At 58.8% G+C, this 225,798-nt stretch carries 221 protein-coding genes (2 of these 221 cut by a window edge); 132 read left to right on the top strand and 89 right to left on the bottom strand.

What is annotated here, in order from left to right; translation table 11 throughout:
- The 4 genes from metK to aroA form a co-directional block, all read left to right on the top strand.
- Positions 1-915, top strand: partial view of a methionine adenosyltransferase gene (gene metK / locus J7400_RS08345; protein WP_209061833.1) — the 3' portion only. The gene continues 267 nt to the left of window position 1, outside the view; the window shows 915 of its 1,182 coding nt (coding positions 268-1,182); its start codon lies off the left edge, out of view; the stop codon is at positions 913-915.
- A gap of 110 nt (positions 916-1,025) precedes the next feature.
- On the top strand, positions 1,026-1,940 hold the full coding sequence (locus J7400_RS08340) for a bile acid:sodium symporter (protein WP_348540143.1): 915 nt from the start codon (positions 1,026-1,028) through the stop codon (positions 1,938-1,940).
- Between the two features lie 55 nt (positions 1,941-1,995).
- The gene (trmB, locus tag J7400_RS08335) at positions 1,996-2,721 is read left to right on the top strand and encodes a tRNA (guanosine(46)-N7)-methyltransferase TrmB (protein WP_209061829.1); all 726 of its coding nucleotides are present in this window, start codon (positions 1,996-1,998) and stop codon (positions 2,719-2,721) included.
- 127 nt (positions 2,722-2,848) lie between these two features.
- Positions 2,849-4,195, top strand: a complete 1,347-nt coding sequence (gene aroA / locus J7400_RS08330; protein ID WP_209061827.1) for a 3-phosphoshikimate 1-carboxyvinyltransferase — start codon at positions 2,849-2,851, stop codon at positions 4,193-4,195.
- A 114-nt stretch (positions 4,196-4,309) separates the two neighbouring features.
- Here aroA and J7400_RS08325 read toward each other — a convergent pair whose 3' ends face one another.
- The 4 genes from J7400_RS08325 to J7400_RS08310 form a co-directional block, all read right to left on the bottom strand.
- Positions 4,310-4,708: a response regulator gene (locus J7400_RS08325; protein WP_209061825.1), complete on the bottom strand. Its 399-nt coding sequence runs from the start codon at positions 4,706-4,708 to the stop codon at positions 4,310-4,312.
- A 1-nt stretch (position 4,709) separates the two neighbouring features.
- A complete protein-coding gene (locus J7400_RS08320) occupies positions 4,710-7,364 on the bottom strand; it encodes a transporter substrate-binding domain-containing protein (protein ID WP_209061823.1) in 2,655 nt (884 codons plus the stop codon).
- A gap of 232 nt (positions 7,365-7,596) precedes the next feature.
- The gene (locus J7400_RS08315; protein ID WP_247738673.1) at positions 7,597-10,029 is read right to left on the bottom strand and encodes a PAS domain-containing hybrid sensor histidine kinase/response regulator; all 2,433 of its coding nucleotides are present in this window, start codon (positions 10,027-10,029) and stop codon (positions 7,597-7,599) included.
- A gap of 78 nt (positions 10,030-10,107) precedes the next feature.
- The gene (locus J7400_RS08310; protein WP_348539427.1) at positions 10,108-10,599 is read right to left on the bottom strand and encodes a molybdopterin-dependent oxidoreductase; all 492 of its coding nucleotides are present in this window, start codon (positions 10,597-10,599) and stop codon (positions 10,108-10,110) included.
- A gap of 337 nt (positions 10,600-10,936) precedes the next feature.
- On the opposite strand from J7400_RS08310, the gene J7400_RS08305 reads away from it, so the two are divergent.
- Positions 10,937-11,551 (top strand): response regulator transcription factor, encoded by a 615-nt coding sequence (locus J7400_RS08305; RefSeq protein ID WP_209061821.1) that lies wholly within the window; start codon positions 10,937-10,939, stop codon positions 11,549-11,551.
- Positions 11,552-11,586: 35 nt separating this feature from the next.
- Here J7400_RS08305 and J7400_RS08300 read toward each other — a convergent pair whose 3' ends face one another.
- The 5 genes from J7400_RS08300 to J7400_RS08280 form a co-directional block, all read right to left on the bottom strand.
- Positions 11,587-14,199, bottom strand: a complete 2,613-nt coding sequence (locus tag J7400_RS08300; RefSeq protein ID WP_209061820.1) for a calcium-binding protein — start codon at positions 14,197-14,199, stop codon at positions 11,587-11,589.
- A gap of 36 nt (positions 14,200-14,235) precedes the next feature.
- On the bottom strand, positions 14,236-15,630 hold the full coding sequence (locus J7400_RS08295; protein ID WP_209061818.1) for a nucleotide sugar dehydrogenase: 1,395 nt from the start codon (positions 15,628-15,630) through the stop codon (positions 14,236-14,238).
- Between the two features lie 269 nt (positions 15,631-15,899).
- Positions 15,900-17,483, bottom strand: a complete 1,584-nt coding sequence (locus J7400_RS08290; RefSeq protein ID WP_209061816.1) for a glycosyltransferase — start codon at positions 17,481-17,483, stop codon at positions 15,900-15,902.
- Positions 17,476-18,900 (bottom strand): HlyD family efflux transporter periplasmic adaptor subunit, encoded by a 1,425-nt coding sequence (locus J7400_RS08285; protein WP_209061814.1) that lies wholly within the window; start codon positions 18,898-18,900, stop codon positions 17,476-17,478. Before J7400_RS08285 ends, J7400_RS08290 begins: the two co-directional genes overlap by 8 nt.
- A gap of 153 nt (positions 18,901-19,053) precedes the next feature.
- Positions 19,054-20,250: an ROK family transcriptional regulator gene (locus tag J7400_RS08280; RefSeq protein ID WP_209062097.1), complete on the bottom strand. Its 1,197-nt coding sequence runs from the start codon at positions 20,248-20,250 to the stop codon at positions 19,054-19,056.
- 192 nt (positions 20,251-20,442) lie between these two features.
- On the opposite strand from J7400_RS08280, the gene J7400_RS08275 reads away from it, so the two are divergent.
- From J7400_RS08275 to J7400_RS08260, 4 genes are all read left to right on the top strand, one after another.
- Entirely contained in the window at positions 20,443-21,453 is a 1,011-nt protein-coding gene (locus J7400_RS08275; protein ID WP_209061812.1) for a sugar ABC transporter substrate-binding protein, read from the top strand.
- A 92-nt stretch (positions 21,454-21,545) separates the two neighbouring features.
- Entirely contained in the window at positions 21,546-22,607 is a 1,062-nt protein-coding gene (locus J7400_RS08270; RefSeq protein WP_209061810.1) for an ABC transporter permease, read from the top strand.
- Positions 22,607-23,377 carry an ATP-binding cassette domain-containing protein gene (locus J7400_RS08265; protein WP_209061808.1) on the top strand — a complete coding sequence of 257 codons (771 nt, stop codon included), beginning with the start codon at positions 22,607-22,609 and terminating at the stop codon, positions 23,375-23,377. Before J7400_RS08270 ends, J7400_RS08265 begins: the two co-directional genes overlap by 1 nt.
- The gene (locus tag J7400_RS08260; RefSeq protein WP_348540142.1) at positions 23,374-24,015 is read left to right on the top strand and encodes a nucleoside/nucleotide kinase family protein; all 642 of its coding nucleotides are present in this window, start codon (positions 23,374-23,376) and stop codon (positions 24,013-24,015) included. The genes J7400_RS08265 and J7400_RS08260 overlap by 4 nt, the downstream gene beginning before the upstream one ends.
- 9 nt (positions 24,016-24,024) lie before the next feature.
- Here J7400_RS08260 and J7400_RS08255 read toward each other — a convergent pair whose 3' ends face one another.
- Both J7400_RS08255 and nirK read right to left on the bottom strand, forming a co-directional pair.
- Entirely contained in the window at positions 24,025-24,792 is a 768-nt protein-coding gene (locus J7400_RS08255) for an SUMF1/EgtB/PvdO family nonheme iron enzyme (RefSeq protein WP_247738672.1), read from the bottom strand.
- A gap of 17 nt (positions 24,793-24,809) precedes the next feature.
- Positions 24,810-26,027 (bottom strand): copper-containing nitrite reductase, encoded by a 1,218-nt coding sequence (nirK, locus tag J7400_RS08250; RefSeq protein ID WP_209061806.1) that lies wholly within the window; start codon positions 26,025-26,027, stop codon positions 24,810-24,812.
- A 240-nt stretch (positions 26,028-26,267) separates the two neighbouring features.
- Here nirK and J7400_RS08245 point away from each other — a divergent pair, with 240 nt between their 5' ends.
- The 8 genes from J7400_RS08245 to J7400_RS08210 all read left to right on the top strand — a co-directional run bounded on the left by J7400_RS08245 (position 26,268) and on the right by J7400_RS08210 (position 33,320).
- Complete coding sequence (locus tag J7400_RS08245) at positions 26,268-26,984, top strand: Crp/Fnr family transcriptional regulator (protein WP_247738671.1); 717 nt, start codon at positions 26,268-26,270, stop codon at positions 26,982-26,984.
- A 200-nt stretch (positions 26,985-27,184) separates the two neighbouring features.
- Entirely contained in the window at positions 27,185-27,637 is a 453-nt protein-coding gene (locus J7400_RS08240) for a cytochrome c (protein WP_209061804.1), read from the top strand.
- A gap of 12 nt (positions 27,638-27,649) precedes the next feature.
- Entirely contained in the window at positions 27,650-28,999 is a 1,350-nt protein-coding gene (locus J7400_RS08235) for a cbb3-type cytochrome c oxidase subunit I (protein ID WP_209061802.1), read from the top strand.
- A gap of 2 nt (positions 29,000-29,001) precedes the next feature.
- Positions 29,002-29,796 (top strand): CbbQ/NirQ/NorQ/GpvN family protein, encoded by a 795-nt coding sequence (locus J7400_RS08230; RefSeq protein ID WP_247738670.1) that lies wholly within the window; start codon positions 29,002-29,004, stop codon positions 29,794-29,796.
- Between the two features lie 5 nt (positions 29,797-29,801).
- The gene (locus J7400_RS08225) at positions 29,802-31,685 is read left to right on the top strand and encodes a VWA domain-containing protein (protein WP_209061793.1); all 1,884 of its coding nucleotides are present in this window, start codon (positions 29,802-29,804) and stop codon (positions 31,683-31,685) included.
- 1 nt (position 31,686) lies between these two features.
- On the top strand, positions 31,687-31,860 hold the full coding sequence (locus J7400_RS08220; RefSeq protein WP_209061791.1) for a protein NnrT: 174 nt from the start codon (positions 31,687-31,689) through the stop codon (positions 31,858-31,860).
- Positions 31,861-31,928: 68 nt separating this feature from the next.
- Entirely contained in the window at positions 31,929-32,096 is a 168-nt protein-coding gene (locus J7400_RS08215) for an NnrT protein (RefSeq protein ID WP_348540140.1), read from the top strand.
- Positions 32,097-32,126: 30 nt separating this feature from the next.
- The gene (locus J7400_RS08210; protein WP_209061789.1) at positions 32,127-33,320 is read left to right on the top strand and encodes an NnrS family protein; all 1,194 of its coding nucleotides are present in this window, start codon (positions 32,127-32,129) and stop codon (positions 33,318-33,320) included.
- A gap of 71 nt (positions 33,321-33,391) precedes the next feature.
- Here J7400_RS08210 and glyA read toward each other — a convergent pair whose 3' ends face one another.
- A complete protein-coding gene (gene glyA / locus J7400_RS08205; RefSeq protein WP_209061787.1) occupies positions 33,392-34,684 on the bottom strand; it encodes a serine hydroxymethyltransferase in 1,293 nt (430 codons plus the stop codon).
- A gap of 194 nt (positions 34,685-34,878) precedes the next feature.
- Between glyA and J7400_RS08200 the strand changes: the two genes are divergently transcribed.
- Positions 34,879-35,640 (top strand): NAD kinase, encoded by a 762-nt coding sequence (locus J7400_RS08200; RefSeq protein WP_209061785.1) that lies wholly within the window; start codon positions 34,879-34,881, stop codon positions 35,638-35,640.
- A 46-nt stretch (positions 35,641-35,686) separates the two neighbouring features.
- Here the strand turns inward: J7400_RS08200 and prpE are convergent, their stop codons facing one another.
- On the bottom strand, positions 35,687-37,579 hold the full coding sequence (prpE, locus tag J7400_RS08195) for a propionate-CoA ligase PrpE (RefSeq protein ID WP_209061783.1): 1,893 nt from the start codon (positions 37,577-37,579) through the stop codon (positions 35,687-35,689).
- Between the two features lie 312 nt (positions 37,580-37,891).
- Here prpE and J7400_RS08190 point away from each other — a divergent pair, with 312 nt between their 5' ends.
- A complete protein-coding gene (locus J7400_RS08190) occupies positions 37,892-38,518 on the top strand; it encodes a YceI family protein (protein ID WP_209061781.1) in 627 nt (208 codons plus the stop codon).
- Between the two features lie 45 nt (positions 38,519-38,563).
- On the opposite strand, the gene J7400_RS08185 is transcribed toward J7400_RS08190, so the two are convergent.
- Entirely contained in the window at positions 38,564-40,843 is a 2,280-nt protein-coding gene (locus J7400_RS08185; protein ID WP_209061779.1) for an NADP-dependent malic enzyme, read from the bottom strand.
- Between the two features lie 166 nt (positions 40,844-41,009).
- Here J7400_RS08185 and J7400_RS08180 point away from each other — a divergent pair, with 166 nt between their 5' ends.
- The 7 genes from J7400_RS08180 to J7400_RS08150 all read left to right on the top strand — a co-directional run bounded on the left by J7400_RS08180 (position 41,010) and on the right by J7400_RS08150 (position 48,095).
- Positions 41,010-42,098, top strand: a complete 1,089-nt coding sequence (locus tag J7400_RS08180; protein ID WP_209061777.1) for a cupin domain-containing protein — start codon at positions 41,010-41,012, stop codon at positions 42,096-42,098.
- A complete protein-coding gene (locus J7400_RS08175; RefSeq protein ID WP_209061775.1) occupies positions 42,095-42,514 on the top strand; it encodes a cytidine deaminase in 420 nt (139 codons plus the stop codon). Before J7400_RS08180 ends, J7400_RS08175 begins: the two co-directional genes overlap by 4 nt.
- The gene (locus J7400_RS08170) at positions 42,515-43,819 is read left to right on the top strand and encodes a thymidine phosphorylase (RefSeq protein ID WP_209061773.1); all 1,305 of its coding nucleotides are present in this window, start codon (positions 42,515-42,517) and stop codon (positions 43,817-43,819) included.
- A 4-nt stretch (positions 43,820-43,823) separates the two neighbouring features.
- Positions 43,824-45,032 (top strand): phosphopentomutase, encoded by a 1,209-nt coding sequence (locus tag J7400_RS08165; protein ID WP_209061771.1) that lies wholly within the window; start codon positions 43,824-43,826, stop codon positions 45,030-45,032.
- Positions 45,029-46,015: an adenosine deaminase gene (locus J7400_RS08160; RefSeq protein WP_209061770.1), complete on the top strand. Its 987-nt coding sequence runs from the start codon at positions 45,029-45,031 to the stop codon at positions 46,013-46,015. The genes J7400_RS08165 and J7400_RS08160 overlap by 4 nt, the downstream gene beginning before the upstream one ends.
- Positions 46,012-46,644, top strand: a complete 633-nt coding sequence (gene upp, locus J7400_RS08155) for a uracil phosphoribosyltransferase (protein WP_209062081.1) — start codon at positions 46,012-46,014, stop codon at positions 46,642-46,644. Before J7400_RS08160 ends, upp begins: the two co-directional genes overlap by 4 nt.
- Before the next feature lie 77 nt (positions 46,645-46,721).
- Positions 46,722-48,095: an SPOR domain-containing protein gene (locus J7400_RS08150; protein ID WP_209061768.1), complete on the top strand. Its 1,374-nt coding sequence runs from the start codon at positions 46,722-46,724 to the stop codon at positions 48,093-48,095.
- A gap of 27 nt (positions 48,096-48,122) precedes the next feature.
- Here J7400_RS08150 and J7400_RS08145 read toward each other — a convergent pair whose 3' ends face one another.
- Together J7400_RS08145 and fsa are read right to left on the bottom strand one after the other, a co-directional pair.
- Complete coding sequence (locus J7400_RS08145; protein ID WP_209061766.1) at positions 48,123-49,133, bottom strand: hypothetical protein; 1,011 nt, start codon at positions 49,131-49,133, stop codon at positions 48,123-48,125.
- Between the two features lie 143 nt (positions 49,134-49,276).
- On the bottom strand, positions 49,277-49,930 hold the full coding sequence (gene fsa, locus J7400_RS08140; RefSeq protein ID WP_209061765.1) for a fructose-6-phosphate aldolase: 654 nt from the start codon (positions 49,928-49,930) through the stop codon (positions 49,277-49,279).
- Positions 49,931-50,109: 179 nt separating this feature from the next.
- On the opposite strand from fsa, the gene J7400_RS08135 reads away from it, so the two are divergent.
- The 4 genes from J7400_RS08135 to J7400_RS08120 all read left to right on the top strand — a co-directional run bounded on the left by J7400_RS08135 (position 50,110) and on the right by J7400_RS08120 (position 55,268).
- Positions 50,110-52,305, top strand: coding sequence for a primosomal protein N' (locus J7400_RS08135; protein ID WP_209061763.1), 2,196 nt, complete (start codon positions 50,110-50,112; stop codon positions 52,303-52,305).
- 137 nt (positions 52,306-52,442) lie between these two features.
- Entirely contained in the window at positions 52,443-53,675 is a 1,233-nt protein-coding gene (locus J7400_RS08130; RefSeq protein WP_209061761.1) for an MFS transporter, read from the top strand.
- A gap of 71 nt (positions 53,676-53,746) precedes the next feature.
- On the top strand, positions 53,747-54,625 hold the full coding sequence (locus J7400_RS08125; protein WP_209061759.1) for a 50S ribosomal protein L11 methyltransferase: 879 nt from the start codon (positions 53,747-53,749) through the stop codon (positions 54,623-54,625).
- A 295-nt stretch (positions 54,626-54,920) separates the two neighbouring features.
- Positions 54,921-55,268 carry a hypothetical protein gene (locus J7400_RS08120; protein ID WP_209061757.1) on the top strand — a complete coding sequence of 116 codons (348 nt, stop codon included), beginning with the start codon at positions 54,921-54,923 and terminating at the stop codon, positions 55,266-55,268.
- A 158-nt stretch (positions 55,269-55,426) separates the two neighbouring features.
- Here the strand turns inward: J7400_RS08120 and J7400_RS08115 are convergent, their stop codons facing one another.
- On the bottom strand, positions 55,427-55,615 hold the full coding sequence (locus J7400_RS08115) for a DUF1127 domain-containing protein (RefSeq protein WP_209061755.1): 189 nt from the start codon (positions 55,613-55,615) through the stop codon (positions 55,427-55,429).
- Between the two features lie 330 nt (positions 55,616-55,945).
- Between J7400_RS08115 and ruvC the strand changes: the two genes are divergently transcribed.
- The 4 genes from ruvC to J7400_RS08095 are packed head-to-tail and all read left to right on the top strand — an operon-like array spanning position 55,946 to position 58,650.
- On the top strand, positions 55,946-56,452 hold the full coding sequence (gene ruvC, locus J7400_RS08110; RefSeq protein ID WP_209061753.1) for a crossover junction endodeoxyribonuclease RuvC: 507 nt from the start codon (positions 55,946-55,948) through the stop codon (positions 56,450-56,452).
- Complete coding sequence (ruvA, locus tag J7400_RS08105; protein ID WP_209061751.1) at positions 56,449-57,174, top strand: Holliday junction branch migration protein RuvA; 726 nt, start codon at positions 56,449-56,451, stop codon at positions 57,172-57,174. Before ruvC ends, ruvA begins: the two co-directional genes overlap by 4 nt.
- Positions 57,175-57,177: 3 nt before the next feature.
- Positions 57,178-58,215, top strand: a complete 1,038-nt coding sequence (gene ruvB, locus J7400_RS08100) for a Holliday junction branch migration DNA helicase RuvB (protein ID WP_209061749.1) — start codon at positions 57,178-57,180, stop codon at positions 58,213-58,215.
- 57 nt (positions 58,216-58,272) lie between these two features.
- Positions 58,273-58,650 (top strand): hypothetical protein, encoded by a 378-nt coding sequence (locus J7400_RS08095; protein WP_209061747.1) that lies wholly within the window; start codon positions 58,273-58,275, stop codon positions 58,648-58,650.
- Here the strand turns inward: J7400_RS08095 and J7400_RS08090 are convergent.
- Positions 58,635-59,498, bottom strand: a complete 864-nt coding sequence (locus J7400_RS08090; protein ID WP_247738710.1) for a DMT family transporter — start codon at positions 59,496-59,498, stop codon at positions 58,635-58,637. The two genes, J7400_RS08095 and J7400_RS08090, sit on opposite strands and share 16 nt — an antisense overlap.
- A gap of 122 nt (positions 59,499-59,620) precedes the next feature.
- Between J7400_RS08090 and dacB the strand changes: the two genes are divergently transcribed.
- Both dacB and J7400_RS08080 read left to right on the top strand, forming a co-directional pair.
- Complete coding sequence (gene dacB, locus J7400_RS08085) at positions 59,621-61,114, top strand: D-alanyl-D-alanine carboxypeptidase/D-alanyl-D-alanine-endopeptidase (protein WP_209061745.1); 1,494 nt, start codon at positions 59,621-59,623, stop codon at positions 61,112-61,114.
- Between the two features lie 244 nt (positions 61,115-61,358).
- The gene (locus J7400_RS08080; protein ID WP_247738669.1) at positions 61,359-62,984 is read left to right on the top strand and encodes a PAS domain-containing hybrid sensor histidine kinase/response regulator; all 1,626 of its coding nucleotides are present in this window, start codon (positions 61,359-61,361) and stop codon (positions 62,982-62,984) included.
- Positions 62,985-63,032: 48 nt separating this feature from the next.
- On the opposite strand, the gene J7400_RS08075 is transcribed toward J7400_RS08080, so the two are convergent.
- On the bottom strand, positions 63,033-63,455 hold the full coding sequence (locus tag J7400_RS08075) for a tellurite resistance TerB family protein (protein WP_209061742.1): 423 nt from the start codon (positions 63,453-63,455) through the stop codon (positions 63,033-63,035).
- A gap of 142 nt (positions 63,456-63,597) precedes the next feature.
- Between J7400_RS08075 and J7400_RS08070 the strand changes: the two genes are divergently transcribed.
- Positions 63,598-65,250: a lysine--tRNA ligase gene (locus J7400_RS08070; RefSeq protein ID WP_209061740.1), complete on the top strand. Its 1,653-nt coding sequence runs from the start codon at positions 63,598-63,600 to the stop codon at positions 65,248-65,250.
- A gap of 157 nt (positions 65,251-65,407) precedes the next feature.
- Positions 65,408-65,824, top strand: a complete 417-nt coding sequence (locus J7400_RS08065; protein WP_209061738.1) for a DUF4864 domain-containing protein — start codon at positions 65,408-65,410, stop codon at positions 65,822-65,824.
- On the opposite strand, the gene J7400_RS08060 is transcribed toward J7400_RS08065, so the two are convergent.
- Positions 65,821-66,714 carry a DMT family transporter gene (locus tag J7400_RS08060; RefSeq protein WP_209061736.1) on the bottom strand — a complete coding sequence of 298 codons (894 nt, stop codon included), beginning with the start codon at positions 66,712-66,714 and terminating at the stop codon, positions 65,821-65,823. The two genes, J7400_RS08065 and J7400_RS08060, sit on opposite strands and share 4 nt — an antisense overlap.
- 338 nt (positions 66,715-67,052) lie before the next feature.
- Here J7400_RS08060 and J7400_RS08055 point away from each other — a divergent pair, with 338 nt between their 5' ends.
- From J7400_RS08055 to J7400_RS08045, 3 genes are all read left to right on the top strand, one after another.
- Positions 67,053-68,234: an aspartate aminotransferase family protein gene (locus J7400_RS08055; RefSeq protein WP_209061734.1), complete on the top strand. Its 1,182-nt coding sequence runs from the start codon at positions 67,053-67,055 to the stop codon at positions 68,232-68,234.
- Positions 68,235-68,246: 12 nt separating this feature from the next.
- Complete coding sequence (argF, locus tag J7400_RS08050; protein ID WP_209061732.1) at positions 68,247-69,170, top strand: ornithine carbamoyltransferase; 924 nt, start codon at positions 68,247-68,249, stop codon at positions 69,168-69,170.
- Between the two features lie 167 nt (positions 69,171-69,337).
- Complete coding sequence (locus J7400_RS08045) at positions 69,338-70,375, top strand: 2-dehydropantoate 2-reductase (RefSeq protein ID WP_209061730.1); 1,038 nt, start codon at positions 69,338-69,340, stop codon at positions 70,373-70,375.
- 19 nt (positions 70,376-70,394) lie between these two features.
- Here the strand turns inward: J7400_RS08045 and J7400_RS08040 are convergent, their stop codons facing one another.
- The 4 genes from J7400_RS08040 to J7400_RS08025 all read right to left on the bottom strand — a co-directional run bounded on the left by J7400_RS08040 (position 70,395) and on the right by J7400_RS08025 (position 75,758).
- A complete protein-coding gene (locus J7400_RS08040; RefSeq protein WP_209061728.1) occupies positions 70,395-71,876 on the bottom strand; it encodes an inorganic phosphate transporter in 1,482 nt (493 codons plus the stop codon).
- A gap of 78 nt (positions 71,877-71,954) precedes the next feature.
- On the bottom strand, positions 71,955-72,413 hold the full coding sequence (locus tag J7400_RS08035) for an NUDIX hydrolase (RefSeq protein ID WP_209061726.1): 459 nt from the start codon (positions 72,411-72,413) through the stop codon (positions 71,955-71,957).
- A gap of 107 nt (positions 72,414-72,520) precedes the next feature.
- Complete coding sequence (gene hrpB, locus J7400_RS08030) at positions 72,521-74,965, bottom strand: ATP-dependent helicase HrpB (protein ID WP_209061724.1); 2,445 nt, start codon at positions 74,963-74,965, stop codon at positions 72,521-72,523.
- Between the two features lie 40 nt (positions 74,966-75,005).
- On the bottom strand, positions 75,006-75,758 hold the full coding sequence (locus tag J7400_RS08025) for a DUF3108 domain-containing protein (RefSeq protein WP_209061722.1): 753 nt from the start codon (positions 75,756-75,758) through the stop codon (positions 75,006-75,008).
- A gap of 34 nt (positions 75,759-75,792) precedes the next feature.
- Here J7400_RS08025 and meaB point away from each other — a divergent pair, with 34 nt between their 5' ends.
- The 6 genes from meaB to J7400_RS07995 all read left to right on the top strand — a co-directional run bounded on the left by meaB (position 75,793) and on the right by J7400_RS07995 (position 79,852).
- Entirely contained in the window at positions 75,793-76,764 is a 972-nt protein-coding gene (meaB, locus tag J7400_RS08020) for a methylmalonyl Co-A mutase-associated GTPase MeaB (RefSeq protein WP_209061720.1), read from the top strand.
- Positions 76,765-76,835: 71 nt separating this feature from the next.
- Positions 76,836-77,537: a hypothetical protein gene (locus J7400_RS08015; protein ID WP_209061719.1), complete on the top strand. Its 702-nt coding sequence runs from the start codon at positions 76,836-76,838 to the stop codon at positions 77,535-77,537.
- A gap of 153 nt (positions 77,538-77,690) precedes the next feature.
- Positions 77,691-78,401: a hypothetical protein gene (locus J7400_RS08010; RefSeq protein ID WP_209061717.1), complete on the top strand. Its 711-nt coding sequence runs from the start codon at positions 77,691-77,693 to the stop codon at positions 78,399-78,401.
- 171 nt (positions 78,402-78,572) lie between these two features.
- On the top strand, positions 78,573-78,863 hold the full coding sequence (gene rpmB, locus J7400_RS08005) for a 50S ribosomal protein L28 (RefSeq protein ID WP_209061714.1): 291 nt from the start codon (positions 78,573-78,575) through the stop codon (positions 78,861-78,863).
- A 170-nt stretch (positions 78,864-79,033) separates the two neighbouring features.
- Complete coding sequence (locus tag J7400_RS08000; RefSeq protein ID WP_209061712.1) at positions 79,034-79,324, top strand: hypothetical protein; 291 nt, start codon at positions 79,034-79,036, stop codon at positions 79,322-79,324.
- Positions 79,325-79,360: 36 nt separating this feature from the next.
- Entirely contained in the window at positions 79,361-79,852 is a 492-nt protein-coding gene (locus tag J7400_RS07995) for a copper chaperone PCu(A)C (protein WP_209061710.1), read from the top strand.
- A gap of 63 nt (positions 79,853-79,915) precedes the next feature.
- Here J7400_RS07995 and J7400_RS07990 read toward each other — a convergent pair whose 3' ends face one another.
- Entirely contained in the window at positions 79,916-80,620 is a 705-nt protein-coding gene (locus J7400_RS07990) for an NAD-dependent deacylase (RefSeq protein WP_209061707.1), read from the bottom strand.
- Between the two features lie 91 nt (positions 80,621-80,711).
- On the opposite strand from J7400_RS07990, the gene J7400_RS07985 reads away from it, so the two are divergent.
- Positions 80,712-81,140 (top strand): low molecular weight protein-tyrosine-phosphatase, encoded by a 429-nt coding sequence (locus J7400_RS07985; protein ID WP_209061704.1) that lies wholly within the window; start codon positions 80,712-80,714, stop codon positions 81,138-81,140.
- Between the two features lie 144 nt (positions 81,141-81,284).
- Here the strand turns inward: J7400_RS07985 and J7400_RS07980 are convergent, their stop codons facing one another.
- On the bottom strand, positions 81,285-82,250 hold the full coding sequence (locus J7400_RS07980) for a LysR family transcriptional regulator (RefSeq protein ID WP_209061702.1): 966 nt from the start codon (positions 82,248-82,250) through the stop codon (positions 81,285-81,287).
- A gap of 89 nt (positions 82,251-82,339) precedes the next feature.
- Between J7400_RS07980 and hisD the strand changes: the two genes are divergently transcribed.
- Positions 82,340-83,650 carry a histidinol dehydrogenase gene (gene hisD / locus J7400_RS07975; protein WP_209061700.1) on the top strand — a complete coding sequence of 437 codons (1,311 nt, stop codon included), beginning with the start codon at positions 82,340-82,342 and terminating at the stop codon, positions 83,648-83,650.
- Positions 83,651-83,657: 7 nt separating this feature from the next.
- Here the strand turns inward: hisD and J7400_RS07970 are convergent, their stop codons facing one another.
- A complete protein-coding gene (locus J7400_RS07970; RefSeq protein WP_247738668.1) occupies positions 83,658-83,978 on the bottom strand; it encodes a hypothetical protein in 321 nt (106 codons plus the stop codon).
- Between the two features lie 47 nt (positions 83,979-84,025).
- A complete protein-coding gene (locus tag J7400_RS21325; protein ID WP_280637989.1) occupies positions 84,026-84,154 on the bottom strand; it encodes a hypothetical protein in 129 nt (42 codons plus the stop codon).
- Between the two features lie 51 nt (positions 84,155-84,205).
- Here J7400_RS21325 and J7400_RS07965 point away from each other — a divergent pair, with 51 nt between their 5' ends.
- Genes J7400_RS07965 through J7400_RS07955 form a run of 3 tightly spaced genes read left to right on the top strand, consistent with a single transcriptional unit; the run spans position 84,206 to position 85,495 of the window.
- The gene (locus J7400_RS07965) at positions 84,206-84,532 is read left to right on the top strand and encodes an antibiotic biosynthesis monooxygenase family protein (protein ID WP_209061698.1); all 327 of its coding nucleotides are present in this window, start codon (positions 84,206-84,208) and stop codon (positions 84,530-84,532) included.
- A 34-nt stretch (positions 84,533-84,566) separates the two neighbouring features.
- Complete coding sequence (locus tag J7400_RS07960; RefSeq protein WP_209061696.1) at positions 84,567-84,974, top strand: universal stress protein; 408 nt, start codon at positions 84,567-84,569, stop codon at positions 84,972-84,974.
- Between the two features lie 17 nt (positions 84,975-84,991).
- Positions 84,992-85,495, top strand: a complete 504-nt coding sequence (locus tag J7400_RS07955; RefSeq protein ID WP_209061694.1) for a hypothetical protein — start codon at positions 84,992-84,994, stop codon at positions 85,493-85,495.
- Between the two features lie 41 nt (positions 85,496-85,536).
- On the opposite strand, the gene J7400_RS07950 is transcribed toward J7400_RS07955, so the two are convergent.
- The gene (locus J7400_RS07950) at positions 85,537-85,935 is read right to left on the bottom strand and encodes a VOC family protein (RefSeq protein WP_209061692.1); all 399 of its coding nucleotides are present in this window, start codon (positions 85,933-85,935) and stop codon (positions 85,537-85,539) included.
- A gap of 31 nt (positions 85,936-85,966) precedes the next feature.
- Positions 85,967-86,470 carry a pyridoxamine 5'-phosphate oxidase family protein gene (locus J7400_RS07945; RefSeq protein ID WP_209061689.1) on the bottom strand — a complete coding sequence of 168 codons (504 nt, stop codon included), beginning with the start codon at positions 86,468-86,470 and terminating at the stop codon, positions 85,967-85,969.
- A gap of 405 nt (positions 86,471-86,875) precedes the next feature.
- On the opposite strand from J7400_RS07945, the gene J7400_RS07940 reads away from it, so the two are divergent.
- Positions 86,876-87,163 carry a zf-TFIIB domain-containing protein gene (locus tag J7400_RS07940; protein WP_209061687.1) on the top strand — a complete coding sequence of 96 codons (288 nt, stop codon included), beginning with the start codon at positions 86,876-86,878 and terminating at the stop codon, positions 87,161-87,163.
- 51 nt (positions 87,164-87,214) lie between these two features.
- On the opposite strand, the gene J7400_RS07935 is transcribed toward J7400_RS07940, so the two are convergent.
- The 3 genes from J7400_RS07935 to uvrB all read right to left on the bottom strand — a co-directional run bounded on the left by J7400_RS07935 (position 87,215) and on the right by uvrB (position 90,555).
- Positions 87,215-87,598, bottom strand: a complete 384-nt coding sequence (locus J7400_RS07935) for a hypothetical protein (protein ID WP_209061685.1) — start codon at positions 87,596-87,598, stop codon at positions 87,215-87,217.
- A gap of 82 nt (positions 87,599-87,680) precedes the next feature.
- Entirely contained in the window at positions 87,681-88,115 is a 435-nt protein-coding gene (locus J7400_RS07930; protein WP_209061683.1) for a hypothetical protein, read from the bottom strand.
- A 247-nt stretch (positions 88,116-88,362) separates the two neighbouring features.
- Positions 88,363-90,555 (bottom strand): excinuclease ABC subunit UvrB, encoded by a 2,193-nt coding sequence (uvrB, locus tag J7400_RS07925; protein WP_209061682.1) that lies wholly within the window; start codon positions 90,553-90,555, stop codon positions 88,363-88,365.
- A 548-nt stretch (positions 90,556-91,103) separates the two neighbouring features.
- Here uvrB and J7400_RS07920 point away from each other — a divergent pair.
- From J7400_RS07920 to J7400_RS07910, 3 genes are all read left to right on the top strand, one after another.
- Complete coding sequence (locus J7400_RS07920; protein ID WP_209061680.1) at positions 91,104-91,415, top strand: ETC complex I subunit; 312 nt, start codon at positions 91,104-91,106, stop codon at positions 91,413-91,415.
- Between the two features lie 101 nt (positions 91,416-91,516).
- On the top strand, positions 91,517-92,164 hold the full coding sequence (locus J7400_RS07915; protein ID WP_209061678.1) for an alpha/beta family hydrolase: 648 nt from the start codon (positions 91,517-91,519) through the stop codon (positions 92,162-92,164).
- Positions 92,165-92,291: 127 nt separating this feature from the next.
- Positions 92,292-92,759, top strand: a complete 468-nt coding sequence (locus J7400_RS07910) for a thioesterase family protein (protein WP_209061676.1) — start codon at positions 92,292-92,294, stop codon at positions 92,757-92,759.
- A gap of 65 nt (positions 92,760-92,824) precedes the next feature.
- Here the strand turns inward: J7400_RS07910 and J7400_RS07905 are convergent, their stop codons facing one another.
- The 3 genes from J7400_RS07905 to J7400_RS07895 all read right to left on the bottom strand — a co-directional run bounded on the left by J7400_RS07905 (position 92,825) and on the right by J7400_RS07895 (position 95,671).
- Positions 92,825-93,601, bottom strand: a complete 777-nt coding sequence (locus tag J7400_RS07905) for an enoyl-CoA hydratase-related protein (protein ID WP_209061674.1) — start codon at positions 93,599-93,601, stop codon at positions 92,825-92,827.
- An 11-nt stretch (positions 93,602-93,612) separates the two neighbouring features.
- Positions 93,613-94,590 carry a nitronate monooxygenase family protein gene (locus tag J7400_RS07900; RefSeq protein ID WP_209061672.1) on the bottom strand — a complete coding sequence of 326 codons (978 nt, stop codon included), beginning with the start codon at positions 94,588-94,590 and terminating at the stop codon, positions 93,613-93,615.
- 166 nt (positions 94,591-94,756) lie between these two features.
- Complete coding sequence (locus tag J7400_RS07895) at positions 94,757-95,671, bottom strand: LysR substrate-binding domain-containing protein (RefSeq protein WP_209061670.1); 915 nt, start codon at positions 95,669-95,671, stop codon at positions 94,757-94,759.
- 158 nt (positions 95,672-95,829) lie between these two features.
- Between J7400_RS07895 and ugpB the strand changes: the two genes are divergently transcribed.
- The 5 genes from ugpB to J7400_RS07870 all read left to right on the top strand — a co-directional run bounded on the left by ugpB (position 95,830) and on the right by J7400_RS07870 (position 100,941).
- Entirely contained in the window at positions 95,830-97,134 is a 1,305-nt protein-coding gene (ugpB, locus tag J7400_RS07890) for a sn-glycerol-3-phosphate ABC transporter substrate-binding protein UgpB (protein ID WP_209061668.1), read from the top strand.
- 88 nt (positions 97,135-97,222) lie between these two features.
- A complete protein-coding gene (gene ugpA / locus J7400_RS07885; RefSeq protein WP_209061666.1) occupies positions 97,223-98,104 on the top strand; it encodes a sn-glycerol-3-phosphate ABC transporter permease UgpA in 882 nt (293 codons plus the stop codon).
- Positions 98,104-98,955 carry a sn-glycerol-3-phosphate ABC transporter permease UgpE gene (gene ugpE / locus J7400_RS07880; protein ID WP_209061664.1) on the top strand — a complete coding sequence of 284 codons (852 nt, stop codon included), beginning with the start codon at positions 98,104-98,106 and terminating at the stop codon, positions 98,953-98,955. The genes ugpA and ugpE overlap by 1 nt, the downstream gene beginning before the upstream one ends.
- A gap of 10 nt (positions 98,956-98,965) precedes the next feature.
- Positions 98,966-100,015, top strand: a complete 1,050-nt coding sequence (locus J7400_RS07875) for a sn-glycerol-3-phosphate import ATP-binding protein UgpC (RefSeq protein ID WP_209061662.1) — start codon at positions 98,966-98,968, stop codon at positions 100,013-100,015.
- Complete coding sequence (locus J7400_RS07870; RefSeq protein WP_209061660.1) at positions 100,015-100,941, top strand: glycerophosphodiester phosphodiesterase family protein; 927 nt, start codon at positions 100,015-100,017, stop codon at positions 100,939-100,941. The genes J7400_RS07875 and J7400_RS07870 overlap by 1 nt, the downstream gene beginning before the upstream one ends.
- Before the next feature lie 67 nt (positions 100,942-101,008).
- Here the strand turns inward: J7400_RS07870 and J7400_RS07865 are convergent, their stop codons facing one another.
- Positions 101,009-104,602: a hydantoinase B/oxoprolinase family protein gene (locus J7400_RS07865; protein ID WP_209061658.1), complete on the bottom strand. Its 3,594-nt coding sequence runs from the start codon at positions 104,600-104,602 to the stop codon at positions 101,009-101,011.
- 122 nt (positions 104,603-104,724) lie between these two features.
- Between J7400_RS07865 and J7400_RS07860 the strand changes: the two genes are divergently transcribed.
- From J7400_RS07860 to J7400_RS07850, 3 genes are all read left to right on the top strand, one after another.
- A complete protein-coding gene (locus tag J7400_RS07860) occupies positions 104,725-105,678 on the top strand; it encodes a TRAP transporter substrate-binding protein (RefSeq protein ID WP_247738706.1) in 954 nt (317 codons plus the stop codon).
- An 82-nt stretch (positions 105,679-105,760) separates the two neighbouring features.
- Entirely contained in the window at positions 105,761-106,285 is a 525-nt protein-coding gene (locus J7400_RS07855; RefSeq protein ID WP_348540138.1) for a TRAP transporter small permease subunit, read from the top strand.
- 1 nt (position 106,286) lies between these two features.
- The gene (locus J7400_RS07850; protein WP_209061651.1) at positions 106,287-107,588 is read left to right on the top strand and encodes a TRAP transporter large permease subunit; all 1,302 of its coding nucleotides are present in this window, start codon (positions 106,287-106,289) and stop codon (positions 107,586-107,588) included.
- Positions 107,589-107,609: 21 nt separating this feature from the next.
- Here J7400_RS07850 and J7400_RS07845 read toward each other — a convergent pair whose 3' ends face one another.
- Positions 107,610-108,116 (bottom strand): winged helix DNA-binding protein, encoded by a 507-nt coding sequence (locus J7400_RS07845; protein ID WP_209061649.1) that lies wholly within the window; start codon positions 108,114-108,116, stop codon positions 107,610-107,612.
- Between the two features lie 179 nt (positions 108,117-108,295).
- Between J7400_RS07845 and J7400_RS07840 the strand changes: the two genes are divergently transcribed.
- The 3 genes from J7400_RS07840 to J7400_RS07830 all read left to right on the top strand — a co-directional run bounded on the left by J7400_RS07840 (position 108,296) and on the right by J7400_RS07830 (position 110,027).
- Positions 108,296-108,682, top strand: a complete 387-nt coding sequence (locus J7400_RS07840; RefSeq protein WP_209061647.1) for a carboxymuconolactone decarboxylase family protein — start codon at positions 108,296-108,298, stop codon at positions 108,680-108,682.
- A gap of 194 nt (positions 108,683-108,876) precedes the next feature.
- Positions 108,877-109,395, top strand: coding sequence for a sigma-70 family RNA polymerase sigma factor (locus J7400_RS07835; protein ID WP_209062073.1), 519 nt, complete (start codon positions 108,877-108,879; stop codon positions 109,393-109,395).
- Complete coding sequence (locus J7400_RS07830) at positions 109,392-110,027, top strand: ChrR family anti-sigma-E factor (protein WP_209061645.1); 636 nt, start codon at positions 109,392-109,394, stop codon at positions 110,025-110,027. The genes J7400_RS07835 and J7400_RS07830 overlap by 4 nt, the downstream gene beginning before the upstream one ends.
- Positions 110,028-110,032: 5 nt before the next feature.
- Here the strand turns inward: J7400_RS07830 and J7400_RS07825 are convergent, their stop codons facing one another.
- The 3 genes from J7400_RS07825 to J7400_RS07815 form a co-directional block, all read right to left on the bottom strand.
- Positions 110,033-111,145 (bottom strand): GTP-binding protein, encoded by a 1,113-nt coding sequence (locus J7400_RS07825; protein WP_209061643.1) that lies wholly within the window; start codon positions 111,143-111,145, stop codon positions 110,033-110,035.
- 64 nt (positions 111,146-111,209) lie between these two features.
- Entirely contained in the window at positions 111,210-111,935 is a 726-nt protein-coding gene (locus J7400_RS07820) for an SDR family NAD(P)-dependent oxidoreductase (protein WP_209061641.1), read from the bottom strand.
- Complete coding sequence (locus J7400_RS07815; protein WP_209061639.1) at positions 111,932-112,708, bottom strand: DUF1365 domain-containing protein; 777 nt, start codon at positions 112,706-112,708, stop codon at positions 111,932-111,934. The genes J7400_RS07820 and J7400_RS07815 overlap by 4 nt, the downstream gene beginning before the upstream one ends.
- A 162-nt stretch (positions 112,709-112,870) precedes the next feature.
- Between J7400_RS07815 and J7400_RS07810 the strand changes: the two genes are divergently transcribed.
- From J7400_RS07810 to J7400_RS07785, 6 genes are all read left to right on the top strand, one after another.
- Positions 112,871-114,241, top strand: coding sequence for an FAD-dependent oxidoreductase (locus J7400_RS07810; protein ID WP_209061637.1), 1,371 nt, complete (start codon positions 112,871-112,873; stop codon positions 114,239-114,241).
- Between the two features lie 5 nt (positions 114,242-114,246).
- Positions 114,247-115,509 (top strand): MFS transporter, encoded by a 1,263-nt coding sequence (locus tag J7400_RS07805; protein ID WP_209061635.1) that lies wholly within the window; start codon positions 114,247-114,249, stop codon positions 115,507-115,509.
- Complete coding sequence (locus J7400_RS07800; protein ID WP_209061633.1) at positions 115,509-116,099, top strand: DUF3833 domain-containing protein; 591 nt, start codon at positions 115,509-115,511, stop codon at positions 116,097-116,099. Before J7400_RS07805 ends, J7400_RS07800 begins: the two co-directional genes overlap by 1 nt.
- Before the next feature lie 207 nt (positions 116,100-116,306).
- Positions 116,307-116,609, top strand: coding sequence for a YjhX family toxin (locus J7400_RS07795; RefSeq protein WP_348540137.1), 303 nt, complete (start codon positions 116,307-116,309; stop codon positions 116,607-116,609).
- A 13-nt stretch (positions 116,610-116,622) separates the two neighbouring features.
- A complete protein-coding gene (locus J7400_RS07790; RefSeq protein WP_247738665.1) occupies positions 116,623-117,087 on the top strand; it encodes a GNAT family N-acetyltransferase in 465 nt (154 codons plus the stop codon).
- A gap of 307 nt (positions 117,088-117,394) precedes the next feature.
- A complete protein-coding gene (locus tag J7400_RS07785) occupies positions 117,395-118,333 on the top strand; it encodes a diguanylate cyclase (protein ID WP_209061629.1) in 939 nt (312 codons plus the stop codon).
- Here J7400_RS07785 and plsY read toward each other — a convergent pair.
- The 5 genes from plsY to J7400_RS07760 all read right to left on the bottom strand — a co-directional run bounded on the left by plsY (position 118,314) and on the right by J7400_RS07760 (position 122,267).
- Complete coding sequence (gene plsY, locus J7400_RS07780; protein ID WP_209061626.1) at positions 118,314-118,919, bottom strand: glycerol-3-phosphate 1-O-acyltransferase PlsY; 606 nt, start codon at positions 118,917-118,919, stop codon at positions 118,314-118,316. The two genes, J7400_RS07785 and plsY, sit on opposite strands and share 20 nt — an antisense overlap.
- Positions 118,919-120,193: a dihydroorotase gene (gene pyrC / locus J7400_RS07775; protein WP_209061624.1), complete on the bottom strand. Its 1,275-nt coding sequence runs from the start codon at positions 120,191-120,193 to the stop codon at positions 118,919-118,921. The genes plsY and pyrC overlap by 1 nt, the downstream gene beginning before the upstream one ends.
- Before the next feature lie 11 nt (positions 120,194-120,204).
- Entirely contained in the window at positions 120,205-120,639 is a 435-nt protein-coding gene (locus J7400_RS07770) for a hypothetical protein (protein ID WP_209061622.1), read from the bottom strand.
- Positions 120,636-121,196 carry a hypothetical protein gene (locus J7400_RS07765; RefSeq protein ID WP_209061620.1) on the bottom strand — a complete coding sequence of 187 codons (561 nt, stop codon included), beginning with the start codon at positions 121,194-121,196 and terminating at the stop codon, positions 120,636-120,638. Before J7400_RS07765 ends, J7400_RS07770 begins: the two co-directional genes overlap by 4 nt.
- Before the next feature lie 117 nt (positions 121,197-121,313).
- Positions 121,314-122,267 (bottom strand): aspartate carbamoyltransferase catalytic subunit, encoded by a 954-nt coding sequence (locus J7400_RS07760; RefSeq protein WP_209061617.1) that lies wholly within the window; start codon positions 122,265-122,267, stop codon positions 121,314-121,316.
- A gap of 113 nt (positions 122,268-122,380) precedes the next feature.
- On the opposite strand from J7400_RS07760, the gene J7400_RS07755 reads away from it, so the two are divergent.
- The 5 genes from J7400_RS07755 to J7400_RS07735 all read left to right on the top strand — a co-directional run bounded on the left by J7400_RS07755 (position 122,381) and on the right by J7400_RS07735 (position 129,349).
- Positions 122,381-123,187, top strand: a complete 807-nt coding sequence (locus tag J7400_RS07755) for a uracil-DNA glycosylase (RefSeq protein ID WP_209061614.1) — start codon at positions 122,381-122,383, stop codon at positions 123,185-123,187.
- The gene (locus tag J7400_RS07750; protein WP_209061607.1) at positions 123,184-123,789 is read left to right on the top strand and encodes a metallophosphoesterase; all 606 of its coding nucleotides are present in this window, start codon (positions 123,184-123,186) and stop codon (positions 123,787-123,789) included. The genes J7400_RS07755 and J7400_RS07750 overlap by 4 nt, the downstream gene beginning before the upstream one ends.
- Before the next feature lie 9 nt (positions 123,790-123,798).
- Positions 123,799-124,341 (top strand): molybdenum cofactor biosynthesis protein B, encoded by a 543-nt coding sequence (gene moaB / locus J7400_RS07745; protein WP_209061598.1) that lies wholly within the window; start codon positions 123,799-123,801, stop codon positions 124,339-124,341.
- Between the two features lie 151 nt (positions 124,342-124,492).
- Entirely contained in the window at positions 124,493-125,947 is a 1,455-nt protein-coding gene (locus tag J7400_RS07740; RefSeq protein WP_209061596.1) for an HlyD family efflux transporter periplasmic adaptor subunit, read from the top strand.
- 3 nt (positions 125,948-125,950) lie between these two features.
- Complete coding sequence (locus J7400_RS07735; protein ID WP_209061594.1) at positions 125,951-129,349, top strand: efflux RND transporter permease subunit; 3,399 nt, start codon at positions 125,951-125,953, stop codon at positions 129,347-129,349.
- 39 nt (positions 129,350-129,388) lie between these two features.
- Here J7400_RS07735 and J7400_RS07730 read toward each other — a convergent pair whose 3' ends face one another.
- Positions 129,389-130,207: a protein-disulfide reductase DsbD domain-containing protein gene (locus J7400_RS07730; protein WP_247738664.1), complete on the bottom strand. Its 819-nt coding sequence runs from the start codon at positions 130,205-130,207 to the stop codon at positions 129,389-129,391.
- A 184-nt stretch (positions 130,208-130,391) separates the two neighbouring features.
- On the opposite strand from J7400_RS07730, the gene J7400_RS07725 reads away from it, so the two are divergent.
- A complete protein-coding gene (locus tag J7400_RS07725) occupies positions 130,392-130,955 on the top strand; it encodes a YqgE/AlgH family protein (RefSeq protein WP_209062069.1) in 564 nt (187 codons plus the stop codon).
- 28 nt (positions 130,956-130,983) lie between these two features.
- Here J7400_RS07725 and J7400_RS07720 read toward each other — a convergent pair whose 3' ends face one another.
- Together J7400_RS07720 and J7400_RS07715 are read right to left on the bottom strand one after the other, a co-directional pair.
- Positions 130,984-132,126 carry a serine hydrolase domain-containing protein gene (locus tag J7400_RS07720; RefSeq protein WP_209061590.1) on the bottom strand — a complete coding sequence of 381 codons (1,143 nt, stop codon included), beginning with the start codon at positions 132,124-132,126 and terminating at the stop codon, positions 130,984-130,986.
- Positions 132,127-132,205: 79 nt separating this feature from the next.
- Positions 132,206-133,150: an L-threonylcarbamoyladenylate synthase gene (locus tag J7400_RS07715; protein WP_209061588.1), complete on the bottom strand. Its 945-nt coding sequence runs from the start codon at positions 133,148-133,150 to the stop codon at positions 132,206-132,208.
- Between the two features lie 118 nt (positions 133,151-133,268).
- Here J7400_RS07715 and J7400_RS07710 point away from each other — a divergent pair, with 118 nt between their 5' ends.
- The 5 genes from J7400_RS07710 to J7400_RS07690 all read left to right on the top strand — a co-directional run bounded on the left by J7400_RS07710 (position 133,269) and on the right by J7400_RS07690 (position 137,408).
- On the top strand, positions 133,269-134,990 hold the full coding sequence (locus tag J7400_RS07710; RefSeq protein ID WP_209061578.1) for an acyl-CoA dehydrogenase: 1,722 nt from the start codon (positions 133,269-133,271) through the stop codon (positions 134,988-134,990).
- Positions 134,990-136,033 (top strand): MBL fold metallo-hydrolase, encoded by a 1,044-nt coding sequence (locus tag J7400_RS07705; RefSeq protein ID WP_209061576.1) that lies wholly within the window; start codon positions 134,990-134,992, stop codon positions 136,031-136,033. The genes J7400_RS07710 and J7400_RS07705 overlap by 1 nt, the downstream gene beginning before the upstream one ends.
- A gap of 10 nt (positions 136,034-136,043) precedes the next feature.
- A complete protein-coding gene (locus J7400_RS07700; protein WP_209061575.1) occupies positions 136,044-136,493 on the top strand; it encodes a DUF6173 family protein in 450 nt (149 codons plus the stop codon).
- 116 nt (positions 136,494-136,609) lie between these two features.
- Positions 136,610-136,744, top strand: coding sequence for an aa3-type cytochrome c oxidase subunit IV (locus J7400_RS07695; RefSeq protein ID WP_209061573.1), 135 nt, complete (start codon positions 136,610-136,612; stop codon positions 136,742-136,744).
- A 28-nt stretch (positions 136,745-136,772) separates the two neighbouring features.
- Entirely contained in the window at positions 136,773-137,408 is a 636-nt protein-coding gene (locus tag J7400_RS07690; protein WP_247738663.1) for a hypothetical protein, read from the top strand.
- 97 nt (positions 137,409-137,505) lie between these two features.
- Here J7400_RS07690 and J7400_RS07685 read toward each other — a convergent pair whose 3' ends face one another.
- Complete coding sequence (locus J7400_RS07685) at positions 137,506-137,826, bottom strand: AzlD domain-containing protein (protein ID WP_209061571.1); 321 nt, start codon at positions 137,824-137,826, stop codon at positions 137,506-137,508.
- On the bottom strand, positions 137,823-138,539 hold the full coding sequence (locus tag J7400_RS07680; RefSeq protein ID WP_209061569.1) for an AzlC family ABC transporter permease: 717 nt from the start codon (positions 138,537-138,539) through the stop codon (positions 137,823-137,825). Before J7400_RS07680 ends, J7400_RS07685 begins: the two co-directional genes overlap by 4 nt.
- 146 nt (positions 138,540-138,685) lie before the next feature.
- Here J7400_RS07680 and fdhD point away from each other — a divergent pair, with 146 nt between their 5' ends.
- From fdhD to glp, 4 genes are read left to right on the top strand one after another with little or no spacing between them, the layout of a single operon-like run.
- On the top strand, positions 138,686-139,573 hold the full coding sequence (fdhD, locus tag J7400_RS07675) for a formate dehydrogenase accessory sulfurtransferase FdhD (protein WP_209061567.1): 888 nt from the start codon (positions 138,686-138,688) through the stop codon (positions 139,571-139,573).
- Positions 139,570-140,193: a molybdenum cofactor guanylyltransferase MobA gene (gene mobA, locus J7400_RS07670; protein WP_209061565.1), complete on the top strand. Its 624-nt coding sequence runs from the start codon at positions 139,570-139,572 to the stop codon at positions 140,191-140,193. Before fdhD ends, mobA begins: the two co-directional genes overlap by 4 nt.
- Positions 140,190-140,684 (top strand): molybdopterin-guanine dinucleotide biosynthesis protein B, encoded by a 495-nt coding sequence (mobB, locus tag J7400_RS07665; protein ID WP_348540136.1) that lies wholly within the window; start codon positions 140,190-140,192, stop codon positions 140,682-140,684. Before mobA ends, mobB begins: the two co-directional genes overlap by 4 nt.
- Before the next feature lie 36 nt (positions 140,685-140,720).
- Positions 140,721-141,992: a gephyrin-like molybdotransferase Glp gene (glp, locus tag J7400_RS07660; RefSeq protein ID WP_209061563.1), complete on the top strand. Its 1,272-nt coding sequence runs from the start codon at positions 140,721-140,723 to the stop codon at positions 141,990-141,992.
- 29 nt (positions 141,993-142,021) lie between these two features.
- Here the strand turns inward: glp and J7400_RS07655 are convergent, their stop codons facing one another.
- Both J7400_RS07655 and greA read right to left on the bottom strand, forming a co-directional pair.
- On the bottom strand, positions 142,022-143,044 hold the full coding sequence (locus tag J7400_RS07655) for a hypothetical protein (protein WP_209062063.1): 1,023 nt from the start codon (positions 143,042-143,044) through the stop codon (positions 142,022-142,024).
- Between the two features lie 25 nt (positions 143,045-143,069).
- Positions 143,070-143,540 (bottom strand): transcription elongation factor GreA, encoded by a 471-nt coding sequence (gene greA / locus J7400_RS07650; protein ID WP_209061561.1) that lies wholly within the window; start codon positions 143,538-143,540, stop codon positions 143,070-143,072.
- Positions 143,541-143,791: 251 nt separating this feature from the next.
- On the opposite strand from greA, the gene J7400_RS07645 reads away from it, so the two are divergent.
- The 3 genes from J7400_RS07645 (at position 143,792) to J7400_RS07635 (ending at position 148,194) form a co-directional block, all read left to right on the top strand.
- Positions 143,792-145,441 carry an electron transfer flavoprotein-ubiquinone oxidoreductase gene (locus J7400_RS07645; RefSeq protein ID WP_209061559.1) on the top strand — a complete coding sequence of 550 codons (1,650 nt, stop codon included), beginning with the start codon at positions 143,792-143,794 and terminating at the stop codon, positions 145,439-145,441.
- A gap of 211 nt (positions 145,442-145,652) precedes the next feature.
- Positions 145,653-147,359 (top strand): tetratricopeptide repeat protein, encoded by a 1,707-nt coding sequence (locus J7400_RS07640; protein WP_348540135.1) that lies wholly within the window; start codon positions 145,653-145,655, stop codon positions 147,357-147,359.
- A complete protein-coding gene (locus tag J7400_RS07635; RefSeq protein ID WP_209061557.1) occupies positions 147,349-148,194 on the top strand; it encodes a 4-(cytidine 5'-diphospho)-2-C-methyl-D-erythritol kinase in 846 nt (281 codons plus the stop codon). The genes J7400_RS07640 and J7400_RS07635 overlap by 11 nt, the downstream gene beginning before the upstream one ends.
- Before the next feature lie 17 nt (positions 148,195-148,211).
- Here J7400_RS07635 and J7400_RS07630 read toward each other — a convergent pair whose 3' ends face one another.
- Positions 148,212-149,213, bottom strand: a complete 1,002-nt coding sequence (locus J7400_RS07630; RefSeq protein ID WP_209061555.1) for a polyprenyl synthetase family protein — start codon at positions 149,211-149,213, stop codon at positions 148,212-148,214.
- A 59-nt stretch (positions 149,214-149,272) separates the two neighbouring features.
- Here J7400_RS07630 and J7400_RS07625 point away from each other — a divergent pair, with 59 nt between their 5' ends.
- The 3 genes from J7400_RS07625 (at position 149,273) to J7400_RS07615 (ending at position 150,595) form a co-directional block, all read left to right on the top strand.
- On the top strand, positions 149,273-149,494 hold the full coding sequence (locus tag J7400_RS07625; protein ID WP_209061553.1) for a DUF2007 domain-containing protein: 222 nt from the start codon (positions 149,273-149,275) through the stop codon (positions 149,492-149,494).
- Entirely contained in the window at positions 149,491-150,249 is a 759-nt protein-coding gene (locus J7400_RS07620) for a methyltransferase (RefSeq protein ID WP_209061551.1), read from the top strand. Before J7400_RS07625 ends, J7400_RS07620 begins: the two co-directional genes overlap by 4 nt.
- 181 nt (positions 150,250-150,430) lie before the next feature.
- Positions 150,431-150,595 (top strand): YdcH family protein, encoded by a 165-nt coding sequence (locus J7400_RS07615; protein WP_209061549.1) that lies wholly within the window; start codon positions 150,431-150,433, stop codon positions 150,593-150,595.
- Positions 150,596-150,598: 3 nt separating this feature from the next.
- Here the strand turns inward: J7400_RS07615 and J7400_RS07610 are convergent, their stop codons facing one another.
- Both J7400_RS07610 and gcvA read right to left on the bottom strand, forming a co-directional pair.
- Complete coding sequence (locus J7400_RS07610; RefSeq protein ID WP_209061535.1) at positions 150,599-151,465, bottom strand: EamA family transporter; 867 nt, start codon at positions 151,463-151,465, stop codon at positions 150,599-150,601.
- Positions 151,462-152,412 (bottom strand): transcriptional regulator GcvA, encoded by a 951-nt coding sequence (gene gcvA / locus J7400_RS07605; protein WP_209061533.1) that lies wholly within the window; start codon positions 152,410-152,412, stop codon positions 151,462-151,464. Before gcvA ends, J7400_RS07610 begins: the two co-directional genes overlap by 4 nt.
- On the opposite strand from gcvA, the gene J7400_RS07600 reads away from it, so the two are divergent.
- Positions 152,391-152,684 carry a hypothetical protein gene (locus J7400_RS07600; RefSeq protein WP_209062109.1) on the top strand — a complete coding sequence of 98 codons (294 nt, stop codon included), beginning with the start codon at positions 152,391-152,393 and terminating at the stop codon, positions 152,682-152,684. The genes gcvA and J7400_RS07600 overlap by 22 nt on opposite strands.
- Before the next feature lie 85 nt (positions 152,685-152,769).
- Here J7400_RS07600 and phbB read toward each other — a convergent pair whose 3' ends face one another.
- From phbB to J7400_RS07575, 5 genes are all read right to left on the bottom strand, one after another.
- Positions 152,770-153,492 carry an acetoacetyl-CoA reductase gene (gene phbB, locus J7400_RS07595; RefSeq protein ID WP_209061531.1) on the bottom strand — a complete coding sequence of 241 codons (723 nt, stop codon included), beginning with the start codon at positions 153,490-153,492 and terminating at the stop codon, positions 152,770-152,772.
- Positions 153,493-153,686: 194 nt separating this feature from the next.
- Entirely contained in the window at positions 153,687-154,862 is a 1,176-nt protein-coding gene (locus J7400_RS07590; protein WP_209061522.1) for an acetyl-CoA C-acetyltransferase, read from the bottom strand.
- A gap of 210 nt (positions 154,863-155,072) precedes the next feature.
- The gene (locus J7400_RS07585) at positions 155,073-155,915 is read right to left on the bottom strand and encodes an EAL domain-containing protein (RefSeq protein WP_209061521.1); all 843 of its coding nucleotides are present in this window, start codon (positions 155,913-155,915) and stop codon (positions 155,073-155,075) included.
- A 285-nt stretch (positions 155,916-156,200) separates the two neighbouring features.
- On the bottom strand, positions 156,201-156,827 hold the full coding sequence (locus J7400_RS07580; protein WP_209061519.1) for a DUF4189 domain-containing protein: 627 nt from the start codon (positions 156,825-156,827) through the stop codon (positions 156,201-156,203).
- A 156-nt stretch (positions 156,828-156,983) separates the two neighbouring features.
- Entirely contained in the window at positions 156,984-157,586 is a 603-nt protein-coding gene (locus J7400_RS07575; RefSeq protein ID WP_209061517.1) for a TlpA disulfide reductase family protein, read from the bottom strand.
- A 22-nt stretch (positions 157,587-157,608) separates the two neighbouring features.
- Here J7400_RS07575 and argH point away from each other — a divergent pair, with 22 nt between their 5' ends.
- The 5 genes from argH to J7400_RS07550 all read left to right on the top strand — a co-directional run bounded on the left by argH (position 157,609) and on the right by J7400_RS07550 (position 163,746).
- Entirely contained in the window at positions 157,609-159,000 is a 1,392-nt protein-coding gene (gene argH / locus J7400_RS07570; RefSeq protein ID WP_209061514.1) for an argininosuccinate lyase, read from the top strand.
- Positions 159,001-159,131: 131 nt separating this feature from the next.
- Positions 159,132-159,329: a hypothetical protein gene (locus J7400_RS07565; RefSeq protein ID WP_209061512.1), complete on the top strand. Its 198-nt coding sequence runs from the start codon at positions 159,132-159,134 to the stop codon at positions 159,327-159,329.
- Positions 159,330-159,467: 138 nt separating this feature from the next.
- A complete protein-coding gene (locus tag J7400_RS07560; RefSeq protein WP_209061510.1) occupies positions 159,468-159,776 on the top strand; it encodes a DUF2834 domain-containing protein in 309 nt (102 codons plus the stop codon).
- Positions 159,777-159,876: 100 nt separating this feature from the next.
- Positions 159,877-161,142 carry a diaminopimelate decarboxylase gene (lysA, locus tag J7400_RS07555; RefSeq protein ID WP_209061508.1) on the top strand — a complete coding sequence of 422 codons (1,266 nt, stop codon included), beginning with the start codon at positions 159,877-159,879 and terminating at the stop codon, positions 161,140-161,142.
- A 36-nt stretch (positions 161,143-161,178) separates the two neighbouring features.
- Positions 161,179-163,746: a TIGR02302 family protein gene (locus J7400_RS07550; protein WP_209061506.1), complete on the top strand. Its 2,568-nt coding sequence runs from the start codon at positions 161,179-161,181 to the stop codon at positions 163,744-163,746.
- A gap of 57 nt (positions 163,747-163,803) precedes the next feature.
- Here the strand turns inward: J7400_RS07550 and J7400_RS07545 are convergent, their stop codons facing one another.
- Complete coding sequence (locus J7400_RS07545) at positions 163,804-164,901, bottom strand: zinc-ribbon domain-containing protein (RefSeq protein ID WP_209061504.1); 1,098 nt, start codon at positions 164,899-164,901, stop codon at positions 163,804-163,806.
- 144 nt (positions 164,902-165,045) lie between these two features.
- Between J7400_RS07545 and J7400_RS07540 the strand changes: the two genes are divergently transcribed.
- The 4 genes from J7400_RS07540 to J7400_RS07525 are packed head-to-tail and all read left to right on the top strand — an operon-like array spanning position 165,046 to position 167,954.
- Positions 165,046-165,723, top strand: a complete 678-nt coding sequence (locus J7400_RS07540) for an ATP-binding cassette domain-containing protein (RefSeq protein WP_209061502.1) — start codon at positions 165,046-165,048, stop codon at positions 165,721-165,723.
- Positions 165,720-166,622 (top strand): FtsX-like permease family protein, encoded by a 903-nt coding sequence (locus J7400_RS07535; RefSeq protein ID WP_209061499.1) that lies wholly within the window; start codon positions 165,720-165,722, stop codon positions 166,620-166,622. Before J7400_RS07540 ends, J7400_RS07535 begins: the two co-directional genes overlap by 4 nt.
- Complete coding sequence (locus tag J7400_RS07530; RefSeq protein ID WP_209061497.1) at positions 166,622-167,365, top strand: lysophospholipid acyltransferase family protein; 744 nt, start codon at positions 166,622-166,624, stop codon at positions 167,363-167,365. The genes J7400_RS07535 and J7400_RS07530 overlap by 1 nt, the downstream gene beginning before the upstream one ends.
- Positions 167,349-167,954, top strand: a complete 606-nt coding sequence (locus J7400_RS07525; protein ID WP_209061495.1) for a pyridoxamine 5'-phosphate oxidase family protein — start codon at positions 167,349-167,351, stop codon at positions 167,952-167,954. Before J7400_RS07530 ends, J7400_RS07525 begins: the two co-directional genes overlap by 17 nt.
- Positions 167,955-168,016: 62 nt before the next feature.
- Here the strand turns inward: J7400_RS07525 and lpdA are convergent, their stop codons facing one another.
- From lpdA to mdh, 9 genes are all read right to left on the bottom strand, one after another.
- Entirely contained in the window at positions 168,017-169,414 is a 1,398-nt protein-coding gene (gene lpdA, locus J7400_RS07520) for a dihydrolipoyl dehydrogenase (protein ID WP_209061493.1), read from the bottom strand.
- Between the two features lie 79 nt (positions 169,415-169,493).
- Positions 169,494-169,883, bottom strand: a complete 390-nt coding sequence (locus tag J7400_RS07515) for an MAPEG family protein (protein WP_209061491.1) — start codon at positions 169,881-169,883, stop codon at positions 169,494-169,496.
- A 356-nt stretch (positions 169,884-170,239) separates the two neighbouring features.
- Entirely contained in the window at positions 170,240-171,745 is a 1,506-nt protein-coding gene (gene odhB, locus J7400_RS07510; protein WP_209061489.1) for a 2-oxoglutarate dehydrogenase complex dihydrolipoyllysine-residue succinyltransferase, read from the bottom strand.
- Between the two features lie 3 nt (positions 171,746-171,748).
- Complete coding sequence (locus J7400_RS07505) at positions 171,749-174,709, bottom strand: 2-oxoglutarate dehydrogenase E1 component (RefSeq protein WP_209061487.1); 2,961 nt, start codon at positions 174,707-174,709, stop codon at positions 171,749-171,751.
- Between the two features lie 228 nt (positions 174,710-174,937).
- On the bottom strand, positions 174,938-175,825 hold the full coding sequence (gene sucD, locus J7400_RS07500; RefSeq protein ID WP_209061484.1) for a succinate--CoA ligase subunit alpha: 888 nt from the start codon (positions 175,823-175,825) through the stop codon (positions 174,938-174,940).
- A gap of 18 nt (positions 175,826-175,843) precedes the next feature.
- Positions 175,844-176,254: a hypothetical protein gene (locus J7400_RS07495; RefSeq protein WP_209061482.1), complete on the bottom strand. Its 411-nt coding sequence runs from the start codon at positions 176,252-176,254 to the stop codon at positions 175,844-175,846.
- A gap of 30 nt (positions 176,255-176,284) precedes the next feature.
- Positions 176,285-177,478: an ADP-forming succinate--CoA ligase subunit beta gene (sucC, locus tag J7400_RS07490; RefSeq protein WP_209061479.1), complete on the bottom strand. Its 1,194-nt coding sequence runs from the start codon at positions 177,476-177,478 to the stop codon at positions 176,285-176,287.
- 293 nt (positions 177,479-177,771) lie between these two features.
- Positions 177,772-177,993 carry a hypothetical protein gene (locus tag J7400_RS07485; protein ID WP_209061477.1) on the bottom strand — a complete coding sequence of 74 codons (222 nt, stop codon included), beginning with the start codon at positions 177,991-177,993 and terminating at the stop codon, positions 177,772-177,774.
- Positions 177,994-178,161: 168 nt separating this feature from the next.
- The gene (gene mdh / locus J7400_RS07480) at positions 178,162-179,124 is read right to left on the bottom strand and encodes a malate dehydrogenase (protein ID WP_058241421.1); all 963 of its coding nucleotides are present in this window, start codon (positions 179,122-179,124) and stop codon (positions 178,162-178,164) included.
- Between the two features lie 234 nt (positions 179,125-179,358).
- Here mdh and J7400_RS07475 point away from each other — a divergent pair, with 234 nt between their 5' ends.
- Both J7400_RS07475 and J7400_RS07470 read left to right on the top strand, forming a co-directional pair.
- The gene (locus tag J7400_RS07475; protein ID WP_209061475.1) at positions 179,359-179,556 is read left to right on the top strand and encodes a hypothetical protein; all 198 of its coding nucleotides are present in this window, start codon (positions 179,359-179,361) and stop codon (positions 179,554-179,556) included.
- A gap of 63 nt (positions 179,557-179,619) precedes the next feature.
- Positions 179,620-180,360, top strand: a complete 741-nt coding sequence (locus J7400_RS07470; protein WP_209061473.1) for a sulfite exporter TauE/SafE family protein — start codon at positions 179,620-179,622, stop codon at positions 180,358-180,360.
- Between the two features lie 9 nt (positions 180,361-180,369).
- On the opposite strand, the gene J7400_RS07465 is transcribed toward J7400_RS07470, so the two are convergent.
- Positions 180,370-180,687, bottom strand: a complete 318-nt coding sequence (locus J7400_RS07465) for a hypothetical protein (protein ID WP_209061470.1) — start codon at positions 180,685-180,687, stop codon at positions 180,370-180,372.
- 324 nt (positions 180,688-181,011) lie between these two features.
- On the opposite strand from J7400_RS07465, the gene J7400_RS07460 reads away from it, so the two are divergent.
- From J7400_RS07460 to J7400_RS07380, 17 genes are all read left to right on the top strand, one after another.
- Positions 181,012-181,866 (top strand): CoA ester lyase, encoded by an 855-nt coding sequence (locus tag J7400_RS07460; protein WP_209061469.1) that lies wholly within the window; start codon positions 181,012-181,014, stop codon positions 181,864-181,866.
- Between the two features lie 38 nt (positions 181,867-181,904).
- Positions 181,905-182,456 (top strand): NnrU family protein, encoded by a 552-nt coding sequence (locus J7400_RS07455; protein ID WP_209061467.1) that lies wholly within the window; start codon positions 181,905-181,907, stop codon positions 182,454-182,456.
- A 4-nt stretch (positions 182,457-182,460) separates the two neighbouring features.
- Positions 182,461-182,664 carry a DUF1737 domain-containing protein gene (locus J7400_RS07450; RefSeq protein WP_209061465.1) on the top strand — a complete coding sequence of 68 codons (204 nt, stop codon included), beginning with the start codon at positions 182,461-182,463 and terminating at the stop codon, positions 182,662-182,664.
- Positions 182,665-183,696 carry a MaoC family dehydratase gene (locus J7400_RS07445; protein ID WP_209061463.1) on the top strand — a complete coding sequence of 344 codons (1,032 nt, stop codon included), beginning with the start codon at positions 182,665-182,667 and terminating at the stop codon, positions 183,694-183,696.
- A gap of 9 nt (positions 183,697-183,705) precedes the next feature.
- Positions 183,706-184,260 carry a histidine phosphatase family protein gene (locus J7400_RS07440; protein ID WP_209061461.1) on the top strand — a complete coding sequence of 185 codons (555 nt, stop codon included), beginning with the start codon at positions 183,706-183,708 and terminating at the stop codon, positions 184,258-184,260.
- 65 nt (positions 184,261-184,325) lie between these two features.
- Positions 184,326-185,078 carry a DUF4344 domain-containing metallopeptidase gene (locus J7400_RS07435; RefSeq protein WP_209061458.1) on the top strand — a complete coding sequence of 251 codons (753 nt, stop codon included), beginning with the start codon at positions 184,326-184,328 and terminating at the stop codon, positions 185,076-185,078.
- A 56-nt stretch (positions 185,079-185,134) separates the two neighbouring features.
- Positions 185,135-185,830: a DUF1194 domain-containing protein gene (locus J7400_RS07430; RefSeq protein ID WP_209061456.1), complete on the top strand. Its 696-nt coding sequence runs from the start codon at positions 185,135-185,137 to the stop codon at positions 185,828-185,830.
- Positions 185,831-186,062: 232 nt separating this feature from the next.
- Positions 186,063-186,446, top strand: coding sequence for a succinate dehydrogenase, cytochrome b556 subunit (gene sdhC / locus J7400_RS07425; protein WP_209061454.1), 384 nt, complete (start codon positions 186,063-186,065; stop codon positions 186,444-186,446).
- Positions 186,447-186,458: 12 nt separating this feature from the next.
- Complete coding sequence (sdhD, locus tag J7400_RS07420) at positions 186,459-186,830, top strand: succinate dehydrogenase, hydrophobic membrane anchor protein (protein ID WP_209061452.1); 372 nt, start codon at positions 186,459-186,461, stop codon at positions 186,828-186,830.
- Between the two features lie 86 nt (positions 186,831-186,916).
- The gene (gene sdhA / locus J7400_RS07415; protein WP_209061450.1) at positions 186,917-188,725 is read left to right on the top strand and encodes a succinate dehydrogenase flavoprotein subunit; all 1,809 of its coding nucleotides are present in this window, start codon (positions 186,917-186,919) and stop codon (positions 188,723-188,725) included.
- Complete coding sequence (locus J7400_RS07410; protein ID WP_209061448.1) at positions 188,725-189,267, top strand: hypothetical protein; 543 nt, start codon at positions 188,725-188,727, stop codon at positions 189,265-189,267. Before sdhA ends, J7400_RS07410 begins: the two co-directional genes overlap by 1 nt.
- A gap of 139 nt (positions 189,268-189,406) precedes the next feature.
- Positions 189,407-190,186 carry a succinate dehydrogenase iron-sulfur subunit gene (locus J7400_RS07405; RefSeq protein WP_209061446.1) on the top strand — a complete coding sequence of 260 codons (780 nt, stop codon included), beginning with the start codon at positions 189,407-189,409 and terminating at the stop codon, positions 190,184-190,186.
- Between the two features lie 179 nt (positions 190,187-190,365).
- Complete coding sequence (locus J7400_RS07400) at positions 190,366-190,524, top strand: hypothetical protein (RefSeq protein ID WP_209061443.1); 159 nt, start codon at positions 190,366-190,368, stop codon at positions 190,522-190,524.
- 150 nt (positions 190,525-190,674) lie between these two features.
- A complete protein-coding gene (locus J7400_RS07395) occupies positions 190,675-192,315 on the top strand; it encodes an FAD-binding dehydrogenase (RefSeq protein WP_209061441.1) in 1,641 nt (546 codons plus the stop codon).
- A 66-nt stretch (positions 192,316-192,381) separates the two neighbouring features.
- Entirely contained in the window at positions 192,382-192,816 is a 435-nt protein-coding gene (locus J7400_RS07390; RefSeq protein ID WP_209061439.1) for a DUF4399 domain-containing protein, read from the top strand.
- A gap of 61 nt (positions 192,817-192,877) precedes the next feature.
- Positions 192,878-193,738 carry a DUF1989 domain-containing protein gene (locus tag J7400_RS07385; RefSeq protein ID WP_209061437.1) on the top strand — a complete coding sequence of 287 codons (861 nt, stop codon included), beginning with the start codon at positions 192,878-192,880 and terminating at the stop codon, positions 193,736-193,738.
- A 163-nt stretch (positions 193,739-193,901) separates the two neighbouring features.
- Positions 193,902-194,972 (top strand): agmatine deiminase family protein, encoded by a 1,071-nt coding sequence (locus J7400_RS07380; protein ID WP_209062059.1) that lies wholly within the window; start codon positions 193,902-193,904, stop codon positions 194,970-194,972.
- Positions 194,973-195,002: 30 nt separating this feature from the next.
- On the opposite strand, the gene J7400_RS07375 is transcribed toward J7400_RS07380, so the two are convergent.
- The 6 genes from J7400_RS07375 to J7400_RS07350 form a co-directional block, all read right to left on the bottom strand.
- Complete coding sequence (locus J7400_RS07375) at positions 195,003-195,587, bottom strand: HNH endonuclease (protein WP_209061434.1); 585 nt, start codon at positions 195,585-195,587, stop codon at positions 195,003-195,005.
- 329 nt (positions 195,588-195,916) lie between these two features.
- A complete protein-coding gene (locus J7400_RS07370; protein ID WP_209061432.1) occupies positions 195,917-197,572 on the bottom strand; it encodes a DUF1302 family protein in 1,656 nt (551 codons plus the stop codon).
- A 292-nt stretch (positions 197,573-197,864) separates the two neighbouring features.
- Positions 197,865-198,530 (bottom strand): alpha/beta fold hydrolase, encoded by a 666-nt coding sequence (locus tag J7400_RS07365; protein ID WP_209061430.1) that lies wholly within the window; start codon positions 198,528-198,530, stop codon positions 197,865-197,867.
- A gap of 119 nt (positions 198,531-198,649) precedes the next feature.
- Positions 198,650-199,354 carry a purine-nucleoside phosphorylase gene (gene deoD / locus J7400_RS07360; RefSeq protein ID WP_209061429.1) on the bottom strand — a complete coding sequence of 235 codons (705 nt, stop codon included), beginning with the start codon at positions 199,352-199,354 and terminating at the stop codon, positions 198,650-198,652.
- 215 nt (positions 199,355-199,569) lie between these two features.
- The gene (locus tag J7400_RS07355) at positions 199,570-199,884 is read right to left on the bottom strand and encodes an H-NS histone family protein (RefSeq protein WP_209061427.1); all 315 of its coding nucleotides are present in this window, start codon (positions 199,882-199,884) and stop codon (positions 199,570-199,572) included.
- Positions 199,885-200,065: 181 nt separating this feature from the next.
- Positions 200,066-202,042 (bottom strand): protein meaA, encoded by a 1,977-nt coding sequence (locus J7400_RS07350; protein ID WP_209061425.1) that lies wholly within the window; start codon positions 202,040-202,042, stop codon positions 200,066-200,068.
- Between the two features lie 141 nt (positions 202,043-202,183).
- On the opposite strand from J7400_RS07350, the gene J7400_RS07345 reads away from it, so the two are divergent.
- The 5 genes from J7400_RS07345 (at position 202,184) to J7400_RS07325 (ending at position 208,325) form a co-directional block, all read left to right on the top strand.
- Complete coding sequence (locus J7400_RS07345; protein WP_348540133.1) at positions 202,184-203,614, top strand: 1-acyl-sn-glycerol-3-phosphate acyltransferase; 1,431 nt, start codon at positions 202,184-202,186, stop codon at positions 203,612-203,614.
- Between the two features lie 151 nt (positions 203,615-203,765).
- Positions 203,766-205,052, top strand: a complete 1,287-nt coding sequence (ccrA, locus tag J7400_RS07340) for a crotonyl-CoA carboxylase/reductase (protein ID WP_209061423.1) — start codon at positions 203,766-203,768, stop codon at positions 205,050-205,052.
- Between the two features lie 178 nt (positions 205,053-205,230).
- On the top strand, positions 205,231-205,983 hold the full coding sequence (locus tag J7400_RS07335; RefSeq protein ID WP_209061421.1) for a VOC family protein: 753 nt from the start codon (positions 205,231-205,233) through the stop codon (positions 205,981-205,983).
- A gap of 84 nt (positions 205,984-206,067) precedes the next feature.
- Positions 206,068-207,600, top strand: a complete 1,533-nt coding sequence (locus J7400_RS07330) for an AAA family ATPase (protein WP_209061419.1) — start codon at positions 206,068-206,070, stop codon at positions 207,598-207,600.
- Complete coding sequence (locus J7400_RS07325; protein ID WP_209061417.1) at positions 207,597-208,325, top strand: SDR family oxidoreductase; 729 nt, start codon at positions 207,597-207,599, stop codon at positions 208,323-208,325. The genes J7400_RS07330 and J7400_RS07325 overlap by 4 nt, the downstream gene beginning before the upstream one ends.
- A gap of 118 nt (positions 208,326-208,443) precedes the next feature.
- Here J7400_RS07325 and J7400_RS07320 read toward each other — a convergent pair whose 3' ends face one another.
- The 10 genes from J7400_RS07320 to J7400_RS07275 form a co-directional block, all read right to left on the bottom strand.
- Positions 208,444-210,342: a PhoX family phosphatase gene (locus J7400_RS07320; RefSeq protein ID WP_209061415.1), complete on the bottom strand. Its 1,899-nt coding sequence runs from the start codon at positions 210,340-210,342 to the stop codon at positions 208,444-208,446.
- Between the two features lie 165 nt (positions 210,343-210,507).
- The gene (locus tag J7400_RS07315) at positions 210,508-211,002 is read right to left on the bottom strand and encodes a VOC family protein (protein WP_209061412.1); all 495 of its coding nucleotides are present in this window, start codon (positions 211,000-211,002) and stop codon (positions 210,508-210,510) included.
- 163 nt (positions 211,003-211,165) lie between these two features.
- A complete protein-coding gene (locus J7400_RS07310; protein WP_209061410.1) occupies positions 211,166-212,008 on the bottom strand; it encodes a fumarylacetoacetate hydrolase family protein in 843 nt (280 codons plus the stop codon).
- An 18-nt stretch (positions 212,009-212,026) separates the two neighbouring features.
- On the bottom strand, positions 212,027-212,776 hold the full coding sequence (locus tag J7400_RS07305; RefSeq protein WP_209061408.1) for an SDR family oxidoreductase: 750 nt from the start codon (positions 212,774-212,776) through the stop codon (positions 212,027-212,029).
- Between the two features lie 11 nt (positions 212,777-212,787).
- Positions 212,788-214,290, bottom strand: coding sequence for an aldehyde dehydrogenase (NADP(+)) (locus tag J7400_RS07300; RefSeq protein ID WP_209061406.1), 1,503 nt, complete (start codon positions 214,288-214,290; stop codon positions 212,788-212,790).
- A gap of 13 nt (positions 214,291-214,303) precedes the next feature.
- Positions 214,304-215,416: a fumarylacetoacetate hydrolase family protein gene (locus J7400_RS07295; RefSeq protein ID WP_209061404.1), complete on the bottom strand. Its 1,113-nt coding sequence runs from the start codon at positions 215,414-215,416 to the stop codon at positions 214,304-214,306.
- A 1-nt stretch (position 215,417) separates the two neighbouring features.
- The gene (locus J7400_RS07290) at positions 215,418-216,248 is read right to left on the bottom strand and encodes an amidohydrolase family protein (RefSeq protein WP_209061401.1); all 831 of its coding nucleotides are present in this window, start codon (positions 216,246-216,248) and stop codon (positions 215,418-215,420) included.
- Positions 216,245-216,673, bottom strand: coding sequence for an RbsD/FucU domain-containing protein (locus J7400_RS07285; protein WP_209061400.1), 429 nt, complete (start codon positions 216,671-216,673; stop codon positions 216,245-216,247). The genes J7400_RS07290 and J7400_RS07285 overlap by 4 nt, the downstream gene beginning before the upstream one ends.
- Positions 216,663-217,715 (bottom strand): aldo/keto reductase, encoded by a 1,053-nt coding sequence (locus tag J7400_RS07280; RefSeq protein ID WP_209061397.1) that lies wholly within the window; start codon positions 217,713-217,715, stop codon positions 216,663-216,665. Before J7400_RS07280 ends, J7400_RS07285 begins: the two co-directional genes overlap by 11 nt.
- 29 nt (positions 217,716-217,744) lie before the next feature.
- Positions 217,745-218,458 (bottom strand): GntR family transcriptional regulator, encoded by a 714-nt coding sequence (locus J7400_RS07275; protein WP_247738660.1) that lies wholly within the window; start codon positions 218,456-218,458, stop codon positions 217,745-217,747.
- Between the two features lie 84 nt (positions 218,459-218,542).
- Here J7400_RS07275 and J7400_RS07270 point away from each other — a divergent pair, with 84 nt between their 5' ends.
- The 4 genes from J7400_RS07270 to J7400_RS07255 all read left to right on the top strand — a co-directional run bounded on the left by J7400_RS07270 (position 218,543) and on the right by J7400_RS07255 (position 223,701).
- Entirely contained in the window at positions 218,543-220,096 is a 1,554-nt protein-coding gene (locus J7400_RS07270) for an altronate dehydratase family protein (RefSeq protein WP_209061389.1), read from the top strand.
- A 43-nt stretch (positions 220,097-220,139) separates the two neighbouring features.
- Positions 220,140-221,666 carry a sugar ABC transporter ATP-binding protein gene (locus tag J7400_RS07265; protein ID WP_209061387.1) on the top strand — a complete coding sequence of 509 codons (1,527 nt, stop codon included), beginning with the start codon at positions 220,140-220,142 and terminating at the stop codon, positions 221,664-221,666.
- The gene (locus J7400_RS07260; protein WP_209061384.1) at positions 221,663-222,670 is read left to right on the top strand and encodes an ABC transporter permease; all 1,008 of its coding nucleotides are present in this window, start codon (positions 221,663-221,665) and stop codon (positions 222,668-222,670) included. Before J7400_RS07265 ends, J7400_RS07260 begins: the two co-directional genes overlap by 4 nt.
- Positions 222,671-222,753: 83 nt before the next feature.
- The gene (locus J7400_RS07255; RefSeq protein WP_209061382.1) at positions 222,754-223,701 is read left to right on the top strand and encodes an ABC transporter substrate-binding protein; all 948 of its coding nucleotides are present in this window, start codon (positions 222,754-222,756) and stop codon (positions 223,699-223,701) included.
- A gap of 177 nt (positions 223,702-223,878) precedes the next feature.
- On the opposite strand, the gene J7400_RS07250 is transcribed toward J7400_RS07255, so the two are convergent.
- Positions 223,879-225,798, bottom strand: the 3' portion of a protein-coding gene (locus J7400_RS07250) for an ATP-binding protein (RefSeq protein ID WP_209061379.1). 231 nt of this gene lie beyond the right edge of the window; the window shows 1,920 of its 2,151 coding nt (coding positions 232-2,151); the start codon falls outside the window, past its right edge; it ends in the stop codon at positions 223,879-223,881.

Genomic DNA, 225,798 nt, shown 5'->3' with positions numbered 1-225,798 from the left:
GAGAAATTCCACCATGAGACGGTGGAAATCACCAACCTGCTGCATGAGCAATCCGCCCATATCGCGCAGGGCGTGGATGCGGCTGCGGACAAAGACGAAGGTGCCGGGGATCAGGGCATCATGTTTGGTTATGCCACCACGGAAACCGAAGCGCTGATGCCCGCCCCCATTCAGTATTCCCACGCGATCCTGCGCCGTCTGGCGGAGGTGCGGAAGTCTGGCCAGGAGCCAACTTTGGGCCCGGATGCGAAGTCTCAGCTTTCTGTTGTCTATGAAGGCGGCAAGCCGGTGGGTGTGAGCTCCATCGTGCTCTCAACCCAGCATCTGGATGAGAGCATGACCAGCGCGGATGTGCGCGCCGTGGTCGAACCTTACATTCGCGAAACCCTGCCTGAGGGCTGGATTACGGATGCCACCGCGTGGCACGTGAATCCGACCGGTAAGTTTGTGATCGGTGGCCCGGATGGCGACGCAGGTCTGACAGGCCGCAAGATCATCGTGGACACCTATGGCGGTGCAGCTCCGCACGGCGGCGGTGCTTTCTCTGGGAAAGACCCAACGAAAGTGGACCGCTCGGCCGCCTATGCGGCGCGCTATCTGGCGAAAAACGTGGTGGCCGCGGGCATGGCGGAGCGCTGCACCATCCAGCTGTCTTATGCGATTGGTGTGTCTGAGCCGCTGTCGGTCTATGCTGACACCTTCGGCACCGGTGAGGTCGCCCCGGCGGAGATCGAAAAAGCGATCCGCAACGTGATGAGCCTGACCCCGCGCGGCATTCGAGAGAAGCTGCAGCTCAACAAGCCGATCTATCAGCGCACCGCAGCCTATGGCCACTTTGGCCGCACACCGGATGCGGATGGTGGCTTCAGCTGGGAGCGCACAGATCTGGTGGACGATCTGAAAAAAGCGATCTGAGCACTGCTTTGATCTGAAATTTGAAAGGCCCGCCGGTGATTTCGGCGGGCTTTTTTTGTTGCGCATAAGGTCAGGCAGGGGCCTGTGCATCAGCTCTGCTAAGGAGCGCATTGGTTTTGCCGCGTTTTTGTGCGAGTTTTGCAGAAACGAGGGAGGACAAAGGGATGCTGTTGGAAGTGGCACTGCCGCTGGCGCTGGCCATTATCATGTTTTCGCTAGGCTTTGGGCTGACTTTTGCGGATTTTGGCCGGGTCTTCAGCCTACCGCGCGCGGTTCTGACGGGCATTCTGATGCAGGTGGTGGCCCTGCCGGTGGTGGCCTTTGTGCTGGTCAGCCTCACCAGCCTGCCGCCCGGTCTGGCGCTGGGGGTGATGATCCTCTCGTTCTGCCCCGGGGGCGTGACCTCCAGTATTCTCACCAAGCTCGCGGGCGGGACGGTGGCCCTGTCGATCACGCTCACAGCGGTGGTTAGCTTGTTGTCAGTGCTGACGGTGCCCGCGCTGGTGGGCTGGTCCACCGACTACTTCCTTGGCAGCGCAGCGCCTGACCTCAATGTCACGGCGATTGGCATGAGCATGTTTGTCATCACGGCGGTGCCGGTGATGATTGGTGTGTTGTTGCGCTTTGTCGCGCCTGCTTTTGCTGACCGTCACGAGGGCAAGGTTTCTTTGGTGGCGCTGGTGCTGTTTGTGATCATGGTGGCGGCGGCGCTGGCGGACAATTGGGCGATGTTTGCCGCCAATCTGGGCACGCTCGCGCCGGTCCTGATCGGGCTGAATGCGGTGCTGTTGCTGTTGGGCGTGGTCGTGGCACGGGTGGTTGGCCTGTCCGGTGCGGACGGCCTCTGTATCTCGGTGGAGATGGCGGTGCAAAACGCGACACTTGGCATCACCGTGGCTGGTATGGTGGGCGCGGTGGCAGGCATCCCGGAATATGCGGTGCCCTCGGCGGTTTACGGCATCACGATGTTTGTGGTGACCATACCCGGGGTGTGCCTTTTGCGCCTGATCTTCGGCAAAACTTGACCTTTGGCGCGGCTTTGGGCAAAGGCTGCGCGCAAAGATCGAGGATCACGCTGCCATGTCTGACGACACCAAACCCACCAACCATCCCTCAGGCGCGCCCTGGCGCAACTTCTATGGCCGCTTCAAAGGCAAGGGGCTGCGCCCCAGTCAGGAAGCCTATCTGGATGAGGATCTGGCGGCGCTGTCACCGGGCAAGGTGAGCTGGGAAGAGAACCCGGAGCGCGCGCATATCGATCTGAAGGCGCTGTTTGGCGATAAGGACGTCTGGCTTGAGGTCGGCTTTGGCGGCGGCGAGCATATGGTGCATCAGGCGGTGCAGAACCCCGATGTGGGCATCATCGGCTGTGAGCCTTACATCAACGGGGTGGCCATGTTGCTGGGCAAGATCCGGCAGGCGGGTGCAGACAACATCAAGGTGCATCCCGGGGATGCGCGTGACATGTTTGATGTGCTGCCCGACCAGAGCCTCAGCCGCGCCTTTCTGCTCTATCCTGATCCATGGCCAAAGAAGCGTCACCACCGCCGCCGCTTTGTCACACCTGACCATCTGGAGCCGCTGTCACGCAAGCTCAAGCCCGGCGCGATTTTCCGCGTGGCCACCGACATTGAGGACTACGTGCGCCAGACGCTGGAGCAGGTGCCGCGCCATGGCTTTGAATGGCTGGCGGAAAAGCCCGCAGATTGGCGGGAGCCGTGGGAAGATTGGATTTCCACGCGTTATGAGCAGAAGGCGTTTCGCGAAGGTCGCAAGCCGCATTATCTGACTTTCAGGAAGTTGTGAGGGGGCCAGCCCCCTCAGCCTGCGGCTTCACCCCCGGGATATTTTTTGAATGAGAAAGCCCCACGCATTTACGGGGGGGCTTTGTTGCGCTAACAGCTTTGGCAACTGAACAAAGGATGACGCGCATATGTCCGGCCATGGCACCCCGATCCCGATGACTTCTTCCCCCTGCGGCCCGCTTTCTGGTGAGGCGCATGTGCCCGGTGATAAATCCATCAGCCACCGCAGTCTGATCCTTGGCGCGATGGCGGTGGGGGAGACCAAAATCAGCGGTCTGCTGGAAGGCGAAGACGTGCTGGACACCGGCAAAGCCATGCAGGCCTTTGGCGCAGAGGTGATCAACCACGGCGAGGGCAACTGGTCTGTGCATGGGGTGGGTGTTGGCGGTTTTGGCGAGCCGGACACGGTGATTGACTGTGGTAACTCCGGCACCGGCGTGCGCTTGATCATGGGGGCGATGGCCACCAGCGACATCACGGTGACCTTTACCGGAGATGCGAGCCTCAATGGCCGCCCCATGGCGCGAGTGACCGATCCGATTGCGCTGTTTGGCGCCACCTCAGTGGGCCGCTCCGGCGGGCGTCTGCCCATGACCATTGTGGGCGCGCATGATCCGGTGCCGGTGCGCTATGAGGTGCCGATGCCCTCAGCGCAGGTGAAATCTGCGGTGCTTTTGGCGGGGTTGAACGCGCCCGGGCAAACTGTGGTGATCGAGAAAGAAGCCACACGGGATCACACCGAGCGGATGCTGGCAGGCTTTGGCGCGGAGATTACGGTTGAGGAAACCGATGAGGGCCGCGTGATTACCCTGACCGGTCAGCCGGAGCTGAAGCCGCAGACCATTGTGGTGCCCCGTGATCCAAGCTCGGCGGCGTTTCCCGTCTGTGCCGCGATCATCACGCCGGGCTCTGATGTGCTGGTGCCCAATATCGGCCTGAACCCGACCCGTGCGGGCCTGTTTTATGCGCTGCAATCCATGGGCGCGGATCTGACCTTTGAAAATGAGCGTGAAGAGGGCGGCGAGCCTGTGGCGGATCTGCGCGCGCGGTTCTCACCTGACTTGAAGGGCGCCGAGATTGACCCCCTGCGCGCCGCCAGCATGATTGATGAATACCCTGTGCTGTCGGTGGTGGCGGCCTTTGCCGAAGGCGACACGGTTATGAAAGGCGTGAAGGAACTGCGCGTCAAAGAAAGTGATCGGATTGACGCCATGGCCAAAGGGCTGCGCGCCAATGGCGTTGAGGTGGAAGAAGGCGATGACTGGTGGATTGTCAAAGGGCGTGGCCACGGCAATGTGCCGGGTGGCGCGACCTGTGAGAGCTTTCTGGATCACCGCATTGCCATGAGCTTTATGGTGATGGGCATGGCCACACAGAAGCCAGTGAGCGTGGATGATGGCAGCCCGATTGCCACCTCGTTCCCGATCTTTGAGCCGCTGATGAGTGGGCTGGGTGCCGCAATCACGCGGAGCTGAGGCGCGCGCACTGGCGTTCTACATTCGATAGGACACAAAAGACGGCTCGGGTTTCCTGAGCCGTTTTGCGTTTGGCGTGTCAGCGTGGGGGGCTGAAGGGCGAGCTGCCCCGCGTCAGCTTTCAGGCTCGTTGAGCATATTGTCGATCATGGTGAGATGATCGCTTTTGAGCGGCTTGTTGATATAGCCGCGGACGACCGGGAAAGATTTTGCGCGCTCCATATCGGCCTCAGAAATGGAGGTGGTGAGCATGATCACAGTGGCGCGGGCAAAATCATCGCCGAATTCTTGGCTGGCGGCTTCGAGGAATTCAAAGCCGTTCATGCGGGGCATATTGATGTCGAGCAAAATGGCGTCTGTTGTGATGCCATTTTTGGAGCGCAGGAATTCCAATGCGGTTTCTGGTTCATAAAACTGTTCCAGCGAGCCGACGATCTGCGAGCGCTCCACAATTTTCTGATAAATTTTTTGTTCGACTTTGCTGTCGTCGATCATCATCAGATTGTTGATCATCTTAGCTTTCCTTAATGCGCACCCGGAACTGGCTGCCCTCTCCAAATTCGGACGTCACCTCAATTTTGCCGCCATGGTTCATCGCTATGCGTTGACATATCGCAAGGCCAAGTCCAGAGCCAGCATAGTCTTCTTGCGCATTAAGTCGTGTAAAAGGCGTAAATATCCGCCCCTGAAGCTCACTTCGCATGCCAATACCGTTGTCTGTGACTGTGAAAGCCACTTCGCCGCGTTTAGATGTCTCTGAGGTGATTGAGATTTTTGGGGTGCGGTCGGCGGCGCGGAACTTGATCGCGTTGCTGATGAGGTTTTGCAAAAGCTGCCGCATTTGTGCCGGATGGGCATGAAGCTTGGGCAGCGCAGCGCTCTCGATTTCCGCTCCGCTTTCCATGATGTCGGCTTTGAGGTCATCCAGAACCTCGCTCAAAACCACATCCATATCCACCTCGGAGCGCTTCATTTCGCTGCCGATCGCATTTGTGTATTCCAGCACATCGTCAATGAGCTGCGCCATGCGTTGGTTGGTGGCGGTCAGGTCGTCAAACATCTCCGCATCATCTTCCGACATATGCGGCGCGAGGGCCTCACCCAGTTCAGATATGAGCAGCGAGGTGGTGTTGGTGGGCGCCTTCAGATCGTGGGAGGTGGCATAGGCAAAAGCGCGCAGCTCTGCGTTGGCTGCGCTTGCCAGGCTCACCTGCTGAAGCAGTTTGGCATTGAGATTGCGGATTTCGGTCAGCTGGCGGCGGTCCTCTGAGACATCCGCGTAAGTGAGCAATGTCCCGTCAGCGCCAAGAGGCAGTGTTGTGCGCACATAGGTTTTCCCGTCGGAGAATTTGAACTCATTGGTGCTGTTCAGTTGCAGGCCGTCGTTGGATAGATGCCCCAGAAATTCCGTTTTTGTCCTGCCTTTCAGCGGTACGGTTCCGTTATCAATCAACGTTTCAACAACTTTCTGGAAGTTGTTGCCACGCTTAAGCAGGGCATGTCCGTTTGGCGCGCGGTCTTTGGCAAATTGATTGGCAAATTCGATCGCACCCTGTGGGGATACCAAAACGATGCCGAGCTGTATTTGATCCACCAGCGTTGAGGCGAATTTGCGGCGGGCCTGCGTGGTGCGTTTTTGGCGCCAGCGCGCCCAGGCAATAAAGAGCACCAGAATTGAGGCGGCACCAATGAGCAGCGCGTTTCGGACAAATGTGATGCGGCTGTCTGTCCAGAACACAGGCGTGCCGAAATATTCTTCGCGGATTTGAGTGTCCATGGAGGAGGCGAGATAGCCGGGAATAACCGCGTTAAGGCGTTCCCGGGTTTGTCCCAGACCAAAACGCAGGGCAATGGCGCGGTCGACGCTGTGGATCGGGGTTTCGATTTCGCGGATCTGATCCTGAACGCCGAGGCCGGCTGCGGCCACGGTGATGGCGTGCCTTGGGTACAGGATTGCATCGACCTGTCCAGCCAGAAGGCCATTTAGCAAAGCGTCGGGTCCGTCAAAGATGCGCAGTTCCAGACCTTCATGATTTTCCGCCAGTTGTCGGGCAACGCCAACGGCTTCGACGCCAAGCCGCGAGCCCACCAGGGAATAGAGGTCGGAAATTTGGCGACCTTCGCCAACGCGCGTGAAAACCGCAAAGGAGGCCCGATCAATCGGCGCGGTGAAGTCCATACGCAGGCGGGCTTCTTCGTTGATCGCTGCTTGAGGCAGAAGGTCATAGCGATCCGGCGCTGGACCAAGGGCGAGGCCCTCCTCGTCAATTTCAACAAACTCGATGGCGATCCCAGCGGATTTTGTAAGGTGGCGGATGGTGTCGACGGAAAACCCGGAAAAGGTGCCATCCGGATTGATCATGGAGTAGGGTGGGGCGTGAAACACACCCACTTTCAGCACGTCAGGCTCTAGAGGCGCAACAGAGACCCGGTTTATGTTGCGCAGCTCCTCAAGGGTGCCATCCGCCTCCAATTCGGCGATTGCCTGGTTGATGGCGGGCATGAGGTCTGAGAACTCGCGGCGCAGGGTGATGACACGGTCAAAATTCCGCAGCGGCGGGCCAACCGCAAGGATGCGGTGATCAAGACGGAGCGCATGGGCGTCTGCGAGCGTGACGTTGTCACTGGCAATCAACGCATCGACCGTACCGCGTAGCAGTTCCATGATGGAATTGGTCGAGACCGGAATTTCTACGGGGATGTTGCGCGCAATAAAGGAGGTGCCTTCGGTGCCAACCGAGACACCAGGAACAGCGATCTTAGCATCAGACATCGTGGCCGGGTTGAGGGTTTCCGCGTCTTCGGTGCGGATAAATATCCGCATATGGGTTTGGGCTATTGGGTCTGAAAAGATGTTGTTCTCAGCCAGCACCGGCAGCGCGGCAATGGCCGGCATCAAGTCGATATCGCCCAGAACTTGCGCCCGGATGAGATCTTCTGCGCGGGAGAATTTTCGAAACGCGATCTTGAAGCCGGCACGTGCTGCCACCTCTCGGATGACTTCGGCGCCGAAGCCGCCTGCGCTGCCATCCGGCTCAACGCGAAAGAGGGGGGCAATTTCAGTCCAGCCCACAACCAAAGACGCTTCAGAATGCTGAGCTTTCGTACGTTCTGCCATGCCAAACATCACCGGCAGCGCGAATACAAGGATCGCAAAGTATCTAGTCATAGTCGCTCTCGTAGTGCGCGAGTGTTCTTGGGAGGTTTAGTCTTTCGGCCGTTTCGCGATTTATTTGGGTAGATGATGTACGATACATGCATCTATCGCGACGATCTACCTTTGGGGGAGGTGTATACAACTTTCGGATAGTGTTGAATATGTCACACTTTTTGAATGGAGGCGCCAAGAGTGAGGTTGGCTGCCCTATTGGCATTGGTGAAAGGGTCATTGAGAATGGGGCTTATGTTCCGAGCAGTGCATTGAGCGTGGCGAGCAGAAGCGGTTTGTCTGCTTGCCAGTCCGTATCTGGGCAATGCTGCAGGGTTTGCAGCGTGTCCCACATGTCGGTTTGTCCCAACACAGCGGCGGAACCAGAGAGCTTATGCGCGGCGTCGCGGTCCGCTTCGGTCAGGTGCGATTTATGTTCGAGGGTTGCTATGAGTTGCGACAGATCTGCGTTCATTTCCGCAAGCGCCTTGGCAAAGCGTTCGGGGCCAAAGCGGGCGAGATATTCGTTTTCCGGCTCAGCAGGCGCGTCGGTGGGCTGATCGGTCAGCCGCATGTCAAAGACGCCCGCGAGGCATTGATGCACTGCGGCGCGGGAGACGGGCTTGACCAGCAGGTTGTGAAAACCGGCGGCGAGGATCTTTTTGTGATCCGCGGGTGCCGCGTGTGCGGTCACGGCGATTGCCGGGAGCGGCAGTCCGTCCTCTGAATTTTCGCGAATTCTGCGCAGGGTCTCGATGCCGTCGATTTCCGGCATGCTGATGTCGAGCATCAGAACGTCAAACTCCCGCGCCTCGACCTCGGCTATGGCATCAAACCCGTTGGAGACAGAGGTGACGGTGGCCCCAAGCTCTTCAAGGATTGCGGACAAGATGTTGCGGTTGATCTGGTTGTCGTCACAGACCAGAGCGTGAATGGCGCGCGGTAGGCTTGTGAGCATTGAAGGGGCGGAGGCGCTTTGCGGTGCGGTTTGTGCATCGGCAACGGGAAGCGGCAGGCGCAGGACAAAGAGGCTGCCTTCGCCCAAGAGGCTGTCCGCGTCGATGTCCCCGCCCATCTGGGTGATCAGACGTTTTGTGATCGCCAATCCCAGGCCGGTGCCGGAGTTGGTGCGGGCAAAAGCGGTGTCGATGGTGACAAACTCTTCAAAAATCCGTTCGAGGTTTTCAGGGGCGATGCCCACGCCTGTGTCGGCAACACGGATTTCGACGTCGCCGCCTGAGAGCCGTTCGACCTCAACGTTGACGACGCCATTTTGGGTGAACTTATTGGCATTGCCGATCAGATTGACCAGACAGCGCTGAAGTGAGCGCGGAGCGCCGCGCACATAGCCAAGGTCCTCGGACTGGAACGAGACCGAAAGCGTGTTGTTCTGCGCCTTTGCACCCGGTTGAAGACTGTCTGTGACTTCGGTGATCAGGGCGCTCAGATCAAAGGTGGCGCTTTCGTCGAAATCCGCGTCTGAGGTTAGCTTGGAGAAGTCGAGCACGTCGTTGACATGTGACAGCAGCAGATCGCCGGAGACGGCGATGGCGTTGAGATGCTGTTTCTGGCGGTCGCTGAGCGACGTTTGGTCAATCAGGTCAAGCGAGCCGAGGATGCCATTGAGCGGGGTGCGCATTTCGTGGCTCATCACGGTGAGCAGGTTTGATTTGGCCTTCTCGCCAAGCTGGGCTTTCTCCAGCGCATCCTTGAGCGCTTCTTCGGCTTCAAGCTCCGCCGTGATGTCGCGCAGGTAGGAGACAAACACCGTTTCCCCCGCCGCTTGTGACAGGGAAATGGAGAGCTCGACCGGAAAGACCTCGCCGGATTTGCGCAGGCCCTGCAGGCGAACACGGCCCGCGTCGATGACTTTGCGGTCTCCTGTGCGCAGGAAACGGGCCATGCCTTCGCGGTGGGCATCGCGCAGGTGTTGCGGCACGATCAGGTCGACCATGTCCTGCCCAAGAACCTCTTCGCGTTGATAGCCAAAGACCGACTGTGCAGCGCCATTAAATTCGATGATGTGACCCTTGGCATCCACAACCAAGACCGCATCAAGGGAAGAGGAAATGGCCGCCTCAAAGCGGGCGCGGGCGATGTCGCTGATCAGGGAAATGGATTTGCCCTGCCGATGCAATCCGATCAGCGTGGCAAGTGCGCCAAACAGCACGGTGATCAGGACAACGATGCCAATGGCAAGGCTGCGCAGGGTGTCAGAAAAGGTTTCGCGACGGGCGGTTTCTTGCGCCGTGAAGCTAGCGATGCCGGAGTGCGCCAGACTACGCACCGCTGGGGCCAAGGCGGTGATGTCCTGATAGATGCCATCAAGTGCTGCGCGTAAGGCCGCATTGTCCGCGTCGATGGCGGGGGTGGTCTTGTCCAGAAAGTCGGTGGCCATCTTCAACTGGCCGACAATTTCGGGCTCGTCTTTGAAGGACTGATACAGCGCGCTTTGCCGCAGGGTGGTGATGCGGCTGTAGAAGATGTCATAGCGTTTACGCAGGACATTCAGCTCCGCCCGCGGGTCGTTCAATGCGTCCAGCGTGACATTCTGCAATCGCAGGAGTTCGACCTCCAGCTGCGACATACGCCAGCTGACGTCATCGTGCTGCGCGGTGGACAGCACGCGCAGGTCGGTGGTCACAGAGCGGCCAAGCAAGCCGATGATAATCAGACTTGCGATCAAAAGCGCGCCAAGCGCTATGAGTGGCCACCGCCCCAGCATCAAAGAGTGTCGATCGCGTATCGTGCCTACCCCAGATGGTTAATTGGCAACCACTTCAATCTGACTGAGCTGCCATATGCTGCGAGAATAATATTCTTCAGACTTATACGCTGCGTTGCCTGCGAATGGGTAAACGATCCAAAGTGGCCCTTTGTCGCGCAGAGACATTTCTTCGCCGTTGCGCAGATAGGCCACGATGGGGCCATTGGGCACCGCGTCACTTGTCGGGATCGATACAGCATAGTCATTGGCAGCAATGGCAATCAATTTGCCGTTGCTGGCACCGACATGTTCCAGAAGGCTGTGAAGGGGGACGCCCACAAAGGTTTGTTCGCCTTCGGTCCAGATGGTTTCGGTCTGAAAGCTTTCACTGGGCAGGGTGCGCAGGTCTTCGGCGCTGAAGCTCCAGGCACCGCCATCAGAGGATGTGGCAACATCGCCGTAAACCGCAAGGATGGTTTCGCTGGCCGCCGAAGTGGCAAGGCAGGCTGCAGCGGCGGCAGAGAACAAAACGGATTTCAACATATTCATGGGGCCGACTCCTGTGGATTTCTTACATCGCAGAAGTGTTGTGCCACGGCTTGATTTTGGGTGGGGACGCGCATTGGGTTACGCGACTAACCTTTCGTATAGTCGCCCATACCTTTCGCCGCGCGGGCGCACCGGAAGTGTGCCTCGCCATGGCGCAATCTATGCGGGTTTACTCAAACCTATCGAATTTGCGTTGTTTTTGACCTTGGGTCATTAGGGGAAAGGTAAGATTACTATGCCATTTGAATTCTATAAGGATAAGGGAGCGCTCTCTGGTTCTGGCACCGCTTGCGAGTTAGGCTCGGGTCAGGCCAATCACATAGGGCGACCGGTTTCGATGCGAATTTTACTTGCTGATGATCATGGAATGGTTCGGGAAACCATTTCTGCCTACCTCACCTCTGAGGGGCGTGCGGCCGTTGTTGCGGTGTCTGACTACTTTGAAGCCATGAAGGCGCTGGAGCAGAAAGGGACCTTTGATCTCGTTTTGCTGGATTTCAGCATGCCCGGCATGAACGGGCTTCAGGGATTGACCGACGCTTTGGCCAAATACCCGGAACAGCCCATTGCGATTGTCAGTGGCACCGCTCCCAATAAGGTGGCGCAAGAGGCTCTGGATGCGGGTGCGATCGGATTTCTGCCCAAAACCATGGGTGCCAAATCGTTGGTGAACGCCGTGCGCTTCATGATCGCGGGAGAGAGCTTTGTGCCGCCCAGCGTGATGGCGGGGGGCGAAGCGGACGAGGAAACCGCTTTTGCCAAGCAGTTCAGTCAGCGTGAAAAAGAAGTGCTGACCGGGCTTTGCAAAGGGCATTCCAACAAGGAAATCGCGCGGGATCTGGATCTTCAGGAGGTCACGATCAAGCTGCATGTGCGTACCCTTTGCAAAAAGCTGAATGCGAAGAACCGCACACAGGCGGCGCTGATCGCGAAAGAGGCGGGCTTTGAGTAGGGGCTTGCGCCCCCAAGCCCACCTCTAAGAGCCTGTCAGAACAGGATGGTGTCATAGAGATCGCCGAGATCTGCGGCCGTGCCGTCCAGCAACAGCGTGGTGCTGTTTGACAGGGAGATCTGCAGATCATCGCCAGAGCTTGTGACATGCGTGGCAAACCATTGCAGATGTTCCGCGTCACTTGCGCCCAACTCCAGGCGGCGGAAGTCCAGACGGTCGCCCTCATCGGTGTCGTAATCCAGAATGCGGTCGGTGCTGCCATCCAGATCATCGCTGCGGAAGATGAAACGGTCAGCGCCGCTGCCGCCGGAGGCGAGGTCTGCGCCAGCCCCGAGGTATAGCCGGTCGCCGCCTGCGCCGCCGTCCAGAGTGTCATTGCCTGACGCGCCGCTGAGATAGTCGCGATCTTCGCCGCCACTGAGCACGTCGTTGCCGCTGTCGCCGCGCAGGCTGTCGCGCCCCAAACCGCCGGTGAGCACATCGTCGTTCACACCGCCGCGCAGATCGTCATTGCCTGCGCCGCCATCAAGCTGGTCGTCGCCGGACCCACCCCGGAGCGAGTCTGCTCCGTCCTCGCCGTTGAGCGTGTCATCGCCTGATCCGCCCACAAGACTGTCATCGGCTGCGCCGCCTGAGAGCGCATCATGGCCGCTGCCGCCTTCGAGCGTGTCGGCGTCTGCGCCGCCGTCGAGGGTATCGTAGCCTGACCCGCCGCGCAGCAGATCACTGCCTGCGCCACCTGAGAGCGCATCGTCGCCTGAGCCGCCGTCGAGGGTATCAGCACCGGTGCCGCCCTCCAGCGTGTCGTCTTGGCCGCCGCCCGACAACAGATCGTCGCCGGTGCCGCCATAGAGGGCGTCTGAGCCGGAGCCGCCATTCAAGACATCATTGTTTGCGCCGCCATCCAGCGTGTCGTGGCCTGCGGAGCCTTCCAATGTGTCGTCTCCGGCACCGCCTAACAGCAGGTCGTCGTCCTCCGGTAAGAGGTTGCCGTACTGGTCATAGCGCAGCCCGCCGTCGTAGTCGGATATGATGCTGCTTTCGTAGTTGGGGCCAGCCCCGCCGTGCAGATAGTCGTTGCCGTCGTCACCGTGCAGCGCGTCTCCGGCGCTGCCGCCGATAAGGGCGTCGGTGCCGATGCCGCCGTTGATGGTGTCATGCCCCGCATTTCCGGAGAGATGGTCATCATAGGTCAACGCGCCCTCGGTGGTGGCGACAAGCTCCAGATCGCGCAGGAGCACGGAGGAGCTGAGATCCACCTCGGCAAAGGGGCTTTCTGCGGTTGGGTCAGCGGCACCATCGTTGGAGTAAGACCGTGGCGCATTGGTGATCAGATGCAGGGCTGCTTCGCCGGTGTCTGGATCGATGATGACCTGATAGATGCCGCCTGAGCTGCGGGTGCTGTTGTTCATATCGTGATCACCGGAGTTGCCGCCCACATAGAGCGTGCCATCGGCATCCACGATCGCAGCACCAAAGGTGATCGCGGGTGCGCCAGCGAGGGTCTGCCCATCCACCACGGTTGATGTGACCGGAACGGTGGAGAAGGTGGGCTCACCTGAAGAGATGTCCACGACCAGAAGGATGGTGTCGTGACCTTCCCCCGGTGGGCGGGCAACGCCGTAGAATTTCTGGCTGCCGGCATCGTAAGCCACATCATAGACGCGATGCTGCACCAGAGAGCGGGGGAGGTGGTGCACGGTGACCTCGGGATTGCCGTTTTCATCAAACGTATCGACGTCGATTACCGCGATGCGGTCTATGCTGGATTCAAAAGACCAGAGATTGCCTTGATCATCAAAATCCCCAGTCCAGGAGCGGTAAGGTGTTTCACCGATCCGGTAGCTGTGGCCTTCGGCATCGAGCATGATCAGATCAGAGCGCTGAACCGCATTGCCAAGGCTGTCGACACCGTTGCTGACGGCAATCGCATAGAGCAGATCGTCTTCGGCGTTGTAGCCCATGGAGTTCACATTGACCGTGCCTGCGGCGCCTGCGATCTCATAGCTTTGGGTTTCCACGTCAAAGACGTGCAGCGTGCCGTTGAGCACCTGATAGAGATTGGATTGGCCATCCGCAAAGGCCGCGACTGTCACAGTCTGCCCGCCGGTCTCCATCTCTTTGTCATAGTGGAAAGCAGGGCCTGAGGTGTCGATGACCGGGCCTTGGCCTTCGCCCTGAACCGAGCGGATGGTAATTTCAGGCGCATTGCTTTGCGCCGTAAAGGTGGTCTCGAAAGTGGAGAAGGCCCCGCTTTCTGAAGAGAAGTCGCCGACCACCACGCCGTCGACCAGCACTTCGATTGAGGCGTTGGTCAGACCGGCGGAGAAGTTGGCCGCGAGATCGAAGCTCAGGCGATAGACGCCGTTTTCTGCCAGCGAGAGGCTTTGGCTCATGGATTGGTGGCCACCGTCCAGGTCGGTGATGGTCCAGTTGCCGCTGTTGGCATAATCCTGAAAGCCGGAGGCGCCAGAGGTGCCAGACAGCAGGTTTTCCTGAGCGTGATCGCCGTGGATGACATCGTTTCCAGCAGAGCCGGTGAGCGTGTCATCCCCGTCCAGCCCGACCATGAGGTCGCTGGCTTGTGTGCCATCAAAGGCGTCGGACAGAATTGTCCCGATGAGTGTGTTTTCTGTTGGATCAGGCATAGCCGTTCCTTTCCTGTTTCTCGGAGGCGTGCGGGCTTACCAGCCGATGCCGTTTACGGCGATGTTGCGGGGAGCGGTGTCAAAGAGGCGCACCACGTCGATCACCTCGATATCCTGGTGGCGGGTGACGGCCTCGCGATAGGTGTCGCTGGCGTGGCAGACGATCACGGCATCCACCGAACGCATCAGGTGGTCGATGTCGACACACAGCATGTCTTTGAGCTGTGCCGAGAGGGTCGCCAGACCCTGGCTGCCATGTTTGGTGTAGCTTGCGAGACCTTCCAGCGGGGTGTCTTTGGTGACGGCGGCGTCATGGGCCAGCAGCTCTACGCCTTGGCCTTGCAAAGTGGCCATGGCTTCAAGGATCGGGCTTTCGCGCAGATCGTCGGTGCCCGGCTTAAACGCAAGACCGAGGACGCCGACGCGCCGGGCACCTGTGGCCAAGGCCATTTCGACTGCGCGGTTGATCTGTTCGGCGTTGGAGCTTTCCAGATTGCCGATCATGGGCAGCGACACGCCGTGTTTTTGTGCCACATATTGTACCGCGCGCACCTCTTTGGGCAGGCAGGAGCCGCCGTAGGCAAAGCCGGGTTTGAGGTAGTAGGAGGACAGGTTGAGTTTCTGGTCCTGAGTGAAGATGTCCATCACGGCGTGGCTGTCGACACCAAGGGGTTTGCACAGACGGCCGACCTCATTGGCAAAGCAGACCTTGGTGGCGTGCCAGACGTTATCGACATATTTGATCGTTTCCGCCACTTCGATGGTGGTGAGGATCGGATTGTCATCCACCGGCGCATAGATCCGGCGCATGATTTCCGCGGTGGCAAAATCGGTGGTGCCGATCACGGTTTTGGGCGGGTGATGGAAATCAGAGATTGCCACGCCTTCGCGCAGGAATTCCGGATTGAAGCAGATGCCGAAATCGCGGCCCGCTACTTTGCCGGAGACCTCTTCCAGAATGGGGGTCATCACAGACATGGTGGTGCCCGGCGGGATCGAGCAGCGCATGGCGAAGACGTGAAACCCTTCTTTGTCGCGCAGCCCTTCGGCCATCGCGCGGGAGGCGGCCCGGATGTAGGTGTCGTCACAGCCACCATCGGCAGCGGTTGGCGTGCCAACGGAGACAAAGGTCACATCCGTCTCGCGCACAGCGGCGGTGAGATCGTCGGTTGCAGAGATCAGCCCATCCTTGACGCCCTGTGTGAGGGTTTCGCTCAGATCCGCCTCATGGATCGGGCTTTTGCCACGGCCGATTTGCGCCACTTTGCCAAGATCAAGATCGACGCCGATCACACGGTGACCAAGTGCTGCGAGGCAGGCGGTGGATACCGCGCCGACATAGCCGAGGCCTACGATGCTGATGCTTGCCTTCTCGCTTGGGATGGGGGTGACAAGCTCAGCTGGTTGGTTTGAAAAATCGCGGAATTCCATAAATACGTCCTCCTGTTTGAATTGAGCTTAGGAGGAAGCCCGCAGTCGTTTTGCTGGCGTTAGATCAGGTGGGGATGGCTTTGGGTCACGAGGTTATCCTTTTGATAAAAATGAAAAATACCCCTGAAAACGACAAAGCCTGCATGAGGGGACATGCAGGTTTGCCGCGTGGGCTGTATTGGGGTCGGCGTTGCCACAACCCACGTTGTGGTACCTATCTTAGGGCAGGGGCTGGTCAGGCGGGTTTGCGCGAAAGGATAGGGCGCGCCTCAAAACGGCAGCTCGATCAGTCCGACGTATATCATCAGCAATGTCAGGAAGCCTGTGACCGCTGTGACCAGCTGGAACTTGGCAAAGCCGTTGCGCAGCTGCTCCAGAAGACCATCGCCATCGCCTGCGCTTTGATTGCCCCGGTTGGACCATTTCTGCTTGGAGAGATGGAAGATCATGTAGATTTTGACCGACGCGTTGATGACCTGGTTGAGGTAGAGAATGAACGGCCAGGTCATGTCGGCGCGGCGGCTGTAGCCAAACAGGAACATGCAGAGCACGACGCGGGAGAAGATCACCCAGATCAGGCAGTTCCATATGTAGCCGGGGGCCACGATGCTGCCGAGCACGGCCATGAAAGGGCTCACCATCATGGTCCACATGGCGATGCGCTGATCGACCACACACCACCAGATGAAGAACGGCATCCGGCGCGGGCCAAGCGCTATGGCGCGGCTGCCGTTGCGCAGCATATTGCCAGACCAGCGGCGGAAGTTTTGCACCATCCTCAGCAGGCCGTTTTCTTTGATGACTTCGATGGTGTAGACCGTGGCGTCCGGCACATAGGTCATCTTGGCACCCACGCTCAGCAGCCGGTACCAGGTGGATTTGTCATCCCCTGACAGGAAGCGGAAGCGCCCCCAGAGCCAGTGATTGAGGTGGTCGGCCTCAATGGTGCGGATGAACTTGGGATCGACGATGTGGCGCGCGCGAAAGACGCTCATCCGGCCGGTGAGGGTGAGCACACGGTTGGATAGGGCGTGGCTCTGCATGGCGAGGCGGCGCTGGGCAAAACGCATGTCGAGCCATTTGGCGATCCATGTAGGGCCGTAGCAGATCACCTCTTCATCGGTGGTAAGCGCCTGAAGCTCCGGATCATAGGCAAACATTGAAAGGGTTTTCTTGAGCACATCCTGCCCGTAAAGCGCGTCCCCATCCATAAAGATGACCATATCATCGGGGTCCGCACCGGCCCGTGAAATGGCGCGCAGGATCAGCCCGATCGCCATGCGCTTGCCCGGTTGGTTTTGCCGGATAAACACCAGTTCCGCCAGATCATCGGGAATGTCCTGGGCATAGGTGTCCACGAATTGGCGAATGATGTTTTCATCATAGGCGCTGCCGGTGCCGATATAGAGCGTGGTGGGAATGCGCTCGCGTTTGATCTGGCCAAGAATGGAGCCGATCACCCGTTTGGTGATCGAGGGTTCCTCGTAGTAGGTGGTCATCTGGATGTGCAGGCGCTTGGGGCGCCAGCCTTCCTGCCAGAGCGCATCGGCGCTGGCGCGTATCTGGGGCCACTTCAGGCGGGCATAGATCATGGCGCGCACCGAATGGGTGAACCACCAGCCAAAGCGCCACAATCCCAAAGCGCCGAGGATCACGGTGATGTGCAAAGCGTTGGGATCGACAAAGCGGTTGGGGACATTCACCAGCAACCAGAGCAGCGCTGCGATCACCGCCATGAGCGCCAGCACGTTGGGCAATGTCCAGCGCGCCCAATAGGGTTTGATCGGGGTCTGCAGATCGCGCAGCTTGAGGGTCAGATCCTTGTCAAAGGCGAACTCGGACAACTCACTCATCGCGGCTCACCAGGGATTGAATGCGGGCAATCATGCGCTGGCCAACCGCGCGGCGGGTCTGGATATTGACCGGCGCGTCGCGACGTAGCAGGGATTTGGTCTGAGCCGGAGTGATGTCTTGGGGTGTGACGGTGACAATGATGCCAAATTCGCCGGGGCGGCGGGGATCGGCGCCCGCCCGCACATCGGTGACAGTGCCGGCGATGGTGGTTTTCTGGCCAAGGCTGTTGACGCCGATATGCGCCTCCATCCCGATGAAGATGGCCTCGGAATACCGCTCAGAGACCCAGCCCATGGCCACGCGAGGTGTGTCAGACTCAAAGACAACCGCGAGATCGTCGTGGCGGTAGGGTTGCCCCTTGCGCACCAGAACCTCGTGCACCACCCCATCTGAAGGCGCGCGCACGTGGCTCATGGAGATCGCCGATTTGTTGGCGTCGCGGGTGGCGCGCAGGCGGCGCACTTTGGCGTTGTGTTCAAATTCCAGCTCTATGAGTTTGTCCAGCGCAAAGGCAAAAGGGTCAAAGGCTGTGGCCGCTTCGGGATCATGCGTTTGAATATCGAGCCAACGCTTCCAGAGGGCGTCGAAACCGCGATCTCCGATGAACTGTGCATAGATCTGAGCTGCGAGCGCGCCCCGCACCTGAAGGGGCTGTGTTTCGTCCAAGGCCTCCAGCATGGCGCGGGCTTCAATGACGCGGTCGAGCTCTTTCTCTGCAAGGCTCAGGCGGGCGCGGGTCTGGGACAGCTCTGCCTGCGCTGCCGGATCGCGCAGGCGCACCATGACCTCGCCTGCCTCAACCCGTTGGCCGGGGACCACGTGGATGGATTTCACAAAGCCTTCACTGGCGGGGAGGTCTTCGGCGATGGGCGCGACGACGCGGCCGTGCTGGATGTTGATGCGGGTGAGGCCGTTGAAGAGGGCAGAGCCAAGCACGGTGGCGATAAGGCCTGCAAGCAGCAGGTAGATCACCACATGGATCACCGCACGCACAGAGCCGGGCATCCTGGATTGCTGGTTGGTGGTTTTCTCTTCTTCGGTCTCTTCCATGGGCACGAGATCAACGGGCGTATCAAGGCTCATGATCACGTCTTCGCTGCTGGCCATGCGACCGGACAGGATGGAGCGGTAAAACAGCGCCAGCGTTTCGCGCTGTCGCCCGCTGAGGCCTTCAAAGGCCACTGTGCCGTCGGCATCCGGTGCGGTCAGGCGCACGTCAAAGCGGACATCGACCCCCTGAAAAGGCACGCTGAGGGTGCCGGATTGCGGGCACGATCCTGCGTCCTCGGGCCAGTCAAAGCCAGCAAGCGACCACGCCTCAATGCGGATTTGGTCGCCGTCTGGCGTTTCCAAAAACAGCGGGGCGTGCACCTTCCAGCTGAGCTGGGCGCTGGGGTTTTCATGGCGGATTTGCACGGGCACTCTCACAGGTTGAATGCCCAGAAGGTAGCTGGCGGATGGCGTCAGCGCGCGCCGCGCTCAGGTATGGTCGGGGTGGCAAAAGGCAGGGCGCCTATACGCAGGTATAGGCCCGCTCACTTTGGTTGCGACAAAGTCGGGTGTTGCGGCTCAGCGGGACAATCCGGCGTGCGTGTTGAGGAAGAACTGCGAGAAGATCGGGCCGCTGGCGGCACCAATTTCACGCGCGTCCTGACCCACCACAGCCTCTTCGATGCGCGGCACGATCAGGCCGCGTGTGTCCTGATTGACCAGATAGCGCCGGACCCGCTCCACCAGCTCTTGGCGGACATCGGCGGGAAAGGCACCGTCGATCAGAATGGCCTCAAAATCGACCACGGAGCAGACCGACAGTGCGGCCTTGGCGAGCTCCTGCGCGGTCTGACCCAGCCACGGATCGACATAGCGGCTGAGCACTGACCAATCTTGTGGCTGGCTCCAGAGCATGTCGGGGTTGAGACCGGCCTCGATCAGCCGCGTTTCCAGCAGGTGGATGGAGGCCACATCAATGAGCTGGCGGCTTTCGCCCATAGGGCCTGTGGCGCGCATGGAGCCAAGCGCGCCCGCGTTGCCCTGATTGCCCTCAAACACACTGTCATTCATGACGATGCCACCGCCAACAAAGGAGCCGACAAAGAAATAGGCATAGTCGCGGAACTCTTTGCCACGGCCATAGAGATGCTCGGCGCGGCAAGCTGCGGTGGCGTCATTGCCAACAAAGATGGGCAGGTCGCTGAAGCGGGCCACCTCTTGAGCAAAATCAATGTCTTTCCAGAGCTTGAACTGCTCTGCGGCGGGGCCTGCCAGATCGCTCCATCGCCAGAGCTCAAAAGGGGCGGCGACGCCGATCCCGCAAATGCGCGCGACCTCCTCGGCGCTGAGGCCGGCGAGCAATGTCTCAAGACTGTCATGAAGGAATGAGAAGACATCTGCGGGCAGCGGGTAGTCGTAGGTGGTGTGCTCTGAGGCGCGCACATTGCCCGCGAAATTGAGCAGTAAGAGATCCGCAGTCCGGCGGCCGATCTTCAATCCCAGCGCCAGGACCCCGTCGGGGTTGAGGTGCATGGGAATGGAGGGCTTGCCCACCTTGCCGCGCGTGGGTTCGCCGCGCTGAAGCAGGCCATCGCTTTCCAGCTTGCGCAACATGGTGGAGATCGCCGGTGGCGTCAGCCCCATGCGTTTTGCCAGGTCGATGCCGGGCAGGGCGCCCTGCCGCTGCAGGATGGACATCAGAAGGCGTTCATTGTGGTTGCGGACGCGCCGTTGATTCACGCCGCCGCTGAGTGCTCTGATTTTTCCGCCATCCATATGGCTGACCATAAAAGGCTCCTCCCAGCTTTGGAAGATAGGGCGCTTCGATTATTTAATAAAGTTAATTTATTTATTGACAGCTCTTGGGGAATCGCCGTTACCTATGGGGGCATCCTGCGTCACGAATTAGAGGCAGGCCTGGAGCTGGAGGGAGCCAGATCCAAATATTGCGAACCTTGGGAGGACATTATGAAAAAGCTACTTGCGACATCGGCCCTTGTTTTGGCCGGAATGACGGTCAGTGCGGCGGCGGATGTGAGCGCGTGCCTGATCACCAAAACAGACACCAATCCGTTCTTTGTGAAGATGCGCGAAGGCGCGACGGCAAAGGCCGAAGAGCTGGGCATCACGCTCAACAGCTATGCCGGTAAGGTGGATGGTGACCACGAAACTCAGGTGGCGGCGATTGAGACCTGCATTGCCAATGGCGCGAAAGGTATTTTGCTGACCGCCTCTGACACCAGCTCGATTGTGCCAGCGGTGCAGCAGGCGCGGGATGCGGGCCTTTTGGTGATTGCACTCGACACCCCGCTGGAGCCGATTGACTCTGCGGATATGACCTTTGCCACCGACAACTTCCTGGCTGGAGAGCTGATTGGGAAATGGGCGGCAGCGGCGTTGGGCGACGAGGCGGCCAACGCAAAGATTGCGATGCTTGATCTGGCGGTGAGCCAGCCCACTGTGGGTGTTCTGCGCGATCAGGGCTTCCTGAAAGGCTTTGGCATTGAGCTGGGCGACCCCGGCAAATGGGGCGATGAGACCGATCCACGCATCGTGGGCAATGACATCACCGCTGGCAACGAGGAAGGTGGCCGCCGCGCCATGGAGAACCTGCTGGCCAAAGATCCGATGATCAACGTGGTCTACACCATCAATGAGCCTGCCGCTGCGGGTGCCTATGAAGCGTTGAAGGCGATTGGCCGTGAAAATGACGTGCTGATAGTGTCTGTGGATGGCGGCTGTCCTGGTGTGGACAACGTCAAGGACGGTGTCATTGGCGCGACATCGCAGCAGTATCCGCTGTTGATGGCGTCCAAAGGCATTGAGGCGATTGCAGCCTGGGCCAAAGACGGCACCAAGCCGCAGGCCTCTGACGGCAAGGAGTTCTTTGACACTGGCGTGTCGCTTGTCACCGATCAGCCGGTTGATGGCGTGGACAGCATCGACACCGCCAAAGGCACCGAGCTTTGCTGGGGCTGATCGCGGCCAAGTCGTGTTAACCTGACGCGAGAGGGTGGGGGCAGCCTCACCCTTTTGCACAAGCTCAGACAGAATGCCGGGGGAGGGCTCACATGTCTCAGTCGGAGAATTATGAGGCTGTGGTGACAGATTCAGCGTCCGAAGTTGCTCATTTTGACGAGGGCAAAAAGGGGATTGTCGGGCGGTTTCACCACGCTTTGCACACCACGCCCGCGCTGGTGCCGCTGATTGTACTGATCGGTGCGGTGGTGATTTTTGGCCTGCTGCTGGGCAGCCGGTTTTTCTCACCCTTCGCGCTCACCTTGATTTTGCAACAGGTGCAGATCGTCGGCATTGTGGCGGCGGCGCAAAGCCTTGTGATCCTGACCGCAGGCATCGATTTGAGTGTCGGGGCCATTGCGGTGATCTCCTCCGTGGTGATGGGGCAATTCACCTTTCGCTATGGCTTGCCGCCTGCGGTGGCGGTGGCCTTCGGGCTGGCTTTTGGCACCGCGATTGGTGCGCTCAATGGCTGGCTTGTGGCGCGTATGAAGCTGCCACCGTTTATCGTCACATTGGGCATGTGGCAGATCGTTCTGGCGGCGAATTTCCTCTATTCGGCCAATGAGACCATCCGATCACAGGACATCGCCGCAGAGGCGCCTTTGTTGCAGCTCTTGGGGGCGAAATTCAAACTGGGCGGCGCAGTATTTACGCTGGGTGTGGTCTTCATGGTGCTTCTGGTTGTCGTGCTGGCCTATGTGCTGAAACACACGGCATGGGGCAGACATGTCTATGCGGTGGGCGATGACCCTGAAGCGGCGGAGCTGTCGGGCGTGAATGTGAAGGGCGTGCTGATCTCAGTCTATGCACTGGCCGGGCTGATCTGCGCCTTTGCAGGCTGGGCGCTGATCGGGCGGATTGGTTCTGTCTCGCCAACATCGGGGCAACTTCTGAACATCGAGAGCATCACCGCGGTGGTGATCGGGGGCATCTCGCTCTTTGGCGGGCGCGGCTCCATTCTGGGCACATTCTTTGGCGCATTGATTGTGGGGGTTTTCACACTGGGGCTGCGGCTGGCCGGCGCAGATGCGCAATGGACCTTCCTGCTCATCGGCGCGCTCATCATCGGCGCGGTGGCCGTGGATCAGTGGATTAGAAAGGTGGCGGCATAATGGAACCGATTTTGAAAGGCCGCGGGCTGGTCAAGCGCTATGGCCGTGTGACGGCGCTGGATCATTGTGACTTCGACCTGATGCCGGGCGAGATTTTGGCGGTGATTGGCGACAATGGCGCTGGGAAAAGCTCGCTGATCAAGGCGGTCTCCGGTGCGGTGATCCCCGATGAGGGCACGGTGACGCTGGAGGGCAAGGAGGTGCGTTTTACCTCCCCCATTGAGGCGCGGGAGGCGGGGATTGAGACGGTTTATCAAACCCTTGCGATGTCGCCTGCGCTGTCGATTGCCGACAATATGTTCATGGGGCGAGAACTGCGCAAACCCGGTTTTCGCGGCAAATGGATGCGCCAGCTCGACCGTCCTGCCATGGAGAAATTTGCCCGCGACAAGCTGAGCGAGTTGGGGCTGATGACCATTCAGAACATCAATCAAGCGGTGGAAACCCTCTCCGGCGGTCAGCGGCAAGGCGTGGCCGTGGCGCGTGCGGCGGCTTTTGGCTCCAAGGTGATCATTCTGGATGAGCCCACTGCGGCGCTGGGCGTGAAAGAGAGCCGGAAAGTGCTGGAGTTGATCCAGGATGTGAAGGCGCGGGGCATTCCGATCATCCTGATCAGCCACAACATGCCGCATGTGTTTGAGGTGGCTGATCGCATCCATGTGCACCGTCTGGGCAAGCGGCTCTGTGTGATTGATCCAAAGGATTACACCATGTCCGATGCGGTGGCCTTTATGACGGGGGCGAAGGCTGCGCCGTCGGAGGCGGCGTGAGCCGCGTGATGCAGGATCTGGATGCGCTGGTTGCGGCCATAGCGGCCGCGCCACGCAAAGGTGCGCGCAGGGTTGTGGCGGTGGCCGGTGCTCCGGCGAGCGGGAAATCAACGCTGGCAGAAGAGATTGCTGCGCGGTTGAGTGACACCGGATCAGCGGCGCAGGTTGTGCCGATGGACGGGTTTCACATGGACAATCAGGACCTCGTGGATCTGGGGCTTCTGGCGCGAAAAGGCGCGCCAAATACCTTTGATTCCGAAGGGTTTGTGGCCTTGGCTGGACAGCTGTCTCAAGGCGGGGTTCTGGCCTATCCAACCTTTGACCGCGCCCGCGATGTGACCATACCCGGTGGCGGCGCGGTGTCGGCGCAGTGCGATACGGTGGTGGTTGAAGGCAATTACCTGCTGTTTGACGCGCCGGTCTGGCGGGCGCTGTCAGACATTTGGGATGTGTCGGTTTTTCTGTCGGTGCCAGAGGAAGAGCTGCGTCGGCGTCTGGTGGAGCGGTGGTTGACCCACGGGCTGTCACAAGAGCAGGCAGTGCAGCGCGCAGAGGAAAACGACCTGACAAACGCGCGTTTGGTGCAAAGCCAGCGCCTGCGCGCGGATATCGAATTTCAAAACACCGGCGCGTTTTAAGGCGGGGCCTTAGCCGCGCGGCACTTCATGATCAGAGATTAGGCGGAGCCCGAGATGAGCTGGTGGAGAGCCGACAGCGCATCCACCGCGGGCCGGATCGCGTATCAGATAAGACATCGCTGCGACGTGTTCACCGCCCACAAAATATGCCGGACAACGGTCGCGGTCGATCCCCTCCTCGGCGCCAGCGTAGCATTCCATGGTCCATTCCCAGACGCTGCCATCCAGATCAGCCACCCCCTCGGGAGAGGTGGAAAAGCTGCCTTGAGGTTTCAGCGCGCGGGGTGTTGTGCCTTCCGTCAGGTAGGTTGAGGCCCAGGTGAGCGACGGATCAGTGAAGAGCGGATCGGGTTCTTCTGGTAGAACATCGACCGCCATATGTTCCCATTCCGTGGCGGTGGGCAGGCGAAAGCGCTGTCGGGTCTGCGTGTTGAGCCAGCGGATATATTGCTGCACATCTTCGTAGCTGAGGCCTGTGGCCGGTGTGGTCTCGGGCTTTTGGTCCGGCCGCACCCGCAACGACACCGCGCAGCGGCCTTCTGCCGCGCATATGTTCCACTCAGCAACGGAGACCTCAAAGCGCTGCGCAAAAAACTGTTGCCCGTCTGGCATGACAACCGCATGGGCGGCCATCTGCGGCAGTAGTTCGGGCCGTGATGGTGATTTGGGGGCAAATTGCAGGGCAGCAGCCCCTAAAAGAGCCGCCGCCAAGACACCAAAACCGGCAAGACGAAGGGGGGGGGCGCTTGTGAGGTTCGGGCGCTTGGCGGCGGGCATGGGTCTATCCTTTCAGATCAGGTTTCAAAGTATCTGGGAGCGACCACCTGCTCCATCAGTTCGTTGTTCCAAGTGCCATCGACAACAAAGTGGGCCGTGGCACCAAGCATGACACCTTCGATCAGGTTGTGGTTGACGTAGGCATAGACGCCCGGTTGCTCGAAGGTATACATCGCCGCCACCGCGCAGCCGCCACGCACGAACCAGGTCTCCATGTCCTGCAAGGGCGCATCAGTGAAGGAGCTTTCCCAGACATAGTTACCGTGCCCACCGATCAGGTGCGGACGGGAGTCGCGGTTGGCCTGATTGTGTATCATCAGGACCGTTTCACCCACCTCGGCTTTCAGGGCATTTTCGCCGGTCAATGCGCCCACGGCTCCGTTGAAGACAGAGTGCGTCGGGATCAGGGTGCGCATGGCGTCAAGGCTGTCAGAGAAGTCTTCGCCCGCTTGCTCATATTGAATGAAGTCGCCGTTTTCATCTTGTGGCAGGTAGTAGTCCTGCTCGCCGATGTAGGCGATGCGGTCATAGCGCAGCGGATTGCCGTCTTTGTCCTTCAGTCCGTCTCTTGGCAGCACCATCACAGCGCCGTTCATGCCGTGGGTGACGTGGTAGGGGATCATCGCGCCGCCGGGGGCACAGTGATAGGTGAAGCAGCCTGGTTTGGTGGCCTTCCACCGCAGCACTACCTCTTCGCCGGGTAGAACATGGGACAGTCCGCCGCCGCCAAGCGCTCCGGTGGACGCGTGGAAATCGATGTTGTGCTCCATCATGCTGCTCTCAGGATTGCGCAGGGTGAGCTCGATCATGTCGCCTTCGTGGCAGATGATCAGCGGGCCCGGCACCGAGCCGTTATATGTCAGCGCCCAGATGCTGGCACCGGTGTCTTCATCCACCACCATCAGACGCTCTTCGGTGATCATGGTGATTTCGATGATTTTTGGCCCACCAGTGGCGACCTGCTCATGTTCCGGTGCAAAGGGCGGCGCGACCAGCTCCTGTTTCACACGGGTGTAGCCGGACAGATCTGCTGGCTTCGCGGTGCTTGCTGTCTCTTGTTTGCCAGCTGTTTTGTAAAGGTGTGTGGAGGTTGCATTGATCGCGTCGATTTTGGGCGCACGCGGTGTCGCCTTAACCGTGGCACCCGCCATAACGGCGGCCCCTGCGAGCATGCTGCCGCGCAAAACATTGCGGCGGCTTGTTTTCATGAGACCGGGATTGATGATTTTGGCCATTTTACCCTCCATGAGGTGGTTGCTTGGCACCGGGTGGTCGACCCATGTGCTGCTTTTGAAGAGAAACGCGCAGTCACGCCTTGAAAGTTTTTGCAGTGTTCAAAGTGGGCTGTGTGTTGCGGCGAGATTTAACGGATTTGAAAATCTGAACTTTGTTCCAGCGCAAAGAACTTTGGTTTTGTCGGCGCGCGGGCCTTGCGGCAGGTGGTCTTCGCCTTGGTGTTCTGGCACAACTCATGCATGGACCGTACGCCGCCGCATAAAACGCTGCCTAGGCTGGATGAAAGCCTGCTCACGCACTTGCCGCCGTTTTCCGAACTTGAAAAACGGCAGATCCGCAGGATTTTGGATCAGGCGACCTCTAAGCGATATGAAGCGGGGGTGGCGATTTTTGACGAAGGCGCTCCGGCAGAGCGCTTTTATATGCTGCTGGATGGGTATGTGCGTGTGGTGCGGATCACGGCGACCGGCGAGCAGGTGACTTCCCTGTATATCCCGTCGGGCCAGCTGCTCGGGATTGCAAAGGCCATTGGGCGCGAAACCTATCCCGCAACCGCAGTGACGGCGACGGAGTCGATTGTTCTGAGTTGGTCGATGGGGCTGTGGGAGAGCTTTGTTTCCGACTATCAAGGGTTTGCCGTGAACACCTATAAGACGGTGGGCAAGCGGGTCGGAGAGTTGAACACACGCATTGTGGAGCTGGCCACGCAGCAGGTGGAACAGCGTTTGGCCAATGCCTTGTTGCGGTTGATCAACCAGACCGGACGCAAGACACCCGACGGTATAGAAATAGACTTCCCGATCACGCGGCAGGATCTTTCTGAGCTCACAGCGACCACGCTGCATACGGTCAGCCGTTTGTTGAGCGACTGGGAAAAGCGTGGGCTGGTGCAGAGCAAACGCAAACAGATCAAGGTGCTTGATCCCAGTGCGCTTGTGGATTTGAGCCGGGCCTAAACGCGGCTTTTGCCTTTACTGGCGCGCCTGAGCAATCTGCAGCGATCTCTTCTCGTCCGACATTTTCTCCGCAGGCATTTGCGTGCTGCGTTTTAGAGCAGGTTTGCCCCAATAACCGTTTCAAAGGTTGTGCTGGCACAAACTTCCACGTGAGCTGCCCCGCTATGACAAGGCCATCCCGAATCCAAGGAGGCCGGCTCATGGCTGAATTTCTGACAAAGTCGCGGGCGCGAAACATCTTCTACGGAGGTTCGATCTTTTTTGTCGTGATCTTCGTGGGGATGACCGTCCAATCGCACAAATACGTGGTGAACACCTCGACCGCCGGAATGGCGCTGAGCGAGGCGGTGATCCACGGCAAACATGTCTGGGAAGAGAACTCCTGTATCAATTGCCACACCCTGCATGGCGAGGGTGCCTACTTCGCGCCTGAAGTGGGTAATGTGATGACCCGCTGGGGTGTGCAGGACAGCCCGGAAGACGCCTTTGAAATGCTGAAGGGGTGGATCGAAAGCCAGCCCAGCGGGATCGAAGGGCGTCGCCAGATGCCCCGCTATGAGTTGAGCGATGAAGACATCCGCGGGCTGTCTGAGTTTTTGCGCTGGGCGGATCAGACAGACACGCAGGGCTGGCCGCCCAATGACGCCGGATAAGGAGGCGAAACCATGAAATATCAGTCTCAAAAAGTGGCCCTTTACTATTTCGCCGCAGCGCTGGCGCTGTTTGGCGTGCAGGTATTGGGTGGTCTGCTCGCAGGTTGGGTTTACGTTTCTCCCAACTTCTTGGCGGAAATCCTGCCTTTCAATGTGATCCGTATGATCCACACCAATGCGCTGGTGGTCTGGCTGTTGCTAGGTTTTTTTGGCGCAGCTTACTTCCTTATTCCCGAAGAATCCGAGCGCGAGCTTTGGTCACCGAAATTGGCCTATATCCAGCTCATCATTCTGACAGTAGGCGCGCTGGGCGCAGTTGGCTCTTACCTTGTGGGCATCCACGGTGGCCGTGAGTTTCTGGAGCAGCCGTTATGGGTGAAATTCGGCATTCTTGTTGGGGCGCTGATCTTTCTGCTCAACATCTCGATGACTGTGCTGGCGGGAAAGAAAACCGCGATCACCAATGTGCTCCTGATGGGGCTTTGGCTGCTGTCGCTGTTGTGGGTATTTGCCTTCATCAATCCGGCTAACTTGAGCCTTGATAAAATGTACTGGTGGTTTGTGATCCACCTCTGGGTAGAAGCCACCTGGGAATTGGTGATGGCTGCAATCCTCGCCTTTCTGATGCTGAAGCTGACCGGCGTGGACCGTGAGGTGGTTGAAAAATGGCTCTATGTCATCGTGGCTACGGCGCTCTTCAGCGGCATCCTTGGCACCGGGCACCATTTCTACTGGATTGGCTTGCCGGGCTATTGGCAGTGGGTTGGTTCGATCTTCTCCACCTTTGAGGTGATCCCCTTCTTCCTGATGATGTCCTTTGCCTTTGTGATGGTCTGGAAGGGCCGCAAGAACCACCCCAATAAAGCCGCGCTCTTGTGGTCTTTGGGGGCAAGCACAGTCGCCTTCTTTGGCGCAGGGGTCTGGGGCTTTTTGCACACGCTGCATGGTGTGAACTTCTATAGCCATGGCACGCAGATCACCGCAGCCCACGGTCACCTGGCCTTCTACGGTGCCTATGTTGCGCTCAACCTTGCGGTCTTTACCTATGCGATGCCGATGCTGCGCAACCGGATGCCGTATAATCAGGTGCTGAACATGGCGTCGTTCTGGCTGATGACCGGTGGCATGGCCTTCATGACATTTGTGCTGACCTTCGCAGGTACGATCCAGACCCATATGCAGCGCGTGGTGGGCGACTATTTCATGGACGTGCAGGAGAGCCTGTCGGTCTTCTATCTGATGCGCTTTGGCGCGGGTGCCGCTGTGGTGATTGGCGCGCTTCTGTTCATCTACTCGCTGGCCGTTGTGCGTGAAAAAGAAATCATCGCACCGGGCTCTGCCAAAATTGTTGCAGGAGAATGAGTATGAATATCGCAACTGTTCCTTCGTTGCCGTTTTATCAAGAAACCGGCCGTGAGTGCGATCTGTTTGAGACCGCTTATGACAATGGTTTGCCCCTTCTTTTGAAGGGGCCGACCGGCTGCGGCAAAACCCGTTTTGTTGAGCACATGACCGCCAAGCTGGGCAAGCCGCTTTATACGGTGGCCTGCCATGATGATCTCTCTGCGGCAGATTTGATCGGGCGCTATTTGCTCAAAGGGGGCGAGACTGTCTGGGTCGATGGCCCGCTGACACGCGCAGTGCGCGACGGCGGGATCTGTTACCTTGATGAGGTGGTTGAAGCCCGTAAAGACGTGACTGTGGTGCTGCACCCGCTCACAGACTCGCGGCGCGCCTTGATGATCGATCGCACCGGAGAGGAGCTGGTGGCGCCCAAGGACTTCATGTTGGTCGCCAGCTACAACCCCGGCTATCAGAATGTGCTTAAGCGGTTGAAACCCTCTACACGCCAACGCTTTTTGTCGATCTCCTTTGACTTTCCGGATGCGGAAACCGAAATCTCGGTGGTTGCGCAGGAAAGCCGTCTGGAAGTGGGGCGGGTCGCGCCTCTGGTGCGGCTTGCCGGGCATATCCGAAAGCTTTCCGGCATGCATCTTGAAGAAGGCGTTTCGACCCGTTTGCTGATCTATGCCGCCAGTCTGATGGCGGGAGGCATGGGCGTGGATCGCGCGCTTGAGGCGGCGATCATCGAACCTTTGAGTGATGAGCCAGATGTGCAGCAGTCCCTCAGGGATCTGGTTGCAACGATCTACGGGTGAGCGGAATGCGACTTCTCTATTTGATGGAGCCGGAAGAGACCGTGGGCAACCTCTGGCATGAGATGGCCAGCGGATTGGGTGCGGAGGCACATTATCCGGATGCGGCGGTCACGTTGGCGTCTGTGCGCCCAAGCCTTGCGGTTTTGTTTCGTGCGCTGGGCGGGGATGCTGCGGTGGAGCTGGGGGAGGCACCTGCGACCGTGATGCGGCATCGCCGCCCGCTGCGCCGCAAGATGGGTGCGGAGCGCGAGAAGGAATATGTGGCGCGTTTTGATGGCGAGCGGTTGGCCCTGCCGCCACAGATCGCGGTCTTTCCCGAGAAGTGGTTGAATCGCGCCGCCTATTTCTGGCTGACCGCGCTGGCGGCCAAGGCAGACATCACCCCAAACACATTCTCTGGCGATGGTGCCGCACTTGATTGCGCGCAAATCCGGGCAAATGCGCAGGCCGCAGATGACGCCTTTGAGGCCTGCCCGGGATTGCGCAAGGGCTATGCCCAGATGGCGCGGCATTGCCTGAATATTCGGCCCGAGGTTGCCCGACCCGCGCAGGAGGCCGCCCTTGAGCAGGCTATCCGCGATCAGCTGTTCGGCACGCAGGCCACTCTGGAAGCTGGTGTCGCAACGCGGGGCTATATGCCCTTTGCGCCAGTGCCAATTTGGTTGCGTTTTGCGGCCCCCGGCACAGGTGCGGCGGCTGGCGAGGAAGACGCTGCGGATAAGGCACCGCCAACGGCAGCGGCCTATTCAAAACGCAAAGCTGGTGAGCGCAAAGATCAGGAACAGCAGAGCCGTAAGGACAGTTTTATCATTCACCGTTTTGAATCCATCCTGTCTTGGGTGGAGTCGATGAACATCAACCGCAGTGTGGATGATGATGACGATGAAAATGCCCAGAAAGCCGCGGATGATCAGGATCGCATCACCCTGTCCAAGCAGAACCGCAAGGCAGCGACGCGCTTGCGCTTGCACCTCGACCTGTCCCCCGCGGATGCGGATCATGAGGCGCTTGCGGGCGTGCATACCTATGACGAATGGAATCACCGGGCGCGCAGCTATATGAAGGATCACTGCCGTGTGCTGGAAGCGCCTGCGCAGCCTGACGGCACCCAATTCATCCCCCATGCACGCACAGTGCGCGAGGTGCGCAGGCAGTTTGAAGCCCTGCGACCGCGCCGGATTTTGCAGGCCCGCCAAATCGACGGCAGCGAGCTGGATCTGGAGGCTGTGCTGACGGCAAAGGCGGATCTTGCGGCCACGGGGCGTGGCTCTGACCGCATCTGGCAGGCTGCGCGCAAAGTTGAACGCGATGTCTCGGTTGCTTTCTTGATTGATGTGTCCCGCTCGACCGAGGCAGCGATTGGCGACACCAGCGTTATTGAAGTGGCCCGTCAAGCCATGGCCGCTTTGGCCGTGGGTGTGGATGCTGCCGGTGACCGGATCGGCATCTGGGGCTTTTCCTCCCTGCGCCGGGATCGGGTGTTTTTGACGCGTTGCAAGGATTTTGAGGCGCCGATGACCTGCGATGTAACCGACAACATAGGCGCGTTGAAACCCGGCCATTTTACGCGTCTAGGGGCCGCGATACGGCATGTGACCGCGCAGCTGGCTAAGGAGCCGAGTGCCCATAAGCTGTTGATCGTGCTGACCGATGGCAAGCCCAACGATCTCGATCACTATGAGGGGCAGCATGGTATTGAAGACAGCCATATGGCCGTGCGGGAAGCGCGAGACATAGGGCTGAACCTGCATGGTGTGATCATTGATGAAGACGGGCAGGATTGGTTTGCCCGCATCTTTGGGCGTGGCGGCTTCTCGCTGTTGCCAAACCCGATGCGATTGTCGCGCGCCTTGCCCGACATTTACCGCAGTCTGACACAGGAGACTTGAGATGAAACTTACTGTCGTTCTTTTTGCATTCATGGCTTCGCCTGCAATGGCAGAGGCGTTTGACCGCCCGATTCCGCAGGCGCAATCTGCCACAGCGGAGTTCTGGTATGCGCTGGCCTGCCTGACGCTGGTTGCGTCCATGGCTGCGGTGCAATGGCTGGTGTCGCGGCGATGACACAAGCGGGCTGGTCAGTACAGAGAATTGCGCTGGCGCTGTACCCGTTTGGGGTAGGAGCCGCAGCAGTGAACGTGTTTTTCCTATCTTTGATCTTCAGCTGGGTGGGTGGTCCGGTGGTATCGACCGGTCTTTCGATTTTGCTGGGCGCGCTGATTGGTGCGCCTGCGACATGGTACTTTGCCCGCCACATTCGTCATCTGATGGATGTGGCCGACGGCACGGATGCGCTTTGAGCGCCATCTCACACATAAGGAGGCCGCAACATGGCCCTGTCTTCTTCTGAACAAATGCGCCGCTGGTCGGGACCGGCGTTGCTGAGCTATGGGTTCCGCCCGTTCTTTCTGTTTGGCGCGCTGTGGGCGGCGCTGGCGATGCCGGTCTGGATTGCCGCGCTGAGCGGTGCCTTTGAGCTGCCGTTGCGCTTTGACCCGGTGACATGGCATGCACATGAATTTCTCTTTGGCTATCTTGGCGCGATCTTGGCGGGGTTCCTGCTCACAGCGGTGCCCAATTGGACAGGGCGTTTGCCTCTGGTGGGCTGGCGGCTGGGCGGGCTCTTTGCACTTTGGGTGGCAGGGCGCGTGGCGGTGCTTTTCTCGGCAAGCTTACCCTTGGGCGCAGCGGCCGCTGTTGATCTGGCTTTTCCCATCGTTTTGGGCGGCGTGATTTTGCGAGAGATCATTGCTGGTCAGAATTGGCGCAACCTGATCGTGTTGGCGATGCTGGCCGTTTTCACCCTGGCGAATGGGGTGTTTCACCTTGAGGCGCTGGTGGACGGCTTTGCCGCGCAGGGGCTGGGCCTCCGTTTGGGTCTCGCGACCGCTGTGATGATGATTGTCGTGATCGGTGGGCGCATCGTGCCGTCGTTCACGCGCAACTGGTTGGTCAAACAGGGCAGCGATGTGCGCCCCGCACCCCCCATGCAGCGCTTTGACAAGTTTGTACTGCTGACAACGGTTGCGGTGCTTCTGCTTTGGAGTTTTTGGCCAGAGGAGGCTGGCGTAGGTGGGCTGTTGATCGGTTTGGCACTGCTGCATGTGGCGCGCCTCTGGCGTTGGAAAGGCACGCATACGCTGGCTGAACCGTTGCTGTCGGTGCTGCACGTTTCCTATGCTCTGATCCCGCTGGGAGCCCTGGCATTGGGAGACTCCATTCTGGGAGTCGGGGCAGGGCAGGCCGCCGCGCAACACATATGGATGGCAGGTGCGATCGGGGCAATGACCTTGGCGGTGATGACGCGGGCGACGCTGGGCCATACCGGTCGTGCGTTGAAAGCGGATGGGCCCACACTTGCGATCTATCTCAGCCTCTTTGGCTCTGTTATCGCACGGTGGTTGGCGGGCGAAGTCCCTGTATGTCTAGAGATTTCCGCCGTGCTTTGGGTTACGGCTTTTGGCGGATTTGCGCTGCGCTATGGCGCCGCGCTGGTGCGACCCAAACCGCCAATAGAAGGGTAACGCCGGCCCCACAAAAAATAGCCGCCGCAGAGGGTGTCTGCGGCGGCTTTGTCTTTAGCTAAGCGCTGGGCTTAGAGGTTCGGGTAGAGCGGGAAGCGTGCGCAGAGATCTGCCACTTTGGCTTTCACAGCCGCTTCCACTTCGCCGTTGCCCTCTTCGCCGTTGGCGGCCAGACCGTCGACCACTTCCACAATCATGTCAGCAATCGCGCGGAACTCTTCCTCGCCAAAGCCACGGGTGGTGCCGGCCGGGGTGCCCAGACGGATGCCGGAGGTGACCATTGGCTTTTCAGGGTCAAACGGGATGCCATTTTTGTTGCAGGTGATGTGGGCGCGGCCGAGAGCTTTCTCGGTGGCGTTGCCTTTCACACCTTTGGGGCGCAGGTCGACCAGCATCACGTGGGTGTCGGTGCCACCGGTGACGATGTCCAGACCGCCTTTGACCAGCTGATCCGCCAGCGCCACAGCGTTGGCGCGAACCTGCTGCTGGTAGGCTTTGAACTCAGGGCGCAGCGCTTCGCCAAAGGCGGCGGCTTTGCCTGCGATCACGTGCATCAGCGGGCCACCCTGAATGCCTGGGAAGATCGCGGAGTTGACCTTCTTGGCAATTGCCTCATCGTTGGTCACGATCATGCCGCCGCGCGGGCCGCGCAGGGTCTTGTGGGTCGTGGTGGTTGCCACATCCGCATAAGGGAATGGGGAGGGGTGCTCACCTGCGGCCACGAGACCAGCGAAGTGTGCCATGTCGACCATCAGGTATGCGCCAACGGAGTCCGCGATCTCACGGAACTTTGCGAAGTCGATCTGGCGCGGGATGGCGGAACCGCCTGCGATGATCAGCTTTGGCTTGTGCTCGTTGGCCAGCTCTTGAACCTGATCGTAGTCCAGCAGGCTGTCTTGCTTGCGCACGCCGTACTGCACCGCGTTGAACCATTTGCCGGACTGGTTTGGTTTTGCGCCGTGGGTCAGGTGGCCACCTGCGTCCAGGGACATGCCGAGGATGGTGTCGCCCGGCTGCAGCAGTGCGGTGAATACACCCTGGTTGGCCTGGGAGCCGGAGTTTGGCTGCACGTTTGCATACTCAACGCCAAAGAGCTCTTTTGCGCGGTCGATGGCGAGGTTCTCTGCCACATCCACGTGCTGACAGCCACCATAGTAGCGGCGGCCCGGGTAGCCTTCTGCGTATTTGTTGGTCAGCACAGAGCCCTGCGCTTCCATAACGGCCGCAGACACGATGTTCTCAGACGCGATCAGTTCGATTTCGTCGCGCTGGCGGGCCAGCTCATCTGTGATGGAGCCAAACAGCTCCGGGTCGCGGGATGCGAGGGGTTCGGTGAAAAAGCCAGAATCACGGGAGGTGCTCATGGACGTTTGCTCCTGTTGAACGGTTCGAGTTGCGAGTTTCCTAATGGAAACATGCCCGGCTTGAAAGGTCCCAAAGCGACGCAACACCTTGCCTGAGCGCCGCAGATGGTGCAGGGGGTAAACATATGTCGCTATCGGAAACCTTTGGCGGCGCAGGGAAACCTGCTTTTTGGGAGTTGGGAGCATGAGCGACGATGTCTGAAAGAATCGCTTTTATGGCCAGCGATGCGCCAGTTGCGCAGACCGCACGCGCCGCCCTGATCGGGCGCTACGGCAATGTCGCGCCTGAGGAGGCGGATGTGATTGTCGCGCTTGGCGGGGATGGTTTCATGCTTCAGGCCCTGCATATGACGCAGGCGATGTCTGCGCCGGTCTACGGTATGAACCGCGGTACGGTGGGCTTTTTGATGAATGCCTATTCCGAAAGCGGTCTGCTGGAACGGCTGGGGGCCGCAGAAGAAGAGATGCTCAACCCGCTGGCGATGCGCGCCACAGCTGCGGACGGATCGGTGCATGAAGCGCTCGCTATCAACGAAGTCTCGCTGCTGCGCGCGGGGCCACAGGCAGCCAAGCTGAAGATTTCGATTGATGGGCGTCTGCGCATGGAAGAGCTGGTCTGTGACGGGGCATTGATCAGCACCCCTGCGGGTTCCACAGCCTACAACTATTCTGCCCACGGACCCATTTTGCCAATCGGGTCGGATGTGCTTGCGCTGACGGCGATTGCGCCGTTCCGCCCGCGGCGCTGGCGCGGGGCGCTGCTGCCAAAATCTGCGGCAGTGACCTTTGATGTTCTGGAGCCGCAGAAACGCCCGGTGATGGCCCATGCCGACAGCCGCGCAATTGAGAATGTGTCGCGAGTTGAAATCCGCTCGGACGCGCAGATCGCGCACCGCATTCTGTTTGACCCAGGCCATGGGCTCGAAGAGCGGCTTATTCGCGAACAGTTCGTCTAAGGACAAAAGAGGCGCGCGAGCGGGGTGCGCGCCTCTCTGACACAGGTCACGCGGATGCGTAGCCTATGGTTTTCAGGGCCTCGGTGATTTCATCGAGGATGACTGGATCGTCGATGGTGGCGGGCATTTTCCAGTCGGTGCCATCTGCGATGGAGACCATGGTGCCGCGCAGGATTTTGCCCGAGCGGGTTTTTGGCAAACGATCCACCACAACCGCGAGCTTGAAGGCGGCAACCGGGCCGATTTTCTGGCGCACCAGAGCGACAACCTCTTTGACTACCTCGTCATGGGCGCGTTCGTTGCCAGCGTTGAGGCAGAGGAAACCGACGGGCATCTGGCCCTTGAGCTGATCCGCCACGCCAATCACGGCGCATTCTGCCACATCCGGGTGCCCAGCAAGCACCTCTTCCATGCCGCCGGTGGACAGGCGGTGGCCAGCGACGTTGATGACGTCATCGGTGCGCGCCATAATATAGACGTAGCCGTCCTCATCCTTCATGCCCGCATCACCGGTCTCATAATAGCCCGGGAAGTGGGTGAGGTAGGAGGATTTGAAGCGCTCTTCGGCATTCCACAGCGTGGGCAGCGTGCCGGGAGGCAACGGCAGCTTGATGGCGATGGCACCAAGTTCGCCAGCCGCGACGGGGTGGCCGCCTTCGTCCAGAATTTCGACGTCATAGCCGGGCATGGGAACGGTTGGGGAGCCCAGTTTGATGGGCAGCTCTTCGATGCCGAGCGGGTTGGCGGCAATCGACCAGCCGGTTTCTGTTTGCCACCAGTGGTCCACGATTGGCACGCCCAGTTGCTCCTGCGCCCAGACGATGGTGTCCGGATCAGCGCGTTCGCCCGCGAGATAGACCTGCTCAAGGCAGCTGAGGTCATATTTCTTGACGTATTCGCCTGTCGGGTCTTCGCGCTTCACGGCGCGGAAGGCGGTGGGGGCGGTGAAGAAGCTTTTGACGTTGTGCTCTGAAATCACGCGCCAGAAGGTGCCCGCATCCGGTGTGCCAACCGGTTTGCCCTCAAAGACAATGGTGGTGTTGCCATGGATCAGAGGGGCGTAGCAGATATAGCTGTGGCCCACGACCCAGCCCACATCGGAGGCCGCCCAGAACACATCGCCGGGGTCGACATTGTAGATATTTTTCATGGTCCAGTTCAGCGCGACCAGCTGACCTGCGGTGTGGCGGATCACGCCTTTGGGCTGCCCTGTGGTGCCGGAGGTGTAGAGGATATAGGACGGGTGGTTGCCTTCGACCGGAACACATTCGGCCGGTTCCACGCCATACTGAAAGCCGTGCCAGTTGACGTCCCGCCCCTCGACCAGCTGCGCCACCTCTTGTTCGCGTTGGAGGATCACGCAGAAATCGGGCTTGTGTGTGGAGAGGTCGATGGCGCCGTCGAGCAGAGGTTTGTAGTGCACCACGCGGCCCGGCTCCAACCCGCAGGAGGCGGCGATGATGGCTTTGGGCTTGGCGTCGTCGATGCGCACTGCAAGTTCGTTGGCGGCAAATCCGCCAAACACCACGGAGTGGATGGCACCCAGTCGGGCGCAAGCCAGCATGGCTTCCAGCGCCTCGGGGATCATCGGCATGTAGATGATGACGCGGTCGCCTTTCTCAACGCCTTTGGCGCGCAGGGCGCCGGCAAGTGTGGCGACACGGTTGCGCAGCTCAACATAGGAGATTTCGCGTTTGGTGTGGGTGATCGGGCTGTCATAGATGATGGCCGTCTGCTCGCCGCGCCCGGCTTCGACGTGGCGGTCCACCGCGTTCCAGCAGGTGTTGACCTTTGCGTCCGCGAACCACTCATAAAGATGGTCGCCTTTGTCCGTCAGCGCCTTGCAGGGCGGCGTATGCCAATCAATTGCTTCTGCCGCCTGCATCCAGAAAGCTTCCGGATCATTTTTCCAGCGTTCGTATACGTCTTGATATGACATGTGGTCCTCCTCTACCTGCCAGACGGCATAGAGGAGGTATCACATCGGCGACAAGTGCGGGGCAGAAAAGCGGGACAGATTATCGCATTTGTTTCGCCAGTTTTTGAGCCTTGAAATTGCAAAGTTTAGTAAAGTCGCCAATTTTTGCAGGAAAAATAGAGAAATTCGTCATTTTTGCAAATTTGCAAATTTTGCGACTTTGGCTGATAGCCGGCTCACCTATTCTCGCAGAAACGTGCAACTCTGTAACGGTTTTCTCTGCCATACTGAGGGGGACTAGCCCATCCGGGCCTGTGAACTGGGAGGAAGATCATGATTGGGACATTGGTTAGCGTCAAAGGAAGACGTCATGGTCTTTGGAGTGGATTGCGCGTTTTGGCGGCTGTGACACTGCTTGGTGGGGCTGTTGTGCAGCCCGCGCAGGCGGCACCCGTGCAATATGAGCTTGATAAATCGGCCAGCGTTGTTGGCTTCACCTACTACTTCAATCAGGACGGCACAGAAGGTCAGATGCCGGTTGAGGCGGCAGATTTGCAGTTGGATCTGGGCAATGTCTCCCGCAGCAAAATTGATGTGACCCTCAGCCCCAAGCGGGCAAAGGCTGGGTTCCTGTTTGCCACCGAGGCGCTCAAGGGGGCGCAGGTGCTTGATGCCAGCAACCACCCCACTATCCGTTTTGTTGCGCGTGAGATTTCGGGCACGATCCACGGGGCGAAGGTGCTGGGGGATCTGACGGTGCGGGGCGTGTCGCGTCCGGTGACGCTGGCGGCGCAACTGTTCCGTCAGCGCGGCACCGAGGCCGGAGACCTGGACAAGCTGTCGATTTTGCTGACGGGCAGCCTGGATCGGCGGGAGTTCGGCGCGGATGGCTATCCCGATCTGGTGGGGCCAACCATTGATTTGCGCATCCTTGCGCGGGTGAATCGCTCAGACAGTTGAGCGGTACGGCGGGCTTTGGGTGCCCGCCGTTAAGTGCTTCAAGTTTTATCCGTAGTGGGTGACCGGAGAGCCAGCAATGGCGGCCATGTTCAGCAGGCCGCGCGCCGTGATCGATGGGCTGACAATATGGGCGCGGTTGCCCATGCCCATCAGGATCGGTCCCACTTCCAAGGCATCAGCGCGCATTTTCAGGATGTTACGCACCCCTGACGCCGCATCGGCGTGGGCAAAGACCAGCACGTTGGCGGCCCCTTCAAGGCGTGTGCGCGGGAAAATACGGCTGCGCAGGTCTGGGTCAAGCGCGGTGTCCACGTTCATTTCCCCTTCATAGGCAAAATCGCGCGGCTTGCTGTCCAGGATTGCGATGGCTTCGCGCAAACGCTTGCCAGAGCCTTGGCGGTGGTTGCCAAACTGGCTTTGCGAACACAGCGCGATTTTTGGCTCCAGACCAAACCGGCGCACATGCCGCGCAGCGCCTTCCGCGATGCGGGCGATATCCTCGGGGCTTGGCAGCTCATGCACCTGCGTGTCAGCGATGAAGAGCGGGCCATCCTCCAAAATCATCAGAGACAGCGCACCATGCGGAGAGAGAGTGCCTTTGCCCAGCACCTGTTCAACATAGTTGAGGTGCCAGCGGTATTCACCAAAGGTGCCGCAGATCAGGCTGTCGGCCTCCTCGCGGTGCACCATGATTGCTCCGATTGCCGTGGTGTTGGTGCGCATGATGGCCTTGGCCAGATCAGGCGTGACCCCCTCGCGCTCCATCAGTTCATGATAGCTGTTCCAGTAGTCGTAGTACCGTGGATCGTTTTCCGGGTTTACGATCTGGAAGTCCCGACCGGGGCGGATTGACAGGCCCGCGCGTTCACAGCGGGCTTCGATCACCTCGGGGCGGCCGATTAGGATGGGGGTCTCTGTGGTCTCTTCCAGAATTGCCTGCGCTCCGCGCAGCACGCGCTCATCTTCGCCTTCGGCAAAAACGATGCGGCGGGAAGCTTTCTGAGCGGTCTCAAACACCGGGCGCATCAGCAGCGCGGATTTGAAGACCGATTGATTGAGTTTGTGAACATAGGCGTCGATGTTTTCAATCGGGCGGGTGGCAACACCACTGTCCATGGCAGCCTGGGCCACGGCGGCGGACACCACGCCGACAAGGCGTGGGTCAAAAGGTTTGGGGATCAGATACTCAGCGCCAAAGGTGAGCTGTTCGCCTTTGTAGGCAGCCGCTGCCTCAGCCGACGTGGTGGCGCGGGCCAGTTCGGCAATGCCGTTCACGCAGGCGACGCACATTTCATCGTTGATCTCTGTCGCGCCAACGTCAAGCGCACCGCGGAAGATGAACGGAAAGCACAGGACGTTGTTGACCTGGTTGGGGAAGTCGGAGCGGCCGGTTGCGATGATGGCATCGGGCGCAACTTTGCGTGCCAGATCCGGCATGATTTCCGGGGTTGGGTTTGCCAGAGCAAAGATGATCGGCTGGCTGGTCATCTTTTCGACCAGTTCAGGTTTTAGGACGCCGGGGCCGGATAGGCCCAGAAACATATCCGCGCCATCGATCACCTCTTCAAGCGTGCGCAGCTCGGAGTTTTGGGCAAACTCGGCTTTTTGCGGATTCATATCTTCTTCGCGGCCCTCATAAACCAGCCCGTGGATGTCGCAGAGCCAGATGTTCTCGCGTTTGACGCCCAGCTTCACCAGCATGTTGAGGCAGGCAATGCCCGCCGCGCCACCACCGGTGGAGACAATTTTGATGTCTTCAAACTTTTTGCCCGCCACGCGCAATGCGTTGGTGGCTGCGGCGCCGACCACGATGGCGGTGCCGTGCTGGTCGTCGTGAAACACCGGGATGTTCATCCGCTCGCGGCAGATTTTTTCCACGATAAAGCAATCGGGCGCTTTGATGTCTTCAAGGTTGATCGCGCCAAATGTCGGCCCCATGGCGCAGACGATGTCCGCCAGTTTTTCCGGGTCTGCTTCGTCCAGCTCGATGTCAAAGCAGTCGATGTTGGCAAATTGCTTAAAGAGAACAGCCTTGCCCTCCATAACCGGCTTGGAGGCCAGCGCGCCAATGTTGCCGAGCCCAAGCACGGCGGAGCCGTTGGAGACCACAGCCACAAGGTTTTGGCGTGCGGTATAGAGTGCAGCATTTGCCGGATCGTCTTTGATCTCGAGGCAGGCCTCAGCCACGCCGGGGGAATAGGCGCGTGACAGGTCGCGCCCGTTGGCGAGCGGTTTGGTCGCGCGGATCTCCAGTTTGCCGGGTTTTGGGTTGGCGTGATAGGCCAGCGCTGCCTCGCGCAGGGATTGGTTGCGATTTTCAGACATCGGAGACCTCTGTTTGGCACTTTGGGTGCGGTCAAAAAGAAATTAGTTCAGCCTTAAACCAATTTTCTCCCAGTTAAAATGCACAAATCTGACGCAACGGCACAAGCTTGTATTTTTGACCATTTGGTCTCAATCTCGCGCAATCAAATGAGCGGAGAGTGACACCTTGGAGATCAAAGCCGAATTTCGCCTGCCGACACAGGAATTGCGCGACGATATCCCGTTTTACACCAAAGTGCTGAAAATGCGGATGGACATGATCTATCCCGCGGATGACCCGACGATTGCGGTGTTTTCCGGCCGTGGGCTGCGGCTGCGGATTGAGAAGGGGGCTGAAGAAGCGCCGGGTACGCTGCGGATCTTGACCGATGATCCGGACGGGTTTGCTGACGGACAGCGTCATCTGACCGCGCCCAATGGCACCAAAATCGAGATCGAAGAGCTGAACCCGCCTTTGGTATTGCCTCCTGTGCAGCATTCCTTTGTGGTGCGCCGTCTGGCGGATCAGGCCCCTTGGGTGATCGGCCGGGCCGGAATGCACTATCGGGATCTGGTGCCGGATCGTTTGGGCGGCGCGATGATCGCTAGCCACATTCGCATTCCCGACGGCGGGCCGGTGCCGGATATGGTGCATTATCACAAGGTTGGCTTTCAGCTGATCTTCTGCGTCAACGGTTGGGTTGATGTGCTTTATGAAGATCAGGGGGGCATGCGCCGCCTGAATGCGGGGGATTGCTTTATCCAGCCGCCAGAGATCCGCCATCGGGTTTGTGAGGCGAGTGATGATCTGCAGGTGATCGAGATTGGCGTGCCAGCCGATCATGTCACTGAGATTGATCATGAGATGGAGCTGCCAACACCCCATGAGCGGCCTGAGCGTGAATGGGATGGCCAGCGTTTTGTGCACAATCTGGCAGAAGGTGCGGCGTGGGAGCCGTTCCGCCTGCCCGGGTTTGAATGCCGCGACACCACCATTGCAGCCAACACCAAAGACGTCGCCGGCGTGCAGGTCGTGCGCCGGGGTCAAGGCACGCCGCAGTGGAGCCGCCATGACGCGGATATCCACTTTACCTTTGTGATGAAGGGCACGATGCTTTTGGAAGGGGAGGAGCGCGCGCCATTCCCGCTTGAAGCTGGTGATGCCTTTGTTATCCCGCCGGGCATGAAAACCCGCTACGCCGAGCCAAGCTACGACATCGAACTGTTGGAAGTGACCTTGTCGGGTGCGTTTAAGACGAAAGTGATCGAGACATGAGCCAAGACAAAAGCCTTGAAACCCTCGCCTTTGAGGTGCGTGAAAACGCCTATGCACCTTATTCCAACTTCAAGGTTGGGGCGGCGATCCTGTCTGAAGGTGGCGTGAAATACGCAGGCTGCAATGTGGAGAACATTGCCTATCCTGAAGGCACATGCGCGGAGGCCGGAGCCATTGCGGCCATGGTGGCGGCAGGGGAAACCCGCCTGACCGAGGTCTTTGTGGTGGCCGACAGCAAACAGCCGGTCAGCCCCTGTGGTGGATGCCGTCAGAAACTGGCGGAGTTTGGCGGCAAGGACACCAAGGTCACTTTGGCCAATCTGGAAGGCGTGCGGGTTTCTATGACCATGGCAGAGCTGTTGCCCGGTGCCTTTGGCACAGACCATATGGACGCTGATCACAAGGACCGCGACTAAATGGACGCGCGGGCGATTATCGCGCATCTGCGCCGCGGAGAGACGCCAAGCCGAGAGGAATTGGCTTGGTTTGCCAAAGGCCTGGCGGATGGCACTGTGTCTGATGCTCAGGCCGGGGCCTTTGCCATGGGGGTCTGCCTGCGGGGGCTTTCGGAAGAGGGCCGCGTCGCGCTGACACTTGCGATGCGCGATAGCGGCGACCGCATGGCGTGGGATTTGCCCGGCCCTGTGTTGGACAAACATTCCACCGGCGGTGTTGGCGATTGCGTTTCGCTGGTGCTTGCCCCGGCTTTGGTGGCCTGCGGGGCATATGTGCCCATGATTTCCGGACGTGGTCTGGGGCATACCGGTGGCACGCTCGACAAAATGGAGGCCATTCCGGGGCTGTCCACAAGCTTGACGGAAGACCGCTTCAAAGAGGTGGTGGCCGATGTGGGCTGCGCCATTGTCAGCGCCACGGCTGAGATCGCCCCGGCTGACAAGCGCCTCTATGCCATCCGCGATGTGACCGCGACGGTGGAAAGTCTCGATCTGATCACCGCCTCCATCCTGTCAAAGAAGCTTGCGGCGGGGCTTGAGGGCTTGGTGCTTGACGTGAAAGTCGGCTCTGGCGCGTTTATGAAGTCCGTTGAGGATGCGCAGGCCCTGGCGAACTCGCTTGTCAGTACAGCCAACCTTGCGGGCTGTCCCACAAGTGCGGTGATTTCCGACATGAACCAGCCTTTGGCGGCGTCACTTGGCAATGCGCTTGAGGTTGCGGAATGCATGAAGGTGCTCTGCGGACAAAACGGCGGGCCGCTTGCAGAGCTGTCTGTGTCACTTGGCGGTGTGCTCCTGGCCAATGCCGGGCTGGCGGCGGATGTGGAAGAGGGTGTCGCGCGGATGCTTGAGGCGCTGTCCAGCGGTAAGGCCGCAGAGATCTTTGGGCGCATGGTCGCCGCGATGGGTGGCCCCATGCGCTTCACAGAAGAGTGGCAGAGGTTCCTGCCGGAAGCGCCGATCATTCGCGAAATCGCGGCACCGCAAGCTGGCGTTGTGCAAGCCATTGATGGCGAGGCGCTTGGGCTGGCTGTTGTTGGTCTGGGCGGCGGCCGTCAGGTAGAAAGCGACGTGATTGACTCCGCGGTTGGCCTGTCAGACGTGGTGCGGCTTGGCGAAACAGTGCAGGCAGGGCAGCCTTTGCTGCGTTTGCATGCAGCGCGTGAGGATGCAGCGGCAGCGGCTGAGGCGGCTGTGCGAAAGGCCATTGTCATTGGCGAGGGAATGCCCGATATACCCCCGCTTATTCATGAGAGGAGCCGGTAGGGCGATGGCACGTGTGTTTCTGGTGGTGATGGATTCCGTTGGCTGCGGCGGGGCAGTGGATGCTGCTCGGTTCTTCAACGATGATCTGCCGGACACGGGTGCGAACACGGTTGCGCATATCGCGCAGGCCTGCGCCAAAGGTTTGGCAGAGGAGGGGCGGTCTGGTCCATTGACTGTGCCGCATCTGGATGCGCTTGGTTTGGGAGCGGCGGTGCGACTGGCCTCCGGCGATGAGACGCCCGGATTGGACGCAACGCCAACTGGCTTCTGGGGCGCGGCCAGCGAGCAGAGCCCCGGCAAAGACACACCATCGGGCCATTGGGAGCTCGCGGGTCTGCCTGTGCCGTGGGATTGGGGGTATTTCCCCAAAGGCGCACCATGCTTCCCGGACGAGCTGGTCGCAAAAGTCTGCGAGTTGGCAGGCACCGATGCGATCTTGGGCAATTGCCATGCCTCTGGCACGGTCATCATCAATGAGCTTGGGGGCGAGCACGTGAAAACCGGCGCGCCGATTTGTTACACCTCTGCGGACAGCGTGTTTCAGATCGCAGCGCACGAAGAACACTTCGGGCTGGAGCGATTGATTGATTTGTGCCGCGATCTCGCGCCGATCCTGCATGAGATGAAAATCGGCCGCGTGATTGCGCGCCCGTTTGTCGGCAGCGCGAAAGAGGGTTTCAGTCGGACCACCAACCGGCGTGACTTTGCGATTGCGCCACCAGCGCCGATCCTGACCAACTGGGTGCAGAACGCAGGCGGCGCAGTGTTGGGGGTTGGCAAGATTGGTGACATCTTCACCATGGCTGGTATCGACAGCTGCACCAAAGGCAGTGACGCGAAGCTGATGCAGGATTTGCATGGGCTGGCCGAGACCGCGCCAGAGGGCAGTCTGACATTTGCGAATTTTGTGGAATTTGACAGCCTTTACGGGCATCGCCGCGACGTGGCGGGCTACGCCCGTGCGCTGGAATGGTTTGACCTCGAGATTGGTGCCTTCACCGCGAAGATGCGGGAGGGTGATTTGCTGATCCTGACGGCCGATCACGGCAATGATCCAAGTTGGCCTGGCACAGACCACACCCGTGAGCGCGTTCCGGTGCTGTGTGCCGGTGTTGGCTCCGGTGAGGCTGGATTGATTGATTTTGTGGATGTGGCCGCGACCGCAGCGTCCCATCTTGGCGTGACACCGCCGCGTGGAAGGAGTTTCCTATGACAGTGGCAGACCTGAAAAAGATCGAACTGCACATTCACCATGAAGGCGCGGCCCCGCCTGCGTTCACCAAGCAGCTGGCGCATGAAAAGAAGATGGACCTGAGCAAGGTCTTCACGGACGACGGTGGCTATGCGTTTGAGAACTTTGTGCATTTCCTCAGCGTCTATGAGGCGGCGACCAGTGTTCTGACCGGCCCTGAGGAGTTCGCGAGGCTGACGTCTGCCTGGCTTGAGGAAAGCGCAGCAAATGGCGTGGTCTACACCGAGAGCTTTATCAGCCCGGATTTCTGCGGAGGTGGCGATGCGGGCGCTTGGCGCGAATATCTGCACGCCATTGAAGAAGCGGCGAGCGCGTCGGAAGCCAAGCATGGCATCACGCTGCGTGGGGTTGTGACGGCGGTGCGCCACTTCGGTCCGGAGAAATCTCGTGCCTCCTCGCTCTGTGCGGCGGAAACGGCGGGCGATTTCATTGTCGGCTTTGGCATGGGCGGTGACGAAGGGCAATTCACGCAAGGCGATTTTGCCTATGCCTATGATCAGGCGCGTGAGGCTGGTTTGAAGCTCACCACCCATGCGGGCGAGTTTGGCGGGCCGGAAAGTGTGTGGGATGCGATCAACGACCTGAATGTCGAGCGTATCGGTCACGGCGTGCGCTCGATCGAAGATCCTGATCTGGTCAAGGAACTGGTTGCGCGTCAGGTGACGCTTGAAGTGTGCCCCGGATCCAATGTGGTGCTGGGAGTTTATCCTGATTTTGCCTCTCATCCGATCCAGAAACTGCGGGACGCGGGTGTGCGGGTTACTGTCAGTACGGATGATCCGCCCTTCTTTCACACCACCATGCGGCGCGAATACGAGATGCTCGAAAAGGCCTTTGGTTGGGGTGAGGCAGATTTTGCCGAGATCACCAAAACCGCGCTTGACGCCGCGTTCTGTGACGCAGATACGAAGGCAATTGTGGCCAAGAGACTGGAGAAAACCTGATGGATCATTTGACCGTAGTGAACCACCCACTTGTGCAGCACAAGCTCACGATCATGCGGGATGAGGCAACCTCAACGGGCGAGTTCCGTCGCTTGCTGCGCGAGATCAGTCAGCTGTTGGCCTATGAGGTGACGCGCGAGTTGCCGATGACAACCAAACGCATCAAGACACCTATGGTCGAGATGGATGCGCCGACACTGGATGGGCGCAAATTGGCGCTGGTGTCGATCCTACGTGCGGGCAACGGCCTGCTGGATGGCATGCTGGAACTGGTGCCTTCTGCACGTGTTGGCTTTGTTGGTCTTTACCGCGACGAAGAAACGCTGGAGCCGGTGCAGTACTATTTCAAAGCGCCTAGCGAGCTGGGCGAGCGTCTGGTGATTGCTGTGGACCCGATGCTGGCAACCGGCAACAGCTCTGCGGCAGCTATTGATCTTCTGAAGAAAGAAGGCGCGACCAATATCCTGTTCCTTTGCCTGTTGGCGGCCCCTGAGGGTGTAGAGCGTATGAAAGAAGCGCACCCTGACGTTCCAATCGTGACAGCAGCGCTGGATGAGCGTCTGAACGAAAAAGGCTACATCCTGCCGGGTCTTGGCGATGCGGGCGACCGCATGTTTGGCACAAGATAGGCAGAATTTGGGCTTTTCAGTGGTTTACTCACTGTAAAGATTTTGGCTAATGTACCCCTACATCTTGTGGGGGCAAAATGACATTAGGCAAATTTCTTGCGATTGCTGCAATCGCAACCGCTTCTGGATTCGGCGCAGCCCATGCGCAATCGATCAGTGACAGGCAAACACCGGCGGAGTTTCCGCCGGCGAATTTCCAGGGCAAACAGTTCGTTGACAGCCGCGGCTGTGTTTACATCCGCTCAGGTGTGGACGGGGTGACCACATGGGTGCCCCGTGTGACCCGCGACCGCAAAGTGATCTGCGGGTTTAAGCCGACCTTCGACACCGCAACCCGTCCGACCAATGCAGCGTCGCAGCTTGATGGCGACGTGGTTCAGATCGAACCAGCCGCGCCACCGACAGAGCGTCCTTCGTTGTTTGGCAATGCGCGGCCCACACCTCAGGCGGCACCCACGACGACGCCAAAAGCACCAGCGGCGACAGTAGCGACCCCGGCACCCAAAGCCGCGCCGGTTGTGATCCAGCCCAAAGCGCAGCCTGCGCCCACCAAGTCGACCGCGAAGGCTGCCCCCAGCACGGTAAAAGCTGCACCGGCAAAAACCACTGCATCAGCTGCGGCGCCGTCACCTGCGCCCGCAAAAACAGTGGTTTCAAAAACCGTACCGGCACAAGCGGAGCGTCGCACCACTGGGCAGGCCCCTCGCGCCTCCGGTATTATCTCGCCATGTCGTGAAGGCGTGACCCAATACAAAGGGTCCACCGTGCGCTGTGGTCCGCAGGCGCAATCGCCTGTGACGCCCGGCGTTGGCGGCCCGATTGCGACCCCACCGCAAATCAATCTGGAGCAAAGCAGCGCGCTGCCGCGCCCGCCTGTGGGCACTGTTGTGCGCGTTGGTGAAGCGGCGCCGGACGTGCGGATTGTGCCCAAGCATGTCTATGAGGCGCGCCTGACCAACGCGGTGTCTTCCTATGTGCCGGAAGGCTATCGCCGCGCCTTTGAGGACGGTCGTCTGGACACCGAACGCGCAGTGATGACCTTTGCCGGGCATGCACAGACCAACCTGATCTGGACTGAAACAGTGCCGCGCCGCTTGATCCAGGTGACGCTGGAGTCTGAGGCCGCGGAGCCTACCACCACCCGGTTCAAAACCGGTGAAAGGGTCAAAACCAAAACGGTTTCCACCAAGTCGGAAGCCCCGCAGAAGTCTCTGCGTCTTGCGGGCACACCTTATGTGCAGGTGGCGCAGGCAACGGATGCAGCACAGGCGCAAGCTTTGGCGCGGGATGTGCGCAAGCTGGGCGTGCCGGTGCGGATCGGGCGTTATGAGCGCAACGGCGCAACCCAACGTATTGTGCTTGCAGGGCCTTTTGCCACACAGGCAGAGGCGGCCTCTGCGCTGGCCAAAGTCAAAAGTGCCGGGTTCGGCGGCGCGTTTCTGCGCAAGTAAATTGACAGTCTTTGAGATTTGCGGCGGTCAGCTGTCGCAAATCTCCTGAAGCGCCACCCAATAGCGGTCAATCAGCACCGGCTCTGGCAGATTATCTGTGAACGGAGCCGCTTCAATCAGCGCCAGCGTGCTTTCCCCGGACGGGTCCTGGGCCAAAGCATAGGGTTTGAGGCGCACGCGCTTTTCCTCAAAGGCAGCAATCAGAGTGTCATCCGGTGCCGCCATTGGCGGAGCGCTGATCAGCTCTTCGATGTGGCTGCTGAGCAGCGTGTCTGGCAATGTGCCGGTGGTGAGCAGGCGCAGGCTGGCGCGAATGCCGCCGCTCTCCAGAAGGCCGCGAAGCGGGTCCGCGACTGCGGCTTGCGCGGCAATCACATAGCCTGCTGCCACATCCGGCTCTTCAAAGTCTTCCACCGCGTCGCGCCCCAAAAGTACGATGTTGCCGGGCAGGGCGACCGCGTCCCGCAGGGCGCTTGGCACCACCGTGATGGCGCGCACTTGCAGGCGTTTTTGAAAGGCATCAAGTGCGGGCAATGCCTGCGGGCCGGTGCAGGCTTTGCCGGTCAGCCGCAGTGCATGGGTCTGCATCTCCTGACCAATTGTCTGACGGGTCACATTGGGCACAACCCGCAGCGCGTGGTTGACCAACGCATTTGGCAACCAGAACACGCCCAAGGCGGCAATTGCCGCCACCGACCCGCCAAGAATGAATTTGCGGAGCCTGCCTGTGGCCTGACCCGGGTTGGCCACCGCTTTGCGCAGCTTCTCGATGGCTTCGACTACCTCGGGGTGATCTGCAGCGATTTCCAAGGTCTCGCTTGGGTCGCCGTCCGGATAAAACACGGCAGGCCGTTCGCCGGGGTTGAGCCTGCGCACGGCGGGAAGAGACCAGTGGGTCAGCGCCCGATCATTGCTGTCTTTGATCACCAACGTCGCATCTCCCAGCGACACAATCACATCCCTGCGTTGTGCGTCAGGTGTCTCTCGCCACAGGGCTGTGGCTTCCAGACGTTGGAATTTTTCAAGTGCAGTGCTCATGGTGGGTCTGCTCAGGCCTCTGATTGGCACAATCCCTAGCATGGGCGTGAAGGGCGGGGCAATCACTTGCCCTTTGAAGGCGGGGCTAAAAAAAGGCCCGTGCGCGATGCCGGGCCTTGATGGTTTTTGTTGCTGATCCTGGATCAGAGGATCTTGATGTCCGCCGCTTTGATGTCTGCGAGGAACGCATCGAGACCTTTGTCGGTCAGCGGGTGGTTGATCATGGATTTGATCACGCCGGGAGGGGCGGTCATCACGTCGGCACCCACCAGCGCACATTGGGTGGCGTGGTTCACGGTGCGCACGGAAGCTGCGAGGATTTCGGTTTCAAAGCCGTAGTTGTCGTAGATCTGGCGGATGTCGGCGATCAGATCCATGCCATCAAGGTTGATGTCGTCCAGACGGCCAATGAAAGGCGAGATGAAGCTTGCGCCCGCCTTTGCGGCCAGCAGCGCTTGGTTGGCGGAGAAACACAGGGTCACGTTCACCTTGTGGCCCGCATCGGTCAGGGTTTTACAGGCTTTCAGACCATCCCAGGTCAGCGGCACTTTCACGGCGATGTTTTCAGCGATCTCAACCAGCTTGCGGCCTTCAGCGATCATTTCGTCAGCGTCAGTCGCGGTGACTTCGGCGGAAACCGGGCCTTCGACCAGATCACAGATCTCTTTGGTCACTTCGAGAATGTCGCGGCCGGACTTTTTGATCAGGGAGGGGTTGGTGGTGACACCATCCACCATGCCAAGGGCGTTGAGCTCGGCAATGGCGTCGATTTCGGCAGTGTCTACAAAGAATTTCATGTCAGGTCCTTTGCTGGGTTTGACAAGTGCATGGATGATTGGTGCAACTGCGGGATTGCGCTGCGGCTGTGATGGCTTTACCCGATAGAAGGCCGCGCCGAAAGCTGTAATGCGCCATTTGGGCGCAATTATCGTTAGCGATAACGGCATTTGGTGGGCAAAGCTGGCAAGAGGGTCTGTTGAGCGACGCAGAGTTTTATCCCGAAGGGGCTTTGATTGCGGTTCTGACCACGCAACCGCTGGACCGGGTTTTGGATTACAAAGCGCCGGAAGGGGGCGTTTTTGCGGGCAGTTTTGTCGAGGTGCCGCTGGGGCCGCGCAAAGTGCTTGGTGTGGTCTGGGGGCCGGGCAAGGGCGATTATGACATCTCCAAAATTCGCGCGGCCAATAAGGCACTGGATGTGGCACCGATGCGGGCCGATATGCGCAATTTTCTGCAGCGGGCGGCCGACTATACGCTGACGCCGCTGCACGCGATGTTGCGGTTGGCGACCCGTGCGCCGGGTCTCAGCGATCCGCCCTCGATGCGCAAAGTCTATCGTCGTGGCACAGGGGAGCCCGACCGGCAAACCGATGCGCGGCGGCGGGTGTTGGCGACATTGGAAGACTACGGCGGGCTCGCCTTCACGCTAGGCGAACTTGGCGAGATGGCAGGGGTCACAAATTCCGTCATCAAAGGGCTGGTGAAACAGGGCGTTGTGCTGGAAGAAGCCGCGCCTCGGGACACTCCATATTTGCGACTTGATCCGGACTACGGCGGCAAAGAGCTGACGGCGGATCAGGAAGCCGGGGCGGCGGAATTGCGCGCGGGTATTCAGTCGGGTGTTTACGGCACCACCTTGCTGCGCGGGGTCACGGGCTCCGGCAAAACAGAGGTTTACCTTGAGGCCGTTGCAGAATGCCTGCGCAAGGGGCGGCAGGCGCTGGTGCTCTTGCCGGAGATCGCCCTGACCGCAGAGTTCCTGACCCGCGTTGAGGCGCGGTTTGGTGCGCGCCCGGCAGAGTGGCACTCCGGTGTGACCATGACCGAGCGTCGGCGGGCGTGGAAAATGGTGGGAGAGGGCGGCGCGCAGCTTGTGGTTGGTGCGCGCTCAGCGCTGTTTTTGCCGTACCGTGATCTTGGATTGATCATCGTCGATGAAGAGCACGACACCTCCTATAAGCAAGAGGACGGCGTGCTTTATAATGCGCGCGATATGGCGGTGCTGCGCGCAGCGATGTGTGACGCGCAAGTGGTGCTGGCCTCAGCCACCCCTTCGCTGGAAACCTGGGCCAATGCGGAAGCGGGCAAATACAAGCGGCTTGAGCTGACCAGCCGCTACGGCGCGTCGGTTTTACCGGAGATGCGGGCAATTGATATGCGCACGCAGGAATTGCCGGCCAGCCGTTGGATTTCACCGGCATTGAAACAGGCGGTGGACGCGCGCATTGCCAAAGGTGAGCAGGCGCTGTTGTTCATCAATCGCCGAGGTTATGCGCCGGTCACAATCTGTCGGGCCTGCGGGTATCAGATCGGATGCGACCATTGTGATGCGCGTATGGTGGAGCACCGGTTTCTCAAACGGCTGTTGTGCCACCAGTGTGGTGAAACCAAACCGATGCCGGAGGCCTGCCCGAGCTGTGAGGTCGAAGGCAAGCTGGCCCCGGTCGGACCGGGGGTTGAGCGGCTGGCCGAAGAGGCGCAGGCGCTTTGGCCGGAGGCGCGCCAAGCGGTGCTGAGTTCGGATCTCTTTGGCTCGGCGCGCGCGCTGAAAGAGAGCATTGAGACCATCGCCAATGGCGGCGCAGATATCATCATAGGCACCCAGCTGGTGGCGAAAGGCCATAATTTCCCGCTGCTTACGCTTGTAGGCGTGATTGACGCTGACCTTGGCCTGCAAGGCTCTGACCTGCGTGCGGCGGAGCGGACTTTTCAGCTCATGCGACAGGTTGCCGGGAGGGCAGGGCGCTCTGAACGCGCGGGGCTTGCGCTGTTGCAGACCTTCCAGCCGGAACATCCTGTGATCCGTGCGATCCTGACCGGCGATGAGAATGGTTTCTGGCGTGCCGAAGCGGATGAGCGGCGTCACGCTGTGGTGCCTCCGTTTGGCCGCATGGCAGGCATCATCCTTTCAGGCAGCGATGTGGGGCAGGTGTTTGATCTGGGCAATGCGCTGGCGCGCAATTCGGAGGCTTTGCGGGCGATTGGGGCTGAGGTTTATGGCCCGGCCCCGGCCCCCATAGCGCGCGTGCGTGGACGGCACCGTGTGCGGCTCTTGGTGAAAGCCGATAAATCCGCGCCGCTACAAGCCGCCCTGGCACGTTGGATTGGCCAGTTCCGCCTCAAAGGTGATCTGCGTCTCGCCGTCGATATTGACCCGCAGAGCTTTTACTGAGCGCAGGGTTTCCTCTTGCTTCCAATATCCCGGAGCGCGAGGCAGAGCCTCGCATTTGTTTTGCGTGCAAATACGCAGCCCAACCTGTGCATCCATTCGCTCTCGCCTTTTGGGGTATTTCCCCGTATGCGCTAGGCATGTTCGAAAAAATTGCCATTGATGACGCGCAGGCTTTGCCGTGGTGGCGTCGCCCGATCGCGCTTTTGTTCCTGATGGCGCTGGCCATGCCCATCGCGTTCAACACTTGGAGCGCGCTGCTCAATAACTTTGTGGTTGAGGTTGCAGACTTTGACGGCTCCGACATTGGCCTCTTGCACACTGTGCGGGAAATTCCGGGCTTTCTGGCGATTGGCGTGATCTTCCTGCTGCTCTTCATTCGCGAGCAGGTGTTGGGCATGATCTCCCTCCTGCTCTTGGGCGTAGCGACAGCGTTGACCGCCTATTTCCCGAGCATGGGCGGCATTCTGATGATCACGCTGCTGAGTTCTATCGGGTTTCACTATTATGAAACCGTGAACCAGTCTTTGCAGCTTCAGTGGCTCGACAAGAAGCGCGCGCCCAAGGTGTTGGGCTGGCTGGTGGCTGCGGGCTCTGGCGCAACGCTGCTGGCCTATGGGCTGATTGTGCTCAGCTGGAAGCGGTTTGATCTGAGCTATGAGGTTGTTTACCTCGCCGGGGGCGGCATGACCGCGCTGATCGCGCTCTACTGTATTTTTGCTTTCCCGCAGTTTGAAGGCCGCACGCCACAGGCGCGCAAGATGGTGCTCAAAAAGCGCTACTGGCTCTACTACGCGATGCAGTTCATGGCCGGTGCACGCCGTCAGATTTTTGTGGTCTTTGCAGGTTTCATGATGGTCGAGCGCTTTGGTTTCGATGTGCATGAAATCACCGCTCTTTACCTCATCAACCTTGTGGCCAATATGATCTTTGCCCCGATGATCGGCGCGGCTGTGGCCCGGTTCGGAGAGCGGCGCACCCTGATCTTTGAATACGCAGGTCTGGTGATCGTGTTCCTCGCCTATGGTGGCATCTACTTCTTCGGCTGGGGGCTTGTGCTGGCGGCCACTCTCTATGTGGTGGACCATTTGCTGTTCTCCCTTGCACTGGCGCTGAAGACCTATTTTCAGAAGATTGCCGACCCTGAAGATATGGCGCCGACTGCCGCCGTGGCCTTCACCATCAATCATATTGCGGCGGTGTTCCTGCCGGTGCTGCTGGGTTTGCTTTGGTTGGCATCCCCCGGCGCGGTGTTTGTGCTGGCGGCGTCTATGGCGGCGGTGTCGCTTGGTCTGGCCTGCCTGATCCCGCGCCACCCTGAGAAGGGCAATGAAACCCGCCTGACACGCCCTTTGGCAGCCGCTGCAGAGTAGTTTGCCCCCGTCAGGCTTGACGAAGCTGGGCCAAGACCCTAGGCCCGGCACAAAGTTTCTGGAGATCTGTTATGGCCACATTCACCGCGCTGACCACGCTCGTCGGGAAATCCCAAGCTGAGGCGCTTGGCGAAGCCATGGAGCGTCTGGTGCCGGAACCCACCGGTGTGGGCGTCTTTGAAATCGAAGACGGCTCTGGTCTTTGGGAAGTGGGCGGCTATTTCACCGAGGCGCCTGATGAGGCGGGCCTTGCGGTTCTCGCTGCTGCTTTTGAGGCAAAGCCCTTTGTGGTGTCCGAGCTGCCTGAAACCGATTGGGTGGCCCATGTGAAGCGTGAGCTGGCTCCTGTGGAGGCCGGTCGCTTCTTTGTCTACGGCAGCCATGATGCGGACCAAGTGCCGGAAGGCGCGGAGCCACTGTTGATCGAGGCGGCAATGGCCTTTGGCACCGGACACCACGGCACCACGCTTGGGTGTCTGAAAGCGCTGGATCGCCTCGCCAATGAAGGTTTTGTCGGCGAGAACGTCGCAGACATCGGGTGCGGCACTGCCGTGCTGGCCATGGGCGCGGCGCGCATCTGGCCCAACAAGGTGCTCGCCAGCGACATTGACGAAGTCGCCGTGGATGTGGCGAAGGCCAATGCGGTTGCCAATGGTCTGGAAGACAAGCTGATCTGTCTGGAGGCGGCAGGCTTTGGCCATCCGGATCTGGCTGCAAAAGCGCCATATGATCTGGTGTTCGCCAATATTCTGAAAGCCCCGCTTGTGGATCTGGCGCCTGACATGGGCGCCAATATCGCGCCACAGGGCCACGCGATCCTGTCCGGTATCCTGAATGAGCAGGCGGATGAGGTGGTTGCGGCCTACGAGGCGGCTGGCTTTGCCGTGCATACGCGCGAGGAAATTGGCGAGTGGACCACATTGACCATGACCCGCAATAGCGCAGGCTGACATTTCCAAGCAGATAAGGCGGGTTGAGATACATCTCGCAATCGGCCCTTGTCGAATCATGAATAAGGCGTTCAGCGACGGAGCGCCTTTTTTGTTTGTTTTTGCGGGATTGTTTGACTTGTGTGGATAGTCGAGATGGTCGATCTGGGACTGTTTCCAAATGGGCGCGATCTGTTAAGCATAAAAACAAGTTTTGTCTCGAATTTGCCTTATTTGTCAGGGCTCGCCTTGATTTTAGGGCAATTTTTGGTCAATTTTATTCGAGTTTGGTGGGGGCCAAACCTGAGTATTTGCTATGAGTGAATCCAACGCTGAGTTTCATGAGCGTCTCGCACGGATTTACCGCAATCAAGCGGAAGCCGGGCCTAAGGCGCGTGAGGCAGTTGCTATTGACCGCAATGGCTACGTCATCGTGCGCGGTGCAGGGCGCAGACGCACGATCCCGTGGCACGGTCTTAGCATGGTTGTGGTCTCTTTTTTTGTCATCAAAGGCTTGATGATGTCCCAGCTTGGTCCTGACTTCTATTCGCAGGATGTGGCGCGTTTGAGCGGCGGGAATGCCGTGGAGAAAGCCGCAGCCTGGACCATGCGCCCTGATCCGGTGTCGCGCTGGATCGCGCTCAAGATCAATTCACTGGGCTAACACCCTTCTTTTTCATGGATCCCTCCACGATCCTTGCGGCCTCGGGTTCTCTCCCCCGGGGCCGCGTTTGTTTTTGGCACTAAAAAACCGCAGCCTCCCCAAGCAGGCTGCGGTTTCCGACCCGAAGGCCCGACCATGTGAGTGGTGACTTGCCAAACTCAGCGATAGCGGGGGATGTCGGCACGAGACATGCCGATGTCCTCAAGCTCGCGATCGGTGAGCTGTTCCAGAGCTTTCCGGGTCAAACGTTTCTCGTTCCAATGTGCAACCTGTGCAGCGAACACAGTGAATGTGTCGCGGATACGGCCAGCAAAACTGGGGGTCGACGTCGTTTCAAAAGAGGCCATATCAGTGTTCCTTCTGCCAATTTGGTATGGTCTGTTCTTCAAGATGGACGGCAAATATGGAGGTCGATCAAAGCTCACAAGACGGATTCCGGCATAGGTCCTATGCAGGTTTTGCATGGGTCGGATCAGCTTGGAAAAATGCGCGTTGGTTAAGTGTTTGCGACAATTTTGAGGATAAAAACGACCACTTTGTAACGGTTATGTAACGGGTGCAAGGCGGGGCTGCAGAAAACGCATGCAGCTATTGGAATGGGATTGGCCTTGGCGTTTGTTCTCGTTTCGTGCTACTCCGGAGCACAACAGAACAAAAAGAGCAGAATGGGGCGGCAGATGCGCGTATTGGGAATTGATCCCGGCTTGCGGAATATGGGCTGGGGCGTGATCGACGCTGATGGCAGCCGGTTGAGCCATGTGGGCAATGGAATCTGTCATTCGGTTGGCGAGGATCTGGCCGCGCGCCTGCTGTCTTTGCATGAGCAGCTGACAGATGTGGTGGCACGGTTCCTGCCGGATCATGCGGCGATTGAGCAGACCTTTGTGAACAAGGATGGCGCGGGGACGCTGAAGCTGGGGCAAGCGCGCGGGATCGCCTTACTGGTGCCTGCACAGGCCGGGCTGATCATCGGGGAATATGCGCCCAACAAGGTGAAGAAAACCGTGGTGGGCGTTGGCCATGCGGAAAAGCATCAGGTGGAGCATATGGTGAAGCTGCAACTGCCCGGTGTGCAGATTGCCGGGCCTGACGCTGCAGATGCGCTGGCCATTGCCATGTGCCATGCGCATTATGCGCGGGCAGGGGCCGGATATGCGGCCGCATTGAAAAAGGCGCAGGCATGATAGGCAAGATTTCTGGAACGCTGGAATACCGCAGCACGGATCACGTTCTGATCGACGTGCGCGGGGTGGGCTACATGGTCTACTGCTCTGACCGGACGCTCGCGGCGATGCCGGCCGCAGGGGAGGCCGTGGCGCTTTATACCGATCTCTTGGTGCGCGAAGACCTTTTGCAGCTCTTTGGATTTGGCAGCCTGTTTGAAAAAGAATGGCATCGGCTTCTGATGAGTGTGCAGGGCATCGGCGCAAAGGCCAGCCTCGCCATTCTGGGCACGCTTGGGGCCGAGGGTGTCAGCCGTGCTGTGACGCTGGGCGATGTGGCGGCGATCAAGGCCGCCAAGGGAGTCGGTCCCAAAACCGCTCAGCGGGTTGTCATTGAGCTGAAAGACAAAGCGCCAGAAATCATGGCGCTGGGTGGCAGTCTCAGCAATGCGATGGCCACAGCCACCGGCGAGGCGGCACAAAGCGCGTCGGAGGAAGATGACGCGGTGTTGGAAGATCCGGCACATGCACCTGTCACGCCAGGCGGCGCCTCCGGGGCGAGTGGCTCGGCGGCCGCGGCCTCCATGAGTGTGCAGGCGGACGCTTTGTCGGCACTTGGCAATTTGGGGTACAGCCCTTCAGATGCGGCAACCGCAGTGGCACAGGCGGCGGGCGAAGATCCCGAGGCGGATACGGCAACCTTGATCCGCACAGCCCTCAAGCTCTTGGCGCCGAAGGGATAATCTATGGATCAGCCAGACCCGACATTGCGCCCCGAGCCGCGACCAGAGGATGCGGATCGCGCCCTGCGCCCACAGGAGCTTGACGCCTTCATCGGCCAAGCCGAGGCGCGGGCAAACCTACGGGTGTTCATTGAGAGCGCCCGGCGTCGTGGCGAAGCGATGGACCACACGTTGTTTCACGGGCCTCCGGGGCTGGGGAAAACAACGCTCGCCCAGATCATGGCGCGCGAGCTTGGCGTGAATTTCCGGATGACCTCCGGCCCGGTGCTGGCCAAAGCGGGCGACCTCGCGGCGATCCTGACAAATCTGGAAGCGCGCGATGTGTTGTTCATCGACGAAATCCACCGTCTGAACCCGGCGGTGGAAGAAGTGCTATATCCTGCGATGGAAGACTTTGAGCTTGATCTGGTGATCGGCGAAGGCCCTGCCGCGCGGACCGTGCGCATTGAGCTGCAGCCGTTTACCCTGGTTGGCGCAACCACACGACTGGGGCTGTTGACCACGCCGCTGCGCGACCGTTTCGGCATTCCGACACGTCTGCAGTTTTACACCGAAGATGAGCTCAACGAGATCGTGACCCGCAATGCACGCAAGCTTCATGTACCGGCACAGGATGGCGGCGCGCGTGAAATTGCGCGGCGGTCGCGTGGCACGCCGCGGATCGCAGGGCGGCTGTTGCGCCGGGTGGTGGATTTCGCGCTGGTGGAGGGCGACGGCGTCATCACCAAAGCGCTTGCGGACGGGGCGCTGACGCGGCTTGGGGTGGACAATCTCGGGCTGGACGGGGCGGACCGCCGATACCTGCTTTTTATTGCAGAAAACTACGGCGGCGGCCCTGTTGGGATCGACACGATCAGCGCCGCGCTGAGCGAGAGCCGCGATGCGATTGAAGAGGTGATCGAGCCGTTCTTGCTACAGCAAGGTTTGATCCAGCGGACGCCGCGTGGCCGGATGCTGGCGCAGAAAGCGTGGCGACATCTGGGGCTTTCGGCCCCCAAGCGCCCGGACCAGAAAGATTTGTTCTCGCCCGGCAAGGGGTAAGAGAGGTCATTTAGCGGGTGAAGGTGGCGCAGTTGTTCAGATCTGTGGAGTGTGTGAATGAGTGAAGTGGATCGACCCACAGGGCGGAGTGTCGCGGATCTGACGGCTCGGGCCAAACAGGTCAGCGACATCTATGCCGAGACCTTTGAGATCACGCGCGACCCTGCTTGGTATCTTGCAAAACTGACGGAAGAGCTGGGCGAGATGCAATCCGCCTATCTTGCGTCCATTGGCAATCAGCGTGGCAGTGGCTCCGGTCAATGTGCCAAAGAAGCTTTGGCGGACGAAGCCGCAGACCTGTTTGGGTTTCTAATGGTCTTTGCCCAATGGCAGGGGATCGATTTGGAAGTCGCCTTTGAGCGGAAGTGGGGGAAATATCTTAACGGTGCTCCTGCCACGCAGGCTGCACCAGAGACCCCTCAACCAGCTGTCTGACGCTTGGCTTTTGCCTGCAAGCTCGGAAGGGCTGCGGAGAGCACGCCCGCGCTCAGGATCAGCGCCAGACCGAACCAGGTGAGGGCGGCGGGCAATGTGCCAAACACCGCCCATCCAAGCGCCGTTGCACTCAGAAGCTGGAGGTAGACCAAAGGCGCAAGCTGTGCGGCCTCGGCGCGGCGATAGGCGAGCAACAGGAGGAGGTTTCCGCCCATCGAAAAGGCTGCGCTCCCAAGTGTGAGCGCGCTGAACTCCAACGAGGCGGTGGTTGGCAGATGTGGCAGGCCAAAAGGTGTCAGGATCAGAGCGCTGAGCGCCAGTTGGGTGACAAGCAGGTCGGTGGCGCGCACCGTGCCTGAGAGCCAGCGCGAGGCCGTGAGAAAGGCACCGTAGCAGAGGCCTGCGGCCACCGCGTAGAGAAGACCGGGAGACATCTCGGCACTTGGCCGCACCACGAGCAGGACCCCGAGAAACCCAAGCACCATCAGAAGGTTGCGGCTCCGCGTTGCGGGCTCGTTGAGCAACATGACAGACAAGATGTAGGAAAAGATCGGCCCGATAAAAAACGCGGCAAAGACGTCGGCGATGGGAGCCGTCTGCAGGGCGTTTTGAATGCAGAAGATACCACAGCTCATCAATGCGGCGCGCAGCCAGATGGCCCAATGGCCTAGCGCATGCAGGGTTGTTGGTCGCAGCAAAGGCAGGGCCATCAACGCGCCAAGTGCGAAGCGGGTCCAGGCGACAAATATCGGGCTGGCGCCATGGGTCTGCATCATGAGTTTGCCCGCCGTGTCCCCTGCGGGGATCATGGACATGGCGACAAACATCAGGGCAAAGACTTTCCACATAGGCACAGCGGTAACATGTTAACAGCCTCACCAAAAGCCCGCTGATTTTTGTTTATTTTGTGAAGTCGCACGGGCACTCTGCTGGTTGAACCATCAAGCGGTTCAGAGGTACGGTTGCGACTATGAAAAAGAGCTTCACACGCCGGTCGTTTCTGACCTTGAGCGCCGCCAGTTTGGGGACACCTCTTTGGGCCAATGCGCCGAGCCGATCATTGCGGCCTGTGCTGCGCCCGGATGCGCAGAGACTGATCGACAGTGCGCCTTCTGCAGAAAGTTTGATCCGCGACAGTGGCCTCACCGGCAAGGTGAGCTATGCGGTGGCGCGCGCCGGAGATGGCGGCATTCTGGAAGGGCATAATGCGGCCTCGGGGTTGCCGCCCGCCAGCGTGACCAAAGTGCTGACCGCGCTTTATGCGTTACACTATCTGGGGCCAAACCACCGCTTTCTCACAAGCTTGGTGGCTGTCGGGACAGTGGAGAACGGTGTTCTGAATGGCGATCTTGTGTTGCGCGGCGGCGGCGACCCGACGCTTGACACAAACGGGCTGGCGGACTTGGCAAGTACGCTGAAGGCCTCCGGCATTCGTGAGGTGACCGGCCGGTTTTTGGTGTGGGGCGGGGCGCTGCCATCGGTCAAAAGGATCGATAAGAAACAGCCCGACCACGCAGGCTACAATCCAGCGGTTTCCGGCATCGCATTGAACTATAACCGGGTCCACTTTGAGTGGAAGCGTGGCGCAGACGGTTACGGCGTGACCATGGATGCGCGCAGCAACAAATACCGTCCTGCCGTGACCGTGGCGCAGATGAAAATCGTCAACCGTGCGGTGCCCGTTTACACCTATCAATCGGCGGGGCAGACGGATCAGTGGACAGTCGCTAAAGGCGCGTTGGGGAAGAGCGGCGCGCGGTGGCTGCCGCTGCGCCAGCCAGAGCTTTATTCGGGCGAAGTGTTTCGGACTCTGGCGCGCGCGCATGGCATTGTGCTGCAGGCACCCAAGGTGGCGCAGGGCGCACCGCGTGGCACGATTGTCGCCCGCCAGCAAAGCCCGGATTTGAAGACCATCCTCACCGGCATGCTGAAATACTCCACCAATCTCACCGCTGAGATGGTGGGGCTGGCGGCCTCTCAGGCGCGCGGGGCGCAACCTTTGACATTGAAGGACTCTGCTGCGGCGATGAATGCCTGGGCGAAGGAGCAGCTTGGTATGCAGGCGGCTGCATTGGTGGATCACTCCGGTTTGGGCGAGGCGTCGCGACTGCGTGCGGATGAAATGGCTCTGATGCTGGCGCAGGCGGGGCAGCATGAGGTGCTTCAGCCGATCCTGAAAGACATACCTGTGAAAGACGCCAAGGGGCGACCGATCAAAGCCCATCCGGTGAAGGTCCGCGCCAAAACCGGAACGCTGCATTTTGTGAGCGCGCTGGCAGGCTACATCAATGCGCCTGACGGAAAAGTTCTGGCCTTTGCAATTTTTGAGGCCGATGTCGGCGCGCGTCAGCGCCTGATTGGGCCGGACCGCGAACGACCGAAAGGCGCGCGCACATGGAATGGGCGTGCCAAGCGATTACAGCAGGCTCTGATTGCGCGGTGGGGCACTGTCTACGGGGCGTAGAACCGGCAGGTTTTAAAGCTTTACGTTTGGGCGCCGCTTGCGGGTGGGCATCAAGAACACATTTGCAAGCTATGAGACTGGGGGAATGGTTAAACCTGTCCTATGTAACACTATAGCCAGTGATACCTGAACGGCACTGTATAACAGGGACAGTTTTATATTGGATGTTTGGCCGCAATAGTTTTGTAATTATTGCTATGTAACGATTTTACCCAAGTTTAGGAAGGGTCCGAAGCTCCGACCAATGAATATTCCCGAAATGCCAAGCAACCTCTCAGATCAATTTGCGTTTCTGGACGCGGTGAAGGGAGCGATCTTCGTTTTGGAGGTCGCGGCTGATGGCATGCCACGCTATGTGAAGGTGAATGAGGAATGGGAGCGACGTACAGAAATCGCTTCCAAAGATACGCTGGGTAAGACGGCTTTTGAAATCTTTGGCGGTGCCAACGGGAAACGCGGGCTTCAGCTTCATCTCGAAGCCGTCAAATTGCAATCTGAAAGCGTACATATTGTCACTATTCCTTTTCAAAACCGGATCGCGGATTTTCGAACGACGTTGAAGCCGGTTTTTAACGGCGCGGGACAACTGACACATATTGTCGGGACAACCGAAGACATCACCTCGCGGCGTGAGCGCGATCAGGCGCTGGAACTGAATAGGTTGGCGCGTGAGGAGGCGGAAGAAGCCAACCGCGCTAAGGAACGTTTTCTGGCAAATGTGAGCCATGAAATACGCACCCCGATGAACGGGATCATGGGAATGTGCGAACTGTTGTCGGAGACTGACCTGGATGACCATCAGCGCCTCTGCGCAAGTACAATCTACAACTCCGCCAATGCGCTGCTGGCCATCGTCAATGATGTTCTGGATTTCTCAAAGATTCAGGCACAGAAGATTTCTCTAACGGATGAGCCGTTTTCTCTAAGGGAGTTGGTGCGCGAGTGCTGTGCGCTGCTGTCGCTGCATTCTGATGCGAAAAAGCTGGAACTGATCTTTGACTATCCGGAGAAAATTCCAAGCAGTTTTGTCGGCGATATGATCCGCGTGCGCCAGGTTCTGCTGAATCTCATTGGCAACGCGGTGAAGTTTACAGAGGTCGGGCGCGTGTCTGTGACGGTTTCTTTCTCACCTGACGCAGAGGAGATGCCGCTTCAGATTGCTGTGGCTGACACGGGTGTCGGCATCGATCCGGCGCAGCTTGAGATGATCTTCACAGCCTTTGAGCAAGTGCACGAAGATGGCAAATTGCGGGGCAAAGGCACCGGGCTTGGCTTGGCGATCAGCAAGGCTCTGGTGGAACGTATGGGCGGAAAACTCTCGGTTGAGAGTGTTCCGAATGAGGGCACCACGTTCCTTGTGGCCTTGAACTTGACTCCGACAGATCCCGTTATGCCCAAGGCAGCAGTGAGCGAAGATATTCCGTCTGAACCGACAGAAAGCGTCATCTGGGACAGTCGCAAGATTGCTCCGAGCGATGCCTGCGCAGCTGTGGGGCAGGGGCCTCTGTCAGGGATGCAAGTCCTTGTGGCGGAAGACAACAAAACCAACCAGATGGTTGTGCGGAAAATGTTGGAACCCACCGGTGCCGACATGCGTTTCGTGCAGGATGGGCTGGAAGCCTTGGAATGCTGCCGCAATCAGGCCTACGATGTGATCCTGATGGATCTGTCGATGCCGGTGATGGGCGGACTGCAGGCGACGCGGGAAATTCGCCTTTTTGAGAAGGAAAGCGGAAGAGCGCCTTGCCGTATCGTCGCGTTGACGGCAAATGCGCAGCCCAGCGATACGGAGGCCTGTTTTGAGGCGGGAATGGATGGGTTTCTCAGCAAGCCGTTCCGCAAGCAGGCCCTGATCGACATCCTTCAATAGCTGCGCAGGCGTACTACCTGCGCAGCTCATTTTAATAGCGAAATCTGCTTAGGTCATATGGCGCGCGCGGGCGCCGCGCTCAATTGCTGCAGCGTGCAGGCGGTCGATGTTCAGCTCATAGCGGATCTCTTCAAGCAGGCGCAGCTCAGGCTCAGCCAGAGTGCCGTCCGCAGCCCCAACATCGCAGGCCAGCGCATAGGCGGTTTCAAACAGCCGTTCATCCAGATTGTCACGCACCAGACCAAACAGCGCGGCGAGACCATCTTCTTGTTCGAACAGGTCAAACACCAGCTGGCTGATGACCTGCATCCGGTCCACATCATATTCCGCAAAAACCGGCAGGTGGTTCACGGCCGCCTGAATTTTCACGAGTTCAGCGGTGCGGATGTTCTCGTCAGACGCGGAGACAGCCACCATCACCAACACCAAGCAGTCCTGCGGGGTGAGCGGGTGTGGAATTTCTTGGGTCACTTGCAAATCCTTTGCATTGCTGTGTTGCAGTGCAGAATATTGACTGCCAGTCTCAGGAGCAATAGGAAGCGTCGGATTGTCACGTGCAATGAGGCGCTTGGCATTCTTTCGCTGAAACCCGATCCTGAACCGGAGATGGACAATGTCTGACCTGCGCGCAGCAGCCCTCGAATCCAAAGCTTGGCCCTTTGAAGAAGCCCGCAAGCTTCTCAAACGCTATGCAAAGGGTGCGCCAGAGAAGGGCTATGTTCTGTTTGAAACGGGCTATGGCCCCTCCGGCCTGCCGCACATCGGCACATTTGGCGAAGTGGCCCGGACCACAATGATCAAAGTGGCCTTTGAGGCGATCAGCGACATCCCAACCAAGCTGATCTGTTTTTCCGACGATTTGGACGGGCTGCGCAAAGTGCCCTCCAATGTGCCAAATCCGGAAACGCTTGAGCCATATCTGCAGATGCCGCTGACCGCGGTGCCTGATCCTTTTGGCACGCATGACAGCTTTGGCGCACATAACAACGCCATGCTGCGCCGCTTCCTTGATACCTTTGGCTTTGAGTATGAGTTCTACTCGGCCAAGGAATTCTACGAAACTGGCCAGTTTGATGAAGTGCTGAAACGCGCGGTGGACAATTATGATGCCATCATGGCGATCATGCTGAAATCCCTGCGCGAAGAGCGCGCCGCGACCTATTCGATCTTCCTGCCGCTGCACCCGGAAACCGGCCGCGTGCTTTACGTGCCGATGAAAAAGGTCTGCGCCGAGACCTACACCGTCACCTTTGATGATGAAGACGGTAAAGAATGGACCGTGCCTGTGACCGGCGGCAACGTGAAGCTGCAGTGGAAGCCGGATTTTGGTGCGCGCTGGGCGGCGCTGGGCGTGGACTTTGAGATGTATGGCAAGGAGCACGCCACCAACGAGAAGATCTATGACGCGATCTGCCGCGCACTGGGTGGGCGTCAGCCCAACCACTTCTCATACGAGCTGTTTTTGGATGAAAACGGGCAGAAGATTTCCAAATCTTCCGGCAACGGTGTGTCGATTGACCAGTGGCTGACCTATGCTTCTACCGAGAGCCTCGCCTATTTCATGTACCAGAAGCCCAAAACCGCAAAGCGGATGCATTTTGATGTGATCCCCAAAGCGGTGGATGAGTATCACCAGCAGCTGCGCGCTTATCACACTCAGGACATCAAGGCACAGCTGAACAACCCGGTGTGGCACATCCACGGCGGCGACGTGCCGCAATCCGATATGGTGGTGCCATTCAGCATGCTGCTGAACCTGGCCTCTGCGTCTTCTGCGGAAGACAAAGAAACCATGTGGGGTTTCATCAACAAATACGCCCCTGATGCGACAGCAGAAACCCATCCGGGCATGGATGCGGCGGCTGGCCATGCGGTGCGCTATTTCAACGACTTCGTGAAACCGGCAAAGGTTTACCGTGCCCCAACAGAGCAGGAGCGCCGTGCGCTGGAAGATCTGGCCGGCGCTCTGAGCTCACCTGAGACCGCACTGGCGGTGATTGCGGCCAAGAACGCGCTTGTGGGCAATGATGATCCGCTTCCGGAGCCGGATTTCACCGATGAGGAGTTCCTGCAGTCCATCGTCTTCGCGATTGGCAAAAACCACGAGTTTGAACCGCTGCGCGATTGGTTCAAGGCGATCTATGAGGTGCTTCTTGGGGCGTCTCAGGGCCCGCGCTTTGGCGGCTTCATCGCGCTTTATGGCGTGGAAGAGACTGTAACGCTGATCCACAAGGCGCTTGCCGGAGACCTCGTTTCAGGCGCGTGATCCGCAAATGTGTTTGACGTTTCAAAAGGCTCTGCTTCGGCGGGGCCTTTTCTTTTGGCGACACCTCTCAATGCATCGGTTCGCCAGAGGGTTCCAAAGTCCCCCGTGTGATCTGTAGCCCCGCATTGGCCGTAGGCTCCTAAAGGGAGGACGTAAGATGAAGCATGTTTTGCTCGCCTTTGTGGTGGTTTTGGAATTTGCCCGCTCGGGGGCTGCGCAAGCACAAGTGAGCGCCAAGGCGGAGATCGAAGCCGTGATCAGCGCGCAGATAGAGGCGTTTCGCGGTGATGATTTTGTAACGGCCTTTGGGTTTGCCGCAGACAATATCCAGCGCATGTTCCTGACGCCTGAGAATTTTGGCGCCATGGTGCAGCAGGGCTACCCGATGGTCTACCGCCCTCAAACGGTGCAGTTTGGATCGCAGACTTTGGAAGGCGCGGCTGTTTGGCAGCGGGTATTGATGAAAGACGCTCAGGGTGTGACCCATGCATTAGATTATCTGATGGTGCCGCAAGGGGGCGTTTGGCGCATTGCGGCTGTGCAATTGCAACCCGCACTGAATGCTGCGGCTTAAGCGTCGGGCTTGTTGCGGCCTTCACGCCAAACCAAAATGGCTGCGGCAGTCAGAATGACACCCGCGCCAACCCAGCTCACCACATCGGGCAATACCGAAAACACCAGCGCATCGTAGAGCGCGGCAAAGGCCAGCGTGGCGTAAAAGAACGGCGCCACAAAACTCGCATCGGCGAGACGCATTGCGTTTATGAAACAGGTCTGGGCAGAGGCCATCAACAGGCCAATCCCGGCGAGGGCTGCCCATTGCGCTACAGTCGGCACTTTCCAGACAAAAGCGGCGGCCGCTGTGGAAATGGCAAGACCAATGGCATTGTTGATCAGCAGTATTTGAAACGGGCGCTCGCGGCCGGTGAGCTTCTTGATGAAGATCAGCTCGCCACCCATGGCGACCGCGGCACATAGCGCCAGGACCGCCCCAAGCTCCAGCGCTCCGGTGCCGGGGCGGGTTAGGATCATCGCGCCACAAAATGCCAATGCCGCAGAACCCCAGCGCCACGGGCCGATTTTTTCCCCAAGAAACGGGATCGCCAGCAGCATGCCCACCACGGGGTTCAGAAAGCTGATCGCTGTGGCATCCGAGAGCGGGATGAACGCTGCCGCCGCAAACATCAGCGTCACGCCGCCCCAGCCAAGCGTGGAACGACCAATATGGAGACCCCAGTGAATGCGCTCAATTTGCGGGCGCAGGATCATCGCCGCAGTGGCAAACCCAATGAAGGCAAAGAGGAAGCGCCCGTGACTGATCTGCAGCGGGTGCAGCGCTGGCCCCAGCGTTCCGGTTCCAAGCGCTTTCGCCAGAAGCGTTGTGCCAGCGGCAAAGGCAGACGCGGCCAATGTCAGCGCGGCAGCAAGTGCGGGATTTGTCTTGGGGGCGGCGATGGGGTGCATAAGAGGGTTATGGGGGCAGTGCGCACGGCTGACAAGCTGCCGATTTACACAGCCCAAAATTCGCCGCGTATCAGTCCGAAATGAACAAAAACCACAAAAATTATCCAAGGTGGAAGTTTGGGGTTCCCATTCGTCGATTGCCGCATTAGGGAGAGGTTATGAACAAGTGCATCCATATCTCTTTGCTGCGACGCCGACGCTTTACCGCGTAACAGGCGCGTAAGCCTGTGTTTGTTCTGATGCGTTAGAAAGTGACGCAAACCCCCTCAAAAACATTGACCTAAATGCCTTAAGTGATGCAGTCACTGAGGCTCATGATCTGAAAAAGGAAGATCGCAATGATCCCGTCCATTCTGCCGACATACAACCGTGCGCCTCTCACTTTTGAGAAGGGCGAAGGAAGCTGGATGATCGAGGCGGATGGCCGACGTTTTCTGGATCTGGGCGCAGGCATTGCGGTGAACGTGCTGGGCCACGCGAACCCTGTTCTGGTCAATGCGCTGACGGAGCAGGCCGGTAAGCTCTGGCATGTTTCCAACCTTTACAACATCACCCAGCAGCAGGCGCTGGCGGACAAGCTGGTGGCGCATACCTTTGCTGACACCGTGTTTTTCACCAACTCTGGCACCGAATGCTGTGAGCTGGCCGTCAAAATGGCGCGCAAGTACTGGAACGACAAAGGCCAGCCCGAGCGAGTGGAGATCATCGCCTTTGAAGGAGCGTTCCATGGCCGGAGCTCTGCGGGCATTGCCGCTGCGGGTTCTGAAAAACTGGTGAAAGGTTTTGGGCCTTTGCTGCCGGGGTTCCATCAGGTGGCCTGGGGCGACGTGGACGCCGCCAAGGCGCTGGTGGGTGATCAGACCGCTGCGATCATCGTAGAGCCTGTCCAAGGTGAGGGCGGCATTCGCCCGCTGCCGGACGCCGACCTGAAGGCGCTGCGGGCCATTTGTGATGAGGCGGGCATCCTGCTGATCATGGATGAGGTCCAATGCGGCGTTGGCCGGACAGGTAAGCTCTTTGCCCATGAATGGGCGGGCGTGACGCCTGACATCATGATGGTGGCAAAAGGCATCGGTGGGGGCTTCCCGCTGGGCGCGGTGCTTGCGACGGAAGAGGCCGCAAGCGGCATGGTTGCGGGCACCCACGGCTCCACCTATGGCGGCAATCCTCTGGCCTGCGCTGTCGGTGGCGCGGTGATGGGTGTTGTGGCGGATGATGCCTTTCTGGGCGACGTGAACCGCAAGGGCGGACTTTTGCGCCAAAAACTCGAGGGACTGGTTGCGGCGCATCCGGATGTCTTTGAAGAGGTGCGTGGTGCGGGGCTGATGCTGGGACTGAAATGTTCCAAAGCAGCCTGCGGCGATGTGGTTGCGGCGGGCTATGACCATGAGGTCGTGACCGTGCCAGCCGCAGACAATGTGGTGCGTCTGTTGCCACCGCTGAACATTACAGATGAAGAAATTGCCGAAGCCGTCCAGCGGCTGGAGAAGGCGGCAGCCAAAGTGGGCGCGCAGGCGTAAGGACCAAATAAGATGAAACATTTTCTGGATATCCACAAAACCGAAGTCGCCGATTTGCGCGGCATGATCGACAGCGCCAAAGCGATGAAAGATGCGCGCAACGGCCGCCCCAAAGGCGCGTTGGACGATGATTTGCCGCTGAAAGATCACATGGTTGCGCTGATCTTTGAAAAGCCCTCCACCCGGACCCGTGTGAGCTTTGACGTTGGTGTACGCCAGATGGGCGGGCAGACCATGGTGCTGTCCGGCTCTGAGCTGCAACTGGGCCATGGCGAGACCGTTGCGGACACCGCCAAAGTGCTGAGCCGCTATGTGGATCTGATCATGATCCGGACCTTTGAGGAGGCCACGCTTCTGGAAATGGCGGAAAATGCCACGGTGCCGGTGATCAACGGTCTGACAAACCGCACGCACCCCTGCCAGATCATGGCGGACATCCTGACTTTTGAGGAAAAGAATGGTCCGATCGCGGGCAAAAAGGTTGTCTGGTCCGGCGACGGCAACAACGTGTTTGCAAGCTTTGCCCATGCGGCGGGCCAGTTCGGCTTTGACCTCACGTTCACCGGCCCCAACACTTTGGATCCGGAGGCTGTCTTCATCGAGGAAGCGCGCGCCAAAGGTGTGAAGGTGGAGATCGAGCGTGATCCGGTGAAAGCTGTGCAGGGCGCGGATCTGGTGGTCACCGACACTTGGGTCAGCATGCATGATGCGGTCTCGACGCGCGAGCGACGCCACAATCAGCTGCGCCCCTATCAGGTGAATGAAGAGCTGATGAGCCACGCTGCGGACAACGCACTGTTCATGCATTGCCTGCCCGCCCACCGCAACGAGGAAGCCACGGATGCGGTGATGGACGGCCCTGCTTCGGTGATCTTTGACGAAGCAGAAAACCGGCTGCACGCGCAGAAAGCCATCATGAAATGGTGCCTGAGCTAACCCTTGGTTCCGCAGTTTGCATAAGAAAGGCGCTGGCTTCGGCTGGCGCTTTTTTGTTGGGCGCCGCTGCGTTGCCTGCTTGCGTTTTGGCGCTCGCATGTCTGTTGCCGTAGAATTGCCTCAAATTGTCTATACTGGCAGAGCTGGCGCAACAGGGGACAGAACACATGAGCGATGCGGAACGCAGCGCGCTCTATCCACGTATCGTGGTGGCAGGGGCGGGCAGTATTGGCTGTTTTGTGGGCGGCATGCTCGCGCACGCGGGGCGCAATGTGACGCTGTTGTTGCGGGCGAGTACCCTTGAAGAAATCAGCCATCATGGCCTGTCACTGACCGATTATGACGGTTTGGATGAGGCGCTTTCTCCTGACAGTTTTGCCATGCAGACGGATCCTTCCTGCTTTGCTGAGGTAGATATTGTGTTGGTGACTGTCAAAAGCGGTGCAACCGTCCAGATCGCTGCTGAGATTGCGCGCCATGCCCCCAAAGGGGCGATTGTGGTCAGCTTGCAAAATGGCGTGGAGAACGCAGACACCCTGCGCAAGGCCTTGCCGGATCACGATGTGCGCGCAGGCCTGGTGCCGTTTAACGTGGTCTGGGTCGGTGGTGGGCGCTTTCACCGGGGCACCAGTGGCCAGATTGCGATCGAGAAGGGGCCAGGGCATGTGGCGCGGCATCTGAGCTGCCTTGGGCTTGAGGTGCATGAGAAGCGCGATATGGCTGCTTTGCAATGGGGCAAGCTGGTGATCAATCTCAACAACGCGCTCAATGCACTGTCAGGTCTGCCCTTGCGCCAGCAGATCGGCGACATGCGGTGGCGGCGCTTGATGGCGGCGCAGATGTCTGAGGCGCTGGCGGTTCTGGAAGGGGCAGGGATCACCCCAAGCAATCCCGTTGCGGCCCTGCCGATGAGCGTTGTGCCGCGCGTGCTCAGGCTGCCTACCTGGGCGTTTCGCTGGGTCGCTCGCGCGATGCTGTCGATTGATCCAAATGCCCGCAGCTCTATGTGGGAAGATCTTGATCGCGGGCGTGGCACCGAGATTGAAGAGCTGCAGGGGCAGATTGTGCGGCTGGCCCGACAGAACGGTCAGGATGCGGTGATCAACGGGCGCATCGCGGCGCTGATCCGTGCGGCGGAGGCGGAGGGCGTTGGATCACCCTGCCTGAGCGCCAAAGAGGTGCAAAAACGCCTGCGGGGCAGATGATCCCCGCAGGCGTGCGCTGTTAGCTTGTGATGGCGTTGAGCAACAGGAAGATCACTGCGGACATGGACGCTGCGGCAGGCACGGTGATGACCCAGGCTGCCACAATCGTCATGAAGTGGCTGCGGCGCACAAGCTTGCGGCGGCGACGCTCTTCCGGTGCGATACGCTTGGTGACAGGGCGCTGGCCGGCGTTCTTGCGCAGGCGGCGCTCCGCGTCCCATTCGCGATAGAAGCCGACGCCAAAGATCCCGCCCACCGCAATGTGGGTGGAGCTGACCGGCAGACCCAGCCAAGAGGCCACAATCACGGTAATGGCGGCGGAGAGAGCCACACAATAGGCGCGCATGGGGTTCAGCTTGGTGATCTTCTCACCCACCATGCGGATCAGTTTGGGGCCAAACAGGAACAGGCCGAAGGAGATGCCAAAGGCGCCGATGATCATGACCCAGCTTGGGATCGCCACTTTGGCTGCGATGTCGCCAAACTCTGCCGCGTGCACAATGGCCGCCAGCGGGCCCACCGCGTTGGCCACATCGTTTGCACCGTGCGCAAAAGACAAGAGCGCGGCGGAGAACACCAGCGGGATGCCAAAGAGCACTTTGAGAGATTTGTTGCGGTTCTCAAGCCCTTCGGATTGCTTGCGAATGAAGGGTTTGGAAACCGCGTAGAGCAGAACGCCCGCCGCCGCGCCGATCAGCAGGGAGGTTTGGATGTCGATCTTGATGATCTTCTTCAGGCCCTTAAGCGCCAAATAAGAGGCAAAGGCGGCTGCCATGATGCCAATCAACACTGGCACCCAGCGGCGGGCGGCGGCGATCTTGTCATCCTGATAGATGATCTTGGCTTTGATGAAAGCCAGGAACATGGCGGCAATCACGCCGCCCAGAACGGGGGAAATCACCCAGGAGGCGGCGATTTTGCCCATGGTGGGCCAGTTCACGGCGGCAAATCCCGCCGCAGCAATACCCGCGCCCATCACGCCCCCCACAACGGAGTGGGTGGTGGACACTGGCGCGCCGACCCAAGTGGCAATGTTCACCCAAAGCGCGGAAGAGATCAGCGCGGCCATCATGGCCCAGATAAAGATGGCGGTGTTCGCCATGCCCGAAGGATCAATGATCCCTTTGGAAATGGTGGAGACCACGTCACCCCCAGCCAGCAACGCGCCTGCGCTTTCACAGATCGCGGCGATGATGATGGCGCCGCCCATGGTCAGAGCGTTGGCCCCCACGGCGGGGCCCATGTTGTTGGCCACATCGTTTGCGCCGATGTTGATCGCCATATAGGCGCCAAAGCCAGCGGCGGCGATGATGATCATGTTGCCTGAGTCAGCGCCGGTCAGCAGGCCTGCAAGCACAGCGGCAAGCACGATGAACGCCAGCGCAATGCCAAGACCCACCATGGGGCGGGAGACATAGAGAGTGGCGGCTTCGAGGTGAGAGATGCGGTGAAGGTCGCGATCCAGCGTGGACCATTCGTTGCCAGAGGTTGGCGAGGACATAACAGAGAATCCCAGTTTGCTTAGCGCTGGGGCCTATCCCCGTTGGCGCCGCAATGCAAGAAACGGGTTATAAAACTGTTACATTTGTCGCAGGAGCGCCTGCAATTCGGGTTCATCGACCATATGCGCGGCCTCAGAGGGGGCCACCCATTTGCGGGTGCGTTCGTCCGCCTCGGGGAAGTCATCCACCAGTTTGGTCACTTCCGCCTCAAACACGGTGACGTCCACGCCAACAGCAAGTCCGCCATCAAGCCGCTTGTCATAGGCATAGATGCCCAGAGGCTCGCGATTGATATTGGCGTCTTTCACCCCGGCTTCTTCCCAGGCTTCGCGCAGGGCCGCACCGGCGGCATCCAGCCCGTCAATCGGCCAGCCTTTGGGCAGAACCCAGCGGCCTGTGTCACGAGAGGTGATTAGCAGGACTTCACGGCCCTGGCCCGATCCGCGCGTGCAAAGCGCCGCCAGCTGAATGCGGCGGGGACGACGCCAAAGCGGCGCAATCACGCTGTCGTAAGCGGTTTTCAAGGCGTTGGTCATAGACGTCTGCTCAGCTTGTGGATAAGTCCGTTTGGCGGACCTGTTGTTAACTAGGAAGTGTATATACGTTTTCCGGACAGGTAAATCAAGGTTTGGTAAATTTTCCGCTAATTTCCACGTCTTTTGGCGCGTAATGTCGGATCAGCTTGCATCGGATCTTCGGGCCAGGGGTGCTTGGGATAACGCCCGCGCATGTCCTTGCGCACGTCCGCATAAGAGCTCGCCCAGAAGCCGGGAATGTCCATCGTGGTCTGCACGGGTTTCTGGCCGGGAGAGAGCAGGGTGACACGTAAAGGGGTGTTGCCGACCATGGGGTGGCTGGTCTGGCCGAACAGCTCCTGAAGGCGGAGGGTGATTTCAGGGTGCTCACCACCGTAGTCGATGGGTATTTTGCGATCCAGAGGCGTGGTGAAATGCGCAGGGGCAAGGCGGTCCAGAAGCTGCATCTGGTTCCAATCCAGCCGCGCGCGTAGGGCGTCCAGCACGTCAAACTTCTTCCAGTGCTCAGCTGTTTTCACGCCGCCAAGATGCGGCAGGAGCCACTCTTCGATGCTGTCCATGAGGGCATCCGGTGCCATGTCCGGCAACTCATGTCCGGCGTCGCGGATCAGGGTTACACGCGCAACAAAGCGTTGGGCGGCGGGTGAGAGCGTAAGGCCAAGGTCGCGCACGCCGTCCAGCATGGCATGTGCGATTGCCTCTGAGGAGGCCTCTTTCCAAATGCGGTCGTCCAGCGCGATGGTGCCAAAGCGCTCCTGGCGTCGGGCAATCACGCGGCGCTCGCGCTTTGACCATGCGCAGCTGTCGAGCCACTCAAGATGCGGCTCAAACAGGCTGCGAACCTGCGCTTCGGTGATCTGGATGGCTTGCCGGATGCGGGCTTCGCGCGGGTTGCCGTCGGTGTCGGTCACCACAATCAGGCGGCTGCCTGCAAGTGGGTCTCCGTCTTCCATCACCGCGCCCTTGCCGCCGGAAAGCACAAAGCGCGGCGCGTCGCCTTTGCGGTGCAACCCGATGCGGTCAGGATAGGCGAGCGCGGCGAGTTCGGCGGGCGCATAGGCGGGCGCGTCTTTGGTTTTGCTCGATTTGGCGAGGCGTTTGGCTTCGTCTTTCAGAGTGTGCAGCGCTGCGCGGTTGACCCCGAAGGGCCGCCGTTCTGTGAAGGTTTTGAGGTCAGTGAGCGCTTCAAGCCGTAAGGCCAGATCTACAGGGGCACCGCGGGTCAGCGGATCGCGCGCCGCCAGAAGCGCTGCCATTTGCGCACCCTGAGGCCCGGCGATGGTCAGCATATGCGCAAGACGCGGATGCAGAGGCAGCGCGGCGATGGCTTTGCCGTGTTCCGTGATGCGATTGCTGTCATCCAGCGCGTCAAGCATGTGCAGCACGGCCTGCGCCTCAGAGAAACTCCCCGGATTGGGCTGAGACAGCAACGCGAGGTCGCTGGGCGCTGCGCCCCAAAGCGCAAGCTCAAGTGCGAGGCCGGTGAGGTCGGCCGCTTCGATCTCAGCAGGCGGGAAGGGAAGCAATGCGCCTTCTTCACCTTTGGTCCAGAGACGATAACAGACCCCTTCGGCCACACGGCCTGCACGGCCTTGGCGTTGGGTGGCTTCGGCGCGGGTGACACGCTCTGTCACAAGGCGTGACATCCCGGAGCCGGGATCAAAACGCGCGCGGCGGGCGCGGCCTGCGTCCACCACCACACGCACGTCCTGAATGGTGAGCGAGGTTTCGGCAATGGAGGTGGCGAGCACCACTTTGCGGCCCTGTTCAGCCGGGCGGATGGCGGCTTGCTGATCCTTGAAGGGCATCGCGCCAAAAAGCGGATGCACGGTGCAATCATCTGGCAGTTTCAGCAAAGACTGCGTGCGGCGGATTTCACCTTCACCGGGCAGGAACACCAGAACGCCGCCGGCTGTCTCACTCACCGCCCGAGTGATCAGCCGCGCTGTGGCCTCTTCCAGCCGGGTGCCTTTGGTCAAGGGTTTGTCCAGCCAGCGGGTCTCCACCGGGAAGGCGCGGCCTTCGGAGGTGATGATGGGAGCGTCCCCCATAAGCGCGGCCACAGGGGCGGCGTCCAGCGTGGCCGACATGGCAACAAGGATCAGATCGTCGCGCAGGGCCTCGCAGATCTCAAGGCACAAGGCGAGGCCCAGATCAGCGTTGAGCGAACGTTCGTGAAATTCGTCAAAGATCACCGCGCCAACACCCGCCAGCTCCGGGTCGGACTGGATCATACGGGTGAGGATGCCCTCGGTGACCACCTCAATCCGCGTGGCTTTGGAGATTTTGCTGTCGCCGCGCACGCGATAGCCAACGGTTTCGCCCGCTTTCTCGCCCAAGGTTTGCGCCATGCGCTCGGCAGCCGCGCGCGCGGCAAGGCGGCGCGGCTCCAGCATCAGGATGCGGCCCTTGGTCAGGCCCGCCTCCAGCATGGCGAGCGGTACCACGGTGGTTTTGCCGGCGCCAGGAGGGGCTTGCAGGACCGCGCGGTTGTGGCTGCGCAGGGCAGCGAGGAGCGGATCGAGGGCGTCGTGAATGGGCAGCTGCGTCATGGCGCTGTTATCGGCCAGCTGCGCCGGAGGGTCCAGAGGCTTACTCGCGCCGCATCAGCTTGGCCTTGCCATGTCTTGAGGTGAGCTGCACCTCACTCGCGCGCCACAGATCGCCGTCGCGCTCATAGGTCACCGACAGCGGAGATGTTTTGAGCTCCGTCAACTCCTCCTCAGAGTAGCCGCCAATGCGGTCATAGGTGCCTGAGCAAGTCACGCTGTTGCCCGCTGAGGCGCGGGTTTTCAGAGTGATGCGCACAAGGCGGGTGCCGTCAAACTGGGTCTGGTCGATCTGGCACAGTGTTTGATCCGTCTGGTCGCGCAGGCTGAGCCACATCATGCTCATGGGATCAAGCGCGCCCTTGGTGGCGCTGGGAGCAATTGGCGTTGCGGGATCCTGCGCGCCTTTGGTTTTGATGAGCAGGCTGTTTTGCGCCTGAAGGCTGGTTTCAGACACCCGCTTGCCGGTGTTGATATAGCCGTCATAACGCGCGGGGCGCAGGTTTTGTCCTGCCTGCGTGCCTTGGCCAGAGACCGTGAAGCGAATGCTGCGCAGGATACCCGCGAGGCCGGTGGTGCGGAAGCTGCCTGACCCCTCATAAGCGTTGTCCGTTTCGTTTACGGCCAGCGTGAGCTCCCCCACTTTGATGCCAAAAGCATGCACCGACCATAGCTGCGCGTGGCTCTCTGCCCGCGCCGCAGCTGCCGCCATCATCGCCGCGCAGATCCACAGAGGCAGCAAATTGAAGTGGCTGACGTATCGCCGGACTAGACAAGGCAGGGTGGGGCGCGGCATGTAGTTTTCCAAACAAGAAGCACGGGTTGTCGCCATGGATATCGCAGAACTGCGGGACAGAATACTGAAACAAGACCGCAGGGCTTTGGCGCGGGCGATTACATTGGTGGAAAGCGCACGGGATGACCACCGCGCACAGGCCAGCGCGCTTTTGGAAAGCCTGCGCGGCGCTGGGCGACAATCCCTGCGCATCGGTCTTTCCGGCACGCCGGGGGTTGGGAAATCCACGTTTATTGAGAGCTTTGGCACGATGCTGACCGCGCAGGGGGTGCGCGTGGCCGTGCTTGCGGTTGATCCCTCATCGGCCCGTAGCGGCGGCTCAATTCTGGGGGATAAAACCCGCATGGAGCGGCTGAGCCGGGAGAAAAATGCCTTTATCCGCCCCTCGCCGAGCCAAACCCATCTGGGAGGCGTGGCGCGCCGCACCAGAGAAGCGGTGGCGCTTTGTGAGGCGGCCGGGTTTGATGTCGTCCTGATTGAGACCGTTGGGGTCGGGCAGTCGGAAACGGTTGTGGCGGAAATGTCTGATCTCTTCCTGCTGCTGTTGGCGCCTGCGGGCGGTGACGAGCTGCAGGGCGTGAAACGCGGGATCATGGAAATGGCGGACGTGATCTTGGTGAACAAGGCTGACGGTGCGCTGAAAACCACCGCGATGCGCACCTGCGCCGATTATGCCGGAGCGCTCCGTTTGTTGCGCAAGCGACCGCAGGATCCGGAAGGCTTCCCCAAGGCAATGACCGTGTCGGCGCTCGAAGAGGAAGGGTTGCTGACGGCATGGTCTGAAATGACCGCGCTGACAGACTGGCGCAAGTCGGAAGGGCATTGGGATATCCGCCGCGCCACGCAGGCGCAGTTTTGGTTCCATGAGGAGGTGCGGCAGGGGTTGCTGGCGCGTCTGCATAAAGAGCAAGCGCGCAAGGACTTGCAATCATTGGATGAAAAGGTGGCCTCTGGTGCCATCACGCCGTCGCAGGCCGCGCAGGAGATGCTTGCGCGACTGGCCTAGCTGACGCATGGTTTTCTGAGAAAATTCAATTTTGAGCGCATGTTGACGTTCAAGATAGAGGCAGAAAACCTATGGGGAAGAGGTCAATTGCACCGGCAAAGCGTCCGGAGCTTGAAGGGTTTGAATGGCCCCAGCGCCGGTTGGAAGACGCCACCACTGCGTTTTCGCAAATGCCGGATGGTCGCCTTGAGCTGACGGTTGAGCATCAACGGCTGAACGGCATCAGCTGTGATATGCTGTGCTGGTGGTTCGGTGTCTATGCGTTTCTTGAAGTCGACTTGGGCGCGCATGTTGCACAGGCTTTCTCGGTTTGGCATCCGCGAGATCACATTGACATCAGGCCTTTTCTGGTCACGCAGATGATGCCGAGCAATCCCGGCGATTATATCGTCATGGAAGAGGCTTACGGCGCAGAACCCTCTTATCGCACCATCGAGAAGTTCAAGATCGTACATCGGGATACCTCCAAATACGCCATCGAAGTCTATCGCGCCGGGCTCCGGGTGGCCGGGCTTGAATATTCTTTTGAAGCCCACCCAGATGGAACCGACGTGGTCTCCTGCCTTTGGGTTGGCGTTGAAAGAGGGTGGTCCCGGATCCTGATCAACAATCTCGTCGTGCCGTTCCTGTTTGATGTGAAAAAGACAGAGGCATGGATGCAGCACAATGTAGAGGAGATTGGCGCCTTGGAGCACTTGCTACCGATCCTCTATGAGCGGCGCAGCGAAGGTCGTCGCATCACTTGGCCCACGCCAACTGACGGTGCGTTTTGATCACCCACACTCGCTATGCGATGCAGCGGGACTTCCGGAAAATCTTGCGTGGCTTGCCGAAAATGCGCAGCCTGTCCTGAGAAATATCAGGTGTTGTTGTCGGTGGAGAAAGCAGAGGCGGGTTTGGCCTAAGATGAGCTGGGAGGGTGGTGCATGGAGTTTCCTGAGCCGCGAGACTTCGGATGGGACCTCAAGAGTTTTGACAAGGCGTTTTCGACTGTGACGCATCTGTCAGATGGGCGGACCCTATTCGAAATCGAGCACCCACCGGTTCGGGAAGTGACCGCAGAAATGCTCTGTTGGTGGTATGGGGTCTATGCGGATCTCTCTCTGGTGATTGATGGCACGACCTATCCGGCCTTTTTGGTGAGCCACCCTAAGGACCATATCTCTCTGGAAAGCGAAAAGGTCGACAAAGAACGCCCGCTGACGGCAGGAGACTTTGTTACCATCGTTGAGGGCTATCAGCGCAACCCCGATTTCACGACAAATGAGCGGCTGGAGGTCGTGCGCAGAGATGAGACCCGTTTTACCCTGCGCGCCACCAGAAGTGGCGTGACGGTTGCGGATGTGGAGTTTCACTATGAGGATGGACCTGACGGGCTGAAGGTGCGCAATCTCTTGACCGTTGGTGTGGCCAAAGGGATTTTCAAACCGATTGTGAACCGGATGATCATTCCTTGGCTCTACTATGAGGACAAGAATTACGCTTGGCTCTTGCACAGCGTTGAGGAAATCGGCAATTTCGAAAACTTCCTGCCGGAGATCTTTGCCCGCCGTGATCAGGGCATGACGATCAGATGGGATCGCAACAGCCTTCCGCCTAAAAAGCCGCTCAGAGGGCCTTCCCCGGCGGATGTGTAAGGTTTAAACGCCTTTGGAGGCCATCAGAGTCATTATGTGATGTTGAATCACTTGACGGCCCTGCCAATTCCGCCTAATCACGCCAAACAAAATTCCGGGCGCGGCCTAGGCAGCGCCCTTATGCTTTGACGGGGCCGTTATCCCCGTGCACCGTAAAACGAGGATGAACCCATGTCGCGCCGTTGCGAATTGACCGGAAAAGGCCCGATGACTGGCAACAATGTCAGCCACGCCAACAACAAAACCAAGCGTCGTTTTCTGCCTAACCTGAACGACGTGACTCTGCAGTCCGAAACTCTGGGCCGGGGTGTGAAACTGCGCATCTCCGCAGCCGCGCTGCGCACCGTGGACCACCGCGGTGGCCTGGACGCGTTCCTGGCAAAAGCAAAAGATACCGAGCTTTCCGACAACGCTCTGAAAGTGAAAAAAGAGATCGCAAAAGCGCAGGCAGCAAACGCCTGATCGCACTGATCTTTTTCGAGATTTTGACAGCCTCACCTTCGGGTGGGGCTGTTTCCTTTTGTCGTCTTCACAAAGCTTAGACGCCATGTCTATATGCGGGCATGACGGCAAACTTCCGCGCATATATCTCCGGAGTGCTCGCGCTCGTGCTGGTCCTGACTGGGCACAGCATGGCAATTGCGCGCGGTATGCCCGGCGTTGCGGGCTATGCGGAATACTGCATCGGCGAAAATCCGGTGATGGTGCCTGTGGATGCCGATGGCAACCCCACAGGCGCGCCGCATCTATGCCCTGATTTTTCGGCGTCTCTGCTGACTTGGATCGCGGTGCCCGAGGCCACAATAGAAGCCCACTTTGGGCAAAGCCGCATTGCGCGATTGGCTTTGGGCGACCACGTAGAGGCGATTCGTCAAACCTCCCCCAGCGCACGTGCGCCCCCGGCTGGTGTGTTCATTTTCTAATCTGACACATCAACTCACAGGGACAGGAGACCAATAATGTCCGTTAAAACCTTCACCCTCGCCGCCGCTGCTGCCGTGGCTTTCGCGCTTCCAGCATTTGCCGAAACAACCATTGCCGTGAAAGACGCCTATGCCCGCGTCGCCACCAAGATCTCCAAATCCGGCGCAAGCTTTATGGTGATCGAGAACACCGGCAGCGAAGATGACCGTCTGGTCTCTGTCAGCTCCGATGTGGCCAAGCGCACAGAGCTGCACACTCATAAGGACATCGGCGACGGCAAAATGAAAATGCTGCATGTGAAAGAGGGCTTTGTGATCCCGGCAGGTGGCAAGCACATGCTGCAACGTGGCGGCGATCACGTGATGTTCATGGGGCTGACCCATGGTCTGGAGCATGGCGACGTTGTGAATGTGACGCTGACCTTTGAAAAAGCAGGCGATATCACACTTGAGGTGCCTGTGGATTTGGAGCGCAAGCCCGCCGCAGGGGCGCATGGCCATGGCGAGATGAAAAAGACCGACGGCTGACCATCGCGCATTGTTTACGTCTTCAATCTGGGCCGCCCGTTGAGGTGGCCCTTTTTGTTTGCGTCAGCTGTTGGTGCGTGCCAGCTCGCTCGCCACCCACTGCGGCACCGTTTCCGTGGCGGGGCCAAGATGCACTTTGGCAAAGCGGGATGCCCCGGCAGAGGGCTCCAAATTCAGTTCCACCGTATGCGCGCCAATATAGTCGGCGTGTGACACGAAGTTCGCCGCCGGATAAACCTCTCCTGACGTGCCAATCGAGACAAAGACGTCCGCTGCGGAAAGCGCATCCTCAATGCGCTCCATCTCATAGGGAATTTCGCCAAACCACACCACGTCCGGGCGGGTTTGTGGCGCAGCGCAAGCCGGGCAGGGGTCTTCCTTGGTCATCACTGCCGGAGCCTCCCAGCGGTGGCCACACGCGGCGCACAACGCCCCTGCCAGGATCCCATGCATATGCAGCACGTTCTTGCTGCCAGCCTTTTCGTGCAAGCTATCGACGTTTTGGGTGACAATCAGCAGCGTGCCGTCAAGTTTGGCTTCCAGCTCCGCCAGCGCATAATGCGCCGCATTGGGCACCGCCTCTGCCGCATTGGCGCGGCGGGCGTTGTAAAACTCATGCACCAGATCGGGATTGCGGGCAAAGCCCTCTGGCGTGGCCACATCCTCAATCCGATGCTGCGCCCAAAGTCCGCCTTCGTCCCGAAATGTGCCAAGGCCGCTTTCCGCGCTGATACCGGCGCCGGTCAGGACAACGATGTTGGTGGTCATAATGCGCGTCTCGCTGGCTGCTGCTTGTGGTGCCTCTGTGTTGACTGTGGCAAGGTGCCGGGGTGCTGGCAAGGTAAGGGGATGATCCGCCATGAAAATTCTGTTCGTCTGTCTGGGCAATATCTGCCGGTCCCCCACCGCCGAAGGCGTGTTTCGCAGCTTTGCACCGGAGGTGGACGCAGACAGCGCTGGCACTGGAGGCTGGCACGTGGGAGAGCCGCCCTATGGCCCGATGCAAACGGCGGCCAAGGCGCGGGGCTACGATCTCTCAGATCTGCGCGCGCGCCAGTTCGACGTCGCAGACTTCAACCGTTTCGACCTGATCATCGCAATGGACGGAGACAATCTCGCCAATATTGAGCGGTTGCGCCCGGCGGGCAACGAAACGCCAGTGCGGCTTTTCACCGATTATGAAGACAGCGACGCTGATGCGGTGCCTGATCCTTACTACACCCGTGATTTTGACGGGGCATTGGATCTGATTGAAACCTGCGCACGTGGTCTTGTTGCCGCGCTTTAGATCTGCGCAAATGGAGCAGTAGTTTCAGGAAAATGAAAAGTAGAGGCTGCTGTTTACAAAGCAGCGCTGTGGCCTCTTGCTGAAATGAGCGGCACCGGCAGACAGTGAAACCGAAGTCATTTCGGAGCCTGATCTGTGCGGCGCCTATCGGTCCAACACGCGAAAATCATCCTCCAGCCACGGGAGTTTCTCGATGGCCGGGGCAATCATGTGGCTGGTCAGCAGATTGCGCATGGTTTGGGCCACGTCGCGCGGCACCGTGTCAGCCCAGTCTCCGCTTGCCAGAAGCGAAATGGTGCGGCTGAAGGGGGCAAACGGCAGCGGGTGTGCGGTAACGCGATCATGAAAGCGCGTCGCACGCAGGTAGCCCAGAGGCGTGGTGATGGCCCAGCCAATGCCGCGCGATACCATGGCAATGAGCGACGGGTTGGAGCCGATTTCAAACCGTTGCGGAATGTCGAGTTTGCAGCGTTTCAGGTGGGCTTCAATCTGACGTCCGATCAGTTGCTCTTGCCCGTAGCGCAGCATCGGCAGATCGGCCAGCGCTCCCATCACATCGCCTTTTGCAGGTACGCGACCGGCAGGGGCAATCAGAATAAACGGATCGCGGGTCAGCGGGTATTCCGTAATGCCATCAATGACTTCTCCGGAGGAGGCAGTGATCGCGAGGTGCAGATCGCGGGCGCGAATGGCTTCGGTGATCTCATGGCTCGGCGCGGTGACAAGGCGGAACTGACAGCGGGTCATCGACTCCGCCAGTGTCGTGACAAGGCGCGGGGTCAGGTCATTGTCAAAATCATCAATGATGCCCATGGAGAGTTGTGTCAGGTGGGTGAGATCCATCACCGCCAGCTCAGACTGCGCCAGCCGCAATTGCGAGAGCACCGCACTGGCACGGATCAGATAAGCGCGCCCTGCAGGGGTGAGCTGCATCGGCCGTTTGCTGTGGTCCAGCAAGTCGGCACCAAGCGCCTTTTCGAGATTTCGGATCTGCTGAGACACCGCAGGTTGCGACAGCCCCGTGATCTCCGCCGCCTGCGCCACGGCCCCGGTCGCTGCGAGCGCTTCAAACACTTCCAACCCTCTGAGGGTGACACCTTTGTTCAACATTTTGGCTCTCCGGCAGATTTGCCTTTTGTGAATAGTCGCAGGGATTGGGTCAAGCCAAGAATAACATCGAGATATGGCAGGAGACTGACATGACCATCACTTATCTGAAGCGCGCGGACGCCACGATTGCCGAGGCTGGCACGGCGGATGCGCGAGACACTGTCGAAATCATGCTGGCCCGTATCCGGCAGGGCGGAGAGGCAACGGTGCGCGAGTATGCGCAGAGGCTGGACCGCTGGGATGGCGAAGTTGTGGTGGGGCGGGACCAGATGGCCGAAGCCGCACAGCATGTCGCGCCTGAGCTGCGCGATGCGATCCGCTACGCGCATGACAATATTCGCCGGTTTGCCGAAGCGCAGCGCAGCAGTCTCAATGAATTTGAAGTCGAGCTGCGCCCGGGATTGATGGCCGGGCAGCGGGTGATCCCATTGGACGCCGCGGGCTGTTATGTGCCCGGAGGGCGCTATAGCCACATCGCCAGCGCGTTGATGAGCATCACCACTGCGCGTGTGGCCGGGGTCGGAGACGTAACAGCCGCCTCGCCGCCGCGTCCGGGGGAGGGCATCCCGGCGGCGATCCTCTATGCGATGTGGCTCGCCGGGGCGGACCGCGCCTTGGCGCTTGGCGGTGTTCAGGCGGTGGCTGCCATGGCTGAGGGGCATTTCGGAGCTGGCCGTGCCGACATTCTGGTGGGGCCGGGCAATCAATATGTCGCTGAGGCGAAGCGGCAGCTTTTTGGCGAGGTGGGCATCGATATGTTTGCGGGCCCCACGGATGTCCTGATCATCGCGGATGAGACCGCCGACCCCGATCTTGTGGCTTGGGATTTGGTTGGGCAGGCGGAACACGGCGGCAACTCTCCGGTCTGGCTGGTGTGTGACAATCGGGCGCTGGCAGAGGCTGTGATGGGACTGATTGCGGATTGCGTGGCACAGTTGCCGGAACCCAACCGCAGTGCCGCGCGGCAAGCATGGGCGGAGCGCGGCGAGGTGATCCTCTGTGAGGGGCGCGAAGAGATGGCTTTGGTCTCAGATAGATACGCTCCGGAGCATTTGCATGTGCAGGCGGAGGATCTGGCATGGTGGAAAACGCGGCTGCGCAGCTATGGGTCACTATTCCTTGGGGCTCGGGCCTGCGTGACCTTTGGCGACAAGGCGGCAGGGCCAAACCACGTGCTGCCCACAGACAGAGCTGCGCGCTACACCGGCGGGCTGTCGGTGCATAAGTTCCTGAAAACCGTGACCTGGCAGCGGGTTGCGGATGAGGCTTTGCCTGAGTTGGTGCGGGCCTCCTCTGTGATTTCACGCGACGAGGGCATGGTCGGCCATGCCATCAGCGCGGAGATGCGGGAGGAGCATTTTCTAACGCCGCCGAGTCTGAAGCTGGTCAGCGGCGGTTAAGCGCGCCTTAGCGCAGGTGGTTGCAGCTGCGCGTGGCGTCTTCGCCAAAGGCCTTGTAGCGCTTCCAGAAAATCTCATGGCTGCGGCTGTCTGACTGGCGGATTTCCTGCGCTTTATGGGGCTCTTTGATGAAGCTTGCGGCCAGTCGCTGATCCGCGCGGGACAGCGATTTGTTCGCCACTTTCTGAATGCAGCGGCACAGGCTGCGGTTGGCGGCGTCACGCTCTGATTGCTGACAGGCGCGGTTCAGTACGCGCGCGTCCGCTTGCTGTGGGATCGACGGGATCAGAAAAGCTGCCATCAGCAGCCCAAAAAGTGCTCGGGTCATTACTGCCTCATGTGTCTGCTCGGGCCCGCGGAAATTCTTTTGCTCCGTCATTTGGCCTGACCGTATTTGCGCCCAGTATGGGCCAGAAGCGGGTTTGTTGCAATCACAAGCGCGTGGGTGCGGTTGCGTGGCGCAGCCCGACAGGCGCGGCTCTGTGCCGATGCGGCTTTATTCATTGGCCAATCGCGGCGTGGCTGCGCTAAGCTGAGGAAAAGGAAGGAGGAACTATGCCCAAAATCACCAAGGAGGCGGACCTTCAAACCGTCATCACGACATTTGAGATGACCCCCGGCACCTGTCAGGATCTGCTCGATGCGCTGACCGAAGCTTATGATCAGTTTATCTCAAAACAGCCGGGTTTTATCGCGGCGGGGTTGCACGTGAATGATGCGCAGACCCGGATCGCCAATTATTCTCAATGGCGTCGCCGCGAGGATTTTCAGGCCATGCTGCGGAGTGAGGAAATGCGGGAGCGAAACCGGCGTATCCATCAGCTCTGCCGCAGTTTTGAGCCGGTGATGTATGATGTTGTAGAGGCTTTTGATCGGGCCTAGTCTGGTTTGGGTTTCAAAGGCTTGGGAGAGTCACATGTATCAGCATATCTTGGTTCCCGTGGCCTTTGATGATGCGCATGATCCGAAAGAGGCGATTGCGGTGGCGCGCCGCTTGGTTGCTGAGGATGGTCAGGTGACGTTGCTGCATGTGATGGCCAATGTGCCCAACTATGTGATCAACTATGTGCCAAAGGGCTTTCAGGAAGAGGCGCAGGCCGCCATTGTTGCCAGCCTTGAGGCGATGGGGGCAGAGATGCCCAATGCGCGCGGGGTGGTAACCGAAGGTTCCGCAGGGAAAACCATTGTCAATTGGGCCAAAAACGAAGATGTGGACTGCATCGTCATTGCGTCGCATAGACCCGGGGTTCAGGATATTGTACTGGGCAGCACTGCGGCGCAGGTTGTGCGCCACGCCACCTGTGCGATTCACGTGACCCGTTAACAAGGAGCCCCGGCAAAATGATCAAGACTGTCAAATGGTTGCGCGGAGCCGCGATGGTTGCGGTATTGGCTTTGGCGGGGGCTGTTTTTGCGGAGGAGGACAATGGATTCTCCGAGCATCAAACCAAGCGGGCCGTTGACACTTTCACCTATGGCGCCGAGCAATGTGCCACCCTGGATCCGATCTATCGCGTGGACTGTCTGCGTCAAGCTTACAGCCAGACCGTGCGGGTGGTGGCCAATGCCTCCGTGTATTGGGAGGCCGAAGTTGCCCTGACCCGTGTAAATCGCGGGCTCTATGCCTTTGTGCGCGAGCATCTTGACAAGAATGTCGGCCGGGTCCGCGTGAATGGCGGGCGCATCAAGGCGGTCACGGCTGACTCGGTGCCCGTTGCGCAGGCGCTTTATGGCGACGGTGTGGATCGGGCCGTGGCCGCAATGCGGGGCGCGTCATCACTGGAAGTGCGCTACTTTGAGCCGATCGCTCAGGTGCTTCTGGCGTCCAAAGCTTTGATGCAGTGAAGGCTGAGCAGTAGCGGCTCCTATCGAATGCGCGCCTCTGGCTATGCCGGGCGCAGTTTCTCCGGCAGTTCATCAATGTGAAAATCCACATGCAGATGATTGCCGTCTGGATCATTCAGATTGACCTGCACAATCGGAAAGCCCGGCGGGAAGCCGAGGTAATAGTCGATCTTGCGGGATTTTAGCAGGTCGAGAAAAGCCTCCATGCCCGTAGCCCCAAACGCGGCATGCTCAAGCGCCAGATCACCATCGGTCTGCGGGCGGCCCTCCACCTCCACAAGATGCACCACCGCTTGCTCCCCCAAATACATCCACGCGCCGGGAAAACCGAAATCCGGTCTGGGGCCGGCTTTCATCCCCAAGACTTCCTCGTAAAAGGCGACCATCCTGCTGAGGTTGCCGGTGCGGATGTTTGCGTGATCAAGCGAATGTAGGGGCATAGCCCGACGGTAGGGGCGGGCACGCCATGGGTCAAGCTGGGCTTGATGGCGCCAACATATCAGCCGGTGTCAGCTTGAAAGCCTTGCCAAATCCGCCGTTCAGAAGGCCACCTATGGCGTCAAACCGCACAAAGCTGAAGTCGCCAAAGTCCACATAGAGTTTCGCCTTGGGCCGCTGCGCCAGATAATGGCTGCGCAGCGCTGTGTGCTCTTCACTGTCGCGTGGCACAAAACAGGCCTTGGCATGAACCGTCAGGCGCGGATGGGTAAGAGGATCGCCCTTCTCGGCAGGCTCGCCCAGAAGCAAGGCGCAGCGGGGATCAGCGCGCAACGCTGCCGTGTGGCTGGAGAGGTCGGAGATCAAAGTGAGCGGCGCCGCATCAGGTGCAGTGGCGATGGCGATCCGCGTGACCGAGGGTGCGCCTGTCTCGGGATCTGTCACCGCCAGTGCGGCAAAGCGAGCCTCTGAGATCAAGGCGCGTGCCAGGGCACGTGCATCTTGATCGGTGGGGCGGATCGGAGATTTTTCAGTCATGTCGGCACTTTGCCAGCCTATGGCCCAAAACAAAAGCGGCGCTGGGGATTTTCCCTTGCGCCGCATTGTATCGCTGGCTTGATCTTTGCTGCCTACGCGCGTGGCTGGCTGTCTGGCTGGACCTGGCGTTGGGCTGGGCCTTGCTGGAGCGCCCGCTTCGTACGTGAGTTGCCGATCTGGCTCGCTGATGTCTTGAGTTTTTATTTAGAGTGAGTCGCAGGGAGGCGCAAGAGAAAATCGTTTAAAAACATACAGTTGACTTGTTTTGTCGGAATTGGAATTTGAGCGTTTCAGTCGGATTTGCGCGAAATTTTGCGCGTGTGGCGCTATGTCTTTGCCTGCGCTCATGAAATTTGAACGGTGCGTGCCTATCTCTGTCTCAGGAAACATAGGAGGAGTTCTTTGATGAAATGTCCGGTTGATGGCGCGACGCTGATGATTGCAGATCGCAACGGTGTGGAGATTGACTATTGCCCCGAGTGTCGCGGCGTGTGGCTTGATCGCGGGGAGCTGGACAAGATCATTGAACGCGCAAGCGCCTACAGCCCGCCACCGCCGCCGCAGCAGCAGGCCCCACAAGGCCGTGGCTATGAGAGCCGCGACTATGACCGCGGGCACGATCGCGATTACCACAGCAAACCGCGCAAAAAGAAAAAGATGAGCAGCTTTCTGGATGACATCTTTGATTTCTAAGCTTGCGCTCAGAAGGGATGACAACGGGGGCCATACGCCCCCGTTTTTGGTTTAGCCCTCGGGATAGGCCGCAAAGCACTGATCCGATTGCCGCGCGGCCTGTGTGCGTGCAGCCCGCAGATCCCGGCGCAAGCCATCGCGCTTTTCCCGCTCCGCCCGAATGTCGATGTCCACCGGCACTTCGACAGTGTGATACTCCGTTTCATCACAACGATACCAGCGCCCGTGCTCATCGTGACAGTCTTTGGGCACCACAACCGGCTCCTGATAGGTGTGGATGGCATAGCCGCGCGAGATATTGCCTTCGGCTGTGGCGATGGCGTTCTGCAGCTGCGTCACCCGGCTGTTGGCGGTGTTGAGGCAGCGCTCGAGCGGCGTGGCGCAGGCGGCAAGTGCATAAAGGGTGAGCAGGGCGAGGGCGCATTTTGCGTGCATGTGAGACTCCGTTTTTTCGGAGCCATGGCTTAGGGCGCTGTGACAGGCAAAAACGCGACGGTGTTATCGGATAACGGGTGGTTCAGGAGAGTTGCGCGGCGGCGCAGTCACGAAATTTCTGCACTTCCGGCCCCGCCCCTTCAAGCGAGAGTGGAACGGTCTGCGCTTGAGTGAACGCCACCGCTGTGTCGTTGAACTGCAACCCGTCGAGTACATTTCCAAATCCGCTGTCAGCAACATTGAGCGTCTGGTCGTTGTCAGACAGCGCATGTTTGGGCGTCGAGATGGTGATTTCGTTGGGGCCGAGAAAGCGCATGGCGAACCATGGGGCTTGCTGCCATGGATCGGACTTGCGGGTGATTGCCAGTGTGTAGAGCGGTTTGTCGGGATCGTAGGTCAGGTGGATGTGGGTGTCGGTGGTGTTATGCGTAAGGGTGCAGGTCTCGCCGGATGTGGCCTGCCAGGCGATGGCCGGAGTGGCGATTGCGGTGAGGAGGAGCGGGGTAATGGTGCGCATTGGGGAAGGGTAGCGATTGGCGTGACTTGCGCCAAGTCACGGGTTTGTGCTGCCTCAGGGCACAGATGCCACCGCACACCGCCAAACAGGCAAAGCCCTCATTACAATTGCTGAGCCGACAAAGTCATTCTGGCTTAGCCCGGAACAAGGCGCTTTGCGCCGCCGGGCCAGCGCCGGACCGGCCCCATGGGCCGGCGCTGGCCCTTTGTTCTGGGTGCGTCGGTGCGCAAGGATTGCGCACCCTACGTCACCGCCCCCGCTTGATCCGCACGTTCCCGCCACGTTGCCCGGCACGGCCTGCCGTAGACCTTCCCTTGCTCTTCACCGCCTCTTCCTCAGCAGCCTTAATCGCGTATTGGCGCGCCATGGGGTCATCTGCCACAGCCAGATCCACGGCTTCCAGACGTTTGATCTCGTCGCGCAGGCGCGCAGCCTCTTCGAACTCCAGGTTTTCGGCGGCTTTACGCATGTCATCACGCAGCCCGTTGAGCACGGTTTCCAGATTGCCGCCGTGCAGCGGGTTGTCGATCTTGGCAGTGACGCGGGATTGATCCGTGTCGCCCTGATAGAGCCCGGCCAGCACATCCTCGACGTTCTTTTTCACCGTCGCAGGGGTAATGCCGTGTTCTTCATTATAGGCGATCTGTTTGGCGCGGCGGCGGTTGGTTTCGCCAATCGCGCGCTCCATGGAGCCGGTCATACGGTCCGCATACATGATCACGCGGCCCTCAGCATTCCGCGCGGCGCGACCGATGGTCTGCACCAGTGAGGTTTCCGAGCGCAGGAAGCCCTCTTTGTCCGCATCCAGAATGGCCACCAGACCACATTCCGGGATGTCGAGCCCCTCACGCAGCAGGTTGATGCCGACCAGCACATCAAAGGCGCCAAGCCGCAAATCGCGCAGGATTTCAATGCGTTCCAGCGTGTCGATGTCGCTGTGCATATAGCGGATCTTGATGCCCTGCTCGTGCAGATATTCGGTGAGGTCTTCGGCCATACGTTTGGTGAGCGTGGTCACCAGCGTGCGGAACCCATCGGCTGTGACCTTTCGGATCTCATCCAGCAGATCGTCCACCTGCATCTCAACAGGGCGGATTTCCACCTCCGGATCGAGCAGGCCGGTGGGGCGGATCACCTGTTCGGAGAACACACCGCCGGATTGATCCAGCTCCCAGCCCGCAGGGGTTGCCGACACAAAAACCGACTGCGGGCGCATCGCGTCCCATTCCTCAAACTTGAGCGGCCGATTGTCCATACAGGACGGCAGACGGAAGCCGTGTTCCGCCAGCGTGAATTTACGGCGGTAGTCGCCCCGGTACATGCCACCGATCTGCGGCACCGACACGTGGCTTTCATCAGCAAAGACAATGGCATTGTCGGGGATGAACTCAAATAGGGTGGGGGGCGGCTCCCCCGGCGCGCGGCCAGTCAAATAGCGTGAGTAGTTCTCGATGCCGTTGCAGAAGCCCTGCGCCTCCAGCATCTCCAGATCGAAATTAGTACGTTGCTCCAGCCGCTGCGCCTCAAGTAGTTTGCCCTCGTCCACCAGCTGGTCAAGCCGCGTGCGTAGCTCTTTCTTGATGTTCACGATGGCTTGTTTAAGTGTTGGCTTGGGCGTCACATAGTGGCTGTTCGCATACACGCGGATCTGTTCAAATGTGTCGGTTTTCTCGCCTGTCAGCGGGTCAAACTCGGTGATGCTTTCCAGCTCCTCCCCAAAGAAGGAGAGCTTCCAGGCGCGGTCCTCCAGGTGGGCCGGGAAGATCTCAAGGCTGTCGCCCCGCACCCGGAAAGAGCCGCGCTGGAAGGCGGCGTCATTGCGGCGGTATTGCTGGGCCACCAGATCAGCGATCACCTGGCGTTGGTCATATTCGCCACCCGCCTTCAGATCGAGGGTCATGGCGGAGTAGGTCTCAACCGAGCCGATGCCGTAGATGCAGCTGACCGAGGCCACGATGATCACATCATCGCGCTCCAGCAGCGCCCGCGTGGCGGAGTGGCGCATCCGGTCGATCTGTTCGTTGATCTGGCTTTCCTTCTCAATGAAGGTATCGCTGCGCGGCACATAGGCTTCCGGCTGGTAGTAGTCATAGAAACTGACGAAATATTCGACCGCGTTTTCCGGGAAAAACCCCTTCATCTCGCCATAAAGCTGCGCCGCCAGCGTCTTGTTGGGCGCAAGGATGATTGCGGGGCGCTGCGTTTCCTCGATCACCTTGGCCATGGTGAAGGTTTTGCCGGTCCCGGTGGCACCAAGCAGCACCTGATTGCGGTCGCCGTCATTCACGCCTGCGGAGAGTTCGGCAATGGCGGTGGGCTGGTCTCCTGCGGGCTCAAATTCCGTATGCATCACAATGCGTTTGCCGCCCTCAAGCTTGGGGCGGCGGGGGGCGCTGGGATCAGGGCCATTTAAGAGCGGAGCATTGGCGGCATCGGTCATCGTGAATTTCCAGGCGCTGGGCAAACGTTCTGCGCGCGCGGGCGCGTTGGCCTCTGATGTTGGTCTCTTTTTGTTCTTATGCAAGGGCGAAATGGCAATTCAAGGGTGGTTGAAGTGCAATGCTGACAATAAGTGACAGGAGGGAAGGTTTTGCGCTTGCAGAAAACAGCGCGTTTTCCGTTTCGGCGCTGCAGCAATTTGGCTTAAATTGACCTAGGGGAAGCATTTGGCGCGCTCCATTAAGTAAGTCGTTGTGCTTGCTTTTGAAATTTTAGAACAAAATTCCAGCACTTTGCGTAATTAAATATATGTTGCACTTGCATATAAAGCGGCATGTTCGATATGCTCAATTCAGCAAGCAACCATGTGCAACGACCGTTTCAATCTGCACTTACACCCCTCGCTCCCCGCAGTTTGGAAAGGCGTTTTGGTTGCTTGCGCGCCTTTCCTTTCCAAAGATTGAATATTTGCAAGCGCTTCTGCGCTATTCTGCCACTTGTCGCAGCGTCCGGAATCCGTGATAAAGCGAACAGTCCAAGGAGAATGCGATGATTGCGCGTATCTATCAGCCAGCCCGGACAGCGATGTCATCGGGCACCGCCAAGACACACCAATGGGTGCTGGAATACGGCCCCTCGGAGGCCAAGGACATTGATCCCCTGATGGGATGGACCGGCTCCGGCGACACGCAGAGCCAGGTGCGCCTGAAGTTTGACAGCAAGGATGCGGCGGTGGCCTACGCCCGAGATCGCGGGATCGACGCGCAGGTGGTTGAGCCGCAAAAGCGCAAGCCAAACATCCGCGCGGGCGGCTACGGCGAAAACTTTGCGACCAACCGCCGCGGGCCTTGGACACACTGAGGCTGGATCTGCCAAACCCCGTGCGGAGCTCTTTAGGGAATGTCGCGGGGTGAGTGTTGATGGAGGCGCCTGCGGGCGCCTTTTCTATGTTTGGAGGCCACATGGCTGCACCTGAATTTCTGATCAATCCGGCGGGCAAAGACGCGCCGACCTTTGTTTTTGCACATGGGGCAGGGATCGGCATGGACGCGCCGTTTATGACCACCGTGGCTGAAGGCTTCGCTGCGCGCGGTGTGCAGGTGGCGCGGTTTGAATTTGCCTATATGGCGCAGCGGCGCACGGGCGGTGCGAAACGGCCGCCGCCCAAGGTGGCGCTCTTGCAGGAGGAATATCTCGCGGCGCTTGCGGCGTTGGCTGAAAGTGGTCCGGTGGTCATTGGCGGTAAATCCATGGGCGGGCGCGTGGCCAGCCTGATTGCGGATGACCTTTTGGCGGCGGGGAAGACCAAAGGTGTCCTGTGCCTTGGCTACCCGTTCCATCCGCAGGGCAAGCCAGAAACCCTCCGGGTTGCGCATCTGGAGGCGCTGATGACACCGACCCTGATATGTCATGGCACACGTGACCCCTTTGGCACCCAAGAAGAGGTGGCGACCTATGCGCTGTCACAGCATGTGGAACTCGCTTGGTTTGAAGATGGCGACCATGATCTGAAGCCCCGCAAACGGGTGACAGGGCTGGACCACGCTGCGTATCTGGAACGGCTTTGCGAGGTGGCGGCTGATTGGATCAAACAGGTCTGTGCCCACTAAATTGCCGACCTGAGAGGCATGTAGAGGGGACGTTGCGTAGCGACCCAATGTGCTGACTGGCGCAGTGCGAATGTAATCTCTAGGGTGTCTCAAAATCCTCCTTCCCAAGCCAACGTGAGCGGTGCACATGACGGATCAAGAGATCGAAAACCTCGCTGATTTTCCAAACTCTTACTGGAAGCGGTTTCAGGTCACCAAAGAGGATCTGGACGGGTTTCACCACGTCAACAATGCGGTCTACCTGAAGTGGCTGGATGCCACCGTTTGGGAGCACACGCGCGCGGTTGGGTTGACAGAAGACGTGTGTCTGAAGATGGAGCGCGGCATGGCGGCTGTGCGCCATGAGATCAAATACCTGTCGTCAGCCTTTCTGGATGACGACGTCGTGGTGTTTAACTGGATCCTGTCAAACGATGGGCGCTTGCGCTGCAGCCGACTGTTTCAGGTGGTGCGCCTGAGCGATCAAAAAACCATCCTGCGGGCGCAGTCTGATTATGTCAGCACCAATTTGACCACAGGCCGCCCTGTGAAGATGCCAGAGATTTTCAAAACCGACTACGCCGTGACCGTGCCGGAAGGGGCCAAGCTGGTCTGAGTTTTCACAGATTTTGGCAATTGAAAAAGCCGATGCAGGGAGGTCCTTGCATCGGCTTTCTTGTCTTATTTGAAGACCGGTTTGCGCTTTTCGGTGAAGGCTGCGTAGGCCTCTTTGAATTCGTCCTTGTCCAGACCGGCGGCAAAATCCGACAGCTCGTTGCTGACGCGGTCCCAAAGGGTGCCTTCCAGATCACGACGCAGGAACGCCTTGGTCAGGCGCATGGCTTCAGGCGGCTGTTCGCACAGGGCTTTGAGCGTCGCCTCAACCGTGGCCACCAGATCGGACGCAGGCAGTACCTGATTGATCAAACCCGCGCGCAGCGCTTCGTCGGCGTCAAACATGCGCCCCAACAGCAGCAGTTCCGCCGCTTTGGCTTGTCCCATCAGACGTGGCAGCACGTAGCTCGCACCGGCTTCTGGCACCAGACCGAGGTTGACAAAAGGCAGGCGGAAACGGGCGCCCTCGGCCACATAGATCAGATCACAATGCATCAGCATGGTGGCGCCAATGCCGATTGCGACGCCTTCGACCTCTGCAACGATCGGTTTCGGGAACTCGATCAGCGCCTTCAGGAAGGCCGCCACCGGAGGATTGTCGCCCTTGGCGGTCTGATCAAAGCCAGAGACCACATTGCCGCTGGTGAAATCATTGTCTGCGCCGCGCAGCCAGACCGCACGGATCTCGGAGTTGGCTGCGGCCGCGTTGAAGGCGTCGGCCAGACCAAGGTACATGTCTTTGTCGATGGCGTTTTTCTTGCCCGGCGCGGTCATGGTGATGCGCATCACTTGGCCTAGCTGCGCGGTGAGAACGCCGTTTTCTGGTGTGGTTGTATCGGTCATTTTAGGTCCCCTTACGCTTTACTGAAGCCAACAAGGCGCTGATTGATGATTTCGTCAGCTTCCCGCATGATGCGCGAAATCAGCTCCTCGCAGGTCGGGATGTCGTTGATCAGGCCCGCGACCATGCCACAGGACCATGCGCCCGCATCCATTTCGCCATCCTGCATAACACGCGGATAGACGCCTGCGACCTCATCAATGATGTCGTCAAACTGGATCGCGTCACCTTTTTCTTTCTCTTTGGTGAGAACACGCTCCACCGCCTTGTTGGTCAGCACACGCTCGGTGTTGCGCAACGGGCGCATGACGAGACGGGTGTCAAGCTCTGTAGCAGCGACCAACGCGTCTTTGACGTTCTGATGCACAGGGGCGTCCTGAGTGGCCACGAAACGGGTGCCGAGGTTGATCCCTGCGGCACCTAGCGCCAGCGAAGCCACCAGCGAGCGGCCGTCTGCCTGACCACCGGAGGCCACAAAGGGGATCTCCAGCTCATCTGCGGCACGCGGCAGCAGGATCATGTTGGGGATGTCATCTTCGCCCGGGTGACCACCGCATTCAAACCCGTCCACGGAGACCGCGTCACAGCCAATCTCCTGCGCCTTCAGCGCGTGGCGCACAGAGGTGCATTTGTGGATCACTTTGATGCCCGCGTCTTTGAGATAAGGCATCACCTGCGCAGGGTTGCGGCCTGCGGTTTCCACCACGGTCACGCCGCCGTCGATGATGGCTTTGATGAGCGCGGGATAATCCGGTGCGTTGACGGTTGGCAGGAAGGTCACGTTCACCGCAATCGGCTTGTCCGTCATGTCCTTGCAGCGGGCAATTTCATTGGCCAGATCTGCCGGTGTTTTCTGGGTGAGGCCGGTGATGGTGCCAAGCCCACCTGCGTTGGAAACCGCTGCCGCCATCTCGGCAAAGCCGACATAGTGCATCCCGCCCTGAATGATCGGGTGTTCAATCCCCAACATTTCGGTGATGGCTGTTTTCATGAGAAGCCTCCTCTATCTCCTACGATCCTGATTTGGTGCATAAGAACCATGGGAGGCGCGACGGATGAAAGCGCTGTTCTTGAAAACGTAGCGTCCTTGATTTTTCCGGCCATTTAGCGTGCCTTAATGGCCGGAAATGGTAATTTTCAGGAGCCCGTTGAGGCCTTTATCCCGGTGCGTCCGGACCTGCGGCCATGAATGGCACAAGGCTGTCTGTGAAGGCTTTGATAAAATCAAAAACCAGCGGCGAGGCATTGGCGGTCACCGGGCGCAGAATGGTCAGCCGGTGGTCGATCTGTGGCGAAAAAGGCCGGATGGTCAAACCCTTGTTGCGATATTGCTCCGCGTCCAAGGCGCTGACAATCGACACACCATGACCCTGGCTGACAATGGTGCAGGCAGCGGTGAACTGGCGCACTTCGATCCAGGATTTGAGCTGCTCGCCATGATCGGCAAAGGCGCGCTCTACCCGGCGAAAGAATGGGCTGTCGCGGCGCGAGTGGATCAGCTTCTCATCCCGAATGTCGCTGGGCGTGATCACCTGCTTGACGGTCAGCGGGTGACCTTCTGGCATGATCAGTACAGAGCGGATGGAAATATCGGTGGCCTCCGTCGCCGGATGCCCGGCAAACCCGTCGGTGATGCCACAGTCATATTGCTCCCCGATGATCCACTCCAGAATGCGTTCAGGGCGATCCGGCTCCAAGGTGACGGTCACACCGGGGCGATCGCTGAGAAAATCCACAAGCACGCCGGGCAGATGGCTGGTCGCAAACCCGGGAAGGCAAGCAATGCGGATATGCCCCGTTTTCCGCTCGGCAATGTCGCGGCGCAGATCATCCAGATGATCAAGCCGGTCCAGAATGCGGGTCACCTCTGCCAGCAAATAGCGGGAGTCGCTGGTGGGCTCGAGCACCCCGCGCCGCCGGTGAAAAAGCTCAAAGCCGACCGACTTGGAAAAATCCGACATAAGCCGACTCACTGCCGGTTGAGAGACGCCAAGTGCCTCCGCAGCTTTGGTAATTGACCCGCTTTCCGCCACCGCGCGGAAGGCTTCGAGTTGTCTCATCTGAAATTTCACGGCACCCGAACCCTTGGTTTTTCTTATGTTTGTATCGTTTTATCGCCTTTATATAACATTGAGTTATGTTTGTGTCTAAAAAGTTTAACTTGCATTATTTAATCTATTTTCGAATGCTTTGCCTGAAATTTGGTCAGTTCAGTGAGGGGACGAGAGAGATGAATTTTACCAAAGCAGCATTTTCCGGCGTGGCATTGGCGAGCCTGATGGCAGGAATGGGCATGGCCCAGACCGAGATCCAGTGGTGGCATGCCATGGGCGGCGCCAACGGCGAGCGCATCGACAAGATGGCGGCAGACTTCAACGCCAGCCAGTCTGAGTACAAAGTGGTGCCAACCTACAAAGGCAACTACACCGAGACGATGACCGCGGCAGTCGCGGCTTTCCGCGCCAAAGAGCATCCGCATCTGGTGCAGGTGTTTGAAGTGGGCACTGCAACCATGATGGCGGCAAAAGGCGCGATCTACCCGATTGAGCAGATGATGGCGGATGCCGGCGAAGGCTTTGACAAATCCGACTATCTGCCTGCGGTGATTTCCTACTACCAGACGCCCGAAGGCGAACTGCTGTCGATGCCGTTCAATAGCTCCACACCGGTGCTGTGGTACAACGCCGATGCCTTGAAGGCGGCGGGTGTTGATGCACCCAAAACTTGGGATGATGTGAAAGCCGCCTCTCAGGCGCTGGTCGACAGCGGCATGGACTGCGGCGTGAGCTTTGGCTGGCAATCCTGGGTCATGATCGAGAACTTCTCCGCATGGCACGATCTTGAGATGGGCACCAAAGAAAATGGCTTTGCCGGCTTTGACACCGAATTCACCTTCAACAACGACAAGGTCGCGGCCCGCCTGGACGATGTCGCGGCAATGTCAGACGGCAACCTGTTCAAATACGGCGGCCGTCGCGGTGACTCCCTGCCGATGTTCACCAATGGTGAGTGCGGCATGTGGATGAACTCCTCCGCCTACTACGGCTCGATCAAATCTCAAGCGGGCTTTGAATTTGGCCAGACCATGCTGCCGCTGGACACCTCCGTCGCAGACGCGCCGCAGAACTCCATCATTGGCGGTGCAACGCTCTGGGCGCTCGCAGGCCATGAGGCGGATGAATACAAAGGTCTGGCGCAGTTCATGACCTATCTGTCTTCTGCTGAGGTGCAGGCATGGTGGCATCAGGAAACCGGCTATGTGCCGATCACCACAGCCGCCTACGAGCTGTCCAAGGAGCAGGGCTTCTATCAGGACAACCCGGGCACAGACACCGCCATTCAACAGCTGAGCCTGAACACCCCGACCGCCAATTCCCGCGGCATCCGCTTTGGCAACTTCGTGCAGGTGCGCGACGTGATCAACGAAGAGATGGAAGCGCTCTGGGCCGGTGACAAAACCGCGCAAGAAGCGCTGGACGCGGCGGCTGAACGCGGCAATGCCCTGCTGCGCAAATTTGAGCGTGCAGCCAACTGATCAAGGTTAACTCCGGGCGCCTGGTGGTCTTTCATGGCTGCTGGGCGTTTTTTGTCGTTCAAAACGACCACAGGTTTTCAGGGGTGACATGCTCAAACGCGTCCATTTCCCATCCTCTGCGCTGCCCTTCCTTCTGGTGGCCCCGCAGATCATCATCACGCTGGTCTTTTTCATCTGGCCAGCCGCACAGGCGATCTATCAGTCGTTCCTGATTGAGGACGCTTTCGGGCTGTCCACAGAGTTTGTCTGGTTTGAGAATTTCCAGATCTTGTTTCAAGACAAACAGTATCTCGCAACATTCTGGCGCACGCTGTTTTTCTCGGCTGCGGTGGCGATCTTGTCGATGTCGATTGCGCTGATCCTTGCGGCGTTTGCCGATCGCGTGGTGCGCGGGGCAACAGCCTACCGGACGCTCATGATCTGGCCCTATGCGGTCGCCCCGGTGCTGGCGGGCGCGCTTTGGGTGTTCATGTTCAACCCGACGCTGGGCATTTTCCCGTTCCTTCTGGATATGGTGGGGCTGGATTGGAACCACTACCTCAAAGGCAGCCATGCGATGATGCTGGTGATCTTTGCCGCCGCGTGGAAGCAGATCGCCTACAACTTCCTGTTCTATCTCGCCGCTATGCAGTCGATCCCGCGCTCGGTGATCGAAGCAGCGGCGATTGATGGGGCAGGGCCGGTGCGCCGGTTCAAAGATTTGATCTTCCCCCTGATCTCGCCCACGACCTTTTTCCTCTTGGTGATCAACGCGGTCTACGCCTTCTTTGACACCTTTGGCATCATTCATGCCGTCACACAGGGCGGGCCTGCCAACAGCACCACAATCCTTGTCTACAAAGTGTTCAACGACGGTTTTGTGGGCCTCGATCTAGGCGGTTCCGCGGCGCAGTCGGTGATCCTGATGTTCCTCGTCATCACCATGACCGTGGTCCAGTTCCGCTACGTTGAGCGAAAGGTCGAATACTGATGGTTGAAAATCGTCCCATTCTGACGCTGGTCAGCCATCTGGTCCTGATCTTTGGCGTGGTGCTTGTGGCGCTGCCGATCTGGATCACCTTTGTGGCCGCCACCCATGACGCTGTGCGCATGACCCAAGCGCCAATCCCGCTGCTGCCGGGCACGCATTTCCTTGAAAACCTCAAGGCAACGCTTTTTGGCTCTGGCCTCTCCAGCGCCGAAGCCGCCCCGGTTTGGCGCATGCTGCTGAACTCGCTGGCGATGGCGCTGATGATTGCCTTTGGCAAAATTGTCATCTCGCTCTTGTCGGCCTTCGCCATCGTTTACTTCAAATTCCCCTTCCGCATGGGCTTTTTCTGGCTGATCTTCATCACCCTGATGCTGCCGGTGGAAGTGCGCATCCTGCCCACCTTTGAGGTGGTGGCCAATCTGGGGATGCTCAATAGCTACTGGGGCCTGACCGTGCCGCTGATTGCGTCCGCCACGGCGACCTTCATGTTCCGGCAGGTGTTTCTGACGATCCCCGATGAGATGCTGGAAAGCGCGCGGATTGACGGGGCGGGGCCGATGCGGTTCTTCATCGACATCCTCGTCCCGCTCAGCCGCACCAACATTGCCGCGCTGTTTGTGATCCTCTTCATCTACGGCTGGAACCAGTATCTCTGGCCGCTGCTGATCACCACAGACAACGACATGACCACGATTGTCATGAGCATCAAACAGATGCTGGAGGCGGCAGAGCAATCCCCGCAATGGAACATCATCATGATGACCGCGCTACTGGCGATGATCCCGCCGGTGTTTGTGGTGATCGCAATGCAGAAGCTCTTTGTGCAAGGGCTGACCGAGACAGACAAATAGGCAAACGACCATGGCATCCATTACATTGAAAGACCTTGTGAAAGCCTATGGCGACACCGAGGTGCTGCATCACATCGACGGACAGATTGAGGACGGCGAATTTGTTGTGATCGTCGGCCCGTCCGGCTGCGGCAAATCCACTCTGCTGCGCATGGTGGCGGGGCTGGAAACCGTGACCGGTGGGGAAATCCATATTGGCGACCGTGTGGTCAATGAGCTGGAACCCGCAGATCGCGACATCGCGATGGTGTTTCAGAACTACGCGCTTTACCCGCATATGTCGGTGCGCGAGAACATGGCTTATGGCCTGAAAATCCGCAAAATCAGCAAGGATGAAATCAACCGCCGCGTTGAGGAAGCCGCGGATATTCTTGAAATCCGCCCGTATCTTGAGCGCAAACCGCGCCAACTGTCCGGTGGTCAGCGCCAGCGCGTGGCCATGGGGCGTGCCATTGTGCGCGACCCGCAGGTCTTCCTGTTTGATGAGCCGCTGTCCAATCTCGACGCCAAGCTGCGCGTGCAAATGCGCCTTGAGATCCGCAAGCTGCAGCAAAAGCTGGGCGTGACCTCGATCTATGTGACCCACGATCAGGTCGAAGCCATGACACTGGGGGATCGGCTGATGGTGCTCAATGGCGGCTATGTGGAACAGTTCGGCACCCCGATTGAGCTCTATGACCGCCCTGAAACCATGTTTGTGGCTGGCTTTATCGGCAGCCCGGCAATGAATTTTCTACCTGCCGAAGTGGCGAACGGGGTGACGACTTTGTCCAATGGAGCACAGCTTGGTGTTGCTCAGGGGCAGGGCAACGTGGTTCTGGGCGTGCGGCCCGAGCATCTGGAGCCCCAAGAGGACGGTGCAATTGAGGTACAGGTGCAACTGATGGAACAGTTAGGTGCCAACACATTGTTACATGGCGCACTTAAAGGTACCGACACTGAAATGGTGGTGAGTCTGCCCGGACATGTGACGGCAGCACCCGGCACCGAAATGAAATTTGGTGCGGCGCCGGAGAATATGCACTTCTTTGCGCCGGACACGCAAAAGCGGATCGAGTGATGCGTCAATATGGGCAACTAGATGGATTTCGCGCGGATGCGGCGGGGCCCCGGATTTCCGGGCACCGCGGCGCGCGCGGGGTTTTGCCGGAAAATACCATGGAAGGCTTTGCCTTCTGCCAGCAGATCGGCGTGGCGTCGATTGAATTTGATGTGGTGATGACCAAAGACCGGGTGCCGGTTGTGGTACACAATCACACGCTGGACGGCGCCTTGGCCCGTGGCGCAGATGGCCTCTGGCTGCCCGATCCCGGGCCGCGCGTGGCCGAGATGACCCTGGCCGAAGTGCAGGGCTGCAATGTAGGTGCCGCCAATCGAGACACAGAATACGGCCGCCGATTTTCCGATCAGGCGACACTGCCGTCAGCCAAAGCGCCCACTCTGGCCGATGTGCTGGCCTTTGCCGCCAAGCCTGAAAACGCATCGCTCTCGCTGTTGCTGGAAATGAAGACAGATCCGGATGCGCTTGATATGGCGCAGGAACGCGAAGAGATGGTTGCCGCCGTTGCTGCCGAGGTGCGCCGCGCCGGTGTAGTCGCGCGCACGGTGATGCACAGCTTTGATTGGGGCATTCTCGATGTGGCCCGCGCGCAAGCGCCGGAGATGCCGACCTCCTACCTGTCTTACCTGCCCAAAGGGTTTCCGGGTGAAAATGTGGACCGCACTGTGATGCCGCGTTGGAAGGAAATTCCGCCGTCCCTGCCCAAAGCGGTCGTGGAGGCCGGCGGCCAAATGTGGTGCCCGCATTTTCTGGATGTGACTGCCGAGTTGGTAGAGGAGGCCCACGGCCTTGGCTTGGTTGTCGGTACATGGACCGTCAATGAGGTGGCGGATATCAACCGCATGATTGAATGCGGGGTGGACAGCATCGTGAGCGATTATCCCGGTCGCGTGCAGGATTGCCTGCTCCGCCGCGCCGCCGCTTAACAAGGCTTCTTGCTGCAAAGAACAAGGGCCGCTTGGGGATCTCTCCAAGCGGCCCTTCTTTTTTGATTTAAGCAGCGCCGAAGCCGCCGCCACCGGGTGTTTCCATCACAAAGATATCGCCAGCGGTCAGTTCAGCCTGATCATTCCCGGTGAGCTTTTCTTGGCTGCCATCGGTGCGGACCACGCTGTTGAGGCCCACTTTCCCTGTGCCACCTCCTGCGGTCCCATGGGGCGGGATCACGCGGTGTGAGGACAGCACCGTCACGGTCATCGGCTCATTGAAACGCAGCCGCCGTATGATGCCATCGCCACCCTGCCACCGGCCTTCACCGCCAGAGCCATGCCGGATGGAAAATTCCTCCACCCGCACCGGGAAGCGGGTTTCCAGCACCTCCGGGTCGGTCATGCGCGTGTTGGTCATATGGCTGTGCACCGCACTTGTGCCATCAAACCCGTCGCCCGCGCCGGTGCCACCACAGATGGTTTCGTAGTTCTGATAGGTGTCGTTGCCATAAACAAAGTTGTTCATCGTGCCCTGACTGCCCGCGATCACCCCGAGCGCGCCATACAGCGTATCGGCAATCGCCTGGCTCACCTCTGTGTTGCCGGAGATCACCGCCGCCGGGAATTTCGGGTTGATCATCGAGCCTTCCGGCACAATGAGCGACAGCGGCTTGAGGCAGCCTTCGTTCATCGGGATGTCGCTGCCTACAAGCGTGCGGAAGACATAAAGCACCACCGCGCGGCAGATCGCCATCGGGGCGTTGTAGTTCGTCGCGCTTTGTTCTGATGTACCGGTGAAGTCGATGGTCGCGGTGCGGTTTTCCTTATCCACTTTGATCGCGACTTCGATCTTTGCACCGCCGTCCAGCGGGTAGGAAAACGCGCTGTCTTTCAACACATCGAGCACCTGCCGAACGCTTTCTTCGGCATTGTCCTGCACGTGGCCCATATAGGCCTGCACGGTGGAGTGGCCAAACTGTCCGGTTATCTTCGTAAGCTCGGAGGCCCCAGTGGCATTGGCCGCAATCTGCGCGGCCAGATCGGCCATGTTTTCATTCACGTTCCGGCAGGGATAGCGCCCGGACGTGAGCAACTCACGTGCGGCCGCCTCCCGCAGGCTGCCCTGATCCACCAGAAGGAAGTTGTCGATCACGATGCCTTCTTCTTCGATGTGGCGGCTGTCAGGCGGGGCGGAGCCCGGCGTTTTGCCGCCAATATCGGCATGGTGGCCGCGCGAAGCGACGGTGTAGATGATGGTCTCGCCCGCCGCGTCAAACACCGGGGTAATCACCGTCACATCCGGCAGGTGCGTGCCGCCGTTGTAGGGGTTGTTCATCATGAACACATCGCCGGGGCGGATCTTGCCTGCATTCTCGCGCAGCACCGTGCGCACGCTTTCCGACATGGAGCCGAGATGCACAGGCACATGCGGCGCATTGGCCACCAGATCACCGTTCTGATCAAAGATCGCGCAGGAGAAATCGTAGCGCTCCTTGATGTTGACCGAATAAGCGGTGTTCGCAAGCGTCGCGCCCATCTGCTCGGCAATCGACATAAAGAGGTTGTTGAACACCTCCAGCATCACCGGATCCACCGAGGTGCCAATCGCTTCCGAGCGTTTCAGCGGCACGATGCGCTTCAGCACCAGATTGCCGCCGGTGGCGCAGGTCGCCTGCCAACCGTCTTCAATCATATTGGTGCCGGTTGGCTCTGTCAGAATGGCAGGGCCGGTCACCGATTGCCCAAGCGCCAATGTGGCGCGATCCACCAGCGGCACCTCTTGCAAACGCCCGCCTGTGTAGAGCGTCACATTGGGGGCCGCGCTGTCGGTGCCCTCTGGGTCTGGCATGGTCACCGCTTCGCCGGTCTGGCCAATCGCCTCAGCCACCACCACATCAATGATCAGATCATCGGTCTCCGGCGCAAAGCCAAAGCGTTGCTTGTGGGCGGTGATAAAGTCGTCCCGCATGGTCTCGGGAGTGCCGAACGCTACGGTGAGGCTCTGCTGTGCGCCTTTTGGGCGGATATGCGCAGTTTGCGAGACAGTGATGTCCTGATCCGCAACCCCTTGCTCAGCCACTTCGGCATGCGCCGCACAGGTGAGATCCTGCAAGGCCGCAGCGGCCTCTGGCGCATCAAGCGCGCAGGCCACTTGGCTTTCCCGCATGGCGCGGATGTCCGCAAGCCCCATGCCAAATGCAGAGAGAACGCCCGCAAACGGGTGGATGAAGATGCTTTCCATGCCAAGCGCATCGGCCACAAGACAGGCATGTTGCCCACCCGCACCGCCAAAGCAGTTCATCGTGTATTTGGTCACGTCATAGCCGCGCTGCACCGAGATCTTCTTGATCGCATTGGCCATGTTTTCCACGGCAATCCGCAGGAAGCCTTCGGCGAGATCCTCCACGGATTTCTCGCTGCCAATCTCCGCCTTCAGCGCTTCGAACTTCACGCGCACAGCGTCCACATCCAAGGGCTGATCGCCGTTCGGGCCAAAGACATGCGGGAAATGGTCGGGCTGCAATTTGCCGAGCAGCACGTTGCAGTCTGTCACGGTGAGCGGCCCGCCACGACGATAGGCGCAAGGCCCCGGATTGGCCCCTGCGCTTTCCGGTCCCACTTGCATACGGCCATCACGGTAGCTCAGGATCGAGCCGCCGCCCGCCGCAACCGTGTGGATCGACATCATCGGTGCGCGCATCCGCACCCCGGCCACCTCGGTCTCAAACGAACGCTCATATTCGCCCGCGTAGTGGCAGACATCTGTCGATGTGCCGCCCATGTCAAAGCCGATCAGCTTGTCAAATCCAAGCTCCGCCGCAGAGCGCACCATGCCGACAACACCGCCCGCTGGGCCAGACAGGATCGCGTCGCGCCCCTGAAACAGCCGTGCATCGGTCAAACCACCGTTGGATTGCATAAAGAGCAGCCGCTCACAGCCACCTTTGGCTGTGTCGAGCGCAGTCGCCACCTGATCCACATAGCGGCGCAGGATAGGGGAGAGGTAGGCATCTACCACAGCTGTGTCGCCACGCCCCACAAGCTTGATCAGCGGGCTGGTCTCATGGCTCAGTGAAATCTGCGAAAAGCCGATCTCCTCAGCAATCTCGCCTAGCGTTTTCTCATGTGCCGGGAAGCGGTAGCTGTGCATCAGCGCAATGGCGACAGACCGGAACCCCGCCGCATGGGCCGATTCCAGCGCCCTCCGCGCCGCTTCGGCATCTAGCGCGGTGATGACATTGCCATCCGCATCCAGCCGCTCTTCAACTTCGATCACCTCATCATAGAGCAGCTCTGGCAACACAATATTGAGATCAAAAAGCGCTGGGCGGTTCTGATAGCCAATCCGCAATAAATCGCGCAACCCTTTGGTGATTAGCAGCACGGTACGCTCGCCCTTGCGTTCCAAAAGTGCATTGGTTGCAACCGTTGTGCCCATTTTTACGGCATCGATCGCGCCTCTAGGAATCGCGTCACCCTCGGCCAGATCGAGCAGCTGGCGGATACCATGCACCGCCGCGTCTTTGTAGATTTCTGGGTTTTCTGACAAGAGCTTATGGGTTTTGAGCCCGCCATCCGGCGCCTTCGCCACGATGTCGGTAAACGTGCCGCCACGGTCGACCCAGAATTGCCATGCGCTGTCGTGCTCTGTGGTCATCGGTCTCTCCTAGAATCGAATTATTGTTGCTTTATGGTGAGAACGCTGACAATTTGTCAACGTTATGTGGGCGTCAGATTCGACGTTCTGCAAAAACAGGGAGCACCAAAACAATGCGCAAAATGACATTTGCCGCCGCCGCCATGGCCTGTGCCACAATGGTCCACGCCGAAGGTTGGGACATGCCAACGCCATATGGCGACAGCACGTTCCACACCCAGAACATCATGCAGTTCGCCGAGGATGTGCGCGCCGCCACCGACGGTGAGCTGGACATCACCATTCACTCCGCAGGCTCGCTGATCCCGCACGCGGAAATCAAAAACGCCGTGCGTTCCCGTCAGGTGCCCATCGGGGAGTTTTTCCTGTCACGTCTGTCCAACGAAGATCTGGCCTATGGTCTGGACAGCCAGCCGTTTGTCGCCACCAGCTATGATGACGCACGCGCCCTTTGGGCCGCACAAGAGCCGGTTGTGACCGAGCTTCTGGCAGAGCAGGGGCTGATGCCGCTCTTCTCCGTGCCATGGCCAGCACAGGGTCTTTATACCAACGGCGAAATTGCAACCGTTGAGGATCTGAACGGCCTACGCTTCCGCGCCTATAACGCGGCATTGGAAGAGTTCGCCACCCTCGCCGGTGCCGCGCCTGTTCAGGTTGAGGCGTCCGACATTCCACAGGCCTTCACCACCGGTCAGGTCGCCGCGATGATCACCTCGCCCTCCACCGGTGTGAACTCCACCGCTTGGGATTTTGTGAGCCACTACAGCCCGATCAACGCTTGGGTGCCAAAAAACATCGTTGTGGTGAACAAGCGCGTGTTTGACCGTCTGGATGCAGACGTGCAGGCGGCGGTTCTGGCCGCAGCAGACACCGCCGAAACCCGCGGCTGGGAAATGTCCGCCGCTGAAGCCGACGCCAAAACCGCCGAACTCGCCGCCAATGGCATCACCGTTTATGAGCCAAGCCCGGCTCTGGTCGAAGGCTTGCAGGGCATCGGCGCAAAGATGCTCGAAAATTGGAACGCAAACGCCTCTGATGCCGCCAAAGCGGCGCTGGCGGATTACTCCAGCAAGTAAGCCCCATAGCGAACCGGCGGTGCCTGTCATCGCCGGTTTTCATATGTGGCGAACAAGACCAGACCAGACAGGAGGGCAGGGCGTGAGCAGAGCTTTGGACGGAATTTACCGGGCCGCCGGATATGTCAGTGCCATGCTGATACTGGCGATCTGCCTTCTGGTCAGCGCGCAAATTGTGCTCAATGGCATGGGGCGCGTGATGCCCGGCGTCTTGCCTTCCACCATTCCATCCTATGCGGATTTCGCGGGCTTCATGCTGGCTGGGGCCACCTTTCTGGCCATGGCCTACACCCTGCGCTCAGGCGGCCATATCCGGGTGACGCTGTTTGTGCAGCGCATGGGCCGCCGCGCGATTATCGCGCTCGAAGCGGTCACGCTTTTGGTGGCCATCGGCTTTGTCGGCTATGCGGTCTATTTCAGCGGCGCGCTGGTGATGGAAAGCCTGCATTACGGGGATGTCTCCAACGGGATCATTCCGGTGCCGCTCTATCTGCCCCAAGGCGTGATGACCTTTGGCATCGGTCTGCTGTGCGTTGCGCTGGTGCAGTCCTTGGTGGAACTCATTGCAACCCGCAAGCCGGTGCTGCACGCCGCGGAGGAGATGTAATATGGCCGATCCAATGATTGCCGCGATCCTTTTGGGGCTAATGCTGATCTGCCTCGCCGCCGGGCTCTGGGTGGCCATGGCGCTGGGCGTTGTGGCGTTGGTGGCGATGACCGCCTTCTCCAACGCGCCCGCCGGGCTGGTGCTTGCCACCACGCTTTGGGGGCACTCCCACAGCTGGGCGCTCACCGCTCTGCCGCTGTTTATCCTGATGGGGGAGATCTTGCTGCGCAGCCGCTTGAGCCAAGACATGTTCTCAGGCCTCGCCCCATGGCTCACCCGCGCGCCGGGGCGGCTTTTGCATGTGAACGTCTTTGGCTGCGCGATCTTTGCCGCCGTCTCCGGTTCAAGCGCCGCCACGGCCGCCACCATCGGCCGCATGTCTGTGCCCGAACTCACCAAACGCGGCTACCCCGAAAGCCTGATCATCGGGACGCTCGCAGGCTCCGCCACCTTGGGGCTGCTGATCCCGCCTTCAATCATCCTGATCGTCTATGGCGTGGCGACCGAGCAATCCATCGCGCGCCTCTTTGTGGCTGGCATCCTGCCGGGCTTCATGTTGATTGCGCTTTTTGCCGGCTACGTCGCCGTGCGCGCATGGATGAACCCGGCCCTGATCCCACAAGAGGTGCGGGATTTCCCGCTGCGGGAAAAACTCGCCGCCTCGCGCAATCTCATCCCCGTGGCCCTGCTGATCATCGGCGTGATCGGCTCCATCTACACAGGGCTTGCCTCGCCAACAGATGCCGCCGCGCTGGGCGTGGTGCTGGCCACAGTGCTTGCCTGGGCTTCCGGCAGCTTCAGCGTGAAACTCTTCATGGACGCGCTGCTGTCTGCCACCCGCACCAGCTGTATGATTGCCTTTATCCTCTTGGGCGCAGCCTATCTTTCCGTGGCGATGGGCTTCACCGGCCTGCCGCGCAATCTGGCGGCATGGATTGGCGCGATGGAGCTTTCGGTGCCCGCCCTTCTGGTGGCGCTGACGCTGTTTTTCATCGTGCTGGGCTGTTTCTTGGACGGCATCAGCGTGGTGGTGCTCACCACCTCCATCATCATGCCGATGATCTCCGCAGTGGGCATCGACCCGCTGTGGTTTGGCATCTATCTGGTGATCGTGGTGGAGATGAGCCAGATCACCCCGCCAGTGGGCTTCAACCTCTTTGTCATCCAGGGCATGACCCGGCTTGACATCCTGCGAATCGCAAAGGCTGCATTCCCGTTCTTCCTGCTTTTGCTTCTGGGCGTCTTGCTGATCTGTGTCTTCCCACAAATCGTGACCTACCTGCCGGAGCTGATGAGCCGCTAAATCTTCGGCCGCTTCGCTCAATCAAAGCGAGGCAGCCGCCCGGCTGGCCTGATCATACTGCCCGGACAGAGACCGCAGAGAGGCCGCAATCTCGCGCATCTCTTCGCCGGAAATATCCAGCCGTGGCAACCCGTCGATAAAACACCGGTTGCGCACCACACGGTAAGCTTCACAGACGTCCTTGCCTTCCGCTGATGTGCTGTAAAACACCTCTTTGCCGCGTTTCTCCGATTGGATCAGCCCAAGCTTCAGCAGCTTCTTCAGCGCATAATTGACCGTATGGCTGTCTTCAATGTTGAGCAAAAAGCAGATGTCTGTCAGCCGCTTGTCCTTGTCGCGGTGATTGACATTGTGCAGCGCCAGGATCTCCAGCGGGGTCATCTCAGGATGACCCGCCGCCGCCATGCACCGGGTCATCCAGCGCGAAAACGCGTTGTAGGCGATGATCATCCCGTACTCGACCTCTGAGGCTTCCCAGCCATCCCCCTCAGCGAGGTGACGGGAGGAGACGATAGGGCGTTTTTCCATGGATTTGACCAATCATATCAGCGTTACGTCAGTAAATTAGTAGCATAATCCCTCGGATTTACGAGGGAAACCCCGTGGTTCCCCCTCAACGCCACAAAGCGTTTGGGGAATCCGCCTGTCGCTCGCTATTCAAGAGGTGCCGCGCATTTTCGCGGGAAATTTGGAGGAAAGGGCAGAGGATGAGTTTGGACAAAGAGATGTTTGAAAAAGGTCTGGCCGCGCGCAAGGCGACGCTGGGCGCCGAGTATGTGGAAAAGACGCTGGACGGCGCAGATGATTTCAACCGCCCGTTTCAGGAGGCCATGACCGCATGGTGCTGGGGCTTTGGCTGGGGCGATGACACCATTGACGCCAAGACCCGTTCGATGATGAACCTGTCGATGATCGCAGCTCTTGGCAAAATGACCGAATGGGAAATTCATCTGCGCGGCGCGCTTACCAATGGCGTGACCGCAGAGGAGGTGCGCTCCATCATCCATGTGATCGGGATCTATTGCGGTGTGCCGCAATCGCTGGAGTGTTTCCGCGTGGCGCGCCGCGTTCTGGAAGAAACCGGCCATATCTGAAGCATCGCGCTGAAAAGACGCCAGAAAAAATCCACCACGGGGGTGATCCGTCTTTTAAGCCCCCGCGTATTGGGGATATGGTGAGTGCAACACTTGATATTTCCCGCGACCGGGCGAAAGCCCCGATAACGCGACCAAAGGAAAGGCAGCGCGTGACGCAAGCCAGAGCGGAGCCCTCACAAGAGACTCAGTGGATGATCGCCGTGCGCGATCACCGCGACAAAGCCGCATTCTCGCGGCTGTTTGATCACTTTGCCCCGCGTTTGAAGGGCTTTGTGATGCGTAATGGCACCTCTGCGGCGCAGGCCGAAGAGATCGTGCAGGATGTGATGCTAACGTTGTGGCGCAAGGCCCATATGTTTGACCCGCATCGTGCTCAGGTGTCCGCTTGGGTCTACCAGATCGTGCGCAACCGTCAGATCGACGTGGCGCGCAAAGAAAACCGCCCGATGCCGGAGGCGCTGAAGGAAGAACCTGATGCGGAGCCGGACGCCAGCCAGATCCTGGCCATCGAGCAAGAAACGGGACAGCTGCGGGCCGCTTTGCAAAAGCTGCGGCCTGAACAGCGGGAGGTGATTGAGCAGGCCTATCTTGGGGAGCTGACCCATCAGGAGATCAGCACAAAAACGGGCTTGCCGCTTGGTACTATCAAATCGCGCATCCGCCTCGGATTGCAGCGTCTGAGACACGAATTGAAAGACCTGAGTGAATGACAGCCATAAGCCATCATATCCCAGAGCCCATGTTGGCGGCTTACGCGGCGGGCAACCTGCCGCACGCCTTCTCCCTTGTTGTGGCCACCCATATCTCGATCTGCGCCGAGTGCCGTGCTGTGGTCGAAGCCCATGAAGCTGTGGGCGGTGTTGTGGTCGAAGACAGCGGCGCGGTTGCCGTGTCGGCCTCCATGAAAGCTGACCTATTGAGCCTTCTGGATGATCCTATTCCTGAGGCGCCAGTCTATGCGCGCAGCGGCCCCTATCCGGGCCCTGTTGTTGAAGCGCTCAAAGGGCGTGAACCTCGGTGGAAGAAACTTGGCATGGGTGTGCGCCAGGATATTCTCGCCGAAGACAAGCACGGCAGCGTGCGTCTGCTCTATATCCCGCCGGGACAGGCGGTGCCCGATCACGGCCACAACGGGTTGGAGCTGACACTGGTGCTGCAAGGCAGCTTCACCGATGAGACCGGCTTCTTCGGGGTTGGCGATGTGGAAGTCGCGGACGAAACGCTGGAGCATACGCCGATCGCCGGAGCAGGGGATGCCTGCATCTGCCTCGCCGCGACGGATGCCAGGCTGAAATTCAACGCCTTCGTGCCGCGCATGTTGCAGCCGATTTTCCGGATTTGAGCAACCTAGCTTTGGCTTCGCGCCTCTAGGTCTTTCCACCCCGGAAAGACCTCCTTTTGTTTCGGCGCTGCCGTTGCGCGCAGCATATCGAGACTGCGCTGCAATTCGGGATTGGTCATGTCCCGTGCAATCACCACGATGCGCGAGGTGGTGTCGCCGTCTGGCCAGTTGTTGAGTGGCTCCGGACGATCAAAGATGTGCTGCACACCATGAAAGACAAAAGGTGTTTTGAGCCCTTTGAGAAAGACGATGCCTTTTACTCGTAAAAGGTCTGGTCCCTTCAGCGCCACCAGCGTGTCCAGCCAGTGATCAAAAACCGAGTCTTCCAGTGGAGTCTCCAGCGTAATGGAAGCCGACTCAATGCGCGCATCATGCGGAGAGAACTTGCGCACCAGCTTGGTTGGCGCAAAGCCTGAAAGATTGACGAGAGGATCAGATGGCGCGGCCTCAGATGGCGCGCGTGTCAGCCAATTGAGCGCCTGAGTGGCATCAGCATTCCGGCGCAGCGCAGACAGGCCCCAAAGCCGCTTCGGATCTTCAACCGCCTCAGCGACATTCAGGATCTCCGCTGTGGGATTGAGCTTTTCCAAACGACGGCGCAAAGCCGAGGTTGCCTTGGGGGTGGCAATATCTGTCTTGGATAACAGGAGAAGGTCGGCCGTTGCGGCCTGCGATACCGCTTCAAACTGGGCGTCCAGTGTCGCCTTCCCATTGCTTGCATCCACCATCGTGACAACGCCGTCCATTCGCGTCGCCCGGGCAAGGTAGTAATCCCGCAACAAGGTCTGTCGTATCGGGGCAGGGTCCGCCAGCCCGGTGGTTTCGATCACCACACGGTCAAATTCCAAAGTCCCACGCGTGCGGCGCTCTATCAGATCTGCAAGGGTTTTGGAAAGATCATCGCGCATGGAACAGCACAGGCAGCCAGAAGATAGCAGCACCACCTCTTCGTCGGTGGCTTCGATCAGATCGTGATCCAACCCAACTTCTCCGAACTCGTTCACAATCACGGCAATTTTCTCTTTGCCAGTCTGAGATAGAATTTTATTGAGTAGGGTGGATTTCCCTGCGCCTAGAAATCCGGTGAGCAGGGAAACAGGTAAGCGTGAATCGGTCATGACGGGCCTTCAGATAGCTGACGGCTGCATAATTATTGATATGTTATAACATTTACAATGCGATTCACTTCCCGCGATAAACCAACCAATCCGGCAGGTATTGCAGCAAGCGGATCACCCAGGAAAACGGCCTTGGAAAATCGGTGCGGAAGCGGCGCGATGTCATCGCCCGTAAGATATGATCTGCGGCCGCATCCGGTGTCATTAGCATGGGCATCTTGAACGCGTTTTTGTCGGTCAGGCGCGTCTTGATGAAGCCCGGATTGACCAATCGCACGGTGATTCCAGTGCCTTTGAGGTCGTGGCGCATGGTTTCCGCGAGGCTCACCAAGGCGGCTTTGCTGGCCCCATAGCCAATGGCATTGGGCAGGCCGCGATAGCCTGCAAGAGAGCCGACAAGCGTGATGTCTCCTGCACCCCGCGCGGTGAACCCGGGCATAAGCGCGCCTAGAACGCGCATCGCCCCCATGAAGTTGACATCGGCCACGGTCAGCGCGCTGACAGTCTCCCATTGCGTGGCCGCCATCGGCTCATAGGCACCTGCGTTATAGATCACCCCGTCAATCTCACCCACGGATTTGGCGGCCGCTTTCACCGCCTTGCCATCGGTCACGTCCAGCATCAGCACCCGCGTATTGGGCAGCTTTGCCGCCAGCGAGGCAAGCCGTTCGCCATTGCGCGCCGACACAATCAGTTGAGCGCCTTCACGGCTCAGCTTCTCAGCCAATGCGCGGCCCAAGCCTTCACTGGCCCCAATGAGCCAGAAAGTTTTGCCGGAAAACACGCTCATTGGTTCTGCGCCGGGGCGGGGATATTGTCAGACAAGAGAGTTTCGGGCGCAGGCTGTTTCTTCAGGAAAGGCGCGCGTTTTGCCCACAGGATCGCCGCCTGCCAATGGATCAGAGCAACCACCCGTGCCGCGCCAAGTGGCCGACGGACCGCCGCCCAAAGCAGGCTTGCGTTGCTCGCAGGTTTGCGCGGACCAAAAAGCGTGGCAATCACACCCTGATCCCCGTTTTCATAGGCAATGCGGATGTTCAGCGCGTCCGCACTGAACCCGAAATTGAAGCGGTAGCCGCCTTCGACTTTCTGAAACGGTGACACATGCATGAGTTTCTGGGCATGCATCTGGTCTGAGGCCGCAATTGGCCGGAAATCGTCATGGGCGCAGAAGTAACAGTGCCGGTCACCAAAGGTGTTGTTCACCTCCGCGACAAAGGCGCAGGGCTGATCGTTGATCAACGCAATCCAGAAGCTCACTGGATTGAAGTGAAACCACAGAAAGCTGGGCTGCGTGAGTAATACCAGCCGCGCGTTCTCCACCGGAAAGCCACGATCAAGGAGCACATCTTTGAACCACTCGACCCCATCACCCGCGCCGCGTGTGCCTCCGTGGTGACGATCCCAGATCGACCAGAGGTTAAAACGGTTGCGCGACAGCAGGGCAGGCCTGCGGCTCTCGGAAAGGTCGGTCAGGACAAAATCCACGCCATAGCGAAAGGCGTTTTTCAGCTGTCCTCTGCGGGCGTGTGTGGTGTGGCCCTGTATGTGCTCTATCGTCATGGTCCCTTTACGCTTTTGTCTGCGTCACAGATCACACAGGTCAGGGTTTTCTGACCTTTTAAAGCGCCCGCGCTGTTGAGCGAGTTTTGCATGTCATTGAGAGTGAACCAAGGTTTAGTTCGCCGCGTATCTGCTTTCAAACGATTAATAAATGAGGGTTTCATGTTCGATCAGTCGATGAATGCACGCCGCAAGATTGCCATTGTCGGGGCCGGTATCTCAGGCCTCTCTGCGGCTTATGCTTTGTCGGAGCAGCATGATGTCACCATGTTTGAGGCCGAAGGGCGTCTGGGCGGCCATGCCCGCACGGTGCTCGCGGGTCTGAACGGAGATCAGCCGGTGGACACAGGGTTCATCGTATTCAACTACGCCACCTATCCCCATCTGACCCGCCTGTTTGACGAGCTGAACGTGCCGGTCGCCAAAAGCGAAATGAGCTTTGGGGCCAGCATCGACAATGGCTGGCTGGAGTATGGCCTGAGCTCTTTGGGGGCGATTGCCGCGCAGAAGCGCAATCTGCTGCGGCCCAAGTTCTACGGAATGATCGCGGACATTTTGCGCTTTGGCAAACGCGCAGAGGCCGCCGCGCAGGATGACGACAAAACCATCGGCGAGCTGGTGGATGAGCTGAAGCTGAGCCAGTGGTTCCGCGAGTATTACCTCATGCCCATGTGCGGCGCGATCTGGTCCACTCCGATTGCCGAAGTGGACCAATTCCCGGCACGCTCGCTGGTGCAGTTCTTCAAGAATCACGCGCTGCTGGCGGGCAACAAACAGCACCAGTGGTACACGGTGGATGGCGGCAGCATCGAATATGTCAAACGGCTGGAGGCCGCGCTGGTCACACGCGGCTGCACCATTCGCCTGAATGCGCCTGTGGAGCATGTGAGCCGCGGATTGAACGCAGAGCGCGGAGTGCCGGGCGTCACGGTCAAAGCAGCTGGCAGTGAAGCGCAGAGTTTTGATGAGCTCATTCTGGCCTGCCACTCTGATCAGGCGCTGCGCATTCTTGGCAAAGACGCCACCGCTGCCGAGCGCAAGGCGCTCAGCGCAATCCGCTATCAGCCCAACCGCGCTGTGCTGCACCGCGATCCGGCGCTGATGCCAAAGAACCGCAAGTGCTGGTCAAGCTGGGCCTACCGCTCTCAGAACGGGGCGATTGGCGTGACCTACTGGATGAACCGGCTGCAAAACATTGACACCAAAGATCCGCTGTTTGTGACGCTCAACCCGACGCAGGAGATCGCAGAGGACGCCATCTATGACGACGTGAGCTTTGCGCATCCGGTGTTTGACAAAGCCGCTCTTGTGGCACAACGCGAGATCCGCGAACTGCAAGGCCACAACCGCACCTGGTTTGCAGGGGCTTACAACCGCCATGGCTTCCATGAGGACGGAATCGACAGCGCCATGCGTGTGGTGGCTCAACTGAGCGCCCAGCAGGAAGCCATGCAAAACGCCGGTGCGGCGGCAGCACAGGTTGGTGAGGCCGAACGCGCCGCCAATGCCGTTCTGCTACGTGACAGCGCATAGGCCCAATGTCTGAAGCGGCGGTCATAGAGCAAACGCGCGGCCTCTATCCGCGCGTCAGTCTTTATGCGCTGATCCTGGCCGCTGCAGGCATCCCTCTCTATATCCATTTGCCGCGCTATGCCTCAGTCGAACTTGGTATTGGGCTCGCCGCTCTGGGCGGGCTTCTGCTGGCGATCCGTTTGGTCGATCTGGTACAGGACCCGCTGATTGGCTGGGCCATAGACCGCTTCCCACGGTTTCAACTTGGCTTTGCGCTGCTGGCTGTCGGCGGGCTGGCCGTAGGCTTCCCGTTGTTGTTCACCCGCGCAGAGGCACTGGCGCAGGGCGGCATGGGCGCACTTGCAGCTGTCTTGGTGCTGCTGTTTTCAGCCTATAGCCTCGGCATGATCCTGCTCTACGGCCGCAGCGCAACCCTTGCACGCATCCCCACACCGCCCGAACTGATGCGCATTGCCGCATGGCGGGAGGCAGGGATGCTCGCGGGCGTGATCATGGCCGCGCTGCTGCCCACGCTTTTGGTCGCCATGGGCGCTGCCGGTTCGGGCTACGGGGCCTTTGGCCTGACATTGGGGGCGGCTGCGCTGCTGGTCGGGGTGCTCACGCGGCCCATATGGCAACGCCCCGTGATCCAAGGCGCGCGCTTTTCACTGGCGGATCTGACACAGGCAGGCGCCACCCGCCTGATCCTGCTCGCGCTGGTCAACAGCCTGCCGGTTGCCATCACCTCAACGCTCTTTCTGTTTTTTGTCGAAGACCGCCTGCAGCTCGCCAATGCCGCCGGGCCGCTCTTGGTGCTCTTCTTTCTCAGCGCCGGGCTCACCGTGCCGCTTTGGGCGCGAGTTGCAGTGCATCTGGGCGGGCGCAAAACGCTGCTGATCGCCATGCCGCTGGCCATCGGCGGCTTTGTTGGCGCAGCCTTTCTCTCGGCAGGCAATCTGGCGGGCTTTGCCCTCATCTGCGTGGCCTCCGGCGCGGCCTTGGGCGCAGATATGGTGATCCTTCCGGCGCTCTTCTCCGTATCTCTCACAAAGGCACGTCTGAGCGCGTCTTTGGCCTTCGGGATATGGTCTTTTGCCGGAAAACTGGCACTGGCTCTCGCGGCGTTTCTGGTTTTGCCAGCGCTGCAGACCAACGGGTTTGTGCCCGGAGAGACCAACACGCCTGAGGCCCTGAATGCGCTCAACATCGCGTACGCGGTGGTGCCCTGTGTGTTGAAACTTGTGGCGCTGGCGATGGTGCTGGCCCTTCCTGCCGAGGAGGCAGAGTGATGAAACTACTGACTGTATTGTTGATTTTGGCATTGGGGCTGACCCTTGGCGTGGTCTACCTCAAAGGCCGCCTGTTCAGCTTCCGCTCTCAAGAGCCTTCTGACTATGCGGAACTCGGCCCTTTCATCTCGCTCAAAGAGCACCTGAACGGACCCATCCTGTCAGAAGGCCTGATTTATGGCCCTAACGGGCGTGTGGCCAATAGCTTTGTGGCCCGTATGGAAGGCCGCTGGGACGGCGACACCGGCACCCTGAAAGAAGCCTTCACCTACTCCAATGGCAAACAGCAAAACCGCCAGTGGAACCTCACAATCGTGGACGACACCACCTTCACCGCCACCGCTGATGACATCATTGGCGTGGCCAAAGGCAAGGTCTCCGGCGCCACCATCCGCATGGATTACACCATCGTGCTCACCGAGGAAGCGGGCGGTCACAGCCTAAACGTGACGGATTGGCTCTACATGACCGAAAGCGGCGTGATCATGAACCGCTCAGAGATGCGCAAGTTCGGCATCAAGGTTGCCGAACTGATCGCCACCATGCGCCCGCAGCCCGAGGAAGAAGAACGCCGGGAGGCGGCGGAGTAGGGGGAAGTTGGTGGTGGCTTCTCGTGGACGGAGCTGCCTTTGGCTTTGATTTTCCAACTGTCCGCTTGCCAATTTGTACTTATCGCACTACCTCACGTACATGCGCTGCACATAAGCAGGGCTACGGAGATTTTATGTCTACGATTGCGGCCCGCCGCTAAGGTCCATCTGATTGGACCATTCTGAACCAAAAGACTTCCGCGCGAGATGCCGGAAGCCTTTTCGGCTGACATAAGATCAAGAGACAATCCATTGAATATTTCAAAACACGAACAGCGTGTTTTGCACGTTCTGGCGCAAGGTGGCGCGATCCACTTTGAACGTATGACGAACGGCAAGGTGCGCGAAGTTTCCTGCTTCACTCGCGACGGCCATGTCTTGGCTGATTGCTCGTTGGAGCTTGTCAACCGTCTGAAAAAGAGGCGGTTCATCAAATCCGAAAACGGACGACCCTACCGCGCCACACGGCTCGGCATTCGTTCCGTTAACCCTCAATACGACAATAGATAGGGACATACAGACAATGACAAAACCAATCATCAAAGCCACTTCAACCGACGACATCGCAAGCCTTCAGGCCGTGTTGAATGGCACCGAACTCTTCCCAAGTGAGATGCTTCCAGACATGCTTGCTCCGTCATTGGCAGGTGAGACCGAAGCGTTTTGGCTGACGTGTTACAGCGACGGAGAAGCTGTGGGCCTGTGCTACACGGTTCCCGAGGAACTTGCCGATGGTACGTGGAATATGCGCGCCCTCGCGGTGCGCCCAGATTTGCAAGGAAAACGGTTGGGGGCGGCATTGGTACATGCAGCCGAGCAGCACCTAAAGGACAAAAGGCAACGCCTCTTGATCGTGGACACATCTGGTAGTGACGACTTCGCATCGACGCGCAAGTTCTACGCCCAGAATGGTTACGAAGAAGAAGCACGTATCCGCGATTTCTGGGCTGAAGGAGATGACAAAGTAATCTTCCGAAAAGCCCTCTAAAATAGACAGCCCTCCGCTATCCTTGTGGCGGGGGCACGCCGCAGCCGACGTTCGCTACTATGCAGTAACTTGATAGGTTTGGACTCATAGCCGAACTAGCGCGCCCTACTGGCCCCCACTCCGCGCAAATCTCAGGCTCTTCTCCATGCCACCGGCCGCAGTAACCCGAACAAAACACACGCCTGAGCCTCAACACATTGATAGTTTAGATAAATTTTACGTTCAAAAATACATCTAGAAAGAACCTTTTAACTTCTGCTGATCTAATGCTCGTACCCTACAGGCCGTTATAGAGGGAGGCTGTAGCGTGAGAGTGTCTCAGTTATTGAAGTCGAAAGACACGAACAAGGTCGAAGGCATTCGACCTCATTCGACGCTTCGGCAAGCCGCCCGTGTTCTGATCGATCTCAAACTTGGCGCATTGGTCGTGACGGATGAAGCCAACACAATGGTTGGGATTGTCTCGGAACGGGATCTCCTGCCGGTGGTGGCAAGTTGCGATCCCAAAGCCGCAGAGGCTTTGGTTTCAGATGTCATGACCCGCTCCGTGATTTCTTGCGGCCCGGAGGACGAGGTGAGCTATCTGCTGCACCTCATGAATGAAAACGCGATCCGGCACATTCCCGTGCTTGAGGATGAGAAGCTTGTCGGCATTCTGAGTATTCGAGAGCTGACCAAAGCCTATGAGCTGCTTCAGATCGAGGCGAATACGGACCCGCTGACCCAGGTTTCCAACCGTCGGCCGTTTCTGAAAACACTGGAAACGCAATTTGATACGGCCCGGAAACAAGGCCTGCCAATGTCGGTCGCCATGCTCGATGTCGATCATTTCAAGCGGATAAATGACACCTACGGTCACGATGCAGGAGACAAGACCCTGCAACAGCTTTCACGGATGCTGATACGCGAATTTCGCACAATTGACCTTGTTGGCAGACTGGGCGGCGAAGAATTTGCGCTGGTCTTTCCCGACACCGATTTGATCGGCGCATATGCGGCCTGTGAGCGGTTGCGTTCCACCATCCAATCCAGCGAAATTGTAGCTGACGCCAACAAAATCCGCTTAACGGTGAGCATTGGGCTGACCCAGATCAGCAACCAATCCAGCGCCGCCGCGGCCCTCCTCAAGCGCGCAGATGAGCTGCTCTATATGGCCAAAAACTCTGGCCGGAATCAGGTGATGGTGGAAGGCGGGGTGAGGATACCTTCCACGCTGGAAAACGTGCTTACTTCGCCCCGATCTTAGGCTCTTCGCCCGCGCGCAGGCGCTCAATATTCTCGCGGTGCCGCCACATTACAATTGTGGCAAGCGCCAGCGACAAAAACACCGCACTGCCGTAGCCCAGAACAAACATCCAGATGGCGCTCGCGCAGGCCGCGACAAGCGCTGACAGCGACGAGATGCGAGAGATCGCAGCCGTCACAAGCCATGTCAGGCAGCAGGCAATGCCCACGGGCCATGCGAGCGCGAGGATCAGGCCAAGGAAGGTCGCTACGCCTTTGCCACCTTTGAATTTCAGCCACACCGGATAGCAATGGCCCAAAAACGCCATCAGCCCGGCCAGTTGCGCGGCGTCCTCGCCTGCCATGGCGCGCGCGATCAGCACGGCCACCGCGCCTTTGCCGCCATCCAGCAGCAAGGTCAGCGCGGCGGCTTTCTTGGAGCCCGTACGCAGCACATTGGTTGCGCCGATGTTGCCGGAGCCGATGTTGCGCAGATTGCCCAGCCCCATCACGCGGGCCAGCACCATGCCAAAGGGGATCGAGCCCAAAAGATAGCCAATCGCGGCCCAGAGAAGCAGGGCGGCGGGCGCGGTTTCCAAAATGGGCATCAGTCTCTCCGGTATACGGCCTCACCGGCCACGTAAGTTGCCTGCACCTTACCTTGCATGCGGGCGCCGTCAAACGGGGTGTTCTTGGATTTGGAGCGCAGCTTGAAACGGTCGAGCACAAAGGGCGCATCCGGGTCAAACAGTACCAGATCAGCCGGCGCGCCTTCGGCCATCTGACCGCTCGCAAGCCCCAGACGCTGCGCCGGGTTCAGCGCCAGCGCGCGGAACAGCTCGGGCAGGGTCAGATCGCCATTGTGATAAAGCCGCATCGCCGCTGGCAGTAGGGTCTCCAGCGCCACCGCGCCGGAGGCCGCCTCCTCAAACGGCAAACGTTTGCTTTCCTCATCCTGTGGCGTGTGCATGGAGCTGATTACGTCGATCAATCCGGATTTCACCGCAGCAATCAGCGCCAGCCGGTCGTCTTCGGCCCGCAACGGCGGCTTGATCTTAAAGAACGTGCGGTAGTCCGCCACATCCAGCTCATTCAGCGTCAGATGGTGGATCGAGGTGCCCGCCGTCACGTCCAAGCCGTTGTTTTTGGCGCGCTCTAGCGCGGGCAGGGCACGCGCGGTGGTGATCTGATCGGCGTGATAGCGCGCGCCGGTCATCTCCACCAAGGCAATGTCGCGATCCAGCCCCATACGCTCCGCAATGGGCGAGACCGAAGGCAGCCCGCGCAGCGCGGCAAATTTGCTCGCGGTTGCCGCGGCGCCTTTGGACAGCACAGGCTCCTGCGGGTGGGCAATCACCAGCGCCCCGCAAGAGCGCGCATAGGTCAGCGCACGGGACAGCACTTTGGTGTCGCGCACCACATGGTCACAATCGGTGAAGGCCACTGCGCCCGCGTCCATCAGAAAGCCGATTTCGGTCATCTCGCGACCCTCGCGCCCCTTGGTCAGCGCGGCCATCGGCAACACATTGACCGGTGCGGCCTCATTTGCGCGACGCGCGACAAATTCCAGCGTCTCCGGCGTGTCAATCGCCGGCAGCGTGTCAGGGCGCGTGACCATGGTGGTCACACCACCCGCCGCCGCTGCCAGACCGGCAGATCTATAGCTTTCCTTGTGGCGCTCACCGGGCTCACAGACCTTCACACCAATGTCCACAATCCCCGGCGCAAGGCACAGCCCGCCGCAATCAATGGTCTCTTCCGCTGCGGGCGGCGTGTCGCTGCCAAAGCCTGCGATCTTGCCATCCGCAACCAGCAGCCAGCCGGGGGCGTCCGTGCCCTCCGCCGGGTTGATCAGGCGGGCGTTGGTGAAAAGCGTGGTCATCTCTGCTCTCCTTAAAGGGCGCCGCTTCGGCGTTTCAGGGCGGCCATCGTGGCCTCTGGGTCCAACTGATACTTGATCAGATGTTTGTCGCCACTCCGGGTCACAACCTGCACGAAGCTGCCCATTTTGTTGATTTTTTCGATGTTTTCCAGCGCGATTATCCGGCCACCGGGGCCAAGCAAGCGCTGATTTGTCAGATCCCAGCGCATCGCCAGCTCATCAGACATCAGATAAGCGCCGCGCACCACAATCGCGCCCAATCCGCCCACAGCGCCGGTCCAAACGTAGGGGTTGCCCAGCAGCCAAAGCACCACCATACCACCCAGCATCGCCGCGGCCGCAAGCCATGTGTTGGCGCGGATATAGGTCGCGCGATCTGCGGAAAGGCTTTGCTGCACGCTTTCGGCGTCAAGCAGCTCTGCATTCGGGGTCAGATGCGTGTTCATCCGATCATCCATAATATGAGAAAACCAAGCAGCGCCGCGCCAAGCGGCAAAGCAAACAGCGCAACCAGCAGTGTGAGGTAGGGGCTGCGCGGGGCAGGGGCCGGCTCCGGGGCGGCCTCCGGCGGCAGCGGTGCGCCTTTTGCGGATTTGTCCGGCAGAGGGGCAAACTGCACCGGCGCGGTTTCTTCTTTATAGGTGCCGATCCAGCGCAGCGGAGATCTGGGGGAGAGGGTTTGCGCAGTGCCCTCAAAGGCCGAGGACAGTACTACCAGCATCCAGCCCTTTTGGCTCGACAGCCGCGCCGCATCCTCTTTCACATCGGCTGCGGCGATCCCGAGACCCTCAACCATATAGCCCGTCAGCCCCAGATCATCGAGATCACGCAGATCAAACAGCTCAACAAAATCGGGGTCCAGCGTGCTTGCGCCCAGCGCTTTGGCCACCGGCCAGTCCGCGCTGTCCTCTGTGTCCTCTGGCATATCGCGAAAGCCCGGAATCTGCTCCGGCGACAGGTCGACGGCAAAGAGCCGCACCAGCCCGCGTTCGGAGTCAGACACCCGCACCGCGCTTAACCTCCGATCCAGATCATGAGGCCGACAAAGGCAAACATCACCAGAAGCGCCACCATGGCGACGCGGCCGGACATACGCGGATCTTTGGGATCTTCCATGCGCTTAAACCTCCGCTTCTGCAGGCTGATTGGCCCGCAGGTTGCGTGCAAGCAGATCCATCGCCGCCATGCGCACCGCCACGCCCATCTCCACCTGCTCCTGAATGACAGAGCGGTTGATGTCATCGGCGATCTCGCCGTCAATTTCCACGCCCCGGTTCATCGGGCCGGGGTGCATCACAATGGCATCGTCTTTGGCGTGCGCCAGCTTCGCTGCGTCCAGCCCGTAGCGGTGATAATATTCGCGCTCGGAAGGGATAAAGCCGCCGTCCATGCGCTCTTTCTGAAGGCGCAGCATCATCACCACGTCCACATCCTTGAGGCCTTCTTCCATGTCCTCATAGATTTCGGCACCAAACTCGGCGAAGTTGCCCGGCACCAATGTGGGCGGCCCGATCAGGCGCACGCGGTTCTCCATCTTCCCCAGCAGGATCAGGTTGGAGCGCGCGACGCGCGAATGTGCCACATCCCCGCAAATCGCAATGTTGAGCCGGTGCAGACGGCCTTTGGCGCGGCGGATGGTCAGCGCATCCAAAAGCGCCTGCGTGGGGTGTTCATGTTTGCCGTCCCCGGCGTTCAGCACCGCGCAGTTCACTTTCTGCGCCAGCAGGTCCACCGCACCGGAATGCGGATGGCGCACCACTAGCAGATCGGGGTGCATGGCGTTGAGTGTCATGGCCGTGTCGATCAGGGTTTCGCCCTTTTTGATCGAGCTCGCCTGCATTGCCATATTCATCACATCCGCGCCCAGCCGTTTGCCTGCCAGCTCAAAGCTCGCCTGCGTACGGGTGGAGTTCTCAAAGAACATATTGACCTGTGTGAGGCCTTTGAGCGCATCGGAATGCTTGTGGGCGCGGCGGTTCAGATCGACATATTGATCGGCCAGATCCAGCACGGTGGTGATTTCCTCGGGCCGCAATGGCTCGATCCCCAGAAGGTGCTTGTGGTCAAAGCGCATGGTCTGCTCCTTATGCCGATATTGGCCCGCTTATAGGTAGCCCGGGGGGGCGGGGCAAGCATGCGGTGTGATGCGCCCTTTTGTCTGGTCGGCCATAGGGATAGTCTGTGGCCATGGAATCGACTTTGGACCCCTCCGCACTGGATTATCACACGGCGCGTGCCCTGCTGGAATGGCAGGTGGAACTGGGGGCCACAGAGGCGATTCTGGATGCGCCGTTCAACCGCTACGAGGCCCCCAAAGAAGCGCCCAAAGCGAAGAAAAAGACCGGGCAGCCTGCGCAGCCGATGCCGCTTCAGCCCGTGCCACAGATTGATCCGGTTGCCGAGGCGCAGGTTGCGGCCAAAGCCTCAAAAAGCTTGGAAGAGCTGCAGGCCGCCATGGCCGCCTTTGAGCATTGCCAGTTAAAACGCGGCGCGCGCAATCTGGTGTTTTCCGATGGCAATCCCGCCGCGCGGGTGATGATCATCGGCGAAGCGCCGGGACGGGATGAAGACCGCGAAGGCAAACCCTTTGTGGGCCGCGCCGGTCAGCTGCTTGACCGTATGCTCGCCGCCATCGACATGGGACGGGACGTGCCTTTGTCCAAAGATGCGGTTTACATCACCAACGTGCTGCCGTGGCGCCCGCCGCAAAACCGCGACCCTAAACCCGAAGAAATCGCTATGCTGCGCCCGTTTCTGGAGCGCCATGTGGAGATCGTTGCGCCTGAGGTCATTGTGCTGATGGGCAACATCTCCTGTGCGGCGGTGCTGGGCCGACGCGGCATCACCCGCCTGCGCGGCAACTGGCAGGAGGCTTTTAACAAGCCGGTCATGCCGATGTTCCACCCCGCCTATCTGCTGCGCCAGCCCCACGCCAAACGCGAGGCCTGGGCAGATCTCTTGAGCCTGAAGGCCAAGCTGGAGGATATGTCGTGAGAATACTTGCCTTCTCCGATTTGCATCGGTCGCGGGTGCAGGCCGACCGCTTGGTTGAAGCCAGTCAGGAGGCCGATCTGGTAATCGCCGCTGGCGACTTCACCAACCACCGACAGGATCTGGAAGGCGCTCTTGCGCTGATCAAGGGCATCTCGGTCCCCATGGTGATGGTGCCGGGCAACAATGAAAGCGAAGCTGAGCTGCGCGCCGCCGCACCGGCCAATGCCATTGTCTTGCATGGTGAGGCCTATGAGTGTGAGGGGCTTAAGCTTTTTGGTCTGGGCTACGCCGTGCCGGTCACGCCTTTCACCGACTGGTCCTGTGATCTTGATGAAGCCACTGCGGCGGGGATGCTCGCCAAATGTGAGGCCGCCGACATTCTGATCAGCCATTCCCCACCCAAAGGCGTGGTGGATGTTGCCTCAAATGGCATGTCGCTTGGCTCCACCGCTGTCCTTGACACCATCAAACGCATCGCACCGCCGCTGGTGGTCTGCGGCCATATTCACGATTGCTGGGGAAAAAGCGCCATGGTCGGCGACACCCGCGTCATGAACCTTGGCCCCACCGGCACATGGCTGGACGTCACCCCGCAAAACTAGGAGCCGCTCATGGGCCGCATTGACGAAAGCAAAGACTTCATTCCCGTGCGCATTGCCGTGCTGACCGTAAGCGACACCCGCGCCCTTGAAGAAGACCGCTCCGGCGATGTGCTGGTCGGGCGGCTTGAGGCGGCAGGACATGTGCTCGCCGATCGCAAGATCATCCGCGACGAACGGGCCGAGATCGCCGTTCAGCTGCGCGCATGGTGCGCAGACGAAGCGATTGATGTGGTGATTTCCACCGGCGGCACCGGTCTCACCGGGCGCGATGTCACGGTGGAGGCGCACCGCGATGTCTATGAGAAGGAAATTGATGCCTTCGGCACGGTGTTCACCATGGTCTCCATGCAAAAGATCGGCACCAGCGCCGTGCAGAGCCGCGCCACCGGCGGCGTTGCGCAGGGCACCTATCTCTTTGCGTTGCCCGGCAGCCCCGGGGCCTGCAAAGACGCCTGGGATGAGATCCTCGCCTATCAGCTTGACTACCGGCACCGCCCCTGCAATTTCGTCGAAATCATGCCGCGTCTGGATGAGCATCAGCGCCGCAAGTGAGTGCGCGCCTTCACGGCCCATCACATTTATCGGCAAAGCGTAAATTAAAGTGACGGAAACCTGACGGGCGTCCGTATCAACCATGCGTCGTCTTGGAATCTTCCCGGATCAGGCGCATCATGGGGTTAAGCCACGCACGGAGGCGCAGCATATGAGATTTTTGCGGCAAAGTTTGACCGGGCTTTTTCTGCTCTCGGTGACCGCTGGATTTTTGCTCTACGCGGGCCATCTGGTGCGCGGCGCGGTCGAAGAGCGGCTCTCTCAGGATGCCAAAGGCCCACCGGCGCGTGAGCGTATCTTTACGGTCAACGTCAAACGCGCCGAGCCGGGGGCGGAAACGCCGGAGCTTGTCGCCTTTGGCGAGGTGCAGAGCCGCCGCTCGCTCGAAGTGCGCGCTGCTGCCGCCGGAACCGTCGTGCATCTCTCTGAAAACTTTGAAGATGGCGCGCGGGTCACGGCTGGTGAAATGCTGGTTCAGGTCGACCCCACCAAAGCACGCTATGCGCTCGATCGTGTGGCCAATGATGTACTGGATGCAGAGGCCGAGCGGCGCGATGCGGATCGCACTTTGGCGCTCGCACGGGATGAGCTGAGCGCGGCCGAGGCGCAATACGCGTTGCGCCAGACAGCTTATGACCGTCAGGTGGATCTGCAGGAGCGCGGCGTGGGCACCGCTGCTGCGGTGGAAACCGCAGGGCTCGCGCAGGCTTCGGCGCAGCAGGCTGTGCTGTCCAACCGCCGTGCTGTGGCGCAGGCAGAGGCGCGTGTGGATCAGGCCAAAACCCGGTTTGAGCGCACTTCCATTCTTTTGGCCGAGGCCCAGAAAGATCTCGATGACACGGTGATCCGCGCAGATTTCAGCGGCACCCTGTCAGAGGTGACCATTGTGCAGGGCGGGCTGGTCTCAATGAATGAACGGCTGGCCACTTTGATTGACGCAAACGCGCTGGAAGTCGCGTTCCGGGTCTCCACCACCCAATATGCGCGGCTGCTCGACGCCACCGATCAGCTGCATCAGGCCGAGGTGCGGGTCTCGCTGGATGCGCTCAACACCGACCTCTCCACCACCGGCGTGATCACCCGCGATGCGGCGGCCGTGGGGGAGGGACAAACCGGCCGAGTGCTCTATGCGCGGCTTGACAGCGCGCGCGGCTTGAAGCCCGGCGATTTTGTCACCGTGCGCGTGAAAGAGCCGGAACTCGAAAATGTGGTGCGCCTGCCCGCCACCGCGCTGAGTGCTGCCAACGATGTGCTTGTGGTGGGCGAGGGGGATCGCCTTCAGGCCATGAAAGTGAACCTGATCCGCCGACAGGGCGATGATGTGCTTGTGCGCGCCCGTGGTCTCGCAGGCCAGAACGTGGTGACCCGACGCACCCCGCTCCTAGGGGAGGGGATCGCCGTAAAACCGCTGAGCGGTGACAGCTCCCAGATCGAAGCACCCGAAATGGTGGCGCTCAGTGACGAGGAGCGCCAGCGCTTTGTGGCCGCGGTCGAAGCCAATGGCCGGATGCCAAGTGATGCCAAGAAACGCATCCTTGAGGCGCTGGCCAAACCGGAGGTGCCCGCCCAGATGGTTGAGCGCCTGCGCCGCCGGATGGGAGGTTAACCCATGCGTGAGATCGGAGCCCGCGCGGGCGGATTGCTGAGCTACTTCACCCGCCACCGCACAGCTGCCAATTTGCTGCTGGTGGTTCTGATCATCGCCGGCATCGCGGCCATGCCCCGCATGCGGGCGCAGTTCTTCCCGGATGTGGTGGTCGACAATGTCACCGTCAACATCACATGGGAGGGCGCCGGCGCCGAGGATGTTGATGCGGCGATTGTGCAGGTGATGGAGCCTGCCTTGCTGGCCGTCGAGGGCGTCGAGTCGACCGAGTCCCGCTCAACCGAAGGCTCCGCCCGCATCACCATGGATTTCGAACCCGGCTGGGATATGGCGCGGGCCACGGATGACGTGCAGGTGGCGGTGGATGCCGTGACCACTTTGCCGGAAGAAGCCGATGATCCGGTGGTGCGACGCGGCGCTTGGCGCGACCGCGTGACCGATGTTGTGATCACCGGCCCCGTTGACGTGGACCAACTTGCGCGCTTTGCCGATGAGCTTGTGGCGCGGCTCTACACCGAGGGCGTGACCCGCACGACCATACGTGGCTTGGCTGAGCGACAAACCATCGTTGAGGTGTCCTCGGTTGATCTGATCACCCACGATATCGCCATAGCAGAGATTGCCGATGCGATTGCACAAGAGGTCAACGCTGACCCCGCGGGAGACGTCACCGGCGCTGTGGCGCGTGTGCGCACCGGCATCGAGAAACGCGCACCAGATGAGATTGCCGGTATCGTTCTGCGCTCCAATCCTGATGGCACAAAGCTGACAGTGGAAGATGTCGCCTCCATCCGCCTTGAGGGTGTGGATCGCAACCGTTCCTACTTTGTGGGCGAAGATCCGGCCATGGCGGTGCGGGTCGACCGTTCAGAGGCAGGCGATGCCATCGGCATCCAGCGACAGGTCGAAGACGTGGTGGCAGAGATGCGCGCCACCCTGCCTGAAGGCGTGTCTATCGAGCTGATACGCACCCGCTCTGAGGCGATCACCGGCCGTCTGAACCTGCTGTTGGACAATGGCATCGCCGGTCTCTCGCTGGTGCTGATCCTGCTGTTTTTGTTCCTGAACACCCGCACGGCCTTTTGGGTGGCCGCTGGTATTCCCACTGCGATGTTTGCTGCTGTAGCGCTCATGTATGTGGGCGGGCTGACCATCAATATGATCTCGCTCTTTGGCCTGATCATCACGCTTGGTATCGTGGTGGATGATGCCATCGTTGTGGGCGAACATGCCGATGCCCGCGCGCGCCGTTTGGGGGAGCCAGCCCCCGTTGCGGCTGAGAACGCCGCGCGCCGGATGGCCATGCCGGTGTTTTCCTCAACCCTGACCACCGTGATTGCCTTTTTTGGTCTTACCGTGATCAGCGGGCGGTTTGGCGATCTGATCGCCGATATCCCCTTCACGGTGATCGTGGTATTGATCGCCTCGCTGGTGGAATGCTTCCTGATCCTGCCCCACCACATGTCACATGCCATCAAACACTCCGCCAAAGAGCATTGGTATGACGTGCCAAGCCGCGTGGTGAATCAGGGTTTCCGCTGGGTGCGTGAAAACATGTTCCGCCCCTTCATGCGCTTGGTGATCTGGGCGCGCTATCCGGTGCTCGCCGTGGCGGTCGTGGCGCTCGCGTCGCAAGCCGCACTCTTTATCAACGGGGATGTAAAATGGCGCTTCTTCAATGCGCCGGAACGCGGCTCGGTCACGGGCAACTTCTCCATGCTGCCCAGCGCCACCCGCGCAGACAGCCTCGCCATGATGAAAGAGATGCAGCGCGCCACCGAGGAGCTGGGTAAGGAATTTGAAGAGCGCTACGGTGAAAATCCGCTGGACTATGTGATTGCTGTGATCGGCGGCAACAGCGGACGGGCGCTGCCCGGCTCTGAAAGCCTTGATCCGGATCTGTTGGGCAGCATCGCCATTGAGCTGATTGACGCGGACCTGCGCCCCTATTCCAGCTTCGCCTTTGTGGGTGCCCTGCAAGACAGCGTTGCGCGCCATCCGCTGGTGGATCAGATCAGCTTCCGCGGCTGGCGTTCCGGACCCGGCGGCGACGCGCTGGATGTGGAGTTCTACGGCTCTGACAGCCCAACCCTGAAAGCGGCCAGTGAGGCGCTCAAAACCGCGTTGGAGGAGTTCCCTGAGGTTTCCGCCGTTGAGGACAACCTGAACTACGACAAACAGGAACTGATCCTTGATCTCACGCCGCAGGGCCGCGCGCTGGGCTTCTCCATTGACGCGCTGGGTCGCGAGCTGCGTCACCGGCTCAACGGGCTTGAGGCCACCACCTTCCCGGATGGTCCGCGCAGTGCCGCCATCCGCGTGGAGCTGCCCGAAGGCGAGCTGACCGCTGATTTCCTCGAAGGCAGCCTGATGCGCACACCCGCCGGAGCCTATGTGCCGCTCGCAGATGTGGTGACCGTGCAAAGCCGCACCGGCTTCAGCACTGTGCGGCGCGAAAACGGCGTGCGGTTGATCAATGTCACCGGCGACATCTCTGAGGATGATCCGGCCCGCGCCGAGGCCATTTTGCAGCAGTTGCGCGAGGATGTCCTGCCCACCATTGCCAGCGAGAAACAAGTCGAATGGCGTCTCGCGGGGTTGGCCGAACAGGAGGATGAATTCCTCAACGATGCGCGCACAGGGCTTATCCTGTGTCTCAGTGGGATCTACCTTGTGCTGGCATGGGTGTTCTCAAGCTGGACCCGGCCCATGGTGGTGATGGCGATCATCCCCTTCGGCCTCGTTGGCACGATTTTTGGCCACAACCTGCATGATGTGCCGCTCAGCATGTTCACCGTTGTGGGTCTGCTGGGCATGACCGGGATCATCATCAACGACAGCATCGTGCTGGTCACCACAATTGACGAACACGCCAAAGACCGCGGCGTGATCCCCTCCATCATCGACGGCGCGGCAGACCGCCTGCGACCGGTGTTCCTAACCACCGCCACCACGGTTCTGGGCCTCGCCCCGCTGCTGTTTGAGCGCAGTGCGCAGGCGCAGTTCCTCAAGCCCACGGTGATCACGCTGGTCTATGGCCTTGGCTTTGGCATGTTGCTGGTGCTGATCGTGGTGCCTGCGCTGATGGCGATCCAGACAGATTTCGCCCGTCAGGTGCAAGCCTTTGGCCGCGCGCGACGTGCGCGCCGGTTGCAAGGCGCGCTGCTACTGAGCGGGGCCGTGCTGACCGGCTGGCTGGTGATGACCATGGGCTGGATGGTGTTGCAGGGACAGATGCACCCGTTGCTGGGTCAGATCGTGCCCGCGTTGGCAGGTGTGACCACGCCGATCATGGCACTCTTGGTGTTCATACTGGGGGCCGGGCTGGTCTGCGTGCTGGGCTATGGCGCGGCGGCGGGCTGGATGCTGTATCGCGCCCGCCGGTCCGGAGCGTCGGCCTAGGCTTTCGCCGCCTCGCGCCAGTTACTCTGTTTGCCTTGATTACCCTGTGCAGCCGTGAATATCGACCGCATCGCCGTCACTCAACACGGTGAAGCGCAGATCGGAGCGGTTGATCAGGAACGACGCATCAGAGACATGCACCATCTCGGTCTCCGCAATCAGCGTGTCACCGCTGCGCGTTGTGGTGCCTTCCGCAACCCAGATCTCAGGATTGGCGGTCTCAATCACCGCGACCTCTGCGCCACCGGCACGGGGCATCTTGATCTTGGCCTGAAGCTTCACACCGCCGTTTGTTGGCGCAAGGATGCAGGTGACCTTATAGACACCGGCCTCATCTGCCGAGAGCGGCTGATCCACGATGGAGGCCACAATCCGCGCGTCCCGCGTGCCGGGGGCCGCCAGCTCGCCATCAAGATGCAGCCGCTGCGGCACACAGATGTCGCGACAAACGCCAATATCGAGCACGGCCTTCAGCCGCACAGGCTTGTCTGATTTCTTCGGGTCGATCTTCACCGGCAGAACCAGCTCTTCGGAATACCCGATGGAGCGCATGCCGTTTTCATAAAACACATCCGGCGTCGGCCAGCTCACCGCAATATCGCGCGCATTGTGCGAGCCCTGCCAGGAAATCCGCGGCGGAATGCCCGCATCCCCGGGCGCACGCCAATAGGTCTTCCACCCCGGATTCAGCGTGATCCGCAGCCCCGCCATATGGGTCCCATCCGCATTGCGCCAGCCGGGCAGAACCTCGGCCTGAACCACTTGATCAAAGGACTGTGCCGTCGCCATAGCAGGCGCCACGGCAGGCGAAATCAAAGCGCAAAGCGCGGTGAGGGTACGTGCGGTTGTCTTGAACATGAGCATTAGATGGGCCAGAATCGGCTGAAATCCAACTCACAATCGGGCGAGAAACCCGTGTGAGACTGAAACACAACGCTTACCACTTGAGTCTATGATGGCAGGCGCACATGTTGGATGTACAGACAGCGCGTCTGTTGAAGGAGGCGTCTTGAGCAGCGAAGAAAACAGCACCACCACCCAAATGGACGAGCTCGATTTCACCGGGCAGGTTCTGATTGCCATGCCGGGGATGGAAGACTCGCGCTTTGCCAATTCCGTGGTGCTGATGTGTGAGCATTCTGAAAAAGGCGCGATGGGGTTGATCATCAACAAATCCATCGACGGGCTGAAACTCACCGACCTGTTTGAGCAACTCTCGATTTCCACCCACCAACCGGATGCGCCCTCTGCGCTGCATTTTGGCGGGCCCGTGGAAACCGGGCGCGGTTTTGTGCTGCATTCGCCGGAATATAAATCCGGTCTCAGCCACATGCGCGTGGGCGCGGATTTTGCCCTGACCACCACACAGGATGTGCTTGAGGATATGGCCGAAGGGCGCGGCCCACAGAAGGCCCTGACCATGCTCGGCTATAGCGGTTGGGGGCCGGGGCAGCTCGAGCGCGAAATCGGCGAAAACGGCTGGCTTGTGGCCGAAGCGGCACCGGATCTGGTGTTTGACGATCCGGACGGTGAGAAATGGGCCAATGCCCTCAAAAGCCTCGGTGTTGATGCGCTGACACTCTCCGCCGCCGCCGGTCGGGCGTGAGGCAGGCCACCCCCCGCCTCAACCGCCTTTATTGCGCATAAACCGCCGTTTCAAACGCCTCATAGGTCCGCAGATAGGGCGCTTCCACAAACGGCAGGGATTGCGTGAACACCAGACCGGCCACATCTGACGCCGGATCCACCCAATAATGCGTGTTGCACACCCCGGCCCAGCTTTGTGACCCGGCTTTGCGCCGCCCCGGAACTTCGGCCTCAAAACGCACCGCCGCAAAACTATGGGTGGTGCCTTCAGGCAGTTCCACATCTGCCGTCACAGGTGGTGCAATGGTCACCATCTTCTGAAACGTCTTGCCCTCCATCTGGTCCTCCAGCATTTCGGCAAAGGCGCTTTCAGACAGAATGCGCTGTCCATTCAGCGCGCCTTTGTTCAGCAGCATGCGGAGAAACTTCATATAGTCCGGCGCTGTGGAATAGAGGCAATGCCCCATGCCATAGACCTCCGGCTGAGGCGGTGGGGCCAAGTCAAACGGCACAAAACTGCCGTCCTCACCGCGGGCCCGCACTTCTGACAGCCGATCTGCAAAGGCGTCCGGTTCAAAAGCGGTGTCGTTCATGCTAAGCGGGTCAAAGATCTCCTCACGGCAGAACTGGTCAATGCGCCGCCCGTCAAGCGCCTCAACCACTTGGCCCAGCCAGTCGATGCTTGGGCCATAGCCCCAGCGGTCGCCGGGGTCATACATCAGCGGATAGTTGAGCGATGCTTTGGTGCCGCTCAACACGCTGGGATGTCCGGTCGCCTCAAGATATCTGCCCACATCGGGGTTCCAGAATTCGTACTCCAGTCCGCTGCGATGGGTGGCCAGATGGCGGATGGTGGCCGTGGTTTTGGGCGCACGCATCACAGGCGTGTCACCGTCCCAGCGCTCCAGCACCTGCAGCTTGTTCCAGTCGGGCAGGATATCGGCCACGGGGGTGTCCATCGACAGTTTGCCCCGGTCGATCATGATCATCGCGGCCACCGAACCGATGGCTTTGGTGGCAGAAAAAATCCGGAACACCGTGTCCTCGGAAGCGGGGCGGCCTGCGGCGGCCTCTCCTGAGCTTCCCGAGTAGGTGACGCCATCGGCATTGGCGCTCATCGCCACAACAAAGGGCACATCCTGCGCCGCAACGGCATCCTTGAGGATGCGATCAAAATTCTCAGACGACATGTGGTTCCTCCCAAAACCTCGATTGGGAGAAAAGCTAGCTCAGGAGCCTTTTCAAAACAACTTTGCAGGCTTGAAGGGGCTAATCTCTTGGAGCTGCCGCCCGCTTCAGCCGGTCATTGATCGCCAGCCCAAGTCCGGTTTCAGGGATCGGGGATACTGCGATGGGCGCGTCTCCGTCCTGATCCAGCTGGTGCAAGTGGTGAAACAGATTTGCGGCGGCCTCTGTCAGATCCCCGGAAGGGCTGAGGTTGAGGGTTGCGCCGTCAACCTTGCCAAAGCCCAGCAGCCGTTCCTCCGCACTGATCTCGGTGGCGTTCAGGCGGACCGTGGCACCGGGCGCGTAGTGTGAGGTCATCTGACCCGGAGCGGTCAGCGGCGCGTTCTCGGCGCGCCCCGCCACCGGCGCACCAATTGCGGATTCCAACGCCTCCACCGGAAGCCCGCCGGGGCGCAGCAGGGTGGGGGTGTCAGACAGGCCAAGGATGGTGGATTCCACACCCACATCACAGGCACCGCCATCAACCACAGCTTCGATCCGGCCGGTGAGGCCAGCGCGCACATGGGCGGCTTCGGTCGGGCTGATCTTGCCGGAGGGATTGGCCGAGGGGGCGGCCACCGGCCCGTCAAACTGCGCCAGCAACGCTTTGGCCACCGGATGGGCGGGCACGCGGATCGCAAGGGTGGGCAGCTCTGCGGTGACAAGCGGGGACAGGCCCGAATCCGGGCGCAGCGGCAAGACCAGCGTCAGCGGGCCGGGCCAGAAGGCGGAGGCGATGCGGTCTGCAAGGTCGCTCCAAATGACGTAGCGTTTCGCGGTTTCGACATCTGCGACATGCACGATAAGCGGGTTGAAACGGGGCCGTCCCTTGGCCTCAAAGATGCGGGCCACCGCATGATCCTGACGGGCGTCAGCCCCCAGTCCATAAACGGTTTCCGTCGGGAAGGCGACCAAACCGCCACCCCGAAGGAGGGTCGCGGCCTCAGCAAAGCCGGAGGCATCAGCAGGGAGGGTTTTGGTGTCCAAGATGGGGCTCTCCAGTGACGTCGCGTTCCGCTATGATAGGATCCTTGCTAACACTATCTTTGCGCTCAAAGCTGCATACATGCGGCGCTCATCAAAGCCAAGCCTGCCGGAGAGACAGATGCCCTTTCGTGCCCCAGTGACAGATTTCCAATTTCTGTTCGACCACGTGGTCGATTTTGCTCAGATCACTGCAACCGAGCGTTTTGCAGATGCAGACAACGACACCCGCGACGCCATTCTGGTGGAAGCCGGTAAGATGGTCGAGGAGATCATGGCCCCACTGCAGCGCAACGGTGACCTTGAAGGCGCGGTGCTGGAAAACGGTGTTGTGCGCACCTCTCCCGGATTTGGTGACGCCTATAAGCAGATCGCAGAAGGCGGCTGGATCTCCACCAGCGCCGATCCGGAGTACGGCGGCATGGGCTTGCCTCATTCTATCACCACCGCCGTGAACGAGATGATGGGGGCTGGCTGTTTGTCTTTGCAGCTCAACCCGCTGATGACACAGGGCCAGATCGAAGCGCTGGAACATCACGCCTCTGACGAAATCAAGGCCACCTACCTGCCCAAGCTGATCTCTGGTGAATGGTCCGGCACCATGAACCTAACCGAGCCTGCCGCAGGCTCTGACGTGGGCGCGCTGCGCTCCAAAGCTGAACCAAACGGCGACGGCTCCTACGCGATCACCGGGCAGAAGATCTACATCAGCTGGGGCGACAACGATTTTACAAACAACGTCTGCCATCTGGTTCTGGCCCGTCTGCCTGACGGCGTCTCCGGCACCAAAGGCATCAGCCTCTTCATCGTGCCCAAGTTCCTGCCAGATGAGAACGGCGAGCCCGGCGTGGCCAATACGCTGAAGGTGGTCAGTCTTGAGCACAAAATGGGTCTGCACGGCTCCCCTACCGCGGTTATGCAGTATGACGGTGCCAAAGGCTGGTTGGTCGGCCCAGAGCACGGCGGCATGAAAGCCATGTTCACCATGATGAACAACGCCCGTCTCGGTGTGGGTGGCCAAGGTGTTGGTGTTGCCGAAGGCGCCTACCAGCACGCATTGGGCTACGCTATGGACCGCACACAAGGCCGCAGCCCAATTCAGGGCGGCACCGGAACCATCATGGACCACGCCGATGTGCGCCGCATGCTGACCGGTATGAAGGCGGATATCTTCGCCGCCCGCGCCATCGAAATGGCCTGTGCTGTGGCGATCGACATGGGGACTGCCACCGGCGCGGCAGATTGGAAAGCCCGTGCGGCCTTCCTCACCCCTATCGCCAAAGCCTTCGGCACTGATGTGGGCATGAAGGTCTCTGAAGACGGTGTGCAGGTGCACGGCGGTATGGGCTTCATCGAAGAAACCGGCGCAGCGCAGTTCTATCGCGATGTGCGTGTGACCGCGATCTATGAAGGCACCAACGGCATTCAGGCGATGGACCTCGTGGCGCGTAAGCTGATGGACGGTGGCGATGCCGCCTACGCCATCCTCGATGAGATCGAAGATTGCGCGGAAAAAGTGCGTGAGAGCATGGCAGACCTGGCAGAGCCTCTGTGGCAGGCCACCGAAACCCTGCGTGAAGCCACCGAATGGATGGTCGCGCAGGGCGATCTGAACGACCGCTTTGCCGGCTCCGTGCCGTTCCTGCGCGGCTTTGCCCGCGTGCTGGGTGGCTACTATCACCTGCGCGCAGCAATCGCTGAAGGTGGCGAAGGCCCACGCTCCAAGCTGGCCAAGTTCTACATCAAACGTCTGCTGCCAGAGCACGCAGGTGTGCTGGCCCACGCCATGGAAGGCGCTGGCGACCTCTACGCGCTGAGCCCTGACGAACTGGGCGCAGCCTGATGCACGACGGCGCGGCAGGCATCCGCTATCCATGGGAAACGCCCCCTGCAGAGGGGGAGGCCATCGAGGTGGCCGATGGGGTTCTTTGGATGCGCTTGCCGCTGCCGATGAAGCTGGACCACGTCAACATCTACGCGCTGGATGATGGCGACAGCTGGACGGTGGTAGACACCGGCTTTGACAGCAGAAAGTCCCGCGCCATTTGGCAAAAACTTCTTGATGGCCCGCTCGCTGGAAAACCAGTCGGGCGGGTTGTCGTGACGCACCACCACCCGGATCACGTTGGCCTTGCCGGCTGGTTTCAATCTGAGCATGGTGCGGAACTCTGGACAACCCGCACAGCTTGGCTGTTTGCCCGTATGCTGCAGCTTGATGAGCAGGCGGTGCCCCGTCAGGAAACGCTCGATTTCTACCGCGCTTGCGGCATGGATGAAGAGATCTTCCAGAAACGCGCGAGCGAACGCCCCTTCAACTTTGCCGATATGGTTGCGCCCATGCCACTTGGCTTTAAGCGCATCAAACAGGATGACGTGATCCGCATGGGCGGACGCGACTGGGATGTGCATATCGGCAACGGCCATGCACCGGAGCACGCCACCTTCTGGAGTCGCGACGACCATCTGGTGCTCTCGGGTGATCAGATACTGCCCTCGATCAGCTCCAACATCGGCGTCTACGCCACCGAGCCTGAGGCGGATCCTGTGGCCGATTGGCTGGAGGCCTGTGAGCGGCTGGCCATCTTTGCGCGCGCGGATCAGTTGATCCTTGGTGGGCACAAACTGCCTTTCACCGGCGCGCCGACCCGCATGCGCCAGCTGATCGACAACCACCATGGCGCGCTCGACCGTTTGAAAGATCATCTTGATGATCCGAAAACCGCAGGCGAGTGCTTCCCGCCTTTGTTCAAGCGCACCATTGATGAAGGGGCCTATGGTCTCGCCTTGGTGGAGGCCCTTGCTCATTTGAACCATCTCTACCAGATTGGAGAGATAAGCCGGACAAAGCGCGAAGATGGCGCCTACATCTGGCAGAGGATCAAATAGGGCAGCTTTTATGAGCGAAGACATCAAGACCACAGCAGAGGCGGCCGAGGCTGCGGCTCTGCCGCGCCGCCGTGAGGTGCATTCCAATCCAGAGGTGGCAGAGGTCGAGGTGCCCGAAAAGGTCGCCAAGGAACCTGTGCAATCCAAGAGCGCTGCCGAATGGGCCTATGAACGGCTGATCCTCTATATCCAGAACTTTGAAAAGCAGCTGGATGAAACCCATGAGGTGGCCATGGGCTTTGTCGGCGGGGAGGCCGGTGTGCTGCGGATCGAGGGTATGGGCTATTTTGATCCCGACATCGTGACCTTCTACGGCACCGACTCAAGCGGCATCAAAACCCAGCTTGTCCAGCACGTCAGCCAGCTCAATGTGATGCTGCGCGCTTTGCCCAAACCCAGCGATGATGGTGAGGCGCCCACGCGCATTGGTTTCCGTCTGGCGGAAGGGCTTAAGAAATAGGCCCGCAGGCAGTGCGGCATTTTGTGTCGCCTCTCTGGGGACTTGCTCTGCGCAGGCAGGGTGACAGGTGATCCTGAATCAGCTATCCAAGCACATAAGCGACAGGAGGAATGACCATGGCAGAACACAAGCACGGCTCGATGGATATCGAAGTTCAGGAAAAAACCTTTGCAGGCTTTATCAAAGCCTCTGTGTATGTGGCTTCTGCAAGCATTGGCATTCTGATCTTCCTGGCTCTCTTCAACAGCTAAGGCCGATAGGGCCACAGAGGTGCCCGACATGATCAGGACAATTCGTATGATGGCGCTGGCTTTGCTGGCGCTTTCTCTTGCTGCGTGTACCGTGCGCAATCCGGTTGAAACCAACGCGCCCGATCAGGAGGTCGCCGCCGCCCGCTATGCCCATTCTGGGCCAAAGCAGCTCACGCTCTTTACAATGATTTCCAATGACAACGGATCAGGTGCGCATACCTCGCTTCTGATCAACGCCAGCGAACGGGTGGCCTTTGACCCAGCCGGGTCTTTCCGCACGGAAGGAATCACCGCGAAGAACGACGTTGTCTACGGCATGACGCCCTATCTGGTCGACCAGTACACCCGCTTCCATGCGCGCGAAACCTTCCACGTGGTGGTGCAGACTTTGGACGTTGAGCCGGAGGTGGCGGAATTGGCGTTGCGCAAGGCACAGTCCCTTGGACCGGTGCTGGAATCACAATGCGCTTTGACCACCTCTCAGGTGCTGGCAGGCCTGCCGGGGTTTGAGGATGCGCCACGCACCTATTCCCCCCGCAAGCTGAGTGAGTATTTCGCGGCCAAAGGGGCGAGCTATGATCGCCTGTTTGAGTATGATGACGCGGACAAATCCAAGGTTCTTGCGGCTTTTGTGCCGGAATATGAGCGCGCTGCGACCAACTGATCTGCGCACGTTAACCATGGTTTTTCGGGTGTTCTGTGCGTGAAATGCCACAGACGCAATACCGTAGGGATACCGACGCGATACAGACGTGAAATTTTCAGAGGGTTTGGAGCCCGCCAAAAAGGGTTAACGCACCGACGAGGATCGCCCAAAGGATGTTTTTGGTGACATAGCCGGTGACCAGCGTCGCCGCTGCTGCGGCCATCCGTGCCGGGTCCGGTTGCCCCCCTGTGGCGCTTGGCCAGATCACCAGCGGGGCCACAAGACCGGGCAACACCGCTACAGCGGTATAGCGCAGGTGGCGCAGCACCCACTCGGGCATTTGCCGATTGCCAATGATACCCAAAAACACATAGCGCAGTCCGAAACTGCCGATTCCCATGCAAATGATGATGATCCAGGTCGTGGCCTCATTCATTTGGAATCCCTCGCTTTTTCCGTCTGGCGTTCAACTTCTGCACCGGTGATCATCCCCGCCGCAGCGGCCACCATCAGCCCGAGGTTCCAGGGCAGGAATGCAAATATCAGCGCCGTGATGACAGAGACCACAGCCGCCAGAACATGGGCCTTCGTGCGCAGCATCGGCCCGATCATCGCCAGAAACGTGATCGGCACGGCAAAATCCAGCGCGAAGGAGGGCGGAATGGCCTGCCCCACCAGCGCGCCAACCAAGGTAGCCGCATACCAGGCGGGAAAAACTGGCGTGATGGAGCCCAGAAAATATGAGAATTTTTGCCCAAGCGACATCTCGGAGCGTTTCTCAAATTCAATGATTGCAAGGGCATAGCTCTGATCAACCAACCCATAAGCCACAAATGCCCGTCGCCAAAAAGGCAGAGCTCCAAAGTGCGGTGTCAGCGATGCGGAATACATCGCCATGCGCAGGTTCACCGTCAGCGCAGAGGCGATCACAACAACCGTCGGCGCATTCTCCGCCATCAGTTGAAGAGCAGTAAACTGCGCCGCACCAGCGATCACAACCACTGAAAAAGCAAGGGTTTGCACCACCGGCAAGCCCGCCTCGGTCGCGACCACGCCAAAGAGCAGGGCAAACGGCCCCACCACCAGCAGAAACGGCAGACCATGGCGAACACCGCGCAGGAACTCGGTTCGATCAAAGTAGGATGTCATGAGACTCGCTCAGAAAATAAAGCCCTCAAGGCCTACCCAAGTCCGGTTGGGGATGCAATGCGTGGGGATAGCTGAAACGTGTTTGATTGGTGGTGGTCAAGGCAGCGAAAGCTGATTAGGTTTCAGTGCGATGTGGAGGAGGTTGCATGTCAGAAGCATCAGATTTGGCAGACTATTTGATTGCGCCGGACCCAAAGGCGCCACGGCTGACACGCGCTGTGGTGGGCACAGATCAATTTGGTCAACCCACCGAGATTTCGGTTGTAGAGGAGCGTCCACTGACGATTTATCTCAACAGCCGAGAGATCGTCACCGCGATGACAATTGGGGATTATCCGGAGTATCTCGCGCTTGGTTTTTTGCTCAATCAAGGGATGCTGAAGCCGACCGATAACGTGACCGGCGTGGACTATGATGAAGAGCTCGAAGTTGTTGTTGTCCGCACCGCAACCGAGACGAACCACGAAGAGAAGCTGAAGAAAAAGACCCGCACATCAGGTTGCGCAGTGGGCACTGTGTTTGGTGATATGATGGAGGGGCTTGAGAATGTGTCTCTGCCGCACAGCACCATCCGGACCAGCGATCTCTATGCCTTGACGCATAAGATCAACCGCACGCCCTCGCTCTATCTGGAAGCCGGAGCCATCCATGGCACGGTGCTCTGTCAGGGCGACCAGCCGCTGGTCTATATGGAAGATGTCGGGCGTCACAACGCGGTTGATAAAATTGCAGGTTGGATGTTTCAAGAGCAAGCAAGTGCTTCCGACAAAGTGCTCTACACCACGGGCCGGCTGACCTCTGAGATGGTCATCAAATGCGCTTTGATGGGCATACCGGTGCTGGCCTCGCGATCCGGGTTCACCGCCTGGGGCGTTGAAATTGCACGACAAGTTGGGCTGACGCTGATTGGACGCATGCGCGGGCAGCGGTTTGTTTGCCTGAGCGGCGAAGACCGCCTGCTGCGGGATGTTGACCCCAACAGCGTGCCTGAGGAAGCGCACAAACATGGGCGCAAGAGCGGAGCAAAAACGTGAAGCAACCACTCGGAGTGATCCTTGCGGGAGGGCAGGCCACGCGCATGGGCGGCGGCGACAAGGGGCGTCTGATGCTTGGTCAACGCAGCATTCTGGAGCATGTTATCGAACGGCTCGAGCCCCAGGTTGCTGGATTGGCGCTGAACGCAAATGGCGATGCTACGCGGTTTGAAGATCTTGGTTTACCTGTCTTGCCGGATTCGCTCGAGGGTTATCCCGGACCTTTGGCCGGGGTGCTCGCAGGCTTGGATTGGGCGGCAGAGCAGGGGGCGGATGCCATTGTGACCGCTGCTGCAGACACACCGTTTTTCCCGTGTGATCTGGTGCCGCGTTTGTTGCTGGCCGCAGAAGACAAACAGCATACGCTCGCACTCTCTGCGTCGCGTGAACCGGACGGCAAAGTCTGGCGACAGCCCACATTCGGCCTTTGGCCTGTGGCGCTTCGGGATGATCTGAGGGCGGCTTTGCAAGAGGGGCTCAGAAAAGTTGTGCTTTGGACGGACAAACATGACGCAGGTCAAGCCATCTTTGCCCAAACCGGGGTAGATCCCTTTTTTAACGTGAATACCCCGGACGATCTGCAAGAAGCGCGCCGGTTGGCAGGAGACCCCACAAAGTGAAGCAGGTTTATGGCGTTGTCGGTTGGAAAAACTCTGGCAAAACCGGATTGATGGAGCGCTTGGTGACGGAAATCACCAGCCGAGGTTTGACCGTCTCTACGATCAAACACGCGCATCACAGTTTTGATGTGGACCAGCCGGGCAAAGACAGCCATCGGCACCGCGAGGCGGGGGCAAGCGAGGTCTTGCTTGCCAGCCGCGCGCGTTGGGCCTTGATGCGGGAGCTACGAGAGGAAAATGAACCGTCGCTGTCAGAGCTTCTGGAGAAGCTCGCTCCGGTGGATCTGGTCCTGATTGAGGGCTATAAGCGGGACAAGCACCCAAAGGTAGAAGCTCACAGGGCCGTGACGGGCAATGCGCTGATCGCGCCGGAAGATCCAACCGTGCGCGCCATTGCCTCGGACACAGCATTGGAAAGCGATCGGCCGGTGATGGACCTTGATGATACCAAAAAGATCGCAGATTTCATTCTGTCAGACCTTGGAATATAGCCTCTTTATCAGCCGTTTACACAAAAGAGCAGAGTAATGGTGCAAGACAACAAACTGGTGCCGCCACCGCTGAAGAATGATTGTTTTGCCTTGCCTGCGGACACCCACTGGACGCCGGTTTCTGACGCCTTAGAGCGGTTGAAAGAGCGGCTGCATGTTTGCGTGCCGGTCGAGCAGGTGGCGCTTTCAGCAGGTTTGGGGCGCATTCTGGCGCAGGATGTTATCGCGCAACGCTCCAATCCGCCGCAGCCCAATTCTGCGGTTGATGGCTACGCTCTCAATCATGCGGATATCGTTGATGGCGCACAAAGCCTGCCGCTCGCAGAGGGACGGTCCGCCGCTGGGGAACCCTTCGAGGGGGCGGTTCCCAAAGGACATGCGGTACGTATCCTCACCGGAGCCACGCTCCCTGAGGGTGTGGACACTGTGATCCTGCAGGAAGACGTGAGCACAGATGGCAAGGCGATTGCCTTTCACGGGCCGCTCAAGAAAGGAGCGAACACCCGAAAGGCCGGAGAAGATGTTGCAAGCGGTGATGTGATCTTGTCCAAAGGGCGGCAAGTGACGCCTGCGGATCTGGCGTTGATCGCGGCAACCGGCTGCTCCGATTTGAGTGTTTATGCACGTTTGCGCGTGGCTGTGATCTCCACAGGTGACGAACTGGCGGAAGCCGGGTCTGAGGCGCGGGAAGATCAGATATTTGATGCCAATCGGCCAATGCTTTTGGGCATGATCGCGCAGTTTGGCTTCACACCGGTGGACATGGGGCGGGCCCCTGATGATCGCGAGGCTCTAAGAAGCTTCTTGGATCAGGCGGCAGAGCAGGCTGACATGATCCTAACTTCTGGTGGCGCCTCTGCAGGGGACGAAGATCACATGTCCGCGCTGCTGAATGAAACCGGCGCCATGACCCTGTGGCGTCTGGCAATCAAGCCGGGCCGTCCGCTGGCGCTGGGCGTGTGGAACGGAACGCCGGTTTTTGGGCTGCCTGGCAATCCGGTGGCGGCAATGGTGTGTACTTTGATTTTTGCCAAACCTGCCATGAGTGCGTTGGCTGGCGCGGGGTGGAAAGCGGCCGAGCCGATTTGGGTGCCTGCTGGGTTCGAGAAGGACAAGAAGGCCGGTCGTCGCGAGTATCTGCGTGCGCGACTTGTCGCTGGACGGGCCGAGGTGTTCAAATCCGAAGGTTCGGGCCGGATCAGCGGTTTGAGCTGGGCAGAAGGGCTTGTGGAACTTCCTGACGAGGCGATGCAGGTCGATGAGGGCACACTTGTCGCCTACTACCCCTACGCGGCCTTTGGGCTGTAAAAAAGGCGCCAACTGGGCGCCTATTTTGCTTAGTCAAATATGCCGGCAACACGCCCCAGAAGCATGAAGGCTCGGGCTGTGCGCGTGTCAGATAGTGCGGCGATATCCGCGTCGGTGGCGGTCTCTTCAAACTCAACGAAGCTCTTGTCAAAGCGGCGAAGGAAATGATGCGCAGCGTCGCGGAAAATCGCATCTTGTTTCATGCGGCCAGCCGCCAATGCCAAAGAGCTGCGATCACGCACTCCGCCCAATGCTGCGATGGCTTTGCCGCGTTCGCCTGAGGCAAAGCGACGCCAAATTTCGGGACGCGCCAGATCAGGGCGCAGATCATCCATGTAGATGCCGTCTTGGCTCAACAGGGTGAGAACATCTTGGCTCGCCTGAATAAGATGCGCGGCTTGCCGGTCCCGCAATGCTTTGCGCAGTGCGGCAAAGCCTTCGGCGTCTTCTGCGTTTTCAGGGAAATTGAGCGCCTGAATGAAGTCCGCACGGGCGAGAGGCGGGGACAGCTCCTCAGCAGGTGTGCCAAGCGCCAAAGTGCCCTGATCGGTCAAATCTTCCGCAGGTGCGTCAGTTGCCGGTGCCTTGCGAATACCGTCCTCACGGTCCCGGCTGGTTGAGAACGTTGCCAGCGCGGTTTCAGTCTTACGTGTGGCGGCGGCGATCTCGTCGAGCTTTTTGGTGACGGAAGGCTCAACACCCTGCGCGGCCTGTGCGCCTTGTGCTTGCAGCACATAGGTGCGGCGCATCGCATCTATTGCCGCCTGAAGGCGTGCGCTTTCTTCGCGCATCACGCGGGAGGAACGGGCGGCGGTGGCCGCCACCCAGATCATCGCAACTGGCATGAACACGGCAAAGAGCGTCATCAAGAACGCCACGCCGTCAGCTTGTTCTACTGGATTTGACGGAAGGATCAGAAAGAAGATGACGGCGCCAAGCAGCCAGATAAAACTGAGACCAACCGCAATCCATTCGATTGCGGTGATCTTGGGCTGCTGAGGTTTGTCGTAAATTCCCAGCGGTGTTGACTGGGATTCGGTGTCGTCTTTCATGCCAGTGCGTGTGGTGGCCATCAGGTTACTTGTACGCGATACTCAGGACTTCGTAGCTTTTCTCACCGCCGGGGGTGCGGACTTCGACGCTGTCGCCTTCCTCTTTGCCAATCAGCGCGCGTGCGATCGGTGATTTGATATTGAGGAGGCCCTTTTCAACATTGGCTTCGTGCTCGCCCACGATTTGCCAGGTTTTCTCTTCGTCTGTGTCTTCATCAACCAGAGTGACGGTTGCACCAAATTTGATGGCGCCAGAGAGGGTCGCGGGGTCAATGACCTCGGCGAGACCAATCACGCCTTCCAACTCTTTGATACGACCTTCAATGAAACCCTGCTTTTCACGGGCTGAATGGTATTCCGCGTTCTCTTTCAGGTCGCCAAGCTCGCGCGCAGAGGCGATTGCCTCGATGATCGCGGGGCGTTCCACCGTTTTGAGTTGCTTCAATTCCGCTTCGAGCGCCGAGTGACCGGCGCGAGTCATTGGTATTTTTTCCATGGGTGCGGTCCCGTTGGTCCTTGGCCGCCTTAAACACAGGGCGGCAGTTCTGTTTCAACTGTTGCGGTGCAGAATGCACTGAGGCCTCTTTCAAATGCAAGTGGCGCACCCTTTGCAAGAAGAAATATCCGAGCGTGCCGCAAAAACGCGCTATTGGGGCGAAATGTCGTTGGGTTCCGATTGACGGATCGATTAAAGACACGCTAGCAGATGCGAAAGAAAATTACCCAGCGATCCGAAAGGGGAAGCCAATGTCGGAAATCGAACGCGAAGCCATGGAATATGACGTTGTCATCGTTGGCGCGGGCCCTGCGGGTCTGTCAGCAGCGATCCGTCTGAAACAGCTAGATGCGGACCTTGACGTTGTTGTGTTGGAAAAGGGCTCTGAAGTCGGGGCGCATATCCTCTCCGGCGCTGTTCTGGACCCTTGCGGGTTGAACGCGCTGATCCCTGATTGGAAGGAAAAAGGCGCGCCGCTGAACACCCCGGTGAAAGAAGACAACTTCTACATGCTGGGTGAAGCCGGTGAAATTCGTATTCCGAACTTCCCGATGCCACCGCTGATGAACAACCACGGCAACTACATTGTTTCCATGGGCAACGTCTGCCGCTGGATGGCGGAACAGGCGGAAGAGCTGGGCGTCGAGATCTTCCCAGGTATGGCATGCTCAGAGCTGGTCTATGGCGACAATGGCGAAGTCAAAGGCGTTGTAGCCGGTGTCTTCGGTCTGGAAGAAGACGGCTCTTATGGTCCTGGCACTGAGCCGGGCATGGAGCTGCACGGCAAATACGTCTTCCTGTCGGAAGGTGTGCGTGGGTCTCTCGCGAAGGAAGTGATCGCCAAATACAATCTGCAGGATGGCAAAGAGCCTCAGAAATTCGGCGTTGGCATGAAAGAGATCTGGGAAATCGACCCAGCGAAGCACAACGAAGGTGAAGTCACCCACACCATGGGCTGGCCGCTGGGCAGCAATGCGGGCGGTGGTTCCTTCATCTATCACCTTGAAAACAATCAGGTGTATGTGGGCTTCGTGGTGCACTTGAACTACAAGAACCCGCACCTGTTCCCATACATGGAGTTCCAGCGCTTCAAGCATCACCCAAAGGTGGCGAAGCTGCTTGAAGGCGGTAAACGGGTTGCTTACGGCGCACGCGCGATCTCTGAGGGTGGTTATCAGTCCATGCCGAAGATGGTGGCGCCTGGTGTTGCGTTGCTTGGCTGTTCGGTTGGTATGGTCAACGTGCCGCGCATCAAGGGCAACCACAATGCGATGCTGTCCGGCAAAGCCGCGGCAGAAGCTGCCTTTGAAGCCATCAAGGCAGAGCGTTCTGGTGACGAGCTGAGCGCATATGAAGAAGAAGTGCGCACGGGTGCCATTGGTCAGGACCTGAAGAAGGTTCGCAATGTGAAGCCGATCTGGTCCAAATGGGGCCTCACCGCATCCTTGATGCTGGGCGGTTTGGACATGTGGACGAACACTCTTGGGTTCTCACTGTTTGGCACCGTGAAGCATGGCAAAAACGATGCGGAGGCCACGGAAGAGGCCAGCAAGCACAAGCCGATCGATTATCCGAAACCGGATGGAAAGCTGTCATTTGACCGCTTGACCAACGTGAGCTTCTCCATGACGAACCATGAAGAAAGCCAGCCTTGCCATCTGCGTTTGACCAATCCTGACACCCCGGTGTCTGTGAACCTGCCGAAGTTTGCGGAGCCAGCTCAACGCTACTGTCCTGCGGGCGTTTATGAGGTGGTTGAGGAAGAGGGCAAAGATCCGCGCTTTGTGGTGAACTTCCAGAACTGCGTGCACTGCAAAACCTGCGACATCAAAGACCCGAGCCAGAACATCACTTGGGTCACGCCGCAAGGTGGCGACGGGCCAAACTACCCGAACATGTAAGCAGGACCGGCCCATCCAAGGCCGCCGTGTATGAAATCGCCCCGATCAGCAACTGCTGGTCGGGGTTTTCATTTGCCGGTTGGAATTGCGCAGAACGCGGTCCATCCCTCAAAAACTTGATCTGTTTTGCGCGCATTCTCGCCGGTGCGCCATTGCGCGTGGCAATGGGCGCGACTAGGTTCAAGGGAAGGCATGAACATGGGAGTTTCACGTGGCCAATAAGCTTTTCAGATCGGTTGCCGTTTCGGCGGTTTTGGCGGCGATGGCGCTCCCAGTGCAGGCAAATGGCTTGGCAGGGTCTTATCTCGCGGCGCGGCAAGCAACCTATGAGTCTGATTTCAGCCAAGCCGCGCGGTATTTCACTCAGGCGCTGACCCGCGATGCCGGCAATCCAATGTTGCAGGAAAACGCTGTTCTGGCGTTTCTGTCTTTGGGGCAGATTGATCGGGCGATGCCGATTGCGCGCAAGATGATTGCGGAGGGCAACCACAGCCAGCTTGCGGAAATGGCACTGACCACAGGGCTTGTTGAGGATGGGAATTTCTCTGAGCTGATCGATCGTCTTGAAAAGGGCGGTGTCGGTCCGCTGGTGGATGGGTTGTTGAAGGCCTGGGCCGAAATTGGCCGCGGCGAGATGTCTGAAGGACTTGCCGCATTTGATGAGGTGTCCAAAGAGCCGGGGCTTGGCGGGTTCGCAGAGTATCACAAAGCCATGGCCTTGGCGTCGGTTGGTGATTTTGAAGGCGCGCTCGCGGTGTTTGACGCAGGCACTATGGATGGTCTGCAGCTGACCCGTCGTGGTGTGATGAGCGAAGTTGAGGTGCTGTCTCAGTTGGATCGCACTGAAGATGGGATCGCGCGCATTGACGAAGCCTTTGGCAACGATCTTGACCCGGCATTGCGGCAGATCCGCGATCGCCTGGTCGCCGGGGAGACCTTGCCATTCACGCATGTAACAAGTGCGGCTGACGGCATTGCAGAGGTTTATCACTCTATCGCAAGCGCGCTTCGGAATGAAGCAAACGCTGATTATACGCTGCTCTATGCCCGGATTGCTGAGTATTTGCGCCCAACGCACACTGAGGCTTTGTTGATGACCGCGGAGCTTCTGGAAACGCTTGGGCGTTATGAGCTAGCTTCCCAAACCTATCAGAAGGTTCCTGCGGATGATCCCTCGTTTCACGCGGCCGAATTAGGACGCGCAGAGGCCCTGCGGGAAACGGGTAAGACTGAAGCCGCGCTTGAGGTGCTTGAGCAGCTGACGCGCAGCCACGGGGATGTTGCCTATGTCCACACCGCATTGGGGGACCTGCGCCGTCAGGAGCGCGATTTTGCGGGCGCCGTTGCCGCCTACAACGACTCGATCAATCTTTACGACGAACTAGAGCCGCGCCAGTGGTTCCTGTTCTACGCACGTGGCATCAGCTACGAGCGCTTGGGGGAATGGGGAAAGGCAGAAGCGGATTTCCGCAAGGCTTTGGAGCTGAACCCGGAGCAACCGCAGGTGCTGAATTATCTGGGCTACTCTCTGGTCGAGAAGCAAATCAAACTGGACGAAGCGCTGGATATGATTGAGCGTGCTGTCGCGGCCCGTCCTGATAGCGGCTATATCGTGGACAGCCTTGGTTGGGTTCTGTTCCGTCTTGGGCGTTACGACGAAGCTGTGGCCCATATGGAGCGTGCGGTGGAGTTGATGCCGGTCGACCCTGTGGTGACCGATCATCTGGGCGACGTCTATTGGGCCGTCGGGCGTAAGCTGGAAGCTCAGTTCCAATGGCGCCGAGCCTTGAGCTTTGTCGATGCAGATACCGTGGAAGAGGCCGATCCGGAGCGCATTCGCCGCAAATTGGAAGAGGGCTTGGATGCTGTACTCGAAGAAGAAGGGGCTGCGCCTCTGACGGCTGCCAATGAAAATTGAGGCATTTGCGCCTGCCAAGATCAATCTGACCTTACATGTGACCGGCCAACGCGCTGACGGGTATCATCTTTTGGATTCCCTTGTGATGTTTGCCGACTTCGGGGATCGGATTTGGGTCGAAAAAGCAGGTGAGACCACGCTGGAGGTGACGGGGCCTTTGGCAGGTCCAGTCCCGACCGACAGCAGCAACCTTGTTAGAAGAGCTGCTGATTATTTGGGTGTGACGGCCAAAATCACGCTGGAAAAGAACTTACCGGCTGCGGCAGGTATAGGTGGGGGGTCTTCGGACGCGGCAGCAACGCTGCGCGCTCTGTGCGCGCTCTATGATCTGCCGTTGCCTTCCGAAGATGCTGCGCTCGCGCTTGGGGCGGACGTACCGGTGTGCCTGCAGGGCGGCTGGGCGCGGATGAGCGGTATTGGGGGCGATGTAGCGCGTTTGGGTGCAGGCGCTGCGTGGCCCATGCTCCTGATCAATCCTCGCGTTGCAGTCTCCACTCCGGATGTGTTTCGCGGGCTAATTGCAAAAACAAACGCGCAAATGCCGGATCAGATGCCGGCATTTAGTGATAGGGAAGCCGCGCTTGAGTGGCTCGCTGGTCAGCGAAATGACCTACAGGCCCCTGCCATAGAGCTTGAACCGATCATCGCAGAAGCGCTTCAGCTGCTGGAAGGCAGTGAAGGCTGCCAGCTGGCCCGAATGTCGGGATCTGGCGCAACTTGTTTTGCAATTTTCACAGATGGGATGGCGCGTGATGCGGCGGCGGAAAAAATCCGTGCCAAACGGCCAAATTGGTGGATTCAGCAGGTCCAGGACTGCGGAATGAACTGGCGCTAGAAGCGCCAGCTTTCGGCTCAGTTGAGGCGCTCAACCACGTAGTCGGCGATGCCGATTAGCAGGTCGCGGATGGCGTGCTCCGGAAGCTGTTCCATCGCGGCCTTGGCCTTTGCGGTCCAAGCGTATGCGTCATCACGTGTTGCTGTGAGCGTGTCGTATTTGGCCATCAGCGCGAGAGCATGCTCTAGGTCGCCGTCTTCCTGGCGGCCCTTCTCAATGGTCCGCACCCAGAATTCGCGCTCTTCTTCTGTGGCCTGAGCGACCGCTTTGATCACCGGCAGGGTGAGTTTGCGCTCGCGGAAATCATCACCGATGTTCTTGCCGGTCTGAGCAGTATCGCCCTGATAGTCCAGCAAATCATCAGCGATCTGGAATGCGATCCCAAGTGCGTCACCGTAGTTAAACAGTGCTTTGACCAATTTCGGATCCGCGCCAGCGATCACGCCGCCAACTTCGGTCGCTGCGGAGAAAAGCGCCGCTGTTTTACCGCGCACGACTTGCAGATACACGTTTTCGTCGGTGCGAAGATCGGTGGCGGCAGTGAGCTGCAGCACTTCACCTTCTGCGATGGTTGCCGAAGCATTGGACAAAATCCGCAGAACGTCGATTGATCCGGTTTCTGTCATCAGCTGGAAGCTGCGGGAGAAGAGATAGTCGCCAACAAGGACAGAGCTCTTGTTGTCCCAGAGAAGATTCGCGGTGGGGCGGCCGCGGCGCTGGGCGCTTTCGTCGACCACATCATCATGCAGCAGCGTCGCTGTGTGGATGAACTCCACAGTGGCAGCGAGATGTACATGAAAGGGGCCTTCGTAGCCACAGAGACGCGCGGCGGCGAGTGTGAGCATGGGGCGCAAGCGCTTGCCACCCGCGCCAACCAGATGCGCTGTGACCTCAGGAATTCGCGGCGCATGTTCAGAGGCCATACGCTCCTGGATCAGGCCATTCACGGCCTCCATATCGTCGCGCAACAGAGTGGCGAGGGCTTCATGCGGTTTACTTGCAGCGTGATCGAGGCTCATCTGTGACTTCCTGATGTGAGGGGTCGACATTCGGCGATCCCTGACTTTACATCCCCATTATGAAAGAGCTTTTGCGCAGCACAGATCCGACCATCATCGCATTCGCCACAGCCCTGCTTCAGGGGGAGGGTATAGACTGCTTTGAAATGGACGTAAATATGAGCATCCTCGAAGGCGGGATCGGAATATTCCCGCGTCGTTTGATGGTGCGATCAGCAGATTTGCAGCAGGCAGAGCGGGTTATGCGCGACAATGAGATCGCGCTGGGCCGGCCGGTATGAGCCAGGCGCTCACCAAAAACGCCTTTTTGAATGGTCGTGTGCAACTTTGGCAGCCCAAAGATGGCTATCGGGCCGGCGTGGATCCGGTTCTCCTGGCAGCCTCTATCCCGGCCAAATCCGGCGATCGTGTCCTTGAACTGGGCTGTGGGGCGGGCGCCGCGTTTCTGTGTTTGTGCAAACGGGTTGCGGACCTAACCTGTGACGCTGTGGAGATACAGGCTGACTATGCAGCTCTGGCGCGAAAGAATGTTCAGGAAAACGATGTGGATGCCACGATCTGGGAAGCTGATTTGGCGGAGCTCCCAGAGGAGCTTAGACAGCGGCAGTTTGATCACATTTTTGCGAACCCACCCTATTTTGATCGGGCAGCGGGAACATTGGCTCAGGACATGGGGCGCGATCTGGCAAGAGGCGAGCTGACACCTTTGAGTACGTGGGTCTGTGTGGCCGCGAAGCGGTTGGCTCCCAAAGGCACAGCAACCTTTGTGCACCGCGTAGAGAAGATGCCCGAGCTGCTTTCAGCGATGATGCCTGTGTTAGGCTCATTAGAGGTTTTGCCGCTTCAAGCGCGGGCTGGGCGCGCTGCAGGCTTGGTGCTGGTGCGCGGGCGCAAAGGTGGGCGCGGGGCGTTTAAGCTGCATGCGCCTTTGTTGATGCATGAGGGCGCGGAACACTTGCGAGATGGGGAAAGTTATACGCCTCAGGTGCGCGCGGCTTTGCGAGAAGGCGCTCCGCTCCCATTTCCGGAAAAATAGTTTTCTTGCCAGAAATGATTCGATGGGAAATCGGCGCTGTTTTGCGTCAGTTTTGCGAAGGTGAGGCTGCGCGTTGGCGGAAATTTTCCTGTGTTTCGAATACGACACAGTCGGTGCGTGACAGGCGGTAAATTCTGTGCTGCACTGTTTGGGCTAAAGATCGTTTGGATAGGAGACCAAGATGAGCGTAAGCGCACACCTGCAAGAGCTGAAACGCAAACATGAAGCCCTCTCTGATCAAGTCGAACAGGAACAACGTTCGCCAGGCAGCAGTGACCTCGCCATCGCCGACCTAAAGAAGCAAAAACTCCGACTTAAAGAAGAGATCACGCGTCTCTCGATATAAGTTCTAGTTAGATTTTAGACTGGCGCGCGCGGCGAGTATGGCGCCGCCAGTCACAAGCAAGGCAGCGACCGCCAAGTACAAGGTTGGTTCTGCGAAGCCAAATCCCACCAAAGCCAATGTCGACAAGATAGGTGCCGAATAAGACGCGGTGCCCAAGAGTTGAATGTCGCCGCGCTTCACACCGATATCCCAGACATAGAAGGCCAACCCTACCGGACCCAGCCCTAGCGCTAGGACAGAGCTCCAGCCCAAGGAGCTGTCCGGCCAAGCAGTGTCCTCAAAGAGGATATGGAGTCCGGCGGAAAGCATTGCGGTGGCAAGGCAAAATACCACAACTGAAACGGTAGGCACATCGCCGAGGCGGCGGGAAAACACCGAGTAGCTCGACCAGGTGAAAGCGCAGGCAAGAGCCAATGCGTATCCGGGTAAATGTTCCGGGTTAAAGCCGATCCCGCCGCCGCCAATGATCAAGGCGGCGCCGACAAACCCCAACAACGCACCGAGCAGGTGGCCCGCCCGTAACTTTTCACCGGGCAACAGGCCTGAGAGCAGCACAATGAGGAGCGGCCAAAGGTATGCAATTAGTCCAGCTTCCGCGGCTGGTGCCAAGCGCAGAGCGCTGAAGTATAGTGCGTGATAGCCAAAGAGGCCGATTGTCCCAAAGAGGTAGACTCTGAACGGCACCTTGGAAAGCGCGCGCCATTCGCCTGTGACCGCGGCCCAGACGACGCCAAGGGTGCCGCCAATGGTGAAACAAAGCGCGTTCAGCAACAGAGGCGGCGTGGGGGCGCTGCCAACGGTGAGAAGCGCCAGCAGCGCCCAGAGCAGAACTGCGATGAAACCCATGGCGGTGGCTTTGCTGCGCGTCATGTGGGGAAAATCTCTTCAATGGGTGTCAGGGTTAAGGCTTCCGTCACTGCCGAAGTTTTTTCAATCTCTTTCATCATCCAGGCGTGGAATGCTGCAATATGCGGGCGGGCCTGAGTGCCTTCGCGGCAGAGGAAACGAAACCCAGCCTTAAGGGAAATGGCCTGTCCGTAGGGGGCAACGAGGCGTCCTTCATAAATGTCTTTCACCACCAGAGCACGTCGGCCCAAGGCAATTCCTGCGCCTGCAAGGGCTGCGTCAATACTATGATCTGCGCCGGTGAAGCGTGGACCATGGCTGGTGTCGATATCGAGGTTCATCAGGCGGCACCATGCGGCCCAATCTGCGCGGGGCCGCAGGAAGTCTATTGATTCATCGTGGATCAGCGTGGCGCCAGAGAGGCTCTCTATAGTGGGGAACCGCTCTGCCAACTCTGGCACCATAACCGGGGTGACCCATTCACGGGCCATCGGGAAGGACCAAAGGCCAGCTTCCTTGCGATCCTCGCCAAAGCGGATCGCGACATCCACCTCATCACGGTTGAAGTCCAGATTGCGTAGGGTTGCGGAGAAACGCAGGTCGATCTCTGGGTGCGCGCGTGCAAATTCATAAAAGCGCGGGGCAAGCCATTTGGCAGTGAAGGCAGGGCCGGCGGTGACCATCAAAGTCGCGTCGTCTGTCTGGCGTTGCGCGCTGCGCCAAGCTGAGGATAGGGTCTGAAATCCTTCCTGAACGCCGGGAGCAAGGGTCTTGCCGATTTCCGTGAGTGCGACAGCGCGATTGAGGCGGTGGAACAGCGGTGCCCCCAAATGCTCTTCAAGAGATTTGATCTGATAAGAAAGCGCGGCTGGAGTCACGTATAATTCCTCTGCGGCTTTCGCGAAGGACATATGGCGTGCAGCGGCCTCAAAAGCGCGTAAGGCGGTGAGTGGGGGAAGACGATCCGGCATCTTCAGTTAAATACAGTTTAACTGAACCCTTGAAAAGTCTCGTTTGTCGGGAACTACGGATAAAGCCATATTGGGTGCAGTTAGACATTCCTCCAGTAGCAAGTGAGAACGCCATGATTGAAACTGCTTACAATGCCCGCACCCGCCAAGCTTTCGAGGCCGCGCACGCAGAGCGCAGCAAAATCTTCGTTGGCTTCTTCAAATCCTTGTTTGGCACCAAAAAAGTTCCGCTGAGCCAGATGGCACTTACGGAACCGTCCCGCTGTGCATGAGATGTGAATTTCAAACACTTACGGGGCATAAAGAAAGGGCCGGTCCATGTGGGCCGGCCCTTTGCGTTTGGCGGGGATCCAGAGATCAGACGAAGAATTGCCCACCGTTGGCGGAAATCGTGGAGCCATTGATGAACCCGGCATCTTCAGAAGCGAGGAAGCTCACGCAGCGCGCGATTTCTTCAGGCTCTCCCAAACGGCCTGTAGGAATTTGGCCGATGATGGATTCGCGCACCTTCTCCGGCACAGCCATCACCATCTCAGTGGCGATGTAGCCGGGGCAAATGGCATTCGCGGTGATGCCGGCACGGGCGCCCTCTTGCGCGAGAGATTTCACAATACCCAAGTCGCCCGCTTTGGTAGCAGCATAATTCACCTGAGCGAATTGACCTTTCTGGCCATTGATCGAGCTGATCACAATGATGCGGCCAAATTTGCGCTCGCGCATACCTGGCCATACCGGGTGAACAGTGTTGAACACACCGGTGAGGTTGGTATCCACAACTTCTTTCCATTGTTCCGGGGTCATTTTGTGAAACGGCGCGTCGCGGGTGATGCCCGCGTTGGCGACCACGATGTCAATTGGGCCCAGATCTGCTTCGACCTGGGCGATGCCCGCAGCAGAAGCCTCATAGTCTGCCACGTTCCATTTATATGTCTTGATGCCGGTGGCTTCGGTGAAGGCGGCTGCCTTTTCGTCGTTGCCTGCATATGTAGCTGCAACTTCATAGCCGTCCGCTTTGAGTGCTTTAGAAATGGCTTCTCCAATGCCACGGCTTCCGCCGGTGACGAGTGCTACTCTTGCCATAGTGGTCCTCCAGTTCAAATTTACTTAGTAACTCTGTTACGTATTTATGCATTAATTCGCAAGAAAATTGCGCGGTGAAAGTGCCGCATCGCAGATATTTTTTTCTGCTTGTGCGAAATTGACCTCCCAAAGGCACAAAAAAAGGGCGCCAGATAGGCGCCCCTTCGCGTTGTAAAACGTGCTGGGGCGCAGGCTTAGGGGCGCTCAAGGCACATAGCCACGCCCATACCGCCGCCGATGCAAAGTGTGGCGAGACCTTTCTTGGCATCGCGACGCTGCATTTCAAAAAGAAGTGTGTTCAGAATGCGCGCACCAGAAGCGCCAATCGGGTGACCGATTGCGATTGCACCACCGTTGACGTTTACGATCTCGGGATTCCAGCCCATGTCCTTGTTCACGGCACAAGCCTGTGCGGCGAAGGCTTCATTGGCTTCCACAAGATCAAGATCTTCGGCGGACCAACCTGCTTTGTCCAATGCTTTGCGGGATGCATAAATCGGACCAACGCCCATGATCGATGGGTCCAGGCCAGCGGTCGCATAGGATGCGATGCGGGCGAGTGGTTCGATGCCGCGCTTCTCGGCTTCGTCTGCGGTCATCAGCAACGCGCCAGCGGCGCCATCGTTGAGGCCGGAGGCGTTGGCCGCCGTGACAGAGCCATCTTTGGTGAAGGCCGGACGCAGCTTCTGCATGCCTTCGATGGTTGCACCATGACGGATGTATTCGTCTTTATCGACGATGATGTCACCCTTGCGGGTCTTCACGGTGAAGGGGATCACTTCATCTTCGAATTTGCCGGCTTTCTGAGCCGCCTCAGCTTTGTTTTGAGATGCGAGCGCAAATTCGTCTTGCGCTTCGCGGCTGATTTGCCATTTCTCGGCGACGTTTTCGGCAGTCTGGCCCATGTGATAGCCGTTGAATGCATCCCAAAGACCGTCGCGGATCATGCTGTCGATGTACTTTACATCGCCCATTTTGGTGCCAGCACGCAGGTGTGCCACGTGGGGAGAGAGCGACATGCTTTCCTGCCCGCCTGCGGCCACGATGTTCGCGTCGCCAAGCTGAATGTGTTGTGCTGCGAGGGCGACAGCGCGCAGACCGGACCCGCACACCTGGTTGATGCCCCACGCGGCGCTTTCGATCGGCAGGCCCGCATTGATATGTGCCTGACGCGCCGGGTTTTGGCCTTGGCCCGCGGTCAGCACTTGACCCAGAATAGTCTCAGAAACGTCTGCTTTTTCGATGCCTGCGCGGGCCACCAGCGCTTCCAAAACCGCAGCGCCAAGATCGTGTGCTGGGGTGTTGGCGAATGATCCGCTGAAGCTGCCGACTGCGGTGCGTGCCGCGGAGGCGATCACTACGTTTGTCATTTGAAAATCCTCTACCAAATTCTGGGTGAAGGGTGCGCCCGGTTCTCCTCAACCAAAGGTGCAATCTTCCTCTCCAAAGGCTGAATAGCGCATTTGCCGCACTGCGGCAACGGTGAGGGTATTGGGGTGTCAAAGTGGCGCGGACGGTTGGCAAGGCTTCGCCTGCCAAACTGAGCCAACAGGTTTTCAGATGGTAGTGGGTGCGTCGGGCTATGCAGCGCTGCGTTTTTCTTTGCGCGATTTCCAAGGTGGGGAGATCGTTGGGGCGCCAAAGGCAAACCCCTGCAAGCAATCAAAGCCAAGATCTGTCATCATCTGTGCATCTGCTGGGCTTTCGATGCGGCTTGCAACGGAGTGCATGTCAAAGCGCTCGCAGATCGCAGCGACAGCACTCGCAAGCACTTGGTTTGCCGCGTCCGTTGCGATGTTGCGGCTGAAAGAGCCGTCCAGCTTGATAATGTCAAAATCAAAATCACGGAACACAGTCAGAGTGGTGAGCCCGCTGCCGTAGTCGTCCAGGGCAAAGGACATGCCTTTGATCTGCAACTCTTCCATGAACCCTTTGACGATTTCGGGCACTTGGACCACCGATTTTTCGGAAATCTCAAAAATAAGGCGCTCAGGAATCGTTGCCGAGCGGGACAGACCACGCTGCAGGCAATCCATCCAAGGGGCATAGCCAATGGAGCGGGCGGACATGTTGATGGAAAGGCGTAGCGCGGGCTGTTCTGCCAGCGCCTTCAAACCAAGCTCCAGTGCAAGCACATCTAGCTGACGGCCAAGCTCGCTGTCCTCAACGGCTCTCATGAAATCCTTTGCGGGAATGATCCGGCCGGTTTCATCCAAGACCCTGACAAGCGCTTCGTAAAATGCTGGGCGTTTGGTGTTGGAGGCCTGCACCACAGGTTGGTATGCGAGCATCACCTGTTTGTGCGCTATGGCCTCTCGCACCATATCCAAGGTCGAGGAGTCTCGCGTGTCAACAGCGTAGGCAAGCGGGCTGCGATGCTCTCGCGGCGTCCCTGCAGAATTTTTCTTGGTCGGGCGACCCATGGCAGACTCCCGGTTTCCCAATAGTGCGTCCCTCATCTTAGGCGCGGACAAATGAAACAACGCTTAAACTGCTAAGCAGAAAAATGCTTTACTAGTGAGTATTTACGATCGATTTTAGCCAATTTGCATGGACACGGTGCGTGGCCGCTACTTTCCATTGATTTCCTGTCGGTTCTGGGCGGATGGCAAAGCGAGCGCTTCTTCTGTGAAATTTTCCTAAAATCTCTGGAGACCTCAGCAAAACTGGTGGTGGCTAAATAAGCCTTGCAAAGAGGGACGTGGCCATCAGCGTGATAGGTGGATAAGGCGGCACCCTTGCCGTGAGGGAGCGGCCACCACAGGCTTCAATAATTTTGGCACATCACGCATCAGTTTAAGGGCGGATTTCGCGCAGCGTTTCAGCGCTTCTTTTTCGGCGAAATCGCGTGTGGGCTCAGCCCAGGAATAGCCAACCGCACCATTGTCAGACACCGCAAAGGCGCCAAATCGTTTGCCATTTTGCAGGCGAAGGTATTCCTTAAATTCGCTATTGGCGTCGCGTGAAAGAGTTTCACCATTTTCGGGAGGCGTAAAATTCTTGGGTGTGACGCGGGCGTATAGAACGCAGTGCCGCGGGTTTTTGGATTTCGCATGGCAGGCCGCGCGCGCGTAGTAGTCGGCAAGTTCAATGGAATTTACGTTTGAGAAGCTTCCAGCGAGCCGCTCCGGACGATTCACATAGATACTGCCGAAGTATTCAGCCTTCCGGCGAAACTGTCTGAAAGATGACTTAGCATCGCCTTTTAGCGAGAAGTCTTTGAGTTGCTCGAGCTTACTGCGCTTGCTTTGAGGCATGACATCTTCGGCGGTCAGCACTTGAGCTGGCAGCAGTAAACTTAGTGTCACAAGCAAGAGCAAACTAAATCGGGTCATCTGGCGGCCCACTCTAAATCGTCAAAGTTAAAAAATGCCCGCCTTTTTGAGGTCAGTGCATCAGCTCGGCGATCAGCGATCACGGCAAATGCTTCGAAATTTATCAATATCTTGGGAGGTTATCGCGAAACCCAATACGGGGTTTCGCAATTTGCTTTATTGAGCGGTCAGCTCGATCACGCCTGAGAGAATTGCACGGGCAGTATCGCTGGACCAATCGGCATCGCCATGAAGGCGCGCGATTTCATTGCCTTCACGATCCAGCAATACGGTTGCGGGCAAACCCAAAACTCCCATGTCGCGCGCGACGGCGCTTTGAGGATCGCGGTGAAGCGGCAGGTTGGAAACATTGATCTCTTCAAAGAACTTTTCCATTGCCGGCACCAGGTTGCGCCCGGTCGCCAGGGTCACCACTTCGAAATCATCGCCCGACAGCTGTGATTGCAACTCAGACAACATGGGCATTTCATGGCGGCAGGGCGCACACCAGGTTGCCCAGAAGTTCAGCAACACAACCTTGCCTCCATAGCCTTGCAAAGTTGCCTCAGTGCCTTCCCCCGTAACAAAGGACTTTTCAGAGATATCCTTTGGCTTGGGGTGGAAGATGAGCTTGCGCATATCACCTTCGCGCAGCTCCTTGACGGCAGTGTAATCCAGCTCGGCGGCCTGTGCTGGGGCGGTGAATGTGACAAAGGACATGGCGGCAATTGCGATTGCTGCCAAGCCTGTATAAACCGACGCGGACCTATTTCGTTTCATTTTCGCTCCAAAAGGGCTGCTCATGACCAAAGATACCTCGAACCAGATGTGGGGCGGCCGTTTTGCCGCTGGACCGGACGCCATAATGGAAGCGATCAACGCTTCTATCGGGTTCGATCAGCGAATGGCAGCGCAGGACATTGCTGGCTCTCGGGCCCACGCGGCGATGCTCGCCAAGACAGGCATCCTGACAGATACCGATGCGGAAGCCATTCGGGAAGGCCTGCTCACGGTCTTGTCAGAGATTGAAAGCGGAACGTTTGAATTCTCCACCGCGCTGGAGGATATCCACATGAACGTGGAGGCGCGCTTGAAAGACCTGATTGGGGAGCCAGCTGGGCGTCTTCATACGGGCCGCAGCCGCAATGACCAGGTGGCGACCGATTTCAAACTCTGGGTGCGCGATCAGATTGACGCGGCCATTGGTGGGATCGAAGCTTTGATCCGCGCCTTTGTTGCACAAGCCGAAGTGGGTGCCGATTGGGTGATGCCGGGTTTCACGCATCTGCAGACTGCCCAGCCGGTGACGTGGGGCCATCACATGATGGCTTACGTGGAGATGTTTGGGCGCGACTTGAGCAGGTTCAAAGATGCACGTGCGCGTATGAACGAATCTCCCTTGGGCGCAGCGGCGCTTGCGGGAACCTCTTTCCCGATTGATCGCGAGATGACGGCTGCGGCGCTGGGCTTTGATCGTCCGGCGGCCAACTCATTGGATGCTGTCGCGGATCGCGACTTCGCGCTGGAGTTTCTGTCTTCTGCCAGCATCTGTGCGATGCACTTGAGCCGTTTTGCCGAAGAACTGGTGATCTGGTCCTCCGCACAGTTCCGTTTTGTCACGCTGTCTGACCGCTTCTCTACGGGCAGCTCGATCATGCCGCAGAAGAAGAACCCTGACGCAGCCGAATTGATCCGCGCCAAGATTGGCCGGATTTTTGGAGCCAACACTGCGCTTCTGATGGTGATGAAAGGCTTGCCGCTAACTTATTCCAAGGACATGCAGGAAGACAAAGAGCAGGTCTTTGATGCAGCGGACAACCTGATGCTGGCGCTGGCGGCGATGGAAGGCATGGTCAAGGATATGACTGCCAACCGCGAAAGCCTTGAAGCAGCTGCGGGCAGCGGCTTTTCCACCGCGACTGATTTGGCGGACTGGCTTGTGCGTTCACTCAACATGCCGTTCCGTGATGCACATCATGTGACCGGCTCGCTGGTGGCGATGGCGGAGAGCAAAGCCTGTGATCTGCCGGATCTCACTTTGGAAGACATGCAGAGTGTAGACAGCGCCATCACCGAGGATGTGTTTGGTGTTCTGGGCGTGCATAACTCCGTGTCTTCGCGCATGTCTTACGGTGGTACTGCACCAACACGAGTGCGTGAGCAGATCGCTTCCTGGCAGGCCAGGTTGGGCTAAATCAGCTCTAACGTCTTGGATGCCCCGGCTTTTGCTGGGGCATTTTTGTTTGTGGGAAAGGTTTCCAATCGCTTTGCGCTATTGCGCTTGATGCGATAAAACGATCCTCGCTGATTTAGGAGACTGCGCCGATGCTAAGGATCTATTTTGCGATGCTGAGCCTGCTTGTGATCGCTGCATGTGGCGCCGATGGCGAGCCGTTTAAACCGCGTGCAAATGCCAATATTGGTATCGGTTCTGATGGTGTGCATACCTCCGGAAACGTTGGCATTAGCAATGGCACCGTGAGCATCTCGATTGGTGGCGGCTGCCGCTGGTACGGGTGCTGATACTCTGCGGATTGCCCTCAGGTGCTTGAAATCGCGCCAATAATCGCATCATTCTGATCTGGAATCTTCAAACGCGCGTAGCGTTTGCAGAGACATTGGAGCGCGCAACGGCGCGAGTGGGGAGGAATGATGTCAGCAATGCGGTGGATTTATCTGGGTTTGGCAATCTGGGGCGCGATTATGCCAATGCGGTACTTTGGGCCGTGGATTGCCGAAAATGGCTTTGATCTCCCGGCATTGGTCGCCTTGTGGAAAGCAAATCCAGCGGTGACCGGCATTTACTGGGATCTGGTGATCTCGGCGATTGCGCTCACGGTATGGGTGGTTTTTGAAGCGTTCTCGCGTCGCAACTGGCTTGGGCTGCTCGCTATACCTGCGACCTGGATGGTTGGTGTAAGCTTTGGTTTGCCATTGTTCCTATTCTTGCGTTCAAAACCGCAGAGCTGAGATCTTTCCTATGAAAGCGCGCTTGGCAGGATTGAATGGTCATTGCCTGCCGCGTAAGAGGGAACGGTAGCGACGCAAAGGACTTCAGGAGAGCTCGGCCATGGATCATTTTCTTTATCGTGAGGGCGTGTTGCATGCCGAAGATGTTCCGGTGACTGAAATTGCATCGCGGGTTGGCACACCTTTCTACTGTTATTCCACCGCGACGCTTGAGCGCCATTTCAAATTGTTTGATGAGGCGCTGGAGGGCACCGAGCATTTGGTTTGTTATGCTATGAAAGCGGCCTCAAACCAGGCGATCCTTAAGACCCTCGCGGCGCTGGGCGCAGGCATGGATGTGGTCTCTGGTGGCGAATACGCCAGAGCGAAGGCCGCGGGCGTGCCCGGCGACAAAATCGTGTTTTCGGGTGTCGGCAAAACCGAAGAAGAGATTGAGGCGGCGTTGACTGGCGGTATCCGCCAATTCAACGTGGAGAGCGAGCCAGAGATGGCGGTTATCAGCGCAGTTGCAAGCCGCTTGGGTGTTGAGGCTCCAATCACCATTCGCGTGAACCCAGATGTCGATGCCAAGACACATGCCAAGATCGCAACCGGCAAATCCGAGAATAAGTTTGGCATTCCGATCAGCCGTGCGCGCGAGGTCTATGCCTTGGCGGCTTCGCTTCCCGGCCTCAAGGTCGTAGGCATTGATGTGCACATAGGTAGCCAGTTGACACAGCTAGAGCCATTTGCGGCGGCGTATCGCAAGGTCGCCGAGCTGACAGAGTTGCTGCGCGCAGATGGGCATGACATCAAACGACTGGATTTGGGAGGAGGACTGGGCATTCCGTATGAACGGTCCAACACAGCCCCACCGTTGCCGGTCGAGTATGGTGCCATGGTCAAGCGGGAACTTGGGCATTTGGGCTGTGAGATCGAGATTGAGCCCGGCCGTTTGATCGCGGGCAATGCCGGTATCATGGTCAGCAAGGTGATCTACGTGAAATCTGGCGAAGATCGGGAATTCTTGATCGTGGACGGCGCGATGAACGATTTGATCCGCCCAGCGATGTATGAGGCGCATCACGATATTGTCCCTGTTTCCGAGTCAGCTCCCGGAGAAGAGCCCGGTAAATACGACATTGTTGGTCCGGTGTGTGAAACCGGTGATACCTTCGCCAAGGAACGCGAGATGGCCAAGCTGGCCGCAGGCGATCTCGTTGCGTTCCGCAGTGCGGGGGCCTACGGCGCCGTGATGTCCAGCGAATACAATACCCGGCCTCTGATCCCGGAGGTTTTGGTGCACGGCGATCAATTTGCGGTTATCCGCCGACGCCCGAGCTATGAAGAGATGATAAATCGGGATAGCATTCCAGAATGGTTGTAGGGCCAGACGGCCCAAGGCAGTGCGGATGGGAGTGACGTGGCTTTAAAAAACAGGTCTGAAGCTACTCTAAAGCGTCTTGGCAGAGTTATTGCTCTGACACGCGCAGGCCTGTTTGCAGAATCAATCACCCGCGCGTTCTGGCCGGTTTGGTCCATTCTCTTTGTTGTTCTCGCAGCGCTGATGATCGGCGTGCAGGATGTATTGCCGCTTGAGGCGACTTGGGTCGGTGGTGTACTGGCGCTTTTGGCGCTGGTGGCGGCTCTCGTGATCGGTGCTCGGCGCTTTAAAGTGCCAACGCAGGAAATGGCCATTGCGCGTTTGGATGCCACCTTGCCGGGGCGGCCCCTTCAGGCATTGAGAGACACACCCGCCATTGGCAAGGGAGACGCCGCTTCGGAGGCGCTATGGCAGGCTCACCAGACGCGCATGGCGCAACGGACGGAACGTGCCAAGGCGGTTGAGCCGAATTTACGGATTTCCTATCTGGATCCCTTTGGCTTGCGCTATATCGCAACCTTGTTCCTGATGGTCGCTTTCGTTTTTGGTTCGGCTGCCAACATCTCTTCGGTGAAAGATATTGGAGCGCCGGGCGGGGCCGCGCTGGCCAGCGGTCCCACTTGGGAGGGCTGGATCGAGCCGCCTTCTTACACAGGCAAACCAGCGCTTTATCTGAATGACCAACCTGAAGGAGGCTTGGAGGTTCCTGAAGGCAGCCGTGTTGTCTTGCGCCTCTATGGTGAGGTCGGTGCGCTTACGGTTGCAGAGACAGTCTCAGGTCGCACCAGCGTTGTTGAGAGTGCGGCGGATGCAGAGCAGAGCTTTGATGTCGCCCAGTCTGGCGCGCTTGAAATTTCCGGGAACGGCGGCGCCAGCTGGGACATTGCGGTGTTGCCGGATGGCGCCCCGACGGTCATAGCCACACAGCCTCCGGAGACGTCCGGCCGTGGAGAGATGACGCTGCCGATTGAAGCGACAGATGACTATGGCGTCGTGGGCGGTACGGCAGTTGTGCGCTTGGATATGAGTGCGATTGAGCGCATCTACGGACTGCGGGTGGCACCTGAAGAGCGCCCCGATGTCGAAGTGCCACTGCCTTTGCCGATTTCGGGAGACCGGGCCTATTTTCAGGAAGTCCTCATCGAAGATTTCTCCAAGCATCCTTGGGCGCATCTGCCGGTCGAAGTCACTTTGACCGTCGAGGACGATGCCGGGCTGACGGGCACAACAGGCACGATGCGGTTTGCGTTGCCAGCGCGCCGATTCTTTGACCCGCTCGCCGCAGCGATAGTTGAGCTGAGGCGTGATCTCCTTTGGTCGAAGGAGAACGGTGCCCGTGTTGCGCAGTTGATGCGCGCGATTTCGCATCGTCCAGAAGAAGGCGTTTTTAAGCAGGAAACAGATTACCTGCGGTTTCGAACCATTTTGAAGCGGCTTGAAACCAATGTGTCCCACGGGCTGACAGACGAGAAACGTGACGAGTTTGCAGAAGCGCTTTGGGCCTTGGCGCTTGATCTGGAGGAAGGTGATCTCGGGAGTGCAGCAGAACGGCTGCGCCAGGCACAGGAACGTCTGTCAGAAGCGATGAAAAACGGCGCCAGCGACGCCGAGATCGCGCGATTGATGCAGGAGCTGCGTGAAGCAACCGAAGATTATCTGCGCGAATTGGCGCGGCGCGATCAGCAGCAAGGCGATGGTCAGGAAAATCAGGACACGGCGCAGAACAATATGCAGCTCAATCAAAATGATTTGCAGCGCATGATGGACCGCATCCAGGAATTGATGGAGCAAGGCCGCATGGCGGAAGCGCAGCAGGCTTTGGAAGAGTTGCAGCGGCTCATGGAGAACATGCGGGTCACCCAAGGTGAAGGGCAGCAAAGCCCGGGTGAGCAGGCGATGCAGGGCTTGGCGGATACATTGCGCGAACAGCAGGGGCTTTCTGATGAAGCCTTCCGTGAACTGCAGGAGCAGTTCAACCCCGGTGCCCAAAGTGGCCAATCCAGCGAAAATCAGGGCTTCAGCGGCGGTGAAGGACGTGGGCAGGCCCATGACGGCACCGGTGGCGAAGGGCGCGGAGAAGGCGAAGGCGAAACAGGGCAAGCCGATGGTCAGCAGCTCGGCCAATCTGAAGCTCTTGAAGACCGCCAGCAAGCTTTACGTCAGGAACTTAATCGTCAGCTTGGCAACCTGCCAGGCCAAGGAATGCAGGAAGGCGATGCCGCGCGTGAAGCTTTAGGGCAGGCCGAGAGCGCAATGGAAGGCGCAGAAGAAGCTCTGCGCCAAGATGATTTGGCCACCGCAATCGACCGGCAAGCTGAGGCGATGGATGCGCTGCGCGAAGGCATGCGCAATTTGGGCGATGCGATGGCGCAACAACAGCAGGAAGGTCAACAGGGTACGGCAGAGGCGCAAGGTAACGCGCAAGATCCCCTGGGCCGCAGTCAGGGCAACCGTGGTGCAGCTGGCACCCAAGAGGGCTTGTTGCAGGGCGAAGATGTTTATCGTCAGGCGCGCCGTTTGCTTGACGAGATCCGCCGTCGCGCAGGCGAGGCCGAACGGCCTGAGATTGAGCGCAACTATCTGGAGCGTCTGCTCGATCGCTTCTGAGGTCGATCTCCGAAAGTGAGAAACGGCCCAGTTGTCAACAGCGAGCTATCGCGCGGCTTAGCCTGTCATCTCATTTAGTTTGAGAAACAGCTGGGTCACTTTGTCATCCAGCCAGATGCGGGTGTCATTGGCTGATGCCATAAAGCCTTCAATGAAGGGCGCCGCTTCTGGATAGCGCAGACTTAGGGTGTCATGTGAACTGTAGACAAAGATCGCTGCCGCAGCGAGCATGAGCACGACGCAGAAACCCAGCCGGAAACCTCTGCCACGCCGCAGTCGTTCGTCAACTGCCTTGCGTGGGTCAGCCTTTCGTTTGGGCATTTCCGTACTGCGTAAAGTTGAGTTGATTTCCTCGATGTCGGGCAAAAGATCACGACGGGTAGAGCGCCGGTCTTTGACCTTTGTTTTCCGAAGTTTCGGCTGCTCTTGGCCTCGAAGTCGATCTACACGAGCTGCAACCGGATCTGAAGCTTCAGTCGTGTCATCATGACCGGCATCATCGAGCCCTAGGTCGCCCTGTGTCTCCAGACTTTGCGGCTCTTCAGCAGCGCGGGCTTGAAATTCATACGCAGCTTCTTCACGCAGGATATCGGCGACGTCAGCGTCAAGTCCGCGGCGAGGGCGGTCCGAACTGTTTTGTGCAGGCCCTTGTTGCTCGTATTCATCTTCGGAGGTTTCTTCCGAGGTGTGTTCATCCTCAACGGTCTCATCCTCGAGATCTTCGTAGAAATCCTCATCATCGGGTTCCAGGGCTGAACGTGCCGCAACCTCGGCCGCATCGGGGTCGGTCCAGGCTTCGTCGGTCTCCAGATCCCAATCTGTACCGCCCAGATCAATATCGTCCGAGTCGGTCTCTTCTTCCGCTGAAATGTCCTCCGCAGTTTCCGGAGATATCGAAATTTCCGGTGGCTCGATTTCTTCAAAAGGCTCAGCTTCGGGCGCGTCTTCTACAGGCTCAGCATTCACGTCCTCGCCTGAGGGTGTCTCAGCGGGTACGGACTCTTCCTGAGTGGCTTCGAGTTCCACGGAGTGGTCAGGATGCGTCTGGAACCAGGTGTTGCCGCAGTTTGAGCATTGCACATCACGCCCCGCGGTGGGGATGATGTCGTCTGGTACTTCGTACTGTGCTCCGCAATTTGGGCAAGTCAGCCGCATAGTCTTCCCCTGCGCTCCCAATTCTTATCTTTGTTTGTGAACCATATTCTGTAATCAGACTTTGCGAAAGTGCAAAGCCGGACCAGAACGGATTGCAACCAAGACGATGCTCGTGCACAACAGCCAAGACAAATGAGGCCCGCAGTGATCGAACTTGATAACATAGCCTATAGCTACGGCGGTGGAGAGCTGCTGAGCGATGTTTCCCTTAAACTTGCACCGGGGTCATTCCACTTTCTCACCGGCCCGTCTGGTTCAGGGAAAACGACGTTTCTGAAGCTTTGCTACGGTGCGCTGACCCCGACGTCAGGCCAAGTGCAGCTGTTTGGAAAAGATGTCCGCAACATGACGCGGGATGATCACGCGATGACCCGTCGTCAGATCGGTGTCGTGCATCAGGACTGTCAGTTTCTGGACCACCTGCCAGTGCGCGAAAATGTGGCCCTACCGCTTACGGTGTCTGGGCGAGAGACACTTGAGCAACATTCCAACTTGAAAGAGCTGCTCAGTTGGGTGGGCCTTGGCCATCGTGCCAATGCTTTGCCGCCAGAGCTGTCTGGTGGTGAGCGGCAACGCGCGGCACTGGCGCGTGCCGTGATCATGTCACCTGACGTGGTGCTCGCAGATGAGCCCACCGGCAACGTGGATTGGGAAATGTCACAACGACTGCTGCAGTTGCTTGTGGAGCTTAATAAGATGGGCAAAACCATCCTGATCGCGACCCATGATCTCAATCTCATTAGGTCCGCCAAGCACCATGTGCAGGCCCGGGTGCTGCGCATTTCCGGTCGGAAACTGCAACTGGCAGGAGCGGACCTATGAGCAAGAAACTCCGGCTTTCTTCTCTCATTGTTGGCGATGCGCAAGCGGACCGAGTTGTTCCGCCAACAGGGTTTACCGCGCGTTTGACGCTGTTTGCCGCTGGTGCGATGGCTTTTTTGACCGTTTTTGCGCTCGCGCTTTCGCTCGCAAGTGGACGGTTGGCCGCGCGTTGGGGAGCGGAGCTGGCGCAGAGCTCCACACTTAGAATTTCCGCGCCCGCTGAACAGGTCGGCGCGCAGACGGCAGCTGCGCTGGCTGTGTTGGAAAGCACACCGGGTGTCGCGTCAGCCAGAGCACTCAGCGCGGAAGAGCAGCGCGGGTTGCTTGCACCCTGGTTTGGGCCTGACCTTCCGATTGACAGCTTACCAATCCCACAGTTGGTAGAAATCGTAGAGACCGAAGAGGGGTATGACGTAGCGGGGCTGCGGTTGCGCTTGCAGGCAGAGGTGCCTGGTGCTGTGCTGGATGATCATACACGATGGCGCCGTCCGTTGGAGCGGGCCGCAGCACGGTTGCGTCTGCTTGGCTTGGTGTCGATAGGTCTCATTGGAGCGGCTATCGCGGCGATGATCACGCTGGCGGCCAATGCTGCCTTGGCTGCCAATTCTCAGGTGATTTCGGTGCTGCGCTTGATAGGCGCACAGGATCACTACATCGCGTCCGCCTTTGTGCGGCGCTTCACCCTTCGCGCACTGAGCGGTGCCTTTGTGGGCACCGCCATCGGGGCGCTGGCGATCTTTCTGATGCCTTCCGCACAAGAGGATGGCGGTTTCCTAACCGGATTGGGATTTGAGGGCGCAGGATGGTTCTCGCTCTTATTGATCCCGATTGTGGCTGCGGTTGTGGCCTATTTTGCAACGGGGTCTGCCGCGCGCAGAACCCTGTCGGAGTTGACCTGATGCGGCTGACTGTTCAATGGATTCTCTCAATCATCTACGTGTTTCAAAACGCGGTGATGATGTTGCTGATGGGCATTCTTTTCTTCCCGTGGGCGCTTGTCTCCCCCAAAGGGGCAATGACGGCCTGTAAGTCCTACGCAACTTGGGCGATCTGGAGTGCGCGCTGGCTGGTGGGAATCCGATCTGAGGTACGGGGGCAGGTCCCGACAGGAGCGGTGTTGGTTCCGGCGAAGCATCAGTCTTTTCTGGACATCATGATGATCTTCAAAGCGGTGCCTCAGCCCCGATTCATCATGAAATACGAGCTTCTGTTCACTCCGATTATTGGTGTCTATGCTTGGCGGCTTGGCTGTGTACCGGTGCGGCGTGGCAAGCGGGGCGCGGCCATCAAATCGATGTTGGCGGATGTGGAGAGCGGACGTGTGGCCCCGGGGCAGCTTGTGATCTATCCTCAAGGAACGCGGGTGCCGGTTGGAGAGTATGTTAAATACAAGATAGGGCCCTTCGCGCTTTACAAAGAAACAGGTCAGACCGCGGTTCCCGTCGCAACTAATGCGGGGATGTTCTGGCCCAAAGGCACTATGTTGCGCAAACCTGGATTGGCCGTGGTTGAATTTCTTGAGCCTATTGCCCCAGGTGCTGCGCAGAAGGATTTCATGACACAGCTTGAGACGGTCATTGAGGATCGTTCCAATGCATTGATGCGCGAAGCAGGGTTTGATCCAGATGGAGTACGTCACTGATATTGCTGAGCTTGAGGCTCTTTACGGTACACCGGGTTCCGCTTCTTTGCACAAAGTGGCGCACCAAATGACGCCGCTTTATCGCAAATGGATCATGGCCTCCAGATTCTGTGTGCTGTCAACGGTTGGGCCAGATGGGACAGATGGCAGCCCGCGGGGCTATGATGGCCCGGTGGTGCGGGAATTGGACGCCCAGACGCTAGTGATGCCCGATTGGCGCGGCAACAACCGGATTGATACGCTTCGTAACATCGTGGCCGACGGACGCATTTCTTTGATGTTTATGGTACCGGGGGCCAACAATGTGGTGCGGATCAATGGTTTCGCTAAAGTGACCATCGATCAAGAGCTGCGCGAAAGCTTCGAGGTGAAAGGGCAGCATCCGCGGTCAGTGATTGTGATCAAGATTGGTGAAATATATTCGCAATGCGCGCGAGCGGTTATGCGGGCGGGGCTCTGGTCAGTAGGTGACGAGAGCGCTCAATTGCCGACTGTAGGTGAGATCCTCGCTGAACAGACCCAGGGTGCGGAGGGCGGCCAAAGCTACGATGATGGCTGGGCCGCACGGGCGGCAAAGACCATGTGGTGACGTTTGCATAGAAAAAGGGCGCCTGATGGGCGCCCTTCGTCTTTTTGATGTCTGACAGAGACTTAAGCGTGGATCGCACCGTCACCACAAGCCAGAGCGGCTTCGCGCACGGCTTCGGAGTAGGTCGGGTGGGCGTGACAGGTCAGGGCGATGTCCTGAGCGGATGCGCCGAATTCCATTGCAACGCAGATCTCGTGGATCATGTCACCGGCTGCCGGGCCGATGATCGCTGCGCCGAGCACGCGATCGGTTTCCGCATCTGCGATGAGTTTCACAAAGCCATCGGCCTGATGCACGGCCTTAGCGCGGCCGTTGCCCATGAAGTTGAACTTGCCCACTTTGATCTTGCGGCCTTCGGCTTTCAGAGCGGCCTCTGTGGCGCCAACGGTGGCCACTTCCGGAGTGGTGTAGACCACACCGGGGATCACGTCGTAGTTCACGTGGCCATGTTTGCCAGCGATTACTTCGGCAACCGCCATGCCTTCGTCTTCGGCTTTGTGTGCAAGCATCGGGCCTTCGATGACGTCGCCGATTGCGTAGACGCCTGGCACATTGGTGGCCCAATGTGCGTTGGTTGCGATCTGGCCGCGCTCGGTCAGTTTGACGCCAAGGGTGTCGAGGCCCAGACCTTCGGAGAATGGCTTGCGTCCTGTGGCAACCAGCACCACATCCGCGTCCAGCGTTTCTTCAGTATCCGGGGATTTCTTCAACGCATATTTGACCTTAGCTTTGGACTTGGTTGCTTCCACACCGGACACAGCAGCGCCCATGATGAACTTAAGACCCTGCTTTTCCAGAATGCGTTTGAAGGTACGCTGAACGTCCGCGTCCATGCCTGGGCAGACTGCATCCATGTACTCAACCACAGTGACTTCGGAGCCGAGGCGTGCGTAAACAGAGCCGAGTTCCAAACCGATTACACCCGCGCCGATGACGGTCATCTTCTTTGGAATCTTTGGCAGATCAAGCGCGCCAGTGCTGTCCACCACGATGCCTTTGTCGTTGTCGACTTCAACGCCGGGCAGGGAGGATGGTACGGAGCCGGACGCGATCACGATGTTTTTGGTTTCGTGTACGTCGTCGCCAACTTTGACTTTGCCGGCCTCAGGGATCGATGCCCAGCCTTTGAGCCAGTCGATCTTGTTCTTCTTCATGAGGAACTCAACACCGCCGGTGTTCTGGCCAACCACCTCGGATTTATAGGTTTTCATCTGATCCCAGTCGACCTTCACGGCGCCGGTTTTAAGACCCATGCCTGCGAAGTTGTGCTCGGCTTCGTGCAGCTCATGGGTGGCATGCAGCAGGGCTTTGGACGGGATACAGCCAACGTTAAGGCAGGTGCCGCCGAGGGTTTCACGGCCCTCTACGATGGCGGTTTTCAGGCCCAGCTGAGCGCAGCGGATCGCAGAGACATAGCCGCCCGGGCCAGCGCCGATGATGATGACGTCATAAGTTGCCATTTACGGGGTCCTTTTGATTTGAGGGAACCGGGCATTGTGAAATTTGCCGCCACAGTTCGAAGATTGTATTATTTGTCAGTTAGATAAGTGCTGCGACGAGCATCGCCATAGTGGCGAAGAAGCTCACCAACCAGATGACTGTGCGCCAAGGTTGCCATGCCAGAGCATACGCTGGGACATAGAGCAGTCTTGCGCCAAGATAGATGCTCGCGCAAGTCGCGGTGAAGCCTGTGGACTGGCCGGAAACTGAGACCACCAATGCGGCGGTGGCAAAGAGCACAAGACCTTCGGTGTGGTTGGCCAGTGCACGGTGCATACGCCCAACAGCGCCGGGGCGTTCGCCTTCCTGATCACGTGGTCCCATAGCCCAGTCGAGATCCATCTTGCCGTGCCCAACCGTGAGATACGCGAGGAACTGCAAGCCCCAGAGCAGGCCTGCATAGGTCAGGATTGTCAGTTCGTGGGTCATGGGGAGCGTCCTGTTGTGGTGATTTGGTCTTTGTATCGGGCTTTGGCAGAGGCGTCAGGTCAAGCGAAATTTCGGGTCGGTATCGCGTCGGTATTGCAGCTGTATAGCGTCGTTAAAGCGGGTGTGCTTTTGTCGGTAAAAGAACATGAGCTTTGATGCGAGTAGGGCACGGTAGCTGACGCATTTTAGATGTGCATCCTCCCCGACATCTGGGGCGAGCGGAATGGAGGCGATCTTGTTCAAAGATCATTGTCTGCCCTCTGTGTGTGCCCTGAGTTGCCAGCGAACCATCGCCACGCTCAAGAGCGGCCGATAACGAATGCGGGGCTGGAGTGTGTTCCAGCCCCGCAATTGTCTTACAGATCCATCAGCAGGCGACGGGGATCTTCCAGCGCTTCTTTGACGCGTACGAGGAAGGTCACAGCACCTTTGCCGTCAACGATGCGGTGGTCATAGCTGAGCGCCAGATACATCATCGGGCGGATCACCACTTGACCGTTGATCGCCATTGGACGGTCCTGAATTTTGTGCATGCCCAGGATGCCGGACTGCGGTGGGTTCAGGATCGGGGAAGACATCAGGGAGCCGTAAACACCACCGTTGGAGATGGTGAAGGTGCCGCCCTGCATCTCTGCCATGGAGAGCTTGCCGTCGCGTGCGCGTTTGCCTTTCTCGGAAATCGCTTTCTCGATGTCGGCAAAGGACATGCTGTCCGCATCACGGATCACAGGCACAACCAGACCGGTTGGGGTGCCTGCCGCAACGCCCATGTGTACGAAGTTTTTGTACACGATGTCGGTGCCGTCGATCTCTGCGTTCACTTCAGGCACTTCTTTCAGAGCGTGGCAGCACGCTTTGGTGAAGAAGGACATGAAGCCCAGACGCACGCCATGTTTCTTTTCGAACTGGTCTTTGTACTGGCTGCGCAGAGCCATCACCTCGGTCATGTCCACCTCGTTGTAGGTGGTGAGCATGGCGGCGGTGTTCTGGCTGTCTTTCAGGCGGCGCGCAATGGTCTGACGCAGACGGGTCATTTTCACGCGCTCTTCGCGAGACGCATCCTCAGCTGCTACAGGTGCGCGCGGTGCGGCTGCTGGGGCCGGAGCAGCTGCTGCCGGTGCCTGAGCAGGGACGAGAGCGGCTTTCAGCACATCTTCTTTCATGATGCGACCGTCGCGACCAGAGCCGGTCACAGCGGCTGGATCAATGCCTTTTTCTGCCATCAGTTTGTTGGCGGAAGGTGCATTTTCCACATCCGCAGAAGGGGCCGGTGCTGCCGCTGCTGGGGCTGCTGCAGGCGCTGCTGCTGCGGCACCCGCTGCACCGCCGATCACGGCGAGCTTCGCGGTGGCGTCGACAGTGGTGCCTTCTGGCGCGAGAATTTCGCTCAGTACACCAGCGGCAGGGGCCGGTACTTCAACGGAGACCTTGTCGGTTTCCAGCTCACAGAGCATTTCGTCTTGGGCAACGGTGTCACCCACAGCTTTGAACCATGTGGAAACGGTTGCTTCGGTCACAGACTCGCCCAGAGTTGGGACCATCACATCCACAGCGTCGCCACCGGCCGCAGCCGGTGCGGCTGCTGGAGCTTCCGCCGCCGCTGGGGCAGGGGCTGGTGCCGCACCTTCACCTGCGGTGATGGTGGCCAGCAGGGCGTCAACACCTACGGTGTCGCCTTCGGCTGCAACGATTTCGCCCAGAACGCCGGCCGCTGGCGCAGGTACTTCGACGGTCACTTTGTCGGTTTCCAGTTCGCAAAGCATTTCGTCCACGGCAACCGCATCACCCGGCTTTTTGAACCAGGTGGCGACGGTCGCTTCGGTGACGCTTTCGCCAAGAGTGGGGACTCGGACTTCGGTCATGGATTAGTTCCCTTCCATGGTGAGCGCGGCATCGACCAGCGCTGCTTGTTGTGACTTGTGTTGGCTTGCCAGACCGGTGGCGGGCGACGCGGATGCTGCGCGGCCTGCGTAGATCGGGCGGGTGTGTTTTGCTTTGATGCGGGTCAGCGCCCATTCGATGTTTGGCTCAATGAAGCTCCAAGCACCCTGGTTTTTGGGCTCTTCCTGACACCAGACCATTTCGGCGTCTTTGAAGCGTTCCAGTTCCTTGATCAGCGAGTGCGCTGGGAACGGATAGTATTGCTCAATCCGCATCAGGTAGATGTCATCAATGCCGCGTGCGTCACGCTCTTCGAGCAGGTCAAAGTAGACCTTGCCGGAACACATCACGACACGTTTGATGTCTTTGTCTTTCTTCAGCTCAGTATTGGAGTTGCCCTTTTCGGCATCATCCCACAGCACGCGGTGGAAAGAAGACCCATCAGTGAAATCTTCGGCTTCCGAAATGCAGAGCTTGTGACGCAGCAAAGATTTTGGCGTCATCAGGATCAGCGGTTTACGGAAGGTGCGGTGCAGCTGGCGGCGCAGGATGTGGAAGTAGTTCGCCGGTGTCGAGCAGTTCGCCACGATCCAGTTGTCTCCACCACACATCTGCAGGAAGCGTTCCAGGCGGGCAGAGCTGTGCTCTGGACCCTGACCTTCAAAACCGTGTGGCAGCAGTACGGTCAGACCGGACATACGCAGCCATTTGCTTTCGCCGGAGCTGATGAACTGGTCAAACATGATCTGCGCGCCGTTGGCGAAGTCGCCAAACTGGGCTTCCCAAAGGGTCAGCGCGTTTGGTTCTGCCAGCGAATAGCCATATTCGAAGCCGAGTACGGCGTACTCAGAGAGTGCGGAGTCAATGACTTCGTATTGGCTTTGACCGGCACGGATGTTGTTGAGCGGATAGTAGCGCTCTTCCGTTTCCTGGTTCACGATGCCGGAGTGGCGCTGAGAGAAGGTGCCACGTGTCGCGTCCTGACCAGCCAGGCGGACCGGGTAGCCCTCTGTCATCAGGGAGCCAAAAGCCAGCGCCTCAGCGGTGGCCCAGTCAAAGCCTTTGCCGGTTTCAAACATCTTGCCACGAGTGTCGAGGAGACGGCCCACGGTTTTGTGCAGCGGGAAGCCTGCAGGCACGGAGGTCAGGGCTTTGCCGATCTCTGCAAGAGTCTCTTTTTTGATCGATGTCTGACCACGCTCGTAGTCCTCGCCGCGTTTGTCGAGGTGGGACCAACGGCCATCGAGCCAATCTGCTTTGTTGGGCTTGTAGTCTTTGCCGACTTCAAACTCTTCGTTCAGATGGGCTTGGAACGCTGCCTTCATATCCTCGATTTCGCCTTCAGGGATCAGGCCGTCCTTGACCAGACGTTCGGTGTAAAGCGTCAGCGTGGTCTTCTGTTTCTTGATGCGCTTGTACATCACCGGGTTGGTGAACATCGGCTCGTCGCCCTCGTTGTGACCAAAGCGGCGGTAGCAGAAGATGTCGAGCACGACGTCTTTTTGGAACTTCTGACGGAACTCGGTCGCGACTTTCGCGGCGTGTACCACGGCCTCTGGATCGTCCCCGTTGACGTGGAAGATCGGGGCTTCAACCACCAGAGCGTTGTCTGTTGGGTAAGGCGAGGAACGGGAGAAGTGCGGCGCGGTGGTGAAGCCGATCTGGTTGTTCACCACGATGTGCATCGTGCCGCCGGTTTTGTGGCCGCGCAGGCCGGAGAGGGCAAAACACTCCGCCACAACACCCTGACCGGCAAAGGCCGCATCGCCGTGTAGCAACACAGGCATCACCTGAGTGCGTTGTGCGTCGTTCAGTTGGTCCTGCTTGGCGCGGACTTTCCCGAGCACAACAGGATTCACAGCTTCAAGGTGAGACGGGTTCGCGGTGAGCGACAGGTGAACTGTGTTGCCGTCAAACTCGCGGTCAGAGGAAGCACCGAGGTGATACTTCACGTCGCCGGAGCCGTCGACGTCCTCGGGCTTAAAGCTGCCACCTTGGAATTCGTTGAAGATCGCGCGGTACGGCTTGCGCATCACGTTCGCCAGAACGGACAGGCGGCCGCGGTGGGGCATGCCGATCACGATCTCTTTCAGACCGAGGTTGCCGCCGCGCTTGATCACCTGCTCCATAGCCGGGATCAGGCTTTCGCCACCGTCCAGACCAAAGCGTTTGGTGCCCATGTATTTGACGTGCAGGAATTTCTCAAAACCTTCGGCCTCAACCATCTTGTTCAGAATGGCTTTACGGCCCTCACGGGTGAAGGTGATCTCTTTGTCATAACCTTCGATGCGCTCTTTCAGCCAGCCCGCTTCTTCGGGGTTGGAGATGTGCATGTATTGCAGCGCGAAGGTGCCACAGTAGGTGCGCTTCACAATGGCCATGATCTCGCGCATGGTGGCGATATCCAGCCCCAGCACTTTGTCGATGAAGATCGGGCGATCCATGTCAGAATCGGTGAAGCCGTAGGACTTTGGATCAAGTTCCGGATGCGGGGTCTGATCGCGCATGCCCAATGGGTCGATGTCGGCAATCAGGTGGCCGCGAATACGGTAGGCGCGGATCAGCATGAGGGCGCGGATCGAATCCAGCACCGCGCGTTTGACGGCCTCGTCAGAAACAGTGACGCCCTTCTCGGCGGCCTTGGCTTTGATCTTGTTGCCTGCGGCTTTGGCTTCGGCAGGCTCTGCCCATTCGCCCGTCAGCGAAGAGGTCAGATCATCATTGGGCTGCTGAGGCCAGTCGGTGCGCTGCCAGCTCGGGCCTTGGGCCTCAGCTTTGACATCAAGCTCCGCATCGCCGAGCTGACGGAAGAATTCCTGCCAGGTTGCGTCAACCGCATTCGGGTCGGCGGCGTAGCGGGCGTACATCTGTTCGAGGTATTCCGCGTTGTGCCCCTGCATAAAGGAGGAGGCGTGGAAGATGTCGTTAGGCGACTGTTCGGTCATGATGGCACCTCATGGAGAATGGGACCGGTTTTGATATTGGCCCCATGTAGGGCGGGGTTGGGGTAGATGAACGCGTGAACGTTTCAAAACACTTAGCGCGGTTCGCTTTGAAACACAGAAAATCGCGTTCACCTTTCGGTTATCTGCGCGACGCTTATGCGGGACAGCGCCCGAACCTATGAGGCTCGGACGCTGAACATTTGCATATGTGCCGTGCGAGCGGACAATTTAGCCCAGCTCGATTGCTTTGAGCACAGCTTCGCCGAGGCCGGCTGGGCTGTCGGCAACGATGATGCCTGCTTCTTGCATTGCGGCAATTTTGTCTTCTGCGCCACCTTTGCCACCGGCAACAATCGCACCGGCGTGGCCCATGCGGCGGCCGGGAGGCGCTGTGCGGCCAGCGATGAAGCCAGCGGTTGGCTTCCAGCGGCCTTTTTTGCGCTCGTTGGCGAGGAAGTCTGCGGCTTCTTCTTCTGCAGAGCCACCGATTTCACCGATCATGATGATGGACTGGGTCTCGTCATCAGACAGGAACATGTCCAGCACGTCGATGTGCTCGGTGCCTTTGATCGGGTCGCCGCCGATGCCCACTGCGGTGGACTGGCCCAGACCGATGTCTGCGGTTTGCTTCACCGCTTCGTAGGTCAGGGTGCCGGAGCGGGACACAACGCCCACGGAGCCACGCTTGTGGATGTGGCCCGGCATGATGCCAATTTTGCAGGCGTCAGGTGTGATGACACCTGGGCAGTTTGGGCCGATCAGTCGGGAGGAAGAGTTTTCCAGCGCGCGCTGTACCTTCATCATGTCCAGCACAGGAATGCCTTCGGTGATGCAGATGATCAGTTCCATCTCCGCGTCAATCGCTTCGAGGATCGAGTCTGCCGCGAAGGGGGGCGGAACATAGATCACGGAAGCATTGGCTTCGGTTTTTGCCTTCGCATCATGTACGGAGTCAAAGACCGGCAGGCCCAGATGCTCCATGCCACCTTTGCCGGGGGTCACGCCGCCGACCATTTTGGTGCCATATGCGATGGCTTGTTCAGAGTGGAAGGTGCCCTGAGAGCCTGTGAAGCCCTGACAGATGACCTTGGTGTTTTCGTCTACGAGGATTGCCATATTGAGGTTCCTTCTACGCTATCTCTTCCGAAACACAGATAAATTGAACCGTGTCGCGCTGAGTGGCGTGGTTTCGATGTGGGGGGAACCCGGCTTTGCGCCGGGTTTGATCATTTGAGTCGCCCATTCGGCAAATTCACCTCCGGGCAGTTTGTCGCGCCCTTTTTGAACAACAAAGCGACCGTTGCAGACCTCTTTGTTTACTCTGAGCTGAATCGCCCACTTGGGGTGCTCATAAAGACCAGTGCTTTTGTCGAGCTCAAAGCCGTTTGCTTCCGCTGTTGCAGTCGCGAGCTTCAAGTTCGGATAGGCGTTTTGGCAAACGCTCCCATAGAGTTTGCCTGCAATTTTGATGGAAGAGGTTTTTCCTTCAGGAGGTGCAGCAAAGGCTGAAGTGCCAACTGTGACGGCCGAAACCGCAGCAAACATGAATAAGAGCTTCGCACAACGCATATCAGATCATCCCTTAACCGCTTTCACGATCTTCTCGGCACCGTCAGAGAGGTTGTCCGCGGCGATCACGTTCAGGCCGGAGGTGTTGATGATCTCCTTGCCCTGTTCCACGTTGGTGCCTTCAAGACGCACAACCAGCGGAACCTCAAGGCCAACCTCTTTTACTGCGGCCACAACGCCCTCTGCGATTACGTCGCAGCGCATGATGCCGCCGAAGATGTTCACCAGGATGCCTTTGACGTTTTTGTCAGAGGTGATGATCTTGAACGCTTCGGTCACTTTCTCTTTGGTCGCGCCGCCACCTACGTCGAGGAAGTTGGCTGGCTCTGCGCCGTAGAGTTTGATGATGTCCATGGTGGCCATCGCGAGGCCCGCGCCGTTCACCATGCAGCCGATTTCACCATCCAGAGCGATGTAGTTCAGGTCGTACTTGGACGCCTCAAGCTCTTTTGGATCTTCTTCGGTTTCGTCGCGCAGCTCGGCCACGTCTGGGTGGCGGTACACGGCGTTGCCGTCAAAGCCGACTTTGGCGTCGAGCACTTTGAGCTTGCCGCCTGGCATGACGATCAGCGGGTTGATCTCCAGCTGCTCCATGTCTTTTTCCATGAAGGCTTTGTAGAGAATGCCCATCAGCTTCACGCATTCTTTGACCTGTGCGCCCTCAAGGCCCAGAGCAAAGGCAACGCGACGGCCGTGGTAAGCTTGGTAGCCGGTGGCTGGGTCAACGGAGAAGGAGAGGATTTTCTCAGGAGTTGCGGCCGCAACTTCTTCGATGTCCATGCCGCCTTCGGTGGAGCAAACGAAAGACACGCGGGAAGTCTGGCGATCCACGAGCAGGGCCAGATACAGTTCGCGCTCGATGTCAGAACCATCTTCGATGTAGATGCGGTTGACCTGCTTGCCCGCTGGGCCGGTCTGGTGGGTCACAAGGGTGCGGCCCAGCATCTTTTTGGCTTCTTCGGCGGCTTCTTCAACCGACTTGGCAAGGCGGACACCGCCTTTTTCGCCTGCGTCAGCTTCCTCAAAGGTGCCTTTGCCGCGGCCACCTGCGTGGATCTGTGCTTTTACAACCCAGAGCGGGCCGTCAAGTTCACCAGCGGCGGTTTTGGCGTCTTCTGCTTTCAGAACAACGCGGCCTTCGGACACCGGAGCGCCGTAGGAGCGAAGCAGGGCTTTCGCCTGATATTCGTGGATGTTCATGGAACTGTCCCATCTTGCTGCGATTGGCGGCGTTTTGACACAGACCAAGGCGGTCGATAAGCAAATTCTGCGAAGAAGGTGGATTTTTCGTTATTTGTGATCACAGGTGGAAAATGTGTGATCACAAAATGACGTTGGGCAATTCTGCCAGAAACAATTTTGTTAAATTGTCAGTGAAATAAGGGCGCTGCGCGTTTGAGTCGATGCGCGGGGTCCGTTATCGCAAACGGTCCCCACGAGTGCTGACCAAGGGTGCGGGCCTCAGATGGCCTGAGTTTCGTCGCAGAGAGGTATCAGTTGAGGTCTTCTTCGAGAGCTGCCTCGGCGGATGGCCATGTGCCGTTATAGGGCACTGTGTTGTTGGGGCCGGGGGTGATAGGCGCCTGTGTCTGCGGCCCGCTACGGATGTTGTAATCCGCGTTGTCACCGGGCTGGTTGCGCAGGGCGGAGGACGTGCAGCCTGCAAGGGCGATCAGCGCACCCAGTGTGAGGCCTTTTGCGAGTGAGTTGGTCATTGTGTCTCCAAGTTTATGAATTCAAAAGAAATATGGTGCGGTTGGCCCGGCACCGTCGGAGTCGAGTTAACCCGAACTCATGCAAAAAGATCAATGATGTGTTGCGTCTGGCCATAGAAAAAGGCCTGCGAAACACGTCGCAGGCCCTTCAATTGCTTGTCGCTTGGCTTATGCCAGGGAGCTGTCGATGCCTTTGCAGGCGTCCACGAGGCCCTTCACAGCGTTGACAGAGGTGTCAAACATCTCTTGCTCTTCTTTGTTGAGCTTGATGTTCACAACTTTCTCAACACCACCTGCGCCGATCACGGTTGGCACGCCAACATACATGTCTTTCACGCCGAGGTCGCCGTCACAGTATGCTGCGCAAGGCAGAACGCGCTTCTGGTCTTTCAGATAGGCTTCAGCCATTTCGATGGCGGAGGCGGCAGGTGCGTAGAACGCGGAGCCGGTTTTCAGCAGGCCAACGATTTCTGCGCCGCCGTCACGGGTGCGCTGTACCATTGCGTCCAGTTTCTCCTGAGTGGTCCAGCCCATCTCGATCAGGTCTGGCAGAGGAATACCTGCGACGGTGGAGTAGCGCACGGAAGGCACCATGGTGTCGCCGTGGCCGCCCAGAACGAAGGCGGTTACGTCGCGCATGGATACGTTGAATTCTTCTGCCAAGAAGTGGCGGAAGCGTGCGGAGTCCAGAACACCCGCCATGCCGCACACTTTGTGTGTTGGCAGGCCGGAGAATTTCTGCAGCGCCCAAACCATCGCGTCCAGCGGGTTGGTGATGCAGATCACAAATGCGTCCGGTGCGTTGTCGCGGATGCCTTCGCCAACGGATTTCATCACTTTGAGGTTGATGCCCAGCAGGTCATCACGGCTCATGCCTGGCTTACGTGCCACACCGGCGGTCACGATGCAGACGTCTGCGCCGGCGATCGCGGAGTAGTCGGAGGTGCCGGACATCGCGGCGTCGATTTTCTCAACAGGGCCGGATTCTGCGATGTCGAGCGCCTTGCCCTGGGGCAGGCCGTCTGCGATGTCGAAAAGAACGACGTCGCCAAGTTCTTTGATTGCAGCGAGGTGGGCGAGGGTGCCGCCGATGTTGCCTGCGCCGATGAGGGCGATCTTAGGTCTGGCCATTGGATCTGTCTCCGGTCCGGTTAAATATCGCCGGTGGCTTAAGTCGAAAACGGCTTTGACGCAAGCCTTAGGCCAAGAGCTGTTAGGAAGTGTCGCAGGGTTAGGTCACCTGTTGCGGGGTTTCTGCCTATTGGTTTGGCATTGGCGCGCACGCTTGAATTGTGCGCAGTCGTGGGGCTAAGTTTGAGCCAAGACACAAAAAAATGCCGAGGAGAATTGGCAATGACGACAGTGATGAAAACCCTGATGGCGCTGAGTTTGGCAGCGCTAACGCTTTCTGCATGCGGTGGCGGCAATGCGAATACTACGACAACGGTGCAAACCGCGACTGTTGGTGAACAGCTCGCATCCCTTGAAGACGCCTATGCGCAAGGCCTGTTGACAGACAAAGAATACAAGCAGCAGCGCAAGAAGATTTTGGACGGCGAGTAAGCTGCGCGCGTTTCGTCCCTGACATTTGGGGGCGGCGGTGACGCCTGATTCTGACGGAAAGTCATGACTGATTCTCTTGCGTTTCTTGTTGTTGCGCCGCTCGCGGTCGTTTTTGCAGGGATTTCGAAGGCTGGATTTGGGTCAGGCGCAGCTTTTGCCAGCGCTGTTTTGCTTGCGCTGATTCTTCCGCCCGCGCAGGCCCTGGGGCTGATGCTGCCCCTATTGATGCTGATCGACCTTCTGACCTTGCGCCCCTATTGGCAGCGGTGGAGCTGGCCAGATGCCAAGGTTCTGATTTTAGGCGGTTTGCCGGGGGTTGCCCTTGGCGTAGCATTATTCAAAGTGGCCAATGACGATGTGCTGCGCCTGCTTATCGGCGCGGTTTCTTTGGGGTTTGTGATTTGGCAACTTTGGCCGCGCAAAGCCGCGGCACGCCAACTGCCTGTTGGCGCGGGGTTGCTCGCAGGCGGGGTTGCTGGTTTCACCAGTTTTGTCAGCCATGCCGGTGGGCCACCAGCCGCCGTCTATCTGCTGTCTCGCGGATTGAGTAAGACGGGATATCAGGCCACATCGGTGCTGGTGTTTTGGGCGATCAATGTCGCGAAGTTTGTGCCCTATGCCTTCTTAGGCGTCTTCACCTATGAGACATTTCTGGCAGGCCTGCTGCTTGCGCCGTTTGCCTGCCTGGGAGCGTATCTCGGTGTGAAAGCGCATCACGCCGTTTCAGAAAAAGCCTTCTTCGTAGTGACTTATATTCTGTTGTCTGTGACTGGCGTGAAGCTCATTTTTGACGCGCTGACATAGGATGACACGTTAAGCGTCATCCCCTTTGGTTGGGAGCACTTCGGCAAGGGTTTCAAACGCTTGACCCGTGGCCATCAGGCAAGTTGCACCATTGGGCATGGTCATTGTGATGGTCCAGCTGCCGGAATCCTCAGAGGCAAAGATCTCAACCATTGCACCCTGCGCTCCAAGGCCGAGGGCCTGGCGGGACTCACCGTATTTGTCGGCCAAACGCTCAACCACTTTGTCGCGATCCGCGCAATTGCGCGCCGTCTGTGCTTCCGCCAGTGGGGCAGAGAGTGTGAGCAGGGAAAGACCGGTCGTCAGGGTCAGAAGCAGGGATTTCATATGGTTTCCTTTCAGGAAAATCTTGTCACGCAGCGGACGTTTCCCCGCCAATGCGCGCCATGTATGTCTAGTTGCTTCGCCTCTTATTATTAGTGTTGCAGCCCTTTCTGTCTGCGTTCGCTCCTCCCCAGGAAGCGATAGAGTTAATCTGCATCCAAACTGGAAAACAAATGGTTAACGGTATGGATCAAAAGTATTAACGGACCGTATCTGCCAATAAGACGGCGCGTCATTTCTGCGTTGCGGCAAAATACGCTTGAAGTTTTCTGAGAAAAATGCCCCATTCTGCGCAACAAAATTACAGATGGAAATCGGAGAACATCCATGGATCAGCGCGCGCGCCCTTATCGTTCGGTTCTGTATATTCCCGGGTCCAAGGACCGGGCGCTGGAAAAGGCGCGGGGCCTGCCGGTGGACGCCATCATCTTTGATCTCGAGGATGCCGTTGCTCCTGACGAAAAGGAAAACGCCCGGGCCACTTTGGCGGATGCGCTCTCCCAAGGCGGGTATGGCAGCCGGATGCGGATTGTGCGGATCAATGGTCTCGATACTCAATGGGGAGAGGCTGACGCCAAGGCCGCTGCTTCAATGGATTGCGACGCAGTGTTGTTGCCCAAGGTGGAGAACACTGCGCAGCTGGATGCATTGGCGGCGCTGGTCGGTGACAAGCCGATTTGGGCGATGATGGAAACCCCACGAGGGATGTTAAATGCTGCAGAAATTGCAGCGCATCCGCGGCTCACCGGCTTTGTGATGGGCACAAATGATCTGGCTAAGGAGCTTCAGACACGTTTCCGTGCCGACCGTTTGCCGATGATGGCAGGGCTGGGGCTGTGCCTGCTTGCGGCCAAGGCAGAAGGCATCGTGATCGTAGATGGCGTCTATAATGCCTTCAAAGACGCGGATGGCCTGAAAGCGGAATGTGATCAGGGCCGCGACATGGGCTTTGATGGCAAAACTCTGATCCACCCGGCGCAGGTGGATGTTGCCAATGCGGCATTTGCCCCATCAGAAGCTGAGATCGATCTGGCGAAGCGTCAGATCGCAGCCTTTGAGGAATGCGAAGCCGGTGGCCAAGGTGTGGCCGTGGTGGACGGCAAAATTGTTGAAAATCTGCATGTGGTCACTGCAAGAGAGATTCTCGCAAAGGCAGATGCAATCGCCGCACTTGAGGGGTAACCTCTGCCCCAACAACCAACAATCCAGCGGAGAGCGAGATGACATTATTGGTTCTTGGGGTTTTGCTTTGGGCGGCGGCCCATTTTTTCAAGCGGGCGATGCCGGGTGTGCGGGAGCCATTGGGTGACAAGGGGAAGGGCTTGGTAGCTCTAACGCTGGTCCTCTCCATTGTGTTGATGGTGCTCGGCTACCGCGCGGCAGAGATTGAGGATGTGCTTTGGATTGCGCCAAGCTTTGTCTATCACATCAACAACTTGCTCGTGCTCATCGCGATCTTCCTGATGAGTCCGGCGCCACGTAAGGGCAAGCTGTTTAACAACATGCGCCATCCGATGCTGATCGGTTTTTCGCTCTGGGCGGTGGCGCATATCTTGGTGAATGGCGATGCGCCGTCGGTCGTTTTGTTTGGCGGCTTGCTGGCCTGGGCGCTTGCGGAAATCGTTGTCCTCAACCGGGTTGAAGGCCCTTGGCAGCCGACCGAACGTGGCACCATAGCAAAGGATGGCATGTTCTTTGTCGCTTCTGTAATCCTGATGGGCGTGATCGGTGCCATTCATGGCATGATCGGACCATCGCCATTTGGAGGCTAAGAGCATGAAACTTTATCGTTTTCTATCCGAAGAAGACACATCAGCGTTTTGTCACAAAGTGACGGATGCGCTTAACAAGGGGTGGGAGCTTCATGGCTCTCCGACACAGACTTTCTGTCAGGCGACGGGCGTGATGCGCTGTGGTCAGGCGGTCGTGAAGGAAGTTGAAGGCACTTACACCCCGGAGACCAAACTGGGAGAACACTAAATGGCCAAGACCAATCCGGGCCGGTTTTTTGAAGACTATTCGCTGGGGCAGGTGATTGAACACGCTGTGCCACGCACTGTCGGGGCAGGGGAGCGCGCACTCTATCATGCGCTCTACCCAGCGCGTCATGCGCTTTATTCCAGCGATGAATTTGCGCGTGCCTCTGGCTTGCCGCAGTCGCCGCTGGACGATCTCGCGGCCTTCCACGTGGTTTTTGGAAAAACGGTTCCGGATGTGTCGCTGAATGCGGTGGCAAACCTTGGGTATGCCGAGGGGCGTTGGCTGAAGCCGGTTTATGCCGGCGATACTCTGCGCTCCACATCCGAAGTGATTGGTCTGAAGCAGAACTCCAACGGCAAGACCGGGGTGGTTTACGTGCGCACGCGCGGTATGAACCAGCGCGACGAGGTTGTCATGGAGTATGTGCGCTGGGTGATGGTGCGCAAGCGCGATGCAGATGCACCCGCGCCTGAAGCCGTGGTGCCGGAACTTTCCAAGGTGATCGATCCTGCGGACCTCGTGATCCCCGAAGGACTCGACTTCAGCGGCTATGACTTCTCTCAGGCTGGGGAAAGCCCTCGTTGGGGCGATTATGAAATCGGCGAGACCATTGACCACGTCGATGGTGTAACGCTGGAAGAAGCTGAGCACATGATGGCGACACGGCTCTGGCAGAACACCGCGAAAGTGCATTTTGACGCGACCTTCCGCCCCGATGGACAACGCCTGATTTATGGCGGCCACATTATATCCCTGGCGCGTGCGCTGAGCTTTAACGGGCTGGCCAACGCACAGATGATTGTGGGGCTGAACGGTGGCGCACATGCCAATCCGGCCTTCTCTGGTCTGACGGTCAAGGCTTGGTCTGAAGTGCTTGATAAGGCAGAAACTTCCGCGCCCGGTGTAGGGGCAATTCGCCTGCGACTGGTGGCCACAAAAGGTGGCGAGCCGTTTGCGTTGAAAGGCGATGATGGCAAATACCTGCCCGAAGTGCTGCTTGATTTGGACTATTGGGCATTGATGCCGATGTAAGGAAACGCGATGCCGCGCGCGATTTACCTGACCCACCCTGAAGTGAACATCGATCCGCATATTGCTGTGCCGGATTGGGGGCTGAGCAAAGTGGGGCAGGCGCGCGTGGATGCGCTTGCGGCGCGCTGCATCAGAGGGGGCTGGCGCGTTGCCGCCAGTACAGAGCGCAAGGCATTGGAAACCGCTTGGCCACTGGCGGCAAAGTTCGGATCAACGCCTGTCGCCATCCGAGAGGGGCTTGGCGAGAATGACCGTTCAAGCACAGGTTTTCTGACAGAACAGGCATTTCAGCGCGCGGCCAATGAGTTCTTTGGATCGCCTGAGGTGTACTTCGAAGGTTGGGAGCGCGCTGTGGATGCGCAGGTGCGGATTCTCATCGAGGTGCGCGCGCTCCTAGCGGCTTTTCCGTCCGAGAATTTTCTCATCTGTGGCCATGGCGGTGTGGGCACCTTACTGTACTGCGCTCTTGCAGGGCGCGGGATCGACCGAAAGTGGGATCAAGCGTGCGGCGGTCATTGGTTCGCGTTTGATACAATCAGCATGGTGCCAGAAAACCACTGGTAGCCGATGGAGACGTTGAGTTTCAATTAGCGCTCGACACCAAGGTGCACTGTCGCTCTAGTGCGCTTATGAAACGATATTTACTCCCCTTGGTAATCTATGGTGCAGCCTCTGGCGCTCAAGCCGAAGTGCAGTTTGGCCATACATCCGAAGACACGCTTGCCTATGTTGAGGGCAATCTGCTCGGGATTTTCTATCATGAGCTTGGTCACGCTCTGATCGATATTCTGGGGTTGCCGATCTTTGGGCAGGAAGAAGACGCAGCGGATGTGTTGTCGATCTTTTTGATTGATGCGTTTTACGAGGAAGAGGCGGCTGTTCAGCTGGCCTATGATGCGGCTTTTGGCTTTTTGGGCGAGGCAGAAGCCACGTCTGAAGTGGCCTTCTGGGACGTGCATGGCCCAGATTTGCAGCGTTACTACAATACGGTGTGCTTGTTTTATGGGGCCAACCCGGAAGAACGTGAGGTTGTCGCGGTAGACCTCGGCCTGCCTGAAGAGCGAGCAGATTATTGTCCATCTGAATACGATCAGGCTGCTGCCAGCTGGGGTGGCGCATTGGACGAAGTTGCCCATGGCGGCGGAGGCGAGACTCTGGTGATGGGCGAAGTTGTCGTCGAAACCGATGGCGCACAGCTCACCGAAGAGGTGATCCGGGCAGAGGTCGAGGCGCTAAACGAAGAGTTCCGCTTACCGGAGACTTTGACGATTTCGGTTGTGCCCTGTGGTGAGGCAAATGCCTTCTACGATCCTGAGCGGATCAAGATCACCATGTGTACAGAGTTTGCAGACGCATTGGTGGAGATGGCGCCAGAGTTCTAAGCAAGCACACGCGGAGTTGATGACGCAGGCCGCAGGATCGCGCTAGGCTGCGGTTTATGCGGTTTTTTAGTGTTTTAGCAGCGGGAATTTCGTGTGCGCCAGCGAAGGCGCGCGCCTGCGATCTTGCGCTTTTACTGACGGTCGATGTGTCCGGGAGCATTGATGCCAAAGAATACCGTGTTCAAATGGATGGGCTGGCAGCGGCGTTGCGCGACGGGATTGTCGTAGAGGCGCTGATAGACCAAAGAGCATCGGTTTCCCTAATGCAGTGGACCGGAGAAGGGCGTCAGCATGTTAGCGTGCCCTGGACCGAGGTTGCTTCCGCCGAGCAGGCAGAGGTTTTGGCCATTGCCGTTGAGGAAATGCCCCGCCAGTGGAGCCAATACTCCACTGCGATAGGGGATGCTCTGCTGGCGTCCGCAGAATTGATCGAGACAGCACCCAACTGTAAGCGCAAGGTGGTTGATGTCTCAGGGGACGGGATTTCCAATGAAGGTCCGCTGGTGGAATATGGGCGCAAGCGGCTGGCAGGTCAGGGCGTGACTGTCAACGCCGTGGTGATCGAAACCGACGACACGGACCTGACCGGGTATTTTTGGGAAAATGTGATCACGGGACCCGGTGCATTTGTCGTGACTGCCGCAGGTTTTGAAGAATACCCGCTGCGCATCCGCCAAAAGCTCATTCGGGAAGTCGCCAAACAAGTGGCTGAAGGTCCTGCGATGGAGCGCACTTTGTCGGATCGAATGTGAGCGCCAACACGTAAGGGGCCTGTTAAGCAGTGGTATGGTAACCCCTTGGGGTGAATAATTCCTGATAAAAAAACTTTAATTGCAAAATGTGATCACGAATAAAAACGTGTGATCACAAAATTAAAAAAATCCCTCCGATTGGGTCAAAAAACCGCGTGAATTAAGCTTTCGCCAAGGTGACACATCGCAAAAAACCGTTAGAAGACATCAAGGGAACCTGAAAGGATTCATTATGGCTGACGTGAAAAGGATTGAGCGCCCGCTCTCCCCACATTTGCAGATCTATCGCCCGCAGATGACCTCCGTGTCTTCTATCATGGTGCGTATAACCGGCATCGCCCTCATTCCGATTGCGGCAATTGTTGTTTGGTGGCTTTTGGCGGCTGCAACCTCTGAAAGCGCTTTTGCTTTCATCGATGGGTTGCTGCGCAGCTTTATCGGCGACGTCTTCCTGTTTCTCGCTTCCTGGGCAGTGTTTTACCATATGCTGGGGCGTCTGCGTCACGTGATCTGGGACTTCGGCTACTGCCTCGACATCGACACCGCTGTCACGCTTGGCAAAGGTATGTTCATTGGCGCCACCGTGTTGGCCATTCTCACCGCGCTGATCGTGTAAGGAGCTGAAAAGATGAATTTTCTGACTGACCGCAAACGCGCGCAAGGCACTGGAGCTTCCGGCAAGGGCACCGAGCATCACTGGCATATGATGATCAACTCATCTTTGCTTGTTGTTTTGGTCCCGCTCTTCGTTCTGACTTTCGGCTTTGGTCTGGGTGGCACCCATGAAGAAGTGCTGGCCTATTTCGGCAAGCCGTTCCCGGCCATCATTTCCGCGCTGACCCTGATTGTGGGTGTCATCCACATTAAAAACGAAGCGCAAGACGCGATCGAAGATTACATGCACGGCGTCGCTGAGAAGCTGACCTACATCGCTGCTGGCGCTGTTTGCTACACCATTATCGCTGTGGGCCTGTTTGCCCTGATCAAACTCGCTCTCTAACGCTGTTGCGCCCGGCCTCGGCTGCGGCGCCAGCGCTCTTCCCGTGAACAGAACGCCCTGCATAGCGGCGGCAAGGATGAAAACCGATGACAGCAGCATACGAATACGAAACACATGAATATGACGTGGTCGTGGTGGGCGCCGGTGGCGCTGGTTTGCGCGCCACTCTTGGTATGGCCGAGCAGGGCCTGCGGACGGCCTGTGTAACCAAAGTCTTCCCGACCCGGTCTCACACCGTTGCCGCGCAGGGCGGCATCGCGGCGTCCCTTTCCAACATGGGCCCGGATAACTGGCAGTGGCACATGTATGACACCGTCAAAGGATCTGACTGGCTGGGCGACACCGACGCGATGGAATACCTCGCGCGTGAAGCCCCCAAGGCGGTTTATGAGCTGGAGCACTATGGTGTGCCGTTCTCCCGGACCGAAGAAGGTAAAATCTACCAGCGTCCGTTTGGTGGCCACACCACCGAATTTGGCGAAGGTCCCGCCGTGCAGCGGACCTGTGCCGCCGCAGACCGGACCGGTCACGCGATCCTGCACACGCTCTACGGTCAGTCGGTCAAAAACAACGCGGAATTCTACATCGAGTATTTCGCGATTGACCTGATCATGTCTGAGGACGGCCAGTGCCAGGGGGTTGTCTGCTGGAAGCTTGATGACGGTACCATGCATGTCTTCAATGCCAAGATGGTTGTGCTGGCGACTGGCGGCTACGGCCGTGCCTACTTCTCCGCGACCTCTGCGCACACCTGCACCGGCGATGGTGGCGGCATGGTGGCCCGCGCAGGTCTTGCGCTGCAGGACATGGAGTTTGTCCAATTCCACCCAACCGGTATCTATGGTTCTGGCTGCCTGATTACGGAAGGTGCGCGCGGCGAAGGTGGTTACCTGACCAACTCCGAAGGTGAGCGCTTCATGGAGCGTTACGCTCCGCAGTATAAAGACCTCGCTCCACGCGACTATGTTTCGCGCTCCATGACCATGGAGATCCGTGAAGGCCGCGGTGTGGGCGAGAATGGCGACCACATTCACCTGAACCTGAACCACCTGCCTGCCGAAGCGCTGGCGGAACGTCTGCCTGGCATCTCTGAATCTGCAAAGATTTTTGCGGGTGTGGATGTGACCAAAGAGCCGATCCCGGTTCTGCCAACCGTGCACTACAACATGGGCGGTATTCCGACCAACTATTGGGGCGAAGTGCTGAACCCAACCGCAGAAGATCCAACTGCGGTGGTCCCCGGCCTGATGGCCGTAGGTGAAGCGGGCTGTGCCTCTGTTCACGGTGCGAACCGTCTGGGCTCCAACTCTCTGATTGACCTTGTGGTGTTTGGCCGCGCTTCCGCAATCCGCGCCGGCAAGGTGGTGGATGCAGATGCTCCGAACCCGGTCCTGAACCAAGCGTCGGTGGATGCAGCATTCGCGCGCTTTGATGGTCTGCGCTACGCCAAAGGCGGCGCGCCGACTGCTGAGCTTCGCCTTGAAATGCAGCGCACCATGCAGGCGGATGCGGCGGTATTCCGTACCGATAAGACGCTGAAAGAAGGCGTTGAGAAGATGACGGCTATTGCGGGCAAGATCGATGATCTGCACGTCACCGACACCTCTTTGGTCTGGAACAGCGATCTGATGGAAACGCTTGAACTGACCAATCTGATGCCAAACGCACTGGCGACGATCCACGGTGCGGAAGCCCGTAAAGAAAGCCGCGGTGCGCACGCACACGAAGACTACTCTGAGCGTGATGACGCGAACTGGCGTGTTCACACAGTGAGCCGCGTAGAAGGCGATAAAGTTGAACTATCTTATCGCCCTGTGATTGTTGACCCGCTGACCAAAGAAGAGGAGGGTGGAATCGAACTTAAAAAGATTGCACCTAAAGCGAGAACCTTCTGATGAAACGAATTTGCACTGGCGTCATGATGGCAGCAATTGCCGCAACTCAAGTTATGGCGGACGAAACACTTGTTGTTCAACAAATTAGCCAGTGCATTGTCGATACAGGTTCCCAAGGTGCCTATAAGGTTACAGAGTTCGACAAGGTGCCAGTGGTCGTCGCAGATGCGGGTGGCACCGAACGTGGTGCGCGCAATGTGAATGACTGCCTCCAGGACAACTACAACGTCCAATATGACAATGGTGCCTTTGGTGTTGCAGATGGCGACAAGGTGGCGAGCGGACCTGATGTCTGTCAGCAGGAACGTATTCAGGGCTTTGTCATCGGCACTGTTGTCATTGGAGCCATAAACGCATCTCTCGGCGGCAACTTTTTCGCAGGTGCCGCTCTTGGTAATGCGCTGACGTGGGGAACCATCCAGCGCGACTACCGTGAATGTGTGCGTCGTGAAGGCGGAGCAAAATATGCTGGTGTTGAATTCCATTCCGGCTGCTCTCGTCATTCCGATGTGTTGCACGGTGGGGCTCAATACTGCCGCTAAGGAGCGGAAACGTGGCCGTTTAGGCCAGGTGATCAGAAACAACCGAATGCTCCGCGCATGTGTGAATGCGGCATCAGAGTGTTTGAACAGGAACGAAGGTAAGCGCAGTTTGCGCGCCCACGTGTAGGAAGGAAAGACGATGGTCGAATTTGCCCTCCCCAAGAACTCCCGGATTATGACCGGCAAAACCTGGCCAAAGCCGGAAGGCGCTACGAATGTGCGCAAGTTCCAGATCTACCGCTGGAATCCGGATGACGGCAAAAACCCTCAGGTGGATACCTATTTCCTGGACATGGACAAATGTGGTCCGATGGTTCTGGATGCGCTGATCAAGATCAAGAACGAGATTGACCCAACCCTGACCTTCCGTCGCTCTTGCCGTGAAGGCATCTGTGGATCCTGTGCGATGAACATCGACGGGATCAACACGCTGGCCTGTATCTATGGTCTGGACGAGATCAAGGGCGATGTGAAGATCTACCCGCTGCCGCATATGCCGGTGGTGAAAGACCTGATCCCGGATCTGACCCATTTCTATGCGCAGCACGCGTCGATCATGCCGTGGCTGGAAACCAAGACCAACCGTCCGGCAAAAGAGTGGCGTCAGTCGATCGAGGACCGCAAAAAACTCGACGGGCTGTATGAATGTGTGATGTGTGCATCCTGCTCCACTTCCTGCCCAAGCTACTGGTGGAACGGCGATAAATATCTCGGCCCAGCAGCGCTGTTGCACGCCTATCGCTGGATCATTGACAGCCGCGATGAGGCGACAGGCGAGCGTCTGGATGAGCTGGAAGATCCGTTCAAGCTCTACCGCTGCCACACCATAATGAACTGTGCAAAGACGTGCCCGAAGGGTCTGAACCCGGCGAAGGCCATTGCAGAGATCAAGAAGATGCTGGTGGAGCGCCACGTCTGATTTCAGACACATGCGACTTTGACGAGGGCCCGTTTCGGGCCCTTTTCTTTTGTTTGTTGGGACGTTGCCTCTGCGCAGATTGCATGGCGCCTTTGCCATTTGAGCAGTTCTTTGACTTTGTTGGCTTAGCTATATGAAGGAGCAGGGAAGGAGGTCAGATGTGAATACGGAGACTGCCCATGTCCGCCCTAGAGACAAACACCCCAGAAGATTTTGCAGCGCGCGCCCTGGAGGTGCTGGAGCAAGCCTACGCATATTACTCCGAGCCGCCACGCCGCCCGGTTTTGGTGCAGGACAGCGATGAAGAAACCTACTTCGAGTATGTGAAAGCAGCCTAAGCCTGCACATTGAAGCTTGTTGAAAGCGCCTCCTGGTTGGGGCGCTTTTTGCGTTTCTCCCTCAGGGCTTGATGGCCTTATGTTTACGTAAGGTCGGTCTTGGTCCTTGGCTGGCCGCTGGCTAGCCTTTGCCAAAGGGGAGGAAGCACAATGACCGATGTGATCATCGTAGGCGGCGGGCTGGCTGGGATCGTAGCGGCGCGTGAAGCTGCGCTGCGGGGGCGAAAGGTTCTTTTGCTGGATCAGGAGGGAGAGCAGAGCCTAGGAGGGCAGGCTTTCTGGAGCCTTGGCGGCCTCTTCATGATCGATACTCCCGAGCAGCGGCGCATGGGGGTCAAGGACAGCGCAGAGTTGGCCTACAATGATTGGATGGGGTCAGCGCAGTTTGACCGTCCTGAAGATGCCAACCCCCGCAAGGTGGCCGAGGCTTATCTCTCGTTTGCAGGCGGGGAGATGCGCAGTTGGCTCCACAGCATTGGAATGCGGTGGTTTCCTGTGGTTGGCTGGGCCGAGCGCGGCGGGGCTATGGCGCATGGTCACGGCAATTCCGTACCGCGGTTTCACATCACGTGGGGGACCGGCCCGGGCGTTGTTGCGCCGTTTGAGCGTGATGTGCGCAATCTGTCAGCAGAGGGTAAGATTGCACTGCTCTTTCGCCGAAAAGTAACTGATCTCATTGTGGAAAATGGCACGGTTAAAGGCGTGCGCGGCGAAGTTCTCGCCGACGACGATGCAGAGCGCGGCCGCTCTACCACCCGTGACGTCGTGTCAGATTTTGAACTGCGCGCTTCGGCTGTGGTTCTTACCACCGGTGGGATTGGTGGCGACCACGATATGGTGCGGCGCTATTGGCCTGAAGGCCGGTTGGGCAAGCCTCCTAAGCGTATGGTGGCTGGGGTGCCTGACTATGTCGATGGGCAGATGCAGCGCGTAGCAGAGACAGCGGGTGCAGCGATCATCAATGGGGATCGGATGTGGCACTACACTGAAGGGCTGGCCAATTGGGATCCGATCTGGCCAAACCATGGCATTCGGGTGCTGCCGGGGCCCAGCTCTATGTGGTTTGACGCCTTGGGCACCCGTATGGAAGCACCTTATTTGCCGGGATTTGACAGCCTTGGCACCCTCAAGCGCATTCTCTCTACGGGGCATGAGCACAGCTGGTTTATCCTCACGCAGAAGATCATCGAAAAAGAGTTCGCGCTGTCGGGTTCTGAACAAAACCCGGATCTGACGTCCGGTAAGTTTATCGAAGTGCTCAAGGGGCGGTTGATGTCCAAGGGGGCGCCAGCTCCGATTGAAGCGTTCAAGCGTCATGGCGAGGATTTTGTGGTCGCTGATGACCTGGAAACGCTGGTGGCGGGAATGAATGCGCTCACGCCCGAAGTTCCTGTCAACCTTGAAAAAATCCGGGATCAGATTGTTGCACGGGATGCCCAAATCGAGAACCCGTTCAGCAAGGATGCGCAGATCACTGCGATCCGGGGAGCGCGCGCCTTTCGCGGGGATCGGTTGATCCGTACAGCGAAACCGCACCGGATTCTCGACCTGGCCAATGGTCCTTTGATCGCTGTGCGGCTCAATATCCTTACGCGAAAATCTCTCGGAGGACTGCATACGGATGAAACTGGGCAGGTTCTGAAGCCCGATGGGAGCGCCTTTGACGGGCTGTTCGCTGCGGGAGAAGTGGCTGGATTTGGCGGTGGCGGCTATCACGGCTACAACGCGCTGGAGGGTACTTTCCTTGGCGGATGCATATTCTCTGGGCGTGCAGCGGGGCGTGCGGTTTAGCGTTAGGCCTGTGTGATCTGCCATGCTAGGCTCCCGTTGTTTTAAAGAGTTACGGGAGGAATTGGTATGAAACACTTGTTCGCTGCGGCGCTGATAGCCTTTGGTTCTCAAGCACTTGCCGGTGGTGCGCCATCGCCTGAAGGGGCGGAAGTTTACTTCATCAATATTGAAGATGGCGCCTCGGTGCAGTCTCCGTTTGTGGTGCAGTTTGGCCTGACCGGGATGGGGGTTGCGCCTGCGGGGACGGAAGTGGAGAACACCGGGCACCACCATATTTTCATCAATCGCCCCCCTTTGGGGGAGGGGGCTGACGATGCGGATCTGCTTGAAAACGGGGTTCCAACAGATGACAATCACCGCCATTTCGGGGGCGGGCAAACCGAAGTGAGTTTGGACCTTCCGCCGGGCACACATACGCTGCAGCTCGTGCTGGGAGACGAGTTCCATGTGCCGCATACGCCACCTGTGGTATCAGAGGTCATCACGATTACTGTGAACTAACTCCAGCGTGCGTTGCGGATAGCCATTGCAACGCGTTAACAATTGGGGGCAGGATCGCGCCATGACTGAGACGATCCTGCCCCCCGCCGATGCCGAAGACCGCCGCGCCATCAAGCCGGTGATCTGTTATCCAAACATCACTTTGCCGACACCACCTCTGGCGCTTTACCAAGCTGCCAGAGAAGGGGCCAAGAAGGTGGATGAGGTGCTGATCCCGGCAAGAGATGCGCGGTGTTTTGAGGTGCCTGCTGGGCATTTCTTTCGCATCACCTCTGTCGAAGGACCGCAGGTGGGTGATCTCAATCTGTGGAACCTCAATGATTTGAGCGAGCGTTTTTTCTCGGGGAAAACAAGAGCTTTGCATGGCACCCACATCACGACGGGTGAGCGCATGTGGTCAAGCCTGCCTAGCCTGCGCCCAATGGCGACGATCGTGACTGATACGCTTGGCTGGTACGGGATCGACGCCTACGGTGGCTCCGTCCATGACGTGATTGGCACGCGCTGTGACCCATACACCGGCAATTTGCTGAGTGGGGATCAATATCACTATTGCTGTCATTCAAATCTAACCCGCGCCCTGGCGGCGCATCAGGGGATCAGCCTTGAGGAGGCGGAGCCTCATGTGCACGACGTTCTTAACGTTTTCATGTGCACGGGTTTCACACGCGACACTGGCCAGTACTTCATGAAGGCAAGCCCGGTGCGACCCGGAGACTATCTTGAGGCCTTTGCCGAAATCGATCTGTTGGGCGCTTTGAGCGCTTGCCCGGGCGGCGATTGTTCGGCGGAGCACAGCAGTGATGCCGCAGCGTGCCACCCACTGTTGGTGGAGGTTTTTGCCCCCACTGAAGGGGCGCTGGACGGTTGGGAAAGCCCGGCCATCAATGGCTATGATCGAAGCCACGGCAGGGCGCGTTAACCATTTTTTTGAGCGTCGGTATCGCGTCTGTATTGCGACGTTATCGCGTAGGTGCCGAATTTCGGTGCCCAAACGGCGTTAACCATTGTGGCAAAGGTGTTTTGGACCGCTGTCGAGGGGCGGTTTGGCCGGTGCTAAAAGCGTGGATGAGGACGGCAAAATGATGAGGCGTCGGGAGATGATTTTGACAAGTGGCGCGGCGGGGCTGACCAGCCTTTTCGGGGCCGCCGGTGGTGCGGCTGAAAGCCGGTTTTATGTGCCGCCTGAGGAGGCACCGCACCAGCGGACGTTCATGCAATGGCCGATCAATCGGCAGGTGCATTCAGATCCGGTCTTTCGCGAGATGACCCAGCAGACCATTGCGGACATTGCCAATGCGATTTCCGCGTTTGAACCGGTTGTGATGCTGGCGGCCAAAGAGGATCACAGCGGGGCGCAAGCAAAGTTGTCTGACGCAGTCGAGCTTTGGGACATTCCCACTGAGGATCTCTGGTGTCGGGATTCCGGCCCGATCTTTGTGGTGGACGGCCAGGATGGATTGGCGGTGAGCCACATTCAGTTCAATGGTTGGGGCGAGAAACAGATCCATCGACGCGACGGCCAAATTGCGGCGCGTTTGGCAGAGAGGCTGGGGCTCTCGCTTCTGCCGTCTGGTCTGCGTGGCGAGGCGGGAGGTGTTGAGCAGGATGGTCACGGCCTGCTCATGGCGCATGAAAGCAGTTGGGTGAATGAGAACCGCAATCCCGGCCTTTCAAGAGATGAGATCGAACGGAGGTTGCTGAGCGCCTATGGCGCCGAGCGGATGATTTGGTCTGAGGGTGTCTGGGGTGAGGACATCACGGATTACCACATCGACAGTCTTGCGCGGTTCACGGGGCCGGGGCGAGTCTTGATGAATCTCCCCGACGCACCGGATCTGCGCGACCCGTTTCACGCGGCTGCACTTGATACGCATGATGTGCTTGTTGCTGCAGGGCTTGAGGTTGACGTGATCCCGGAACCTTATGACCGCCGTGTTCAAAGCCTCGATTTTGTGGCGTCCTATGCGAATTACTACGTGTGTAACGGCGCAGTCATTGCAGCGGAGTTTGGCGACAGGGAAACCGACGCGATCGCCCGCGCGGCGCTGGCGAAGCACTATCCCGGACGCGAGATTGTCACGCTGAACGTGGACCCGTTGGGAGAGCTTGGCGGCGGCATTCACTGCGCGACGCAGCAGATGCCTGCGGTATAGCGGATACTCTGCCGGAGCAGTCAAGGGGTTTTATGCCTGCAACTCCGCATCCCAATAGAGATAGTCCATCCAGCTGTCATGCAGGAAGTTGGGCGGGAATTTACGGCCCACATTACGCAGTTCCTCAGAGCCGGGCTGGCGTGGGGGCTTACGTAGGCTCATATGCGCCTGGCGCAGGCTCTTGGAGCCTTTCTTGAGGTTGCAGGGCGAACAGGCTGCCACCACATTCTCCCAGCTTGTGACGCCACCTGCGGCACGGGGAATGACGTGATCAAAAGTCAGGTCCCCTTTGGCACCGCAGTACTGGCATTGGAATTCGTCCCTCAGAAATAAATTAAAGCGCGTGAAGGCCACGCGCTTTTGCAGTTTTACATAGTCTTTGAGAACGACAACCGAGGGGATACGTATCTCGGTAGAGGGGCTGCGGACCACATGGTCATATTCAGCCACGATGTCGACACGGTCCATATAGGCGGCTTTGATGGCATCTTGCCAAGGCCAAAGGGAGAGCGGGTAGTAGGAGAGCGGGCGGTAGTCGGCGTTGAGGACAAGGGCAGGGTGGTGTTTCAACCCGCCGGGACTTCGTGTGAATTCTGTCCTGAAATCGCCGTCCATCTTAGCTCTCCCTATGCGCCATTGGCCTTTCGGCCGACCTGCTTGCAACCACTATATCTCGTGTCTTTCATCTGACAAGTCTCACGATATACGTGATTTTCGCCGATGCTGAGACAGCTGCAGGATGCCAGCGCCCAATGACGCTTTGATGACAGGCCTGTGGATAAAATGTAAGCGCCGCGCTTGAATATCAAGCGCGGCGTAAAGGGGCTTTTGCAGAAGGGCTTTGCCTGCTGCGCGTTGGGCTAGTTTCGCTGAGGCGAGGCTTAGCCCAATGGTCGGCGCGGCAAAGCGGCTCGTGGCCTTAAATTTGGTGCGAGTAGCGCGCTTTAGTAGAACTTCAATCCGTTGAGATCGAAGGTTTTTGACAGGGTGAGCGCGAAGCGTGTGTCGTCCTGTGCGACCATGCTGCCGATGCCATGACGGCCAATGGCGTTGGTGGCTTGGGCGTCCACGGTGAAGCCGGATTTGCCAAGGTGATAGCGCGCGCCGGCGGCCCATGTGGCCTCGTCACCATCGCGACCGATCGGCGTGACTTCGGCGATCAGTTCCAGGCCGTTGTCAAAGCCGTAGTTCACGCCCATTCCAAAGCCGACCAGTTCGTTGTTGCCAAAGGCGCCGATCTTGGGGCTGGCAGTGAAGGAGAAGCCGTTTCTGGTTTTGTAGTTGGCGATCAGATCGGTGTAGAACACGCCGACCTTGGTTGGATCAGAGTTGATTTGACGTCCATAAAGCATCCGTCCGGTGAGGGAGAAGAGATTGCCGTTGTTCTGATCCATGAAGCGCAGTTTCGGGCCGACCATGTAGCGCACGCTGGTGGTGGGCACGAGGTCCTGATCTGCGGTTGGGTTGTCTGAGTATTTTTCAAAGATGACCTGAATTTCACCGTCGCGATCTGGGCTGAAGCTCAGCGAGACGCCTTGGTTGCTGTCGTTGCCTCCCCAGACGTCGGTGCGCAGCATGCCGGGCTCAAGCGTGTCGGCGCTGCCAAGCGTGAAGCCGTCCTGTTGCAGGTTTACCTGACGTGTGGTGGGTGGCAGAGACAGGCTGCGATAGCTGACCGGGCGATTGGCGCCGGGGGTGTAGATCAGGCGGGCGCCGGCGAGAACGTCATCGCCATCCGGCCAGAAGGTCATGACACTGGTGGCCGGTGTGTTGCCCCATCCGTTGGTGAGGTACCCCTCAAGCCCAAGGCGTGGAGTGACGTTGTAGCGCCCGCCCACGGTCCAGACCGGAACGCTTTCAAAATTGCCATCGCTGTTGATGGTGTTGTCGCCGGAGACCGCTGTTTCGATGGTCCCGAACATCAGCACGCGGTTGGAAGCGCGGTAGCTGACCCCGGCGCCGAGGCTGACGATGGTGCCGTAAAATTCATCGCCGGCGATGTCGTCAGGTGCGAGGGTGACACCTGGGGTCAGATGCAGCTGAAGCTTGGGCGAGATGCTGTAGGTGATCGGTGCTTTGATCGCGCCGACGAAGACCCCATCCTGAGTGGTGTCAAAGCCGCCCCAGAAATCGGAGCGTAGCGCAGCGAAGTTCTCAACCGAGCCAAGGGCAGCAACACTTAGGCGGCCGTTGTTAAAGAGCTGGTACTTGCCCCAGAGCGCGACTTCGGTGGTCTCGATCTGCGGGATGGTTGGAAAACCTGCGACCGGGCCGCCGATGGGATCCACAAAGTTCTGGACGTCGATGCCCATGGTAAAGCGGTCTGTGAAAGCGTAGGAGCCGCCGCCATTGTAGATCTGGTTTCCTGTGCCCGTCGGTGTGTCAGGAGAGTTCTGGCGCGCGCCGATGTTGAACTCCACCGTGCCTGCGTGGTTCACGTTTGCCGTTTCAAAGCCCACGATCCGCGTGGGAGGGCCTTCGACCACTGAAGGGCTGGCGGATTGTGCGGTGGCAAGGGCCGGAATAGCGGTTGCAGTGGTCAAGCTCAGTGTCAGAACCAAAGGGGAAAAGGGGCGCGCCTCAGAATTGTGATGGCTCACGGTGGGCTCCAGTAACAATAGGGTTAGTACGAAAGGACAGTATCTTGGGCGTCGGGGCGACCCAAGCGAAATTGGGTTTCAGCCGCGAATTTTGTGAGAGTTTTTAAAAGGCGTGGCCTTGAGGCATCGGCCTCATTAATGCGGATGCACTCAACCAGCAATTTACAGAAGAAAATTCAAGGTTGAACTTCTCAAAGGGTTTTCTTCTTGAACTGCATTTTTATCTCAGCCCCTTTGGCAATAACAAACCGTGACGTTTTTCATTTTGCCCGGGGCTGAGATGGAGCAGGCTTTAGAGGCCCAATTTGTCGCGCATAAAGGCGAGGGCGACGCCGAGACCATCTGGCGCGATGCCGTGGGCGGTGCCTTTCATGATGTGGGCGTAGACATCTGTAAAACCGGCTTCTTGAAGCGCCTCAGCGGCTTCGGGAAGAGATTGCGGCGGGACCACATCGTCCTGATCTCCGTGAATGAGCAGGACCGGTGGTTTGCTGACCGCTTCGTCCTTGAGCAAATCAGGCTGCAGCAGGCGGCCGGAAAAGGCCACCACACCTGCGACCGGATCTTCGCGACGCGGCGCAACGTGCAGGCTCATCATGGTACCCTGGGAGAAGCCCAGCAGCACAACCTGTTCCGGCAGCAGATCTTCATCCACCATCACAGCGTCCAGAAAGGCGTTCAGATCATCGACCGCTGCCATCATGCCGCGTTCGCTTTCTTCTTCCGAGGAACCGTCAATCCACGGAATGGGGAACCACTGGCGGCCCATAGGCATGCCGGGGATTTCTTCGGGCGCGTCAGGTGAAAGAAACAGCGTGTCGGGGAGGTGTTCCGCCAGCGGATCGGCCAACCCCAACAGATCGGCGCCATTGGCACCATAGCCATGCAGGAAAATCACCGCGGAACGAGTTTCGCCGGAGGCGGGTTCTTTGCGGAGGGTTTGCAATACGCGCGTCATGTCATGGCCTTATGTGATCTCAGAAGGGGCTTTGTTCTGGGATGTGTTTGGCATGTAAGGGCGCGGGTCGCAAGGAGGACGCGGGGACGCAGCTGCGCCCCCGGTCAAATGTGAAGACTTTAGGCGAAAGCCGCTTCCAGTGCGATTTCGACCATATCGCCAAAGCTCTTCTCGCGATCCTCGGAGGGCAGGGCTTCGCCGGTCAGTAGGTGGTCGGACACGGTGAGCACCGCCAGAGCGCGGCGGCCGTGGCGGGCCGCAAGATTATAAAGCTCTGCCGCTTCCATTTCGACGCCTAGGATGCCGTGGCGTGTCATCTGCTCGTTCAGATCAGGGCGTTCGTCATAAAACACATCGGAGCTGTAGATGCCGCCCACATGGGTGGGGGTGCCTTTGGCGGTGGCCGCATCCGCCGCAGCACGCAGAAGGCCGTAGTCTGCACAGGGGGCGAAATTGATCTCTTTGAAGATGCCGCGCGACGGGGTAGAGAGCGAGGTGGCTGTCATGGCGATGATGACATCACGCACTTTCACGCTTTCCTGCATGCCGCCACAGGAGCCGATGCGGATCAGGGTCTGAGCGCCATAATCTTTCATCAGCTCATTGGCGTAGATTGACAGGGAGGGCATGCCCATGCCGGAGCCGTGGATGGTGACGCGATTGCCTTTCCACGTGCCGGTGAAGCCAAGCATGCCGCGCACTTCGTTGATGAGCTTCACGTCACTCAGGAAGCTTTCTGCAGCCCATTTGGCGCGATACGGGTCGCCAGGCAGCAGCACTGTTTCAGCAATATCTCCGGGCTGGGCGCCGATATGGACGGTCATGCAGGTATCCTTTCAAGCATCAAAGCGACGGCATAGCGGTCGCTGTCAATAAAGAGCCTTGATGCGCAACCGCGTGGGCAACATCAAGACGGAATTCAGGGAAAGTGCTTAATTCAAAGCAATAAAGCCGGGGCCTCTGTCAGATCAACCTTTGTGAGGTGTCTGCGAAGGCCCCGGCTTTCAAAAGCGGTCGTCACTTAACCGAAAGTCGTCGATCAGACTTCCATTTGATCAGGCGTGATGCCTGCGGCCAGAGCCTGATCAAACCATTTTGGCTTGCGGCCCTTGCCGGTCCAGGTTTGGGTCTTGTCCTCGGGGTGCGCGTATTTCGGCACGCCTTTCATAAAGCCGTTCTTTTTCTTGCCGGTCGCAGTTGCCAGTTCTTCCAGAGAGAAACCGTATTTCTCGGCAGCTTCTTCGACAGCTTTCAGCGCGTCGGTTTTGCGCTGTGCTTCGCGCTTCTCCAGTTGAATGTCAATTTGCGCGCGCAGATCAATAAGTGCGTCGCGGGACAATTCTTCCAAGTTCATTTGTGTAGTCTCTATTCATGTGGTGGTGGCAACTTTTCGCCGATGCTACATAGAGATTGCAAGTGTAATATCTATTAACCGGGTGAAATTCCGAGAAATTGCACGAATTAGTTGCGGGAAAGAGTATTCCTTTCCCGCTTAAATCTGTTTCTTTCTCAATAAAGAGTTGAGGCGCGATTTCTTATGCGGCTGCAGACTCCGGGGCTGCCAAGGTCACGATATCGCGCATGATGATGTTCAGTTCGAAGTCTTTCGGGGTGTAAACCCGCGCCACGCCCATCGCCCGCAGGTGTTCTGCGTCGTCATCCGGAATGATGCCACCCACGATCACCGGTGTGTCGCCCAGACCAGCGGCAGACATGCGTGCCATGAGGTCTTCGACCAGCGGGATGTGCGAGCCTGACAAAATAGAGAGCCCGACAACATGGGCCTCATCTTCAAGCGCCTTGGCCACGATCTCCTCCGGGGTAAGGCGGATGCCGTCATAGGTGATGTCCATGCCGCAATCGCGTGCGCGGAAGGCGATTTGCTCGGCGCCATTGGAGTGACCGTCAAGGCCCGGTTTGCCAATGACAAACTTCAGGCGGCGGCCCAGACGGTCGGAAACCGCATCCACGGCATCCCGGATGTCATCCAACCCTTCGGTTTTGTTGGACGGCGCGCCTGATACCCCGGTTGGGCCGCGGTATTCGCCGTGTACAACCCGCATTTGCGCGGCCCACTCACCGGTTGTGACGCCGGCTTTGGCGGCCGCAATAGAGGCGGGCATCACGTTTGCGCCGCTGGCGGCTGCTTCGCGCAGATCTTTCAGGGCTTTTTCCACGGTGACCTGATCGCGGGTGGCGCGCCACTCGTTCAGGCGGCCGATCTGATCCTGCTCCACAGCAGGGTCCACCACCATGATGCCGCCATCACCGGTCATCAGCGGGGAAGGCTCGCCTTTCTGGAATTTGTTCACCCCGACCACGACGGTTTCGCCAGCCTCGATGCGGTTGAGGCGGTCGGCGTTGCTGTCCACAAGGCGGGATTTCATGTAGTCGATGGCACCGATGGCACCGCCCATGCTACCGAGGTTGGCAAGCTCGCTGCGGGCACCTGCCTTGAGTTCTTCGACTTTGGCGTCCACTGCGGGGTTGCCGTCAAACAGATCGTCATATTCCAGCAGGTCGGTTTCAAAGGCCATGATCTGTTGCATGCGCATGGACCATTGCTGATCCCAAGGGCGGGGCAGGCCGAGGGCCTCGTTCCAAGCGGGCAATTGCACCGCGCGGGCACGGGCCTTTTTGGACAGGGTCACCGCCAGCATTTCGATCAGAATGCGGTACACGTTGTTTTCAGGCTGCTGCTCGGTCAGGCCGAGAGAGTTCACCTGCACCCCGTAGCGGAAGCGGCGCGATTTGGGATCGGTCACACCGTAGCGCTCAACCAGAATTTCGTCCCAGAGATCCACAAAGGCGCGCATTTTGCACATCTCGGTGACAAAGCGGATGCCGGCATTCACAAAGAAGGAGATACGGCCGCAAAGGCGCGGGAAATCTTCTTCGGGAACGCGGGGCTTGAGGGCGTCAAGCACGGCGATGGCGGTGGCGAGCGCAAAGGCCAGCTCCTGCTCGGGCGTCGCGCCTGCTTCCTGCAAGTGGTAGGAACAGACGTTCATCGGGTTCCACTTGGGCACATTGGTGTAGCAGTATTCCGCCACATCCGCGATCATCTTCAGGCTTGGTTCGGGCGGGCAGATATAAGTGCCGCGCGACAGGTATTCCTTGATCAGGTCGTTTTGCACCGTGCCCTGCAGCTTGGTGACATCCGCGCCCTGTTCTTCGGCAACCGCAATATAGAGCGACAACAGCCACGGCGCGGTAGCGTTGATGGTCATGGAGGTGTTCATTTGCTCCAGCGGGATCTGGTCAAACAGGGTGCGCATGTCGCCAAGGTGACACACAGGTACACCCACTTTGCCCACTTCGCCGCGCGAGAGCACGTGGTCGCTGTCATAACCGGTCTGGGTCGGGAGATCGAAAGCCACGGAAAGGCCGGTTTGGCCCTTTTCCAGATTGGAGCGGTAGAGCGCGTTTGAGGCTTTGGCGGTGGAGTGACCGGCATAGGTCCGAATCAACCAGGGACGGTCTTTGGTCGGGGTTTGCTGCGTCTGCGACATGGGGCTTCCCTCTGTTCGGCGGCCAAGATAGAGCTCGGCAATAATCTTGCGTTTGAGCGTAGATATGCGAAACATCATGCGCAAGTCAATTCGCTGCGTTGCGGCAAATACGTCCCGTCATTCCGGCAGGCGGAGGCGGGCATGCAGAGATACCTGTTTACCTCAGCAGACGCAGTTGACAGACTCCGCGCCATGACATCGACCGTAGAACTTCCTCTTTGGCTGTTTGTGCTGATCCTGCTGTTTGCGATTGTAACAGCCGCGAGCCATTTGCTTTTTCCCTCTGTGCGCTGGTTTTTCCGGCGGCGGATGGAGCGGGCTGTGGCGCAGTTGAACGAGCGCCTGCAGCGACCGATTGAGCCGTTCAAGCTGGCGCAGCGCCATGACATGATCCAGCGGCTGATCTATCAGCCGGACGTCACACGGGCGGTGTCGGAATATGCCCGCGAGAAAGGTATTCCCGACGCCGTGGCCTTTGAGGAGGCCCGCCGGTACGCGCGGGAGATCGTTCCGTCTTTCTCAGCCACCATGTATTTTGGGGTCGCTATTCGCCTGACGCGTTTCTTCAGCCGCGCTCTGTATCATGTGCGTGTGGGCTTTGCCGATGAGGCTGCGATTAATGCGCTGCCCAAAGATGCCACGGTGGTTTTTGTGATGAACCACCGCAGCAACATGGATTATGTGCTTGTGACCTATCTGGCGGCGCGACGGTCTGCGCTGACCTATGCGGTCGGGGAGTGGGCGCGTGTTTGGCCGCTGAGCCGTCTGATCCGGGCGATGGGGGCCTACTTTATTCGGCGACGGTCTCAAAGTGATCTCTATCGCCGGGTTTTGGCAGCCTATGTGCGGCTGGCCACTGAGGCCGGGGTGACACAGGCCATGTTCCCGGAAGGTCGGCTGAGCCTTGATGGTGCCCCGCAGGAGCCGAAACGCGGGCTGCTCAAATATATCACGGATGCCTTTGATGGTTTTGAGGAGCAGGGGCATGATGTGGTGTTTGTACCGGTGGCCCTGAACTACGACCGTGTGCTGGAAGATCGCATTTTGCTGGAAGCCAAGGCGCGTGGGGGGAAAGGGTTCCGCGCGCGCATCAGCGTGATCCTCGGCTTTTTTATGAAGCAGATCCTGCTGCGCTTCGTTGGGCGCTACCGCAAATTTGGCACCGCAGGGGTGCGGTTTGGTCATCCGCTGTCGCTGACGGAGTTTGTCGCGGGGCAGGCGCGGCAAGAGAGTGAAGACCTTGCTGAACCGCTGTCTATGGAACTGATGGAGCGCATCAACGCGGTGGTGCCTGTGCTATCTGTGCCGCTGGTGGCCGCGATTTTGCAGGACGCTGAGGCGCCGATGACCCTCGATGAGGTCAAAATGGTGTATGATGGCCATATGGCCCGGCTGGGTGACGCTTCGGAAGGGGCGCAAGACGCCGGAGATGAGGACGCAACGGAAACCGGACTGCGTATTTTGGTCGGCCGTCGCATGATCGCCCAAGAGGGTGATCGCTACTTTAGGAAAGAAAATCAAGATGATGAGCTGGCATTCTATGCCAATTCAGTGCGTCACTTATTGAGTTAATTTCGCATGCGCAGCGTGAAATGCTGCAACTGCTGGGTCATAAAGTTACAAAAAACAGCCGTAGATGGTTGCAATGTTACTTTGCCGCCGGTATCTCGGTGGTAGAAACGCGATTCTGCATCGCGGCAATATGACCAAACAGGAGGCGAAAATGGCTCTGGATACCGAAAACAGCATTTTGACCTACGATGCGCCCAAGAAGGACCTCTATGAGGTTGGTGAAATGCCTCCCATGGGGCACGTCCCAAAGCAGATGTATGCTTGGGCCATCCGTCGTGAGCGTCAGGGCGAGCCGGACAAGGCGATGCTTCAGGAAGTTGTCGACGTACCAACGCTCGACAGCCACGAGGTGCTGGTTTTGGTGATGGCCGCCGGTGTGAACTACAACGGTGTTTGGGCGGGCCTCGGTGTGCCTGTGTCCATGTTTGATGTGCACAAGCAGCCTTACCACATTGCGGGTTCTGATGCGTCCGGCATCGTTTGGGCCGTGGGTGACAAGGTGAAGCGCTGGAAAGTTGGCGACGAAGTTGTGATCCACTGCAACCAGGATGACGGCGACGACGAGCACTGCAACGGTGGCGATCCGATGTATTCCGACAGCCAGCGCATCTGGGGCTATGAGACACCAGATGGGTCTTTCTCCCAGTTCACACGGGTGCAAGCACAGCAGTTGATGCCACGCCCCAAGCACCTGACCTGGGAAGAGAGCGCGTGCTACACGCTAACGCTGGCAACCGCTTACCGTATGCTGTTTGGTCACGAGCCGCATGACCTGAAGCCGGGTCAGAACGTGCTGGTTTGGGGCGCGTCCGGTGGTCTGGGTTCATATGCGATCCAGCTGATCAACACCGCAGGGGCCAACGCCATTGGTGTGATCTCTGACGAGAGCAAGCGTGACTTTGTCATAAGCCTCGGTGCCAAAGGTGTGCTCAACCGTAAAGACTTCAACTGCTGGGGTCAGCTGCCGACAGTGAACACGCCGGAATATGCCGAGTGGTTCAAAGAGGCGCGCAAGTTCGGCAAAGCCATCTGGGACATCACCGGCAAAGGCGTGAACGTCGATATGGTGTTTGAACATCCAGGCGAAAGTACTTTCCCTGTGTCCACCTTTGTGGTGAAAAAAGGCGGCATGGTTGTGATCTGCGCCGGTACCTCCGGTTTCAACTGTACCTTTGATGTGCGCTACATGTGGATGCACCAGAAGCGTCTGCAGGGCTCCCACTTTGCGCACCTGAAGCAGGCCTCCGCTGCCAACCAACTGATGGTGGAGCGTCGTCTGGATCCGTGCATGTCCGAAGTGTTCCCATGGGCAGAGCTGCCCGACGCGCACATGAAGATGCTGCGCAACGAGCACAAGCCGGGCAACATGTCCGTGCTGGTGCAGGCGCCTAAGACCGGCCTGCGCACGCTGGAAGACGTGCTTGAGGCTGGTAAGTAACAAGATTGGTCAAACGGTTTCCCCCGTTTTCCTCCTGCCCCCGGATCAGAGATGGTTCGGGGGTTTTTGTGTCTTCGGGTCGGTTTTGCGTGGCGCGGTGCGCAGAGATTGCGCACCCTACGGGGTGGTCCGTTGGGGACTGGGGCGTTAGGGATCTAGATCAAGAGGGGGGATGGCCATGGCAAAACTAGACACAGTGACTTTGCGGGTCTTGGATCCGGACCGGCAAAAGCAGTTTTATTGCGACGTGCTGGGCATGCGGGATCTGGGCGCTGGGCGTATCGGTTACGGCGGCGATGAGGCCGCACTGGTTTTTGAGCAGGCGCACGAGGGCTATCAGGCCACGCGCAGCGACCTCTACTGGAAGATCGCGCTGTCGGTGCCGGATATTGAGCTGGCCTGCGCGCAGCTGGCCAAGGCTGGTGTCGCGGTCTCTGAGCCGCACCAATTTGAAGATGTCGGCTATCTGGCGCATTTTGCGGATCCTGAAGGGTTTTCAATTGAGCTGATTGATCATGCCTTCAAAGGCGCGCGGGGCCCGGTTTCCAGTGATGCGGCGCTATTGGGAGGCGGGGCACATCTGAGCCTTGTGACCTTTCGGATCGCGGATCTTGAAGCAGTGGAGCCCACGCTTCTGCGCTGGGGAATGCGCAAATTGTCGGTGCAGCCGCTGACGGACTACGGCTTTATTCTGCATTTTTACGCTTTCACAGAAGAGCAGCCGCCGGAAGCGGATCTGGTGGCTGTGGGCAATCGCACGTGGACCTATCAGCGCCGCTATACGGTGCTTGAGCTGCAACATGTGGCTGCGCTTGAGACGGTACGGGTGCCGGAGGAGGGCGAGGCTGGCTATGTGGGGGTGACGATTGCCTCTGCTGCTGATGCGGGCTTTGAGGATCTGGAGCGTTTGAAAATACGATGGGCAGGATAGAGCTGCGCAGAGATTGCGCGCCTGGCGGGTGGCGTTGAGCGAAAGCTGCTGGCTCCTGCGGGCCGCCCGCTATAGGGTCGCGCCATGAGCAGTACATCCATCACTTTCAGCCATGATCAGGCTGACGCCTTTGACAATATTTCCACCCTGCTCAAAGGGCTGGGGGTGGATCTGGACGAGGGGCTGTTGAGCCCGCCCACGGAAGGCAAACAGGCCATCGCGGCTGTGACCGGCAAGGCCGGATCCGGTAAAACCTTGTTGCTTTCGGAGCTTGTGAAGGCGCTGGAAGAGGCCGGTGTGGACATCGTTTCTGGTGATTTTGAGGGCAAAAAGAAGAAAGATCGCCGGACGTTGGCGGTTTTGGCGCCGACCAACAAGGCGGCCAGTGTGCTGCGGATGCGCGGGGTGCCTGCGACCACCATTCACCGCATCATCTATACACCGGTCTATGATCCTGAATACGAGAAGATTGCGGAGTGGCTGGCCGAGAACGGAGAACGCCCGGAGATTGAGGGCCTCACCGATGAGGCGCTGGACCGGGCGCTGGAGTTCTACAAGGTACATAAATCCATCCCCGGCGCGCTGGCGGCTGCGGGGCTGCGGGGCAGTGATTTTATCACCGGCTGGAAGCGGCGCGATGAGCCGCTGGATATTGGCTTTATCGATGAAAGCTCGATGCTGGATGACAAGCAGTTTGATGACCTGAAGGAGATTTTCTCCACGCTGGTGTTGTTTGGAGATCCTGCGCAGCTGGCACCGGTGAACCAATCCGGGGCGATGGTGTTTGATAAGCTGCCTGCGCCGTCGGTCTATAATCTGGAGCGGATCCACCGTCAGGAGGCAGACAACCCGATCCTGGATCTGGCCCATGCTTTGGCCGACCCGCAGATGGAGTTTCACGACTTTGAGCGCATGGTGGAAGAAACCGCGCGCAAGGATGATCGGGTGCAGTATGCGCAGCGGGTTGAGGTGGACCTAATGGCGCGCAGCCCGGTTTTGGTGTGGCGCAATGCGACGCGCATTCGGCTGATCCACGCGTTTCGCCATGTGCATGGCGCACCTGAAGATGAATTGCTTGAGGGGGAGCCGCTGATTTGTGACGGGATCGAGCTGCCGCTTAAGCACCGTAAGAAGCGGCTGGATCTGGAGGCGCGTGGGCTCATCAAAGGCGCGCAGGTGATCTATCTCGGGCCGGGGCGTAAACCGGGCTTTTCGCGATTGCATGTGATGGGCGCAGAAGATCCGCGGGTCTCGGCGGCTTCGATTGTGAAGATCGAAGCACCGGAGGCGGAAGAGCCGTTTATTCCTTATGCGGCGCGCATGGGCGCAACCTTTCTGCACGGGGCCGCAGTCACCATTCACAAGGCGCAGGGTTCTCAGTGGGAGAATGTGCAGGTCTTTGCGCCGGACTTGTTTGTGGCAGCAAGAATGAACCGGATGGAGGCGGGGCAGCCTTTGTGGAAGCGGCTGGCCTATGTGGCGATCACACGGGCCAGCGAGCGCCTCTATTGGGTGGTGCGCAACCGGTTGGCCAAACCATCAGACGGGCTGCGGGTGGATGATCTGATCACCGCGCCAGCCCCATTGACCTTGGAAGCGCAGGAGGAGAGCGCATGAAGAGCATCATTGTGACCGGCGCAAGCCAGGGGATCGGGCGCGCGACGGCAGAAGTGTTTCTGAAGGCGGGCTGGCGCGTGGGTGTTTTGGCCCGCAGCGAAGACAGGCTACAGGAGCTGGCCAGCACCTATGACACTGCGGTGCCGCTGGTGGCAGATGTGACCGATGCGGCAGCTATGGAAAGCGCTTTTGCTCGGTTTGTCGCCCGCACCGAGCGCCTTGATGCATTGTTCAACAACGCCGGTATGTTTGGCCCCGTGGGGCCGATTGATGAAATTGATCTTGGTGGGTTTGATCAGGTGCTTGATGTGAACGTGCGTGGCATGTTCATTGCCGCGAAACTTGCCTTTGCGCAGATGCGGCGTCAGTCGCCGCAGGGTGGGCGGATCATCAATAATGGCTCGCTGGCAGCGCATGTGCCGCGCGAAGGTTCGGTGTGCTACACATTGACCAAACACGCGATTACGGGGCTGACGCGGAGCCTCTCGCTGGATGGGCGCGGCTATGATGTGGCTTGCGGGCAAATTGATATTGGCAACGCCGCCACCGATATGGTGACGGGTATCAACGAGCGGCTGATTGCGGAGGGCAAAACGCCTAATCCATCGATGGATGTGGAAGATGCCGCCAAATCGGTGTTGCATATGGCGGAGCTGCCGCTGAGCGCAAATGTGCAGTTCATGACCGTTATGGCAACCAAAATGCCCTATATCGGCCGCGGCTGAGATCGTCGCCGTTTTTGCACTCACTGCCGCCAAATAGGAAAGCCCCCGACCAAAGTGAGATCGGGGGCGAATGTTTTGGTGCTAAAAAGCGTTTTGGTAGTCAGAATAGGCGTCGTCGTTATCCGATCAGGCCGCCGTCGGTGCGACGGACTGCAAATACACCGGACCGTGGCACAGAGGTGCCGCCGTCAGGGAAGTGAGAGTCGCCGCGCTCGCCAGGATGCTGAATTCCGACAAACATGGTGCGGCGGTCCGGGGACCAGCACACGCCGGTGACTTCGCATTCTTTTGGCCCCACCAGAAAGCGGCGGATTTCGCCGGTTACGGTGTCGCCTGCGAGCATCTGGTTGTTGCCCATGCCCGCAAAGTCTTCGGCATTAGAATAGTTGCCGTCGGTCTGGATCCACAACAGGCCGGTGCTGTCAAAGGCCATGCCGTCGGGTGAGTTGAACATATTTCCGGCATTGATGTTCTCGCTGCCTGCATATGCATCGCTGTGAACATCCGGGTTGCCCGCAAGCGCGAACAGGTTCCAGCTGAAGCCGGTTGATGTGTGGTCCTCATCATCCGCCATCCAGCGCGCGATTTGGCCGTAGTGGTTTTCAACACGCGGGTTGGGGCCGTTTGCGGAGGTGTCATCGCCACCTGCATTGGGCTTCACGCCGCGGTTCTTGTTGTTGGTGAGGGCGACATAGGCCTCGGTCTTGGTGGGGTTCACCGCGACCCATTCCGGGCGATCCATGGTGGTGGCACCCACTTTGGAGGCGGCCTGACGGGTGTGAATGCGGATTTCCGCCTCGGTCATGCCGGTGGTTTCCGGTGTCAGTGCCAGCCATTCGCCGCGCATGTCATCGTGGAATTTGGCCACAAATAGATCGCCGCTTTCCAGAAGATCCGAGTTGTCGCCGACGCCGGAATAGGTGCCTTCGGAGACAAATTTATAGAGAAACTCGCCGCGTTCATCATCGCCCATATAGACGACAACCTTGCCATTGGCGGCTACAACCACGGCGGCGTTTTCATGTTTGAAACGGCCGAGTGCTGTGCGTTTCTTCGGGGTTGAGGTTGGGTCAAACGGGTCGATTTCCACCACATAGCCCGCGCGGTTGGGTTCATTTGGATCTTTGGCAACATCAAAGCGCGGATCCACTTTGGCCCAGCCATAGCCCCAGTCTTTGGAAGAGACACCGTAGCGCTTGAGCTCTGCGCTGACCTCATGGGCCTCATCTTCTGCGGAGAAGTAACCGTTGAAGTTTTCTTCGCAGGCCAGATAGGTGCCCCAAGGGGTTTCGCCGTTGCCACAGTTGTTCCAAGTGCCTTTGCAGGTGGTGCCGGTTGGATCGGCGGTGGTTTTCATGAGGTCATGGCCTGCTGCGGGGCCGGTGATCTCCATATCGGTTTGCGGTGTCACGCGGCGGTTCAGGTCGCTGTCGATCACAACTTGCCATTTGCCATCATCCCCGCGCGCCACTTCGACTACAGACACACCATGGGCCATCATACCTTTTTCAACATCGTCATCCGTGACCCAAGCGCCGTCCGGGTTGTTGCCCCAGAGGATCTTGCGGTTGGTATATTCATTGTTGATCGCCATCACATGACGGCCACCTTTGGTGAAGAAGGCCATGCCATCGTTGTTGTCGCCAAAGGCACCGGCCTGAGAGGCGGCGGTGCCACGGGTGGCTTCGTCAAACGCCGGGGTGCTGCTGAAAAGCGGATCACCCCATGTGACAACCTGTTCCCACTCAAAACCTTCGGGCACGGTGATCGTGTCTTCCGAATTGGCAGGGATTTGGTGGAAGCCGAAGCGGTCAGCGTGGCCATGGCCGCCAGCTTGTGCATCGCGGGTCAGAGCGGTGGTGCCGACAAGGAAGGAGCCCAGACCAAAGGTCATCACGCCGCCAAGAAAGCCACGGCGAGACAGGGCGCTTTCGACCACGCGATCAAAATCAGTTTCTTCGGCGCGGGGGGAAATCAGTTCGTCAATCTCGTCAAACGACAGGTCATCGTGGGACATGGCTGGCTCCTTAAGCTGGCTGGGGCGCACCCCAAGTTAATACTAGGTAAAGAAGCTAGGATGCGTCCGATTCAGTTTTGTGACAAGAAATACTCATCTTTATGACAGTGCGGCTGACGTAGATTTCCCTGAGATTTCGGCATGTTCTTGCCGGCACGTGGATGGCTATCGTGCCTCTGACAGGAGTTGCTCCAAGGGCAATGGGCGGCTGTACATCTGCAAAGAGCCGTCTTCATGGCGCGGCCATTCTGCGGGGTCGCGGTCGCAATAAAGCTCGACACCATTGCCGTCAGGATCGTTGAAGTAGATGGCTTCTGAGACGCCGTGATCAGAGGCCCCCATCACCGGAAAGCCCGCATCTATGACACGCTTAACGGCGGTGGCGAGATCCGCGCGGGAGGCATAGAGCAGGGCGGTGTGAAACAGGCCCGTGTGGCCCTCAGGCGCAGGCGTGCCGCCTTTGCTGCGCCATGTGTTGAGGCCAATATGGTGGTGGTAGCCGTCCGCCCCAAGAAACGCAGCTTCGCTGCCGAGGCGAGCTTGTACCTCAAAGCCCAGCACATCTGCGTAGAAGGCAATGGCGCGTTCCAGATCGGCGACTTTTAGATGGACGTGGCCGATGCGTGCTGAGGGGGCGAGGGCTGCTGCGGGCTGTGTCATGGGACTCTCCTTTGCTTAGGGAGAGTTTAGGAGCGGGCGGCGGGGGCGAAAACTCGCGTTTGGGCGCGAAGCCTGTGCGTGAATGCGCAGAGCGGTAGGCGAAGAAGAAGGGCCGGAGCTGCTTGGCGGTCCGGCCCTTTTGGCGATGTTATGTTAGGGCAACTTAGCCTGCGATGACGTTTTGTTTCTGAACGCCCAGACCTTCGATGCCCAGCTCCATTTTGTCGCCTGGCTTGAGGTAGGTCTGCGGGTTTTGGCCCATGCCCACACCCGGAGGGGTGCCGGTGGAGATCACGTCGCCCGGCTGCAGGGACATGAACTGGCTGAGGTGCGAGATCACGGTGGCCACGTCAAAGTGCATCGTCTTGGTGGAGCCGTCCTGATAGCGGTGGCCGTTGACCTCCAGATACATCGGCAGGTTCTGCGGGTCTGCTACTTCGTCGCGTGTCACCAGCCAAGGGCCGATGGGGCCGAAGGTGTCTGCAGATTTGCCTTTGACCCATTGGCCAGAGCGGTGCAGCTGGAAATCACGTTCAGAGAGGTCGTTGACAACGCAGTAGCCTGCGACATGGTCCAATGCGTTTTCTTTGCTGACGTATTTGGTGTGTTTGCCGATCACCACGCCCAGTTCAACCTCCCAGTCGGATTTCACCGAGGTGCGGGGGATTTCAACATCGTCGTTGGGGCCGGAAATTGCCGAAGTGGCCTTAAAAAAGATCACTGGCTCCTCTGGCAGAGCCATACCGGATTCCGCGGCGTGGTCGGCGTAGTTAAGGCCGATGCAGATGAATTTGCCAACTTGGCCTACACACGCGCCGATGCGTGGCGATCCTTCGACCACCGGAAGGCTGGCCGGGTCGATCGCGCGTAATTTGGCGAGGCTTTCGTCGCTGAGCGCCGCGCCTGCGATGTCATCCACATGGCCGGAAAGATCGCGGATATTGCCCGCATCATCCTGCAGGCCGGGTTTCTCTGCCCCGACCGGGCCGTACCGTAGAAGCTTCATTGAGGTGTCCTTTCTCGCTCAGATCGTCCAGCCGCCATCGATGGCGAAGGGCTGGCCGGAAGTGTATTTGCTGGCGTCGCTGGCCAGATAAAGCGCCAGCTCTGCGATTTCATCTGCTGCGCCGATGCGGCCCATGGGCTGGCGGGCAATAAAGTCGCTCATTGCCTGCTCATAGTCCCCTGTGGCGCGCAGGCGATCATGCAGGCTGGGGCTGTCCACGGTGCCCGGGCAGATGGCGTTGCAACGGATGCCCTGCGCCACGTAATCGGCTGCCACAGCTTTGGTCAAGCCGAGAACCGCGCCCTTGGACGCGCAATAGGCAAAGCGGTTTGGCACGCCTTTCATGGAGGACGCCACGGAGGACATGTTGATGATTGAGCCGCCGCCGTTTTCCAGCATGCCTGGAAGGGTCAGCTGGATCAGGCGGTACATGGCCTTGACGTTCAGATCAAAGCTGAAGTCCCAGTCTTTCTCCGAGCACTCCAGAATGGTGCCACCTGCGACATAGCCTGCGCAGTTAAAGAGCACGTCCAGCGCGGGCAGGTCGGCAGCGGCCTTTGCCACCGCAGCACCATCGGTCACATCAAGCTTGAGCGCGGTTACGCCGTCGATTTGGGCCAGCTCGGCCAGCGATACATCGTTGATATCGCTGGCGATGACCTGGGCGCCTTCTGCCACAAAGAGCTCTGTGGTGGCGCGGCCAATGCCCTGGCCCGCCGCCGTGATGAGCGCTGTTTTGCCAGCCAGTCGGCCAGTTGCCTCAGTCATTTGCTTGGTCCTTATACCTGTTCAGGCAACAGCTCTGCCGGAATGTTCTGATAGCAGACCGGGCGCAGGAACCGGCGAATGGAGAGCGTGCCCACAGAGGTGGCCCCAAAGTTGGTAGAGGCCGGGTAGGGGCCGCCATGTACCATCGTATCGGAGACCTCAACGCCGGTTGGGAAGCCATTGGCGAGTACGCGGCCGGCTTTGCGCTCCAGCAGCGGCAGCAATGCTTGTGCTTCTTGGGTGTCGCCCGCGTCCATTTGCAGGGTGCAGGTCAGCTGGCCTTCAATCGCCCGGGCGACCTCGTGCATTTGTGCGGTGTCACGCACGCGCACGATGATGCCCATCGGTCCAAAGACCTCTTCTTGAAGGTGGGCATCCGCGAGCCAATCTTCGCCCGAAACGCTAAAGAGATAGGGCTTGGCTGCGCGATCCGGACAAGAAGAGCCCATGACTTCAGTCACACCTTTACTACCCGTCACACGCGCCACTCCGTCGCGGTAGGCGGCGGCGATGCCGTCTGTCAGCATGGTTTGGGCGTCGGTGGCTTCGAGTGTGGTCTGCGCGGCCGCTTGAAGGGCGTCTGCCTCTGCACCGTCGATCACCACGGCAATCCCGGGGTTGGTGCAAAATTGGCCTGCGCCCATGGTCAGGGAGCCTGCCCAGCCCGTGCCGATTGCGGCTGCACGGGCGCCTGCAGCGGCGGGCAGCACAAACATTGGGTTTACAGAGCCGAGTTCGCCAAAGAAAGGGATTGGCTCGTCGCGCTGAGCGCAAAGGTCAAAGAGCGCACGGCCCCCGGCGAGGCTGCCGGTGAAACCCACGGCGCGGATCAGGGGATGTTGTACGAGACGGGTGCCCACATCGCGTTTTCCGCCCTGAACAAGCGAGAAGATACCCGGATGCATATCGAGCGCCTTCAGTGCTGCATCAACCGCCTGCGCAACGATTTCGCCTGTGCCGGGGTGGGCGGAGTGGCCTTTGACCACAACGGGGCAGCCAGCAGCAAGTGCGGCGGCGGTGTCACCCCCAGCGGTCGAGAAGGCCAGAGGGAAGTTTGAGGCACCAAAAACGGCCACCGGGCCAATGGGGCGCTGGATCATGCGCAGTTCCGGGCGCGGCAAAGGCGCGCGATCGGGCAGAGCTTCATCATGGCGCAGGTCAAGGTAAGCACCCGCTTCAATGTGATCGGCAAATAGGCGTAGCTGGCCAGTGGTACGGCCACGCTCGCCTTCCAGACGCATCGCGGGCAACCCGGTTTCTTGAGTGCCTATTTCGGTGATCGCGTCGCCACGTGCGTCGATCTCCTCGGCGATTTTGCGCAATAGTGCGGCGCGTTCACTGCGGGAGGACCAGCCGAAGCTGGCAAATGCGGCTTCAGCTGCTTCTACGGCGGCATCCACATGTGCAGGTGTGCCTACAGCAAAATCATGGCTTTCGCCGGTGGCGGGTTCAGATGCAAAGGTTGCGTCGCCTGCGACCCAGTCGCCAGCAATTAGGTGTTTTCCGGTCAGCATATCTTTCGCTTTCTTAGAGCAGGCCACGGTCGGCCAGGTTGCGCATTAGGTGAGAAGCGCCAAAGCGCCACTCGTCACATTCGGTGGACAGGCGCACGGTATTGGTGAGCTGTCCAAGTTGGTTGTTTGCGATGGTCACAACATCGCCAAGCTTGTGGGTGAAGCCTCCGCCGGGGGTGTCACGGTCTTGGGTGGGCGCAAAGAGCGTGCCCAAGAACAGCATCAGCCCGTCTGGATATTGGTGATGCCGGCCAATGGTTTGGCGCACCAGGTCTGCCGGATCACGGCTGATCTGTGCCATAGAAGAATGGCCCTGAAGCTCAAACCCTTCCGGCCCGGAGACGGTGAGGGTCAGCTCTGCCTGACGCACATCATCCAGCGTAAAACTCTCGTCAAAGAGGCGGATCATCGGGCCGATGGCGCAGGAGGCGTTATTGTCTTTGGCTTTGCTGAGCAGGAGGGCAGAGCGGCCTTCCACATCGCGCAGGTTGACGTCGTTGCCGAGGGTCGCGCCTTTGATCTCTCCTTTGGAGGTCACTGCGAGCACCACCTCTGGCTCGGGGTTGTTCCATGTGGAGATCGGGTGCAGGCCGATGTCGGCACCAAAGCCCACAGATGACAGAACCTGTGCTTTGGAAAACACTTCCGCATCCGGGCCGATTCCAACCTCAAGATATTGGCTCCAGAGGCCTTCTGCGATCAGGGCTTGCTTGACCTCCTCCGCGGCATCAGAGCCGGGAACGATGTTGGAGAGGCTGTCGCCAATGCGCGCGCCGATACGTTTTCGGATGGCTTCGGCTTTGGCAGGGTCACCAGCAGCTTGCTCTTCAATCACGCGCTCAACCATGGAGCCTGCAAAGGTCACGCCACAGGCTTTTACAGCCTGAAGGTCACATGGTGCGAGCCAGTTGTGGTCTTCTGTCACCGCGCCCAAAGAGGTGCCGGGGGCAGAGCGGGCGTAGTCTGCAGCGTCCTCACGCTCCAGAATGTCGCGCACGGTGGGGGCGGTTTTGGATGTGATGTCCACCAGTTGCCCATCACGGATGGTCACAACTGCCGGGCCGATACCGGGGCGTTCTACGCGGCCGAGCCAAAGCCCGGAAGGATCAAGGGAAAGATCAGTCATATCAATCTCTGAGGTTGTAGGCCCGAGCGGCGTTGCCGCCCCAGACAGCCTTGAGTTCGGTTTCTGTCAGTGCGCTCAAAAGGTCGTTGCTTGTGTCGACCCAGTGCGCATAGGTGCTGGCCAGGGTGCAGACCGGCCAGTCGCTGCCCCAGATCAGGCGTTCGGGGCCAAAGGTGCCGAGCAGATGATCCGCATAGGGCCGCAGATCCTTGGTGGCCCAATCGCCTGCGGCCTCGGTGACCATGCCGGAGAGCTTGCAGAACGCTTTGGTCTCGCTTGCCAAGGCGACCATGTCCTCGGCCCAGCCTTCAATCACACCGTCTTTGATGAAGGGTTTGGAGGCATGGTCGATCACCACACGCATGTCGGGGTGACGCGCGAGCAGTTTGTGCAAGTTGCCCAGATGTTGGGGCAGGGTGAGTGCATCAAAGGTGAGATCATGCGCGATCAGAGTCTCGAAAGCCGGGGTGAGCGCATCGCGCAGCATCCAGTCGGGATCGGCGATGTCCTGTATCATCGGACGCAGGCCGACAAGTGCTGGATTGCTTGCGAGCGCCGCGATCTGATCAGCGGCATCTTGAGCCTCGAAATCAACCCAGCCGACAACACCTTTGATGAAGCTGTTTTCTGCGGCCAGCGAGAGCATGAATTCGGTTTCTGCCACTGTAGGGGCGGCCTGAACCAGAACGGTGCCTTCGATATCAGCAGCCTTGAGCAGAGGTGTCAGGTCGTCAGGCAGAAAGTCGCGGTAGATGACACCCAGTTCGGGTGTGAGCCAGCCGTAGTCTCCGCGCGCGATCGACCAAAAGTGCTGGTGGGCGTCAATTCTCATGAAATCACACCCTTCTTGAGGATGATGTTTCCATAGAGCCGACGTTCGCCGGTTTGTACGATGGCAAAGGCCGTGGCCGCGCGGTCGTAGAAGGCGAAACGCTCAAGCGTTTGGATTTGCACCGGATTGTCGGCTGTGGCCTCGATGATGCTTTGAAAGTCGGCGACGGCTTCAGGGATTGCATCTGGATCACCCACCACCTGCATGGTCAGGGCGGGGTCAGGCACAAAATTGTCCAGAGGCATGATCGAGAGTACGGCTTCCAGTATTTCGCTCGCGGTGGAGCCGTCGGCGCGGATGCAGGCGGGGCCGGTGCTGGTGCCGGGGAAATTGGCATCTGCGATGACGATCTCATCGCCGTGCCCCATGGCGCGCAGCGTGTGCAGCAGGTCGGGCGACAGCAGCGGGTTGATATTACGCAGCATCAGAACGCTCCGAAGGCAGAGGGGCATCCGGGCGGATCAGCCCTTCACCGCGCAGGTCAGACCAGAGCACATCCGGGATGGCGCGGTCCATCAGGCGGGCGTTGGCCTCCACTTCGGCGCGGGAGACCGCGCCTGGCACCACGGTTTTTACACAGGGATGTCCGAGTACAAATTGAAGAGCGGCAGCGATCAATGGCGTGTCATGGGCGGCGCACACCGCTTCGATTTTCCGCACGCGTGCCATGATCTCTTCGGGGGCATCATCGTAGTTGTACTTCGCTCCCTCCACGGCACCGGTGGCCAGGATGCCAGAGTTGTACGGGCCGCCGAGGATGATGCCGACGTCGCGCTTTTCACAAAGGGGCAGGAAGCTGTCGAGGGCCTCTTGCTCCAAGAGGGTGTAACGGCCCGCGAGCAGGAAGCCGTCAAAGTCACCAAGCCCCAGCAGTTTTTCGCAGACCTGCCATTCGTTTACCCCTGCGCCGATGGCCGCGATTTCGCCTGAGTCGCGAAGCTCTGTGAGGGCGCGATAGCCGCCTCCGTCAAACAGTTCGCGCACCTTGGCATCCGATGCTTCCTGGCTGCCCTGGCTGAAAACGCAGACGTCATGTACCAGCAAGATGTCCGCGTTCTGAATGCCGAGGCGCTCTTTGCTGGCCTCATAGGAACGCATCACCCCGTCATAGGTGTAGTCAAAGACAATGCGCTTTTGCGGCACGTCGACAAAGGCCTCAGGAGTGACTTCGTTAGGCTCACAGTCCAAAAGAAGTCGCCCGATTTTGGTGGAGAGTTGAATGTTGTCGCGCCCGAAACGCTTCATGCCTTCGCCAAAACGCATTTCTGAGCGGCCAAGCCCGTATTGCGGCGCGGTGTCAAAAAAGCGCACGCCGACGTCATATGCGGATTGCAAAGCATCTTGTGCGTCTTGCTCAGAAACCTTGCGGTACAGATTGCCGAGTGGCGCACCGCCAAAGCCCATTTGGGTGAGGGGCACCGGACGGGATGTTCGATTGTTTAGAGGACGTGTTTTCGAAACGGACATAGCAACTCTCTGGTCTCGCGCTGGGCGGTTTAGGGGGTGTTGAACAATTCGGGTTTTGTGTCGTGCAGGGTTTCAATGCGGGGCATGAGCTGGCCAAGGTGGTGGCGCATCTGACTCTGCGCTGCGGCTTCGTCTCCGGCGCAAATGACGTCAAAAATCGCGCGATGTTCTACCAGGGTCTCCGAAATTCGGCCGGGTGTTGGCAAAAGCAGAAGGCGCGCGCGCCGGACCTGCAGGGAGACCGTCTGTGCCACCGCTGGGAGGCGGTGGAAGCCCGTGAACTCCATCAGCAAATTGTGGAAATCCTCATCGGCCTGATAAAAACCTGTGATGTCCTCATCCTCGATCATGAGTTCCTGCAGGCGCATGTTGCGGCTCAGAAGCTTGCGCTGTTCAGGCGTAAGGTCGCGCGTGACCTTGGCAACCGTCGCAAGCTCCAGCGCTTCGCGCAAAAACACGCCTTCGCGAATCTCTGACATGGAAAAATAGGACACGTGGGTGCCGGACTGGGGCACGACGTCGACCAGGCCTTCGGCCGCCAAGCGGGCGATGGCTTCGGTAACTGGCGCACGGGACACGCCGAGGCGCTCGCAAATTGGCGCCTTTCTCAAGTTCGCGCCGGGCGGGAAGTCCAGCGCCAAAATGGCTTCTTTTACGGAGAGATAAACACGCTGAGCGAGCGACCCTTCTGAAGGGGCTGTTTCGCGCAAAAGACTGGCGTCGATATCAATGATTTGGTTCATGCTAAAATTTCTACCATGCTAACATGTTAGTTGACAAGTGGCGAATTGCGGCCTAGCAAAATAGGGACAGCAAGCGAGAAGACGATGCAAGCACCGCATAAAAATCATAATTTACAAAGCTCTAGCGGCGACGTGCTGCGACTCAGCCCGTCTGACAACGTCGTGATTGCGCTGCGCGAGATCGCAGCTGCGGAGCAGTTGGATTTGGTTCCTGTGCCTTTGGCAGGCTCTGTCACACGGGGGCATAAAATCGCTGTTGCGCCGATCGCCAAGGGTGAAAACGTGATCCGTTACGGCCAGATTATCGGGCAAGCCAAAGCGGATATCGCACCGGGTGAGCATGTGCATGTGCACAACCTTGGGATGGGCGCACATCAGCAAGACTATGCTCATGCAAGCGCGTCTTATCCTTTGCAGAGCATCACCGACGCCCGGACGTTTCAAGGCTATCACCGCAGCAACGGCAAAGTGGGTACGCGCAACTACATCGGCATTCTGACGACGGTGAATTGCTCCGGTTCTGTGGCGAGATTTATCGCCGAAGCAGCAGAGAAATCGGGATTGCTCGAAGAGTTTCCGAATGTAGACGGGGTCGTGCCGATTGTGCATGGCACAGGCTGTGGCATGTCGGGTGACAATGAGGGATATGCCACCTTGTTCCGCACTCTGGCGGGCTATGCGCAGCATCCGAACTTTGGTGGCATTCTGTTGATTGGGCTAGGCTGCGAGGTGATGCAGGTCGCCGATCTGGTGGGCGGTCAGCCGATTCGAGCAGATGGCGCGCTGCGCTATATGACCATTCAGAACGAAGGCGGCACCCGTAAGACGATTGAACGCGGGCTTGAGCAGCTGCGCGGGATAGCCGAGATGGCCAACAAAGCCGAACGCGCACCGGCGCCGATCAGTGAGATCACTGTGGGTATGCAATGTGGTGGCTCAGATGGTTATTCCGGTATCACCGCCAATCCGGCGCTGGGCTATGCCTCTGACCTGCTGGTGCGCCACGGTGGCACGACCATTTTGTCTGAAACATCTGAGATTTACGGCGCTGAGCATCTTTTGACCCGGCGTGCGGAAAGCATTGAAGTTGGGCAAAAACTGATCGAGCGGGTGCGTTGGTGGGAAGACTACACCGAGCGCAATGGCGGCGAGATGGACAACAACCCAAGCCCTGGCAACAAGCGCGGTGGGTTGACCACCATTCTGGAAAAATCTCTGGGGGCCGTTGCCAAAGGCGGGACGGCGCCGATGCGAGATGTCTACCAGTTTGGAGAAATCATCGACAAACACGGCTTTGTCTTTATGGACAGCCCCGGCTTTGACCCATGCTCCGTGACGGGGCAGGTGGCCTCCGGTGCAAACCTGATCGTGTTTACCACCGGTCGCGGCTCCGTGTCCGGCTATCAGCCGACGCCCTGCATCAAGCTGTCCACCAACTCGGAAATGTATGCCCGCATGTCAGAAGACATGGATCTCAACTGCGGAGACATCGTGACCGATGGCGTCAGCATCGAGACCAAGGGCGAAGAGCTGTTTGAGATTTTGATCCGCGTGGCCTCGGGCGAGCGGACGAAGAGTGAGGAACTTGGCTTTGGCGGGGTCGAGTTTGTCCCCTGGCAAATTGGCGCGGTGATGTAACGCCGCGCTGGCTGCTTGGGAGGGCAGGAATTTGGGAGGAACTATGAATAAACTGGTCGAAATGACGGGGATCGATAAATTTTTCCCCGGCGTACATGCGCTCAAGCGGGTGCAGTTCGATCTGATGTCGGGCGAAGTTCACGCACTGATGGGCGAGAACGGGGCTGGCAAGAGCACATTGATGAAAATCCTTTCGGGGATCTATCAGCGCGATGGCGGTGTTCTGAAGATTGACGGGCAGGAAGTCAGCCCGACGACGCCAAGCGAGGCGCAGGATCTTGGGATTGGGATCATCCACCAAGAGTTGAGCCTGATGAATGACCTGACGGTCGCGCAGAACATCTTTATTGGGCGGGAACCGCGCAAGAGTTTTGGGCGCTTGGATGAGGTGGCGCTAAACGCGCAGACGGCCGAGATCTTTGCGTCGATGAACCTTGAGCTTGATCCCAAGACCATTGTGGGCAGCCTGACTATTGCCAAACAGCAGATGGTGGAGATCGCCAAAGCGCTGTCTTTCCGTTCCAAGGTTCTGATCATGGACGAGCCGACTGCCGCGCTCAATGATGCAGAGATCGCGGAGCTGTTTGTTATCATTCGCCGCCTGAAATCAGAAGGCGTGGGCATCGTTTACATCAGTCACAAGATGGATGAGCTGAAGCAGATCGCGGACCGTGTGACCGTGATGCGCGACGGAGAATATGTTGGCGTGGTTGAGGCCGCGGAGACACCGATCAGCCAGATCATCTCAATGATGGTGGGCCGTGAGGTGACCGAAGAACCGCTTGAGGTGCCGGATTTGAGCGGTGCTGAGGTGTCGCTAGAAGTGTCCGGCCTGAGCCGGGGGCGCGAAATTCAGGATGTGAGCTTCTCCGTGCAACGCGGTGAAATCCTTGGTTTTGCCGGGTTGATGGGGGCTGGGCGCACCGAAGTTGCGCGCGCGATTTTTGGGGCTGATGTCAAAGAGGCCGGGGAGATCAAGGTGCATGGCCAAAAGGTCAGCATCAAAACTCCAAGTGACGCTGTGCAAGCGGGCATTGGCTATCTGTCAGAAGACCGCAAACACTTTGGTCTGGCGACCGGAATGAATGTACGGGACAATGTGGCGCTGGCATCGATGGACCTGTTCTCGACCTCTGTGGGGGTGCTCAATGATGCGGGTATGGCGGAGACGGCGCAGAAATACATTAGCCAGCTGGGCATTCGCACACCGTCTGATACGCAGGAAGTTCGCCTGCTGTCTGGCGGCAATCAGCAGAAGGTGGTGATCGCCAAATGGCTGCTGCGTGATTGCGATATTCTGATTTTTGACGAGCCGACCCGTGGCATCGACGTGGGGGCGAAGTCGGAAATCTACAAACTGCTGGAAGAGCTCGCTGAGGACGGAAAGACGATCATCGTGATCTCCTCTGAGCTGCCAGAAATTATGCGCCTCAGCCACCGGATTGCGGTGATGTGCGAAGGCCGGCTGACCGGGATTTTGCCCGGCGGCAAAGACACCACTCAAGAAGACATCATGCAATTGGCGACCCAGCGCGAGGCGGTCATGCATGTAACGGAGACAGTACAATGAGCACCGCAACCGACGTAAACGAAAAATCGCCCCTGTCCGGGCTTGGAGATTCCGGGGCCTATCAAAAGCTCCTGGCGTTTGCGAGTTTGATTGTGCTGTTGATCGGCTTCTCAATTGCGTCGCCGAACTTCATGCAGACGTCCAATATGATCGCCATTTTGCAGGCAACTTCGGTGAACGGCGTGCTTGCTGTTGCAGCCACGCTGGTGATCATCACCGGGGGTATTGACCTGTCGGTGGGTACATTGATGACCTTCTGCGCGGTGATTGCCGGGGTTGTACTGACCTATCTGGGAATGCCGCTTTTGCTGGGCGTTGCAGCGGCGATTGGAGCCGGTGCTCTCTGTGGTCTGTGCTCGGGCACGTTTGTGGCCAAGATGAAGATTCCGCCGTTCATTGCGACGCTCGGTATGATGCTGATCCTGAAGGGCCTGTCGCTGGTGATTTCGGGCACACGGCCGATCTACTTCAACGACACACCGGGCTTTGATCAGATTTCCCGTGGCTCGCTGATCGGAGAGATCTTTCCGGCCCTGCCGATCCCCAATGGCGTTCTGATCCTGTTCCTTGTGGCCGCGGCGGCGTCCTACATCCTGAGCAAAACTGTGCTGGGGCGCTACACCTTTGCGCTGGGCTCCAATGAAGAAGCGGTGCGCTTGTCTGGCGTGAACACCGATCGCTGGAAGATGCGCATCTACGCTCTGGCCGGCGGCATCTGCGGCATTGGCGGCATCCTGATCGCATCGCGCCTGAACTCTGCACAGCCGGCACTGGGCCTTGGCTATGAGCTGGAAGCGATTGCGGCTGTGGTGATTGGCGGCACCTCATTGTCCGGCGGACGCGGCACCATTCTGGGCACTCTGATCGGCGCATTGATTATGGCGGTGCTGACCAATGGCCTGCGCGTGCTGTCGGTTGCCCAGGAATGGCAGACCGTTGTGACCGGCGCGATCATCATTCTGGCGGTTTATGCCGACATGGTGCGCCGTAAGAAATCGGGCTGAGGCCTGACGCGAGGGGCGCACATGGGGGCGCCTCTTGCACCTCGAACTAAGAAAAAAGCGTGACCAATATGGAGGAGAATATCATGCTAACACGTCGTTTTATTTTGGGGGCCTTGAGTGCCGCCGTGATGAGTGCGCCAGCGTCTATGGCAGTGGCCGAAGATGAAATGTATATCCCGCTGGTTTCCAAAGGCTTCCAGCACCAGTTCTGGCAGGCGGTGAAACTGGGTGCAGAACAGGCAGCGGATGAGTTTGGGGTGCGCATCACCTTTGAAGGTCCAGACAATGAGACCATGGTTGACCGTCAGATCGACATGCTGGCAGCGGCGCTGGCCAACAAGCCTGCGGCCATCGGCTTTGCGGCTCTGGATAGCCAAGCGGCGATCCCTCTGCTGCGTCAGGCCAACGACGCTGGCATTCCTGTTGTGGCGTTTGACAGCGGTGTAGACAGCGACATCCCGCTTTCCACAGCGACCACTGACAACGCACTGGCTGCCGGCATGGCCGCAGACAAAATGGCGGAGCTGATTGGCGGCAAAGGCAAAGTGGCCGTTGTTGCACATGACCAAACCAGCCGCACCGGCATTGACCGTCGCGATGGCTTTGTGAACCGTATCGAAGCGAAATACCCAGACATCGAAGTTGTGACTGTTCAGTACGGTCAAGGCGACCACCTGAAATCCACAGAGGTGACCAAGGCGATCCTGACAGCCAACCCTGATCTGAACGGTATCTTTGGCACCAACGAAGGCTCCGCAATCGGTGTTGTGAATGGTGTGCAGGAACTGGGCACCGAAGGTCTGGTGATCATTGGTTACGACAGCGGTAAAGCGCAGAAAGATGCGATCCGTAGCGGTCTGATGGCAGGTGCGATCACCCAGAACCCTGTTGGCATCGGTTATGAAACCGTGAAAGCGGCTGTGATGGCGACCAAAGGCGAAGAAGTACCAGCGCTGATCGACACAGGCTTCTACTACTACGATGCCTCCAACATCGACGAGCCGAAGATCCAAGCGGTTCTGTACGATTAAAAACATCACTTTGACCCGCCCCTATTGGGCGGGTCTTCTTTCACCGGGCCATTCGTATCTGTGATGTGTCCCAAGGTCCGGTGAAATCCTCGCCCTAGGATTTCAGTAAGGGCTTCCCGCGAAAATCAGACCGCTCCTTTGGGTATCAATTGTTTAGCCGTCCTGTGGCATAGGCCTCTAGGGTTTCCACGAGGCTTTGGCTCCGGAAATGGTTTGGGCGATGGCGGCTTGCAGTGCTGAGCGCTGCACGGGTTTGGTCAGGCGCAGGTCTTCAGGCTTTATGTTCTCCGCTTGCAAGGCTTCCGAGGCATAGCCCGACATGAATATCACCGGCAGATCCGGGACCGTTTTTCGCAGCGATTTGACAAGTGTGGTGCCCTGAAGAGTGCCGGGCATAACGACATCTGTCAGCAGCAGGTCAAATGCAGGATCGCTATCAAACAGGGTTTTGGCCTCATCGGCGGTTTTTGCGGTAACGACCTTATGGCCATCCGCTTGAAGCATTTCCTGAAGCACCTCGCGCACTTCGGCTTGGTCCTCGACCAGCAAGATGCGGCAATCTCTGGTGATGATAGGTGCATCTGGTTGGGTTAGGTCTGACTGCATTAGCTCCTGAGTGCTATCGGTTGCCGGGAAATAGAGCTCGAAGACTGTGCCTTCCTCAGGCGTGGAATGAACGAGTACCACGCCACCGGATTGTTGCATAAAACCAAGGACCATAGAGAGCCCAAGCCCGGAGCCCTTGCCAATGGATTTGGTTGTGAAGAATGGTTCAAACACTTTTTTCAGCGTTTCGGCAGGCATGCCTGCGCCGGTATCACGCACGGAGACCATGACGTAGCGCCCGGGCGTCAGAACATTGCCTTGCGCATCCGAGACTTGGTGGTTCGCGGTGATGTTCTGTGTCTTCAGCGTCAATGCGCCGCCATCTGCCATCGCGTCCCGGGCATTCAGGATGAGGTTGATCAAAGCGCTTTCCGCGGCGCTTTGGTCGGCGTTGACCGGCCAGAGCGCATCCTCAAAGATGGTGTGGACCGCGATGTTTGAGGGCAGGGTGCGTCCGGTCCAGGAATGGGTTTCCTTTACGAGTTCGTTGAGATCGAGGCGGCTTGGCGACAAAGGTGCGCGGCGCGCAAAGCTGAGCATATTGCGGGTCAGGTCTGCGCCACGCAGGGTGGCATCGATGCTTGGCTTCAACAAACGCAAATGGCTGGGGTCGTCGGTGCGCTCGCGCAGAAGCTCCAGATTGCCAAGCACAATGGCGAGCAGGTTGTTGAAGTCGTGGGCAACTCCGCCTGTCAGTTGGCCGATGGCCTCAAGTCTCTGAGAGGCTGCAAGGCGGTTTTGCAATTCCTCGCGTTGCGCCTGTTCCGCCAGACGGCCAGAAATATCCACGATGGAGGCACGCACCAGTTGCTCTTCAAATGGCGGGATGCGCGACAGTGAAATCTCACAGGGGATTTCTTTGCCCTCTGCATTGAGATGGGTCCATTGAAACGTAGGATGTTCTCCGGTCAGGGCCTGTTTCAAAAGCAACTGCGCCCGCTTTTCGGAGAGCTGGCCAGAAGGCTGATATTCCGGACTTATCTCAGCGAAGACCGGGCTGCCGACCAGTTTTTCGCGAGGTATGCCAAAGAGGGCTTCTGCCTTGGAATTGGCCGCGATGAAATGTCCAAGTTCGACATCCATTATGACAATCGCCTCGTGGGCATATTCAAACAGCGCTTCAAACTGTGAGAACTTTTCAGATGATTCGCTGTCGGTGTCCTGCCAGGACCGTTTGAGGCTGTGAATCAGCAAAATCATCAGTTGGCTGAATACGAGTGTGATAAAAAGAGTGACCACCCAATTGCCGAAGGCGGTATTCCACTCACGCATGGTGATTTCGGGGGCTTGCAATAGGCCTGTGAGGAAAAGACCAGCGATGATCAGCAAGGTGAGTGCTGTGGCGGCCAGGATTGATTGAATCGCCTTTGGGTTGAATACAGCGGCGCCCAGAGCAAAGAAGAACGGGGTGGCGATCATAGAGGTGGCAACGACGCCAAGGGTCGTGACCGTAAAGCCTATGCCCAGCAGATTGCCCGCGATCATAATGGC

The sequence above is a fragment of the Shimia sp. R9_2 genome, from assembly GCF_017743735.1.
Taxonomy (GTDB): Bacteria; Pseudomonadota; Alphaproteobacteria; order Rhodobacterales; family Rhodobacteraceae; genus Shimia.
This window is presented reverse-complemented; position numbering and strand designations above follow the sequence as displayed.

Bases quoted from the DNA above. Each gene is read 5' to 3' on its own strand.
- trmB (WP_209061829.1), top strand. From the start codon at position 1,996: ATGTCTGACGACACCAAACCCACCAACCATCCCTCAGGCGCGCCCTGG.
- aroA (WP_209061827.1), top strand. From the start codon at position 2,849: ATGTCCGGCCATGGCACCCCGATCCCGATGACTTCTTCCCCCTGCGGC.
- J7400_RS08325 (WP_209061825.1), bottom strand. From the start codon at position 4,708: ATGATCAACAATCTGATGATGATCGACGACAGCAAAGTCGAACAAAAA.
- J7400_RS08320 (WP_209061823.1), bottom strand. From the start codon at position 7,364: ATGACTAGATACTTTGCGATCCTTGTATTCGCGCTGCCGGTGATGTTT.
- J7400_RS08310 (WP_348539427.1), bottom strand. From the start codon at position 10,599: ATGAATATGTTGAAATCCGTTTTGTTCTCTGCCGCCGCTGCAGCCTGC.
- J7400_RS08305 (WP_209061821.1), top strand. From the start codon at position 10,937: ATGCGAATTTTACTTGCTGATGATCATGGAATGGTTCGGGAAACCATT.
- J7400_RS08300 (WP_209061820.1), bottom strand. From the start codon at position 14,199: ATGCCTGATCCAACAGAAAACACACTCATCGGGACAATTCTGTCCGAC.
- J7400_RS08295 (WP_209061818.1), bottom strand. From the start codon at position 15,630: ATGGAATTCCGCGATTTTTCAAACCAACCAGCTGAGCTTGTCACCCCC.
- J7400_RS08290 (WP_209061816.1), bottom strand. From the start codon at position 17,483: ATGAGTGAGTTGTCCGAGTTCGCCTTTGACAAGGATCTGACCCTCAAG.
- J7400_RS08280 (WP_209062097.1), bottom strand. From the start codon at position 20,250: ATGGATGGCGGAAAAATCAGAGCACTCAGCGGCGGCGTGAATCAACGG.
- J7400_RS08275 (WP_209061812.1), top strand. From the start codon at position 20,443: ATGAAAAAGCTACTTGCGACATCGGCCCTTGTTTTGGCCGGAATGACG.
- J7400_RS08270 (WP_209061810.1), top strand. From the start codon at position 21,546: ATGTCTCAGTCGGAGAATTATGAGGCTGTGGTGACAGATTCAGCGTCC.
- J7400_RS08265 (WP_209061808.1), top strand. From the start codon at position 22,607: ATGGAACCGATTTTGAAAGGCCGCGGGCTGGTCAAGCGCTATGGCCGT.
- J7400_RS08255 (WP_247738672.1), bottom strand. From the start codon at position 24,792: ATGCCCGCCGCCAAGCGCCCGAACCTCACAAGCGCCCCCCCCCTTCGT.
- nirK (WP_209061806.1), bottom strand. From the start codon at position 26,027: ATGGCCAAAATCATCAATCCCGGTCTCATGAAAACAAGCCGCCGCAAT.
- J7400_RS08245 (WP_247738671.1), top strand. From the start codon at position 26,268: ATGGACCGTACGCCGCCGCATAAAACGCTGCCTAGGCTGGATGAAAGC.
- J7400_RS08240 (WP_209061804.1), top strand. From the start codon at position 27,185: ATGGCTGAATTTCTGACAAAGTCGCGGGCGCGAAACATCTTCTACGGA.
- J7400_RS08235 (WP_209061802.1), top strand. From the start codon at position 27,650: ATGAAATATCAGTCTCAAAAAGTGGCCCTTTACTATTTCGCCGCAGCG.
- J7400_RS08230 (WP_247738670.1), top strand. From the start codon at position 29,002: ATGAATATCGCAACTGTTCCTTCGTTGCCGTTTTATCAAGAAACCGGC.
- J7400_RS08225 (WP_209061793.1), top strand. From the start codon at position 29,802: ATGCGACTTCTCTATTTGATGGAGCCGGAAGAGACCGTGGGCAACCTC.
- J7400_RS08220 (WP_209061791.1), top strand. From the start codon at position 31,687: ATGAAACTTACTGTCGTTCTTTTTGCATTCATGGCTTCGCCTGCAATG.
- J7400_RS08210 (WP_209061789.1), top strand. From the start codon at position 32,127: ATGGCCCTGTCTTCTTCTGAACAAATGCGCCGCTGGTCGGGACCGGCG.
- glyA (WP_209061787.1), bottom strand. From the start codon at position 34,684: ATGAGCACCTCCCGTGATTCTGGCTTTTTCACCGAACCCCTCGCATCC.
- J7400_RS08200 (WP_209061785.1), top strand. From the start codon at position 34,879: ATGTCTGAAAGAATCGCTTTTATGGCCAGCGATGCGCCAGTTGCGCAG.
- prpE (WP_209061783.1), bottom strand. From the start codon at position 37,579: ATGTCATATCAAGACGTATACGAACGCTGGAAAAATGATCCGGAAGCT.
- J7400_RS08190 (WP_209061781.1), top strand. From the start codon at position 37,892: ATGATTGGGACATTGGTTAGCGTCAAAGGAAGACGTCATGGTCTTTGG.
- J7400_RS08185 (WP_209061779.1), bottom strand. From the start codon at position 40,843: ATGTCTGAAAATCGCAACCAATCCCTGCGCGAGGCAGCGCTGGCCTAT.
- J7400_RS08175 (WP_209061775.1), top strand. From the start codon at position 42,095: ATGAGCCAAGACAAAAGCCTTGAAACCCTCGCCTTTGAGGTGCGTGAA.
- J7400_RS08170 (WP_209061773.1), top strand. From the start codon at position 42,515: ATGGACGCGCGGGCGATTATCGCGCATCTGCGCCGCGGAGAGACGCCA.
- J7400_RS08165 (WP_209061771.1), top strand. From the start codon at position 43,824: ATGGCACGTGTGTTTCTGGTGGTGATGGATTCCGTTGGCTGCGGCGGG.
- J7400_RS08160 (WP_209061770.1), top strand. From the start codon at position 45,029: ATGACAGTGGCAGACCTGAAAAAGATCGAACTGCACATTCACCATGAA.
- J7400_RS08150 (WP_209061768.1), top strand. From the start codon at position 46,722: ATGACATTAGGCAAATTTCTTGCGATTGCTGCAATCGCAACCGCTTCT.
- J7400_RS08145 (WP_209061766.1), bottom strand. From the start codon at position 49,133: ATGAGCACTGCACTTGAAAAATTCCAACGTCTGGAAGCCACAGCCCTG.
- fsa (WP_209061765.1), bottom strand. From the start codon at position 49,930: ATGAAATTCTTTGTAGACACTGCCGAAATCGACGCCATTGCCGAGCTC.
- J7400_RS08130 (WP_209061761.1), top strand. From the start codon at position 52,443: ATGTTCGAAAAAATTGCCATTGATGACGCGCAGGCTTTGCCGTGGTGG.
- J7400_RS08125 (WP_209061759.1), top strand. From the start codon at position 53,747: ATGGCCACATTCACCGCGCTGACCACGCTCGTCGGGAAATCCCAAGCT.
- J7400_RS08120 (WP_209061757.1), top strand. From the start codon at position 54,921: ATGAGTGAATCCAACGCTGAGTTTCATGAGCGTCTCGCACGGATTTAC.
- J7400_RS08115 (WP_209061755.1), bottom strand. From the start codon at position 55,615: ATGGCCTCTTTTGAAACGACGTCGACCCCCAGTTTTGCTGGCCGTATC.
- ruvC (WP_209061753.1), top strand. From the start codon at position 55,946: ATGCGCGTATTGGGAATTGATCCCGGCTTGCGGAATATGGGCTGGGGC.
- ruvA (WP_209061751.1), top strand. From the start codon at position 56,449: ATGATAGGCAAGATTTCTGGAACGCTGGAATACCGCAGCACGGATCAC.
- ruvB (WP_209061749.1), top strand. From the start codon at position 57,178: ATGGATCAGCCAGACCCGACATTGCGCCCCGAGCCGCGACCAGAGGAT.
- J7400_RS08095 (WP_209061747.1), top strand. From the start codon at position 58,273: ATGAGTGAAGTGGATCGACCCACAGGGCGGAGTGTCGCGGATCTGACG.
- J7400_RS08090 (WP_247738710.1), bottom strand. From the start codon at position 59,498: ATGTGGAAAGTCTTTGCCCTGATGTTTGTCGCCATGTCCATGATCCCC.
- dacB (WP_209061745.1), top strand. From the start codon at position 59,621: ATGAAAAAGAGCTTCACACGCCGGTCGTTTCTGACCTTGAGCGCCGCC.
- J7400_RS08080 (WP_247738669.1), top strand. From the start codon at position 61,359: ATGAATATTCCCGAAATGCCAAGCAACCTCTCAGATCAATTTGCGTTT.
- J7400_RS08070 (WP_209061740.1), top strand. From the start codon at position 63,598: ATGTCTGACCTGCGCGCAGCAGCCCTCGAATCCAAAGCTTGGCCCTTT.
- J7400_RS08065 (WP_209061738.1), top strand. From the start codon at position 65,408: ATGAAGCATGTTTTGCTCGCCTTTGTGGTGGTTTTGGAATTTGCCCGC.
- J7400_RS08060 (WP_209061736.1), bottom strand. From the start codon at position 66,714: ATGCACCCCATCGCCGCCCCCAAGACAAATCCCGCACTTGCTGCCGCG.
- J7400_RS08055 (WP_209061734.1), top strand. From the start codon at position 67,053: ATGATCCCGTCCATTCTGCCGACATACAACCGTGCGCCTCTCACTTTT.
- argF (WP_209061732.1), top strand. From the start codon at position 68,247: ATGAAACATTTTCTGGATATCCACAAAACCGAAGTCGCCGATTTGCGC.
- J7400_RS08045 (WP_209061730.1), top strand. From the start codon at position 69,338: ATGAGCGATGCGGAACGCAGCGCGCTCTATCCACGTATCGTGGTGGCA.
- J7400_RS08040 (WP_209061728.1), bottom strand. From the start codon at position 71,876: ATGTCCTCGCCAACCTCTGGCAACGAATGGTCCACGCTGGATCGCGAC.
- J7400_RS08035 (WP_209061726.1), bottom strand. From the start codon at position 72,413: ATGACCAACGCCTTGAAAACCGCTTACGACAGCGTGATTGCGCCGCTT.
- hrpB (WP_209061724.1), bottom strand. From the start codon at position 74,965: ATGACGCAGCTGCCCATTCACGACGCCCTCGATCCGCTCCTCGCTGCC.
- J7400_RS08025 (WP_209061722.1), bottom strand. From the start codon at position 75,758: ATGCCGCGCCCCACCCTGCCTTGTCTAGTCCGGCGATACGTCAGCCAC.
- meaB (WP_209061720.1), top strand. From the start codon at position 75,793: ATGGATATCGCAGAACTGCGGGACAGAATACTGAAACAAGACCGCAGG.
- J7400_RS08015 (WP_209061719.1), top strand. From the start codon at position 76,836: ATGGGGAAGAGGTCAATTGCACCGGCAAAGCGTCCGGAGCTTGAAGGG.
- J7400_RS08010 (WP_209061717.1), top strand. From the start codon at position 77,691: ATGGAGTTTCCTGAGCCGCGAGACTTCGGATGGGACCTCAAGAGTTTT.
- rpmB (WP_209061714.1), top strand. From the start codon at position 78,573: ATGTCGCGCCGTTGCGAATTGACCGGAAAAGGCCCGATGACTGGCAAC.
- J7400_RS08000 (WP_209061712.1), top strand. From the start codon at position 79,034: ATGGCAATTGCGCGCGGTATGCCCGGCGTTGCGGGCTATGCGGAATAC.
- J7400_RS07995 (WP_209061710.1), top strand. From the start codon at position 79,361: ATGTCCGTTAAAACCTTCACCCTCGCCGCCGCTGCTGCCGTGGCTTTC.
- J7400_RS07990 (WP_209061707.1), bottom strand. From the start codon at position 80,620: ATGACCACCAACATCGTTGTCCTGACCGGCGCCGGTATCAGCGCGGAA.
- J7400_RS07985 (WP_209061704.1), top strand. From the start codon at position 80,712: ATGAAAATTCTGTTCGTCTGTCTGGGCAATATCTGCCGGTCCCCCACC.
- J7400_RS07980 (WP_209061702.1), bottom strand. From the start codon at position 82,250: ATGTTGAACAAAGGTGTCACCCTCAGAGGGTTGGAAGTGTTTGAAGCG.
- hisD (WP_209061700.1), top strand. From the start codon at position 82,340: ATGACCATCACTTATCTGAAGCGCGCGGACGCCACGATTGCCGAGGCT.
- J7400_RS07970 (WP_247738668.1), bottom strand. From the start codon at position 83,978: ATGACCCGAGCACTTTTTGGGCTGCTGATGGCAGCTTTTCTGATCCCG.
- J7400_RS21325 (WP_280637989.1), bottom strand. From the start codon at position 84,154: ATGAATAAAGCCGCATCGGCACAGAGCCGCGCCTGTCGGGCTGCGCCA.
- J7400_RS07965 (WP_209061698.1), top strand. From the start codon at position 84,206: ATGCCCAAAATCACCAAGGAGGCGGACCTTCAAACCGTCATCACGACA.
- J7400_RS07960 (WP_209061696.1), top strand. From the start codon at position 84,567: ATGTATCAGCATATCTTGGTTCCCGTGGCCTTTGATGATGCGCATGAT.
- J7400_RS07955 (WP_209061694.1), top strand. From the start codon at position 84,992: ATGATCAAGACTGTCAAATGGTTGCGCGGAGCCGCGATGGTTGCGGTA.
- J7400_RS07950 (WP_209061692.1), bottom strand. From the start codon at position 85,935: ATGCCCCTACATTCGCTTGATCACGCAAACATCCGCACCGGCAACCTC.
- J7400_RS07945 (WP_209061689.1), bottom strand. From the start codon at position 86,470: ATGACTGAAAAATCTCCGATCCGCCCCACCGATCAAGATGCACGTGCC.
- J7400_RS07940 (WP_209061687.1), top strand. From the start codon at position 86,876: ATGAAATGTCCGGTTGATGGCGCGACGCTGATGATTGCAGATCGCAAC.
- J7400_RS07935 (WP_209061685.1), bottom strand. From the start codon at position 87,598: ATGCACGCAAAATGCGCCCTCGCCCTGCTCACCCTTTATGCACTTGCC.
- J7400_RS07930 (WP_209061683.1), bottom strand. From the start codon at position 88,115: ATGCGCACCATTACCCCGCTCCTCCTCACCGCAATCGCCACTCCGGCC.
- uvrB (WP_209061682.1), bottom strand. From the start codon at position 90,555: ATGACCGATGCCGCCAATGCTCCGCTCTTAAATGGCCCTGATCCCAGC.
- J7400_RS07920 (WP_209061680.1), top strand. From the start codon at position 91,104: ATGATTGCGCGTATCTATCAGCCAGCCCGGACAGCGATGTCATCGGGC.
- J7400_RS07915 (WP_209061678.1), top strand. From the start codon at position 91,517: ATGGCTGCACCTGAATTTCTGATCAATCCGGCGGGCAAAGACGCGCCG.
- J7400_RS07910 (WP_209061676.1), top strand. From the start codon at position 92,292: ATGACGGATCAAGAGATCGAAAACCTCGCTGATTTTCCAAACTCTTAC.
- J7400_RS07905 (WP_209061674.1), bottom strand. From the start codon at position 93,601: ATGACCGATACAACCACACCAGAAAACGGCGTTCTCACCGCGCAGCTA.
- J7400_RS07900 (WP_209061672.1), bottom strand. From the start codon at position 94,590: ATGAAAACAGCCATCACCGAAATGTTGGGGATTGAACACCCGATCATT.
- ugpB (WP_209061668.1), top strand. From the start codon at position 95,830: ATGAATTTTACCAAAGCAGCATTTTCCGGCGTGGCATTGGCGAGCCTG.
- ugpA (WP_209061666.1), top strand. From the start codon at position 97,223: ATGCTCAAACGCGTCCATTTCCCATCCTCTGCGCTGCCCTTCCTTCTG.
- ugpE (WP_209061664.1), top strand. From the start codon at position 98,104: ATGGTTGAAAATCGTCCCATTCTGACGCTGGTCAGCCATCTGGTCCTG.
- J7400_RS07875 (WP_209061662.1), top strand. From the start codon at position 98,966: ATGGCATCCATTACATTGAAAGACCTTGTGAAAGCCTATGGCGACACC.
- J7400_RS07870 (WP_209061660.1), top strand. From the start codon at position 100,015: ATGCGTCAATATGGGCAACTAGATGGATTTCGCGCGGATGCGGCGGGG.
- J7400_RS07865 (WP_209061658.1), bottom strand. From the start codon at position 104,602: ATGACCACAGAGCACGACAGCGCATGGCAATTCTGGGTCGACCGTGGC.
- J7400_RS07860 (WP_247738706.1), top strand. From the start codon at position 104,725: ATGACATTTGCCGCCGCCGCCATGGCCTGTGCCACAATGGTCCACGCC.
- J7400_RS07850 (WP_209061651.1), top strand. From the start codon at position 106,287: ATGGCCGATCCAATGATTGCCGCGATCCTTTTGGGGCTAATGCTGATC.
- J7400_RS07845 (WP_209061649.1), bottom strand. From the start codon at position 108,116: ATGGAAAAACGCCCTATCGTCTCCTCCCGTCACCTCGCTGAGGGGGAT.
- J7400_RS07840 (WP_209061647.1), top strand. From the start codon at position 108,296: ATGAGTTTGGACAAAGAGATGTTTGAAAAAGGTCTGGCCGCGCGCAAG.
- J7400_RS07835 (WP_209062073.1), top strand. From the start codon at position 108,877: ATGATCGCCGTGCGCGATCACCGCGACAAAGCCGCATTCTCGCGGCTG.
- J7400_RS07830 (WP_209061645.1), top strand. From the start codon at position 109,392: ATGACAGCCATAAGCCATCATATCCCAGAGCCCATGTTGGCGGCTTAC.
- J7400_RS07825 (WP_209061643.1), bottom strand. From the start codon at position 111,145: ATGACCGATTCACGCTTACCTGTTTCCCTGCTCACCGGATTTCTAGGC.
- J7400_RS07820 (WP_209061641.1), bottom strand. From the start codon at position 111,935: ATGAGCGTGTTTTCCGGCAAAACTTTCTGGCTCATTGGGGCCAGTGAA.
- J7400_RS07815 (WP_209061639.1), bottom strand. From the start codon at position 112,708: ATGACGATAGAGCACATACAGGGCCACACCACACACGCCCGCAGAGGA.
- J7400_RS07810 (WP_209061637.1), top strand. From the start codon at position 112,871: ATGTTCGATCAGTCGATGAATGCACGCCGCAAGATTGCCATTGTCGGG.
- J7400_RS07805 (WP_209061635.1), top strand. From the start codon at position 114,247: ATGTCTGAAGCGGCGGTCATAGAGCAAACGCGCGGCCTCTATCCGCGC.
- J7400_RS07800 (WP_209061633.1), top strand. From the start codon at position 115,509: ATGAAACTACTGACTGTATTGTTGATTTTGGCATTGGGGCTGACCCTT.
- J7400_RS07795 (WP_348540137.1), top strand. From the start codon at position 116,307: ATGCCGGAAGCCTTTTCGGCTGACATAAGATCAAGAGACAATCCATTG.
- J7400_RS07790 (WP_247738665.1), top strand. From the start codon at position 116,623: ATGACAAAACCAATCATCAAAGCCACTTCAACCGACGACATCGCAAGC.
- plsY (WP_209061626.1), bottom strand. From the start codon at position 118,919: ATGCCCATTTTGGAAACCGCGCCCGCCGCCCTGCTTCTCTGGGCCGCG.
- pyrC (WP_209061624.1), bottom strand. From the start codon at position 120,193: ATGACCACGCTTTTCACCAACGCCCGCCTGATCAACCCGGCGGAGGGC.
- J7400_RS07770 (WP_209061622.1), bottom strand. From the start codon at position 120,639: ATGAACACGCATCTGACCCCGAATGCAGAGCTGCTTGACGCCGAAAGC.
- J7400_RS07760 (WP_209061617.1), bottom strand. From the start codon at position 122,267: ATGCGCTTTGACCACAAGCACCTTCTGGGGATCGAGCCATTGCGGCCC.
- J7400_RS07755 (WP_209061614.1), top strand. From the start codon at position 122,381: ATGGAATCGACTTTGGACCCCTCCGCACTGGATTATCACACGGCGCGT.
- moaB (WP_209061598.1), top strand. From the start codon at position 123,799: ATGGGCCGCATTGACGAAAGCAAAGACTTCATTCCCGTGCGCATTGCC.
- J7400_RS07740 (WP_209061596.1), top strand. From the start codon at position 124,493: ATGAGATTTTTGCGGCAAAGTTTGACCGGGCTTTTTCTGCTCTCGGTG.
- J7400_RS07735 (WP_209061594.1), top strand. From the start codon at position 125,951: ATGCGTGAGATCGGAGCCCGCGCGGGCGGATTGCTGAGCTACTTCACC.
- J7400_RS07730 (WP_247738664.1), bottom strand. From the start codon at position 130,207: ATGTTCAAGACAACCGCACGTACCCTCACCGCGCTTTGCGCTTTGATT.
- J7400_RS07725 (WP_209062069.1), top strand. From the start codon at position 130,392: ATGGACGAGCTCGATTTCACCGGGCAGGTTCTGATTGCCATGCCGGGG.
- J7400_RS07720 (WP_209061590.1), bottom strand. From the start codon at position 132,126: ATGTCGTCTGAGAATTTTGATCGCATCCTCAAGGATGCCGTTGCGGCG.
- J7400_RS07710 (WP_209061578.1), top strand. From the start codon at position 133,269: ATGCCCTTTCGTGCCCCAGTGACAGATTTCCAATTTCTGTTCGACCAC.
- J7400_RS07705 (WP_209061576.1), top strand. From the start codon at position 134,990: ATGCACGACGGCGCGGCAGGCATCCGCTATCCATGGGAAACGCCCCCT.
- J7400_RS07700 (WP_209061575.1), top strand. From the start codon at position 136,044: ATGAGCGAAGACATCAAGACCACAGCAGAGGCGGCCGAGGCTGCGGCT.
- J7400_RS07695 (WP_209061573.1), top strand. From the start codon at position 136,610: ATGGCAGAACACAAGCACGGCTCGATGGATATCGAAGTTCAGGAAAAA.
- J7400_RS07690 (WP_247738663.1), top strand. From the start codon at position 136,773: ATGATCAGGACAATTCGTATGATGGCGCTGGCTTTGCTGGCGCTTTCT.
- J7400_RS07685 (WP_209061571.1), bottom strand. From the start codon at position 137,826: ATGAATGAGGCCACGACCTGGATCATCATCATTTGCATGGGAATCGGC.
- J7400_RS07680 (WP_209061569.1), bottom strand. From the start codon at position 138,539: ATGACATCCTACTTTGATCGAACCGAGTTCCTGCGCGGTGTTCGCCAT.
- fdhD (WP_209061567.1), top strand. From the start codon at position 138,686: ATGTCAGAAGCATCAGATTTGGCAGACTATTTGATTGCGCCGGACCCA.
- glp (WP_209061563.1), top strand. From the start codon at position 140,721: ATGGTGCAAGACAACAAACTGGTGCCGCCACCGCTGAAGAATGATTGT.
- J7400_RS07655 (WP_209062063.1), bottom strand. From the start codon at position 143,044: ATGAAAGACGACACCGAATCCCAGTCAACACCGCTGGGAATTTACGAC.
- greA (WP_209061561.1), bottom strand. From the start codon at position 143,540: ATGGAAAAAATACCAATGACTCGCGCCGGTCACTCGGCGCTCGAAGCG.
- J7400_RS07645 (WP_209061559.1), top strand. From the start codon at position 143,792: ATGTCGGAAATCGAACGCGAAGCCATGGAATATGACGTTGTCATCGTT.
- J7400_RS07635 (WP_209061557.1), top strand. From the start codon at position 147,349: ATGAAAATTGAGGCATTTGCGCCTGCCAAGATCAATCTGACCTTACAT.
- J7400_RS07630 (WP_209061555.1), bottom strand. From the start codon at position 149,213: ATGAGCCTCGATCACGCTGCAAGTAAACCGCATGAAGCCCTCGCCACT.
- J7400_RS07625 (WP_209061553.1), top strand. From the start codon at position 149,273: ATGAAAGAGCTTTTGCGCAGCACAGATCCGACCATCATCGCATTCGCC.
- J7400_RS07620 (WP_209061551.1), top strand. From the start codon at position 149,491: ATGAGCCAGGCGCTCACCAAAAACGCCTTTTTGAATGGTCGTGTGCAA.
- J7400_RS07615 (WP_209061549.1), top strand. From the start codon at position 150,431: ATGAGCGTAAGCGCACACCTGCAAGAGCTGAAACGCAAACATGAAGCC.
- J7400_RS07610 (WP_209061535.1), bottom strand. From the start codon at position 151,465: ATGACGCGCAGCAAAGCCACCGCCATGGGTTTCATCGCAGTTCTGCTC.
- gcvA (WP_209061533.1), bottom strand. From the start codon at position 152,412: ATGCCGGATCGTCTTCCCCCACTCACCGCCTTACGCGCTTTTGAGGCC.
- phbB (WP_209061531.1), bottom strand. From the start codon at position 153,492: ATGGCAAGAGTAGCACTCGTCACCGGCGGAAGCCGTGGCATTGGAGAA.
- J7400_RS07590 (WP_209061522.1), bottom strand. From the start codon at position 154,862: ATGACAAACGTAGTGATCGCCTCCGCGGCACGCACCGCAGTCGGCAGC.
- J7400_RS07585 (WP_209061521.1), bottom strand. From the start codon at position 155,915: ATGGGTCGCCCGACCAAGAAAAATTCTGCAGGGACGCCGCGAGAGCAT.
- J7400_RS07580 (WP_209061519.1), bottom strand. From the start codon at position 156,827: ATGACCCGATTTAGTTTGCTCTTGCTTGTGACACTAAGTTTACTGCTG.
- J7400_RS07575 (WP_209061517.1), bottom strand. From the start codon at position 157,586: ATGAAACGAAATAGGTCCGCGTCGGTTTATACAGGCTTGGCAGCAATC.
- argH (WP_209061514.1), top strand. From the start codon at position 157,609: ATGACCAAAGATACCTCGAACCAGATGTGGGGCGGCCGTTTTGCCGCT.
- J7400_RS07565 (WP_209061512.1), top strand. From the start codon at position 159,132: ATGCTAAGGATCTATTTTGCGATGCTGAGCCTGCTTGTGATCGCTGCA.
- J7400_RS07560 (WP_209061510.1), top strand. From the start codon at position 159,468: ATGCGGTGGATTTATCTGGGTTTGGCAATCTGGGGCGCGATTATGCCA.
- lysA (WP_209061508.1), top strand. From the start codon at position 159,877: ATGGATCATTTTCTTTATCGTGAGGGCGTGTTGCATGCCGAAGATGTT.
- J7400_RS07545 (WP_209061504.1), bottom strand. From the start codon at position 164,901: ATGCGGCTGACTTGCCCAAATTGCGGAGCACAGTACGAAGTACCAGAC.
- J7400_RS07535 (WP_209061499.1), top strand. From the start codon at position 165,720: ATGAGCAAGAAACTCCGGCTTTCTTCTCTCATTGTTGGCGATGCGCAA.
- J7400_RS07530 (WP_209061497.1), top strand. From the start codon at position 166,622: ATGCGGCTGACTGTTCAATGGATTCTCTCAATCATCTACGTGTTTCAA.
- J7400_RS07525 (WP_209061495.1), top strand. From the start codon at position 167,349: ATGGAGTACGTCACTGATATTGCTGAGCTTGAGGCTCTTTACGGTACA.
- lpdA (WP_209061493.1), bottom strand. From the start codon at position 169,414: ATGGCAACTTATGACGTCATCATCATCGGCGCTGGCCCGGGCGGCTAT.
- J7400_RS07515 (WP_209061491.1), bottom strand. From the start codon at position 169,883: ATGACCCACGAACTGACAATCCTGACCTATGCAGGCCTGCTCTGGGGC.
- odhB (WP_209061489.1), bottom strand. From the start codon at position 171,745: ATGACCGAAGTCCGAGTCCCCACTCTTGGCGAAAGCGTCACCGAAGCG.
- J7400_RS07505 (WP_209061487.1), bottom strand. From the start codon at position 174,709: ATGACCGAACAGTCGCCTAACGACATCTTCCACGCCTCCTCCTTTATG.
- sucD (WP_209061484.1), bottom strand. From the start codon at position 175,825: ATGGCAATCCTCGTAGACGAAAACACCAAGGTCATCTGTCAGGGCTTC.
- J7400_RS07495 (WP_209061482.1), bottom strand. From the start codon at position 176,254: ATGTTTGCTGCGGTTTCGGCCGTCACAGTTGGCACTTCAGCCTTTGCT.
- sucC (WP_209061479.1), bottom strand. From the start codon at position 177,478: ATGAACATCCACGAATATCAGGCGAAAGCCCTGCTTCGCTCCTACGGC.
- J7400_RS07485 (WP_209061477.1), bottom strand. From the start codon at position 177,993: ATGACCAACTCACTCGCAAAAGGCCTCACACTGGGTGCGCTGATCGCC.
- mdh (WP_058241421.1), bottom strand. From the start codon at position 179,124: ATGGCCAGACCTAAGATCGCCCTCATCGGCGCAGGCAACATCGGCGGC.
- J7400_RS07475 (WP_209061475.1), top strand. From the start codon at position 179,359: ATGAAAACCCTGATGGCGCTGAGTTTGGCAGCGCTAACGCTTTCTGCA.
- J7400_RS07470 (WP_209061473.1), top strand. From the start codon at position 179,620: ATGACTGATTCTCTTGCGTTTCTTGTTGTTGCGCCGCTCGCGGTCGTT.
- J7400_RS07465 (WP_209061470.1), bottom strand. From the start codon at position 180,687: ATGAAATCCCTGCTTCTGACCCTGACGACCGGTCTTTCCCTGCTCACA.
- J7400_RS07460 (WP_209061469.1), top strand. From the start codon at position 181,012: ATGGATCAGCGCGCGCGCCCTTATCGTTCGGTTCTGTATATTCCCGGG.
- J7400_RS07455 (WP_209061467.1), top strand. From the start codon at position 181,905: ATGACATTATTGGTTCTTGGGGTTTTGCTTTGGGCGGCGGCCCATTTT.
- J7400_RS07450 (WP_209061465.1), top strand. From the start codon at position 182,461: ATGAAACTTTATCGTTTTCTATCCGAAGAAGACACATCAGCGTTTTGT.
- J7400_RS07445 (WP_209061463.1), top strand. From the start codon at position 182,665: ATGGCCAAGACCAATCCGGGCCGGTTTTTTGAAGACTATTCGCTGGGG.
- J7400_RS07440 (WP_209061461.1), top strand. From the start codon at position 183,706: ATGCCGCGCGCGATTTACCTGACCCACCCTGAAGTGAACATCGATCCG.
- J7400_RS07435 (WP_209061458.1), top strand. From the start codon at position 184,326: ATGAAACGATATTTACTCCCCTTGGTAATCTATGGTGCAGCCTCTGGC.
- J7400_RS07430 (WP_209061456.1), top strand. From the start codon at position 185,135: ATGCGGTTTTTTAGTGTTTTAGCAGCGGGAATTTCGTGTGCGCCAGCG.
- sdhC (WP_209061454.1), top strand. From the start codon at position 186,063: ATGGCTGACGTGAAAAGGATTGAGCGCCCGCTCTCCCCACATTTGCAG.
- sdhD (WP_209061452.1), top strand. From the start codon at position 186,459: ATGAATTTTCTGACTGACCGCAAACGCGCGCAAGGCACTGGAGCTTCC.
- sdhA (WP_209061450.1), top strand. From the start codon at position 186,917: ATGACAGCAGCATACGAATACGAAACACATGAATATGACGTGGTCGTG.
- J7400_RS07410 (WP_209061448.1), top strand. From the start codon at position 188,725: ATGAAACGAATTTGCACTGGCGTCATGATGGCAGCAATTGCCGCAACT.
- J7400_RS07405 (WP_209061446.1), top strand. From the start codon at position 189,407: ATGGTCGAATTTGCCCTCCCCAAGAACTCCCGGATTATGACCGGCAAA.
- J7400_RS07400 (WP_209061443.1), top strand. From the start codon at position 190,366: ATGTCCGCCCTAGAGACAAACACCCCAGAAGATTTTGCAGCGCGCGCC.
- J7400_RS07395 (WP_209061441.1), top strand. From the start codon at position 190,675: ATGACCGATGTGATCATCGTAGGCGGCGGGCTGGCTGGGATCGTAGCG.
- J7400_RS07390 (WP_209061439.1), top strand. From the start codon at position 192,382: ATGAAACACTTGTTCGCTGCGGCGCTGATAGCCTTTGGTTCTCAAGCA.
- J7400_RS07385 (WP_209061437.1), top strand. From the start codon at position 192,878: ATGACTGAGACGATCCTGCCCCCCGCCGATGCCGAAGACCGCCGCGCC.
- J7400_RS07380 (WP_209062059.1), top strand. From the start codon at position 193,902: ATGAGGCGTCGGGAGATGATTTTGACAAGTGGCGCGGCGGGGCTGACC.
- J7400_RS07375 (WP_209061434.1), bottom strand. From the start codon at position 195,587: ATGGACGGCGATTTCAGGACAGAATTCACACGAAGTCCCGGCGGGTTG.
- J7400_RS07365 (WP_209061430.1), bottom strand. From the start codon at position 198,530: ATGACGCGCGTATTGCAAACCCTCCGCAAAGAACCCGCCTCCGGCGAA.
- deoD (WP_209061429.1), bottom strand. From the start codon at position 199,354: ATGACCGTCCATATCGGCGCCCAGCCCGGAGATATTGCTGAAACAGTG.
- J7400_RS07355 (WP_209061427.1), bottom strand. From the start codon at position 199,884: ATGAACTTGGAAGAATTGTCCCGCGACGCACTTATTGATCTGCGCGCG.
- J7400_RS07350 (WP_209061425.1), bottom strand. From the start codon at position 202,042: ATGTCGCAGACGCAGCAAACCCCGACCAAAGACCGTCCCTGGTTGATT.
- J7400_RS07345 (WP_348540133.1), top strand. From the start codon at position 202,184: ATGCAGAGATACCTGTTTACCTCAGCAGACGCAGTTGACAGACTCCGC.
- ccrA (WP_209061423.1), top strand. From the start codon at position 203,766: ATGGCTCTGGATACCGAAAACAGCATTTTGACCTACGATGCGCCCAAG.
- J7400_RS07335 (WP_209061421.1), top strand. From the start codon at position 205,231: ATGGCAAAACTAGACACAGTGACTTTGCGGGTCTTGGATCCGGACCGG.
- J7400_RS07330 (WP_209061419.1), top strand. From the start codon at position 206,068: ATGAGCAGTACATCCATCACTTTCAGCCATGATCAGGCTGACGCCTTT.
- J7400_RS07325 (WP_209061417.1), top strand. From the start codon at position 207,597: ATGAAGAGCATCATTGTGACCGGCGCAAGCCAGGGGATCGGGCGCGCG.
- J7400_RS07320 (WP_209061415.1), bottom strand. From the start codon at position 210,342: ATGTCCCACGATGACCTGTCGTTTGACGAGATTGACGAACTGATTTCC.
- J7400_RS07315 (WP_209061412.1), bottom strand. From the start codon at position 211,002: ATGACACAGCCCGCAGCAGCCCTCGCCCCCTCAGCACGCATCGGCCAC.
- J7400_RS07310 (WP_209061410.1), bottom strand. From the start codon at position 212,008: ATGAAGCTTCTACGGTACGGCCCGGTCGGGGCAGAGAAACCCGGCCTG.
- J7400_RS07305 (WP_209061408.1), bottom strand. From the start codon at position 212,776: ATGACTGAGGCAACTGGCCGACTGGCTGGCAAAACAGCGCTCATCACG.
- J7400_RS07300 (WP_209061406.1), bottom strand. From the start codon at position 214,290: ATGCTGACCGGAAAACACCTAATTGCTGGCGACTGGGTCGCAGGCGAC.
- J7400_RS07295 (WP_209061404.1), bottom strand. From the start codon at position 215,416: ATGACTGATCTTTCCCTTGATCCTTCCGGGCTTTGGCTCGGCCGCGTA.
- J7400_RS07290 (WP_209061401.1), bottom strand. From the start codon at position 216,248: ATGAGAATTGACGCCCACCAGCACTTTTGGTCGATCGCGCGCGGAGAC.
- J7400_RS07285 (WP_209061400.1), bottom strand. From the start codon at position 216,673: ATGCTGCGTAATATCAACCCGCTGCTGTCGCCCGACCTGCTGCACACG.
- J7400_RS07280 (WP_209061397.1), bottom strand. From the start codon at position 217,715: ATGTCCGTTTCGAAAACACGTCCTCTAAACAATCGAACATCCCGTCCG.
- J7400_RS07275 (WP_247738660.1), bottom strand. From the start codon at position 218,458: ATGAACCAAATCATTGATATCGACGCCAGTCTTTTGCGCGAAACAGCC.
- J7400_RS07270 (WP_209061389.1), top strand. From the start codon at position 218,543: ATGCAAGCACCGCATAAAAATCATAATTTACAAAGCTCTAGCGGCGAC.
- J7400_RS07265 (WP_209061387.1), top strand. From the start codon at position 220,140: ATGAATAAACTGGTCGAAATGACGGGGATCGATAAATTTTTCCCCGGC.
- J7400_RS07260 (WP_209061384.1), top strand. From the start codon at position 221,663: ATGAGCACCGCAACCGACGTAAACGAAAAATCGCCCCTGTCCGGGCTT.
- J7400_RS07255 (WP_209061382.1), top strand. From the start codon at position 222,754: ATGCTAACACGTCGTTTTATTTTGGGGGCCTTGAGTGCCGCCGTGATG.